At 69.8% G+C, this 229,367-nt stretch carries 212 protein-coding genes, 2 tRNA genes and 1 pseudogene (2 of these 215 running past the window's edge); 86 read left to right on the forward strand and 129 right to left on the reverse strand.

Features of this window, described 5'->3' with window-relative positions:
- On the forward strand, positions 1-868 hold the end of the coding sequence (gene ppsA / locus HQK15_RS12960; RefSeq protein ID WP_173491907.1) for a phosphoenolpyruvate synthase. It extends 1,532 nt beyond the left edge of the window; only the last 868 of its 2,400 coding nucleotides appear in the window; the start codon falls outside the window, past its left edge; the stop codon is at positions 866-868.
- Between the two features lie 59 nt (positions 869-927).
- Entirely contained in the window at positions 928-1,968 is a 1,041-nt protein-coding gene (locus HQK15_RS12965; protein ID WP_173491908.1) for an NAD(P)-dependent alcohol dehydrogenase, read from the forward strand.
- Between the two features lie 24 nt (positions 1,969-1,992).
- Here the strand turns inward: HQK15_RS12965 and HQK15_RS12970 are convergent, their stop codons facing one another.
- The 3 genes from HQK15_RS12970 to HQK15_RS12980 form a co-directional block, all read right to left on the reverse strand.
- A complete protein-coding gene (locus tag HQK15_RS12970) occupies positions 1,993-2,178 on the reverse strand; it encodes a hypothetical protein (protein ID WP_173491909.1) in 186 nt (61 codons plus the stop codon).
- A 122-nt stretch (positions 2,179-2,300) separates the two neighbouring features.
- Entirely contained in the window at positions 2,301-3,584 is a 1,284-nt protein-coding gene (locus HQK15_RS12975; protein ID WP_173491910.1) for a transthyretin-like family protein, read from the reverse strand.
- 115 nt (positions 3,585-3,699) lie between these two features.
- On the reverse strand, positions 3,700-4,530 hold the full coding sequence (locus tag HQK15_RS12980; RefSeq protein ID WP_173491911.1) for an alpha/beta fold hydrolase: 831 nt from the start codon (positions 4,528-4,530) through the stop codon (positions 3,700-3,702).
- Positions 4,531-4,604: 74 nt separating this feature from the next.
- Between HQK15_RS12980 and arr the strand changes: the two genes are divergently transcribed.
- Positions 4,605-5,015: an NAD(+)--rifampin ADP-ribosyltransferase gene (arr, locus tag HQK15_RS12985; protein ID WP_173491912.1), complete on the forward strand. Its 411-nt coding sequence runs from the start codon at positions 4,605-4,607 to the stop codon at positions 5,013-5,015.
- Positions 5,016-5,039: 24 nt separating this feature from the next.
- On the opposite strand, the gene HQK15_RS12990 is transcribed toward arr, so the two are convergent.
- Positions 5,040-6,221, reverse strand: coding sequence for a DUF222 domain-containing protein (locus HQK15_RS12990; protein WP_173491913.1), 1,182 nt, complete (start codon positions 6,219-6,221; stop codon positions 5,040-5,042).
- Positions 6,222-6,487: 266 nt separating this feature from the next.
- Between HQK15_RS12990 and HQK15_RS12995 the strand changes: the two genes are divergently transcribed.
- Both HQK15_RS12995 and HQK15_RS13000 read left to right on the forward strand, forming a co-directional pair.
- Entirely contained in the window at positions 6,488-6,892 is a 405-nt protein-coding gene (locus HQK15_RS12995) for a VOC family protein (RefSeq protein WP_173491914.1), read from the forward strand.
- Complete coding sequence (locus HQK15_RS13000; protein ID WP_173491915.1) at positions 6,889-7,170, forward strand: winged helix-turn-helix transcriptional regulator; 282 nt, start codon at positions 6,889-6,891, stop codon at positions 7,168-7,170. The genes HQK15_RS12995 and HQK15_RS13000 overlap by 4 nt, the downstream gene beginning before the upstream one ends.
- Before the next feature lie 21 nt (positions 7,171-7,191).
- On the opposite strand, the gene HQK15_RS13005 is transcribed toward HQK15_RS13000, so the two are convergent.
- Positions 7,192-8,916 (reverse strand): DEAD/DEAH box helicase, encoded by a 1,725-nt coding sequence (locus HQK15_RS13005; RefSeq protein ID WP_173491916.1) that lies wholly within the window; start codon positions 8,914-8,916, stop codon positions 7,192-7,194.
- Positions 8,917-9,055: 139 nt separating this feature from the next.
- On the opposite strand from HQK15_RS13005, the gene HQK15_RS13010 reads away from it, so the two are divergent.
- Entirely contained in the window at positions 9,056-9,580 is a 525-nt protein-coding gene (locus HQK15_RS13010) for a hypothetical protein (protein WP_173491917.1), read from the forward strand.
- A gap of 231 nt (positions 9,581-9,811) precedes the next feature.
- Here the strand turns inward: HQK15_RS13010 and HQK15_RS13015 are convergent.
- The 4 genes from HQK15_RS13015 to HQK15_RS13030 form a co-directional block, all read right to left on the reverse strand.
- Positions 9,812-9,896: transfer RNA gene (locus tag HQK15_RS13015), tRNA-Leu, on the reverse strand.
- Positions 9,897-9,993: 97 nt separating this feature from the next.
- Positions 9,994-10,263 (reverse strand): DivIVA domain-containing protein, encoded by a 270-nt coding sequence (locus tag HQK15_RS13020; protein WP_173491918.1) that lies wholly within the window; start codon positions 10,261-10,263, stop codon positions 9,994-9,996.
- Between the two features lie 55 nt (positions 10,264-10,318).
- On the reverse strand, positions 10,319-10,573 hold the full coding sequence (locus tag HQK15_RS18610) for a DivIVA domain-containing protein (protein ID WP_173492232.1): 255 nt from the start codon (positions 10,571-10,573) through the stop codon (positions 10,319-10,321).
- Positions 10,574-10,967: 394 nt separating this feature from the next.
- A complete protein-coding gene (locus HQK15_RS13030; protein ID WP_367649169.1) occupies positions 10,968-12,248 on the reverse strand; it encodes a DUF445 domain-containing protein in 1,281 nt (426 codons plus the stop codon).
- Positions 12,249-12,320: 72 nt separating this feature from the next.
- On the opposite strand from HQK15_RS13030, the gene ypfJ reads away from it, so the two are divergent.
- Genes ypfJ through hrpA form a run of 3 tightly spaced genes read left to right on the forward strand, consistent with a single transcriptional unit; the run spans position 12,321 to position 17,596 of the window.
- Entirely contained in the window at positions 12,321-13,229 is a 909-nt protein-coding gene (gene ypfJ / locus HQK15_RS13035; RefSeq protein ID WP_173491919.1) for a KPN_02809 family neutral zinc metallopeptidase, read from the forward strand.
- Between the two features lie 3 nt (positions 13,230-13,232).
- Positions 13,233-14,000, forward strand: coding sequence for a CPBP family intramembrane glutamic endopeptidase (locus tag HQK15_RS18310; RefSeq protein ID WP_367649170.1), 768 nt, complete (start codon positions 13,233-13,235; stop codon positions 13,998-14,000).
- A complete protein-coding gene (hrpA, locus tag HQK15_RS13040) occupies positions 13,997-17,596 on the forward strand; it encodes an ATP-dependent RNA helicase HrpA (RefSeq protein ID WP_367649171.1) in 3,600 nt (1,199 codons plus the stop codon). The genes HQK15_RS18310 and hrpA overlap by 4 nt, the downstream gene beginning before the upstream one ends.
- A 92-nt stretch (positions 17,597-17,688) precedes the next feature.
- Here the strand turns inward: hrpA and HQK15_RS13045 are convergent, their stop codons facing one another.
- On the reverse strand, positions 17,689-18,048 hold the full coding sequence (locus HQK15_RS13045) for an FKBP-type peptidyl-prolyl cis-trans isomerase (RefSeq protein ID WP_173491920.1): 360 nt from the start codon (positions 18,046-18,048) through the stop codon (positions 17,689-17,691).
- Between the two features lie 41 nt (positions 18,049-18,089).
- Between HQK15_RS13045 and HQK15_RS13050 the strand changes: the two genes are divergently transcribed.
- Positions 18,090-19,136, forward strand: a complete 1,047-nt coding sequence (locus HQK15_RS13050; protein ID WP_173491921.1) for a zinc-dependent alcohol dehydrogenase family protein — start codon at positions 18,090-18,092, stop codon at positions 19,134-19,136.
- Here HQK15_RS13050 and HQK15_RS13055 read toward each other — a convergent pair.
- The 4 genes from HQK15_RS13055 to HQK15_RS13070 all read right to left on the reverse strand — a co-directional run bounded on the left by HQK15_RS13055 (position 19,126) and on the right by HQK15_RS13070 (position 22,537).
- Complete coding sequence (locus HQK15_RS13055; protein ID WP_173491922.1) at positions 19,126-19,443, reverse strand: DUF952 domain-containing protein; 318 nt, start codon at positions 19,441-19,443, stop codon at positions 19,126-19,128. The two genes, HQK15_RS13050 and HQK15_RS13055, sit on opposite strands and share 11 nt — an antisense overlap.
- A 10-nt stretch (positions 19,444-19,453) precedes the next feature.
- Positions 19,454-19,903 carry a MarR family winged helix-turn-helix transcriptional regulator gene (locus HQK15_RS13060; RefSeq protein ID WP_173491923.1) on the reverse strand — a complete coding sequence of 150 codons (450 nt, stop codon included), beginning with the start codon at positions 19,901-19,903 and terminating at the stop codon, positions 19,454-19,456.
- Between the two features lie 79 nt (positions 19,904-19,982).
- Positions 19,983-21,206, reverse strand: a complete 1,224-nt coding sequence (locus HQK15_RS13065; RefSeq protein WP_173491924.1) for an acyl-CoA dehydrogenase family protein — start codon at positions 21,204-21,206, stop codon at positions 19,983-19,985.
- A 14-nt stretch (positions 21,207-21,220) separates the two neighbouring features.
- A complete protein-coding gene (locus tag HQK15_RS13070; RefSeq protein WP_367649172.1) occupies positions 21,221-22,537 on the reverse strand; it encodes an acyl-CoA dehydrogenase family protein in 1,317 nt (438 codons plus the stop codon).
- 178 nt (positions 22,538-22,715) lie between these two features.
- Here HQK15_RS13070 and def point away from each other — a divergent pair, with 178 nt between their 5' ends.
- Positions 22,716-23,327 carry a peptide deformylase gene (gene def, locus HQK15_RS13075; RefSeq protein WP_367649173.1) on the forward strand — a complete coding sequence of 204 codons (612 nt, stop codon included), beginning with the start codon at positions 22,716-22,718 and terminating at the stop codon, positions 23,325-23,327.
- A gap of 13 nt (positions 23,328-23,340) precedes the next feature.
- Here the strand turns inward: def and HQK15_RS13080 are convergent, their stop codons facing one another.
- Entirely contained in the window at positions 23,341-23,841 is a 501-nt protein-coding gene (locus HQK15_RS13080) for a ribosomal protein L7/L12 (protein WP_173491926.1), read from the reverse strand.
- A 73-nt stretch (positions 23,842-23,914) separates the two neighbouring features.
- On the opposite strand from HQK15_RS13080, the gene HQK15_RS13085 reads away from it, so the two are divergent.
- Complete coding sequence (locus tag HQK15_RS13085; RefSeq protein WP_173491927.1) at positions 23,915-24,817, forward strand: DUF5343 domain-containing protein; 903 nt, start codon at positions 23,915-23,917, stop codon at positions 24,815-24,817.
- Here the strand turns inward: HQK15_RS13085 and HQK15_RS13090 are convergent.
- Positions 24,804-25,607, reverse strand: coding sequence for a TrmH family RNA methyltransferase (locus HQK15_RS13090; RefSeq protein WP_173491928.1), 804 nt, complete (start codon positions 25,605-25,607; stop codon positions 24,804-24,806). The two genes, HQK15_RS13085 and HQK15_RS13090, sit on opposite strands and share 14 nt — an antisense overlap.
- Positions 25,608-25,625: 18 nt before the next feature.
- On the opposite strand from HQK15_RS13090, the gene HQK15_RS13095 reads away from it, so the two are divergent.
- Positions 25,626-26,153: a YbhB/YbcL family Raf kinase inhibitor-like protein gene (locus HQK15_RS13095; protein ID WP_173491929.1), complete on the forward strand. Its 528-nt coding sequence runs from the start codon at positions 25,626-25,628 to the stop codon at positions 26,151-26,153.
- Positions 26,154-26,165: 12 nt separating this feature from the next.
- On the opposite strand, the gene HQK15_RS19135 is transcribed toward HQK15_RS13095, so the two are convergent.
- Positions 26,166-26,678: a lytic transglycosylase domain-containing protein gene (locus HQK15_RS19135; RefSeq protein WP_173491930.1), complete on the reverse strand. Its 513-nt coding sequence runs from the start codon at positions 26,676-26,678 to the stop codon at positions 26,166-26,168.
- Positions 26,679-26,691: 13 nt separating this feature from the next.
- Between HQK15_RS19135 and HQK15_RS18890 the strand changes: the two genes are divergently transcribed.
- The gene (locus tag HQK15_RS18890; protein WP_302477619.1) at positions 26,692-26,826 is read left to right on the forward strand and encodes a hypothetical protein; all 135 of its coding nucleotides are present in this window, start codon (positions 26,692-26,694) and stop codon (positions 26,824-26,826) included.
- A gap of 221 nt (positions 26,827-27,047) precedes the next feature.
- Here the strand turns inward: HQK15_RS18890 and HQK15_RS13105 are convergent, their stop codons facing one another.
- The 3 genes from HQK15_RS13105 to HQK15_RS13115 are packed head-to-tail and all read right to left on the reverse strand — an operon-like array spanning position 27,048 to position 29,472.
- Complete coding sequence (locus HQK15_RS13105; RefSeq protein WP_173491931.1) at positions 27,048-28,163, reverse strand: SPFH domain-containing protein; 1,116 nt, start codon at positions 28,161-28,163, stop codon at positions 27,048-27,050.
- Positions 28,163-28,636 (reverse strand): NfeD family protein, encoded by a 474-nt coding sequence (locus HQK15_RS13110; protein ID WP_173491932.1) that lies wholly within the window; start codon positions 28,634-28,636, stop codon positions 28,163-28,165. Before HQK15_RS13110 ends, HQK15_RS13105 begins: the two co-directional genes overlap by 1 nt.
- Entirely contained in the window at positions 28,633-29,472 is an 840-nt protein-coding gene (locus HQK15_RS13115; protein WP_173491933.1) for an ABC transporter ATP-binding protein, read from the reverse strand. The genes HQK15_RS13110 and HQK15_RS13115 overlap by 4 nt, the downstream gene beginning before the upstream one ends.
- 80 nt (positions 29,473-29,552) lie before the next feature.
- On the opposite strand from HQK15_RS13115, the gene serB reads away from it, so the two are divergent.
- The gene (gene serB, locus HQK15_RS13120) at positions 29,553-30,758 is read left to right on the forward strand and encodes a phosphoserine phosphatase SerB (protein ID WP_173491934.1); all 1,206 of its coding nucleotides are present in this window, start codon (positions 29,553-29,555) and stop codon (positions 30,756-30,758) included.
- On the opposite strand, the gene HQK15_RS13125 is transcribed toward serB, so the two are convergent.
- On the reverse strand, positions 30,755-31,084 hold the full coding sequence (locus HQK15_RS13125) for an ArsR/SmtB family transcription factor (RefSeq protein WP_173491935.1): 330 nt from the start codon (positions 31,082-31,084) through the stop codon (positions 30,755-30,757). The genes serB and HQK15_RS13125 overlap by 4 nt on opposite strands.
- A gap of 86 nt (positions 31,085-31,170) precedes the next feature.
- Here HQK15_RS13125 and HQK15_RS13130 point away from each other — a divergent pair, with 86 nt between their 5' ends.
- The gene (locus HQK15_RS13130) at positions 31,171-32,376 is read left to right on the forward strand and encodes an MFS transporter (RefSeq protein ID WP_173491936.1); all 1,206 of its coding nucleotides are present in this window, start codon (positions 31,171-31,173) and stop codon (positions 32,374-32,376) included.
- Between the two features lie 10 nt (positions 32,377-32,386).
- Here the strand turns inward: HQK15_RS13130 and HQK15_RS13135 are convergent, their stop codons facing one another.
- A complete protein-coding gene (locus HQK15_RS13135; RefSeq protein ID WP_173491937.1) occupies positions 32,387-32,602 on the reverse strand; it encodes a dodecin in 216 nt (71 codons plus the stop codon).
- A gap of 43 nt (positions 32,603-32,645) precedes the next feature.
- Between HQK15_RS13135 and HQK15_RS13140 the strand changes: the two genes are divergently transcribed.
- Positions 32,646-32,987: a DUF3099 domain-containing protein gene (locus tag HQK15_RS13140; RefSeq protein ID WP_217361667.1), complete on the forward strand. Its 342-nt coding sequence runs from the start codon at positions 32,646-32,648 to the stop codon at positions 32,985-32,987.
- The gene (locus HQK15_RS13145; RefSeq protein ID WP_173491938.1) at positions 32,980-33,174 is read left to right on the forward strand and encodes an acetone carboxylase; all 195 of its coding nucleotides are present in this window, start codon (positions 32,980-32,982) and stop codon (positions 33,172-33,174) included. The genes HQK15_RS13140 and HQK15_RS13145 overlap by 8 nt, the downstream gene beginning before the upstream one ends.
- Before the next feature lie 8 nt (positions 33,175-33,182).
- Here the strand turns inward: HQK15_RS13145 and moaA are convergent, their stop codons facing one another.
- Entirely contained in the window at positions 33,183-34,169 is a 987-nt protein-coding gene (gene moaA / locus HQK15_RS13150) for a GTP 3',8-cyclase MoaA (RefSeq protein ID WP_173491939.1), read from the reverse strand.
- 69 nt (positions 34,170-34,238) lie between these two features.
- Between moaA and HQK15_RS13155 the strand changes: the two genes are divergently transcribed.
- Positions 34,239-35,021 (forward strand): SURF1 family cytochrome oxidase biogenesis protein, encoded by a 783-nt coding sequence (locus HQK15_RS13155; RefSeq protein WP_173491940.1) that lies wholly within the window; start codon positions 34,239-34,241, stop codon positions 35,019-35,021.
- A gap of 267 nt (positions 35,022-35,288) precedes the next feature.
- On the opposite strand, the gene HQK15_RS13160 is transcribed toward HQK15_RS13155, so the two are convergent.
- The 10 genes from HQK15_RS13160 to HQK15_RS13205 all read right to left on the reverse strand — a co-directional run bounded on the left by HQK15_RS13160 (position 35,289) and on the right by HQK15_RS13205 (position 45,101).
- On the reverse strand, positions 35,289-36,887 hold the full coding sequence (locus tag HQK15_RS13160) for an ABC-F family ATP-binding cassette domain-containing protein (protein WP_173491941.1): 1,599 nt from the start codon (positions 36,885-36,887) through the stop codon (positions 35,289-35,291).
- Positions 36,888-37,108: 221 nt separating this feature from the next.
- Entirely contained in the window at positions 37,109-37,483 is a 375-nt protein-coding gene (locus HQK15_RS13165; RefSeq protein ID WP_173491942.1) for a metal-sulfur cluster assembly factor, read from the reverse strand.
- On the reverse strand, positions 37,480-37,962 hold the full coding sequence (gene sufU / locus HQK15_RS13170; RefSeq protein WP_173491943.1) for a Fe-S cluster assembly sulfur transfer protein SufU: 483 nt from the start codon (positions 37,960-37,962) through the stop codon (positions 37,480-37,482). Before sufU ends, HQK15_RS13165 begins: the two co-directional genes overlap by 4 nt.
- 11 nt (positions 37,963-37,973) lie before the next feature.
- The gene (locus tag HQK15_RS13175; protein WP_173491944.1) at positions 37,974-39,230 is read right to left on the reverse strand and encodes a cysteine desulfurase; all 1,257 of its coding nucleotides are present in this window, start codon (positions 39,228-39,230) and stop codon (positions 37,974-37,976) included.
- Positions 39,227-40,003, reverse strand: a complete 777-nt coding sequence (sufC, locus tag HQK15_RS13180; RefSeq protein ID WP_173491945.1) for a Fe-S cluster assembly ATPase SufC — start codon at positions 40,001-40,003, stop codon at positions 39,227-39,229. Before sufC ends, HQK15_RS13175 begins: the two co-directional genes overlap by 4 nt.
- A gap of 2 nt (positions 40,004-40,005) precedes the next feature.
- Positions 40,006-40,326, reverse strand: coding sequence for a non-heme iron oxygenase ferredoxin subunit (locus HQK15_RS13185; RefSeq protein ID WP_173491946.1), 321 nt, complete (start codon positions 40,324-40,326; stop codon positions 40,006-40,008).
- Positions 40,323-41,486: a Fe-S cluster assembly protein SufD gene (gene sufD, locus HQK15_RS13190; RefSeq protein ID WP_173491947.1), complete on the reverse strand. Its 1,164-nt coding sequence runs from the start codon at positions 41,484-41,486 to the stop codon at positions 40,323-40,325. Before sufD ends, HQK15_RS13185 begins: the two co-directional genes overlap by 4 nt.
- The gene (gene sufB / locus HQK15_RS13195) at positions 41,483-42,928 is read right to left on the reverse strand and encodes a Fe-S cluster assembly protein SufB (RefSeq protein ID WP_173491948.1); all 1,446 of its coding nucleotides are present in this window, start codon (positions 42,926-42,928) and stop codon (positions 41,483-41,485) included. Before sufB ends, sufD begins: the two co-directional genes overlap by 4 nt.
- On the reverse strand, positions 42,925-43,641 hold the full coding sequence (locus HQK15_RS13200) for a helix-turn-helix transcriptional regulator (RefSeq protein WP_173491949.1): 717 nt from the start codon (positions 43,639-43,641) through the stop codon (positions 42,925-42,927). The genes sufB and HQK15_RS13200 overlap by 4 nt, the downstream gene beginning before the upstream one ends.
- A 146-nt stretch (positions 43,642-43,787) precedes the next feature.
- Positions 43,788-45,101: a DUF2786 domain-containing protein gene (locus tag HQK15_RS13205; protein ID WP_173491950.1), complete on the reverse strand. Its 1,314-nt coding sequence runs from the start codon at positions 45,099-45,101 to the stop codon at positions 43,788-43,790.
- A 77-nt stretch (positions 45,102-45,178) separates the two neighbouring features.
- Between HQK15_RS13205 and HQK15_RS13210 the strand changes: the two genes are divergently transcribed.
- The gene (locus tag HQK15_RS13210) at positions 45,179-46,222 is read left to right on the forward strand and encodes a DNA polymerase domain-containing protein (RefSeq protein WP_173491951.1); all 1,044 of its coding nucleotides are present in this window, start codon (positions 45,179-45,181) and stop codon (positions 46,220-46,222) included.
- 17 nt (positions 46,223-46,239) lie between these two features.
- Here the strand turns inward: HQK15_RS13210 and HQK15_RS19140 are convergent, their stop codons facing one another.
- Positions 46,240-47,169, reverse strand: coding sequence for a diguanylate cyclase (locus tag HQK15_RS19140; protein WP_173491952.1), 930 nt, complete (start codon positions 47,167-47,169; stop codon positions 46,240-46,242).
- An 85-nt stretch (positions 47,170-47,254) separates the two neighbouring features.
- Between HQK15_RS19140 and HQK15_RS13220 the strand changes: the two genes are divergently transcribed.
- Positions 47,255-48,034 carry a GTP pyrophosphokinase gene (locus tag HQK15_RS13220; protein ID WP_367649174.1) on the forward strand — a complete coding sequence of 260 codons (780 nt, stop codon included), beginning with the start codon at positions 47,255-47,257 and terminating at the stop codon, positions 48,032-48,034.
- A gap of 147 nt (positions 48,035-48,181) precedes the next feature.
- Here HQK15_RS13220 and HQK15_RS13225 read toward each other — a convergent pair whose 3' ends face one another.
- Positions 48,182-49,267, reverse strand: coding sequence for an ATP-dependent DNA ligase (locus HQK15_RS13225; protein WP_173491953.1), 1,086 nt, complete (start codon positions 49,265-49,267; stop codon positions 48,182-48,184).
- A 50-nt stretch (positions 49,268-49,317) separates the two neighbouring features.
- On the opposite strand from HQK15_RS13225, the gene HQK15_RS13230 reads away from it, so the two are divergent.
- Genes HQK15_RS13230 through HQK15_RS13250 form a run of 5 tightly spaced genes read left to right on the forward strand, consistent with a single transcriptional unit; the run spans position 49,318 to position 53,413 of the window.
- A complete protein-coding gene (locus HQK15_RS13230; protein WP_367649175.1) occupies positions 49,318-50,238 on the forward strand; it encodes an ABC transporter ATP-binding protein in 921 nt (306 codons plus the stop codon).
- Positions 50,235-51,008 (forward strand): ABC transporter permease, encoded by a 774-nt coding sequence (locus tag HQK15_RS13235; RefSeq protein WP_173491954.1) that lies wholly within the window; start codon positions 50,235-50,237, stop codon positions 51,006-51,008. Before HQK15_RS13230 ends, HQK15_RS13235 begins: the two co-directional genes overlap by 4 nt.
- Positions 51,009-51,012: 4 nt before the next feature.
- Complete coding sequence (locus HQK15_RS13240) at positions 51,013-51,912, forward strand: COX15/CtaA family protein (RefSeq protein ID WP_173491955.1); 900 nt, start codon at positions 51,013-51,015, stop codon at positions 51,910-51,912.
- A 4-nt stretch (positions 51,913-51,916) separates the two neighbouring features.
- Positions 51,917-52,675, forward strand: a complete 759-nt coding sequence (locus HQK15_RS13245; RefSeq protein WP_367649176.1) for an inositol monophosphatase family protein — start codon at positions 51,917-51,919, stop codon at positions 52,673-52,675.
- Between the two features lie 57 nt (positions 52,676-52,732).
- Entirely contained in the window at positions 52,733-53,413 is a 681-nt protein-coding gene (locus HQK15_RS13250; protein ID WP_173491956.1) for a DUF6989 domain-containing protein, read from the forward strand.
- A 3-nt stretch (positions 53,414-53,416) separates the two neighbouring features.
- Here HQK15_RS13250 and HQK15_RS13255 read toward each other — a convergent pair whose 3' ends face one another.
- The 3 genes from HQK15_RS13255 to HQK15_RS13265 are packed head-to-tail and all read right to left on the reverse strand — an operon-like array spanning position 53,417 to position 56,240.
- On the reverse strand, positions 53,417-53,782 hold the full coding sequence (locus HQK15_RS13255; protein WP_173491957.1) for a DUF1330 domain-containing protein: 366 nt from the start codon (positions 53,780-53,782) through the stop codon (positions 53,417-53,419).
- Positions 53,779-55,293 carry a GNAT family N-acetyltransferase gene (locus HQK15_RS13260; RefSeq protein WP_173491958.1) on the reverse strand — a complete coding sequence of 505 codons (1,515 nt, stop codon included), beginning with the start codon at positions 55,291-55,293 and terminating at the stop codon, positions 53,779-53,781. The genes HQK15_RS13255 and HQK15_RS13260 overlap by 4 nt, the downstream gene beginning before the upstream one ends.
- A 2-nt stretch (positions 55,294-55,295) precedes the next feature.
- Positions 55,296-56,240, reverse strand: a complete 945-nt coding sequence (locus HQK15_RS13265; protein ID WP_173491959.1) for a heme o synthase — start codon at positions 56,238-56,240, stop codon at positions 55,296-55,298.
- An 87-nt stretch (positions 56,241-56,327) separates the two neighbouring features.
- On the opposite strand from HQK15_RS13265, the gene tkt reads away from it, so the two are divergent.
- The 7 genes from tkt to HQK15_RS13300 are packed head-to-tail and all read left to right on the forward strand — an operon-like array spanning position 56,328 to position 65,174.
- Positions 56,328-58,499, forward strand: coding sequence for a transketolase (gene tkt, locus HQK15_RS13270; RefSeq protein ID WP_173491960.1), 2,172 nt, complete (start codon positions 56,328-56,330; stop codon positions 58,497-58,499).
- Between the two features lie 32 nt (positions 58,500-58,531).
- Positions 58,532-59,620, forward strand: a complete 1,089-nt coding sequence (gene tal / locus HQK15_RS13275; RefSeq protein WP_173491961.1) for a transaldolase — start codon at positions 58,532-58,534, stop codon at positions 59,618-59,620.
- A 5-nt stretch (positions 59,621-59,625) separates the two neighbouring features.
- Positions 59,626-61,203 carry a phosphoglucose isomerase-related protein gene (locus HQK15_RS13280; RefSeq protein WP_173491962.1) on the forward strand — a complete coding sequence of 526 codons (1,578 nt, stop codon included), beginning with the start codon at positions 59,626-59,628 and terminating at the stop codon, positions 61,201-61,203.
- Positions 61,200-62,732 (forward strand): glucose-6-phosphate dehydrogenase, encoded by a 1,533-nt coding sequence (zwf, locus tag HQK15_RS13285; RefSeq protein WP_173491963.1) that lies wholly within the window; start codon positions 61,200-61,202, stop codon positions 62,730-62,732. The genes HQK15_RS13280 and zwf overlap by 4 nt, the downstream gene beginning before the upstream one ends.
- Complete coding sequence (locus HQK15_RS13290; RefSeq protein WP_173491964.1) at positions 62,732-63,637, forward strand: glucose-6-phosphate dehydrogenase assembly protein OpcA; 906 nt, start codon at positions 62,732-62,734, stop codon at positions 63,635-63,637. The genes zwf and HQK15_RS13290 overlap by 1 nt, the downstream gene beginning before the upstream one ends.
- Positions 63,634-64,335 carry a 6-phosphogluconolactonase gene (pgl, locus tag HQK15_RS13295; protein ID WP_173491965.1) on the forward strand — a complete coding sequence of 234 codons (702 nt, stop codon included), beginning with the start codon at positions 63,634-63,636 and terminating at the stop codon, positions 64,333-64,335. The genes HQK15_RS13290 and pgl overlap by 4 nt, the downstream gene beginning before the upstream one ends.
- A complete protein-coding gene (locus tag HQK15_RS13300) occupies positions 64,332-65,174 on the forward strand; it encodes an alpha/beta fold hydrolase (RefSeq protein WP_173491966.1) in 843 nt (280 codons plus the stop codon). The genes pgl and HQK15_RS13300 overlap by 4 nt, the downstream gene beginning before the upstream one ends.
- A gap of 141 nt (positions 65,175-65,315) precedes the next feature.
- Here the strand turns inward: HQK15_RS13300 and HQK15_RS13305 are convergent, their stop codons facing one another.
- The 11 genes from HQK15_RS13305 to uvrA all read right to left on the reverse strand — a co-directional run bounded on the left by HQK15_RS13305 (position 65,316) and on the right by uvrA (position 77,709).
- Complete coding sequence (locus HQK15_RS13305; protein WP_173491967.1) at positions 65,316-65,669, reverse strand: RNA polymerase-binding protein RbpA; 354 nt, start codon at positions 65,667-65,669, stop codon at positions 65,316-65,318.
- Positions 65,669-65,905: a preprotein translocase subunit SecG gene (gene secG, locus HQK15_RS13310; RefSeq protein WP_173491968.1), complete on the reverse strand. Its 237-nt coding sequence runs from the start codon at positions 65,903-65,905 to the stop codon at positions 65,669-65,671. The genes HQK15_RS13305 and secG overlap by 1 nt, the downstream gene beginning before the upstream one ends.
- A gap of 16 nt (positions 65,906-65,921) precedes the next feature.
- Positions 65,922-66,725 (reverse strand): triose-phosphate isomerase, encoded by an 804-nt coding sequence (gene tpiA, locus HQK15_RS13315; RefSeq protein WP_173491969.1) that lies wholly within the window; start codon positions 66,723-66,725, stop codon positions 65,922-65,924.
- Positions 66,722-67,933, reverse strand: coding sequence for a phosphoglycerate kinase (locus HQK15_RS13320; protein ID WP_367649201.1), 1,212 nt, complete (start codon positions 67,931-67,933; stop codon positions 66,722-66,724). Before HQK15_RS13320 ends, tpiA begins: the two co-directional genes overlap by 4 nt.
- 2 nt (positions 67,934-67,935) lie before the next feature.
- Positions 67,936-68,940 (reverse strand): type I glyceraldehyde-3-phosphate dehydrogenase, encoded by a 1,005-nt coding sequence (gap, locus tag HQK15_RS13325; RefSeq protein WP_173491971.1) that lies wholly within the window; start codon positions 68,938-68,940, stop codon positions 67,936-67,938.
- A 96-nt stretch (positions 68,941-69,036) separates the two neighbouring features.
- Positions 69,037-70,020 (reverse strand): DNA-binding protein WhiA, encoded by a 984-nt coding sequence (gene whiA / locus HQK15_RS13330; RefSeq protein WP_173491972.1) that lies wholly within the window; start codon positions 70,018-70,020, stop codon positions 69,037-69,039.
- Positions 70,021-70,059: 39 nt separating this feature from the next.
- Positions 70,060-71,037, reverse strand: a complete 978-nt coding sequence (locus tag HQK15_RS13335) for a gluconeogenesis factor YvcK family protein (protein ID WP_367649177.1) — start codon at positions 71,035-71,037, stop codon at positions 70,060-70,062.
- A complete protein-coding gene (rapZ, locus tag HQK15_RS13340; RefSeq protein WP_173491973.1) occupies positions 71,034-71,897 on the reverse strand; it encodes an RNase adapter RapZ in 864 nt (287 codons plus the stop codon). The genes HQK15_RS13335 and rapZ overlap by 4 nt, the downstream gene beginning before the upstream one ends.
- Before the next feature lie 13 nt (positions 71,898-71,910).
- Positions 71,911-73,851, reverse strand: a complete 1,941-nt coding sequence (gene uvrC, locus HQK15_RS13345; RefSeq protein ID WP_173491974.1) for an excinuclease ABC subunit UvrC — start codon at positions 73,849-73,851, stop codon at positions 71,911-71,913.
- 29 nt (positions 73,852-73,880) lie between these two features.
- Entirely contained in the window at positions 73,881-74,831 is a 951-nt protein-coding gene (locus HQK15_RS13350; RefSeq protein WP_173491975.1) for a DUF808 domain-containing protein, read from the reverse strand.
- Positions 74,832-74,850: 19 nt separating this feature from the next.
- Positions 74,851-77,709, reverse strand: coding sequence for an excinuclease ABC subunit UvrA (uvrA, locus tag HQK15_RS13355; protein ID WP_173491976.1), 2,859 nt, complete (start codon positions 77,707-77,709; stop codon positions 74,851-74,853).
- Between the two features lie 223 nt (positions 77,710-77,932).
- On the opposite strand from uvrA, the gene HQK15_RS13360 reads away from it, so the two are divergent.
- Positions 77,933-78,586, forward strand: coding sequence for an MBL fold metallo-hydrolase (locus HQK15_RS13360; RefSeq protein WP_173491977.1), 654 nt, complete (start codon positions 77,933-77,935; stop codon positions 78,584-78,586).
- Positions 78,583-78,915 (forward strand): hypothetical protein, encoded by a 333-nt coding sequence (locus HQK15_RS13365; protein WP_173491978.1) that lies wholly within the window; start codon positions 78,583-78,585, stop codon positions 78,913-78,915. The genes HQK15_RS13360 and HQK15_RS13365 overlap by 4 nt, the downstream gene beginning before the upstream one ends.
- A 212-nt stretch (positions 78,916-79,127) precedes the next feature.
- Here HQK15_RS13365 and HQK15_RS13370 read toward each other — a convergent pair whose 3' ends face one another.
- Genes HQK15_RS13370 through HQK15_RS13380 form a run of 3 tightly spaced genes read right to left on the reverse strand, consistent with a single transcriptional unit; the run spans position 79,128 to position 80,191 of the window.
- Positions 79,128-79,532 (reverse strand): SRPBCC family protein, encoded by a 405-nt coding sequence (locus HQK15_RS13370; RefSeq protein ID WP_173491979.1) that lies wholly within the window; start codon positions 79,530-79,532, stop codon positions 79,128-79,130.
- Positions 79,533-79,563: 31 nt separating this feature from the next.
- Complete coding sequence (locus HQK15_RS13375; RefSeq protein WP_173491980.1) at positions 79,564-79,845, reverse strand: hypothetical protein; 282 nt, start codon at positions 79,843-79,845, stop codon at positions 79,564-79,566.
- A 43-nt stretch (positions 79,846-79,888) separates the two neighbouring features.
- Entirely contained in the window at positions 79,889-80,191 is a 303-nt protein-coding gene (locus HQK15_RS13380; RefSeq protein ID WP_173491981.1) for a hypothetical protein, read from the reverse strand.
- 73 nt (positions 80,192-80,264) lie between these two features.
- On the opposite strand from HQK15_RS13380, the gene HQK15_RS13385 reads away from it, so the two are divergent.
- Positions 80,265-80,672 carry an outer membrane protein assembly factor BamD gene (locus HQK15_RS13385; protein ID WP_173491982.1) on the forward strand — a complete coding sequence of 136 codons (408 nt, stop codon included), beginning with the start codon at positions 80,265-80,267 and terminating at the stop codon, positions 80,670-80,672.
- A 6-nt stretch (positions 80,673-80,678) separates the two neighbouring features.
- On the opposite strand, the gene HQK15_RS13390 is transcribed toward HQK15_RS13385, so the two are convergent.
- Together HQK15_RS13390 and HQK15_RS13395 are read right to left on the reverse strand one after the other, a co-directional pair.
- Positions 80,679-81,674: a hypothetical protein gene (locus HQK15_RS13390; protein WP_173491983.1), complete on the reverse strand. Its 996-nt coding sequence runs from the start codon at positions 81,672-81,674 to the stop codon at positions 80,679-80,681.
- A gap of 27 nt (positions 81,675-81,701) precedes the next feature.
- Complete coding sequence (locus HQK15_RS13395; protein WP_173491984.1) at positions 81,702-82,940, reverse strand: cytochrome P450; 1,239 nt, start codon at positions 82,938-82,940, stop codon at positions 81,702-81,704.
- 138 nt (positions 82,941-83,078) lie between these two features.
- On the opposite strand from HQK15_RS13395, the gene HQK15_RS13400 reads away from it, so the two are divergent.
- Both HQK15_RS13400 and HQK15_RS13405 read left to right on the forward strand, forming a co-directional pair.
- Positions 83,079-84,527, forward strand: a complete 1,449-nt coding sequence (locus HQK15_RS13400; protein ID WP_173491985.1) for an APC family permease — start codon at positions 83,079-83,081, stop codon at positions 84,525-84,527.
- A 1-nt stretch (position 84,528) separates the two neighbouring features.
- Entirely contained in the window at positions 84,529-84,813 is a 285-nt protein-coding gene (locus HQK15_RS13405) for an antibiotic biosynthesis monooxygenase family protein (RefSeq protein WP_173491986.1), read from the forward strand.
- Here HQK15_RS13405 and HQK15_RS13410 read toward each other — a convergent pair.
- The 4 genes from HQK15_RS13410 to uvrB form a co-directional block, all read right to left on the reverse strand.
- Positions 84,783-85,823 carry a TerC family protein gene (locus HQK15_RS13410; protein ID WP_173491987.1) on the reverse strand — a complete coding sequence of 347 codons (1,041 nt, stop codon included), beginning with the start codon at positions 85,821-85,823 and terminating at the stop codon, positions 84,783-84,785. The genes HQK15_RS13405 and HQK15_RS13410 overlap by 31 nt on opposite strands.
- A 212-nt stretch (positions 85,824-86,035) precedes the next feature.
- Positions 86,036-86,521 (reverse strand): beta-class carbonic anhydrase, encoded by a 486-nt coding sequence (locus HQK15_RS13415; RefSeq protein WP_173491988.1) that lies wholly within the window; start codon positions 86,519-86,521, stop codon positions 86,036-86,038.
- Positions 86,522-86,629: 108 nt separating this feature from the next.
- Complete coding sequence (locus HQK15_RS13420; RefSeq protein WP_173491990.1) at positions 86,630-87,415, reverse strand: aldose 1-epimerase; 786 nt, start codon at positions 87,413-87,415, stop codon at positions 86,630-86,632.
- A gap of 2 nt (positions 87,416-87,417) precedes the next feature.
- Positions 87,418-89,502: an excinuclease ABC subunit UvrB gene (gene uvrB, locus HQK15_RS13425; protein ID WP_173491991.1), complete on the reverse strand. Its 2,085-nt coding sequence runs from the start codon at positions 89,500-89,502 to the stop codon at positions 87,418-87,420.
- A 65-nt stretch (positions 89,503-89,567) separates the two neighbouring features.
- Here uvrB and HQK15_RS13430 point away from each other — a divergent pair, with 65 nt between their 5' ends.
- Positions 89,568-90,227 carry a TetR/AcrR family transcriptional regulator gene (locus HQK15_RS13430; protein WP_173491992.1) on the forward strand — a complete coding sequence of 220 codons (660 nt, stop codon included), beginning with the start codon at positions 89,568-89,570 and terminating at the stop codon, positions 90,225-90,227.
- 174 nt (positions 90,228-90,401) lie between these two features.
- Here HQK15_RS13430 and HQK15_RS13435 read toward each other — a convergent pair whose 3' ends face one another.
- Positions 90,402-91,844: an acetyl-CoA C-acetyltransferase gene (locus tag HQK15_RS13435; RefSeq protein WP_254450994.1), complete on the reverse strand. Its 1,443-nt coding sequence runs from the start codon at positions 91,842-91,844 to the stop codon at positions 90,402-90,404.
- Positions 91,845-91,982: 138 nt separating this feature from the next.
- Here HQK15_RS13435 and HQK15_RS13440 point away from each other — a divergent pair, with 138 nt between their 5' ends.
- From HQK15_RS13440 to HQK15_RS13450, 3 genes are read left to right on the forward strand one after another with little or no spacing between them, the layout of a single operon-like run.
- Positions 91,983-93,332 carry a 3-oxoacyl-ACP reductase gene (locus HQK15_RS13440; protein ID WP_173491993.1) on the forward strand — a complete coding sequence of 450 codons (1,350 nt, stop codon included), beginning with the start codon at positions 91,983-91,985 and terminating at the stop codon, positions 93,330-93,332.
- A 1-nt stretch (position 93,333) separates the two neighbouring features.
- Positions 93,334-94,215 carry a MaoC family dehydratase gene (locus HQK15_RS19145; RefSeq protein ID WP_217361670.1) on the forward strand — a complete coding sequence of 294 codons (882 nt, stop codon included), beginning with the start codon at positions 93,334-93,336 and terminating at the stop codon, positions 94,213-94,215.
- Between the two features lie 51 nt (positions 94,216-94,266).
- The gene (locus tag HQK15_RS13450; protein ID WP_173491994.1) at positions 94,267-96,156 is read left to right on the forward strand and encodes a CocE/NonD family hydrolase; all 1,890 of its coding nucleotides are present in this window, start codon (positions 94,267-94,269) and stop codon (positions 96,154-96,156) included.
- A gap of 21 nt (positions 96,157-96,177) precedes the next feature.
- Here the strand turns inward: HQK15_RS13450 and HQK15_RS13455 are convergent, their stop codons facing one another.
- The 6 genes from HQK15_RS13455 to HQK15_RS13480 form a co-directional block, all read right to left on the reverse strand.
- The gene (locus tag HQK15_RS13455) at positions 96,178-97,050 is read right to left on the reverse strand and encodes an acyl-CoA thioesterase (RefSeq protein ID WP_173491995.1); all 873 of its coding nucleotides are present in this window, start codon (positions 97,048-97,050) and stop codon (positions 96,178-96,180) included.
- A 55-nt stretch (positions 97,051-97,105) separates the two neighbouring features.
- Positions 97,106-98,014, reverse strand: a complete 909-nt coding sequence (locus tag HQK15_RS13460; RefSeq protein ID WP_173491996.1) for a proteasome assembly chaperone family protein — start codon at positions 98,012-98,014, stop codon at positions 97,106-97,108.
- 10 nt (positions 98,015-98,024) lie between these two features.
- The gene (gene dxs / locus HQK15_RS13465; protein ID WP_173492243.1) at positions 98,025-99,905 is read right to left on the reverse strand and encodes a 1-deoxy-D-xylulose-5-phosphate synthase; all 1,881 of its coding nucleotides are present in this window, start codon (positions 99,903-99,905) and stop codon (positions 98,025-98,027) included.
- Positions 99,906-99,969: 64 nt separating this feature from the next.
- Positions 99,970-100,956 (reverse strand): SMP-30/gluconolactonase/LRE family protein, encoded by a 987-nt coding sequence (locus HQK15_RS13470; RefSeq protein WP_173491997.1) that lies wholly within the window; start codon positions 100,954-100,956, stop codon positions 99,970-99,972.
- A 10-nt stretch (positions 100,957-100,966) separates the two neighbouring features.
- Positions 100,967-101,485: a flavin reductase family protein gene (locus HQK15_RS13475; RefSeq protein ID WP_367649178.1), complete on the reverse strand. Its 519-nt coding sequence runs from the start codon at positions 101,483-101,485 to the stop codon at positions 100,967-100,969.
- 20 nt (positions 101,486-101,505) lie between these two features.
- Entirely contained in the window at positions 101,506-103,173 is a 1,668-nt protein-coding gene (locus HQK15_RS13480) for an alkaline phosphatase D family protein (protein WP_173491998.1), read from the reverse strand.
- Positions 103,174-103,323: 150 nt separating this feature from the next.
- Between HQK15_RS13480 and xylB the strand changes: the two genes are divergently transcribed.
- The 3 genes from xylB to HQK15_RS13495 are packed head-to-tail and all read left to right on the forward strand — an operon-like array spanning position 103,324 to position 107,110.
- Entirely contained in the window at positions 103,324-104,709 is a 1,386-nt protein-coding gene (gene xylB / locus HQK15_RS13485; RefSeq protein WP_173491999.1) for a xylulokinase, read from the forward strand.
- A 38-nt stretch (positions 104,710-104,747) separates the two neighbouring features.
- Positions 104,748-105,908: a xylose isomerase gene (gene xylA, locus HQK15_RS13490; RefSeq protein WP_173492000.1), complete on the forward strand. Its 1,161-nt coding sequence runs from the start codon at positions 104,748-104,750 to the stop codon at positions 105,906-105,908.
- A gap of 2 nt (positions 105,909-105,910) precedes the next feature.
- Entirely contained in the window at positions 105,911-107,110 is a 1,200-nt protein-coding gene (locus HQK15_RS13495) for an ROK family protein (protein WP_173492001.1), read from the forward strand.
- 18 nt (positions 107,111-107,128) lie between these two features.
- Here HQK15_RS13495 and HQK15_RS13500 read toward each other — a convergent pair whose 3' ends face one another.
- From HQK15_RS13500 to HQK15_RS13510, 3 genes are all read right to left on the reverse strand, one after another.
- On the reverse strand, positions 107,129-107,761 hold the full coding sequence (locus HQK15_RS13500) for a hypothetical protein (RefSeq protein WP_173492002.1): 633 nt from the start codon (positions 107,759-107,761) through the stop codon (positions 107,129-107,131).
- Between the two features lie 92 nt (positions 107,762-107,853).
- Entirely contained in the window at positions 107,854-109,449 is a 1,596-nt protein-coding gene (locus HQK15_RS19150) for a PP2C family protein-serine/threonine phosphatase (RefSeq protein ID WP_173492003.1), read from the reverse strand.
- 43 nt (positions 109,450-109,492) lie between these two features.
- Entirely contained in the window at positions 109,493-110,350 is an 858-nt protein-coding gene (locus tag HQK15_RS13510; RefSeq protein ID WP_173492004.1) for a hypothetical protein, read from the reverse strand.
- 107 nt (positions 110,351-110,457) lie between these two features.
- Between HQK15_RS13510 and HQK15_RS13515 the strand changes: the two genes are divergently transcribed.
- Entirely contained in the window at positions 110,458-111,024 is a 567-nt protein-coding gene (locus tag HQK15_RS13515; RefSeq protein ID WP_173492005.1) for an RNA polymerase sigma factor, read from the forward strand.
- A gap of 19 nt (positions 111,025-111,043) precedes the next feature.
- Here the strand turns inward: HQK15_RS13515 and HQK15_RS13520 are convergent, their stop codons facing one another.
- From HQK15_RS13520 to HQK15_RS13560, 9 genes are all read right to left on the reverse strand, one after another.
- Positions 111,044-112,108, reverse strand: coding sequence for an ROK family protein (locus HQK15_RS13520; protein ID WP_173492006.1), 1,065 nt, complete (start codon positions 112,106-112,108; stop codon positions 111,044-111,046).
- Between the two features lie 161 nt (positions 112,109-112,269).
- Positions 112,270-113,532 carry a sugar ABC transporter permease gene (locus HQK15_RS13525; protein ID WP_173492007.1) on the reverse strand — a complete coding sequence of 421 codons (1,263 nt, stop codon included), beginning with the start codon at positions 113,530-113,532 and terminating at the stop codon, positions 112,270-112,272.
- A gap of 10 nt (positions 113,533-113,542) precedes the next feature.
- A complete protein-coding gene (locus HQK15_RS13530) occupies positions 113,543-114,319 on the reverse strand; it encodes an ATP-binding cassette domain-containing protein (RefSeq protein ID WP_173492008.1) in 777 nt (258 codons plus the stop codon).
- Between the two features lie 103 nt (positions 114,320-114,422).
- Complete coding sequence (locus HQK15_RS13535; RefSeq protein WP_173492009.1) at positions 114,423-115,508, reverse strand: sugar ABC transporter substrate-binding protein; 1,086 nt, start codon at positions 115,506-115,508, stop codon at positions 114,423-114,425.
- A 230-nt stretch (positions 115,509-115,738) separates the two neighbouring features.
- A complete protein-coding gene (gene acnA, locus HQK15_RS13540; protein ID WP_302477621.1) occupies positions 115,739-118,417 on the reverse strand; it encodes an aconitate hydratase AcnA in 2,679 nt (892 codons plus the stop codon).
- 159 nt (positions 118,418-118,576) lie between these two features.
- The gene (locus HQK15_RS13545) at positions 118,577-118,960 is read right to left on the reverse strand and encodes a hypothetical protein (protein WP_173492011.1); all 384 of its coding nucleotides are present in this window, start codon (positions 118,958-118,960) and stop codon (positions 118,577-118,579) included.
- Positions 118,961-119,099: 139 nt separating this feature from the next.
- Positions 119,100-121,673, reverse strand: coding sequence for an SCO7613 C-terminal domain-containing membrane protein (locus HQK15_RS13550; protein WP_173492012.1), 2,574 nt, complete (start codon positions 121,671-121,673; stop codon positions 119,100-119,102).
- Between the two features lie 77 nt (positions 121,674-121,750).
- Positions 121,751-122,968 carry a class I SAM-dependent RNA methyltransferase gene (locus HQK15_RS13555; protein ID WP_173492013.1) on the reverse strand — a complete coding sequence of 406 codons (1,218 nt, stop codon included), beginning with the start codon at positions 122,966-122,968 and terminating at the stop codon, positions 121,751-121,753.
- On the reverse strand, positions 122,968-124,977 hold the full coding sequence (locus tag HQK15_RS13560; protein ID WP_437340250.1) for an APC family permease: 2,010 nt from the start codon (positions 124,975-124,977) through the stop codon (positions 122,968-122,970). Before HQK15_RS13560 ends, HQK15_RS13555 begins: the two co-directional genes overlap by 1 nt.
- An 81-nt stretch (positions 124,978-125,058) precedes the next feature.
- On the opposite strand from HQK15_RS13560, the gene HQK15_RS13565 reads away from it, so the two are divergent.
- The gene (locus HQK15_RS13565) at positions 125,059-125,721 is read left to right on the forward strand and encodes a potassium channel family protein (RefSeq protein ID WP_173492015.1); all 663 of its coding nucleotides are present in this window, start codon (positions 125,059-125,061) and stop codon (positions 125,719-125,721) included.
- Positions 125,721-126,383 carry a potassium channel family protein gene (locus HQK15_RS13570; protein WP_173492016.1) on the forward strand — a complete coding sequence of 221 codons (663 nt, stop codon included), beginning with the start codon at positions 125,721-125,723 and terminating at the stop codon, positions 126,381-126,383. Before HQK15_RS13565 ends, HQK15_RS13570 begins: the two co-directional genes overlap by 1 nt.
- Positions 126,384-126,410: 27 nt before the next feature.
- Here the strand turns inward: HQK15_RS13570 and HQK15_RS13575 are convergent, their stop codons facing one another.
- Genes HQK15_RS13575 through dut form a run of 4 tightly spaced genes read right to left on the reverse strand, consistent with a single transcriptional unit; the run spans position 126,411 to position 128,568 of the window.
- On the reverse strand, positions 126,411-127,091 hold the full coding sequence (locus HQK15_RS13575; RefSeq protein WP_173492017.1) for a DUF3159 domain-containing protein: 681 nt from the start codon (positions 127,089-127,091) through the stop codon (positions 126,411-126,413).
- 22 nt (positions 127,092-127,113) lie between these two features.
- Positions 127,114-127,464, reverse strand: coding sequence for an OB-fold nucleic acid binding domain-containing protein (locus tag HQK15_RS13580; RefSeq protein WP_173492018.1), 351 nt, complete (start codon positions 127,462-127,464; stop codon positions 127,114-127,116).
- A gap of 10 nt (positions 127,465-127,474) precedes the next feature.
- On the reverse strand, positions 127,475-128,101 hold the full coding sequence (locus HQK15_RS13585) for a DUF3710 domain-containing protein (protein WP_173492019.1): 627 nt from the start codon (positions 128,099-128,101) through the stop codon (positions 127,475-127,477).
- Positions 128,101-128,568 (reverse strand): dUTP diphosphatase, encoded by a 468-nt coding sequence (gene dut / locus HQK15_RS13590; RefSeq protein WP_173492020.1) that lies wholly within the window; start codon positions 128,566-128,568, stop codon positions 128,101-128,103. The genes HQK15_RS13585 and dut overlap by 1 nt, the downstream gene beginning before the upstream one ends.
- A 54-nt stretch (positions 128,569-128,622) precedes the next feature.
- Between dut and HQK15_RS13595 the strand changes: the two genes are divergently transcribed.
- Positions 128,623-129,126 carry a DUF3093 domain-containing protein gene (locus tag HQK15_RS13595; RefSeq protein WP_173492021.1) on the forward strand — a complete coding sequence of 168 codons (504 nt, stop codon included), beginning with the start codon at positions 128,623-128,625 and terminating at the stop codon, positions 129,124-129,126.
- The gene (locus HQK15_RS13600) at positions 129,110-129,571 is read left to right on the forward strand and encodes a DUF4235 domain-containing protein (protein WP_173492022.1); all 462 of its coding nucleotides are present in this window, start codon (positions 129,110-129,112) and stop codon (positions 129,569-129,571) included. The genes HQK15_RS13595 and HQK15_RS13600 overlap by 17 nt, the downstream gene beginning before the upstream one ends.
- Here the strand turns inward: HQK15_RS13600 and HQK15_RS13605 are convergent.
- The 3 genes from HQK15_RS13605 to HQK15_RS13615 form a co-directional block, all read right to left on the reverse strand.
- Positions 129,546-129,845, reverse strand: a complete 300-nt coding sequence (locus tag HQK15_RS13605) for a DUF4193 domain-containing protein (protein WP_173492023.1) — start codon at positions 129,843-129,845, stop codon at positions 129,546-129,548. The two genes, HQK15_RS13600 and HQK15_RS13605, sit on opposite strands and share 26 nt — an antisense overlap.
- A 63-nt stretch (positions 129,846-129,908) precedes the next feature.
- Complete coding sequence (locus tag HQK15_RS13610) at positions 129,909-130,700, reverse strand: inositol monophosphatase family protein (RefSeq protein ID WP_367649179.1); 792 nt, start codon at positions 130,698-130,700, stop codon at positions 129,909-129,911.
- A complete protein-coding gene (locus HQK15_RS13615) occupies positions 130,697-131,761 on the reverse strand; it encodes a ferrochelatase (RefSeq protein ID WP_173492024.1) in 1,065 nt (354 codons plus the stop codon). The genes HQK15_RS13610 and HQK15_RS13615 overlap by 4 nt, the downstream gene beginning before the upstream one ends.
- A 52-nt stretch (positions 131,762-131,813) precedes the next feature.
- On the opposite strand from HQK15_RS13615, the gene HQK15_RS13620 reads away from it, so the two are divergent.
- Positions 131,814-132,983, forward strand: coding sequence for an MFS transporter (locus tag HQK15_RS13620; protein WP_173492025.1), 1,170 nt, complete (start codon positions 131,814-131,816; stop codon positions 132,981-132,983).
- A gap of 52 nt (positions 132,984-133,035) precedes the next feature.
- The gene (locus tag HQK15_RS13625) at positions 133,036-136,425 is read left to right on the forward strand and encodes a bifunctional proline dehydrogenase/L-glutamate gamma-semialdehyde dehydrogenase (RefSeq protein ID WP_173492026.1); all 3,390 of its coding nucleotides are present in this window, start codon (positions 133,036-133,038) and stop codon (positions 136,423-136,425) included.
- 18 nt (positions 136,426-136,443) lie between these two features.
- Here the strand turns inward: HQK15_RS13625 and HQK15_RS13630 are convergent, their stop codons facing one another.
- Positions 136,444-137,064 carry a trimeric intracellular cation channel family protein gene (locus tag HQK15_RS13630; protein ID WP_367649180.1) on the reverse strand — a complete coding sequence of 207 codons (621 nt, stop codon included), beginning with the start codon at positions 137,062-137,064 and terminating at the stop codon, positions 136,444-136,446.
- 118 nt (positions 137,065-137,182) lie between these two features.
- Here HQK15_RS13630 and sepH point away from each other — a divergent pair, with 118 nt between their 5' ends.
- Complete coding sequence (gene sepH, locus HQK15_RS13635; protein ID WP_254450995.1) at positions 137,183-138,142, forward strand: septation protein SepH; 960 nt, start codon at positions 137,183-137,185, stop codon at positions 138,140-138,142.
- Between the two features lie 120 nt (positions 138,143-138,262).
- On the opposite strand, the gene HQK15_RS13640 is transcribed toward sepH, so the two are convergent.
- The gene (locus HQK15_RS13640; RefSeq protein ID WP_173492029.1) at positions 138,263-138,916 is read right to left on the reverse strand and encodes a thymidine kinase; all 654 of its coding nucleotides are present in this window, start codon (positions 138,914-138,916) and stop codon (positions 138,263-138,265) included.
- A gap of 144 nt (positions 138,917-139,060) precedes the next feature.
- Here HQK15_RS13640 and HQK15_RS13645 point away from each other — a divergent pair, with 144 nt between their 5' ends.
- Complete coding sequence (locus tag HQK15_RS13645; protein WP_173492030.1) at positions 139,061-140,323, forward strand: DUF222 domain-containing protein; 1,263 nt, start codon at positions 139,061-139,063, stop codon at positions 140,321-140,323.
- 192 nt (positions 140,324-140,515) lie between these two features.
- Positions 140,516-140,839 carry a hypothetical protein gene (locus HQK15_RS13650; RefSeq protein WP_173492031.1) on the forward strand — a complete coding sequence of 108 codons (324 nt, stop codon included), beginning with the start codon at positions 140,516-140,518 and terminating at the stop codon, positions 140,837-140,839.
- A 163-nt stretch (positions 140,840-141,002) separates the two neighbouring features.
- On the opposite strand, the gene HQK15_RS13655 is transcribed toward HQK15_RS13650, so the two are convergent.
- The gene (locus HQK15_RS13655; RefSeq protein ID WP_254450996.1) at positions 141,003-141,923 is read right to left on the reverse strand and encodes a YwqG family protein; all 921 of its coding nucleotides are present in this window, start codon (positions 141,921-141,923) and stop codon (positions 141,003-141,005) included.
- Between the two features lie 243 nt (positions 141,924-142,166).
- A complete protein-coding gene (locus tag HQK15_RS13660) occupies positions 142,167-142,610 on the reverse strand; it encodes a ferritin-like domain-containing protein (protein ID WP_173492033.1) in 444 nt (147 codons plus the stop codon).
- A gap of 343 nt (positions 142,611-142,953) precedes the next feature.
- Here HQK15_RS13660 and HQK15_RS13665 point away from each other — a divergent pair, with 343 nt between their 5' ends.
- Together HQK15_RS13665 and HQK15_RS13670 are read left to right on the forward strand one after the other, a co-directional pair.
- Complete coding sequence (locus tag HQK15_RS13665; protein WP_173492034.1) at positions 142,954-143,523, forward strand: TetR/AcrR family transcriptional regulator; 570 nt, start codon at positions 142,954-142,956, stop codon at positions 143,521-143,523.
- Positions 143,520-144,170 carry a pyridoxamine 5'-phosphate oxidase family protein gene (locus HQK15_RS13670; RefSeq protein WP_173492035.1) on the forward strand — a complete coding sequence of 217 codons (651 nt, stop codon included), beginning with the start codon at positions 143,520-143,522 and terminating at the stop codon, positions 144,168-144,170. Before HQK15_RS13665 ends, HQK15_RS13670 begins: the two co-directional genes overlap by 4 nt.
- 209 nt (positions 144,171-144,379) lie before the next feature.
- On the opposite strand, the gene HQK15_RS13675 is transcribed toward HQK15_RS13670, so the two are convergent.
- Positions 144,380-145,045 carry an SDR family NAD(P)-dependent oxidoreductase gene (locus HQK15_RS13675; protein WP_173492036.1) on the reverse strand — a complete coding sequence of 222 codons (666 nt, stop codon included), beginning with the start codon at positions 145,043-145,045 and terminating at the stop codon, positions 144,380-144,382.
- Between the two features lie 99 nt (positions 145,046-145,144).
- Between HQK15_RS13675 and HQK15_RS13680 the strand changes: the two genes are divergently transcribed.
- The gene (locus tag HQK15_RS13680) at positions 145,145-145,564 is read left to right on the forward strand and encodes a hypothetical protein (protein WP_173492037.1); all 420 of its coding nucleotides are present in this window, start codon (positions 145,145-145,147) and stop codon (positions 145,562-145,564) included.
- A gap of 15 nt (positions 145,565-145,579) precedes the next feature.
- Here the strand turns inward: HQK15_RS13680 and HQK15_RS13685 are convergent, their stop codons facing one another.
- From HQK15_RS13685 to HQK15_RS13695, 3 genes are read right to left on the reverse strand one after another with little or no spacing between them, the layout of a single operon-like run.
- Positions 145,580-146,689: an alkaline phosphatase family protein gene (locus tag HQK15_RS13685; protein ID WP_173492038.1), complete on the reverse strand. Its 1,110-nt coding sequence runs from the start codon at positions 146,687-146,689 to the stop codon at positions 145,580-145,582.
- Positions 146,686-147,252 carry a DUF5998 family protein gene (locus tag HQK15_RS13690; protein ID WP_173492039.1) on the reverse strand — a complete coding sequence of 189 codons (567 nt, stop codon included), beginning with the start codon at positions 147,250-147,252 and terminating at the stop codon, positions 146,686-146,688. The genes HQK15_RS13685 and HQK15_RS13690 overlap by 4 nt, the downstream gene beginning before the upstream one ends.
- Positions 147,252-149,945 carry a bifunctional acetate--CoA ligase family protein/GNAT family N-acetyltransferase gene (locus tag HQK15_RS13695; RefSeq protein WP_173492040.1) on the reverse strand — a complete coding sequence of 898 codons (2,694 nt, stop codon included), beginning with the start codon at positions 149,943-149,945 and terminating at the stop codon, positions 147,252-147,254. Before HQK15_RS13695 ends, HQK15_RS13690 begins: the two co-directional genes overlap by 1 nt.
- Before the next feature lie 99 nt (positions 149,946-150,044).
- On the opposite strand from HQK15_RS13695, the gene HQK15_RS13700 reads away from it, so the two are divergent.
- Genes HQK15_RS13700 through HQK15_RS13720 form a run of 5 tightly spaced genes read left to right on the forward strand, consistent with a single transcriptional unit; the run spans position 150,045 to position 157,641 of the window.
- The gene (locus tag HQK15_RS13700; RefSeq protein WP_173492041.1) at positions 150,045-152,525 is read left to right on the forward strand and encodes a DNA gyrase/topoisomerase IV subunit A; all 2,481 of its coding nucleotides are present in this window, start codon (positions 150,045-150,047) and stop codon (positions 152,523-152,525) included.
- A 4-nt stretch (positions 152,526-152,529) separates the two neighbouring features.
- A complete protein-coding gene (locus HQK15_RS13705; protein ID WP_173492042.1) occupies positions 152,530-153,234 on the forward strand; it encodes an LppX_LprAFG lipoprotein in 705 nt (234 codons plus the stop codon).
- 7 nt (positions 153,235-153,241) lie between these two features.
- The gene (locus HQK15_RS13710; protein ID WP_173492043.1) at positions 153,242-154,987 is read left to right on the forward strand and encodes an MFS transporter; all 1,746 of its coding nucleotides are present in this window, start codon (positions 153,242-153,244) and stop codon (positions 154,985-154,987) included.
- Positions 154,988-155,017: 30 nt separating this feature from the next.
- Positions 155,018-155,512, forward strand: coding sequence for a beta-class carbonic anhydrase (locus HQK15_RS13715; protein ID WP_173492044.1), 495 nt, complete (start codon positions 155,018-155,020; stop codon positions 155,510-155,512).
- On the forward strand, positions 155,512-157,641 hold the full coding sequence (locus HQK15_RS13720) for an acyltransferase family protein (RefSeq protein ID WP_173492045.1): 2,130 nt from the start codon (positions 155,512-155,514) through the stop codon (positions 157,639-157,641). The genes HQK15_RS13715 and HQK15_RS13720 overlap by 1 nt, the downstream gene beginning before the upstream one ends.
- Here HQK15_RS13720 and HQK15_RS13725 read toward each other — a convergent pair.
- The gene (locus HQK15_RS13725) at positions 157,638-158,528 is read right to left on the reverse strand and encodes a hypothetical protein (RefSeq protein ID WP_173492046.1); all 891 of its coding nucleotides are present in this window, start codon (positions 158,526-158,528) and stop codon (positions 157,638-157,640) included. The genes HQK15_RS13720 and HQK15_RS13725 overlap by 4 nt on opposite strands.
- Positions 158,529-158,547: 19 nt before the next feature.
- The gene (locus tag HQK15_RS13730; RefSeq protein ID WP_173492246.1) at positions 158,548-160,608 is read right to left on the reverse strand and encodes a DNA gyrase/topoisomerase IV subunit B; all 2,061 of its coding nucleotides are present in this window, start codon (positions 160,606-160,608) and stop codon (positions 158,548-158,550) included.
- Positions 160,609-160,816: 208 nt separating this feature from the next.
- On the opposite strand from HQK15_RS13730, the gene HQK15_RS13735 reads away from it, so the two are divergent.
- Positions 160,817-161,038: a DUF7455 domain-containing protein gene (locus tag HQK15_RS13735; RefSeq protein WP_367649181.1), complete on the forward strand. Its 222-nt coding sequence runs from the start codon at positions 160,817-160,819 to the stop codon at positions 161,036-161,038.
- 83 nt (positions 161,039-161,121) lie between these two features.
- Here the strand turns inward: HQK15_RS13735 and HQK15_RS13740 are convergent, their stop codons facing one another.
- The 5 genes from HQK15_RS13740 to HQK15_RS13760 all read right to left on the reverse strand — a co-directional run bounded on the left by HQK15_RS13740 (position 161,122) and on the right by HQK15_RS13760 (position 167,884).
- The gene (locus HQK15_RS13740; RefSeq protein ID WP_173492047.1) at positions 161,122-162,639 is read right to left on the reverse strand and encodes a phospholipase D-like domain-containing protein; all 1,518 of its coding nucleotides are present in this window, start codon (positions 162,637-162,639) and stop codon (positions 161,122-161,124) included.
- 136 nt (positions 162,640-162,775) lie between these two features.
- Entirely contained in the window at positions 162,776-163,765 is a 990-nt protein-coding gene (locus HQK15_RS13745; RefSeq protein ID WP_173492048.1) for an SGNH hydrolase domain-containing protein, read from the reverse strand.
- A gap of 38 nt (positions 163,766-163,803) precedes the next feature.
- Positions 163,804-165,135: an RNA polymerase sigma factor gene (locus HQK15_RS13750; protein WP_367649182.1), complete on the reverse strand. Its 1,332-nt coding sequence runs from the start codon at positions 165,133-165,135 to the stop codon at positions 163,804-163,806.
- A gap of 243 nt (positions 165,136-165,378) precedes the next feature.
- Complete coding sequence (locus tag HQK15_RS13755; protein WP_173492049.1) at positions 165,379-166,857, reverse strand: glutamate-cysteine ligase family protein; 1,479 nt, start codon at positions 166,855-166,857, stop codon at positions 165,379-165,381.
- 43 nt (positions 166,858-166,900) lie between these two features.
- Entirely contained in the window at positions 166,901-167,884 is a 984-nt protein-coding gene (locus HQK15_RS13760) for a DUF4192 domain-containing protein (RefSeq protein WP_173492050.1), read from the reverse strand.
- A gap of 124 nt (positions 167,885-168,008) precedes the next feature.
- Between HQK15_RS13760 and HQK15_RS13765 the strand changes: the two genes are divergently transcribed.
- The 5 genes from HQK15_RS13765 to HQK15_RS13785 all read left to right on the forward strand — a co-directional run bounded on the left by HQK15_RS13765 (position 168,009) and on the right by HQK15_RS13785 (position 174,914).
- Positions 168,009-169,340, forward strand: a complete 1,332-nt coding sequence (locus tag HQK15_RS13765) for a DNA polymerase IV (RefSeq protein ID WP_173492051.1) — start codon at positions 168,009-168,011, stop codon at positions 169,338-169,340.
- Positions 169,337-171,472, forward strand: coding sequence for a S9 family peptidase (locus HQK15_RS13770; protein WP_173492052.1), 2,136 nt, complete (start codon positions 169,337-169,339; stop codon positions 171,470-171,472). Before HQK15_RS13765 ends, HQK15_RS13770 begins: the two co-directional genes overlap by 4 nt.
- Positions 171,473-171,546: 74 nt before the next feature.
- On the forward strand, positions 171,547-172,785 hold the full coding sequence (locus HQK15_RS13775) for an HNH endonuclease signature motif containing protein (protein WP_173492053.1): 1,239 nt from the start codon (positions 171,547-171,549) through the stop codon (positions 172,783-172,785).
- A 78-nt stretch (positions 172,786-172,863) separates the two neighbouring features.
- Positions 172,864-173,742: a hypothetical protein gene (locus tag HQK15_RS13780; RefSeq protein ID WP_173492054.1), complete on the forward strand. Its 879-nt coding sequence runs from the start codon at positions 172,864-172,866 to the stop codon at positions 173,740-173,742.
- A gap of 275 nt (positions 173,743-174,017) precedes the next feature.
- Positions 174,018-174,914, forward strand: coding sequence for a sigma-70 family RNA polymerase sigma factor (locus HQK15_RS13785; RefSeq protein WP_173492248.1), 897 nt, complete (start codon positions 174,018-174,020; stop codon positions 174,912-174,914).
- On the opposite strand, the gene coaE is transcribed toward HQK15_RS13785, so the two are convergent.
- Together coaE and HQK15_RS13795 are read right to left on the reverse strand one after the other, a co-directional pair.
- Positions 174,911-175,519, reverse strand: coding sequence for a dephospho-CoA kinase (coaE, locus tag HQK15_RS13790; protein WP_173492055.1), 609 nt, complete (start codon positions 175,517-175,519; stop codon positions 174,911-174,913). The genes HQK15_RS13785 and coaE overlap by 4 nt on opposite strands.
- Before the next feature lie 8 nt (positions 175,520-175,527).
- Complete coding sequence (locus HQK15_RS13795) at positions 175,528-176,394, reverse strand: SH3 domain-containing protein (RefSeq protein WP_173492056.1); 867 nt, start codon at positions 176,392-176,394, stop codon at positions 175,528-175,530.
- Between the two features lie 109 nt (positions 176,395-176,503).
- On the opposite strand from HQK15_RS13795, the gene HQK15_RS13800 reads away from it, so the two are divergent.
- On the forward strand, positions 176,504-177,838 hold the full coding sequence (locus HQK15_RS13800) for a class I adenylate-forming enzyme family protein (RefSeq protein ID WP_173492057.1): 1,335 nt from the start codon (positions 176,504-176,506) through the stop codon (positions 177,836-177,838).
- 7 nt (positions 177,839-177,845) lie between these two features.
- Here HQK15_RS13800 and HQK15_RS13805 read toward each other — a convergent pair whose 3' ends face one another.
- Entirely contained in the window at positions 177,846-178,805 is a 960-nt protein-coding gene (locus tag HQK15_RS13805) for a GlxA family transcriptional regulator (protein ID WP_173492058.1), read from the reverse strand.
- Positions 178,806-178,898: 93 nt separating this feature from the next.
- Here HQK15_RS13805 and HQK15_RS13810 point away from each other — a divergent pair, with 93 nt between their 5' ends.
- Positions 178,899-179,039: a hypothetical protein gene (locus tag HQK15_RS13810; protein ID WP_173492059.1), complete on the forward strand. Its 141-nt coding sequence runs from the start codon at positions 178,899-178,901 to the stop codon at positions 179,037-179,039.
- 73 nt (positions 179,040-179,112) lie between these two features.
- Here the strand turns inward: HQK15_RS13810 and rpsA are convergent, their stop codons facing one another.
- The 4 genes from rpsA to pgfA all read right to left on the reverse strand — a co-directional run bounded on the left by rpsA (position 179,113) and on the right by pgfA (position 186,166).
- Positions 179,113-180,576 (reverse strand): 30S ribosomal protein S1, encoded by a 1,464-nt coding sequence (rpsA, locus tag HQK15_RS13815; protein WP_173492060.1) that lies wholly within the window; start codon positions 180,574-180,576, stop codon positions 179,113-179,115.
- A 206-nt stretch (positions 180,577-180,782) separates the two neighbouring features.
- On the reverse strand, positions 180,783-182,036 hold the full coding sequence (locus HQK15_RS13820; RefSeq protein ID WP_173492061.1) for a M18 family aminopeptidase: 1,254 nt from the start codon (positions 182,034-182,036) through the stop codon (positions 180,783-180,785).
- A gap of 23 nt (positions 182,037-182,059) precedes the next feature.
- Entirely contained in the window at positions 182,060-185,074 is a 3,015-nt protein-coding gene (locus HQK15_RS13825) for a PQQ-dependent sugar dehydrogenase (protein WP_173492062.1), read from the reverse strand.
- Positions 185,075-185,170: 96 nt separating this feature from the next.
- Positions 185,171-186,166, reverse strand: a complete 996-nt coding sequence (gene pgfA / locus HQK15_RS13830) for a cell envelope lipid trafficking protein PgfA (RefSeq protein WP_173492063.1) — start codon at positions 186,164-186,166, stop codon at positions 185,171-185,173.
- A 158-nt stretch (positions 186,167-186,324) separates the two neighbouring features.
- Between pgfA and HQK15_RS13835 the strand changes: the two genes are divergently transcribed.
- Positions 186,325-188,154 carry a hypothetical protein gene (locus tag HQK15_RS13835; protein ID WP_173492064.1) on the forward strand — a complete coding sequence of 610 codons (1,830 nt, stop codon included), beginning with the start codon at positions 186,325-186,327 and terminating at the stop codon, positions 188,152-188,154.
- A complete protein-coding gene (locus HQK15_RS18630) occupies positions 188,151-189,407 on the forward strand; it encodes an acyltransferase family protein (RefSeq protein ID WP_254450999.1) in 1,257 nt (418 codons plus the stop codon). Before HQK15_RS13835 ends, HQK15_RS18630 begins: the two co-directional genes overlap by 4 nt.
- Positions 189,408-190,189: 782 nt before the next feature.
- Here HQK15_RS18630 and HQK15_RS18635 read toward each other — a convergent pair.
- Together HQK15_RS18635 and HQK15_RS13845 are read right to left on the reverse strand one after the other, a co-directional pair.
- Positions 190,190-193,432: pseudogene (locus HQK15_RS18635) on the reverse strand (DUF3367 domain-containing protein); the annotation flags it as partial.
- The gene (locus HQK15_RS13845) at positions 193,357-194,091 is read right to left on the reverse strand and encodes a class I SAM-dependent methyltransferase (RefSeq protein WP_367649184.1); all 735 of its coding nucleotides are present in this window, start codon (positions 194,089-194,091) and stop codon (positions 193,357-193,359) included. The gene HQK15_RS13845 and the pseudogene HQK15_RS18635, both read right to left, overlap by 76 nt.
- A 154-nt stretch (positions 194,092-194,245) precedes the next feature.
- Here HQK15_RS13845 and HQK15_RS13850 point away from each other — a divergent pair, with 154 nt between their 5' ends.
- A complete protein-coding gene (locus HQK15_RS13850) occupies positions 194,246-195,334 on the forward strand; it encodes a glycosyltransferase family 4 protein (protein ID WP_173492066.1) in 1,089 nt (362 codons plus the stop codon).
- Positions 195,335-195,412: 78 nt separating this feature from the next.
- On the opposite strand, the gene HQK15_RS13855 is transcribed toward HQK15_RS13850, so the two are convergent.
- Positions 195,413-195,559 carry a hypothetical protein gene (locus HQK15_RS13855; protein ID WP_173492067.1) on the reverse strand — a complete coding sequence of 49 codons (147 nt, stop codon included), beginning with the start codon at positions 195,557-195,559 and terminating at the stop codon, positions 195,413-195,415.
- A gap of 120 nt (positions 195,560-195,679) precedes the next feature.
- Between HQK15_RS13855 and HQK15_RS13860 the strand changes: the two genes are divergently transcribed.
- Genes HQK15_RS13860 through dprE2 form a run of 3 tightly spaced genes read left to right on the forward strand, consistent with a single transcriptional unit; the run spans position 195,680 to position 198,667 of the window.
- Positions 195,680-196,558, forward strand: a complete 879-nt coding sequence (locus HQK15_RS13860; RefSeq protein WP_173492068.1) for a decaprenyl-phosphate phosphoribosyltransferase — start codon at positions 195,680-195,682, stop codon at positions 196,556-196,558.
- A complete protein-coding gene (dprE1, locus tag HQK15_RS13865) occupies positions 196,555-197,904 on the forward strand; it encodes a decaprenylphosphoryl-beta-D-ribose oxidase (protein ID WP_367649185.1) in 1,350 nt (449 codons plus the stop codon). The genes HQK15_RS13860 and dprE1 overlap by 4 nt, the downstream gene beginning before the upstream one ends.
- Positions 197,905-197,914: 10 nt before the next feature.
- Positions 197,915-198,667, forward strand: a complete 753-nt coding sequence (gene dprE2, locus HQK15_RS13870; protein ID WP_173492069.1) for a decaprenylphospho-beta-D-erythro-pentofuranosid-2-ulose 2-reductase — start codon at positions 197,915-197,917, stop codon at positions 198,665-198,667.
- Here dprE2 and HQK15_RS13875 read toward each other — a convergent pair.
- Complete coding sequence (locus tag HQK15_RS13875; RefSeq protein WP_173492070.1) at positions 198,617-200,344, reverse strand: MmpA family trehalose lipid delivery protein; 1,728 nt, start codon at positions 200,342-200,344, stop codon at positions 198,617-198,619. The two genes, dprE2 and HQK15_RS13875, sit on opposite strands and share 51 nt — an antisense overlap.
- 47 nt (positions 200,345-200,391) lie before the next feature.
- Between HQK15_RS13875 and HQK15_RS13880 the strand changes: the two genes are divergently transcribed.
- On the forward strand, positions 200,392-201,597 hold the full coding sequence (locus tag HQK15_RS13880) for an MATE family efflux transporter (RefSeq protein WP_173492071.1): 1,206 nt from the start codon (positions 200,392-200,394) through the stop codon (positions 201,595-201,597).
- 18 nt (positions 201,598-201,615) lie between these two features.
- Here the strand turns inward: HQK15_RS13880 and polA are convergent, their stop codons facing one another.
- Complete coding sequence (gene polA / locus HQK15_RS13885; RefSeq protein ID WP_173492072.1) at positions 201,616-204,279, reverse strand: DNA polymerase I; 2,664 nt, start codon at positions 204,277-204,279, stop codon at positions 201,616-201,618.
- A 35-nt stretch (positions 204,280-204,314) separates the two neighbouring features.
- A complete protein-coding gene (locus HQK15_RS13890) occupies positions 204,315-204,932 on the reverse strand; it encodes a GNAT family N-acetyltransferase (RefSeq protein ID WP_173492073.1) in 618 nt (205 codons plus the stop codon).
- Positions 204,933-205,050: 118 nt separating this feature from the next.
- Here HQK15_RS13890 and HQK15_RS13895 point away from each other — a divergent pair, with 118 nt between their 5' ends.
- The 5 genes from HQK15_RS13895 to HQK15_RS13915 all read left to right on the forward strand — a co-directional run bounded on the left by HQK15_RS13895 (position 205,051) and on the right by HQK15_RS13915 (position 209,961).
- Positions 205,051-205,797 carry a DUF554 domain-containing protein gene (locus tag HQK15_RS13895; protein ID WP_173492074.1) on the forward strand — a complete coding sequence of 249 codons (747 nt, stop codon included), beginning with the start codon at positions 205,051-205,053 and terminating at the stop codon, positions 205,795-205,797.
- A gap of 186 nt (positions 205,798-205,983) precedes the next feature.
- The gene (locus HQK15_RS13900) at positions 205,984-207,276 is read left to right on the forward strand and encodes a branched-chain amino acid ABC transporter permease (RefSeq protein ID WP_173492075.1); all 1,293 of its coding nucleotides are present in this window, start codon (positions 205,984-205,986) and stop codon (positions 207,274-207,276) included.
- Positions 207,277-207,285: 9 nt separating this feature from the next.
- A complete protein-coding gene (locus tag HQK15_RS13905; protein WP_173492076.1) occupies positions 207,286-208,281 on the forward strand; it encodes a branched-chain amino acid ABC transporter permease in 996 nt (331 codons plus the stop codon).
- Entirely contained in the window at positions 208,271-209,182 is a 912-nt protein-coding gene (locus HQK15_RS13910) for an ABC transporter ATP-binding protein (protein ID WP_173492077.1), read from the forward strand. The genes HQK15_RS13905 and HQK15_RS13910 overlap by 11 nt, the downstream gene beginning before the upstream one ends.
- Positions 209,179-209,961, forward strand: coding sequence for an ABC transporter ATP-binding protein (locus HQK15_RS13915; protein WP_173492078.1), 783 nt, complete (start codon positions 209,179-209,181; stop codon positions 209,959-209,961). The genes HQK15_RS13910 and HQK15_RS13915 overlap by 4 nt, the downstream gene beginning before the upstream one ends.
- 176 nt (positions 209,962-210,137) lie before the next feature.
- Here the strand turns inward: HQK15_RS13915 and HQK15_RS13920 are convergent, their stop codons facing one another.
- Both HQK15_RS13920 and HQK15_RS13925 read right to left on the reverse strand, forming a co-directional pair.
- Positions 210,138-211,424, reverse strand: a complete 1,287-nt coding sequence (locus tag HQK15_RS13920) for an ABC transporter substrate-binding protein (RefSeq protein ID WP_173492079.1) — start codon at positions 211,422-211,424, stop codon at positions 210,138-210,140.
- A 161-nt stretch (positions 211,425-211,585) separates the two neighbouring features.
- Entirely contained in the window at positions 211,586-212,200 is a 615-nt protein-coding gene (locus tag HQK15_RS13925; RefSeq protein ID WP_173492251.1) for an ANTAR domain-containing response regulator, read from the reverse strand.
- Positions 212,201-212,241: 41 nt separating this feature from the next.
- On the opposite strand from HQK15_RS13925, the gene HQK15_RS13930 reads away from it, so the two are divergent.
- A tRNA-Leu gene (locus HQK15_RS13930) sits at positions 212,242-212,324 on the forward strand.
- A gap of 184 nt (positions 212,325-212,508) precedes the next feature.
- Positions 212,509-212,784, forward strand: a complete 276-nt coding sequence (locus HQK15_RS13935; RefSeq protein ID WP_173492080.1) for a hypothetical protein — start codon at positions 212,509-212,511, stop codon at positions 212,782-212,784.
- Between the two features lie 7 nt (positions 212,785-212,791).
- Here the strand turns inward: HQK15_RS13935 and pyk are convergent, their stop codons facing one another.
- From pyk to trpC, 9 genes are all read right to left on the reverse strand, one after another.
- On the reverse strand, positions 212,792-214,249 hold the full coding sequence (pyk, locus tag HQK15_RS13940; protein WP_173492081.1) for a pyruvate kinase: 1,458 nt from the start codon (positions 214,247-214,249) through the stop codon (positions 212,792-212,794).
- A gap of 127 nt (positions 214,250-214,376) precedes the next feature.
- Positions 214,377-215,855 carry a glutamate synthase subunit beta gene (locus HQK15_RS13945; protein ID WP_173492082.1) on the reverse strand — a complete coding sequence of 493 codons (1,479 nt, stop codon included), beginning with the start codon at positions 215,853-215,855 and terminating at the stop codon, positions 214,377-214,379.
- Complete coding sequence (gene gltB, locus HQK15_RS13950; RefSeq protein ID WP_173492083.1) at positions 215,848-220,392, reverse strand: glutamate synthase large subunit; 4,545 nt, start codon at positions 220,390-220,392, stop codon at positions 215,848-215,850. Before gltB ends, HQK15_RS13945 begins: the two co-directional genes overlap by 8 nt.
- 139 nt (positions 220,393-220,531) lie before the next feature.
- Positions 220,532-220,957: a universal stress protein gene (locus tag HQK15_RS13955; protein WP_173492084.1), complete on the reverse strand. Its 426-nt coding sequence runs from the start codon at positions 220,955-220,957 to the stop codon at positions 220,532-220,534.
- A gap of 52 nt (positions 220,958-221,009) precedes the next feature.
- On the reverse strand, positions 221,010-221,741 hold the full coding sequence (locus HQK15_RS13960) for a VIT1/CCC1 transporter family protein (protein WP_173492085.1): 732 nt from the start codon (positions 221,739-221,741) through the stop codon (positions 221,010-221,012).
- A 92-nt stretch (positions 221,742-221,833) separates the two neighbouring features.
- Positions 221,834-222,745 carry a prolipoprotein diacylglyceryl transferase gene (gene lgt / locus HQK15_RS13965; protein ID WP_173492086.1) on the reverse strand — a complete coding sequence of 304 codons (912 nt, stop codon included), beginning with the start codon at positions 222,743-222,745 and terminating at the stop codon, positions 221,834-221,836.
- A 3-nt stretch (positions 222,746-222,748) separates the two neighbouring features.
- On the reverse strand, positions 222,749-223,549 hold the full coding sequence (gene trpA / locus HQK15_RS13970) for a tryptophan synthase subunit alpha (protein WP_367649186.1): 801 nt from the start codon (positions 223,547-223,549) through the stop codon (positions 222,749-222,751).
- A complete protein-coding gene (gene trpB / locus HQK15_RS13975) occupies positions 223,546-224,772 on the reverse strand; it encodes a tryptophan synthase subunit beta (protein ID WP_173492087.1) in 1,227 nt (408 codons plus the stop codon). Before trpB ends, trpA begins: the two co-directional genes overlap by 4 nt.
- A gap of 65 nt (positions 224,773-224,837) precedes the next feature.
- On the reverse strand, positions 224,838-225,644 hold the full coding sequence (gene trpC / locus HQK15_RS13980; RefSeq protein ID WP_173492088.1) for an indole-3-glycerol phosphate synthase TrpC: 807 nt from the start codon (positions 225,642-225,644) through the stop codon (positions 224,838-224,840).
- A 100-nt stretch (positions 225,645-225,744) separates the two neighbouring features.
- On the opposite strand from trpC, the gene HQK15_RS13985 reads away from it, so the two are divergent.
- On the forward strand, positions 225,745-226,065 hold the full coding sequence (locus HQK15_RS13985) for a hypothetical protein (protein WP_173492089.1): 321 nt from the start codon (positions 225,745-225,747) through the stop codon (positions 226,063-226,065).
- Between the two features lie 6 nt (positions 226,066-226,071).
- On the opposite strand, the gene HQK15_RS18640 is transcribed toward HQK15_RS13985, so the two are convergent.
- The 6 genes in view from HQK15_RS18640 to HQK15_RS14015 are tightly spaced (at most 54 nt apart) and all read right to left on the reverse strand, a layout consistent with a single transcriptional unit that may run on beyond the window.
- A complete protein-coding gene (locus HQK15_RS18640) occupies positions 226,072-226,479 on the reverse strand; it encodes a DUF2752 domain-containing protein (RefSeq protein ID WP_217361671.1) in 408 nt (135 codons plus the stop codon).
- A complete protein-coding gene (locus HQK15_RS19155) occupies positions 226,476-227,243 on the reverse strand; it encodes an RDD family protein (RefSeq protein ID WP_173492090.1) in 768 nt (255 codons plus the stop codon). The genes HQK15_RS18640 and HQK15_RS19155 overlap by 4 nt, the downstream gene beginning before the upstream one ends.
- A 39-nt stretch (positions 227,244-227,282) precedes the next feature.
- Positions 227,283-227,477, reverse strand: coding sequence for an HGxxPAAW family protein (locus HQK15_RS14000; RefSeq protein WP_173492091.1), 195 nt, complete (start codon positions 227,475-227,477; stop codon positions 227,283-227,285).
- A gap of 54 nt (positions 227,478-227,531) precedes the next feature.
- Positions 227,532-228,083 (reverse strand): Trp biosynthesis-associated membrane protein, encoded by a 552-nt coding sequence (locus HQK15_RS14005; protein ID WP_173492092.1) that lies wholly within the window; start codon positions 228,081-228,083, stop codon positions 227,532-227,534.
- A gap of 26 nt (positions 228,084-228,109) precedes the next feature.
- On the reverse strand, positions 228,110-228,472 hold the full coding sequence (hisI, locus tag HQK15_RS14010) for a phosphoribosyl-AMP cyclohydrolase (protein WP_173492093.1): 363 nt from the start codon (positions 228,470-228,472) through the stop codon (positions 228,110-228,112).
- Positions 228,469-229,367, reverse strand: the 3' end of a protein-coding gene (locus tag HQK15_RS14015; RefSeq protein ID WP_173492094.1) for an ABC transporter ATP-binding protein. The gene runs 940 nt beyond the window's last position; the window shows 899 of its 1,839 coding nt (coding positions 941-1,839); its start codon lies off the right edge, out of view; the stop codon is at positions 228,469-228,471. The genes hisI and HQK15_RS14015 overlap by 4 nt, the downstream gene beginning before the upstream one ends.

The following is a 229,367-nucleotide window of genomic DNA, read 5'->3' on the forward strand; positions in this document are numbered from 1 at the left end:
GGAGTTCGTCATCAACGACGCGGTCAAGGTGCACCCGATGGCCGCGGTTCACCCCGAGCAGGTCATCGACGCCGACGAGCGCGCAGCCGTTGAACACCTCGTCCGTGGTCACGCGGACGGCGAGTCGTACGTGGTCCAGCAGCTGTCCGAGGGCATAGCCACGATCGCGGCGGCGTTCCACCCCAAGCCGGTCGTCGTCCGGATGTCCGACTTCAAGAGCAATGAGTACGCCGCGCTGCTCGGAGGCTCCTCGTTCGAGCCGGTCGAGAACAACCCGATGATCGGGTTCAGGGGCGCGTCCCGCTACGCCCACCCGTCGTACGCCGAGGGGTTCGCCCTCGAGTGCCGGGCGATGCGCCGGGTCCGCGACGACATGGGGCTCACGAACGTCATCCTGATGATCCCGTTCGTGCGGCGTCTCGCCGAGGCTGATCAGGTCCTCGCCGAGATGGCCAAGCACGGGCTCGAGCGGGGCACCAACGGCCTCGAGATCTATGCGATGTGCGAGATCCCCAACAACGTGGTGCTGGTCGACGAGTTCGCCCAGCGCTTCGACGGCTTCTCGATCGGCTCGAACGACCTCACGCAGCTCACGTTGGGCGTCGACCGCGACAGCGAGCTGGTCGCCTTCGACTACGACGAGCGAGACCCCGGGGTGAAGCGGATGATCGCGATGGCCGTCGAGGGCTGCCACCGCAACGGCATCCACTCGGGTCTGTGCGGCCAGGCGCCGTCCGACTATCCCGACATGGCGGAGTTCCTCGTCGAGATCGGCATCGACTCGATGAGCCTCAACCCCGACAGCATCGTGCGGACCACGATGGCCGTGCTCGACGTCGAGAAGCGCCTCGGCCGCGTGCCGGCCTGAGTCCGGACGGTCCGACGACCACCACTCAACACCCATCCACCGACCGAGGAGACACCACCATGCGAGCACTTCAGTACCGCAGCATCGGCGCCGCGCCCGAGGTCGTCGAGGTCGAGCGGCCCTCCCCCGGTCCGGGTGAGGTGCTGCTCAGCATCTCGGCAGCAGGACTGTGCCACTCCGACATCTTCCTGATGGGCCTGCCGGCTGAGCAGTACCTGGGCCTGGGCACCCTGCCGATGACGTTGGGACACGAGGCCGTCGGTGTCGTCGCCGAGCTGGGAGCCGGAACGACGGGCGTGAGCATCGGAGACCTCGTGGCTGTCTACGGCCCGTGGGGCTGCGGACTGTGCGCGACCTGCGCCCGGGGCAGCGAGAACTACTGTCCGCACGCAGCCGGACTCGGCATCGTCCCGCCGGGGATCGGGGCTCCGGGCGGCATGGCCGACTTCATGATCGTCGACGACGTGCGCCACCTCGTCCCGATCACCGGGATGGACCCGGCTGCCACGGTGGCAATCACCGACGCAGGCCTCACGTCGTACCACGCGATCAAGGCAGAGTTCGACCTCCTCCTGCCCGGCAGCACGGCGGTCGTCATCGGTGCCGGCGGCTTGGGGCACGTCGCCGTCCAGATCCTCCGGGCCATGAGCCCAGCCACCGTCGTCGCGGTCGACATGAGCCAGCAGAAGCTCGAGCTGGCCGCAGCCGTCGGCGCCCACCACGTGCTGCCGTCGGACCAGCAGAGCGCGGCGGCGATCCGTGAGCTCACCGGCGGAGTCGGAGCTGACGTGGTATTTGACATCGTCGGGTCGGACGCCACGCTGACGATGGCTCGCGAGTGCGTGCGCGTCGACGGCTCGGTCGTGATCGTGGGCATCGGCGGCGGCCTCCTGCCGGCCGGGTTCTTCTCCACGCCGTTCGGCGTCCGGGTCCGCACCCCCTACTGGGGCACCCGGGACGAGCTCGTCGAGGTGCTCGCGCTGGCCCGCGACGGGCTCATCCGGGTCGAGGTCGAGACGTTCTCGCTCGACGAGGCGCCGAAGGCCTATGCGCGATTGCATGACGGTGACATCGCCGGCCGTGCCGTCGTCGTACCCTGACGGCTCAGCACCGGCTGCGCTGCCTCAGCCTGACAGCGCGGCGAAGGCGTCGAAGACCATGTAGGCGGGCCAGAACACGCCCTGGAAGAGCGCGTAGAGGTGCTCGCCCGTGCCGTCAGCCTGCTGCCAGAAGTAGAACCACGCGCCGAAGATGCCAAGCCCATAGATGGCCCCGCCGCCGTCAGCGGCACCCGACGAGGAGTCACCCATCGCTGGACTTGTCGAGGGGCACGGGTTCAGGCAGGGCGATCATGCCCCAGTGTCGCCCGGGTTCGCCGGGCGGCGCAGGGCCCTAGGTCGCTCACCGGGAGGCCTTCGTGCCCTCCTCGTCGTCAGCCGATCAGGGCCGTGATCGCCCGGCGGTAGTCAGCGGTCGTGGACGTCCCGCTGTAGTCGATCGTGAACCGCTGTCGACCCGCCGGGATGCCCTTGAGCGTCATGGTGGCCTTGCCCCCCTTGAGCGTGAGCGTCCGAGTCACGCCGTTGGCGTGCGAGACGGTGACCGTGCCGCCGGGGTGGTAGCCGGTGGCACGCCGGAACACCTCGATGCTGAACGTCGCCTTGCCGATGCCGGCCTTGACGGTCACGTCGGCGCGCGCGGCCGACCTGAGTGCGACCGTCTCGTTCTGCACGGACGTGCCCTCGACCGGGGAGAAGACCTGCGCATCGGCCCTGGCGTCGCTGTCGTACCAGCGCGACTCGTACGTGGAGCTCTCGAACTTCAGCTGCACGTTGTCTGCCGTCGCGGAGCGCAGGTCGTAGCGTCCCGTCTTCGAGGTGGTGACGCGCGTGTACGGGTCGGACGCGCCGACCGCGTAAGCACTCACGGCGAGGTCGTTGATCGGCTCGCCGTTGGTGTCGGTGGCAAGGCCGCGCACGTGTGCGGGGACGTGGTCGAGCACCTGGTCGTCCAGGGGCGTCGTGACCCCACCCTTCACGGTGACCGGGGTAGCAGAGCTCGACGGCCCGTCGGAGACGTTGTCGTCGTAGCACTCGTCGAGGTACGTCGACGTCGCCTCGTCGAAGCACAGCGTGTAGGTGCCGGCCGGCAGCCCGACGAAGCGGTAGGTGCCGTCAGCACCGACTGCCTGCTCGTCGTCATAGACCTGGTCGAACAGGATCTCGTCTGCGAAGTTCGGAGTGGGCAGGTCGGTCGACGGGCCCATGATCCGTGCCGTCGTCGTGGTCGACACACCGCTGTCGGCGCGAGTGACCTTGCCGGTCAGCACTCCTGCGGGCTGCGTCGTCACGTTGCGCGTCACGGTCGTGGTCGGCCGCTCCGCGAAGTTGCGGACCGCGGTCACCGCCCGGTGCTTCGGATCCCTCACGACGACGTACCGGTACAGAACCGCCTTGTTCTGGGGAATGGCGATCGAGTACGCACCCGAGCTGTTGGTCGTGACCGTCGTGATCGGCGAGACTCCGTCGCCGCTGTCTGCGTCCTGTCCGGTCAACGTGACCTTCGCGCCCGCCAGCGGCTTGCCGTCCAGCGTCACGACTCCCTTCACCTTGCCCTGGGTCGCGGCGTCGGCAGGTGCGACGAGCAGGCCGAGGGTCAGGGCGAGCATCGCCGAGAGCCCTGCCGACAGGCGGGTGACGCGGTGGCGCTGGGTCATGTGGAGCCTCCGAGAGCTGTTGCAGACATGTTGACACGACCAGAGATGCCCCGCTGGGTCTGTTGGTTGCCGTTCGTCGACACTTTTCTCAGATCAGCCACACATCAACCACGCATCAGGTCGAGCGCTGCGCGAGGTGCTCGCGCATCGCCGAGACGACGTCGTCTCGGCGATCGATGAACAGGTAGTCGCTGCCACACAGGTCGACGACCCGGCCGTCCGCCGTGTCCTGGGTGAAGCGGTCACGACAGGCGGCGCGCCAGGCTGCCTCGGGCCCCTCCCGCTGGTCTCCGATGGCGTAGATGGCCAGCGCGGGCGCGGCGATGTCGGTGTAGGGGTGCCGAAACCTCGTCAGGGCCTCGACGAACGGCGCGAAGTCCGGGCCGGAGTGCCGGTCCACCACTGACCCGTCCGGCCGGGTGTCCACCGACGAGCGCAGCATCGCGTCGAAGGCCGGTCCCCTGACGTCGGGCAGCAACGCGTGGACGTGGTCGACGTAGTCCTCGTAGGAGGCGAAGTGGTCCGGGCCCGGGGTCTCTTCCTGCCACTTGGACGTCGGGTTGTCGGCCCAGTCATAGGCACCGTCGAGATAGACGACGCTGGCAACGCGACGAGGATGGCGAGCCGCGAGGGCTGATGCCTCCCCTCCCCCCATCGAGTGCCCGACAACATGGGCACGGGCGATGCCCAGGGCGTCCAGCAGGCGTCGCGCGTCCTCAGCGCCGTCGCTGAGCGCATAGCCGGTCCGGACCCGCTCAGAGGCACCGTGCCCGGGACGGGTCAGCGCCACCACGCGGAACCGGTCGCTCAGGTGCGGGGCCAGCTCGGCGAAGACATGGGCCGTGCAGCCGAGGCCGGCCAGGAGCAGCACGGGCTCTCCGTCGCCGCCCCAGTCGAGGTGGTGGAGGCGCACGCCGTCCAGGACGACGAACTGGTCGGAAGGCATGTCGACCGGACCCTGCATCCGTCGACCGTACCGCGCACGAGGTCGTGCGGCCGGAACTCGCCTACGCTGGGGGTGTGAGCACTGTGCTGGACGACGGGCCGTTCTTCCACGGCACGAAGGCTGATCTGCGGGTGGGCGACCTCCTCACCGCGGGCTTCCGGTCGAACTACAGGCCCGAGATCGTGATGAACCACATCTATTTCACCGCTCTGGTCGGCGGCGCCGGGCTGGCCGCGGAGCTCGCGGCAGGCGACGGCGCCCCACGCGTGTATGCCGTCGAGCCGACCGGGGAGTTCGAGAACGACCCGAACGTCACCGACAAGAAGTTCCCCGGCAATCCCACCCGGTCCTACCGCAGCACGGAGCCCGTCCGGGTGACCAGCGAGATCACCGACTGGCCGCGCCTGAGCCCCGACGAGTTGCAGGCCTGGCGCGATCGCCTCGCTGTGATGCGCGCCGACGAGCGCGACGAGATCATCAACTGATCCGGTGTCCGGGGTCGCGTCTGTTCAGGCGGCGTCGAGGTAGGCGAGCATCTGGGTGAAGTCGTCGGCTCCGGGGTCGGGTGGCAGGCCGGTGACCTCGACGGGTGTGTCGGGGTCCCATGCTGCGATGGGGAGCGGGTCGGGGTGTCGTGTGTAGGTGTGCCCTGTGCGTGTGGTCCATTCGAAGCTTCCGGGCGAGGGTTGTCGTAGCCTCAGGTGGTCTTCGGTCTTGAGGTTGTGGGCTCGTCGGTGCAGTGGGCCGGTGTTCGCTGCGTTGGTGTCGGCGGGCCAGGGGTCGCTGTGGTCGATGTCGCAGGCCCGTACTGGCACTGATGCGGTCGGGAAGATGCTGGTGCCGTCGCGGAACCCGAGGACCTGCTTGAGGCGGGTGGGGGCCAGCCGGCCGAGCCAGGTCACGGTCAACAGGTCACCGACATCATCGGTGACCAACCGGTACAGCACGCTGGTCTCGTCGGCCAGGGCTGCGCGGATGATGTGGGCGGGGATGGTGGCGGTGCGGTCGGTCAGTTCACCGGGGGTGTCGCTGAATCCCATCAGCGACGACAACGGCACCGTGACACCAATGACGACCTGGTAGCCGAGTCCGCCGTCGCGGCGGCCGAGCAGGGTGTCGGCGAGCAGGTCGGTGCGGGCCTGGTCGATCGTGCGGTCATCATCGGCGGGCAGGGCGTGGGCGGTCTTGGTCAACGACTGCATGATCGCTGCCGCATCAGCCGAGCCCAGGTCAGCGGTCAGGCGGGTCATCCCGTCCCCGAGGGGTCGCAGACCCACGGCCCGGTCGGCGAACGCCTTCACATGCCTGTCTTTGGACGCGCCGGCTTCGGTGCGTTCGACCCACCGGTCCAACCACCGGGTCGCCTGCCCCGGCGTCAGACGCGCCACCCGGTCGACCGCCACATCATCGAGCGCGGTCACCGACTCGGCGCGGGTGAGCCGGCAGCCGGCACGGTCGATGGCCTCCACATGGGTGGTCGGGATGCGTCCGTCGTGCCACGCCTGCCACACCACCGGCATCCTCGAGCGGAGCCGGCGGGCGCGGGCCACAGCCCGTTCGACCGTCGGGACCGGCAACCTCATCGCCAACGACAGCTCGTGCACGGCACTGTCGACCCGCCGGCGTCCCTGACCCTCGCTGATCCGCTCACCGGCAACCCGGGCCCGGTCGACATAGTCCAACAGGTCCAACGCCTCAGCCGCATCACACGAGGCCTGGGCTTCGCGACGCAGCACGATCTGATCGATCGTCTCCCGGTCGTCCAACCCCATAAACACCCCTCGATTGCAGCCTTTCCTCCACTCTAGAGACAGGGTCAGACAACACGTCTGGACAGCGACAGCCACAGCGCTCGCTCGGCCGAGACGGCCGACTCAGGCCACGGCATCGAAGGTGCTGGCGACGAATCCGGCGATCAGCTGTTGACGCGGCACTTGTATTTTGCAAGTGTGACGTCATGAGCCTCTTCATCACCTGCCCCGTCGACAGCGTCGACCGCGCGACCGCCTTCTACACCGCCCTTGGCTGGACCCTGAATCCCGAGATGTCCGACCACAACGTGTCGTGCTTTGCGATCACGCCAGGGCAGTACGTCATGCTCGGCAGCCGCGAGATGTATGCCGGCGTCGGTGGCACCGAGGACCTGATCGGCGGACCCAAGACACCGTCGAAGGTCACCGTCTCCTTCGATCTCGACAGCCGCGAGGCCGTCGACGAGCTGGTCGCACGAGCAGGCGACGCCGGAGGACGGATCGGTGACACCGACGACTATCCGTTCATGTACCAGCGCCAGTTCGACGACCCCGACGGCTATCACTACTCCCCGTTCTGGATGAAGCCGGACACCGACTCGACCACGTGAGCGACCTCCCTGCCGCTCTGGAGATCGTCGGAAAGCGGTGGGCCCTGCTGATCGTGGAGAAGCTGCTCGAGGGGCCGCAGCGCTACGGCGACTTGCAGCGCGACCTCGGAGTGCCGACCAACATGCTCGCCACCCGCCTGCGCGAGCTCGAGGCTGCTGGCGTCCTGCGTCGCCTGCCCCTGCGGCACAACACCCGCGCGTATGCGCTGACAGATCGCGGACTCGCGCTGGGCGATGCGATCACCGCGCTTGCACGCTGGGGCAGCGACAAGAGCTGACGGCGCACAACCCTCACTCCGTCACGCGCCGTCCGCCGTCATGGTCGAGGGCGGCAACCAGTCGGCGCCGAGGAGCTGCGCGAGGTCGGTGAGACCGGTGGTGTCGCTTCCCACCGAGTCGGACGCCGCGGCGATCCGCTCCACCATGACCTTGCCGACCTGCTCCTCAACGGTGCCCTCGGCGTACGCGATGTGCCACGGCGAGACCTGATGGTCGCGGTGGGTGCGACCGGTCACCTGACGCGCGGCGATGCCCGAGAAGCGGGCCTGGTGGAAGATGCCGACCCGGGGCTCCGTACTCGCCTGGCGGCCGCCTTCAAGGGCCTCGCCGGCGTGGAGGCTGATCGAGGCGACCGTGGTGAAGACGCACACCTTCGCCTCGCCGGTCTGGAACCGGAGCCGTTCGGCCTCGGCGTCGAACCGGTCGCCGCCGTAGATCGTGGCCACGTCGATGCCGGAGTCGCGCAGCCGATCGGCGATCGGATCGGCCGCGGTCGTGACGAACTCGACCGAGCACGCCACCTGCCGGTCGGCCTGGACCTGCTGGGCGATCCAGGCGACCGTCGAGTCGACGCGGATCAGCCCGGCCTTCTGCCGGAAGCGCAGCAGCGCCGCCCGCCCCTTCGCCACGCTGCGGCCGCGTCGGGCAAGGTCCATCTCTCGGCAGAACTCTCCCCACTCAGCCTCGTAGGCCGTCCGCTCCGTCGGCGTGAGCGTCACCGGCATGCCGGAGATCGGCACCGGCCCCCACGGCGCCGAACGGTGCAGCATCGCCGGAGGACGCTCGTCGGAGAGCCAGCCGCGCACCAGCTTCAGGTCTGCGGCACGTCGTGCTGGATCAGTCGTCCATGTCGCGCCATAGCGGCCGTGATCCACTCCCACGCCGTGACGCTCGAGGGCTGAGGCGAACGCCGAGCCGGCCTGCGTCGCGGAGGTCCACTCCCGCATCGGCTCGTCGAGCACCTGCGCATAGGCCGGAGCCAGATAGGGCAGCTCGAGCGGCGTGTGTCCGGGCGTCGCGGTGGTCGCGATGACGAATGGCGCCTTGTCGTGCGGGCGTCCGTGACCCGAGACCTTCGCCCAGACCTTCCACCGCTTCGTCGACGTCCGTCGAAGCGCGTGGGCCTCGTCCGCGATGATCACGTCCCACGCGTGGTCCTTGACCTTGTCCAGCCGGTCCCACGTGATCACGACCCACTCCAGACCCCCGTCGCCCAGCGCCGTGATCGTGCGGCCCCAGTGGCCGATGGTGATGGCGGCGGGCCGATCGGCCACGACGAGCACCCGTCGCGCACCGCGCAGGTCACCGACCGCCGTCGCGCCGAGGACGGCCGAGATCGTCTTGCCGACTCCCGGCTCGTCGGCCAGGAGGAACAGCCGGCCACCTGCGGCCGCACGTTCGGCGATCGCGTCAGCCGCCTCGAACTGGATCATCCGCGGCTCGAGGGCCCCCGTCGGCTCGGGGCTGGGCGTCGGGTCATCGGGGTTGAGGACGTTCTCGATGAACCGACCGAGCGTGTAGGGCCCGGGGACATAGGGGGCGAGATGCGGGGGCACAGCGCGCCCGACGAACAGGTGGGTCTTGACCGCCGGGTGCCACGAGGCGCCGTCGACCTGCGTCCCGTACGGGACGTCGAGCACCCAGACGCGCTCCCCCGGGCCGCAGGTCGGCAACGGCTGAACCGCCCCACCACGGCGCGAAGCTGCGCTGCGCCGACGGGCACCTGATCGGCGGGAACTGGCCACTCCCGGACGCTACATGGCCAACCGCGTCAGTCAGAGGTGGCTCGCCTGGGCAGACGCGAGTGACCACCTGAGACGCCCGGACCGTGCAAGGCTTACGGCCGTGACTCTTCGATTGCCGCGCACCGACAAGAGATCCTCTGTGATCCTGCTCGCGGCCCTCTGCATCGTGGTCGTCGCCACCGCCATCGTGGTGACTCGCGGAACCACAGACGACGGCCCTGCACTGGTCAGCGAAGCCGACGGTTCGACCTCCGCCACGCTCGGATCAGTGGACGCCAAGGAGTACAGAAGCGCGTACTTCGGGAGTGTGTGCGTGAGCGGGCCAGGGAAGGTCACCATCCGGTCGATCGCACCCATCGACCCTCAGGGTGGTCTCAAGGTCACCGACTTCTCGGTCGTCACGAGAAGGGACGACGCAGCATTGCTCGGCGCGTCAAACGGGCGACTGCGCGATGAGCCCTCCTTCCAAGGAGGCCACACCGTGACAACAACGTGCCCGGGCGAGCCGTACGCAGAGCTGTTCGTCGAGGTCTACAAGCCCGGCCTCGCGGACACCGGTGCGCACGAGTTCACCATCACGTACGACTCCGACGGTGACACCCGATCGACGAAGCTCCGCTTCGGGTTCGGACTATGCACGTCGAACACCTGCGACGTCGCGTAGCCAGCTCGAGCCAGAGGCATGTCGATCGCGACGTCGCCCTGGCGAGCCTGCCGCATTCGCGATCAGCCAGAAAGGCGATGACAGCCCGTTTCAGCTCACCTCGCGGCGAGAGACAGCGATCGTCGACGGCGGTCAGTCGCGGTGGATTGACCGCCGTCCCGCGCAGCTCGCGGGCAGCCGGCCTAGAAAGCACAAAACCCCCACACCGGCGAGAGTGTGAGGGTCTTGCAGTGTCCGAGGGGGGACTTGAACCCCCACGCCCGTAACCGGGCACTAGCACCTCAAGCTAGCGCGTCTACCATTCCGCCACCCGGACATGCACCCCTATTTGCGGGACGCGGTGCAGCACTGAACTCTAGCAAAGGCCGAGCCGTGAACCGAATCGGGGCCACCCCGTCTGCGCCGTCCGCGGCTCAGGCGTCGGGGCGCCCCTGCGATGCCAGCACCTCGAGCTCGTCGAGGGCCTCGTCGACCGCTGTCATGACGTAGCCGCGACGAAAACGGACGGGCGTGAACATGACCTCGTGGATGCGTTGCGCGAGCGCCGGGTTGGGCAGCTCGCCCTCGAGCTCTGCGAGGACGTCCTCGAGGAAGATCTCGACCTCGTGACGGTCATAGCCCTCGCTGATGCCGGCCAGCTCGAAGAGCGGCTCGGCGACGCGGGCAGTCGTGTCTCCAGTCATGGCAGCAGATGATGCCACAGGACAACCCGTCTCCAACACCGGATGTCGACGGGTGTCAGGACGCGCCCGGCCCCCCGGCGGCAGCGGCGCGCGCGACGTCGAGGAAGTCGTCGACCTGGGACATGTCATATCCGCGGCGCAGGCGCGTCGGCGTGAACCGCACCTTCAGGATGCGATCGGCGAGGGTCGGATCGGGCAGCCGCGCGGACAGCCCACGCTGCAGCTCGTCGACGAACTCGTCGACCTCCGACATGTCGTAGCCCTCACGAAGTCGCGTGACGGTGAACGCGGGCACAGGCAGTGAAGACATGCTCACACCTTGCCATGGCCGGTTTCATGGGGAGAATTGGATGAGGCCCCGGGAAGTATGAGTTCCCGGGGCCTCGCTGTGACAAGTCGTGATGATCCTCATCGAATCCTGGACCTTCCCTCTCCCCCGTCGGCCGCATCACCGGCTGACTGCCGTTGGCTTGCGCCGCTGGCCATGGGTTCGAATCTGGATCCGTTCCCGCTCTCCCGAAGGATTGCGTAGGTCATTTGTATGCCCTGGACAGGGGCCGCGCAAGGGATTTTCGGCCCTATTTCAGAGAACCTTGCCGACGCACGCAGATGTCCACAGTGTGATGCAGGTCACCCACAGTTCACCTGAAGTTACCCACAGGTTGTCCACACTTGTGGACCGACTCTCGACGTCTACTCGAGGGTTAGATGACCGTCGAGATCGCGTGGATCACGACACCGGCGAGACCACCGACGACAGTGCCGTTGATCCGGATGAACTGCAGGTCTCTGCCGACGTGCAGCTCGATGCGCTCGGCGGTCTCCTTGCCGTCCCAGCGGTTGACGGTCGCGGAGATCACCGTGGCCACCTCGTGGCCGTAGTGGTTGACGGCGTAGGCGGCGACGTTCGAGATCGTGCTGTCGACCCGTGCACCGAGCGCGGGATCGTCGATGAGGCGACGACCGAGGCGGTCGAGCTCCTCGCGGGCACGCGTCCGCAGCAGGCCCGTCTCGTCGCCGAGCGAGCCGATCAGAGCTCGCCGCAGGGCGTCCCAGAGCTGCACGGAGGTGGTGCTGACCCGCGGCTGCGACAGCATCCGCACCTTGAGGCGCTCGAAGCGCTCCATGGTGGCCGGGTCCTCCTGCAGGTCGCTCGCCAGCTCGCGCAGCCAGTTGTCGAGCGCGATGCGTGCGTTGTGGTCGGGCGTGCGGCCGATCTCGGCCACCCACTCGACGACCTGCTCGTGGACCCAGGTGGCGACCCTCTTGTCGAGCCACTGCGGCGTCCACGAGGGGGCGCGGTTCTCGATCAGCGCCGCGACCTCGTCGTGGTTGTGCTCCAGCCAGCGGCCGAGCTCGTCGACGGCCAGGTCGACCAGCCCGCGGTGAGCGTCGTCGCGCAGGACCTCGTCCATCAGCTGGCCGACGACCGGGCTCAGCTCCTCCTCCTGCAGACGCGGGATGAGCGCCTCCTGGATGACGGCGGCGACGTCGGTCTCCTTCACGTGCGACAACGCGTCGGCGAGGATACGAGACCCTTCACGCACCAGGCGGTCGGCGTGGTTGCCGTCGACGAGCCACTCGCCGACCCGCTTGCTAACGCCGGCCGACGCGATCCGCTCGCGGATCACGTCCTCCTTCAGGAAGTTGTCGGCGACGAACTCCTGCAGGCTCTCCCCCAGCGACGCCTTGCGGTTGGGGATGATCGCCGTGTGCGGGATCGGCAGGCCCAGCGGGTGCCTGAACAGCGCCGTCACCGCGAACCAGTCGGCGATCGCACCGACCATGGCCGCCTCGGAGCCGGCATTGACGTAGCCCAGCCAGCCGGTGTCGTGGTCGCGGGTCAGGACGTAGATCACGGCCGCGAGGATCAGGAGCGAGAGCGCCAGCGCCCGCATCTTGCGCAGTCCCTTGAGGCGGACGAGATCTCCGTCCGACATGCCCTCGGGCATCGCAAAGCTGGTGGCGGTGTTCGTCGAGGTCACACGGCGACACTATCCGCGCGGCGACCCTTCTGCCCGGGAGCGAACACGCCGCGGCTGCGTACACTTCTGGCCATGAGCTTCAACGAGGGCGCGAACCTCGACACGAGTCAGGTGACCGGTGGCGGGTCGCGCGGCGGGCTGGCCATCGGCGGCGGCATCGGCGGCCTGGTCATCGTGCTCGTCGCGGCGTTCCTCGGCATCGACCCGGCGGTCCTCGGCGCCGGCGGCGGCACCGACCCGTTCAGCACCAACCAGGTGCAGGGCGGCGGTGACGACGCGGGCGAGACGTTCGACCAGTGCAAGACCGGCGCCGACGCCAACCGCGACGACACCTGCCGCATCATCGGCACGGTCAACAGCGTCCAGGCCTATTGGGAGGACGCCCTGCCGGCCGACGTCAGCCGGCAGTACCGTGCCGCCAAGACAGTCATCTACTCCGGTGCCACCCAGTCGCCGTGCGGCACCGCGTCCAACCAGACCGGGCCGTTCTACTGCCCCAGCGACGAGCGCATCTACATCGACGCCAGCTTCTTCGACGAGCTGACCAGCCGCTTCGGTGCCGACGGCGGTGCGCTCGCGCAGGAGTACGTCGTGGCGCACGAGTACGGCCACCACGTCGAGAACATCCTCGGCTTCCTCGCCAAGGGTCAGGACGGCACGACCGGCCCGCAGAGCGGCGGCGTCCGCATCGAGCTGATGGCCGACTGCATGGCGGGCGTCTGGGCCAACCACGCGTCGACGACCACCGACGCCGACGGCAACACCCTGCTCGAGCCGCTGACCGACCAGGACATCCAGTCCGCCCTGTCCGCCGCCGCGGCCGTCGGCGACGACCACATCCAGGAGAGCCTCGGCGGCGGCAACGTCAACCAGGACTCGTGGACCCACGGCTCCAGCGAGTCGCGCCAGAAGTGGTTCCTCGCCGGCTACGAGAGCGGCACGGTCAACGCCTGCGACACCTTCAGCACGAACGACCTCTGATCGGTGTCTGACCCACGACCCGAGGGGGCGAGGCGGCTCTCGGTCGAGATCTGGATCGTCCTCGGGCTGTCGCTCGGCGCGTCCGGCGTCTTCGCCTTCGTCAATCTGATCCGCAAGGCGACCCTGCCCGGCGGCCTGCGCGACCAGACCGCGACCCTCAACGGCACCCGTGACGACCGCGAGGTCTTCGACTTCGTCTTCCAGGTCCTCAACATCGGGTTCGCCCTGGTCCCGGTCGCGCTGGTCCTCTACCTGCTGAGCCTGGATCACGTGCGGGAACGGGTCAGCGTCCGGCTCGGGCTCGACCGGGCGCGGTGGAGGTTCGACGCGCTGTCGGGTTTCGGCCTCTTCGCGCTGATCGGCATCCCCGGCCTCGCGTTCTACTTCGTCGGTCGCGCCTTCGGCATCACGGCGGAGATCATCCCGTCGCCCGACATCGAGTACTGGTGGACGATCCCGGTCCTCATCCTCGCCGCGCTGCAGAACGCGATCCTCGAGGAGGTCGTCGTCATCGGCTACCTGATGACGCGCCTCAAGCAGATCGGCTGGACCACGACGTCGACGATCGTCGCCGCGGCAGCGTTGCGCGGCAGCTATCACCTCTATCAGGGCGTCGGCCCCGGCATCGGCAACTTCGTGATGGGCCTGGTGTTCGGCTACTGGTTCCACCGGACGAAGCGCGTCATGCCCCTCGTCATCGCCCACACCTTGCTCGACGTCGTAGCCTTTGTCGGCTACCTCCTGTTCGCCGATGCACTGGGCCTGAAGTGAAGATCTCGTACGACCCCGCGCTGCCGATCACCGATCGGCACGACGACATCGCTGCTGCCATCCGCGACCACCAGGTGGTCGTCGTGGCCGGCGAGACCGGCTCCGGCAAGACCACACAGCTGCCCAAGATCGCGTACGAGCTCGGTCGCCGGACCATCGCGCACACCCAGCCCCGTCGCATCGCGGCCCGGTCGGTCGCCAAGCGCATCGCCGACGAGTGCGAGGTCGAGCTGGGGGCCGAGGTCGGCTATGCCGTGCGGTTCGACGACCAGTCGGGCGCCGACACCGCGATCAAGCTCGTCACCGACGGCCTGCTGCTCGCCGAGCTGCAGCGCGACCGACGGCTGTCGCGCTACGACACGATCATCATCGACGAGGCGCACGAGCGATCGTTGTCGATCGACTTCCTGCTCGGCTACCTCAAGCAGCTGCTCCCCCGACGACCTGACCTCAAGGTCGTCATCACGTCGGCGACGATCGACGTCGAACGCTTCGCGGAGATGTTCGATGCCCCGATCATCGAGGTCAGCGGACGGACGTTCCCCGTCGAGGTGCGCTACAGGCCCGCCGCCGAGACCGGCGCCGACGACGAGCTCGACGCGATCGCCCAGGCCGTCTCCGAGCTGCCGTCCGAGGGCGACATCCTCGTCTTCATGTCGGGCGAGCGCGAGATCCGCGACGCGACGGACTACCTCAACGGCAAGAAGTATCCGCGCACCGAGATCCTCCCGCTCTACGGCCGGCTTGCCGCGGCCGACCAGCAGAAGATCTTCAGCAGTCACCCGGGCCGCCGCATCGTGCTGGCGACCAACGTCGCCGAGACGTCCCTGACCGTGCCGGGCATCCGCTACGTCATCGATCCCGGGTTCGCCCGCATCTCGCGGTTCAGCCAGCGGCTCAAGGTGCAGCGGCTGCCGATCGAGCCGATCTCGCAGGCCAGCGCCTCGCAGCGCGCCGGCCGTTGCGGCCGCGTCGCCGACGGCATCTGCATCCGGCTGTACTCCGAGGAGGACCACGACGGTCGTCCCGAGTTCACCGACCCCGAGATCCAGCGCACCAACCTGGCCTCGGTGCTGCTGCAGATGTCCTCGCTCGATCTCGGCGACATCACCGACTTTCCGTTCCTCGACCCGCCCGACTCCCGATCCGTCAGTGACGGCCTCAACCTGCTCTACGAGCTCGGGGCCCTCGACGCCCGCAAGGCCGGCCGCGGTGGCCTCACCCAGATCGGTCGACGCATGTCGACCCTGCCGACCGACCCGCGCCTGGCCCGCATGCTGCTGGCAGCCGACCGCCTCGGCTGCCTCGGGGACGTCCTGGTGATCGTGTCGGCGATGTCGATCCAGGATCCGCGCGAGCGTCCCCTGGAGCACCAGCAGTCCGCCGACGAGAAGCACCGCAGGTTCCGTGAGCCCGACTCGGACTTCCTGTCGTACCTGACCCTGTGGAAGTACATCCGCGAGATGCGTGACGAGCTCTCCAGCTCGGCGTTCCGCAGGCTGTGCCGCGACGAGTTCCTGCACTGGCTGCGCATCCGCGAGTGGCAAGACGTCCACTCCCAGCTGCGTCGCACGGCCAAGGAGCTCGGGCTCAAGCCGGGCGCCGTGGGCGCAGACCCCGACCGCATCCACCAGGCGCTGCTCGCCGGCCTGCTCTCGCACGTCGGCCTGCGCGACACCGACGGTCGGGAGTTCCTCGGCGCCCGCGGCGCCAAGTTCATGGTCTTCCCCGGGTCGGGGCTCGCCAAGAAGCCCCCGCGCATGGTCATGGTCGGCGAGCTTGTCGAGACGGGCCGACTGTGGGGTCGCACCGCGGCGAAGATCCAGCCGGAGTGGGTCGAGGCGGTCGGCGAGCACCTCATCAACCGCATCTACAGCGAGCCGCACTGGTCGCGGCGTCGTGGCGCGGTGATGGCCCGCGAGAAGCTGCTGCTCTACGGCATCCCGCTGGTGGCCGACCGGCTCGTGCAGTTCGGCCGCATCGACCCGGTCGTGTCGCGCGACCTCTTCATCCGCCACGCCCTCGTGCAGGGCGAGTGGCGCACGCAGCACGCCTTCTTCGCAGCCAACCAGCGCCTGATCGCCGGCGTCGAGGAGCTCGAGGAGCGACTGCGTCGCCGCGACCTGCGCGTCGACGACGAGACGCTCTACGCGTTCTACGACCAGCACGTGCCCGCCGACGTCGTGTCGACCCGCCACTTCGACTCGTGGTGGAAGAAGGCCAGGCACCGCGACCCCGACCTCCTGACGTTCGACCCGGCGATGCTCAGCAACGGACCGGACGACGCCGACGAGGAGTTCCCGCGGGAGTGGCACTCCGACGGCGAGTCCTACCCGCTGACGTACGCCTTCGAGCCCGGCATGACCGACGACGGTGTCACGGTCGACCTGCCCGTCGAGCGGCTGCTGAGCGTCGACGACCGTGCGTTCGACTGGCACGTGCCGGGGCATCGGGTCGAGCTCGTCACCGAGCTCATCCGATCGATGCCCAAGCGGCTGCGGCGCGAGTTCGTGCCCGCCGGCCAGTTCGCACCGCGCCTCGTCGAGGCCATGGACCCGGGCGCTTCCGACCTCAGCGAGGAGCTCGCCCGGCAGATGCGGATGCTCAACGGCACCGTGGTGTCGCCGGACGACTTCGACTTCACGGCCCTGCCGTCGCACCTGCGCGTCACGTTCCGGGTCGTCGAGGACGGTGCCGAGATCGGGCGCGGCAAGGACCTCGCGACGCTGCGGTCCGAGCTCAGCAGCCATGTGCGCAAGGACCTCACCAAGGTCGCTCGCCAGGAGGAACGCGCCGGGCTCAGGCGCTGGGAGGTCGGCACGATCGACCCGACCATCACGGCCGGACAGGTCACGGGTTATCCGGCGCTCGTCGACGAGGGCACCTCGGTGGCGCTCCGCGTGCTCGACAGCGCGGCGGAGCAGGCGGTCGCCATGGTCAGGGGCCAGGCCCGGCTGCTCTCATACGCGCTGGCGACACCGGTCCCGCAGATGGGACGCTCACTCGACCTGCACGCCAAGCTCCTGCTCTCGACCGGTCCACACCAGGACGCGGCGGCGGTCATCGAGGAGTGCTGGCTCGCGGCGCTCGACTCGCTCGTCGTCAAGCACGGCGGGCCCGTGTGGGACGAGGCGACGTTCGGCCTGCTGCACGACACCGTCCGGGCCGAGGCGTACGACGAGACCGAGCAGGCGGTGCACGCCGTCATCGGGACACTCCAGGCGCTCGGCGAGGTCACTCCCCTGCCGTCGACCGAAGCCGGCGAGGACGTCCGGGTGCAGCTGTCGTGGCTGATCTACCCGGGCTTCATCCGCGACGCGGGTCTGGCGCAGCTGCGCCGTCTGCCGCTCTACCTGCAGGCCGCCAGGCGGCGTCTGGACGCACCCCTGACCGACGACCTGCTCGCCACGCAGGGCCTCGAGGCGAGGTTCCACGAGCGGACGGCGTCACTGACGCCGTGGGCGCGACTGTCGCCCGAGGTGCAGCACGTCCGCTGGGCGCTCGAGGAGCTGCGCCTGAGCCTGCTGGCGCAGAACCTGCGGACGGCGTTCCCGGTGTCGGTCAAGCGCGTGACGGCGCTGGTCGACGGTCTCTGACGCCGAGCGGCGCAGACCGGTCCGCGAGTGGCGCAGAAGTGGACGACACGCCGTCCATTTCTGCTGGTTCTGCGCCACTCGCGGGTTCGGGGTCAGACTCCGAGGAGGTCGATCACGAAGACGAGCGTCTTGCCCGAGAGGCGGTGTCCACCGCCGGCGGGGCCGTAGGCGAGCTCCGGCGGGCAGATGAGCTGGCGACGTCCGCCGACCTTCATGCCCGGGATGCCCTCCTGCCAGGCCTTGATCAGCTGCGGCAGCGGGAACTTCGCGGACTGGCCACGGTCCCAGGAGGCGTCGAACTGCTCGCCGGTGTCGAACTCGACGCCGACGTAGTGGACGTCCACGAGTCCGCCGGGAACGGCCTCGGGGCCGTCGCCGACGATCAGGTCGGTGATGGTGAGCTCGGTGGGCGCGGGGCCCTCGATGAAGTCGATTTCAGGCTTGTCAGTCATGGCTCGATCCTTCCACATGGCGCCACTGCAACAATGGGCCCATGCGTGCCACCGTCCTCCATGCCCCCCGTGACATCCGCCTCGACGACGTCGCCGATCCCGAGCTGCACGTCGACACCGACGCCATCGTGCGCGTCGTCGCGGCATGCGTGTGCGGGTCCGACCTGTGGCCCTACCGGGGCATCAACGACGTCAAGGAGCCCCTGCACATCGGCCACGAGTTCGTCGGCGTCGTCGAGCAGGTCGGCAGCGCAGTCTCGACGGTGCAGCCGGGTGACTTCGTCATCTCGCCGTTCACCTACTCCGACAACACGTGCGCCCTTTGCGAGCGCGGCGTCCACACGTCGTGCCGCAACGGGGGGTTCTGGGGCGCCCCCGACCGCGCCGGGCACCGCGTCGACGGCGGCCAGGGCGAGCTCGTCCGCGTGCCCCTCGCCGACGGCACGCTCGTCGCCACCCCGGGCGAGCCCGACGCCGCCCTCGTCCCCCACCTGCTGACCCTGTCCGACGTCTTCCCCACCGGCCACCACGCCGCGGTCCTCGCCGGTGTCACGGCGGGCAGCACCGTCGCGGTCGTCGGCGACGGGGCCGTTGGCCTGAGCGCAGTGTTGGCCGCCAAGCGGATCGGCGCCGGGCGGATCGTCGCCATGTCACGCCACGAGGACCGCCAGCGCGTCGCCACGAGCTTCGGTGCCGACGAGATCGTCTCGACCCGCGGCAAGGAGGGCGCCAAGGAGGTCCGCGAGATGCTCGACGGGATCGGCGCCGACTTCGTCCTCGAGTGCGTCGGCACCAACGACAGCTTCGCCCAGGCCATGCAGTGCGCGCGGCCGGGCGGTCGCGTCGGCTTCGTCGGCGTGCCGCACGGCGTCGAGGTCGACGTGCCGGGCATGTTCTACCGCAACATCGGCATCGCCGGTGGGGTGGCGCCCGTGCGGGCCTATCTCGAGGAGCTGCTGCCCGACGTGTGGTCCGGCGCGCTGACCCCCGGCGACGTGTTCGACCTCAGCCTGCCGCTCGACCAGGTCGCCGAGGGCTACCGCGCGATGGACGAGCGCCGCGCGATCAAGACGCTGCTCACGCTCTGAACGGCTCCGCGGCGACGACGGCATCGGTGTTGAGCGGTCCGTAGACGTGCGGGAAGGGCATCGCCTGCCCGGGGACGTCGTCGAGCTGCCACGGGGACGTCAGCAGGTCGGTGTCGATCGTCAGCAGGACGACGGGCTCGGTGACCTCGCCGTAGAACCGGTCGAACACGCCGTCGACCTGCTCGGCCTGCGAGCAGTGGATGAAGCCGACCTCGTCGAGACCCAGACCCAGGGTCGACACGGTGTAGGTGCCGGTGGCCTGCGCCGCGGACCAGGCGGGCTCGGTCGCCAGGTGGAAGATCCTCACGCTGCGTCGCTCAGAAGTCGCGCTCGGCGCGGTCGTTGAGGCGCGTCAGGCTGCGGGCGAACACCTCGACCTCCTCGGGCGTCCAGTCGTCGATCAGCGTCACGAGCCGCTCGTGGCTCTTGCGGCGGTACTCGGCGACCTTCGCCTGCGTCTCGGGCAGCGCGAGCAGCAGCTGGGCCCGCCCGTCGTCGGGGTCGGGCACACGTGTGATGAGGCCGATCCGCTCCATCGAGGCGATGGCCCGGCTCGCGGTCGACTTGTGCACGCCGAGCTCCTCGGCGAGCTCGGACCCACGGATGCCCTCGGGCGAGTCGCAGATCGACAGCAGGAAGGTGAACATCCCGTAGTCGAGCTTGGGGTGGATCTCCCCCAGGGTGCGCAGGCTGCGGGCGCGGACCCGGCGGATGAATCGGGTCAGCTCGAAGTCGACGTCGAGGCCGGCTGGGAGTTCACTCGTCATGCATGAACCCTATAGAACGACACCGCACTCCCCGTGCAGGACGGGGAGTGCGGCGGCGGACAGGGTGCGGGAGGGACGCTCAGCGCAGCTGTGCCGAGCTGAGGTTGAGCAGACGACGCGCCACGATCAGCTGCTGGATCTGCTGCGTCCCCTCGAAGATGTCGAGGATCTTGGAGTCGCGCGACCACTTCTCCACCAGCTCATTCTCGCTGTAGCCCAGCGTGCCGGCCAGCTCGACGCACCGCAGGGTGATGTCGTTGCCGACGCGGCCGGCCTTGGCCTTGGCCATCGACGCCTCCATCGAGTTGGGCTTGCGGTTGTCCGCGAGCCACGCGGCCTCGAGGGTCAGCAGCAGCGCTGCCTCCCAGTCGGCCTCCATCGCGATGAACGTCGCGGCCGCGTAGGACTGCGTCTGCGCGGGACGGTCGTAGTCGATGACGACTCCGGCCTTCGCGAGCATCTCGCGGGTGTCCTCGAGGGCCGCCCGCGCGCAGCCGACGGCCATGCCGGCGACCAACGGACGCGTGTTGTCGAACGTCGCCATCGCGCCGGCGAAGCCCTGCTTGACGTCGATCTCCGGGTTGCCCAGGAGGTTCTCGGCCGGCACGCGGCAGTTCTCGAGCAGGATGACGGCCGTGTCGGACGCGCGGATGCCGAGCTTGTGCTCCAGTCGCTCGACCCGGATGCCGGGCAGGCTCTTGGGCACCAGGAACGACTTGATCGCCGCGCGGCCGAGGCTCTTGTCGAGCGTCGCCCACACCACGACGGAGTCGGCCCGCTCGCCCGACGTGACGTAGATCTTCTCGCCGTTGAGGATGTAGGCGTCGCCGTCCTTGACCGCGGTCGTGGTGATGGCGGCGGAGTCCGAGCCGGTCGAGGGCTCGGTGATCGCCATCGCGGCCCACGTGCCCTTGAAGCGCTCGAGCTGCTCGTCGTTGGCGACGGACGCGATGGCGGAGTTGCCGAGTCCCTGGCGGGGCATCGACAGCAGCAGGCCCACGTCGGCCCAGCACATCTCGATGATGGAGAGGACCGACGACATGTTGGTGCCGTTCTTGACCTTGCCCTTGCCGGCCTGGTCGTCCTTCTCGTCGCGGCTGCCGACCGCGCTGGCACCGGCGCCCTGGCCCTGGCCGGAGTCGCCCATGCCGTCGACGAGGGACGCGAGGAGGTCGAGCTCCTTGGGGTAGGAGTGCTCGGCGAGGTCGTACTTGCGGGAGTTGGCGCGGAGGAACTCCTCGGCGACCTGGTGGGCCTGCTTGATGAACGGCCGGAACTTGCGGGGTGTCTCGAGATTGATCATGACTGTGTCCGCCCTCAGACGAGGACTGCTCCTTCCATCAGGCCGACGGCCCGCAGGTCGCGGTACCACCGCTCCACCGGGTGCTCCTTGACGAAGCCGTGTCCACCGAGCAGCTGGACGCCGTCGGTGCCGATCTTCATGCCGTATTCCGAGGTGAGACGGCGGGCCAGCGCGACCTCGCGGGCGAAGTCGAGGCCCTGCTCGGCGCGCGAGGCGGCCTTGAGGGTCACCAGGCGCATGCCCTCGAGCTCGATCGCGATGTTGGCGACCATGAACGCGACTGCCTGCCGGTGCGCGATGGGCTCGCCGAACGCCGAGCGCGTCTTGACGTAGTCGGACACGTAGTCGAGCACGGCGCGGCCGGTGCCGAGCGCGAGACCGGCCCACGCCAGGCGCGACAGCCGGATGCACTCGCGGTAGTCGGCGGCGTCGCCGTCGCCGAGGATCGCGTCGGCCGAGACCTCGACGTCCTGCAGGATCAGGCGGCTCAGCCCGGCGGCGCGCAGACCCATGCTCGGGTCGGCCTCGATCGTCACGCCGGCGGTGCTGGACTCGACGAGCACGAGGGTCGGGCCCTGGCCCTCGACGTCGACACCGACGACGAAGAGCTCGGCCTCGCTGCCGCGGACGACGCCGGACTTGACGCCGTTGAGCACGTACCCGCTCTCGGTCTTGACCGCGGTGGTCTGCAGCTCGAACGGGTCGAACAGTGCCCGCGGCTCGGCGATCGCCAGGGCGGACGCCGGGATGTCGTCGCCGGCGAAGTCGGGCAGGTAGGTCTGCTGCTGGGCGTCGGAGCCCCACAGCGAGATCGCGGTGGCGACGGCCGCGGGTGCCAGGCAGGCGACGGCCTGGCCCATGTCGCCCTCGGCCAGTGCCTCGGCGACCAGGACGCCGGTGACGGCCGAGCGGTCCTCGGACAGCCCGCCGAGGCTCTCGGGGATGTTGAGCAGCGTCAGGCCGAACTCGCTGGTCTGCGCGAGCACCTCCTTGGAGGTGTCGTTGACGTTCTCGGCGTCGGACGCCGCGGGACGCAGCACCTCGGCCGAGAACTCCTTGATGACACCGACGATCATCTGCTGGTCCTCGGTCGGCTCGAGGTCGAACACGCCGCTGTCGGACGTCCGCGCGAGGCGGGTCGGCTTGCCGCTGCCCTTGACGCGCTTGAAGACGCGACCGGAGGCACCGGCGACGCGGAAGCCGCTCTTGGCTCCCTCGTACACGGCCTTCTCGGTCGTCTTGCGCAGCTTGAGCTTGTCGATGGTCGGCGAGCTGGCGATGCGGTTGAGCACCGCCAGGCCGATGCCCATGGGATCTCGACGAGTGGCCACAGGAACTCCTAGGACTATGACTCGGGTTGGACTTGGTTGCCCACCACGCCCAAAGTGTAACTCTCAGTTGCACTTCGAGATACCCATGGTATTCCACCTCACATCCAGGGGCCAGCACCCTGCCCAACTTCTCGGGCTGGATAACCTTGGGGCTCCACGCCCCAAGGAGTTCGTTCACGTGTCCAGCACCGTCTCGCAGTCCCGTCCCCTGCCCGATGGAGGCGCCGTCCGCCCCATCACGCGCTGGGGCACCCCGGTGATGCACCACGAGCTGGCCGACGTCACCGACTTCGGCGACGAGCTGCAGACCCTGGTCCGCGACATGGTCGCCACGATGTATGCGGCACGCGGCGTCGGCCTTGCCGCCAACCAGGTCGGCGTCGACCTCAAGGTCTTCGTGTTCGACTGCCCCGACGACGACAACGTCCAGGTCACCGGCGTGGTCTGCAACCCCGTCCTGACCCTCCCGGAAGGCCGAGAGCGCAACCTCGAGGACGATGACGAGGGCTGCCTCTCGCTGCCCGGCGCGTTCACGGGCTGCGCGCGGCCCGACCTGGCCCACGTCTCAGGCGTCGACGAGCACGGTGACCCGGTCGAGTTCCACGGCACCGGCCTGCTCGCACGCTGCCTGCAGCACGAGACCGACCACCTGTTCGGCACCGTCTTCGGGGACCGGGTGCCGGAGCGCGCCCGCAAGAAGCTCTACAAGCAGCACCAGGAGCTGGCCGACAACTACCCCGACGACTGGCCCGTCACGATCCTCGTCGACGATGACGTCATCGAGCGCTGACGGACCTCGCTGATCAGTCGACGCCGAGCGCGTCCACGTAGGCCTTGGCCTCGGCCAGGCCCCACCCCGTCTGCTCGCGCACGTGCTTGATCGCGGTGATCGCGCCCGAGGTCCGCGCGATCGCCCGTGCCTCGATGGCGAGGTCGTCGAGGCCGGCACCGGAGAGATCTGTGCCGGAGAGATCCGTGCCAGACGTCGCCGGCGGAGCCGACGCGCGTGCGTCCGGCGGGCCTGCAGCTGCTGCTGCGGGGTCCCAGCTCTCGACCCAGTCCTTCGACTCCTTCAGGGTCAGGCCCGTGGCGGTGCGCAGGACCTTGATGGCCTGGATCTTCTTGTCCTGGGCAATCAGGTCCGAGATCGACCGGATCGTCTCGGCGTCGAGCCTGACGCTGGTCGCCGGACGGGCCACCCCCGTCGTGGGGGTGGTGCGCATCGTCCGACTGAGCACGAACGCGACCACCACCAGCACCACGAGCACGATGACCACGACTTCGAGGACGCCGAGAGAAGACATGACCTCACCCTAGGGTGCGCGAATCGCGACTCGATAGATTGGCCTCTCCACCACTCGGCCCCAGGGGAGATCAATGCCGGGCATGCCCCACACGACGGTCCCGACGTCGATCCCCGTCGCGTTGAGGGCCGTGCAGGGGGCCACCGTGCCCGGCAAGGTGACGGGAGCGTTCCTGGAGTCCAACGGCGTCCCTGCCGGTGAGGGCAACCACCTGGTCGGCCTGCTGCGCGCCCTCGGCTTCGTCGACGGGGCGGGCCGCCCGACCCTCACGTGGAACCGCTATCGCCGCCCCGACCAGTCGGCCGTCGTGCTGGCGACCGCCGTCCGAGCCGCGTACGCACCCCTGTTCGAGCGTCACGCCGACGCCTACGCCCACTCCGCGACGACCCTCGCCAAGGTCGTGCGCCGTCACACCGAGTACGCCGAGCACCACGTCGAGCGCACCGCCGAGTGCTTCCTGGTGCTGTGCGCCTACGCGGACTTCTCCGTCCCCGTGCTCTCACCGGCGCGCGAGCCGTCCTCAGATGTCGTGCAGCTGACCACACGTGAGCGCCTGACCGCGGTGCGGCGCCTCGTCGCCGCCCACACCGAGGCGCTCGACTGCCTGCACCACGACCTCACCCGGCCCGCGTACGTCTCGGCCTGGAACGGCTTCGCGGCCATGGCCCTCACGATCCTCGCGGCCGGCGACTTCTCCGCGGCACGGGCCGTCAGGCCGTCGTGGAAGGGCGCGACCGTCGAGGACCTCTCGATGCACACCAGCGGCGCGCTGCTGCTGGAGATGCTGTCGCGGCTGGGGCTGTGCGACCTGGCCGAGGTCGATGACCTCGGCATCCTGCTGCAGCGCCGCCACGACTGCGCCCACCCGACGTTCTTCACCCCGACCCCCGACGAGGCGGCGATCTACCTCAGCGAGGTCGTGGCAGCCGCCCTGGTGCTGCTCGGCCGGACCCAGCAAGGGCCTACCGCGCCCTGAGCTCCCAGCACGCCACGGCGACGGACGACGCGACGTTGAGCGAGTCGATGTCGGCGGCCATCGGGATCGTCACGCGGTGGTCGGCGGCCTGCTCCCAGTGCGACGTGAGCCCATGGCCCTCCGACCCGACGACGAGGGCGAGGCGCTCCACGTCGTGGCCGACCTCGTCGATCGGCACCGAGTCGTCGGCCAGCGTCATGGCGTACGTCGTGTAGCCGGCGTCGCGCAGCAGGGACGGCGCGGCGTACCAGTCGTCGACCCGGGCGTAGGGCAGCCAGAACACCGAGCCCATCGACACCTTGATCGCGCGCCGGTAGAGCGGGTCGGCGCACCGCGGAGAAAGCAGCACCGCGTCGAAGCCGAGCGCCGCGACGCTGCGGAAGATCGCACCGACGTTGGTGTGGTCGGCGAGGTCCTCGACGACCACGACCCGCCGGGCGGCGGCGAGCACCGACTCCGGTGACGGCAGGTCGGGCCGCTCGAGGGCCGCGAGCGAGCCTCGGTGGACGTGGAACCCGGTCAGCTGCTCGATCGCGTCGTCGTCGAGCACGAAGCACGGCGCGTCGCTGGCGTCGAGGATGTCGGCGAGACCGTCGAGCCACCGCGGAGACATCAGGAACGACCGCGGCGTGTGCCCGGACTCGACGGCCCGCCGCACGACCTTCTCGCCCTCGGCGAGGAAGAGACCACGCTCGGACTCCAGCCTCAGACGCAGCTGGACGTCGCGCAGATCGGTGTAGTCGCGGAGCCGCGGATCGTCGAGGTCGTCGAGTCGTACGATCTGGGCCACCGGGCTAGCGTAGAGGGCATGAGCCTCGACCGACCCGTCACACCCGATCCCTACCCGCTGCTGCCCGCCACGGCCTCGTTCTCGGTGACGAGCGACGACGTGACCGACGGCCAGCCCCTCAAGGACGACCAGGTCAACGCGCACGGCGACACGTCGCCTCAGCTGTCGTGGAGCGGCGCCCCCGAGGGCACGAAGTCGTACGTCGTGACCTGCTTCGACCCTGACGCGCCGATCGTCTCCGGCTTCTGGCACTGGGTCGTCGCCGACATCCCGGCCGACGTCACCGAGCTGGCCGCAGGCGCCGGTGCGTCCGACGAGACCCTGCCGGGCGCGGCGTTCCACGTCCGCAACGACGGCGGCGGCCTCGGCTTCATGGGGGCTGCTCCCCCGGCCGGTGACCAGGTGCACCGCTACTTCTTCGTCGTGCACGCGGTCGGTGAGGAGACCCTCGGAGTCGACGGATCGGCCACTCCGGCCGTCGTCGGGTTCAACCTGGCGTTCAAGACCCTGGGCCGCGCGATCATCCACGGCACCTACGCCCACTGACCGCCTGCTCGGTCAGCCCCCCGCGAGGGCCGCGTAGCGGTTGGCCCCGTCCAGCACGCTGCGGACGTACGCGTCGGAGTGGTTGTAGGAGAACACCGCCTGTGTCCAGCCGGCGCCGGTCGTGAGATCGGCGCCGGACGCACACAGGTAGCGCCCGGCCGCGTAGGCCGCGTCGTAGATGTTGTGGGGGTCGGCCGTGCCGTCGTCGCTGCCGTCGGACTCCCACCGCTCCCACGTCGACGGGATGAACTGCATGGGCCCCATCGCGTGGTCCCACCGCTCGTCGCCGTGCCATCGCACGGACCTGGAGTCGGACCGGATGGCCGCGAGCCCGGCCGAGCCGTCGAGGGCGGGGCCGAGGACCTTGCGCGACGTCGTGCCGCCGGTGCGCAGCCGTGCACCGTCCGAGGTGCCGTGGCCCGACTCGACGCGGCCGATGCCGGCCAGCGTGGTCCAGCCCAGGCGGCACGCCGGGCTGTCGTCCGCGATCCGCAGCGACGCGGCGCCATAGGCGTCGACGGCCACCCGGCTGATCCCCGTGGATCGCGACACGTCGTCGACCCACGCGGCCGACACGCCGGACGACGACGGCTCGGCCCCGGCTGACTCGTCGTCCGGCCGCACCGGCGACATCGTCGTGGACGGCACGGGCGGGGCGGTCGGTGCGGGCTGAGCTGACGGTGCGGACCGACCTGGCTGGGCCGAGGTGGTCGTCTGCGGCCGCGCCGCGAAGGAGGCCACCGCGATCAGCGCCGCGACGCCGGCCAGCGCGACGGCGACCCCCAGCAGCAGCCCGGACGTCGACCGGTCGTCGTGGGAGTGGTCAGGGACGTCTCACCTCGGCAGTGCGAGGAGCCCGGGTCTGTCCCGGGACTCCTCGCCCAGCTCGACGGATCAGGCCTGCGGAGGCGTCCCGCCGGCCGGCGGGGGCGGCGGCGCCTGCTCCTGGGTCGGCAGGTCAGCAGCCGACGTGGCGGGGTTCTCGGCGGCCTTGGCGGCGTTGAGCGCCTCCTGGACGGCCTCGTTGGTCGCCGCGTCCTGCTCAGTGACGTCGTCCTCGATCTCCGAGTCGTAGTCGACGCGCGTCTTGCTGCCGCCGCCGTCCATCGGGATCGAGCCGATCGTGCCACCGAGGGTGCCCAGCGCCTTGGTGAGCTCGGCCGGGATGATCCAGGTCGTCGCGTTGTCGCCCTCGGCGATCTTCGGCAGCATCTGGAGGTACTGGTAGGACAGCAGCTTCTGGTCGGGGTTGCCGTCGTGGATCGCCTGGAAGACGGTCTGGATGGCCTGCGCCTCACCCTGGGCGCGCAGGATCTGCGCCTGACGGTCGGCCTGCGCGGTCAGGATCTGCGCCTGGCGCTCACCCTCGGCGGTGAGGATCGCCGACTGCTTCTGGCCCTCGGCCGTGAGGATCGCCGACTGGCGCTCACCCTCGGCAGTCAGGATCGCGGCGCGCTTGTTGCGCTCGGCGCGCATCTGCTGCTCCATCGCGTCGATGATCGACGGCGGCGGGTCGATGCCCTTGAGCTCGACACGGTTGACGCGGATGCCCCACTTGCCGGTCGCGGAGTCGAGCTCGCCGCGCAGGCCCGAGTTGATCTGGTCACGGCTGGTCAGCGCGTGCTCGAGCGTCATGCCACCGGTGATGTTGCGCAGCGTGGTCATCGTGAGCTGCTCGATGGCCTGGATGTAGTTGGCGATCTCGTACGTCGCGGCGACCGGGTCGGTCACCTGGAAGTAGATGACCGTGTCGATCGAGACGACCAGGTTGTCCTCGGTGATGACGGGCTGCGGCGGGAACGACACGACCTGCTCACGCAGGTCGATGACGTAGCGCACCTTATCGATGAACGGCATCACGATGTTCAGGCCGGCCGACAGGGTCGTGCGGTACTTGCCGAATCGCTCGACGATCCCCGATCGCGCCTGGGGCACGATCTTGACCGTCATCGAGACGACCACGATCGCCAGGACGGCGAGCAGGACGAGCACGATCAGTGCTGCGGACATCAGGACTCCTTGGAGACAGGTGTGGACTGGCTGGGAAGCGTGACGACGGCGGTGGCGCCGTCGATCTGGGTGACACGGACCTCGTGGCCGGTGTCGAACGTGCTGTCGTCGGACGCCCGTGCGGACCACAGCTCACCGTGGAGCTGCACGCGGCCGCCGAGCTTGGTGACCGGCTCGACGACGATCGCCGACGCGCCCACCAGGTTGGCGTGACCGGTGGTGAGGGTCGGCCCGGCGTGCAGCTTCGCGACGATCGAGGGCCGCACGAGGAACAGCAGCAGGAGCGACACGACGGCGAACAGCACGATCGCGAGCCACACCGGGCCGTTGAGGCCGGCGACGATCGCCGCGGCGAGTGCACCGACGGCGAACATCAGCAGCACGAGGTCGAGGCTGGCGAGCTCGACGAGGGCGAGGATCACCGCCAGACCGAGCCAGCTCGCCCATGCGTGGTCCTGGATCCACTCGATCATGTGCTCTCCCCTGAGTCCCCTGTGACGCGGCTGCGGTCGGCCCGTCGTCCGTATGCTGCCCGACGCGCCGCATAACGTCCACCGTCGTGGTCGAGCTGGATGCGCTGGCCGAAGGTCGCGCCGAGGTTGTCGGCGGTCAGCGTGGACGCGAGCGGTCCCTGTGCGACGACCCTGCCGTCGCGCATCATCAGCACGTGGGTGAAGCCGACCGGGATCTCCTCGACGTGGTGCGACACCATCACCAGGACGGGTGAGTCGTCGGCGTTCGAGAGCATCTCGAGGCTCGCGAGGAGGTCCTCGCGCGCGCCGAGGTCGAGCCCGGCGCCGGGCTCGTCGAGCAGCAGCAGCTCGGGGTCGGTCATGAGGGCACGGGCGATCAGCACGCGCTTGCGCTCACCCTCCGAGAGCGTCCCGAACGTCCGGCCGGCGAGCCCGGCGATGCCCCACTCCCCCATGATCTGCTTGGCGCGGAGGTGGTCCTGCTCGTCGTACTCCTCCTGCCAGCGGCCGGTCACGGCGTAGGCGGCCGACAGCACGGTGTCTCGCACCGACTCCGCCGGCGGGATGCGGTCGGCGATCTTGGTGCTCGTGTGGCCGATGCGGGTGCGGAGCTCGGCGACGACGACCTTGCCGAGCTTCTCGCCGAGGATCCGGACCTTGCCGGTGGTCGGGTGGAGGTGCGCGCCGATGATCTGCAGCAGCGTCGTCTTGCCGGCGCCGTTGGGACCGAGGACGACCCAGCGCTCGCCCTCGGCGACGGTCCAGCTGACGTCGTCGAGCAGCATCTTGCCGGGGCGCACCACGCTCACGTTCGAGAGCTCGAAAGCTGCAGACATGCACTCTCCTGGTCGACGTGCGGGGCGGTGGTGTCAACCTATCGCGACGACCATCAGCGTCAGCGATAGCCTCGGGTGCGATGACCGAGCCCGTGCCCACGTTGCACTTCACCGATCCCACCGTCCTCGTCACCCTCACGGGTCCTGACCAGAGCGGTGTGACGACGCGCCTCTTCGCCGATCTCGCGCCCTTCGGCGTCGAGGTCATCGACATCGAGCAGCTCGTCGTCCGCGGCCGCCTGATCCTCAGCGCCCTGCTGACGGTCCCCGACGACATGGCCGGGCTCGAGGCGACGGTCAACGCCGTCGGCGCGTCGTTCGGCCTCGAGGTGACCGTCGAGCACGGCACCGGCGACAACCGGGCCCGGCGTGTCGGTCGGTCCCAGGTCGTGGTGCTCGGCGCCCCGCTGCGACCGGCCGCGATGGCGGCGCTCGCCCAGCGCATCAAGGACGACGGCGGCAACATCGACCGCATCGTGCGGATGGCCCGCTATCCCGTGACGGCGATCCGCATGGAGGTCTCGGGCGCCGACCCCGACCAGCTGCAGGCCGATCTCGCCGCGGTCGCCTACGAGCAGGGCGTCGACGTCGCCGTGCAGGAGAACGGCATCCTGCGCCACGCGCAGCGCCTGGTCGTGATGGACGTCGACTCGACCCTCATCCAGGGCGAGGTCATCGAGATGATCGCCGCCCACGCCGGCTGCGAGGACGAGGTCGCGCGCATCACGGAGTCGGCCATGCGCGGCGAGCTCGACTTCGCCGAGTCGCTCCTGGCGCGCGTCGCGCTGCTGGAGGGCGTCGAGGCGGCCTCGCTCGACGCAGTCTACGACTCGCTGGCGTACGCGCCGGGCGCCCGCACGATGATCCGCACGCTCAAGCGTCTCGGCTACAAGTTCGCACTGGTCAGCGGCGGCTTCACGCACATCATCGAGAAGATCGCTGACGAGCTCGGCATCGACTACTACGCGGCCAACGAGCTCGAGGTCGTCGACGGACGCCTCACCGGTCGTGTGGTCGGGCGGATCGTCGACCGGGCCGGCAAGGCGGAGTCGCTGCGGGCGTTCGCCGAGGAGGCGCGCATCCCGGTCAAGAACACCGTGGCGATCGGCGACGGCGCCAACGACCTCGACATGCTGGCCGCCGCCGGACTGGGCATCGCGTTCAACGCCAAGCCTGTCGTGCGCGACCAGGCCCGCACCTCGGTCAACGTGCCCTATCTCGACGCCATCATCTACCTGCTCGGCATCACCCGCGAAGAGGTCGAGGCCGCAGACGCTGCGGACTAGCCGACGGGGTCGGTCCGCGCGCCCAGCACGGACTCGAGCAGCCCGGGGAACGCCTCGTCGAGCTCGCTCCGTCGCAGCGACAGCACCCGACGGCGTCCGTCGGGCTCGTTGCGGACGACGCCCGCCTCGCGCAGCACCTTCATGAGGTGTGACTTGGTCGACTTCGGCAGGTCGGGGTTGGTGGCGCCGCACTCGGCCATGCTGAGCGGACCGTCCGCCAGCTCGCGGACGATCTCGAGCCGCGCGGGATCGCTCAGCGCGAAGAGCACGTCGGTCAGGCGGACGTCCTCGATCGCCGGATGGGGAAGCGATGTGATGGCCGTCATGGTTCCATAATAGTTGAACCATCCTGGGATTCGCGTATCGTCGTCTCAGTTCCACTATTTTCGAACCGATCGAGCTCCGAGGCGCCATGTCGACCACCACCGAGACCACCCCGGTCCGCCGCACCACCGGCACCGCCGGGTTCGCGCTCGCCGTCCTGGCCGTGCTGGCCCTCATGGCCGGGGCCAGCGCCCCGTCGCCGTTCTATCCCGTGCTGCAGCAGGAGCTCGGCTTCTCGGCGGCCACGATGACCGGCATCTTCGCGGTCTACGCGGTCGCGCTGCTCGTGACGCTGCTGTTCGCCGGATCGGTCTCCGACCACCTCGGGCGCCGTCCCGTCGTGTCGGCAGGACTGATCGTCCTCGCCGTCAGCATGCTGGCGTTCTGGCACGCCGACAGCGTCTCGATGCTGTTCACCGCCCGTGTCGTCCAGGGCGTCGCCGCGGGGCTCCTGATGTCGTCGCTCTCGGCCATGGTCGTCGACCTGGAGCCGCCTCACCTCGCTGGCCTCGCCGCGACGCTCAACAGCGTCAGCCCCCTGGCCGGTCTGGCACTCGGGGCCCTGGCGTCCGGGCTGCTCATGGACCACACCTCGTCCGCCCTCGCGTGGGTGTTCGCGTCGCTGACGGCGCTGTTCGTCCTGCTGGCCGCCGTCGTGTGGCTGGTGCCCGAGACCGCTCCGCGCCAGGAGGGGCTGCTCAGCTCGCTGAAGCCCCGCGTGGGCATCCCGGCGGTGGCGCTGCCCGCGTTCCTGCGCAGCGCCCCCGCGCTGCTCGCCGGCTGGGCCACCGGAGGCCTCTACCTGTCGCTCGGCGCCCCTCTGGTCGCCCAGGAGCTCGGGCGGTCGCTGCACGTCGAGCAGGGCCTGGTCGTCACGGTGCTGACCGGCAGCGGGGCCGCCGCCTGCTTCGTCGTCCGCGGGTGGACGTCACGTCGCATCACGATCATCGGCACCGTCGCCCTGTCCGTCGGCACGGCGCTCACGCTCGCGGCGCTCGCCGCCGGGTCCTACGTCGGCTTCGTCGCCGCCGGGCTCGTCGCAGGCATCGGGTTCGGCATGAGCTTCCTCGGCATCATGCGATCCATCACCCCGCTCGCACCGCCGCACGAGCGCGGCGAGCTGTTCGCCTCGGTCTTCGTGATCAGCTACCTGGCGTTCGGCATCCCCGCGGTCGCGGCAGGCATCGCCGCGCCGCACATCGGGCTCGCCGAGACCACGTACGTCTACGGCGGCACCGTGGTGGTCCTGTCGGCCGTCGCGGCGCTGCTGCGCAGGTTCGCGTCGAACGACTGAGCCGTCGGGCCTACTCGTCGTCCTCGAGGCGGAAGCCGATCTTCATCGTCACCTGGTAGTGCGACACGTCGGTGTCCGTGATCTGGCCGCGGATGCCGGTGACCTCGAACCAGTCGAGGTGGCGCAGAGTCTTGCCAGCGCGCTTGATGCCGTTGTCGACGGCCTCGGTGACGCCGTCCGGGGAGGTGCCGACGATCTCGGTGATGCGGTATGTGCGGTCAGTCATGAGTCCATCATGCAGCCTGTGAGCAGCGACGTAGAGTAGTAGGGTGCCCGATTCTCGCGAACCACGTCAGCAGCAGGTCTTCTCGATCACGTCTGCCGCGGAGTCGCAGACCGACGATCGCATGCGGCGCGAGAAGCGTTATGCCATCTCGATGCTGGTCCGCACGCTGTGCTTCCTCGGTGGTGTCGTGCTGGTCATGCAGCCCATGCCCTGGGCCGTCGCCGGGTGGCTCATGTTCGTCGGTGCGGTCTTCCTGCCCTACGCCGCAGTGATCTTCGCCAACGCCGGTGTTCGCAAGAAGGGCGCGGGGCCCTCGCCGTTCGGGCCCGAGCCGGGCAAGCAGCTCGAGCCCGCGCCGCGCACTCCCCCGGTCAACGGTGTCTGACGACCTGATCTGCTCGGCCAAGGGGTGCACGGCCACCGCCCTGCACCAGGTCAAGTGGAACAACCCCAAGCTCCACACGCCTGACCGCCGCAAGGTCTGGCTGGCGTGCGACGAGCACGAGGAGTCGCTGCGCGCGTTCCTCGGCGCGCGCGGCTTCTTCAAGGAGACCGTGCCGGTCGACGCCTGAGCGGGCCGTCAGCCGCCGATGGCCGACATCGGTCGGGCCGACTGCAGGAACGTCGGGTCGTCGATGCCGTGACCCGGCAGCTTGGTCATCATGGCCGCTGCCCAACGCTCGGCGATCTCGTGATCGGTGGCGCCGGACCGCATCGCCTTGCGGAGGTCTGACTCGTCGCGGGCGAACAGGCAGTTCAGGATCTGGCCGTCGGCCGTGAGCCGGACGCGGTTGCAGTCGCCGCAGAACGGTCGCGTGACCGATCCGATGATGCCCACGGTGTGCGGTCCGTCGTCGATGCGGAACTTCTCGGCAGGCGCCGATCCTCGTCCGTCGAGGCCCGTGAGGGTGAAGTGCTCAGCCAGCAGCGACAGCGTCTCGTCGGCGGTGACCATCGCTTCACGGTTCCAGCCGTGCTGGGCGTCGAGCGGCATCTGCTCGATGAACCGCAGCTCGTAGCCCTGCTTCATGCACCAGCGGAGCAGGTCGGGCGCCTCGAGGTCGTTGATGCCGCGCAGCAGGACGGCGTTGACCTTGACCGGCCGCAGTCCCGCGTCGTGCGCGGCGGCCAGCCCGTCGATGACGTCGTGCAGGCGGTCGCGACGGGTGATCTTCTCGAACGTCGCCGGATCGGTCGTGTCGAGGCTGATGTTGACCCGGTCGAGGCCGGCCTCGGCCAGGGCGCGGGCGGTGTGCTTGAGACCGAGGCCGTTGGACGTCATGGCGGTGCGCGGGTTGGACGGCAGGGCCTTGGTGGCGGCGATGATCGCCGGCAGGCTGCGGCGCAGCAGCGGCTCGCCGCCGGTGAAGCGCACGTCGCGGATGCCGAGCACCTCGACGCCGATCGTGATGAGGCGCACCAGCTCGTCGTCGGTCAGCGTGTCCTCGGTGGGCAGCCAGTCGAGCCCCTCGGCCGGCATGCAGTACTGGCAGCGCAGGTTGCACCGATCGGTCAGCGAGACGCGCAGATCGGTGGCCACTCGCCCGTGTCCGTCGATCAGCTCCATACCCCCATCGTAGGCGCCCGGGCCCAGCCCGGCTGCCTCATCCTTGGGTCGTGCAACTACCGTCGTGGTGTGTACCGCTTCATGCTGAGCGCACGGTGGATCGGTTTTGCGGTCTTCGTGGTCCTGCTCGCCGCCGTCTGCACCCGTCTGGGCCTCTGGCAGATGCACAAGCTCGAGCTGCGGCTCGACCGCAACGACGTCATCACCCGGCACTTCACGACCGACCCCGTCGATCTCGCCGAGGCCCTTCCTGACGGAGCGGAGGTCGACCGCACCAGCGAGTGGACCCGCGTCCGGGCCACCGGCACGTACGACCTCGACCACCAGGTCACGGTGAAGTTCACGACCCGCGACGGGGCGCCCGGGGCCGACGTCGTCACGCCGCTCGTCCTCGACTCCGGCACGGCGGTCCTCGTCGACCGCGGGTGGATCGAGACGCAGAACAACGTGACACGCCCCGACGTGCCGGCTCCGCCGTCGGGCGAGGTCACGATCGAGGGCTGGCTCCGGCAGAACAACGGCGCCGGCGACGACGCCGTGGTGCCCCGCGACGGCCAGATCCGCGCCGTCTCGAGCGAGGGCATGGCCGACTTCGTGCCGTACGACCTCACCAACGGCTACGTGAACCTGCAGAAGGAGACCCCGGCGCCTGCCACTGCGCTCGAGGCAGAGCCGAAGCCCGAGCTCGGGCAGGGCCCGCACTTCTTCTACGCCCTGCAGTGGTGGTTCTTCGCGCTGCTGGCGGTCGTCGGCTACTTCTGGTTCGCCCGGGCCGAGGCCAAGGAGCGCCGCAACCCGACCCGCATCGACGGCTTCGCCGGTGAGCCCGACAGGACCCCCGCCACCACCTGACCCGGTCCCCGGGTCCACGGATCCTGAGACATTCAGGTCACCAGAACGGCCGAACGCCTCAAGACCCGGCAACGACCCACGAAGCCTGAGACATTCAGGTCACCAGAACGGCCAAACGCCTCAAGACCCGGCAACGACCCACGAAGCCTGAGACATTCAGGTCACCAGAACGGCCCAACGCCTCAAGACCCGTCAACGCCCCACGGATCCTGAGACATTCAGGTCACCAGAACGGCCGAATGCCTCAAGATCCGTCGGCGAGCGGGGTCAGGCCAGCGTGACGAGGTCGAGGTAGTCCTCGGACCAGAGATCCTCGTCGCCGTCGGGGAGCAGCAGGACCCGGTCGGGCTCGAGCGCGCGGACGGCCCCCTCGTCGTGCGAGACGAGCACGATGGCGCCCTCGTAGTTGCGGATCGCCCGCAGCACCTCTTCGCGTGACGCCGGGTCGAGGTTGTTGGTCGGCTCGTCGAGCAGCAGCACGTTGGCGCTGGAGACGATCAGGCTGGCCAGCGCCAGACGCGTCTTTTCACCGCCGGAGAGCACACCGGCGGGCTTCGACGTGTCGTCGCCGCTGAAGAGGAACGATCCCAGGACGCTGCGCGCCTCGGTGTCGGTGAGCTGCGGCGCCTGGGCCTGCATGTTCTCCAGCACGGTGCGCGAGGTGTCGAGCGTCTCGTGCTCCTGCGCGAAGTAGCCGATCTTGAGGCCGTGACCCGGGATGACCTCGCCGGAGTCCTGCTTGAGCGTGCCGGCCAGCATCCGGAGCAACGTCGTCTTGCCCGCACCGTTGAGGCCCAGGATGACGACCCGGCTGCCCTTGTCGATCGCGAGGTCGACGTCGAGGAAGATCTCCAGCGAGCCGTACGACTTCGAGAGTCCCTCGGCCATGAGCGGCGTCTTGCCGCACGGCGCAGGCTTCGGGAACTTGATGTTCGCGACCTTGTCCTGCACCCGCTCGCCCTCGAGCCCGGAGACGAGCTGCTCGGCACGGCGCAGCATCTGCTGGGCGGTCGAGGCCTTCGACGCCTTGGCGCGGAACTTGTTGGCCTGCGACGTCAGCGCGTCGGCCTTCTTGACGGCCAGGGCACGCTCGCGCTTGCGGCGGGCCTCGTCGGCCTCGCGCTGCTTGACGTACGACTTCCAGCCCATGTTGTAGATGTCGATCGTCGAGCGGTTGGCGTCGAGGTAGAGGACCTTGTTGACGGTCTCCTCGATCAGGTCGACGTCGTGGCTGATGATCACGATGCCGCCGCTGAACGACTTGAGGAACCCGCGCAGCCACGTGACCGAGTCGGCGTCGAGGTGGTTGGTCGGCTCGTCGAGCAGCAGCGTGTCGGCGTCGGAGAACAGGATGCGGGCGAGCTCGATGCGGCGTCGCTGACCACCCGAGAGCGTCGACAGCGGCTGCTCCAGCACCCGGTCGGGCAGACCCAGGGCGTGCGAGATCGTGGCGGCCTCGGACTCGGCCGCGTAGCCTCCACCTGCCCCGAAGGCCGTGTCGGCCCGCGTGTAGGCCTTCATGGCCTTCTCAGCGATGGCCGGGTCGGGCGAGCCCATGTCGATCTCGGCCTTGCGCATGGCGGTCAGCGCCTCGTCGAGGCCTCGGGCTCCGAGGATGCGGTCGCGGGCCGTCGTGGCGAGGTCGCCGGACTTGGGGTCCTGCGGGAGGTAGCCGATCTTGCCGGTCGACGTGATCGATCCCTCGGCGGGCTGGCCGTCGCCGGACAGCATGCGGGTCAGGGTCGTCTTGCCGGCGCCGTTGCGGCCGACGAGGCCGACCTTGTCGCCCTTGTCGACACGGAACGAGACGTCGGACATCAGGACGCGCGCGCCGAAGCGCAGCTCCACATTGGAGACGGTGAGCATGGAAGAACTTTCGGATATGGGTGAGTGGGGTCGACGGAGCATGACCTGCAGAGGCAGGGCTCGACGTCATTCCCGCTGGTAGAAGCTCACTCCCCCAGTCTAAGCCACCGCTGACGAGAGGGTTGCCGCCCCATGAGGAGACCGTTGGTGCCGTTGGTCACAGCCCTGCAGGGCGAAAACCCTCTCCTCGAGGGGCGGGAGCGCTCTCGTCAGCGAACCGGTCAGCCGATGTTGAAGCCGAGGGCGCGCAGCATCTCGCGGCCGTCGTCGGTGATCTTGTCGGGGCCCCACGGCGGCATCCAGACCCACTCGATGCGGAAGTCGTTGACGATGCCGTCGAGCGCCGCGCGGGTCTGGTCCTCGATGACGTCGGTCAGCGGGCAGGCCGCGGACGTCAGCGTCATCGAGAGCACGGTGTTGCTGTGCTCGTCGACGTCGGCGCCGTAGACCAGTCCGAGGTCGACGACGTTGATGCCGAGCTCGGGGTCGACGACGTCCTTCATGGCCTCGAGGACGTCTTCCTTGGTCGTCGCGCCGGCCGGGGCCGAGGCTGCTGCAAGATCGACCTCGGGGAGGTCGGAGTGATCGGTGGTCATGCGGGATCTCCCGTGGTTGACGCTGATGGGGTGGACGCGTTGTTGGTGACGAGGGCCTGCGAGACGGCGTCCTTCCAGGCCATCCAGCCGAGCAGCGCGCACTTCACGCGCGCCGGGAACTGGGCGACGCCGGCGAAGGCGATGCCGTCCTCGAGGACGTCCTCGTCGGGCTCGACCTTGCCCTTGCCCTGCATGAGCTCGGTGAAGGTGTCGAGCACCGCCATGCCCTCGTCGACGCTCTTGCCGATGATGAGGTCGTTGAGCACCGAGACCGAGGCCTGGCTGATCGAGCAGCCCTGCGCGGCGTAGGACACGTCGGACACGGTCTCGCCGTCGAGGTGCACGCGCAGCGTGATCTCGTCGCCGCAGGTCGGGTTGACGTGGTGGACCTCGGCCTCGAAGGGCTCACGCAGTCCGGCACCGTGCGGGTGCTTGTAGTGGTCCAGGATGATCTCCTGGTAGAGCGAGTCGACGTTCACCAGATCTCCCCTCAGGCTCCGAAGTACTTCTTCGTGTGGTGCAACGCCTCGACCAGCGCATCAATTTCCTGCTCGGTCGTGTAGAGGTAGAACGACGCACGTGTCGTCGACTGCACCCCGAACCGCAGGTGCAGGGGCTTGGCGCAGTGGTGGCCGGCCCGCACGGCGACGCCGCGCGAGTCGAGCAGCTGCGAGACGTCGTGCGGGTGCACGCCGTCGAGCGTGAAGCTGATCGCTCCGCCGCGGTCGACGGCCTCCTTGGGACCGATGACCGTCAGCCCGTCGATCTCCTGCATCGCACCCAGCGCGTAGGCCGTGATGGTCTGCTCGTGCGCGGCGATCTCGGCCATGCCGATCGAGCTCAGGTAGTCGACCGCTGCACCGATGCCGACGGACTCGGCGATCGGCGGCGTGCCGGCCTCGAAGCGTGACGGCGGCGCGGCGTACGTCGAGCCCTGCATCGTGACCGTCTCGATCATCTCGCCGCCACCGAGGAACGGCGGCAGCTCGGCGAGGAGGTCGTAGCGGCCCCAGAGCACGCCGATGCCCGTCGGCCCGACGAGCTTGTGACCCGTGAACGCGACGAAGTCGGCGCCGAGCGCGGCCACGTCGACCGGGATCTGCGGGACGGCCTGCGACGCGTCGACCACGACGAGCGCGCCGACCGCGTGCGCCTTGGCGATCACGACGTCGAGCGGGTTGATCGTGCCGAGCATGTTGGACACCCAGGTCAGCGAGACGACCTTGGTGCGCTCGGTGATCAGGGTGTTGATGTCGTCGAGGTCGAGTCGGCCCTCGTCGGTGACGCCGAACCAGCGGAGCGTCGCTCCGGTGCGCTGGGTCAGCTGCTGCCACGGCACGATGTTGGAGTGGTGCTCCATCTCGGTGATGACGACCTCGTCGCCGGCACCGACCCGACCCGCGTCGCCCAGCACGCGGGCCACGAGGTTGAGCGCCTCGGAGGCATTCTTGGTGTAGACGACCTCGTCGCGGCTCGGGGCGCCGATGAACGCCGCCACCTTGTCGCGACCGAGCTCGAAGGCCTCGCTCGCCTCGGCACCGAGCTGGTGCATCGCCCGGGCCACGTTGGCGTTGTGGTGCCGGTAGTGGTCATCGATCGCGTCGATGACCTGCCGCGGCTTCTGCGAGGTGTTGGCGCTGTCGAGGTAGACCAGGGGGAGGTCGCCGGACAGACGACGGCCCAGGATCGGGAAGTCCCCCCGGATCCTCGCCACGTCGTACGTGGTCGTGCCCTCGACGACGGTCACGCCGGTGTCACTGCCTCTGCCGCGGCCTTGACGTACTTGTCGTAGCCGTTGGCCTCGAGCTCGTCGGCGAGCTCGGGTCCACCCTGGTCGGCGACGCGACCGGCGACGAACACGTGCACGTAGTCGGGCTTGATGTAGCGCAGGATGCGCGTGTAGTGCGTGATGAGCAGCACGCCGCGGTCACCCTGCTCGCTGAAGCGGTTGACGCCCTCGGAGACGACCCGCAGGGCGTCGATGTCGAGGCCGGAGTCGGTCTCGTCGAGCACCGCGAACTTGGGGTTGAGCAGCTCGAGCTGCGCGATCTCGTGGCGCTTCTTCTCGCCGCCGGAGAAGCCCTCGTTGACGCTGCGCTGGGCGAAGTCCTTGTCGAGCGTGACGCGCTCGAGCGCCTCGTTGACGTCCTTGACCCAGGTTCGGAGCTTGGGCGCCTCGCCGTCGATGGCCGTCTTGGCCGTGCGCAGGAAGTTGGCGACCGAGACGCCGGGGACCTCGACGGGGTACTGCATCGCGAGGAACAGGCCGGCGCGGGCGCGCTGGTCGACCGTCATCGACAAGATGTCGACGCCGTCGAGGGTCACGCTGCCACCGGTGATGTTGTACTTCGGGTGACCTGCGATGGAGTAGGCGAGGGTCGACTTGCCCGAGCCGTTGGGGCCCATGATCGCGTGGACCTCGCCGGTCTTGACGGTCAGGTCGACGCCCTTGAGGATCTCCTTCTCGCCCTCCTCGGTGGTGACCGAGACGTGCAGGTCCTTGATCTCGAGTGTTGCCATGTTCAGCTCCTGGGGGTGGAGAGATCGACCATCACGGTGTCTCCCTCGATCTGGGTGGAATAGGTCGGGACGGCCTCGGTGGCCGGGTAGTTGAGCGGCTTGCCCGTGCGGACGTCGAAGCGTGATCCGTGCAGCCAGCACTCGATCTCGCAGCCCTCGACATCGCCCTCGGACAGCGGGATGGACGCATGCGAGCACTCGTCGCGGATCGCGTAGACGTCGTCGCCGTCGCGCACGAGGGCGATCTCCTGGCCGTCGACCTCGACTGCCAGGGCACCCCCGTCCGGGACGTCGGCGAGTGGCGCCGCCTGTACGAACGTCACAGCTCGAGACGTCCTACGTGCTCGGCGAGCTCCTCCTCGATCGACTCGGTGAGTCGCTCCTGGAGGGCCGGGACGCCGATGCGGCGGATGATGTCGTTGAAGAAGCCATGGACGACGAGGCGACGTGCTTCCTCGGCGGGAATGCCGCGGCTCTGCAGGTAGAACAGGTGCTGGTCGTCGAAGCGGCCGGTCGTGGACGCGTGACCTGCACCCTCGATGTCGCCGGTCTCGATCTCCAGGTTGGGCACCGAGTCGGCCTTGGCGCCGTCGGTCAGCACGAGGTTGTCGTTCTGCTCGAACGTCTCGATGCCCTCGGCCTCCTTGCGGATGAGGACGTTGCCGATCCAGACCGTGTGGGCGTCCTGCCCCTGCAGCGCGCCCTTGTAGAGGACGTCGCTCTTGGTGCGGGGCGCCGTGTGGTCCGCGAAGAGGCGGTGCTCGATGTGCTGGCCCTGGTCGGCGAAGTAGACGCCGAGCATCTCGACGCTGCCACCGCTGCCGACGTAGTCGGCCGAGGTGCTGGCGCGCAGCACGTCGCCGCCGAGCGAGACCGCGACGTGCTTGAACGTCGCGTCGCGCCCGACCCGGGCGTGCTGGGTGACGACGTGCACGCTGTCGTCGTTCCAGTCCTGGACCGTCACGAACGTCAGCTGGGCGCCGTCCTCGAGGACGACCTCGATGTTCTCGGCCCAGGTGGCCGATCCGACGTAGTCGACAATGACGACCGCGCGGCTGAACCGTCCGGCGCGCACCAGCAGGTGGCCGGCGCCGGCCTTCTCGACTCCCCCGCCGTGCAGGCGGATCGTCGTGGGCTGCTCGACCTCGGCGTCGGCCGGGATCGTGACCTCGAACACCGACGTCGCGGCGTCCCAGGCGCGGGCGGAGACCCGGTCGACCGGGACGTAGCCGGAGACTCCGCGGGCGGAGTCGGCGGCGGGCACCGACACGGCGGTCACCTCGGGTGCGGAGTCGACCTCGATCTTGACGTCGCCGCCGTCGAGCGGGGCGTCCTTGTGCAGGTCGCGGAGGCGCTTGAGCGGGGTGAACCGCCAGATCTCCTCACGACCCGTGGGGATCTCGTGGTCGGCGAGGTCGAACGACCCCTCCGGGTGCAGGTGGCTCTCGACGGGAGCCAGCTCCAGGGCTTCTGCGATGCTCATCCGACAGCACCCTCCATCTGCAGCTCGATCAGGCGGTTGAGCTCGAGGGCGTACTCCATCGGCAGCTCGCGCGCGATCGGCTCGACGAATCCACGGACGATCATCGCCATGGCCTCGTCCTCCTCCATGCCGCGCGACATGAAGTAGAAGAGCTGGTCGTCGCTGAGCTTGGAGACCGTGGCCTCGTGGCCCAGGGTCACGTCGTCCTCGCGGACGTCGACGTACGGGTAGGTGTCGGAGCGGCTGATCTGGTCGACGAGCAGCGCGTCGCACTTGACCGTGCTGGCCGAGCCCTCGGCGCCCTCGAGCACCTGCAGGAGGCCGCGGTAGGACGTGCGTCCTCCGCCACGGGCGACCGACTTGCTCAGGATCGAGCTCGACGTGTTGGGCGCGGCGTGGACCATCTTGGCGCCGGCGTCCTGGTGCTGTCCCTCGCCGGCGAAGGCGATCGACAGCGTCTCGCCACGGGCGTGCTCGCCCATGAGGTAGACGGCGGGGTACTTCATCGTGACCTTGGAGCCGATGTTGCCGTCGACCCACTCCATCGTGGCGCCCTCTTCGCAGACGGCGCGCTTGGTGACGAGGTTGTAGACGTTGTTCGACCAGTTCTGGATCGTCGTGTAGCGGACGCGGGCGCCCTTCTTGACGATGATCTCGACGACCGCGGAGTGCAGCGAGTCGCTGGAGTAGATCGGCGCGGTGCAGCCCTCGACGTAGTGCACGTACGAGTCCTCGTCGGCGATGATCAGCGTGCGCTCGAACTGGCCCATGTTCTCGGTGTTGATGCGGAAGTAGGCCTGCAGCGGGATGTCGACGTGGACACCCTTGGGCACGTAGATGAACGAGCCGCCCGACCACACGGCCGAGTTGAGCGCGGAGAACTTGTTGTCGCCGACCGGGATGACGGTCGCGAAGTACTCCTGGAAGATCTCCGGGTGCTCCTTGAGCGCCGTGTCGGTGTCGAGGAACAGGACGCCCTGGGCCTCGAGGTCCTCACGGATCGAGTGGTAGACGACCTCGGACTCGTACTGGGCGGCCACGCCGGACACGAGGCGCTGCTTCTCGGCCTCGGGGATGCCCAGGCGGTCGTACGTGTTCTTGATGTCCTCGGGCAGGTCGTCCCACGTCGCGGCCTGCTTCTCGGTGGACCGCACGAAGTACTTGATGTTGTCGAAGTCGATGCCGCTGAGGTCGGAGCCCCACGTCGGCATCGGCTTGCGGCCGAAGAGCTTCAGGCCCTTGAGGCGCAGGTCGAGCATCCACTGGGGCTCGCTCTTGAGCGCCGAGATGTTGCGGACGACGTCCTCGCTGAGGCCGCGCTGGACGTTGGCGCCGGCGTCGTTGCCGTCGGACCAGCCGAACTCGTAACGGCCGACGTCCTTGAGGCCCGGGTTGGCTTCCTCGATGGCGTTGGGTGCATTGGTGTCTGACGTGGTCGTCATGACGGCAACCTCTCTGCAGTGGGGGAACTCGTGGTGTCTGGGGTGTGAGGCAGGTGCGTCGTGCACACGCCGTCGCCGTGGGCGATCGTCGCGAGCCGTTGCACGTGAGTGCCGAGCAGCCGAGCGAACATCTCGGTCTCGGCCTCACACATCTGGGGGAACTCCTCGGCCACGTGGGCGACCGGGCAGTGGTGCTGGCACATCTGGGCGCCGGCGGGGGTGGTGCTGACGGAGGCCGCGAAGCCGTCCTTGCTCAGCGCCTCGGCGAGCACGCGGGGGCGCTGCACGGGGTCGGCGGTCTGGAGCAGCGGGCGGTAGCGCTCCTCGAGGTCGACCAGGCGGTGGCGGGCGAAGGCCATGACGGCCTCGTCCCCTCCGGTCTCGGCGAGGTAGCGCAGGGCGCCGGCGGCGAGCTCGTCGTAGGCATGGGCGAAGTGGTCGCGGCCGGAGTCGGTGATGACGAAGACCTTGGCGGGACGTCCGCGGCCGCGCTGGCCGGTGATGCGCTGGTCGCGCGCCTCGAGCACGCCGTCGGCGAGCAGCTGGTCGAGGTGACGACGCACCGCGGCCGGCGTTAGGCCGAGCTGGACGGCGAGGTCGGCAGCCGTCGACGGGCCGTTCTCGAGGATCGTCGTGGCCACGCGCTCACGGGTCGGCGCGTCGTCCACTGCCGGGTCGGCAGCGGGCGCGTCAGGCGACCCGTTGTATTTCACAAGACAAGTGTGCCTTTAATCGCCAAACGCTTTCAACGAAGGTCAACCTTAGTGAGCGCGGCCTCTTCGCCGGTCCTAACGACGTCTTCCGTGGCGTTGGAGACCGGGCCGGACGCCGTCGTGACACGCGTCACGTGGGCGTGTCGTCAGGACTCGACCATGCCCGAGGGCAGGACGGCCGCGTCGGCGGCGCGAAGACCCTCCTCCCACCCCCGGGCGTCGAACCGGGTGCGGCGCGACCCGGTGGTGACGTGAGGGAAGAGTCGCTCGAACTCCTCGTCGATCGCGGCGGCCTGGCGCCTCAGGACGGGCAGGAGGCCTCCCCCGTAGTCGGCCACCGCCTCGTCCGTCGACGCGGTGAGACGCTCGCCGATGCGCGACGCGTAGGCCGTGAGGAAGGCCTTGCGGAACGCCGTCGACCGGTCGGGACCCGACCGCCCGGGTACCTGGCCGGCGTGGGTCATGGCAGTGGTCGCCTGCACGAGGGTCGAGGTGAACAGCATCTCGACCTGCACGAGGTCGGTCGGGACGCCGACGATCGTCATGCAGCTCGCGAAGTCGTTCCAGACCGCGCGCGTGCGGTTGGCCCGGGCGACGACGTCGAGAAGTCCCGCCTTCTCCATCGCGTAGGGGTGGTGGATCAGCACCCGGACGCCCTGGACCACGAGCGACTCCCCCGCCTCGTCGGCCAGCAGCGCCTCGTCGATCGAGTGACGGGTCATGAGGTCCTGGGCCTTGGCGGTGAACGCCTCGGCCTCGGCGGTGAACTCCGTGGACTCGGCCTTGGCCAGCAGCGCGCGGACGCGGGTGAGGGTCTTGGCCTGGGCCCCGGTGGGCCGCGGCGAGGACGATGCGACCCGGTGCGGTCGCCCCCACCCGGACGGGGGCGGCATGAGCAGCTGCGACCGGGGCAGCCGCCGGACGAGGTCGAGCACCGTGAGCGCGGCGACCCAGTCGGCGGTGGAGGCCTGTCCGCGCAGCGCCAGCAGATCATCGGCGCCCTCGAGTGCACCGTGCCGCGACGCCACGATGCGCAGCTGCTCGACCCAGGCCTGCGGCGCGCGACGCTCGGCCGCCGACCGGTCGGCCTCGATCAGCACCGCCTGGGCGATCCAGCGTGCGGCCGGGGCCGACGTACGGCGACGGGTGGCGTGGACGAGCTCGAGCGGCTGCCAGCCGTGCTCCCACGCAGCGCCGATCCGGGCCAGCACCTCGTCGACGACCAGCCGTGCCGGATCGAGCGCCGGGTCGTCGGCGGCGGCACCGATGTCGTTGAGCGTCGCGATCCGCGGGCCGGCGACCTGGGCCGAGACGAGGGCGTGGCGCACGGCCACCTCGACGAGGGTCATGATCTCCGCCCGGGACAGCGCGGTGCGTCCCGTCGCGGGAGGTGCGACGCGGGCCGATCGCGGGTGCGCCTGCCGTCTGGCGTCGCGGCGTCGTCGGCTGTCCTGTCCCATGACCCCATCCTTGCAAGGTCTGGCGACAACGACGAGCGAGCATCCACAGGGGCCTGTCGCCGTCCTAGAGTGTCGTCATGGCGAGCGACGCGGTGCACATCGACGCAGGGGGCCGGCAGGTACGGGTCTCGAGCCCGACGCGGGTGATCTACGAGGCGACCGACTTCTCCGCCGAGGTCACCAAGGTGATGGTCGCCGAGTACTACGTCGCCGTCGCCGACGGGCTGATGCGGGCGCTCCGCGAGCGTCCGGTCGCGCTGGAGCGCTGGCCCAAGGGCATCCGCGAGGGGATGGTCATGTCGACCCGTTCCGACGGGCACGGCGACGCCTTCTATCAAAAGAGGATGATGCGCGGCGCGCCCGACTACGTCGAGAGCACCCGCGTGCTGTTCCCCTCCGGACGTCCTGCCGACGAGATGTGCATGACGGAGGTCGCGGTCGCCGCGTGGGCGGCGCACATGGGAGCGGTCACCTTTCACCCCTGGCCGACGCGGCGCGCCGACAACGACCGCCCCGACGAGCTGCGCATCGACCTCGACCCGTTCGGCACCGCCACGTTCGCCGACGCCGTGCGCGTCGCCGCGGTCGCGCGGGACCTGTTCGCCGAGCACGGCATCCGTGCCTTCGCCAAGACGAGCGGCAAGCGCGGCGTCCACGTCTATGCCCGCATCGAGCCGTCGTGGACGTTCACGGACGTCCGGCACGCCGCGATCGCCTTCGCCCGCGAGCTCGAGCGCCGCACCGACGGGGTCACCACCCACTGGTGGAAGGAGGAGCGGGGCGACAACATCTTCATCGACTTCAACCAGAACTGCCGCGACCGCACCATCGCCTCGGCATACAGCCTGCGTCCCTCCCCCGGCGCCACCGTCTCGATGCCGGTGACCTGGGACGAGCTCGCGGCCCTCGACGACCCGCGCGCCTTCACACTGCACACCGTCCCGGCCAAGCTCGCCACCGACGGTGACGCGTGGGCCGAGATCGACGACGTCGCGCACTCCCTCGACCCGCTGCTCGAGCTGTGGGCGGCCGACCCGACCGAGATGCCGTACCCGCCGGAGTACCCCAAGATGCCGGGCGAGCCGAAGCGGGTGCAGCCCAGCAAGGCGAAGAAGGACTGACTCCGCCAACGGCCGGGTCAGCCTCTCAGCGGTGGCCCGCCCTGCCAGCGACCGCGACCTGCGTGCTTGGCGTCGTACATCCTGCGGTCTGCCTCGCGCATCAGTGCCGCAGCCGTGAGGCGTCCTCCACGGGTCGAGGGGCCCGTGACGACCACGCCGACGCTGCCGCCGACCGACATCGGCTCGGCGACGTCGGGCAGGACGAGGTGCTGCCCCAGCACGTCGACCAGACGATCGGCCAGGTCGCCGACCTCGTCGGGTCCGGTGATCTCGGGGCAGAGCACGACGAACTCGTCGCCGCCGACCCGTGCGACCACGTCGGTCTGACGCACGGCTGATCGCAGGCGGGCCGCCACCTCGACGAGCAGCACGTCACCGGCCGCATGGCCGTGCTGGTCGTTCACCGGCTTGAAGTGGTCGAGGTCGATCATCAGCAGGGCGATGGCCGATCCGTTTCGAGCGCGGGCGGTCACCGCCTGCTCGAGGCGCTCCTCCAGCAGGGCGCGGTTGAACAGGCCGGTCAAGGCGTCCGTCGTGGCTCGGCGCGCCATCTCCGCGTGCGCCGCGGCGAGCTCCCGCTCGGCCCGCACCCGGGGCGACACGTCGACCACCAGGACGAAGAAGCCGTTGACCTGCTCGGATTCGTCGATGTCGGGGATGTAGTAGGCCTGCGAGAACCTCAGGACCCCGGACGCGTCGACGATCTCGCGGTCGAACAGCTGCGGCTCCCCTGCGAGTGCTGCCTTGATGAACGGGAGGTTCTTGGCGAACAGGTCCTCGCCGATGACCTCGCGGATGTGCAGTCCCAGCATCTGCTCCGGCGACATGCCGAACCACTCGACGTACGCGTCGTTGGCCAGGACGTTGAGCAGGTCGCGATCCCAGTAGCCGACCATGGCCGGGATGTTGTCGACCAGGGTGCGGAGAAGACGCGCGGTGTCCTTCACCCGGCCAATGTAGGGCTGCGAAGGTGCAGCAGCGGCCGAGAGACCTCACAGCCGCGTCATGGACACCCTGTCTAGAGTGACACTCGTGGACCCCACGCCTGCACGGATGGATCTCGGCCGTCTCATCGAGCAGCCCTCCGGCGACTTCTCGTCCGAGGAGTCCCAGCAGCTCCGCCAGGACTTCACGCGTTTCATGATGCGATACAAGTTCGGCATGGAGGAGATCGTCACCAAGCTGTCGATCCTGCGTGACGAGTTCGCCCACCTCCACGACACCAACCCCATCGAGAACATCTCGTCGAGGCTCAAGAACCCCGACAGCATCCTGGAGAAGATGGGCCGCAAGAACTGCGAGCCCACCTTCGAGTCGATCACCGAGAAGATCACCGACATCGCAGGGGTGCGGGTGACCTGCAGCTTCGTGTCGGACGTCTATCACGTGTTCGAGCTGCTCACGAGCCAGTCGGACGTCAACGTCGTCGACATCCGCGACTACATCACCGACCCCAAGCCCAACGGCTACCGCAGCCTGCACGCCCTGATCGAGGTGCCGGTGTTCATGAGCGACGGCGAGGTGCCGGTGCTCGTGGAGGTGCAGATGCGCACGATCGCGATGGACTTCTGGGCGAGCCTGGAGCACAAGATCCACTACAAGTACCGCGAAGAGGTGCCCGAGTCGCTGCTCGAGGGCCTGCGACAGGCGGCGGAGACCGCCGGCGAGCTCGACACGACGATGGAGCGCCTGCACACCGAGGTCAAGACCGCCGGTGAGCTGTCGGTCGAGCTGCAGCGCAAGCTCCGCGCCTCGGGCGACGTCGTGCCCGACGAGGCCTTCGTCGAGCGTCTCCGCGGCCTCTCCCCCTAGCCGGGGCGGTGGATCCTCCACCCCATCGTGCCCCGACCCCGCCGCGGCGGTGGAAGCTCAACCTCAAGGACCGCCAGAAGGTTGAGCATCGACCTGCGATGGCAGGGTGAGGTTGCAGATCCACCTGCAGCGGGGCGTGACGCTGCGTCAGGTCAGGATGTCGCCGAGGTCGTACTTCGCGACCTCCTCGAGCTGCTCGTACGTGCAGCTCTGCGGCTCGCGATCGGGCCTCCACCGCTTGAACTGTGCGGTGTGGCGGAAGCGGTCGCCCTCCATGTGCTCGTAGCCGACCTCGGCGACGAGATCGGGCGAGAGCGTCACGAACGACAGGTCCTTGGTGCCGGTCCACCGACTCTGACCGCCGGGCAGCCGCGACGACGCCTGCGCGTCCGCGTCCTGCCACTGACCCCATGGGTGATCGGCCGTGTCGACGACCAGTGGCGCGAGCTGCTCGACCAGCTCGGCGCGTCGGACGTCGGAGAACGACGCCGCGACGCCCACGTGCTGCAGCCGTCCGTCGTCGGCGTAGAGGCCCAGCAGCAACGAGCCGAGCAGCGGACGTTCGGCGGTGGACGTCTTGTGCAGCCGATAGCCGGCGACCACGACGTCGGCGGTGCGGGCGTGCTTGATCTTGAGCATCGTGCGGCCGTTGGGCGCGTACGCCTTCGCGAGCGGCTTGGCGACGACGCCGTCGAGCCCTGCCCCCTCGAAGATGCCGAACCACTCCTCAGCGACCGAAGCGTCGGTCGTCGTGCGGGTCACGTGGATCGGCGCGGAGGCCGACGCCAACGCCTCCTCCAGCCGCGCACGGCGTACGGAGAACGGCTCGTCCATCAACGACTCGTCGCCCAGCGCCAGCAGGTCGAACGCCACGAACGACGCCGGGGTCTGCTCGGCCAGCATCGTGACCCGCGAGGCTGCCGGGTGGATCCGCTGCGACAGGACGTCGAACTCCAGCCGCCCCTCGACGGCCAGGAAGATCTCGCCGTCGAGCACGCACCGATCGGGCGTCTCGGCCAGGACCGCCTCGACGATCTCGGGGAAGTAGCGGGTCAGCTCCTTGGTCGACCGGCTCGCCAGCGCGACCTCGTCGCCGTCGCGGAAGACGATGCAGCGAAAGCCGTCCCACTTGGGCTCGTACGACAGCCCGCCGTCGACCGAGTCGGCAGCCGGCACGCCCTTCACCGACTTCGCCAGCATCGGCTTGACCGGCGGCATCACGGGGAGATCCATGCAGCACAGCCTAAGACGAGCGGCGTTCGTGCGACACCTACACTGGATGGGTGAACCAGCCCGCCGTCGAGGTCATCGACCTCGTCATGCGATACGGCTCGGTCACCGCCGTCGACGGCCTCGACCTCGCGGTGGAGCTCGGCACGGTCACCGCGATCCTCGGCCCCAACGGCGCGGGCAAGACGACGACGATCGAGACCTGCGAGGGATTCCGCACGCCGCAGAGCGGCACGGTGCGCGTCCTGGGTCTCGACCCCGTCGCCGAGGGGCACCTGCTGCGCCCCCGGGTCGGCGTGATGCTGCAGTCCGGCGGCGCGTGGTCGGGCGCGCGCTCGTACGAGATGCTCCGCCACATCGCCTCGCTGCACGCACACCCGCTCGACGTCGACCTGCTCATCGAGCGCCTCGGCATGGGCTCGTACGGGACGACCCCCTATCGCCGGCTCTCCGGCGGCCAGCAGCAGCGCCTGAGCCTGGCGATGGCGGTCGTCGGTCGACCCGAGCTGCTGTTCCTCGACGAGCCGACCGCAGGCCTCGACCCCGCCGCACGCCGCTCGACGTGGGAGCTCATCGCCGAGCTGCGCTCCAGTGGCGTGACCACGGTGCTCACGACCCACTTCATGGACGAGGCCGAGGCGCTGTCCGACCTGATCCACATCGTCGACGCCGGCAAGGTCATCGCGTCGGGCACCCCCGCGGCCCTCGCGTCGTCGGGCGCCAAGAACACCGTCCGGTTCACCGCCCGTCCGGGCCTCGACATCGAGAACCTCATGCTCGCGCTCCCCCACGACACCAAGGTCGACGAGATCAGCCCCGGCTCCTACGTGATCGCGGGCGAGGTCGACCCCGAGCTGCTCGCGACCCTCACGGCGTGGTGCGCCGGGCAGGGCGTGCTCACCGAGTCGCTGCTGGTGGAGCGTCAGACCCTCGAGGACCGGTTCCTCGAGCTCACCGGGAAGGCCCTGCGATGAGCCTCGACCTGAGCCCGCGTCCCGGCTCCGCGCCGCGGTCGGCGATGCTGCGCGCCCAGACCGTGATGGAGCTGCGCCTGCAGTGCCGCAACGGCGAGCAGGTGCTGCTCACGATGGTCATCCCGCTGGTGCTGCTCATCCTGGGAGCCAAGGCCAACCAGGTCGTCGACCTCGGGCCGGGCCGCACGATCGACATCATCACGCCCGGCATCCTCGCGCTCGCGGTGCTGTCGACCTCGTTCACCTCGCTGGCGATCGCGACCGGCTTCGAGCGCCGCTACGGCATCATCAAGCGCCTCGGCGCCTCTCCGTTGCCGCGCTGGGGCCTGCTGTTCGGCAAGGTCGGCGCCGTCGTGATCGTCGAGGCCGTCCAGCTCTCGGTCCTGTCGGGTGTCGGGCTCCTGCTCGGCTGGGAGCCCCACGGCGGACTCACCGCCTTCGGCCAGGTGCTGCTGCTTGTGGTGCTCGGCACGGCGGCCTTCGGCGCCCTCGGCCTGCTCATCGCCGGCACGCTGCGCGCCGAGGCGACGCTCGCAGTCGCCAACCTCGTCTACGTCCTCCTCCTGGTCGGCGGCGGGCTGCTGGTGCCGCTGAGCCGCTACCCGGAGGCCGCCCGTCACGTGCTCGAGCTGCTGCCGTCGGGCGCGCTCGGGCAGGGTCTGCGCGACACGTTCGCCGGCGACGGCCCCACCGCCTTCACCACCGTCGTGCTGCTGCTCTGGACGGTGTGCGCCAGCCTGTTGGTCTCGAGGACGTTCAAGTGGGAGTGATCTGATGGCAGTGACACTGGGCCTGCGCGACCCCGACCGCACCGCCGTCGAGCGGTGGGCGTGGGCTGCGGTGGTGGCCAACACCGTGATCGTGCTGACGGGCGGGCTGGTCCGCCTGACCGGCTCCGGCCTCGGCTGCCCGACGTGGCCCAAGTGCACCGACGAGTCGTTCGTGCCGCACCGCGAGCTCGGGCTGCACGGCGTCATCGAGTTCGGCAACCGCATGCTCACGTACGTGCTGATCGCCGTCGTCGTCGCCACGTTCGTGGCCGTGTGGCGCTGGTCGGGCACCAGCCGCGAGCTGCGCCGCCTGACAGCCCTGATCGCCCTCGGCGTGCCGTTCCAGGGCGTCATCGGCGGCATCACCGTGCTCACCGACCTCAACCCGTGGATCGTGTCGCTGCACCTGATCCTCTCGATGCTGCTGATCGCCGCGTCGATGCTGCTGGTCGTCCGCGTCCGCGGCGAGGAGGGGCGTCCGTCCCGCGGCCCGCTCGTGCTGGCGACCTACCTGTCGGCCTGGGTCACGGTCTACCTCGGCACCGTGGTCACCGGATCCGGACCGCACGCGGGCGACGACGAGGCGCCCCGCAACATGCTCGACCCCCAGGTCATGAGCCACGTCCACGCGGTCAGCGTCTATGTGCTCGTGGCGCTGACGCTCCTGCTGATCTGGCGCTCGACCGGCCGCGTGCGGTCTGCCGCGGTCGTCCTGCTCGTCGTCGAGCTCGCCCAAGGCGTCATCGGGTTCGTGCAGTACTTCACCGACCTGCCGATCGCGCTCGTCGCGACGCACCTGGTCGGCGCGGCCGTCCTGGTGGCCGTCGCCACGCGCCTGCTGCTCACGCCGGACGACGCGGCACCCGCGACTCCCCTGCCCCGCGACCACGCGACGAAGGTCTGAGCCCGTGGACGACCTCCGCCTCGCCGAGCAGCTCGTCACCGAGGCCGGGGCTCTCGCTGCCACGATGCGCGCTGCGGGGCTCGACGCCCAGCAGAAGACGTCCGTCAGCGACGTGGTCACGGCGGCCGACCACGCCGCCGAGGAGCTCGTGACGACGACGCTGCAGCACGAGCGTCCCGACGACGGCATCCTCGGCGAGGAGGGCACCCAGCACGACGGCACCACGGGTCGCCGTTGGGTCATCGACCCCGTCGACGGCACCTACAACTTCTTCTCCGGCCTCGCCTACTGGTGCAGCGCCCTGGCGCTCGAGGACGCCGACGGCACCGTGCTCGGGGCGGTGCACCAGCCCGTGACCGGCGAGACCTGGCTCGGTGGACGTGATCACCCCACCACGCTCGACGGTGTCCCGGTCACCCGGCTCGTCGACCGCCCGCTCGCCGAGTGCAGCCTCGCGACCTACGTCCACCCGACGACGCTCACCGACCCGGACGTCCGTGAGGTCTGGCTCGCGATCGTCGGCGGCGTCGCGACACCGCGGATGCTCGGATCGGGCTCCTGCGACCTCGCCGGTGTCGCCGGCGGCCGCGTCGGGGTGTGGGCCCAGCACTCGTGCCCCGACTGGGACTGGCTCCCCGGCCAGGCGCTCGTCCGCGCGGCGGGCGGTCGGGCCGAGGTCGTCGAGCATCGCGGACACCGGTGGCACGTCGCCGGCAACGCCCGGGCGGTCGGCGAGCTGCTCGACCTGCTCCTCGGCGCCTGACACCTGATCTCCGCGTCTCCCGTTGCCACGGGTCCGTGGTGCCCCTACGGTTCGTCTGTGTCCTCCACGCTCACCGCCACGCGCCACGGCCTCGGGCCCGTCGTCGCCGTCCATGTCGCCCTCGGACTCGCCGGAGCGGTGGTGCTCTCGCTCGACGCCCCCGCGAAGGGCTGGGGCGTGCTGCTCACCGTCGTGGCGTACGTCGTCGCGCTGCAGGTCGCGTGCCGTCGCGCCGGACGTCCCGACCTGGCTGCGCTGGCCGCGTTCCTCGTGGCGGTCTCGGTCTTCCAGGTGCTGCCCGACTGGGTGCTGGCCGACCTCGTCGGCACGTTGCGGTTCCCTGACACCGGAAGCATCCGGGTCGACGACGTCATCCCCGTGGCGATGGCGGGGATGTGGGTCGCGCCGCTCTTCGTGGCCGTCGCGCTCGCGGGCGGGCACCCGGGTCGGGCCGCGCTGCTGGCAGCCGTCGTGTTCCTCGGCAGCGAGCTCGCAGCACCGGGGCTCGGGCTGTGGGAGCCGACGGGAGACACGCATCGCATCGCCGGCGTCGCGGTGTACGTCCTCCCCGCCGAGGCCGCCCTCGGCTGGGCGACCGCCTACGCGTTCCGCGAGACCCGCGACCGCGGGGTCGCGCAGCGGATCGCCGCGGCGCTGGCCGTCTCGACGTTCTACCTCGGTGCGCTCGTGCTCGCGCACTTCCTCATCGACGTGGCCGGCTGGCGGCTCACGGCGTGACCGTCAGCGGCCGCGCGGCGAGGTGGCCTGCAGCACCGCGTCGGACAGCGCCTCGGTGCGCAGGTGGGTGATGGCCTGGTAGTCCGGGTCGGCGACCATCGCGCTGAACGCCGCCCGGCTCGGGTACTCGACCAGCAGCACGGCGTCCCAGTCGAAGCCGTCGGGCGCGACCAGCGCCGTCGAGGTGTCGCCGATGTAGACGACCCGTCCGCCGACCTTCTGCAGGAACGGCAGGATCTCGCGGGCGTACTCGTCGTAGGACGGCCGACCGGTCGGCGTGAACTTCAGCAGGTTGAGCATGACGACCGGGCCGCCGCCGTCCTCGGCGAGATAACGCTTCAGGTCGTGTCCGGTGGGGTCGACGCTCATGGGCTCTCCTGGGTGGTGTCGGTGCTGCGGGTCTGATCGAACCACCGATCGGCCTCGATCGCATAGACCCACCGTCGCCCCGGCCACTCGGTGAGTGACCAGAGCTGGCGGCGCTGGGGCAGGTAGGTGATGTCCTCGGGGCCCGTCGGCAGCACGCCGCGGTGCCGGGTGAACGCCCCGGGCGAACCGACCCACAGGTCGCCCGGCAGGCCCTCGCCGTTGCTGGACGTCACGACCCAGCGCCCGTCGGCGACCACCGCGCCCTGCATGCGGGCGACCTGGCGGTCGTGCATCTCGGTGGCGACCGACGTGCCTCGGTCGTCGCTGCGCAGCAGCCCGGTCCCGCGGTCGATCGCATAGCTGATGAGCCGGTGGCTGCCGCCCTTGCGGCCGTACTCCCCCGCCACCAGGTGGTCGTCGGTGCCGGCGCGGTCGAGCGACATGAACGAGTAGGTCAGCGGCCCGGCGCCGGAGTCGTGCTCGGCGGCGTAGACCGTGAGCTGCGGCAGGACGTAGCGATATCCCGCGGCGCGAAGCCTGTTGCCCACCCGGACGAGGTCGTCGAGGCGGAACACCCGGATGCCCGACGAGCTGCCGGCCACGAAGAGGTGGTCGCCGTACCAGACGATGCCGCCGGCGTGGATCTTGACGCGGCGCAGCCACAGGAACCCCCAGCGACGCCGAGGCTCCACCAGCAGGACGTGGCGGTAGCGAGGTGGCTGGTCGTCGTGCCAGTCGATCACCGAGAGGCGCGACCCGAGCCGTCGACCCAGACGACCCTTGCCGTACCAGCTCGCCAGCACGACGTCGTGGCCCTCGAACATGCCACCGGTCGGCTCCGGGCCGTAGGCGTCGGCCGACGTCGTGATGCCCTGCGGGAACCACCGCTCGGTGGTCTGGTCGTCGTGCTGCCACGCCATGCCGTACGCCGCGGCCTCGGCCGGCACGTCGGTGTGGCTCGCCGTGCGGTTGAGGTCGGACAGCACGCCGCGCAGCCCCACCTGCCTGAACCGGCCGAGGAACGTCGTCGCGAACCTCAGGTCGGCCGACCTCACCAGCCGGTAGGGCACCCGCGGCCGCACCATGTGTCGACAGCCCTCGTGGTCGACGCCGTCCTGCAGGACGAAGCCGGCTGCCTCGTAGGCCGTGATCGCCGGGGTGTTGCCGTCGATGACCCGCAGGCTCAGCTCGCGACCTGCGGCCCACCGCACCACCGCAGCGATCAGCCCGCGGCCGATGCCCTGGCGCCTCGCCTCGGGTGCCACCCACATCGAGATCAGGGCGACGCGGTCACCCTCGACGTCGCCGGCGGCCATGCCGACCGGCACCCCGTCGTCGTAGGCCACGAAGCACGGCCCGTCGGCGATGCGCGACCGCCAGCGATCCTCGGTGTCGGCGTCGCCCGTCCACATCACCGTGGACGACGAGAAGGCCGCCGGATCCTCGCGCAGGGACCGCTGCCGGAGCAGACGCCAGTCGGCCCAGTCGTCGGGCTCGAGCTGCCGGATCACGCCTAGCGCAGGAACGGATCGACCGCTGCGGCGACGAACAGCAGCGCGAGGTAGGCGTTGGAGTAGTGGAACAGGCGCATCGGCTTGAGGACCGACAACTCCTCGGTGTCCTGGGCGCGCGACTTGAGGTCGTAGGCCTCGATCAGGAAGACGATGCCCAGCACGATCGCGACGGCCGGGTAGAACCAACCCGTCGGCGTGAGCGGCCACAGCAGCAGCGACGTGCCGACCATGACCCACGTGTAGATGACGATCTGGCGAGCGACCTCGGCCGAGCCGACGACCGACGGGAGCATCGGCACGCTGGCCGCGGCGTAGTCCTCGCGGTAGCGCATCGCGAGCGACCAGAAGTGCGGCGGCGTCCAGAAGAACACCACGAGGAACAGCACGACCGGCGCCAGGGCGAGCTCACCGGTGACGGCGGTCCAGCCGATCATCGCCGGGAAGCAGCCGGCGGCGCCGCCCCACACGATGTTCTGGGTCGTGCGGCGCTTGAGGATCATCGTGTAGCCGATGACGTAGAAGACGTTGGCCGCCAGCGCGAGGCCGGCCGAGAGCCAGTTGACCCAGAAGCCGAGGATCGCGGTCGACACGACGCCGAGCACGAGCCCGAAGATCAAGGCGTTGCGCGTCGGGATCTGGTGGCGGGCCAGCGGGCGACGCGAGGTGCGGCGCATCAGCTGGTCGATGTCGGCGTCGACGACACAGTTGAGCGCGTTGGCGCTTCCGGCCGACAGCGCACCTCCGACGAAGGTCGCGATGACGAGCCAGAACGACGGGACGCCCTGCTCCGCGAGGAACATGACAGGCACCGTCGTCAGGAGCAGCAGCTCGATGATGCGCGGCTTGGTCAGGGCCACATAGCCCTTGACGACATCGCTGAACGAGGGAGATGTGGGTACGTCCGCAGGGTGGGCGGAGTTCACATCAACGGCAGTCACGTGCATCAGTCTAAAGGACGCGAGTAGGCTCGGCGTGACGGCCTGCGAAGCCCGTCGACCACCATCGTCGAACGACCCTCAGGAGCCACCGCTGTGACGTCCGAAACCCCCGCGCTGGAGTGGACAGACACCGACAAGAAGGCCGTGGACACCGTCCGTCTCCTGGCCGCCGACGCCGTGCAGAAGGTCGGCAACGGTCATCCCGGGACGGCGATGAGCCTGGCCCCCGTGGCCTACCTGCACTACCAGAAGCTGATGCGCCACGACCCGAGCGATCCGCACTGGGTCGGCCGTGACCGGTTCGTGCTGTCGTGCGGCCACTCGAGCCTCACCCAGTACATCCAGCTCTACCTCGCTGGCTACCCGATGACGCTCGACGACCTCAAGAGCCTGCGCACGTGGGGCAGCCAGACCCCCGGCCACCCCGAGTACCGCCACACGCCCGGCGTCGAGGTCACCACCGGTCCCCTCGGCCAGGGCATCGCCAACGCGGTCGGCATGGCCATGGCGGCCCGCCGTGAGCGTGGCCTGCTCGACCCGAGCACCGGCGCCGGCGAGAGCCCGTTCGACCACCACGTCTACGTCATCGCCTCCGACGGCGACCTGCAGGAGGGTGTCTCGGCCGAGGCGTCGTCGCTCGCGGGCACGCAGCAGCTCGGCAACCTGACGCTCCTGTGGGACGACAACCGCATCTCGATCGAGGACGACACCAACGTCGCGTTCACCGAGGACGTCGCCGCGCGCTACGAGGCGTACGGCTGGCACGTGCAGACCGTCGACTGGACCAACGGCGGCACCGGCTACGCCGAGGACGTCCAGGCCCTGTGGGACGCCTACCAGGCCGCCGCGGCCGTCACCGACCGCCCGAGCTTCATCCGCCTGCGCACGATCATCGCCTGGCCCGCCCCGACCGCCCAGAACACCGGCGGCTCGCACGGCTCGGCCCTCGGCGACGACGAGATCAAGGCGACCAAGACGCTGCTCGGCTTCGACCCCGAGAAGACGTTCATCGTCGACGACGACGTCATCGAGCACACCCACGGCGCCCGCACCCGCGGCGAGCAGGCCCACGCCGAGTGGCAGTCTTCCTTCGACGCGTGGCGCACCGCCTCGCCCGAGGGTGCGGCACTGCTCGAGCGCCTCGCGTCGCGCGACCTGCCCGAGGGCTGGGACGCCGACCTGCCGGTCTACGAGGCCAGCGAGAAGGGTGTCGCGACCCGCGTCGCGTCCGGCGAGTTCCTCTCCGCCGCCGTCGCCGGCCTCCCCGAGCTGTGGGGCGGCTCGGCCGACCTCGCCGGCTCCAACAACACGACGCCCAAGGGCGAGCCGTCGTTCCTCCCGCCCGAGCGCTCGACCGCGAAGTTCCAGGGCGACTGGTACGGCCGCGTGCTGCACTTCGGCATCCGCGAGCACGCCATGGGCGCGATCATGAACGGCATCGTCCAGCACGGGCTCACGCGCCCCTACGGCGGCACGTTCCTCGTGTTCAGCGACTACATGCGCCCGTCGGTCCGCCTCGCGGCCCTGCAGGAGCTGCCGGTCACCTACGTCTGGACGCACGACTCGATCGGTCTCGGCGAGGACGGACCGACGCACCAGCCGGTCGAGCACCTCGCCGCGCTGCGGGCGATCCCCGGGCTCGACGTCATCCGTCCGGCCGACGCCAACGAGACGATCGAGGCGTGGCGCACCATCCTCGGCCACACCGACCGTCCGTCCGCCCTCGCGCTGAGCCGGCAGAACCTGCCGACGTTCCCGCGCGGCACCGACGGCTGGGCCACGGCCGACCAGACGGCCAGGGGCGCCTACACGCTGATCGATGCCGACGGCGAGCCCGACGTCATCTTGTTCGGCACCGGGTCCGAGGTGCAGATCGCGGTCAAGGCCCGCGAGCTGCTCGCCGCCGAGGGCATCGCTGCCCGGGTGGTCTCGATGCCGAGCCGCGAGTGGTTCGAGGAGCAGGACGCCGCCTACCGCGACGAGGTCATCCCGCCGTCGCTGCGGGCGCGCGTGTCGGTCGAGGCCGGCATCTCGCTCGGCTGGCGCGACGTGGTCGGCGATGCCGGTCGCATCGTGAGCCTCGAGCACTTCGGCGCCTCCGCCGACTACCAGACGCTCTACGACAAGTTCGGCATCACCGCCGACGCCGTCGTCGCAGCTGCCAAGGACTCGATCGCGGCTGCCGCCGGCGAGCCCTCCGCCCCGTTCCACGCCCGCCCGTCAGGACCTGTCGGCCCGGGTGACAACGCAGACGCGCCGCACTGACCTGACGCGCTGATCCTCACGAAGGAGCACACATGAACGACCGTCTCAAGGCCCTCGCCGACGCGGGAGTCTCCATCTGGCTCGACGACCTGTCCCGCGAGCGCATCGAGACCGGCAACCTCGCCGAGCTCGTCGCGGAGTCCGGCGTCGTCGGCGTCACCACGAACCCGTCGATCTTCGCCGCGGCCCTGTCCAAGGGCGAGAAGTACGCGCCGCAGGTCAAGGAGCTCAAGGAGTCCGGCGCCGACGTCGCCACGACCGTCTTCGAGCTGACGACGACCGACGTCCAGAACGGCTGCGACATCCTCAAGCCGGTCTTCGACGCGACGAACGGCGTCGACGGTCGGGTCTCGATCGAGGTCGATCCCGACCTCGCCCGCGACACCGAGGGCACCATCAAGCTCGCGCACCGCCTCTGGGAGCGCGTCAGCCGGCCCAACCTGCTGATCAAGATCCCCGCGACCGTCGAGGGCCTCCCGGCCATCACGGCAGCCATCGCCGAGGGCATCAGCGTCAACGTCACGCTGATCTTCTCGCTCGAGCGCTACCGCGGCGTGATGGACGCCTACCTGACCGGTCTGGAGCAGGCGGCCGCCGCCGGCCGCGACCTGTCGACGATCCACTCGGTCGCATCGTTCTTCGTCAGCCGCGTCGACACCGAGGTCGACGGCCGTCTGCCCGACGACAGCCCGCTGCGGGGCACCGCGGCGCTCGCCAACGCCCGCCTGGCCTACGAGGCCTACGAGGACGTCTTCGGCTCCGACCGCTTCACCGCGCTCGAGGCCCAGGGCGCCAACGCGCAGCGTCCGCTGTGGGCGTCGACCGGCGTCAAGGACCCCAACCTGCCTGACACGCTCTACGTCACCGAGCTCGTCGTCGCCAACACCGTCAACACGATGCCGGAGAAGACCCTCCAGGCCGTCGCCGACCACGGTGAGATCATCGGCGACCGCGTGCACGGCACCTATGAGGAGTCGCGCGACGCGATCGCGGCGCTCGAGCGCGAGGGCATCTCGTACGACGAGGTCGTCAAGCTGCTGGAGGACGAGGGCCTCGAGAAGTTCGAGACCTCGTGGAACGAGCTGCTCGAGACGGTCGCCGCCGAGCTCGACAAGGCCTGAGCCCGATGATCGGGGTCGCCCTCACCGTCCCGTCGCAGTCCGAGTTCGACGAGGCGCTCCGGCGCGCCGTCGACGACCGTGTGGCGTCGCGCATCGACGCCCAGGATCCCACCCTGTGGGGTCCTGACGCGGAGTCGGAGGCGAGCATCCGGCTCAGCTGGACGCACCTGCCAGAGTCGTCGCGTCCCCTCGTCGCCGAGATCTCCGCGCTCCGCGAGGATCTCGTCGCGAAGGGGCTCGACCACATCGTCCTGTGCGGCATGGGCGGCTCGTCGCTCGCACCCGAGGTCATCTGCCACACCGCCGGCGTCGACCTGACGGTGCTCGACTCGTCGCAGCCCGACATGGTGCGGGCCGCGATCGCCGACCGCCTCGACCGGTCCGTCGTCGTGGTGTCGAGCAAGTCCGGCGGCACCGTCGAGACCGACAGCCAGCGGCGGGCGTACGAGCAGGCGTTCACCGAGGCGGGCATCGACCCGCTCGAGCGCATCGTGGTCGTCACCGATCCCGGGTCGCCCCTCGACGAGGAGGCCACCTCGACCGGCTACCGCGTCTTCCGGGCCGATCCCCACGTCGGCGGTCGCTACTCGGCCCTGACCGCCTTCGGCCTCGTGCCGAGCGGTCTCGCCGGTGTCGACATCGGGGCCCTGCTGGCCAGCGCCGAGACGGAGGAGTCGCGGCTCTACTCCGACGACGCCGACAACCCCGCGCTGCGCCTCGGCGTCATGCTGGGCGTCGCCAACGCGCACGACGTCGACAAGCTGGTCCTGGTCGACCAGACCCGGCACGGTGTCGGTGACTGGATCGAGCAGCTCGTCGCGGAGTCGACCGGCAAGCTCGGCAAGGGCATCCTGCCCGTCGTCGTGCCGTTCGAGAACGCGACCAACTTCAACCCCAGCACGGCCGACTCGGTGCTCGTGACGATCGGCGGCGACGGCCCGCCCGAGGCACAGTCCGGCTTCTCGGCCGACCTGCAGGGCGAGCTCGGCGCGCAGATGCTCCTGTGGGAGGTCGCGGTCGCCGTGGCCGGCCGCATCATCGGCATCGACCCGTTCGACCAGCCCGACGTCGAGAGCGCCAAGAAGGCCGCCCGCGAGCTGCTCGGTGGCGAGGGCTCCGTATCCTCCCCCGACTTCAGCGAGAACGGCATCGACGTCTACGGCGCCGGCGCGACGCTCGCCGAGGCCGTGCAGACGCTGCTCGACCAGGTCGACCTCGACCACGGCTACCTCGCGATCCAGGTCTATCTCGACCGACTGGCCTACGCCGACTTCGCCGGCGTGCGCGAGGTCGCGGCCGAGCGGCTCGCCCGCCCGGTCACGTTCGGCTGGGGACCCCGGTTCCTGCACTCGACCGGCCAGTACCACAAGGGCGGCACCCCCAACGGCGTGTTCCTGCAGGTCACGTGCGCACCCGCGGAGGATCTCGCCATCGCCGGACGCGACTTCACCTTCGGCTCGTTCATCGACTCGCAGGCCGCCGGTGATGCCGCCGTCCTGCGCGACCACGGACGTCCGGTGCTCCGCCTGCACCTGACCGACGTGCCGGCGGGCCTCGCGACGATCAGGGAGCTGCTGGCGTGACCGGTACGACCCCCCACGTCAATCCCCTGCGCGACCCCAGTGATCGCCGGCTGCCCCGCATCGCGGGACCCTGCAGCCTGATCATGTTCGGCGTCACGGGCGACCTGGCCAAGAAGAAGCTCATCCCCGCGGTCTACGACCTCGCCAACCGGGGGCTCCTGCCGCCCGGGTTCGCCCTGGTCGGCTTCGCCCGCCAGGACTTCGGCGACAACACGTTCGCCAAGATGATCAGGCAGGCCGCCAAGGACGGTGCCCGCACCCCGTGGAGCGAGACCGTCTGGAAGCAGCTCGCGGCCGGCATCCGGTTCGTCCCGGGTGAGTTCGACGACGACGACGCGTGGGAGCGCCTCGCCGACACGATGGCCGAGCTCGACGAGCAGCAGGGCACGGGCGGCAACCACGCCTTCTACCTGTCGATCCCGCCGGGCCTGTTCCCGGTCGTGGTCTCACAGATCAAGAAGCATGGTCTGGCCGAGTCGACCCAGGGCTGGCGCCGCGTCGTGATCGAGAAGCCGTTCGGCCACGACCTCGCCTCGGCCGAGGAGCTCAACCGCATCGTCGCCGACGTGTTCGCCCGTGAGTCGGTCTTCCGCATCGACCACTACCTCGGCAAGGAGACGGTCCAGAACATCTTGGCCTTCCGCTTCGCCAACGGGATGTTCGAGCCGATCTGGAACAACCACTACGTCGACCACGTGCAGATCACGATGGCCGAGGACATCGGCATCGGCTCACGTGCGGGCTACTACGACGGCATCGGCGCGGCTCGCGACGTCATCCAGAACCACCTGCTGCAGCTCATGGCGCTGATCGCGATGGAGGAGCCGGTCTCGTTCAACGCCTCGTCGCTGCGGCTGGAGAAGCAGAAGATCCTGGCCAACGCCCGTCCCCCGGCGCGCATGGACCTGCACACGGCCCAGGCGCAGTACCTCGCCGGCTGGGCCGGCGGCGAGAAGGTCCGTGGCTACCTCGAGGAGGACGGCGTCCCCGACGGCTCGCGGGCCGAGACCTACGCGGCGATCCGCGTCGACGTCTCGACCCGTCGTTGGGCCGGAGTGCCGTTCTACCTGCGCACCGGCAAGCGCCTCGGACGCCGCGTCACCGAGGTCGCGGTCGTCTTCAAGCGGGCGCCCCACCAGCCGTTCAGCAAGAACGACGTCGAGGAGCTCGGCCAGAACGCCCTCGTGATGCGCATCCAGCCCGACGAGGGCGTCACGCTGCGCTTCGGCGCCAAGGTGCCCGGCACGACGATGGAGATCCGCGACGTCAACATGGACTTCGCCTATGGCGGGGCCTTCGTCGAGAGCAGCCCCGAGGCGTACGAGCGCCTCATCCTCGACGTGCTGCTGGGCGATCCGCCGCTCTTCCCGCAGCACGAGGAGGTCGAGCTGGCCTGGAAGATCCTCGACCCGGTCATCCAGCACTGGCGCAAGGACAAGACCATCGACACCTATGCGTCCGGCACGTGGGGACCCCCGTCCGCCGACGCGATGATGGCCCGCGACGGCCGCACCTGGAGGCGCCCGTAATGGAGATCGCACTCGAGAACACCAACTCGGCGAAGATCGCCCGCGCGCTCGTCAAGGCCCGGTCGGCCGCCGGCAGCCCGGCGATGGACATGGTGCTGACCCTGCTGGTCGTCACCGACGACCACACCGTCAGCGAGGCGCTCAAGACCGCCACGACCCTGTCGCGCGAGCACCCGTCCCGCGTGATCGGCGTCATCCTCGGCGACGGACGCGGCTCGGCCGCGCTCGACGCCAAGGTGCGCGTCGGTGAGAACTCGTCGGGCGAGTCCATCCTGCTGCGCATCTCCGGTGAGCTCACGAAGCACGCCGAGTCGGTCGTCCTGCCGCTGCTGCTCCCCGACTCCCCCGTCGTGGTGTGGTGGCCCGGCAAGCCGCCGACCCAGCCGTCGCAGGACGCGATCGGGCAGCTCGCCCGACGCCGGCTCACCGACGCCGAGGCCACCGACTCCCCGATCCGGTCGCTCAAGGCGGTTGCCCGCACCTACGAGCCCGGTGACACCGACCTGTCGTGGACCCGCCTCACGCCGTGGCGCGCCCTGCTCGCCGCGGCGCTCGACCAGACGACCGGCACGGTCACCAGCGGCACGGTCGTCGCCGGCACCGCCAACCCGGCCGCGGCGCTGCTCGTGGCGTGGCTGGAGAGCCGGCTCAAGGTGCCGATCACCGCCAAGCGCAGCGACACCGAGCAGATCGCGTCGGTCGTGCTGCGGACCACCGAGGGCGACGTCGTGATCGAGCGGATCGACTCCGTGTCGTGCCACTTCAGCGTGCCCGGCTCCTCGCCCCGCGAGGTGCCGCTCGGCGCCCGCTCGCTCGCCGAGCTGCTGGCCGAGGACCTGCGCCGTCTCGACGCCGACGACATCTATGCCGCGACGATCCGCCACATGCTCAAGGAGAAGGCATGACGGTCGAGGTCTGGCCGAGCTCGGAGGCCCTGGCGACCGCGATCGCCGAGCGCATCGCCGATCGCCTGGCCCACGTGCAGCGCACGGGCCGCCGTCCCAGCGTCGTCCTCACCGGCGGCACCGTGGCGGCCGCCGCCTACGAGCAGCTGCAGGCCGGTGACGTCGACTGGACCGACGTCGACTTCTTCTGGGGCGACGAGCGCTTCGTCCCCGAGGGGCATGCCGACCGCAACGACCAGCAGGCCCGTGACAGCTTCCTCAGCCGTCTGGGCGTGCCCGACGATCGCGTCCACGCCATGCCGGCGCACGGGTGCGACCTCAGCATGGCCGAGGCTGCCGACAGCTATGCGGCCGTCCTTCCCGACGAGCCCTTCGACCTGGTGCTGCTCGGCATGGGTCCCGACGGCCACGTGGCCTCGCTGTTCCCCGGCCACCCGCAGCTGCGCGAGACGTCGCGGCGGGTCGTCGAGGTCTTCGACTCCCCCAAGCCCCCGCCGCAGCGCATCTCCCTGACGTTCCCCGCGCTCAACCACGCGCACAGTGTCTGGCTGCTCGTCTCCGGCGCCGGCAAGGCCGAGGCCGTCGGGCGTGCGCACGGCGACGGCACGGTCGACGACACGCCGGCCGTCGGTGCCCGGGGCCTGACCGAGACCGTGTGGCTGCTCGACGAGGCAGCGGCGTCCGAGATCACGGCGTGAGCCCCGAGACCGTCAAGCTCGCCGGCACGGCCGGCACGATCGCTGCCGACCGCTGGGAGGGTGACGGCGACCGGGGCACGGTGCTGCTGCTCCACGGCGGCGGGCAGACCCGTCACTCGTGGAGCCGCAGCGGCGAGCGGTTCGCCGCGGCGGGCTGGACGACGTACGCGCTCGACTCCCGGGGCCACGGCGACAGCGACTGGGACCCGTCCGGCGACTACTCGATGGACCGGCTCGTCGCCGACCTGCGCAACGTGATCGACCAGATCGGTGCGTCACCCGTCCTGGTCGGCGCGTCGATGGGCGGCATCACGTCGCTCGTCGCCGAGGGCGAGAACGCGCCGCTGGCCAGGGCCCTGGTGCTCGTCGACATCGCGACCCGCATGGAGCCGGCCGGAGTCGACCGCATCCTGTCGTTCATGGCGTCCGCGCCCGACGGCTTCGCATCGCTGGAGGAGGTCGCCGACGCCGTTGCCGCCTACAACCCGCACCGACCCCGCCCTCAAAACCTTGACGGCCTGCGCAAGAACGTCCGCCAGGGCGATGACGGCCGCTGGCGGTGGCACTGGGACCCCGCCTTCCTCGACCGCGGCGACGAGCCCCGTCGCGAGGCACGCGAGGCACGCCTCGACGCGGCTGCCGCGGCGGTCGCCGTGCCGACGATGCTCGTGCGGGGCCAGTCGTCCGACGTCATCTCCGCCGACGGCGCGGCCCACCTGCAGTCGCTCATCCCGCACGCGGTCGTCCGCGAGGCTGCGGCCGGCCACATGGTCGCCGGTGACGACAACGACGTCTTCGTCACCCAGGTCGTCGAGTTCCTCGACGCCAAGCTGCCCTGACCCCCGCCACGGTTTACCACGGTCCCTACGCAAACTGAACGGATCGGCCGTCCCCCCGGTGCAAACGTCGTCTGCCCGAGGGATATCTCCCTCGGGCAGACGACACTTGCTGAGGGACCGTGGTAAACCGTCCCTCGGGGTCTAGAAGATGACCTCGCCGGACTTGCGCTTGCTGCGCAGCATCTCGACGGCTTCCTTGAGGATCTCGTCGGCCTCGGTCTCGGAGCGGCGCTCCTTCACGTAGGCCAGGTGAGTCTTGTAGGGCTCGATCTTCTTGGCCGTCGGACGGTTGTCAGCGTCCACGCTGGACGGCATGCCGCACCGCGGGCAGTCCCACGACTCCGGCACCTCGGCCTCGATGGCGAACTGCAGCTCGGTCGTGTGGTTGTTGATGCAGAAGAACGTCACGAACTGCCGCGGGGCTGCTTCGCCGCGCTCGGCCTCGCCCATGGGGCCAGAACCGATGCGGCTGCCCCGGATTGCACCTGCTGCCACTAGTTACTCACCTTCAGGAGCAGGCCGAGTGCGAAGATGCACACGACCCAGACGACTGCGATACCGACCGTGATCCGGTCGAGGTTGCGCTCGGCGACCGACGAGCCGCCCAGCGAGCTGGAGACGCCGCCACCGAACATGTCGGAGAGACCGCCACCGCGTCCCTTGTGCATGAGGACCAGGACGATCATCAGCACGCTGCTGATCGCCAGGAGGATCGAGAATGTTGCAATCACTGTGGGGCCTTCGTTGTCAGGCGCCGGACAGGTCCGGCATGGCATAGAACCGGGCGATACCGGCGAACTCCTCCGCCTGGAGGCTTGCTCCGCCGACCAGGGCGCCGTCGACGTCCGACTTCGCCATGATGGCGGCGATGTTCGCCGCTTTGACCGATCCGCCGTAAAGAATACGCGTTGCGGCGGCAACCTCCGACGACCAGGTCTCCTCGACACGCCCACGGATCGCCGCACACACCTCCTGCGCGTCCTCGGGAGTGGCGACCTCACCCGTCCCGATGGCCCAGACCGGCTCGTAAGCGATGACGACCGAGGCCATCTGCTCGGCGGTCAGACCGGTGAGCGAACCGTCGATCTGGTCGAGCGTGTAGGCGACGTGCTCGCCGGACTGGCGGACCTCGAGGCCCTCGCCGACGCACACGATCGGGCTCATGCCTGCTGCCAGGGCCTTGGTGGCCTTGACGTTGACGAGCTGGTCGCTCTCGCCGTGGTACTCGCGACGCTCGGAGTGACCGACGACGACGTAGGAGCAGCCGAGCTTGGCCAGCATGGCCGCCGTGACCTCACCGGTGTAGGCGCCGCCGTCGTGCTCGGACACGTCCTGCGCGCCGTAGCGGATCGACAGGTGGTCACCGTCGACCAGCGTCTGGACGCTGCGCAGGTCGGTGAACGGCGGGACGACGACGACCTCGGCGAGCTCGTAGTCGTGCTTCTTGTCCTGCAGCGTCCACGCGAGCTTCTGGACGAGCACCAGTGCTTCCTGGTGGTCGAGGTTGGACTTCCAGTTGCCGGCCATGAGGGGCTTGCGGGCGGAGGTCATGCGTCAGTCCCTTCGGGGCTCGGTGATGCGAGGACGGTGAGTCCGGGGAGCGTCTTGCCCTCGAGGTACTCGAGGGACGCGCCACCACCGGTGGAGATGTGACCGAACTGGTCGTCCGCGAAGCCGAGCTGGCGCACGGCTGCCGCCGAGTCTCCCCCACCGACGACCGAGAGTCCATCGACCTGGGTGAGCGCCTGTGCCACGGCCTTGGTGCCGGCGGCGAACGATGCCATTTCGAACACGCCCATCGGGCCGTTCCAGAACACCGTCCTGGAGCCTCGAATGACCTCCGCGAACGCAGCGGCCGAGTCGGGTCCGATGTCGAGCCCGAGCTGGTCGGTCGGGATCGCGTCGGCCGCGACGACCGATGCTCCCTCGTCCTTGAACTCGGGGGCGACGACGATGTCGGTCGGGAGCAGGAGCGTGACGCCCTGCGCCTTGGCCTGCTCGATGTAGCCGCGCGCGATGTCGAGCTGGTCCTCCTCGAGCAGGGACTTGCCGACCTCGTGGCCCTGGGCCTTGAGGAAGGTGAAGACCATGCCGCCGCCGATCAGCAGGTTGTCGGCCTTGTCGAGCAGGTTGTCGATGACGCCAAGCTTGTCGGAGACCTTCGAGCCGCCGAGCACGACCGTGTAGGGACGCTCGGGCGACTCGGTCAGGCGCTTGAGCACCGTGACCTCGGCCTCGACGAGACCGCCGACCGCGGCTGGGAGCCGGGTGGCGATGTCGTAGACGCTGGCCTGCTTACGGTGCACGACCCCGAACCCGTCGGAGACGAACACGTCGGCCAGGGCCGCGAGCTCGTCGGCGAACGCACCGCGGACGGCATCGTCCTTGCTGGTCTCACCGACGTTGAAGCGGACGTTCTCGAGCACGGCGACCTGCCCGTCCTCGAGCCCGGACGCGATGCGCTGTGCATCAGGACCGACGGTGTCGGACGCGAGCTGGACCGGCGATCCCAGCAGCTCGGCGAGCCGGGCAGCGACGGGAGCCAGCGAGTACTTCTCGTCGGGCGTGCCGTCGGGACGACCCAGGTGCGCCGTCACGAGGACGCGCGCACCTGCGTCGGACAGGGCCTTGATCGTCGGGACGCTCGCGCGCACGCGACCGTCGTCGGTGATCGTCGATCCGTCGAGCGGGACGTTGAGGTCGCTGCGGACCAGCACCCGCTTGCCGCGGAGGTCGCCCAGACCTTGGATCGTCGTGATGCTCAAAGGCTTGCGCCGACGTGCACGACGAGGTCGGCGAGGCGGTTGGAGTAGCCCCACTCGTTGTCGTACCAGCCGACGACCTTGACCTGGTCGCCGATGACCTTGGTGAGGCCGGAGTCGAAGATGCACGACGACGGGTCGGTCACGATGTCGGCCGAGACGATCTCGTCCTCGGTGTAGACCAGGAAGCCCTTCATGGCGCCCTCGGCAGCCGCCTTGACGATCGCGTTGACCTCCTCGACCGTCGTCTCGCGCGAGGCGGTGAACGTCAGGTCGGTGGCCGAGCCGGTGGGCACGGGGACACGGAGCGCGTAGCCGTCGAGCTTGCCCTTGAGCTCGGGGAGGACGAGGCTGACGGCCTTGGCGGCGCCGGTCGACGTCGGGATGATGCTCAGGTTGGCAGCACGGGCGCGACGCAGGTCGCTGTGCGGCGCGTCCTGCAGGTTCTGGTCCTGGGTGTAGGCGTGGATCGTCGTCATCAGGCCCTTCTCGATGCCGAGGCCGTCGTTGAGCGCCTTGGCCATCGGAGCGAGGCAGTTGGTCGTGCACGACGCGTTGGAGATCACGGTGTGCGCGGCCGGGTCGTAGAGCTCGTGGTTGACGCCCATCACGACCGTGATGTCCTCGTTCTTGGCAGGCGCGGAGATGATGACCTTCTTGGCGCCGCCGTCGACGTGGGCCTTGGCCTTGGTCGCGTCGGTGAAGAAGCCGGTGGACTCGATGACGATGTCGACACCGACGCTGGCCCAGTCGAGCTTGGCGGGGTCGCGCTCGGCGAATGCGGCGATCTTCTGGTCGCCGACGAAGATCGACTCGTCGTCGTACGTCACGTCGGCGTCGAGGCGACCGAGGATCGAGTCGTACTTCAGCAGGTGCGCGAGCGTCTTGTTGTCCGTCAGGTCGTTGACGGCGACGATCTCGATGTCTGCCCCGGCGGCACGAGCCGCGCGGAAGAAGTTGCGGCCGATGCGGCCAAATCCATTGATGCCTACGCGTACGGTCACGGGAAACAGCTCTCCTGCGGGAAGGGATGGATTAACGCCCCCACCCTACCGAGAACGATCCCGTACCGGCGAGTCACCTCCCGGCCAGAAAGCCGGTCAGTCGGCCGCGAGGCTCTCGTCGCCGAGGCTGGACTCGGTGTCGGGGACGCCGAGCTCCTCGGCCCGCTTGTCGGCCATGGCCAGCAGACGTCGGATGCGGCCGGCGATCGCGTCCTTGGTGAGCGCCGGCTCGTGCAGCTGGCCGAGCTCCTCAAGGCTGGCCTGACGGTGCTCGACGCGCAGGCTGCCGGCCATCTTGAGGTGGTCGGGAACCTCCTCGCCGAGGATCTCGAGGGCGCGCTGCGCGCGGGCGCCGGCGGCCACCGCCGCGCGGGCCGAACGGCGCAGGTTGGCATCGTCGAAGTTGGCCAGGCGGTTGGCGGTGGCGCGGACCTCGCGGCGCATGCGGCGCTCCTCCCAGGCCAGCAGCGACTCGTGGGCACCGAGACGGGTCAGCAGCGCGCCGATGGCCTCGCCGTCACGGATGACGACGCGGTCGATGCCGCGCACCTCGCGGGCCTTGGCGCTGATGCCGACGCGGCGGGCGGCACCCACGAGGGCAAGTGCCGACTCGGGGCTGGGGCAGCTGACCTCGAGCGCCGACGACCGGCCGGGCTCCGTGAGCGATCCGTGGGCGAGGAACGACCCACGCCACGCCGCGACGGCGTCACACGACGAGCCGGACACGACCTGCGGCGGGAGGCCGCGGATCGGCCGTCCGCTGCCGTCGATGAGGCCGGTCTGGCGCGCCAGCGCCTCACCGTCCTTGGAGACCCGGACGACGTAGTGGGTGTCCTTGCGGATGCCGGCGTTCTGCATCACGAGGACCTCGCTGTCGTGGCCGTAGATCTCCGCAATGTCCTTGCGGAGCCTGCGGGCTGCTGCGCCGGTGTCGAGCTCGGCCTCGACGACGATGCGTCCCGAGACGATGTGGAGCCCGCCGGAGAAGCGCAGGATCGAGGAGACCTCTGCCTTGCGGCAGCATGACTTCGTGATGGAGGTGTTGGCCAGCTCTGCCTTCACCTGGGCCGTCATCGCCATGCAGCGGGTCCCCTTCGGGTCGTCGAGAAAAAAGTCACTTTACGCCTGCCTCATGACCTGTCCGAACGCGGCTGCGAGCCGTGCTGGGTCGTGCTGGTCTGAGCCGGGGCTCTCGGCCAGGTCGGACACGACCAGGCGCGCACCGAGCGATCGTGCAGTCGCCTCCAGCGTGCCACGCGTGTCAACGAGGCTCGTGTCGGCGATGACCGCATCGAGCCTCAGCTCGGGCGCGTGCGCGGCCAGCACCTCGAGGTGGTCGGTCGGGCTCAGCCCCTCGGTCTCGCCGTCCTGCTCGGTGAGGTTGAGGACGAGAGCGCGTCGGGCCGGAGTCGAGATCAGGGCGTCACGCAGCCCCGGCACGAGCAGCGTCGGCATGACGCTGGTGAACCACGAGCCCGGCCCGACCACGACCCAGTCGGCCGACTCGACGGCGGCGACGGCCTCGGGGCAGGCCGGCGGGTCGGCCGGATCGAGCCGCACGCTGACGACCTGGCCGTCGACCTGGGCGACCTGCACCTGGCCCCGGATGATGGTGATCCGGTCGGGCGCCGACGTCAGGTGCACCTCGGCCTCGATGTCGAGCGGCACGGCCGCCATCGGCAGCACCCTCCCCTGGGCGCCCAGCAGGTCACCGACGAGGTCGAGGCCCGCGACGTGATCGTGCTGGTCCCACAGGGCGGCGATGAGCAGGTTGCCGACGGCGTGACCGTCGAGGGGCCCGCCGCTGGTGAAGCGGTGCTGCAGCAGGCTCGCCCATGTGCGACCCCACTCGTCGTCGCCGCACAGCGCAGCCAGCGCCATGCGCAGGTCACCCGGCGGCAGGCCGCCCAGCTCGTCGCGCAGGCGACCCGAGGAGCCACCGTTGTCGGCCACCGTGACGACGCCCGTGAGCTCGGTCGTGAGTCGCCGCAAGGCCGACAGGCTGGCAGCCAGGCCGTGCCCGCCACCGAGCGACACGACCTTGAGATCTCCCTCGAACCGCTCGGGGCGTTCGGGGCGCGGGGGCCGAGTGATCACTCGCGCCCCAGGTCACGATGGACGACGAGCGTCCGCACACCCCGCGATCGGAGCCGGTCGGCGAACGCCTCGGACATCGCGACGCTGCGGTGACGCCCGCCCGTGCAGCCGATCGCGATGGTCAGGAAGTGCTTGTCCTCGCGCAGGTAGCCGTCGGTGAGCAGCGCGACGAGGCGCTCGTACTGCTCGAGGAACTCGTCGGCACGGGGCTGGCTCAGGACGTACTCGCTGACGGGGACGTCGAGACCGCTCAGGGGTCGCAGGTCGTCGACCCAGAACGGGTTGGGCAGGAAGCGCAGGTCGGCCACCATGTCGGCGTCGATCGGGATGCCGTACTTGAAGCCGAACGACATGACGGACGCACGCAGACCGCCGGAGTCGGCGTCCTCGAACGCCGCGCGCACCCGCTGGCCGAGCTGGTGGACGTTGAGGGTCGTGGTGTCGACGACGATGTCGGCCCGCCCGCGCAGCCGCCGCAGCAGCTCGCGCTCGCGGTCGAAGCCGTCCATCAGACGACCTTCGAGGCTGAGCGGGTGCGGACGTCGAGCCGCCTCCTGGCGACGCACGAGCACCTCGTCGGACGCCTCGAGATAGAGGATGCGGGTGTGCACACCCATGTCGCGCAGCGACTCGATGGACTCGACGAGTCCGCCGAAGAACTGGCGCGACCGCGCATCGACGACGACCGCGAGCTTGTCGATGTCGTCGGACTTCTCGACCGTCTCTACCGCGCTCGACAGCAGCCCCGGCGGGAGGTTGTCGATCACGTAGTAGCCGAGCTTCTCCAGCACCTTGGCCGCGGAGCCGCGTCCCGCGCCGGTCATGCCGGTCACCAGCACGAACTGGCTGAGGGTCGTCACGTGTCCTCGTCTCTCATGCTTCGATGATCTCGCCGGTGGCGGTGTTGATCGCGGGCGCGGTCTCGCCGGCCGCAAGCGCCTCCACGATGGATTGTGCCGTAGCCGCGCCGATCCCGGGCACGGATGCGATCTCCTCTGCCGTCGCTGCGCGGAGCTTCTTGACCGACCCGAACGACTTCAGAAGCGCCTTGCGACGCGTCGGCCCGAGCCCCGCGACCGGGTCGAGGACGCTCTCGATCATCGACTTGCTGCGCCGGCCACGGTGGTGGGTGATCGCGAAGCGGTGCGCCTCGTCACGCAGCCGCTGCAGCAGGTAGAGGCCCTCGCTGGTGCGCGGCAGGATCACGGGGTCCTCGTCGTCGGGCAGCCAGACCTCCTCGAGGCGCTTGGCCAGCCCCACCAGCGCGACGTCGGTGACGCCGAGCGCCTGCATGGCCTGGTGCGCCGCCGCGACCTGGGGCGGTCCGCCGTCGACCACCACGAGGGACGGCGTGTAGGCGAAGCGCCGGGGCTTGCCGGTCTCGGGGTCGATGCCGGGCCCCTCGTCGTCGTTGTCGGTGCGCGCCTTGAGCAGCTGGGTGAAGCGACGCGTGATGACCTCGTGCATCGCCGCGACGTCGCTCTGCCCCTCGTTGCGGATCGTGAAGCGGCGGTACTCGGACTTGCGGGGCAACCCGTCCTCGAACACGACCATCGAGGCGACGGTCTCGGTGGCGCCGAGGTTGGAGATGTCGTAGCACTCGATGCGCAGCGGCGCGGACTCCAGGTCGAGGGCCTCCTGGATCTCCTCTAGCGCCAGGCTGCGCGCGGTGAGGTCGGACGTGCGCTTCATCTTGTGCCGCATGAGCGACTGCTTGGCGTTCTGCTCGACGGTCTGCATCAGGGCCCGCTTGTCGCCCCGCTGCGGGACGCGGATCGTGACCGGGCCCTCCCTGCGCTCGCTGAGCAGCTCGGTGACGGTGCCGGCGTCGAGCGGCATGTGGGGCACGAGCACCTCGCGCGGGATCGCCGACGGCGCGGTGTCCTGGTAGAGCGTCATCAGTGCCCGCTGCACGAGCTCGGGGAACTCGGCCTCGTCGGCCTTCTCGGCGACCCAGCCGCGCTGGCCACGGATGCGTCCGCCACGGACCGAGAAGATCTGCACCGCGATCTCCAGCGGGTCGTCGACGAAGCCGAGGACGTCGGCGTCGGTGCCGTCGCCCAGGACGACGGTCTGCTTCTCGAGCACCCGCTGCAGGGCGCCGAGGTCGTCGCGCAGCTTGGCGGCGAGCTCGTACTCCTCCCGCGCGGACGCCTCGAGCATCTTCTTCTCGATGCGCTTGGTGAAGCCGGCCGTCTGCCCGCCCATGAACGCCAGGAAGTCGTTGACGATCGCACGGTGCTCGTCGGGGCTGACCCGGCCGACGCACGGAGCCGCGCACTTGCCGATGTCACCCAGCAGGCACGGGCGCCCGATGGCCTTGGAGCGCCGGAAGACCCCGGCGGAGCACGACCGCATCGGGAAGACCCGCAGCAGCGTGTCGACGGTGTCGCGGATGGCCCACGCGTGGCCGTAGGGGCCGAAGTAGCGGACGCCCTTGCGCTGCGCCCCCCGCATGACCGTCACCCGGGGGAACTCCTCGCCCACCGTGACCGCCAGCCACGGGTAGGACTTGTCGTCGCGGTACTTGACGTTGAAGCGGGGGTCGAACTCCTTGATCCAGGAGTACTCCAGCGCCAGGGCCTCGACCTCGGTGCTGACGACCGTCCACTCGACCGACGACGCGGTGGTCACCATCTGCTGCGTGCGCTGGTGCAGGTTGGTGATGTCCTGGAAGTACGAGCTCAGGCGCGGCCGGAGCGACTTGGCCTTGCCGACGTAGATGACGCGGCGCTCGTCGTCACGGAACCGGTAGACCCCCGGCTCGTTCGGGATCTCTCCCGGCGCCGGTCGATAGCTCGCTGGATCTGCCACACCGCAAGTCTACGGCGTGGCGGTGACACTCAGGCGTGCTCGGTGCCCTTGCCACGGCGTCGCGGGACGACGTGCATGACGGCGACGATGATCGCGCCCCAGACGGCGCCGATCAGGGCGGACGCGAGCGTGTTGGTGAGCCAGCCGGCGACGGCACCGACCGAGCTGAGGGCGTCGTGGACGTCCTCCTCGAGGTGGTGCACCAGGTCGTACGGCCAGTGCCATCCGAGGTCGTCGACACCGACCAGGATGATGTGCCCGCCGACCCACAGCATCGCGGCGATGCCGACCGTCGAGATCACGGCCAGCAGACGGGGCATGGCCTTGACCAGGCCGAGGCCGACCTTCTGCGAGAACGCCGATGCCCGCTGCGACAGGCTCAGGCCGACGTCGTCCATCTTGACGATCAGCGCCACGACGCCGTAGACCAGCGCCGTGATGGCGATCGCCACCACCAGCAGGATCGCGGCGCGGGAGAGGAACGGCTCGTCGGTGACCTCGTTGAGCGCGATGACCATGATCTCGCCGGAGAGGATGAAGTCGGTGCGGATCGCGCCTGAGACCATCGTGGCCTCCTGCTCGGGCCCCGACTCGGCCGCGGTCTCGCTGGCCTGCTCGTGGTGGCCGCTGATCCGCTCCCAGATCTTCTCGGCGCCCTCGAAGCACAGGTAGGTGCCGCCCAGCATCAGCAAGGGGGTCAGCAGCCACGGCAGGAACTGGCTGAGCAGCAGCGCCGCCGGCAGGATGAACAGCACCTTGTTGCGCAGCGAGCCGATCGCGATCTTCTTGATCATCGGCAGCTCGCGGTCGGCGGTCACGCCGTGGACGTACTGGGGGGTCACCGCGGTGTCGTCGACGACGACGCCCGCGGCCTTGACGCTCGCGCGCCCGGCCGCCGCAGCGACGTCGTCCACCGAGGCTGCTGCAGCGCGCGCGAGCACGGCTACGTCATCGAGCAGTGCAAAGAGTCCGCCGGCCATGCGAACACGATACCGGCCGCTACGCGAGAAGCGGCTTCAGGAACGTGCCGGTGTGGCTGTCGGGGCTCGCCGCGATGTCCTCGGGGGTGCCCTCGGCGATCAGCAGACCGCCACCGCTGCCACCCTCGGGGCCCATGTCGATGACCCAGTCGGACGTCTTGATGACGTCGAGGTTGTGCTCGATGACGATGACCGAGTTGCCGGTGTCGACGATGCGCTGCAGCACTCCGAGCAGCTTGCGGATGTCCTCGAAGTGCAGACCTGTCGTCGGCTCGTCGAGCACGTAGACCGTGCGGCCTGTCGACCGCTTCTGCAGCTCCGACGACAGCTTGACCCGCTGCGACTCACCGCCGGACAGCGTCGTCGCCGGCTGACCGAGGCGCACGTAGCCGAGGCCGACCTCGACGAGCGTGCGCAGGTGACGCGCGATGACCGGGATGGCCTCGAAGAACTCGACGGCCTCCTCGATCGGCATGTCGAGGACGTCGGCGATCGACTTGCCCTTGTAGTGGACCTCGAGCGTCTCGCGGTTGTAGCGGGCGCCGTGGCACACCTCGCAGGGCACGTAGACGTCCGGCAGGAAGTTCATCTCGATCTTGATCGTGCCGTCGCCGGAGCACGCCTCGCAGCGGCCGCCCTTGACGTTGAACGAGAAGCGACCCTGCTGGTAGCCGCGCATCTTGGCCTCGGGCGTCTGCGCGAACAGCTTGCGGACGTGGTCGAAGACGCCGGTGTAGGTCGCCGGGTTGGAGCGCGGGGTGCGGCCGATCGGCGACTGGTCGACGTGGATGACCTTGTCGACGTTGTCGAGGCCGGTGATCGCGCGGTGGCGCCCCGGGATCGTGCGCGCGCCGTAGATCGACCGGGCGAGCTGGGTGTAGAGGATGTCGTTAACCAGGCTCGACTTGCCGGAGCCCGAGACGCCGGTGACCGCGACGAACATGCCCAGCGGGAACGTGACGTCGATGTCGCGCAGGTTGTTCTCCTTGGCGCCCTTGACCGTGAGCTCGCGTCCGGGGGTGCGCTCGCGACGCTTCTCGGGCAGCGGGATGGACTTGCGGCCCGAGAGGTACTGACCCGTCAGCGACTCCTCGCTGTCGAAGAGCTCCTTGACGGGCCCGGAGACGATGACCTGTCCCCCGTGCTCGCCGGCGCCGGGGCCGATGTCGACGGCCCAGTCGGCCGCCCGGATCGTGTCCTCGTCGTGCTCGACGACGATCAGGGTGTTGCCGAGGTTGCGCAGGCGGACCAGCGTCTCGATCAGGCGGTGGTTGTCGCGCTGGTGCAGGCCGATCGACGGCTCGTCGAGGACGTACAGGACGCCGACGAGTCCGGCACCGATCTGCGTCGCGAGCCGGATGCGCTGGGCCTCGCCGCCGGACAGCGAGCCGGCGTTGCGGTCGAGCGCGAGGTAGTCGAGCCCGACGTCGAGCAGGAAGCGCAGCCGCTCGTTGATCTCCTTGAGCACCCGCTCGCCGATCTGGCGCTCGCGGTCGCTCATCTCCAGCGACAGCAGGTAGTCGGCGGCCTCGCTGATCGACAGCGCGCAGACCTCGGCGATGTTCTTGGGGCCGTACTTCTCGGAGTTGAGCTGCACCGCGAGGATGACCGGCTTCAGACGGGTGCCGTTGCAGACCCGGCACGGCACCTCGCGCATGAACCCCTCGAGGCGTTCGCGGTTGGTGTCGGACTCGGTCTCGTCGTGGCGGCGCTCGAGGTAGGTGATCGCGCCCTCGAACTCGGTGTAGTAGGAGCGGACGCGCCCGTAGCGGTTCTTGTAGCGGACGTGGATCTTGGTCGGGTGCCCGTGCAGGATCGCCTCGCGGACCGTGGCCGGCAGGTCGCCCCACGGGGTGTCGGCGGAGAAGCCCATCTCGTCGGCGAGCGCACCGATCAGGCGGGAGAAGTAGTCGGAGACGTGCGCCGACGACCAGGGTGCGACGGCGCCCTCGTTGAGCGACTTGGCGTCGTCGGGGACGACGAGCTCGGGGTCGACCTCCATGCGGGTGCCGAGGCCGTGGCACTCGGGGCACGCGCCGAACGGGGCGTTGAACGAGAACGAGCGGGGCTCGAGCTCGTCGACGGCCAGCGGGTGGTCGTTGGGGCACGCGAGCTTCTCGGAGAAGCGGCGGGTGCGGTCGGCGTCCTTCTCGTCGAGGTCGACGTAGTCGATGATGACCAGGCCGTCAGCCAGGTTGAGCGCGGTCTCGACCGACTCGGTGAGGCGCTGCTTCTGGGTGCCCTTGACCTGCAGACGGTCGACGACGACGTCGATCGTGTGCTTCTTCTGCTTGGCGAGCTGGGGCGGCTCGTCGGCGAGCATGTGCACCTCGCCGTCGACGATCGTGCGGCTGAAGCCCTGGGCCTGCAGCTGCTTGAAGAGCTCGGTGTACTCGCCCTTGCGGCCGCGGATGACGGGTGCGAGCACCTGGAAGCGGGTGCCCTCCTCGCCGGCCATGATGCGGTCGACGATCTGCTGCGGGGTCTGGCGGGCGATCGGCTCGCCGCACTCGGGGCAGTGCGGGCGGCCCGCACGGGCGTAGAGCAGGCGGAGGTAGTCGTAGACCTCGGTGATCGTGCCGACGGTCGAGCGGGGGTTGCGGCTCGTGGACTTCTGGTCGATCGAGACGGCCGGGGACAGGCCCTCGATGAAGTCGACGTCGGGCTTGTCCATCTGCCCCAGGAACTGGCGCGCGTACGCCGAGAGCGACTCGACGTAGCGGCGCTGCCCCTCGGCGAAGATCGTGTCGAACGCGAGGGACGACTTGCCCGAGCCTGACAGGCCGGTGAAGACGATCAGGGAGTCGCGCGGAAGATCGAGCGAGACGTCCTTGAGGTTGTGCTCTCGTGCGCCGCGGATGACGAGGCGATCGGTCACTGGCTCCCCTGGTTCTGGTGCGAAAAGGATGGGTGCTGCGGGCAGAACTCTGCCCCTCGTCATCGTAACGACGGGGTCGGACAGTTTCTTTCCGAGCGCGGGGTCGGACTGGTCACACCACCCCCCTCTCCCCCGGAGGCGGTGCGCTGGCGTCCACGTCGTCGCTGATCCTGGACGCCAGCGCACCGCCCCGGAGGTCGAACGGTTCTGGCACGCTTCTCCCATGACGTACACCGGAGAAGTCGAGGTCGGCGGTCCTGCCGACGTGCAGCCCGCGGGCGACCTGATCATCACCAAGATCGCGGTCGGCGAGATGAACAACAACGCCTACCTGCTGCGGTGCGCCCTCACCGGCGAGCAGATCCTGATCGACGCCGCCAACGAGTACGACCGCCTGCTCGAGCTGATCGGCACCGACGGTCTCGCCCGGGTCGTCACGACCCACCGTCACGGCGACCACTGGCAGGCGCTCGCGACCGTCGTCGACAGGACCGGCGCCGAGACCGTCGCCGGCGAGCGCGACGCCGACGAGCTGCCCGTGCCGGTCGACGTCCGCGTGCAGACGGGCGCTCGGGTGCGGGTCGGCTCCTGCGAGCTCGAGGTCATCGAGGTCGAGGGGCACACGCCCGGCTCGATCGTCCTGGCCTACGACGACCCCGACGGCATCGTGCACCTGTTCACCGGCGACTCGCTCTTCCCGGGCGGAGTCGGCAAGACCTGGTCGCCCGAGGACTTCACGACCCTGATCGACCAGGTCGAGACCAAGATCTTCGGCGCCTACCCCGACGACACCCGGGTCTACCCCGGTCACGGGAACGACACGACCCTAGGCGTCGAGCGCCCCCACCTCGCGGAGTGGCGCGAACGCGGATGGTGAACCCGCACGACGGGGACGACATCACGCCTGCTGGCGAAGCGCCCTTTGATCGCGAAGGGACCTGGCATGCGTGGGTGAGTTACCTGACGCAGTTCGGCACCGTCCGCGCCGACCCGTCGAGCGGAGTATTCGTCGATGACGGCAGAGGAACAACAGCGCACGTGATGCTGAGCGCTGACGAGATCTACGACTTCGCTCTCGGGTCACGGATCCTCTCCGAAGGGCTGCCGCTCCAGCTCACCGATGACTTCTTCGAGTCGTTCGGCAGCCAACATCATGATCACGTTGACTACGTCCGCGACGGCTGGGATCTCGCAGAACGCCATTGACACCCTCGCCGGTGACTCCCTCTTCCCCGGCGGCGTCGGCAAGACGTGGTCGCCCGAGGACTTCACGACCCTGATCGACCAGGCCGAGACCGAGATCTTCCCCGCCGACGAGCTCGTCCCGCACAGCGTCGATACTTTTTGGGCACTTGTGAAGGTGTCTGGCGAGCAGACCGATACACAAGTGCCCAAAAAGTGGAGCGGACGGCGGCAGGTCAGGCTTCCAGCAGGGTCTTGAGGGTCGCGAGGTCGCGGGCGACGGCTGCGGCGTCGGACTCGAAGGCGTCGAGGTCGAAGCCGGGCAGCTGGAACAGGCTGAAGACGATGTCGCAGCCGTCGCCGTTGGGCACGACGCGCAGCGGGTTGACCACCCGGGCGCCGTCCGGGAGCGTCACGGTGTGGTCGAGCACACCGTACGGGTTGTCGGGCGCGAACTCGACCGTGATGCGTCCCAGGTCGGACTCGGCGACCCACTGGCCGTCGACCAGGTCGATCTCGGTGCTGAGCCCGGCGGCCCAGGCCGGCAGGTTGAGGGGGTCGGAGGCGAAGGCGTAGACGTCGGCGGCGCTGCGGGCAATGGTCTCGACGATGTGACGCGAGGTGTGGGTGGCAGAGGGCATGCCTCCACCGTAGGACGCACTCCCGACACCGTCACTCGCGTGGCTTGAGCTTGCTCGCTGGCAGCCAGGCGATCTGGGACGCGTCGCTGTGTCGTTGGGACTTGCCGGGAATGACGTAGACGACCTGGGCCTCGTAGCCGTCGGACGTACGACGCCACCCCAGCACCAGGCCCGGATATTCTTGCGCGACCTGGGTCGTGAGGTTCGAGAGGTTGACCCACACGTGATAGACCGGCGGGGCCTGCGGTGTCGGGACGGCGTACGGGTCCGCGGCGGCCAGCGGCCGGCCGTTCCTCGTCCCGTTCGGATTCACCCTCGAAGGATACGACTATTCGAACAGGTGTTCTAGTGGGGGCCTACTCGATCCGGCACAGCGGAGGAGCTTGCGGCACGGGTCCCTTCGTCGCCGGCGCACCGCACAGCCGAAGATCGTCCGGAACCTTCATCGGCTCGGGCGTCGGGACCACGCCGCTCGCCTGCGGGTCAGGCAGGGGATCGCCGGGCAGCCGGACCTCGGGGACGGGCAACGGCGCGAGCGGCCTCGGGTAGACGTCGACCGTGGCGACCTGGGACGGCGCGTCGGCGCCCATCCACGCTGCACCGAAGCCGACCAGCAGCGCGGCCAGCGCTACCGGGACCACGAGGAGCAGACGTCTCATCTGGGCAGTATGCCGCAGGGTGACCGCTGCCGTCTCGAGTAGCGATTCTCCGTCCAGCGCCTAGCGTTGGAGCATGAAGACGTTCGTCGCCGCCGTCATGCTGGTGCTCGTGAGTGCCTGCAGCAGCGGGTCGGACGCGCCCGCCGCGAAGCCCACGGCGCAGCTCAGCGCCTCGGAGGCCGAGCAGCAGACCTGCGAGCTCGTCCGCGCGGGCATCGACGAGTTCAACCGGCAGGACTACGCCGGCACCGTCGAGCAGTTCGAGCAGGCCAAGACCCCGGCCAAGATCTATGCCAAGGTCAACCCCGAGCCCGAGGCCGACGCCCTGCTCGACGCCGTCCAGTACTACGCCAACCTCGCACCCGAGGACTACCCCGACGCCGCTCGCTCGTCGGAGAGCTTCGCGCGCAACAAGGCCATCACCCTCGGCCAGTGCGCCTCGACCGAGCCGATCGACGAGACTCCCCCGACGCCCGTCTAGGGCTCTCTACTCCTCCGCCGGCACGCCGTCGCGGGGCAGCGAGACGTACACCGCGTTGACCGCGACCGCCTGCTCCAGCTCGTGCGACAGACCCGCGAAGAACTGGGAGCGGTACGTCTCGTCGGTCACCGCGTAGACCGTGAAGTAGAGGCCCGCGAACGCCGCCAGGAAGACCGACACCTGGAAGAGCTCGTTCGTGATCGGCACGTACTCCCCCAGCGACGGCAGGTCGGTGACCGCCTTCTGCCCCGTCCACGCCGTGACGGTGTCGTCCGGGATCGTCAGCGAGCCGAACACCACGAAGAACGCGAACAGGCCCAGCGACAGCAGCAGCACCTGGATCGCCTGGTTGAACAGGAGCACGAGGACGAGGTTGGCGCGGGCGAACCGCGGCAGGTGCGCCGGCTCGGCGGTCAGCCGCCTCGCCGCGTCCTCGGCGGGTGTGCCGACGCAGCACGCCGCGACCCGGTCACCGACGACGTCCGCCTCGACCTCCCGGACCTCCTCGGGCAGGCGAGCGAGCAGGAACACCGCCGCGATCGCGGCGAAGAACAGCACCGCCAGCCACAAGACGTGCCGCGACATCAGGGCCGCGACCTGCCAGACCTCCGCGTTGATGAACAAGAAGGTCACGGCCAGCAGGAGCAGCGGCAGGGCCCGGGTCAGCAGCGGCAACATCAGGCCGAGCGACCCGAACGTCCGGCGGGCGGCCCACCGCAGCATCGTGCCCATCCGCAGCAGCCGACCGGCGAAGCCACCGAGCAGCGCGAGGAAGACCACCACGCCGACGAACGTCCCGACCGAGCCGTGGTTGGCGAGCAACGTGCCGACCACGACGCCGCTCGCGACCGACACCGCGATGATCAGCAGGATCACCGCGACGATGCGCTTGCTCGACACCCAGCCCTCGACCCGGTCCGCGTGGTCACCCACGAAGTAGGGCAGACCGTGGTCGTCGAACCACGCCTCGATGGCGGTGGCCGTGTCGGCGTGCGCGGTCATGGCGACACCCTAGGGGACGGTCGCGAGCTAGAACGTGACCGTGAGCTCGTCGACGCCGTAGACGAACGACAGCTGGCGGAAGCTGAGCTCCGCCTGCGACGTGGCGAGGGCGAGGTCGGGGAATCGCTGGAACAGCTTGGGCAGCGCGATGCGCAGCTCCATGCGGGCCAGCTCGGCGCCGATGCAGCGGTGGATGCCGTGACCGAACGCGAGGTGACCGCTCGGGGGCGTGCGATAGGGGTCGAACTCCTCGGGACGCTCCCCTGCTGCGGCCGGGTCACGGTTGGCACCGTTGAGCGAGGTCAGGATGACGTCGCCGGCCTTGACGTGCGTGCCGAAGAGCTCCATGTCGTGCTTCGCGAACCGCGGGAACGCGACCTGGACCACCGAGAGGTAGCGCAGGAGCTCCTCGACGACGCGGTCGACGTCTTCGGGCTCTCCGCGGCGGACCAGGTCGGCATACTCCGGGTCGCGCAGCAGCACGATCGTGCCGAGCGCGATCATGCCGGCGGTCGTCTCGAAGCCGCCGGTGAAGATGCCGTCGGCCAGACCCGCGAGGTCGAAGTCGGAGATCGTGTCGCCCTCGTCGCGGATGATCTGCCCCAGCAGGCCCGGTCCGGGCTCCTTGCGCTGACGGGCGACGGCCTCGAAGAGGAACTTGCGCTGGTCGGACACCGCGCCGAACGCCGCAGCGCCACCGTTGGTCGCGTCGAAGCGGTCGCTGCCGAGCTTGGCGAACGCCTGGCTGTCGGCGTAGTCGAGGCCCAGCAGCGCGCAGATGGTCTGGAACGGGATCGGGAAGGCGACGGCCTTGCAGAGGTCGGCCCCGGGGCCCTCGGCCTCCAGGGCGTCCAGCTGGGCGTCGACGAAGTCGGAGATCATCGGCTCGAGGCGGGCCAGGCGGCGCATCGTGAACTCGGGAGTCACGATCTTGCGCAGGCGGGTGTGCAGCGGCGGGTCGGTGAAGCCGAGGCCGCCGATGTCGTCGGCCGTCGCCGGTCCGTCGCCGTGGAAGAGGTGCCGGATGTCGTTGCTGTAGCTGTCGCGGTCAGTGAGGATCGTCCGTGCCTCGTCGTGACCCGTGACGAGGTAGGCCGTGAAGGTGAACGGGAGCTCGAGCTTGCGCATCGGCTCCGCAGCCCGCCACTCGGCGATCTTCGGCAGCGGATCCATGACGTCACGCTGCAGGGGAATCTTGGTCTGCTCGGGGATGAAGGACAGCGCGCTGAGGTCGATGCCGTTCTTCTGGATGCGCTTGACGAGCATGCGCCCTACCCAGCGACGGACTGTCCCCTTCACGTTGACCACGCAGATGAAACTACACCGCTCGCTTGCGCGCCAGCGCCAGCCGGTAGAGGGTGAGACGACAGCGCGCCCACCGGCACGCCTTCACAAGGGGGTCTCATGAGCACCGACACCGCGGAAACCGGCCAGCCGACAGAGCTCAAGAGAGTCATGGGGCCCAAGCTCCTGCTGCTCTTCATCGTCGGCGACATCCTGGGTGCCGGCGTGTACGCCGTCACCGGGCAGATGGCAGGTGGCGTCGGCGGCATCGTGTGGCTGCCCTTCCTGCTGGCCTTCGTCGTCGCCACGATCACGGCGCTGTCCTACCTCGAGCTGGTCACGAAGTATCCACAGGCAGCCGGCGCCGCGCTTTACACGCACAAGGCGTTCGGCGTGCACTTCATCACGTTCATCGTGGCCTTCGCCGTGGTCTGCTCGGGCATCACCAGTGCCTCGACCGCCTCGGCGACGCTCGCCGGCTTCCTGACCGACGGCATGGCCATCAACGGCTGGATCGACGGTGACGTCAGCGACGGCACCATCACGGCGATCGCGATGGTCTTCATGCTGCTGCTCGCGCTGATCAACCTGCGCGGCGTCGGCGAGAGCGTCAAGTTCAACGTCGTCCTGACGCTCGTCGAGGTCACCGCGCTCGCCATCGTCATCGGTGTCGGCTTCTACGTCGTCGCGAGCGGCGACGGCGACCTGAGCCGCGTCACGGTCTTCGAGGACGCCAACGACAAGGGCCTGTTCCTGGCCGTGACCGCAGCCACCTCGATCGCCTTCTTCGCGATGGTCGGCTTCGAGGACGCCGTCAACATGGTCGAGGAGGTCGAGAACCCGCAGAAGATCTTCCCGCGCACGATGCTCACGGGCCTCGGCATCGCAGTCGTGCTCTACATGCTCGTGGCGGTCTCCGTGGTCAGCGTGCTCACGTCGGAGCAGATCACCCAGATCAACGAGGACGAGGGCCGGGCGCTGCTGTCGGTCGTCTCGATCGGCGCTCCGGACTTCCCGATCGACAAGGTCTTCCCGTTCCTCGCCGTCTTCGCCGTCGCCAACACCGCACTGATCAACATGCTGATGGCCAGCCGCCTGATCTACGGCATGGCCCGCCAGGACGTGCTCCCGCGCCAGCTCGGCTCGGTGCTCCCGGGTCGACGCACGCCGTGGGCGGGCATCGCGTTCACGACCGTCCTCGCGCTCGGCCTGATCTACTACGTGCGCCAGGACCCCGACAGCGACATCGTCGTCAACCTGGCCAGCGTCACGTCGCTGCTGCTGCTGTGCGTCTTCGCCGTCGTCAACGTCGCCTGCCTCGTGCTGCGTGGCAAGCGCCACGACCACGTCAAGACGTTCTTCTCCTCGCCCGGCCCGCTCCCCTACCTCGGAGCGTTCCTGTGCCTGTTCCTGGTCGGCCCGTGGGTCGACCGCGAGTCGATCGTCTACGAGATCGCCGGCGGCCTGATGCTCATCGGCGTCGTGCTCTGGCTCATCACGTTCGCCATCAACAAGGCGACCGGTCAGGGCGACAGCAACTTCGAGGACGTCGACTCGCTCGGCGACTGACGTGCTGATCGTCGCCGGCCACCTGGTGGTGGCGCCCGACGGCCGCGACGCCTACCTCCAGGGGTGCGTCGCGGTCGTCGAACGTGCACGGCAGGCTCAGGGCTGCCTCGACTTCGCCCTCAGCGCAGACCTCGTCGACCCGGGACGCATCAACATCCTCGAGCGCTGGGACAACGAGAACGACCTGCTGGCCTTCCGGGGCTCAGGGCCCAGCGGAGACCAGCAGGTCGCGGTGCTCGATGCGTCGGTCAGGCGTTACGAGGTCTCGTCCGAGGGACCGGCCTGAACCTTGGCAGATCCGTCCGGGTTGAGCCCGGCCTTCTCGCGACGGCTGGAGACCGTCAGGCTGACGATCGCGGTGATCGACAGGATGCCGACGATGACGCCGAGGCTGAGCAGCGTCGGGATCTCGTAGACCTTGACGTGCTCACCGCCGTTGATGAACGGCAGCTCGTTCTCGTGCAGCGCGTGCAGGATCAGCTTGACGCCGATGAACGACAGCAGGATCGCGAGTCCCTGCGACAGGTAGATCAGCTTCTTCAGCAGGCCACCCAGCAGGAAGTACAGCTGGCGCAGACCCATCAGCGCGAACACGTTGGCCGTGAAGACCAGGTAGGGCTCCTTGGTCAGGCCGTAGATCGCCGGGATGGAGTCGAGCGCGAACAGCAGGTCCGTGGTGCCCAGCGCGATGATCACCAGGAACATCGGCGTGATGGCCCGCTTGCCGTTGACCTTGGCGAACAGCTTGAGGCCGTCCCACTGGTCGGAGACCGTGAACCGCTTGCGCGCCATCCGGACCACGGCGTTCTCGCCGTCGTCGTCGTGCTCGGTGTCCTTGGCCAGGTTGTAGCCGGTGTAGAGCAGGAAGGCGCCGAAGATGTAGAAGATCCACGAGACCTGCTCGATGGCGACCGCACCCAGGGCGATGAAGATCGCGCGGAAGACCAGCGCGATGACGATGCCGACCAGCAGGGCCTCCTGCTGGTACTTCCTCGGCACCTTGAAGCTGGCCATGATGATGATGAAGATGAACAGGTTGTCGATCGACAGGCTGTACTCGGTGAGCCACCCGGCGAAGAACTGCAGACCGTAGTCGCCGTCCTTGCCCGACGTGTTGTGGTAGGCCGTGACCCAGATGCCGAAGGCGATCGCGAGTCCGACATAGATGCTCAGATAGGTCGCGCACTCCTTCATCGACGGCTCGTGGGGCCGTCGCGCGACGATCAAGATGTCGAACAGGAGCACCGCGAGCGTCACGCCGATCGTGATCGCCCATTCGGTGGTGGATACGTTCAAGGGATTGTCCTCCGGTCGTCAATGCGCCGGAGGTCTCTTCCGCCGCCCGACGACCGAGGTCAGTGGCGGCCCGCAGAACCGGGTGACTGCTGGGAGTCACCGTGATGACGGCGCTGCGATCGGGGAATACTCCCCTCCGCGTCCCATTGTGTCAGCAGATGGCGCCTTGCCACCAATCGGGGACGCGCTGTCTGACGACGCCTGCGGGCGGCTCAGACCTCGTCGATCGCGCCGGTGGCGACGTCGAAGACGAAGCCCCGGACGTGATCCTTCTTCGGGATGAACGGATTGGCCTTGATGCGGTTGATGCCCTGCTTGACGTCGGCGGCGGCGTCGGGGAAGGCCTCGGACGACCACGTCGGACGGATGCCGGTCTCAGCCTCGATGCCCTGACGGAACTCGTCGTCCGCAAACGTCACCATGCCGCAGTCGGTGTGGTGGACCAGCACGATCTCCTCGGTGCCGAGCAGCCGCTGGCTGATGGCGAGCGATCGCAGCGCATCCTCGGTGACGACACCGCCGGCGTTGCGGATGACGTGAGCGTCGCCCTCCTCGATGCCGAGGATCTTGGCGGGATCGAGTCGGGCGTCCATGCAGGCGACGACGGCGACCTTGCGGGCCGGCGGCAGCGGCAGCGGGCCGTTGAAGCCCTCTTGGTAGGACTTGTTGGCTTCGACGAGCTCGTCGGTGACGGTCATGTGGGAGTCTCCTTGGTGGCGGGCGGTGCGATCCACTGTCGCTCGTATCGCCGCCTCCGTGGAGCCGTGTCACCTGATGACATGGCCGCGCCGGACCGCGCCGAAGTGCTAGAGCGCCCGTCCGGTGACGTCGAGCCGGACCGTGTGAGGCCACGGACCCGACGGCTGCAGCGCGGCATGGTCGAACGCGTCGGGCGGCGCTGTCTGCGGCTCGACGCAGATCGTGCCCGCCGGCTGGTCGTAGACGACCCACCACGGAGTGGCGGCGCTGAGCGTGAGCTCGAGGGCGCCCGGCCAGGTCAGCACGGGCGAGCCCTCGACGCGGAAGCAGTCGTCCCACGGTCCGGGTGTCGGATCGACGAGCCGCCCCGTCGGCAGGCCGTCTGGTCCGCGCTCGACCATGGCGGTCGCTCCGAGGGACAGCTGTGCCTCCTCGCCGGCAGAAAGCCGCCGGGCGAACCACGGGTGCAGCCCGATCGAGCAGGGGCCGTCGGTGCCGTCGTCCCAGCCGAGCTCGATGCTGACCCCGTCGTCGAGCAGCCGGTAGGTCAGGGCCGCCGTGCCGGACGTCGGCCACGGTGCACCGATGCCCAGGCGGTAGTCGCCCTCGGCGACGGCCTGCCAGGCCGCGACGTGCCCGAGCCCGTGCAGCGCGTTGGGCCCGTCGGTCTGGGGCAGCTGGTGGACGCCGCTGCCGTCGCGCAGCAGCCCGTCTCGCACCCGACCGGCCCAGGGCACCATCGGGAAGCAGCCATCGGCGATGTCCGGGTCGACGGAGGGATCTTCGGCGTGTGCCAGCACCTCGAAGCCGTCGATGACCAGACTGACGAGACGCGCACCACGGGTGGGATCGATCTCGGCCCGGACGCGGTCGTTGTGCAGGACGTCGTTCACGCTCAGACGCCCGCCTCGAGCATGCTGCGCAGCTCCTTCTTGAGGTCGCCGATCTCGTCGCGCAGACGAGCGGCGACCTCGAACTGCAGCTCGGCCGCGGCGGCCCGCATCTGCTCGCTGAGCTGCTCGATCAGGGCCGCCAGCTCACCCGACGGGAGGTTGGCGAGGTCGGCCGTGTGCTGCCCGAGCGGCACCGCGGCGCCCTTGCGCTTGTGGTCGCCGGTCGCCGACAGCAGCGCGGCGGTGTCGGCGTCCTCGCGCGCCAGCATGTCGGTGATGTCGCCGATCTTCTTGCGCAGCGGGGTCGGGTCGATGCCGTGGGCCGTGTTGTAGGCGACCTGCTTCTCGCGGCGCCGGTTGGTCTCCTCGATCGCCCAGGCCATCGAGTCGGTGATGCGGTCGGCGTACATGATGACCTGGCCCGACACGTTGCGCGCCGCGCGGCCGATCGTCTGGATGAGCGACCGGGTCGACCGCAGGAAGCCCTCCTTGTCGGCGTCGAGGATCGCCACGAGGCTGACCTCGGGAAGGTCGAGACCCTCCCTCAACAGGTTGATGCCGACCAGCACGTCGTACTCCCCCAGCCTCAGCTCGCGCAACAGCTCGACGCGTCGGAGCGTGTCGACCTCGCTGTGGAGGTAGCGGGTGCGGATGCCGGCCTCGAGGAGGTAGTCGGTGAGGTCCTCGGACATCTTCTTGGTCAGGGTCGTGACGAGCACGCGCTCCTGACGCTCGACCCGGCCGCGGATCTGGGTGATGAGGTCGTCGATCTGGCCCTTGGTCGGCTTGACGATGACCTCGGGGTCGATCAGGCCGGTCGGTCGGATGATCTGCTCGACGACGTCCTCGCCGACCTTCTCCATCTCATAGCTGCCCGGGGTGGCCGACAGGTAGACGGTCTGTCCGATGCGGTCGAGGAACTCCGGCCACTTGAGCGGACGGTTGTCCATCGCGCTGGGCAGACGGAAGCCGTGCTCGACCAGCGACCGCTTGCGGGACATGTCGCCCTCGTACATCGCGCCGATCTGCGGGATCGTCACGTGCGACTCGTCGACCACGAGGATGAAGTCGTCGGGGAAGTAGTCGAGCAGGCAGTTGGGGGCCGAGCCCTGTGCGCGGCCGTCCATGTGGCGCGAGTAGTTCTCGATGCCGGCGCACGTGCCGACCTGCTGCATCATCTCCAGGTCGTAGGTCGTGCGCATGCGCAGGCGCTGGGCCTCGAGCAGCTTGCCCTCCCCCTCGAGCTCGGCGAGGCGGACCTCGAGCTCCTCCTCGATCGTGCGCATCGCTCGGTGCATCGTCTCGTTGCCGGCTGCGTAGTGCGTCGCGGCACCGACGTAGAGCTCCTGGTCGTCGCTCAGCACCTCGCCGGTCAGCGGGTGCAGCGTCATCAGGCGCTCGATCTCGTCGCCGAAGAACTCCACCCGGACCGCCATCTCCTGGTAGACCGGGAAGATCTCGACGGTGTCGCCCTTGACCCGGAAGGTCCCGCGGGTCGTGGCGACGTCGTTGCGGACGTACTGGGCCTGCACGAGCGTGCGCAGCAGCTGCTCACGCGGCAGCTCCTCGCCGACACGGAAGCCGATCATGCGCTCGAGGTACTCCTGGGCGGAGCCGAGGCCGTAGATGCACGAGACGGTGGCGACGACGATGACGTCGCGACGCGTCAGCAGCGACCAGGTCGCGGAGTGCCGGAGCCGCTCGACCTCCTCGTTGACCGACGAGTCCTTCTCGATGTAGGTGTCGCTCTGCGCGATGTAGGCCTCGGGCTGGTAGTAGTCGTAGTAGGACACGAAGTACTCGACCGCGTTGTGCGGCAGCAGCTCGCGCAGCTCGTTGGCGAACTGGGCCGCGAGCAGCTTGTTGGGCATCATGACGAGCATCGGCCGCTGCAGCTCCTCGGCCAGCCACGCGGTGGTCGCCGTCTTGCCGGTGCCCGTCGCACCCAGCAGCACGACGTCCTGCTCGCCGCCGCGGATGCGCTTGGAGATCTCGGCGATGGCGGCCGGCTGGTCACCGGCCGGCTGGTAGTCGGAGACGACCTCGATGGGTGCCACCTGGCGACGGAGCTCTGCAACTGAACGCATACGACGAGCGTACGGGCCGCCACCGACAAAGGCTCGCCGCGGACGGCAGGCCCTAGAGTGATCCCATGCCCGTCTCGGAACGCCGCGCAGAGCGGAAGAGGGAGATTCTCGAGGCGACCCGCAGCTTGTTCGACGAGCGTGGCGTGAGGGACGCCCAGATCGAGGACATCGCTCGGGCCGTCGGGATCAACCGTGCCATCATCTACCGCCACTTCTCCGGCAAGGAGGAGCTCTTCGCCGAGACCCTCGTCGGCTACCTCCAGGAGCTCGGCACGACGCTCGGTGACGCCGACGACCCGACCGCCGACCCGGAGGTACGCCTGCGGGCGCTCACCGGCGTCTTCCTCGACTTCGGTGCCCGGCTTCCGGCGTTCGTCGACTGCGCCCAGGCGCTGCTGCGGCGCCGCGGCGAGGAGCTCATGGAGGAGGTCAGCCAGCAGGTCATGATCGACCTCGGCCTCGCGATGGCCGGCTGCCTCAACCACGTCGTCGAGGTGCTCGAGGCCGGCACCGCCAGCGGACAGTTCCAGGTCAAGGACCCCAACCTGCTGGCCAACATCTTCTACACGCAGGCGCTCGGCGTGCTCAACCTCGCCACGCTGCAGCTGTCGGTGCGCGAGAAGAACCCGGGCCTTCCCGCGGTCGATGCCGTCCCGTTCGACCAGGTCAAGGACCTCGTCGTCGTCGCCGCCATCGCCATGGCCCGCGGCACCGACCGGTCCTGAGACATACGGGCTGCTGAGACGTCCGAAAGCCTCAAGATCCATCGCTGGGTGCACGGATCTTGAGACATTCGGGTCGTCCGGCGGGCCGAAAGCCTCACGATCCGTCGAACCACAGACGCCGAGACATCCGTCCCCGGAGGAACGGATGTCTCGGCGTCGGTGCTGGGTCCTGCGTCAGGCCTCGAGGATCGCGACGACGCCCTGGCCGCCGGCCGCGCAGATCGAGATTAGGCCGCGACCCGATCCCTTCTCGTGCAGCAGCTTGGCGAGGTTGGCGATGATGCGGCCACCCGTCGCGGCGAACGGGTGCGCCGCGGCCAGCGACGAGCCCTTGACGTTGAGCTTGCTGCGGTCGATCGAGCCGAGCGGCACGTCGAGGCCGAGCTTGTCCTTGCAGAACAGCGGGTCCTCCCACGCCGCGAGGGTCGTCAGCACCTGGCCGGCGAACGCCTCGTGGATCTCGTAGAAGTCGAAGTCCTGCAGCGTCAGGCCCTGGCGGGCCAGCATGCGCGGCACGGCGTAGACCGGCGCCATGAGCAGGCCCTCGGCACCCGACACGTAGTCGACGGCAGCGGTCTCGTAGTCGACGAAGTAGGCCTCGGGGGTCCAGCCGTGCTTCTTGGCCTCGTCCTCGGACGCCAGCAGGACGACCGACGCGCCGTCGGACAGCGGCGTGGAGTTGGCGGCCGTCATGGTCGCCTCGTCGCCGAACGACTTGCCGAAGACCGGCTTGAGCTTGGCGAGCTTCTCCAGGCTGGAGTCGGGACGCAGGTTGTTGTCCTTGGTGACGCCGCGGAACGGCGTGATGAGGTCGTCCTGCCACCCCTCGTCGTACGACTTCGCGAGGTTCTGGTGCGAGGCCACGGCGAGCTCGTCCTGAGCCTCGCGGGTGACGCCCCACTCCTTGGTCGTGATGGCCTGGCTGTCACCCATCGACAGACCGGTGCGCGGCTCGGCGTTGCGCGGCTGGTCGGGCGCCAGGTAGGCCGGACGGATCTTGGACAGGGCGGCGAGGCGGCCCTTGTTGTCCTTGGCGCGGTTGGCCTCGAGCAGGATCTTGCGGAGCTTGTCACCGATCGCGAGCGGCGCGTCGGACGTGGTGTCGGAGCCGCCGGCGATGCCGACCTCGATCTTGCCGAGGGCGATCTTGTTGGCCACGAGCACCGCGGCCTGGATGCCGGTGTCGCAGGCCTGCTGGACGTCGAACGCCGGGGTGTCGGGCGACAGCTTGGAGCCGAGGACGGTCTCGCGAGCGAGGTTGAAGTCACGGCTGTGCTTGAGCACGGCGCCGGCGGCGAACTCGCCGACGCGCTCACCGGCGAGGTCGAAGCGGTCGACGAGCCCGTCGAGCGCGGCCGTCAGCATCTCCTGGTTGGAGGCGTCGGTGTAGACGGTGTTGGAGCGGGCGAAGGGGATGCGGTTGCCGCCGATGACGGCGACGCGGCGCACCTGCTGGGGCGTCGCGGCAGCGGCGGCCTGGGCGGCCGGTGCGGTGGTCGCGGCAGCGGCGGCCTTCTGGGCCGGCGCCTTCTTCGCGGGTGCCTTCTTCGCAGGTGCCTTGCTGGCTGGGGTGGTGTCCGCCATGGCGGTCTCCTCGATCTTCGTGGCAGTGAGCATGTGAACAGTGGACGATGAACGTGATGAACGTGATGAGCGCCGCATGCAGGGTGGTGGACTGGCGCCGAATCATGAGGTTACAGTTTCAGAAGCATTCCAGATACCAATGGTATCCGAGAGATAGGACACACCCACCTCATGACTGACCGTTACCAGTCGCTCGCGCACAACCCGATCGGCAAGTTCGTCGTCAAGAACCTGGGTCTGCCCAACCCGCCGGAGCTGGAGCGGTGGTCCGAGGGCGCTCCCCTCGTCAAGGGCACCGTGCTCATCGGCGCTGCCCCCAAGGGCACGCTCGGCACGACGCTGAACACGACCCTGAAGTCCAGCGGCATCGACGTCGTCGGCGTCCGCGCCGAGGGCAAGAAGTACAAGGGCCTGGTCTTCGACGCCACCGGCATCACCGACACCGCCGGCCTCGCCGACATGCAGCAGTTCTTCACCCCGGCGCTGCGCAGCCTCGCAGGCTCCGGCCGCCTCGTCGTGATCGGCACCCTGCCGGAGCAGGCGGCCACCGACACCGCCGCCATCGCCCAGCGTGCGCTCGAGGGCTTCGTCCGCTCCGCGGGCAAGGAGGTCGGCGGCAACGGCAGCACGGCCAACCTCGTCTATGCCGGCGCCGGAGCCGAGGGCGCCCTCGCCTCGACGCTCGAGTTCCTCCTCTCCCCCAAGTCGGCGTTCGTGTCGGGCCAGGTCATCCGCCTCGGGCTCACCGACCTGGTGACGCCCGACGCCGTCGCCGACCCCGCCCAGCCGCTCGCCGGCAAGGTCGCCCTTATCACCGGAGCCTCGCGCGGACTCGGCGCGGCCATGGCCCGCACCCTGCACCGTGACGGTGCCGCGATCGTCGGACTCGACGTGCCCGGCCTCAAGGACGAGCTCGACGCCGTCATGGCCGAGCTCGGAGGCACGTCGATCGCCGAGGACATCACCGCCGCCGACGCCCCCAAGGTCATCGCGAAGGCCCTCAAGGACGCTCACGGCGGTGTCGACATCGTCGTGCACAACGCGGGTATCACCCGCGACAAGCGCCTCAAGAACATGAAGACCGAGAACTGGAACCTCGTCATCGACATCAGCGTCGGTGCCCCCCAGCGCATCACGGCCGAGCTGCTGAAGCAGCAGCTCATCCGTCAGGGCGGCCGCGTCATCGGCATCTCCTCGATCGCCGGCATCGCGGGCAACAACGGCCAGACCAGCTACGGCACCGCCAAGGCCGGCGTCATCGGCTTCGTGCAGGACCTGTCGAAACGCGTCGCCAAGGACGGCATCACGGTCAACGCGATCGCCCCCGGCTTCATCGAGACCGACATGGTCAAGACGATGCCGCTGGGCATCCGTGAGGCAGGTCGCCGCCTCAGCTCGCTGTCGCAGGGCGGCCAGCCGATCGACGTCGCCGAGGCCATCGCGTGGTACGCCAACCCCGGATCGTCCGCGATCTCGGGCAACGTGGTCCGCGTGTGCGGCCAGGCCCTGATCGGCGCCTGACGTGACGACCCGCGTCTTCACCAAGGCTCCGGCCACGGTGCCGCTGATGCTCAAGGCGGCGCTGCCGGCGCTGCCGCTGATCGGCGGGCTCCCCGGCGTCAAGCACGCCAAGGGCGCCGCGCCCGACCTGGTGCTCGAGCGCCACGGGGTCGTCACCGACCCGCAGCACCTCGAGGCCTTCAACGAGGTCTGCGGGTTCCCCCGCAGCGAGTTCCTCCCCGCGCCCTACCCGCACATGGCGGCGTTCGGCCTGCACATGACCCTCATGACCGACACGGCGTTCCCGTTCGCGCCCATGGGGCTGGTGCACCTGCGCAACACGATCCGCCAGCACCGACGCATCCGCGTCGACGAGACGTTCGACGTCACCGTCTCGGCCACCGACCTGCGTCCCCACCCCAAGGGCTCGCTGATCGACATCGTCACCACCGTGACCGTCGCGGGCGAGGTCGTGTGGGACGAGGTCATGACGCTGTTCTCGCGCCACAAGGGCGGTGCGGCCGAGACCACGGCGGCTCCCCTGGCGGGCATCGAGGCACCCGACGGCGTCGTGCAGTGGAAGCTCGCAGGAGACCTCGGCCGTCGCTACGGCGCCATATCCGGCGACCGCAACCCGATCCACCTCTACCCGCTGACCGCCAAGGCGTTCGGCTTCCCGACCAACATCGCGCACGGCATGTGGACGTTGGCCCGCAGCCTCTCCGCGGTGCAGAACCGGCTGCCCGAGACGTTCACCAACGACGTCGAGTTCCGCAAGCCGATCCTGCTGCCCGGCACGGTCGTGTTCGGGTCGCGTCAGGACGGAGACCTGCTGACGTTCGGGGTCAAGGGCGCCAAGAAGCCCGTCACGCACCTGGTGGGACGGGTCGTCACCGGAGCGTAACTCCCAGTTGCACCATGTCGTTGGTCACAGCAACGACTCTGGAGGGAACTCGTGAACACGTCTCGCAGCCATGTCATCGTCCGTCTCCTCGCCGTCATCGGCCTGAGCCTGGCACTGGTCGCGGCGTCGCTGTCGTTCAGCACGGCGTCCGCCGCGACCAGCACGTGGAGGCCGCGCGGCGAGCAGTACCCCCGGACGGTGACCGAGCGGGACGTCGCGATCCCCATGTCGGACGGCACGATCCTGCGCGGTGACGTGCAGCGGCCCGCCGGCGCCGACGGCAAGGCGGTCGCGAAGCGATTCCCCGTCATCGTGACCATCACGGCCTACAACAAGACCGTGCTGCTCTCCGCCGGCGGCCTCGGCGGGGCCGACCCGGCCTACCTGGTCAAGCGGGGCTACGTGCAGCTGACCGTCGACGCCCGCGGCACCGGCAGCTCCGAGGGCGTGTGGAAGGCCTTCGGCGCTCGCGAGAACAAGGACGGCGGCGAGATCCTGCGATGGGCGCACTCGTCCGCCCGCCCCTGGAGCAACGGCATCACCGGGATGTCGGGCCCGTCCTACATGGGCATCAGCCAGCTGTGGGCGGCTGCCGCACAGCCGCCCGGCCTGAAGGCTATCTTCCCGCAGGTGCCGGGCGCCGACGTCTACCGTGACGTCGTCGCCTCCGGCGGACAGCTCGACGTCGGGTTCATCCCCCTGTGGCTCGGGCTCGTCACCGGCACCGGTCTGATCCCGCCGGCCGTCGCCGTGTCCGACCCGGCGTCCGGCATCAAGCAGCTGCTCGACCACCTGACGGGCGCCACGACGTTCACGGTCCCGCTGCTCGTCAACGCGCTCGGCGGCGGTGAGCCGGCGTACGACGGTCCGTTCTACACCGAGCGCTCGGTCATCAACGTCATCGACAAGGTCAAGGTGCCAGCGTTCTTCGTCTCGGGCGAGTACGACCTGTTCCAGCGTGGCACTCCCCTGCTGTTCGAGAACCTGGCGAAGCGCGGGATCCCGACCAAGATGATCATCGGTCCGTGGGACCACCTGCAGGCCTCCAGCGGGACCGAGGTCGTCAAGGCCGGCTACGGATCGCTGAGCCAGCTGCAGCTGCGGTGGTTCGACCACTACCTCAAGGGCGCCAAGGATCTCCGGCTCGACCAGGACATCGCCAACCTGACCTACTACGAGCAGGGCACCGGCGCCTGGCGCAAGGACTCGAGGTGGATCGGCTCGTCGCTGCGGGGCGCGAAGCTCCGGCTGAGCGGGACGTCCAGCACCGGCGGCCCGGCCGGTCGGCTCACGACCGGGACGGTCAAGGACGGCGCGTCGAAGATCTACCCCGTCCCCGTCGCCGGCCTCTGCACCCGCTCGGCCAACCAGTGGACCGCCGGTCTGCCCGCCATGGTCCTGCCCAGCCTCCCGTGCTTCAAGGACAACGCCCTCAACGACAAGACCGGCGTCGTGTTCTCGACCCCTCGCCTGACCCAGCCGATCACGCTGCAGGGGCCGATCAACGCCCGCCTCTACACGTCGAGCCTCGGCGGCGACGGCATGCTGTCGGTCGCGATCGAGGACGAGGCCCCCGACGGCACGGTCGAACGGCTCTCCGGCGGCTGGCAGGTGCTGTCGCACCGCGCCCTCGACACCACGAGGTCCCGCTATCTCGACGGCGTGCTGATCCAGCCCTTCCACCCGTTCACCAAGGCGGCGCAGAAGAAGCTCGCACGCGGCGAGGTCGCACCTGTCGACGTCGAGATCTTCCCGACCCGGGCCAGGATCAAGCCCGGGCACCGGCTGCGCATCGCGGTGCAGTCGTTCGACGTGCCGCACCTGCTGCCGACCCTGCCCGACCTGCTCGGCACGCTCACGGTCATGACGGTGCACGCGTCGGCGAAGTATCCCTCGTCGATCAACTTCCCGAGCGTCGGGGCGCTGCCGGTCGTGAAGTAGGTCGCGGGTGGCCGAGCCCGGCTAGTCGCGCGGGGTGACCCGCCGGATCAGGCCCTCCTGGGCCACCGTGGCGACGAGCGTGCCGTCCTCGGCGAACACGCGCGCGGTGCTGAGCCCCCGGGCCCCCGAGGCCGACGGCGAGGTCTGGTCGTAGAGCAGCCACTGGTCGGCCGAGACCGGACGGTGGAACCAGATCGTGTGGTCGAGCGATGCGGGCTGCACCTGGCTCGAGCCGATGACCTGGCCGTGCGGGACGAGGCTCGCGCCGAGCAGGCTGAGGTCGCTGATGTAGGTGAAGGCCGCGTTGTGGATGATGCGCGACTCCGGCAGCGTGCCGTCGGCGCGGAACCACAGCCGCTGGGCCACGGGCACCAGGGTGCGCTGCGGATCGTCCTCGGCACGATTGTCACCGATGTAGCGCATGTCGAACGACGACCACTCGTTCTTCCAGTGCTCCGCCGCCTCCGGGCCGCGCATCGCGACGATGTCGGCCAGCGGCGTCGCCTCATCGGGCGACGGGACGTCGGGCATCGCGTCCTGGTGGTCCCACCCGTCCTCGACGACCTGGAACGAGGCCGTCATGTAGAAGATGATCTCGCCGTGCTGTCGCGCCGCCACACGACGCGTGGTGAACGAGCGACCGTCGCGGACGTTCTCGACGTCGTAGACGATCGGGATGCTGGGGTCGCCGCCCAGGATGAAGTAGAGGTGCAGCGAGTGCACGTGCCGGTCGTCGGGCACCGTGAGCTGCGCGGCCATCAGCGCCTGCGCGGCCACCTGCCCGCCGAAGACGCGCTTGAGCGAGGACCCCTCGGGCTGGGAGCCGCGGTAGAGGCCCACCTCCAGCTGCTCGAGGTCGAGGAGGCCGATGACTTCGGAGAGGGATGCAGGCACGGGTCAGATCCTATCGGGACCAGCCGGCAACGCGGCACCGGCGAAGCCGGGTGCCTCAGTCGTGATCGTTCTTGCGCTGACGCGCCAAGAACTGCTCGAACTGGTCGGCCAGCTCGTCGCCGCTCGGGAGCTCCTCGTCGCTGGCCAGCAGCGACTGGGCGGCGCCGCGGGTGAACGCGTCGTACTGCTCCTCGAGGCCGCCGAGCAGCTCGGTGCCGCCCTGCTCCTCGATCTGCTGCTCGATCTCCTTGAGCGCCTCGTCCTGACGGGCGCGCAGGGGCTCGGCGTCGATCGCCAGGCCGGTGCGGTCGACGAGGGCGTCGATCAGCGCCAGCGCGGCCGTGGGGTAGTCGATCTGCGCGAGGTAGTGCGGCACGTGGACGACGTAGCCCGCGGCGTCGTGCCCCCACTGGCCGAGGCGGTACTCCAGCAGCGCCTGCGCCGACGACGGCACCGAGACCTGCGCGGACCACAGGTTCTGCCGGTCGACGAGCTCATCGCGGGTGCCGTGGGCCGTGATCATGGGCGGCCGCGTGTGCGGGACGCCCATCGGGACGGCGCCGAGGCCCAGCGTCAACGGGACGTCGTGCTCCTCGATGACGTCGTGCACCTCGCCGATGAAGCGCTCCCACAGGAAGTCAGGCTCGGGCCCGGCCATCAGGAAGTAGGGCTCGCCGTTGGCGTCGTGCTCGAGGACGACCTGCAGGGTCGGCGCCTCGTAGTCGGCGTAGTGGTTCTCGCGGAACGCGATCATGGGGCGACGGGCCCGGTAGTCGAACATCTCGTCGAGGTCGAACTCGTGGACGACCTCGCCCCGTCCCGTGCGCAGCTGCTCGGCGGCCAGGCGCGCGGCCGAGCCGGCGCCGAGGAAGCCTTCGAGAGCATGGATCAGCACCGGGCCGCTGCCGTCACCGCGGCGCGGCTCGTCAGGAGTTCGTCGTGAGCGCCAGTTCTTCATCGCCATGGTCAACCACCTACCGGGTGACGCTATTCCGCGCGAGAGCGGCGAGGGTGTCGGCGGCGACGGCCCCGGCGGTGAGTCCGAGCCGGCCGAGGATGATGTCGCGCTTGGCGTGGTCGAGGAACTCCTGCTCGATGCCGTGGACGCGGATCGGCGTCTCGATGCCGGCGTCGCGGACCGCCTGGGTGAAGGCCGAGCCCACCCCGCCCTGACGGCCGTTGTCCTCGACGGTGACGACGAGGTCGTGGTCACCGGCCAGCTGGACCAGTGCGGGGTCGAAGGGCTTGCTCCAGCGCGGGTCGACGACCGTGACGCCGTGGCCTGCCGCGCGGACCAGGTCGGCCGTCTCGGCCCCGAGGTGGCCGAAGGCGCCCACGGCGACGATCAGCACGTCACGGGCGTCATCGCGCGACAGGACGTCGAACGAGCCGATGCGCTCGATCGCGGGGAGGTCGTCGCAGACCGGACCCTTGGCGAAACGGATGACGGTGGGCGCGTCTTCGACGTCGACCGCCTCGCGCAGCAGCTCGCGCAGCTGCGACCCGTCGCGGGGTGCGGCGAGCCGCAGACCGGGGACGATCTGCATCAGCGACATGTCCCACATGCCGTTGTGGCTCGCGCCGTCGTCGCCGGTGACGCCGGCGCGGTCGAGCACGAACGTGACGCCGCACCGATGCAGGGCGACGTCGAGGAGCACCTGGTCGAAGGCGCGGTTGATGAACGTCGCGTAGACCGCGACGACCGGGTGCAGGCCGCCCATCGCGAGGCCGGCGGCGCTGGTGACCGCGTGCTGCTCGGCGATGCCGACGTCGAACACACGGTCGGGGAACTTGTCGGCGAAGGCGTCGAGGCCCACCGGGTAGAGCATCGCCGCGGTGATGCCGACGACGTCGGGACGCTCGTCGGCGACGCGCACGATCTCGTCGCGGAAGACCGACGTCCAGCCGGCTGGCGCGACACTGACGGCCTCGCCGGTCTCGCGGTCGAACGGGTTGGCCTGGTGCATCTGGTCGTTCTCGTTGGCGACCGCGATGTCGTAGCCCTGGCCCTTGGTCGTCAGCACGTGCACGAGCACCGGGCCGCCGAACTTCTTGGCCTGCGAGAGCGCGTGCTCGACCGCCGGGAGGTCGTGGCCGTCGACGGGGCCGATGTACTTGAGCCCGAGGTCCTCGAACATCCCCTGCGGAGCCAGGGCGTCCTTGACGCCCTTCTTGATCGCGTGCAGCGCCTCGTAGGCCTGGGCTCCGCCGAAGCGCGCCCGCGTGAGGCGCTCCTTGATGGCGCTCAGCGCCGGCTCGTAGCGCGGGTTGGTGCGGATCTCGGTGAGGCGGTTGGCGAGGCCACCGACGGTCGGCGTGTAGGAGCGTCCGTTGTCGTTGACGATCACGACCAGGCGCCGGTCGTCGTCGGCCGCGATGTTGTTGAGGGCCTCCCAGGCCATGCCGCCGGTCAGGGCACCGTCGCCGATGACGGCGACGACGTGGTCGGGCTTGCCCAGCAGGAGGTTGGCCTTGGCCATGCCGTCGGCGTAGGACAGGCTCGTCGACGCGTGGGAGTTCTCGACCCAGTCGTGCTCGGACTCCGACCGGCTCGGGTAGCCCGAGAGGCCACCCTCCTTGCGCAGCGAGCCGAACTCGCCGGCGCGACCGGTGAGCATCTTGTGGACGTAGGCCTGGTGGCCGGTGTCCCAGACGACCCGGTCGGTCGGCGACTCGAACACGCGGTGGATCGCGATGCCGAGCTCGACGACGCCGAGGTTGGGACCCAGGTGGCCGCCGTTGGACGCGACCGCCGTGATCAGGAGCTCGCGGATCTCGGCCGCGAGGCGGGTCAGCTGGTCGTCGTCCAGCCCGCGCAGGTCCGAGGGACCGGACAGCTCTTCGAGGACGTTCATCGCTGACTCCTTCCCTCCGTGTGCCATGGCGGTCAGTCTATCGAGGTCACCCGAGCGTGCTTCCTCACGGGAGGTCGAAGGCCGCGATCGTCGCGTGCTCGAGGCTGCCCATCCACACGCTGCCCCCAGCCTGCCGCACACCGGTCGGCATGCCGAAGTCGTCGTGCTGCCCTGCGACGTCGTGCACGAGCGTGCCGTCGGGCGCGAAGGCCTGCAGCCGCACCAGGTGCTGCGGCTGCGGCTGGAACCGCTGCGGCAGCGCCCACACCGCGACCCGCAGGAAGGGGGCCCGGGGCAGGAGCAGGTCGAGGGTCCTGTCGCGTGGCGACGCGACGGTGACCCACACGTTGCCGTCGTCGCCGGTGGAGATGTTGTCGGGAAAGCCCGGCAGGACAGGGCCGAACGGCTCCACGGCGCCCATCCGGTCCCCCGTCAGCCACACCCGTCGCAACGCGTAGGCGCCGGTCTCGGCGACCACGACGAACGACTCGTCGGCCGCCAGGGCGACGCCGTTGGCGAAGGCGAGCCCGTCGAGGAGCATCGTCAGGGTCCCGTCGGGGTCGCGGCGAAAGAGCCGGCCGGTGGGCCGGTGCTCGATCAGGTCGCCGCGCCAGTGGTCGATCTCGAACTTCGTCGAGCTGTCGCTGAAGTAGATCGTGCCGTCGGCCGCGACGGCCGCGTTGTTGCAGAACACGAACCGGGTGCCCTCGAAGCCGTCGGCCAGCACCTCGATGGCGCCGTCGGCGTGCAGGTGCAGCAGACCGTGGCGGGCGTCGCACACGACGTAGCCACCGGACGGGTGGAGCTCGATCCCCAGCGGCCGGCCCCCCGTGTCGCCCAGCAGCGTCTCGGTGCCCGTGAGCGGGTCGACCGCGACGATGCGACCGTCGACCAGCCCGGTCACGACATGGCCGTCGGCGCGCACGACGACGTCCTCGGTGCCATGACCCGACGTCGCGAGCACCCGGAGGTTGCGCGGCGAGACGGGGCTGCCGGCAGGTGCCGCGGCGGGCGGGGTCCAGCGGGCTGGGTCGAGGGACGGCTTGCTCATGCCCGAGACACTAGTCGGCCGGACCGGCCTGCCGATAGCGTCCGCGCAGGTGCACCATCGCCTCGGCGTCACCGACCTCGACGTGCTCGATCGTGCCTTCGACGAGCAGCCCCCACCCGACCTCGCGCGGCTCGACGTCGGCGAGCCGGACCCCGAACCACCCGGTGGTCCCGGCGAGGACGGGCCCCCAGTCGCCGTCGGTCCAGCTGCCCAGTGTGAAGGGCCCACCCGGGGCCGGCACCGTCCCGGCGAAGGCGTCGGCGAGGAACCGGTGCTCGGCCCCCAGGACGTTGACGACCCACGTGGTCGGGTCGGACTCCCAGAAGGCCGAGTCGGGGTCGACCAGGCCCACGACCCGGGCGGGGTCACCGTCGGCCACGAGCACCGACGAGATCGTGAGCCCGGCACGCGACGCGCCCGTGCCGCCCGACCACACCGTCACCGGGGCGGGCATCCGGCCCCGGAGTCGTCGCAGCGGGTCACGCTCGCCCTCGGGCGGCACGAACGGGTGGTCCGAGTGGATGGTCACCCCGCCAGACTAGGCCGCTGCTACGGCCGCTGCGTCTCCCACTCGATCGTCTCGCGGGAGACGTCGCGATCGCTGCGACGCAGCAGCCGGTCCGGCCCCTCCAGGCCCCGGTCGTAGGTGAGGTTGAGCGCCGGCACCCGGTCCTCGACCACGAACGATGCCCGGGTGAAGACCGGCTCCCCCGGCGTCCTCACCTGGGCGACACAACGGAAGTCGGCCGTGAGGTCGTCCGGGGTGATCGTGGTGTTGACGTAGCCCCGCAGGTTGTTCTGGAACTTCAGGTGCGGGTTCCACTGCAGCCACGGGTGCGCCGTGGCGGCGGAGTCCGCACCGTTGCCGCCCGACGTGATCGACGAGCACACGAGCTCGGTGCCGACCGAGCGGGTCGTCGGGTCGTCGTAGTCGAGCTTGAGCTCGCTGGCCCAGTGGGCGTGGACGTCGCCGGTGAGGACGACGGGGTTGCGCACCCCCGCGTCGACCCAGCCGCGGGTGATGCGGTCACGCGAGGCCGCATAGCCGTCCCACCCGTCCATCGACACCGTCTTGAGCGGTCCCTGGTCGCTGTCGCGCTGCGCGAAGAACACCTGCTGGCCCAGCACGTCCCAGCGGGCGCGCGAACGGTTGAAGCCGTCGAGCAGCCAGTCCTCCTGCGCCTGCCCCGTGATCGAGCGCTTCGGGTCGATCGCGGCCGGGCAGTCGGTCTTGTACCCGTCACCGCAGCCCTGGTCGTCGCGGAACTGGCGGGTGTCGAGCATGTGGAACGTGGCGAGCCGTCCCCAGTGCAGCCGGCGGTAGAGCTGCATGCTGGCGCCGCGCGGCACCGACGTCCGGCGCAGCGGCATGTTCTCGTAGTAGGCCCGGAACGCCGCCTTCCTGCGCGTGACGAAGCCAGGCGTCTCCGCGGGCTTCTCGGGGATGTCCGCCGCCCAGTTGTTGTCGACCTCGTGGTCGTCGAACACGACCGCCCAGGCCGTGGCGGCGTGCGCCTCCTGCAGGTCGGGGTCGAGCTTGTACTGCGCGTGCCGCTGGCGGTACGACTCGAGGGTCGTCGTCTCGGGCCCGTCGTGGTCGCGGACGTTGCCGCCGGGCGCCACGTAGGCGTTGGCGGTGTACTCGTACTGGTAGTCGCCCAGGTGGAGCACCAGGTCGGGCCGGTCCTCGGCCAGGCGACGGTAGGCGGTGAAGAGACCGTGCTCGTACTGCGAGCAGGACACGAACGACATCGCGAGCGCGGCCGGCATCGCGTCACGGCGCGGCGCGGTCACGGCGCGCCCCGAGCGGGACAGGTGGGGCCCGGCGGCGAAGCGGTACCAGTACTCACGGCCCGGCTGCAGCCCGTCGACCTCGACATGGATCGCGTGGCCGAGCTCGCGCGTCGTGATGCTGACACCGCGGCGGACCACCCGGCGGAACCGCTCGTCGGTCGCGACCTGCCAGCTGACCGGGATCCGCAGGTTCGGCATGCCTCCGAGGCCGTCGTCGGCGAGGGGGTCGACCGCCAGGCGGGTCCAGATCACGAACCCGTCGGGCTCGGGGTCACCGGCAGCGACGCCGAGCGTGAACGGGTCACGCGGCAGCTTGAGCGCGTGGACGCGGGCGTCCGCGGCCCCGCTCGCGATCACAGGTGTCATGGCGCCGGCCCCGATGGCCGCGCCGTACGTCAGGAAGTCTCGTCGTGTGGTGGGCATGCTCCAGTCCTCCTCGCCGGCGGTGAACGCCCGGCGTCGGGCGCGCGGACGCTCGACACCGATCCGCGGAAGGGATGGCGAACTCGCCACGGTCGACACCAGGGTCTGCTGGCCCTTGACTTAATTCAGGTGTCGTACTAAAACAGGGGAATGGCATCTGACCTCGTCCTCGGCGTGGACTCGTCGACCCAGTCGACCAAGGCCGTCCTCGTCGACGCCGGCACCGGCGAGGTCGTGGCGCACCAGTCAGCGCCTCACCCTCCGGGCACCTCGGTCGACCCGCGGGCGTGGCTCGACGCGTTCGACCGCGCCACCGACGGCCTGCTCCCCCGCGCGTCCGCCCTCGCGGTCGGCGGCCAGCAGCACGGCATGGTCGCGCTCGACGCCTCGGGCGAGCCCGTCCACGACGCGATCCTCTGGAACGACACCCGCTCGAGCCACGAGGCCCGCGACCTGATCGCCGAGCTGGGCGGCCCCGCCGCCTGTGCCGAGGCCGTGGGCAGCGTGCTCGTCGCCTCGTTCACCTCGACCAAGCTGCGCTGGCTGCGCGACCACGAGCCCGAGGCCGCGGCGCGCGTCCACGAGGTGCTGCTCCCCCACGACTACCTCTCGCGCCACGTCACGGGCGGCGAGGCCTTCACCGATCGCGGCGACGCGTCCGGCACCGGCTACTTCTCGACCGCAGACGACGACTGGCGCCCCGACCTCGCCGAGGCGGCGATCGGGCACGCCGTGTCGCTGCCCCGCATCGTCGGCCCGGCAGAGGTCGCCGCGCGCACGTCGACGGGCCTGGTCGTCGCTGCCGGCACGGGCGACAACATGGCTGCCGCGCTCGCCCTCGACGTGCAGCCCGGTGACGTCGTCGTCTCGATCGGGACGTCCGGTGTCGCCTCGTCGATCAGCGCGACCCGCATCGCCGACGGCACCGGGACGGTCACCGGGTTCGCCGACGCCACCGGCCGGTTCCTGCCCATGGCCACGACCATGAACGCCGCGCGCATCCTCGACCTGCAGTGCGCCCTGCTCGGCGTCGACCACGACGAGCTCGGCCGGCTCGCGCTCCAGGCCCCGCCCGGGGCCAACGGACTGACGTTGCTGCCCTACTACGCCGGCGAGCGCACGCCCAACCGTCCCGACGCCACGGGCACCTGGGCCGGCCTGACGTCGTCCACGACCCGCGAGGACCTCGCCCGCGCCGCGTTCGAGGCGCTGCTGTGCTCGCTCGCCGACGCCGTCGACCTGCTCGTGGGCCTGACCGGCGACCCGGTCGAGCGGATCCTCATGGTGGGCGGCGCGGCGAGCAACCCCGCCGTCCACGCCCTCGCGCCGGCCATCCTCGGCGCCCCCGTGACCGTGCCGGCACCGGGCGAGTACGTCGCCCTCGGCGCGGCCCGCCAGGCCGCCTGGGCCCTCTCCGGCAGCGCCACACCCCCGACCTGGGCCGCGACGGACGCCGCGACCCACACCGCTGAACCGACCCCTCTCGTGCGTGAGGCCTACGCACGGCTGCGCGACCGAACGTCCGACTGGACCTGACGCCCGACCCGATCCGACCCACCACAGACAGGCAGCTCATGACCATCCCCACCCCGGCACCGTCCGACAAGTTCTCCTTCGGCCTCTGGACCGTCGCCTACCCGGGCCGCGACCCGTTCGGCGAGGCGACCCGCGCCGACATGGACCCGATCTACGCGCTCGAGAACCTCGCCCGCATCGGCGCCTACGGCGTCAACTTCCACGACGACGACCTCATCCCCTTCGGCTCCAGCGACGCCGACCGTGACGCGATCATCGAGCGCTGGAAGAAGGGCCTCGCCGACACCGGCCTGGTCGTCACCACCGCGACGACCAACCTCTTCACGCACCCCGTGTTCAAGGACGGCGGCTTCACCTCCAACGACCGCGAGGTGCGCCGCTTCGCGATCCGCAAGGTCATGCGCAACATCGACCTCGCCGCCGAGCTCGGCGCCAAGGTCTATGTCTGCTGGGGCGGGCGCGAGGGTGCCGAGTCGGGAGCCGCGAAGGACGTCGCCGCCGCGCTCGACCGCTACCGCGAGGCGTTCAACGTCCTCGGCGAGTTCGTGCACGACAAGGGCTACGACATGAAGTTCGCGATCGAGCCCAAGCCCAACGAGCCCCGCGGCGACATCCTGCTGCCGACGATCGGTCACGCGCTCGCGTTCATCGAGACGCTCGACCGCTCCGAGAACGTGGGCGTCAACCCCGAGATCGGCCACGAGGAGATGGCCGGCCTCAACGCCGCCCACGGCTACGCGCAGGCGCTGTGGCAGGGCAAGCTGTTCCACATCGACCTCAACGGCCAGAGCGGCCCCCGCTACGACCAGGACTTCCGCTTCGGCGCCGGCAACGTGCGCGGCGCGTTCTGGGTCGTCGACACGATCCTGGCCGGTGGCTACGACGGGCCGGTGCACTTCGACTTCAAGACCCCTCGCACCGAGGACGACAAGGGAGTCTGGGAGTCGGCCGCCGGCTGCATGACCAACTACCTGATCCTGCGCGACAAGGTCCAGGCGTTCCGCGCCGATCCCGAGGTGCAGGCCGCGCTCGAGGCCGCCAAGCTGCCCGAGCTCGCCGTCCCGACGCTCGCCGAGGGCGAGGGCTGGGCCGAGCTGGAGAAGGCTCCGCTCAGCGACCCCGACGAGCTCGCCGTCCGCGGTGCCGCGTTCGAGCACCTCGACCAGCTCGCCCTCGAGCACCTCTACGGGGTGCGCTGAGCGTGGCCCTGACCGGCTCGCCGGCCGGCACCGAGCACCTCCGGCGTCAGAACACGGGCCTCGTGCTGCGCTCGCTGCGGGTGGACGGTCCGGCCACCCGCACCGAGCTCGCGCGCCGCACGGGGCTGGCGAAGGCCACGGTCGGGAGCATCGTCGGCGAGCTGGAGTCAGGCGGCGCCGTGACCGAGAACGGCACCGCGTCGACGACGACGGTGCCGTCCGGCCGCGGCCGCCCCGGCAAGCCGGTCACGCTGACCGGTGAGGCGATCCTCGGGCTCGGGCTCGAGGTCAACGTCGACTACGTCGCCGCCGTGGCGATCGACCTGTCCGGTCGGGTCAAGGTCGTGGAGACCCGACCGGTCGCCACCGCCGGTCGGCCGCCGAGCGCCACGGAGCTCGTCGAGCTCGCGACGGACGTGCGGTCGTCGCTGATCGCGAGCGGTCACACTGTCGTCCGCGCGACCGTCGCCGTGCCCGGGCTCGTCGCCCACGACAACCGCACCGTCTCGTGGGCGCCCAACCTCGGGTGGAACGGTCGCGAGCTCGCGGCAGAGCTCGAGCACGCCTTCGCCGGCGGCTGCCCGACCACCATCGACAACGACGCGAACTGCGCGGCACTCGCCGAGGCCTCCCACGGCGTCGCGGTCGACGTCGAGGACTCGCTCTACCTGACCGGCACGATCGGCATCGGTGCCGGGATCGTCCAGCGCGGCACCCTGCTGCGCGGCGGCGCCGGGTTCGCGGGCGAGGTCGGCCACATGCCGATCGGTGACCCCACCGCCACCTGCGGCTGCGGCCGGCTCGGCTGCTGGGAGGCGAGCATCGGCCTGCGAGCCATGCTGACGGCCGTCGGCATGGACGAGCAGGCGACTCCCCTGCAGACGGCGACCGCGGTGGCCGACCGCGCTGCGTCCGACGACTCCGTCCGCACGGCGCTCGCCGCGCTGGGCGGGCACCTGGGCCGCGGCATCGCGACCCTCGCGGCGGTGCTCGACCCGTCGGCGATCGTTCTCGGCGGCTACTTCGTGCCGCTCGGCGAGCACGTCGTCCCCGCCGCCCAGCAGGTGCTGGCGGAGCGACTGCCCTCCGCCGACATCCACCTGCCGGAGATCAGGCTCAGCACGCTGGGCATCCACGCCGCGGCACTCGGCGCCGCTGAGCACGCCCTGGCGGACGTGTTCACCGGCGCCGTGCCGCTGTAGGCCCGACCACGCCCTGCGTCAGACGCGCGCGGCCCGGTCGACCCGGTGGTGATAACGGTGGCCGACCAGGCCACCGAGGATCGCGGCGACGAGCGTCACGGCCACCACGGCGATGCCTGCGACGATCGCCCCGCCGGTGATCTCGTCGGTCGACAGCGGGATGCGCGGGAGGTCGACACGGTCCAGCACGTCGTACTCGTCGCCGAAGACGGCGCCCAGGACGATCGCGACGACCGTCACGAGCAGGCCCAGGACCCACACGCCGACACCCTGGCGGGCACCGTCGAACCGCGACATCCGGCCGGCGACGTAGCCACCCGCGTAGTAGGACAGCGCGAGCACGACCAGCAGGACTATCGCGGTCGAGAGGCCGATCGTGCCGGCCGCTCGCTCCGCGTCGGACCACGTGACCTCGATCGAGGAGTTGGCCCCGGCGAGGATCGCACCGACGATCCCCGTCAGCAGCACCGCGACGCCGATCGCGACGATCCAGCCGAAGAACGCCGCACCCAGGTTGAGGCCGCCGAACTTCTCGTGGGCACGCTTCTCCTGGACGCGGTCGTCCTCGACGACCGGCTCGTCGCGACGGTCCGCCGGGCGAGCGACGTGATGGGGCTCCTGCGGGCCGTGCTGGGGGTCGACGGTCGTCATGTGCTGCTCCTTCGGTCTGACGGCCGATCCGGCCGTCGTACAGACCTACCCGGCACGGTCGATCGTCAAACATCGCCGCGACGCGACGCTGCTCAGCGAGGTGCCGCTCCGACCCGGAGGACGAGCAGCGCCACGTCGTCGTCGACGTTGGACGGCATCTGCTCCAGCAGCAGGTCGCAGACTTCCTCGGCATCGAGGTCGTGGCGGCCGGCGAGCAGGTGCTCGAGCCACGCGAACCCGTCGTCGAGGACGTGTCCGCGGCGCTCGATCAGGCCGTCGGTGTAGAGCACGACCGTCGAGCCCTCGACGACCGGTGCGCTGTGGTCGCAGCGCTCGGGCGCCATCAGCCCCAGCAGGAGGTCGGGCTTGCTGTGCAGGAGCTGCGCCGAGCCGTCAGGAGTGATCATGACCGGCGGCGGGTGGCCGGCGTTGGACCAGTGCAGCGTGCGAGCACCCCGCTCGTCCCCCTGGTCGACGTGCGCGACGACCGCAGTTGCGAGGACGTCGATCTCAAGCCCTTCCAGCGCCTCCTCCAGCGAGGTGAGCACCCGTGCCGGGGACTGCCGTGCCGTCATCGCCACGCCTCGCATCACGTTGCGCACCTGCGCCATGCTCGCCGCTGCCTCGCGGTCGTGGCCGGTGATGTCGCCGATGACGACCGCCAGGTCTCCGTCGGGCAGCAGGAAGGCGTCGTACCAGTCACCGCCGACCTGCGCCTCGCTGGCGGCAGGGACGTAGCGGACGGCCACCTGCAGGTCGTCACGCTGGGCCGGCCGGCTCAGCAGGCTGCGCTGCAGCGTCTCGGAGAGCTGGCGCTCCAGCTCTCGGTGCGCGCGCTCGGCCTGCTCGGCCCTGGCCCGGTCGATCGCGCGTCCGACCATCGACGCCGCGACCCGGATGACGTCACGCAGGTCGTCGTCGACGCGCACTCCGGAGCTGAGCCGCACGACCAGCATCGACGGCTCGGAGCCTGAGGTCGACTCGGTCACCGCCCACGCGACGCGCTCGCCGTCATCGAGCTCGTCGACGACCACCTCGGTCTCGCCGAGGGGCTTCGGAGCGGCCGGAAGGTCCGGCCGCGACTGACCGATGTCGGCCGACACGAAGTCGTCGCCGTACGTGGACAGCACAGCCAGGGCGCGCTCGCGCACCCGATCCGGGTCGACGACGCCCGCCAGCGACTCCGAGAGCCTGGCCAGCATCTCCACCCGGCGCCTGCCCTGGACGACCGTCGTCGTCTCGGTCACGATGTCGATGACGCCCTCGACCTGCCCGTCGGACCCGCGGACGGCCGAGTAGCAGAACGTGAAGTAGCAATCCTCCAGGAAGCCGTGCCGGCGCAGCGGGACCAGGGCGTCCACGACCATCGTGGCCTCGCCGGTGGTCGCGACCCCTTGCATCAGCGGCCCGATCTGCGGCCATGCCTCGGCGAAGGTGTCGCGTGCGGTCGAGCCCAGCGCCGCAGGGTGCTTGTCGCCGATCATCGGCACGTAGGCGTCGTTGTAGAGCAGCACGAACTCGTCACCCCACAGCAGGGTCATCGGGAACTTGCTGTGCAGCATCAGGTCGACCGCGTTGCGCAGTGCCGGGCTCCACTGGTCCATCGGCCCCAAGGTCGTCGAGTCCCAGTCGACGGCGTCGAGGTGGGGTCGCAGGTCGCCGGCGGCAGAGAACAGGTCGCGGTTCACGGACAGATTCTACGGAACCCGGGGCTCAGGGCGTTGCCGAAGGTCACTCCCACTCCCACCGCGCACCGAGCGTGCCCGGACCGAACGCCAGCTGGCGGTAGTGCAGACCGGTCGACCCGGCGAGCTCGACCGACCAGTCGTGCCGCAGACCACCCTCCTCGAACCACACCCACGCCCGAGCCGGACGACAGGCAGGGTCGAACCGGATCCACACCATGGCCTCCTCGAGCCGCTGCTCCGCGACGATCCCGTACTCGGTCTCGAGATCGAGCACACCGTCGGCAGCGACCTCGTACTCCGTGACCGCCGACTCGCCCGCCATCAGCGGACGCTCGAACTGCAGGCGCGTTGCGGTGATACCTCGCTCGACGTCGCGCACCTCGCCGATCGAGCACCCCGAGACGGCTCGCAGGACGGCATCGTTGGACTCGGTGCCCTGATCGGGACCCACGAAGATCGTGACGCCGTCGACACCCGCACGACGGGCGACGAACACCTGGGTGACACGCGCCCGGGTGATCTGCCGCTGGTCGCCGACGTCGGCGACCAGGTGGAACAGCACACGATCGACGTCGTCCTCCCCCACCAGACCCTCGAGCAGCGGCTTGCCCGCAAGTCGATCGAACGCCGACGGGCCGGGCCCGCGTCGTGACCCGGCGATCCGGGCGCTCAGCGTCCCTCCGGACAGTCCGAGCAGCCGCTCGAGCTCGGGGACCGCATCGAGCGAGCGGCGGCGCTGGGGCTCCCGCGACCCCGCCCGCCAGTAGGACAGCGAGGCCAGCGACACCGGATGGCCCAGCGCGGCGAGGTCGTCGCGCACCTGGGTCAGTGACATGCCGCGCGTCAGCATCGCCGCGTCGAGGGTCTCGGCGAAGGTCGCGTCCGCGTCCGTCCTGGTCATGACGACATTCTGCCGCTCCCCTTCACTTGGCGACAGGCCCCAAGTGAAGGCCGCGCACCTAGCCTCATCACACTCCCCCGACGGAGCCACCCACACCAGGAGGCACCATGCCGCACACGCTCGAGGCCCACATCGACACCGACGTCGACACCGACGAGGTGCTCGTGGAGCGCGCACGGCAGGGCGACGAGACCGCCTTCGCGGAGATCTTCCGTCGCCACGAGTCCATGGCCACCCGTGTCGCCCGCCGCATGGCACCGCGGGACGAGGTCGACGACGTGGTGGGCGAGGCATTCACCTCGATGCTCCACCAGGTCCGCCGAGGACGCGGCCCGCGCGAGCACGTCCGTGCCTATCTCCTGGCCTGTGTCCGCAACGAGGCGATGCGCAGGCGTCGGATGCAGGTCCACACCCAGGTCACGGACGACCTCGGCGTCCTGGACCGGGGTGTGCCCTTTGCCCACGGCGTCATGGACCCTGTCGAGCGAGCACCGCTGGCCCTCGCCCTGAGCGCGTTGAGCCTGCGCCAGCAGGACGTGCTGTGGGCCATGGAGGTGGAGGGATACCGCCCGAGCGACCTCGCGCCGCGCCTCGGCGTGGCTCCCAACACCGTCTCCGCGATCGCCTACCGGGCCCGTCGCGCGCTCAGGTCGGCGTACCAGGAGCCTCGCTGAACACCGCTGATCGGCGTGCTCAGACCGCCAGGGCCGCGTCGACGTCGACGCAGGCCACCGCGAGGCACCCGACCGGGTCGGCCAGCAGCGGCTCGAAGGCCAGCTCAGCCGCCCCGTGCAGCACGGAGTCGCCGCCGAGGCCCGGCAGCGTCACCCGGACGAGCTCACGCGGTGCGATGAGCGCGTGCACGGCTAGCTCGCTCTCGACGTCGTCGTGGACGAGCGGGAACAGCGACCGGAGATATCCGCCGAGCACGATGACCCGCGGGTTGAGCAGGTTGACCACCCCGGCGAGTCCCCGCCCGAGGTGACGGCCGACGAGCCGCAGGTCGTCCGGGGCGTCGTGGACACCCTCGAGGAACTCCCCCAGCGCACCGACCCGCTCCGGCGGACAACCGATCGCCAGAGCGATCGCCTCGGCGCCGATCTCGGTCTCCCAGCACCCGTGGGCGCCGCAGTGGCAGAGCTTGCCGTCGGGCAGGAACGGCATGTGGCCGATCTCGCCGGCGTAGCCGCCCGCGCCCTCCAGCTTGTGGCCGCTGACGATGACGCCGGCACCCACGCCGACCTCACCCGAGAGATAGACGAGGTCCTCGACCCCGACTCCGGCCCCCCGCAGGTGCTCGGCGAGTGCGCCGAGATCTGCGTCGTTGCCCAGCACCGGGGCCGCGACCGGCCCGAGGCGCGAGGCGAGGATCTTGGCGAACGGGACGTCCCGCCAGCCCAGGTTGGGTGCGAGCCGCACCAGGCCGTCCTCGGCCCGGATGATCCCGGGCACCCCGACGCCGACACCGACCAGAGCAGCGCCCGGGTCGACGTCCTTGACGACGAGTCGCATGAGCTCCACGACCGACGAGGCGATCGCCTCGGGGTCGTGGCCGGCCGGCACCGGCCCGGTGGCGCGTGCCTGCACGACACCACCGAGACCAACGCGGGCCACGGTCAACCCGTCGACCCGCAGGTCGACAGCCAGGACGTACGCACCGGTGCGCGCCTTGACGTCCACGGACGGACGTCCTGCCCCGATGCGTGCTCCTGACGGCTTGGCCTGCTCGGCGAGCCCCAACGACTCCAGTTCGGTCACCAGTCCGGCGATCGTGCTGCGGTTGAGACCCATCCGAGCGGTCAGCTCCGCCCGGGAGAGCCGGCCGGCACGATGCACGTGACCGAGAACGGTCCCGAGATTGTGCCGGCGGACATCCTCCTGGTTGGTGCCGACCCCAGCGCGTCCGGCGGAGGCCATGTCTACAGACCTGTCGCGGAACGCCGCCGGCGTGAGATCGCGTCGACGCTGGCCGCGAGGAGCAGCACGCCGCCGGTGACGATGAAGTTGATGTAGGACGCCTGGTCGAGCAGACCGAGACCGTTGGCGATCGTGGCGATGACGAGACCACCGATGACCGCGTCGCGGGCCTTGCCCTTGCCGCCGAAGAGGCTGGTGCCTCCGATGACGGCGGCACCGACGGCGTAGAGCAGCGTGTTGCTGCCGCCCGACGACGTGGAGACCTTGCCCAGGTTGGAGGCCGCGATGACACCGCTGAGCGCGGCCATCGACGAGGCGATGACGAACACCGAGATGCGGATGCGGTCGACGTTGATGCCGGCGCGACGGGCCGCCTCGGGGTTTCCGCCCACGGCGTAGACGTGCCGTCCGTAGGAGGTGCGACCGAGGATGAACGTCCAGAAGATCAGCAGCGCCGCGACGAGCGGCAGGACGTACGGGATGCCCTCGATGACGAAGCCCGGGTTGGGTGCGCGGTTGATGTTGAGGACGTAGGTGACGATCAGCAGGATCACGGCGAGGGCGACGATCTGCGCGACGACCACGGCGAGCGGCTGGTGCTGCAGGCCCTTGCTCACCTTGCGGTGGTGGCTGCGCAGCGAGAGCAGCGCGAAGACCACGATGATGACGAGCGCGAAGACCCAGCCCCACATGACGGGGACGTTGTTCTTCGTGATGCCCTTGATGACCTCCTGGTCGACGCGGACCGAGCCGCCGTCGCCGATGAGCTTGAGGGTCAGGCCCTGCAGGCCGAGGAAGAACGCCAGCGTCACGACGAACGACGGGATGCCGAGCTTCGAGACGAGCACGCCGATCACGAGGCCGATCACGGCACCCGTCGCGAGCGCTGCCAGGACGGCGATGCCCCACGGCTGGTCGTGCTTGGCGATGAGCAGGCCCATGACGCAGGCGGAGGCACCGCCGGCCACACCGGCCGACAGGTCGATGTCGCCGAGCAGCAGGACCATGACCAGGCCCATGGCGAGCACGATGATCGCGCCGGCCTGGGTGATGAGGTTGGCCATGTTGAGCGCCGAGAAGAAGCGGTCGTTGGCCAGGCCGAACACGATGAACAGGACGATGAGGCCCAGGATCGCCGGGAGCGCTCCCATGTCGCCGCCGCGGACGCGGTTGACGTACGCGCGGGTGGCCTCGCCCAGGGTGTTGGACTGCGTGCGGTCGTTGGCGAAGCCCGCCTCTTCCGCGTCGGTGATGATGTCAGTCATGTCAGGTCCCTCAGGCTGTCGCGGACGGGGCCGAGGCGCCGTCGAGATCGGAAGATGAGCCGGTCGTGATGAGCTCGACGACCTGACGGGACGTGACGTCCTTCGTCGCGACGTCGGCCGCAACGCGTCCGAGGTAGAGCGCCGTGATGCGGTCGGCGACCTCGAAGACGTCCGAGAGGTTGTGCGAGATCAGCAGCACGCCCACGCCGGAGTCGGCCAGGCGGCGCACGAGGTCGAGGACCTGGCGCGTCTGCGCCACGCCGAGCGCGGCGGTCGGCTCGTCGAGGAGGACGACCTTGGAGTTCCAGAGGGCGGCCTTGGCGATCGCCACGGTCTGGCGCTGTCCGCCCGACAGGCTCGAGACGCTCTGGCGCACCGACTTGACGGTGCGGACGGACAGGGACGCGAGGACCTCGCGGGCCTTGCTCTCCATCGTGGTCTCGTCGAGCACGGGGCCGGTCTTGACCTCGCGACCCAGGAACATGTTCTCGACGATGTCGAGGTTCTCGCACAGGGCGAGGTCCTGGTAGACGACCTCGATGCCGAGGGCAGAGGCGTCCTTGGGTCCGTGGACCGTGACGGGCTTGCCGTCGAAGTGGTACTCGCCGCTGTCGAGCGGGTAGATGCCCGCGACAGCCTTGACGAGGGTCGACTTGCCGGCGCCGTTGTCGCCGACGAGGGCCGTGACCTGGCCGGGGTAGATGGTGAGGTCGACGTCATGCAGGACGTGGACGACACCGAAGCTCTTGTTGATTCCTCGCAGCTCGAGGAGTGGGGTGGTGCTCATGTGCGGGGCCTCCGATTAGGCGCTGAGTACGACGGTGGCGATTCTGGCAGGCGGTGCGGGGTGCGGCCCCCCGGGATGTCCCGGAGGGCCGCCTCCACATCAATCAGCTGATGCCGGCGTCAGCGCACAGCTTGGCGAAGTCGCCGGTGCACAGATCGGCAGCCTTCATGTCGCCCGCGTCGATGACGGCCTTGACGTTCGTCTTGTCGATCGCGACCGGGTCCAGCAGGATGGCCGGGACGTCACGCTTGCCCGTGTCGTCCTTGACGGTTCCGGTGGTGGCCGGCTTCTCGCCCTTGACCATGGCGATCGCCGTCTCGGCGAGTGCCTTGGCCTGGCCGGTGGCCGACTTCTGGATCGTCATGCACTGGTCACCCGCGAGGATGTTCTGCAGACCCTCGACCGTGGCGTCCTGACCGGTGACGGGGACCTTGCCGGCCTGGCCGTTCTTGTCGAGGATCGAGATGACCGCTCCACCGAGGCCGTCGTTGGCGGCGTAGACGCCGTCGACCTTGCCGTCGACCTTGGTGTAGAGCTGCTCGAAGATCGTGACGGCCTGCTCGTTGTCCCAGTCCGGGACAGCCTGCTCGCCGACCTTCTTGTAGGTGCTGACCTTGTCGAGGACGCTGTGGGCGCCCTGCGAGAACAGCGTCGCGTTGTTGTCCGTCGGCGAACCGTTCAGGTAGATGATGTTCGCGTCCTTGTCGCCCAGGCACTTGGCGAGGCCTTCGCCCTGCAGGGCACCGACCTTGCTGTTGTCGTAGGAGATGTAGACGTCGGCCGAGCCGCCCAGGGTCAGACGGTCGTAGTCGATGGTCTTGACGCCCTGGCTCTTGGCCTTCTCCTCGATGGCCGCACCCGAGTCGGAGTCGAGGTTGACGATCGCGAGGACGGTGACGCCGTCGGTGATCATGCTGTCCGCGATCGTCTGCATCTTGTCAGCGTCGCCCTCGGCGTTCTGGATGTCGTAGTCGACGTTCGCGGCCTTGAAGGCAGCTTCGAGGGCCGGCTTGTCGGCGCTCTCCCAGCGGACCGACGACTTCGTGTCGGGCAGGATGACGCCGATCTTTCCTTCGGGCTTGTCGCCGCTGGCGCTGTCGCCACCGCCGCTGTCGCTGCCGCCGCACGCACTGAGCGCGAGAGCCGCACCCATGACCGTCGCCAGCACGAGATTGCGTGTCCGCTTCACACAGACCGCCTCCAATTCCTCCAGTTGTGCGTCGCGGCCGAGTGTTTCGTCCACGTAACGCGTTTGTTGTTCGACACAACGTATAGCGTGACTGGGGTCACGTCCACTCTTTGCCACAACAAATTGTTGATTCGAACGACATTTTGTCTTCGCAAACGCACAATGATCGCAAAAGTCAGGGGCACCGCCGTGTCGGCGATGCCCCTGACCTGCACAGATGCAGCGTGTTCTCAGTCGAGCAGGCTCCGCAGCACGTACGGCATGATGCCGCCGTTGCGGTAGTAGTTGGCCTCGCCCGGCGTGTCGATGCGGACCACGGCGTCGAACTCGACGACAGCTCCGTCGGCGCCCGTCGCCGTCACGTGGACCGTCTTGGGGGTGCGTCCCTCGTTGAGCTCGGTGATGCCGGTGAAGTCGAAGGTCTCCTCCCCCGTCAGGCCCAGCGACTCGGCCGACTGACCGGCCGGGTACTGCAGCGGGAGCACGCCCATGCCGATCAGGTTGGACCGGTGGATGCGCTCGTACGACTCGGCGATGACGACCTTGACGCCCAGGAGCGCGGTGCCCTTGGCCGCCCAGTCGCGCGACGAGCCCGAGCCGTACTCCTTGCCCGACAGGACCACCAGCGGGACGCCGGCGGCCTGGTAGGACTCCGAGGCCTCGAAGACCGTCGTGACCGGCGTGCCGTCGGCCAGCAGGTCGCGGGTGAAGCCACCCTCGGTGCCCGGAGCCATCTGGTTGCGCAGACGGATGTTGGCGAACGTGCCGCGGATCATGACCTCGTGGTTGCCACGACGCGAGCCGTAGGAGTTGAAGTCACGCGCCTCGATGCCGTGCTCCGACAGGTAGGTGCCGGCCGGGCTGTCCTTCTTGATCGCACCGGCGGGGCTGATGTGGTCGGTCGTGACCGAGTCACCCAGCTTGAGCAGCACGCGGGCGCCACTGACCTCGGTGACCGCGTCGGGCTCGAGCTTCATGCCGTCGAAGTAGGGCGCCTTGCGGACGTAGGTCGACTCGGGGTCCCACTCGAACACGTCACCGTCCGGCGTCTGCAGGTTCTGCCAGCGCTCGTCACCGGCGAAGACGTCGGCGTACTCGCGGGTGAAGGTGTCGGAGTCGATCGAGCTCGCGATGACGTCCTCGATCTCCTGCGGCGTCGGCCAGATGTCCTTCATGAAGACGTCGTTGCCGTCCTCGTCCTGGCCGAGCGCGTCGTTGAACAGGTCGACGTCCATCGAGCCGGCCAGCGCGTAAGCGATGACGAGCGGCGGCGACGCCAGGTAGTTCATCTTGATGTCGGGGTTGATGCGCCCCTCGAAGTTGCGGTTGCCCGACAGGACGGCCGTGACGGCGAGGTCACCGTCGTTGACGGCCTTGCTGACCTCGGGGATCAGCGGGCCGGAGTTGCCGATGCAGGTCGTGCAGCCGTAGCCGACGAGGTTGAACCCGAGCTTGTCGAGGTAGACGTTCAGTCCCGACTTCTCGTAGTAGTCGGTGACGACCTTCGAGCCCGGAGCCAGCGTCGTCTTGACCCACGGCTTGCGCTGCAGGCCCTTCTCGACAGCCTTCTTGGCCAGCAGGCCCGCGCCGATCATGACCGACGGGTTGGACGTGTTGGTGCACGAGGTGATCGCAGCGATCGTCACGGCGCCGTGGTCGATCTCATAGGTCGTGCCGTCGTCCGTCGTGACGGTCTGCTTGTTGGACGCGTCGGAGGAGCCGGCGTAGTCCGCGAGCGCGGTCTTGAACGACGACACGGACTCGGTCAGCGACACCCGGTCCTGCGGACGCTTGGGGCCGGCGATCGACGGGACGACGTCGCCGAGGTCGAGCTCGAGGTACTCCGAGAAGCGCGGCTCGTGATCGGGGTCGTGCCACATGCCCTGCGCCTTGGCGTAGGCCTCGACGAGGGCGATCTCGTCCTCGGTACGGCCGGTCAGACGCATGTACTTGGTGGTCTCGTCGTCGATCGGGAAGACCGCGATCGTCGAGCCGTACTCGGGGCTCATGTTGCCGATCGTGGCGCGGTTGGCCAGCGGGAGGGCGCCGACGCCGGATCCGTAGAACTCGACGAACTTGCCGACGACGCCGTGCTGACGCAGCTGCTCGGTGATGACGAGCACCAGGTCGGTCGCGGTGGCGCCCTGCGGCAGCTCACCGGAGAGCTTGAAGCCCACGACGCGCGGGATCAGCATGCTGATCGGCTGGCCGAGCATGGCCGCCTCGGCCTCGATGCCGCCGACGCCCCAGCCGACGACGCCCAGGCCGTTGACCATCGTGGTGTGCGAGTCGGTGCCGACGCAGGAGTCGGGGTAGACCGTGCCCTTGCGCTCGAACACGACGCGGGCGAGCTTCTCGATGTTGACCTGGTGCACGATGCCGGTGCCCGGCGGGACGACCTTGAAGTCGTCGAAGGCGCCCTGGCCCCAGCGGAGGAACTGGTAGCGCTCCTTGTTGCGGTCGTACTCGATCTCGACGTTGCGCTCGAACGCGTCGGGCGTGCCGAAGACGTCGGCCATCACGGAGTGGTCGATGACCATCTCGGCCGGGGCGAGGGGGTTGATCTTGGTGGCGTCGCCACCGAGGTCGGCCATCGCCTCGCGCATCGTGGCGAGGTCGACGACGCACGGCACGCCGGTGAAGTCCTGCATGATCACGCGGGCGGGCGTGAACTGGATCTCCTTGCTGGGCTCGGCATCGGCGTCCCAGCCGGCGAGGGCCTCGATGTCGGCCTTCGTGATGTCGGCCCCGTCCTCGGTGCGCAGCAGCGACTCGAGGAGGACCTTGAGGCTGAACGGCAGCGACGCGACGTCGAGCCCTTCACCCTCGACCGCTCCGAGGCGGTAGTAGTCGTAGGTGGCGTCCCCGACTGAGAGGGAGTCCTTTGAGTTGAAGCTGTCGACGGCCATCGTCATTCTCCTTCGCGGATCGCATTCCATCCTGCCCAGCATCGACGCGCGGCGCACGGTCAGGCTCGCCTAACCTCGGGTCGGATGCCTCGGGTGGGGATATGTCTTGATATCAAGATACATGATGTCGAGAGGATCCGCACGCTCCCCCACGCGTGTCTAGAGCAGGTCAGGGAACCGCAGGAGCGGTGAGTAGAACGCGATGTAGGTGATCGCGACCGCGAGCAGGCCGGCCACCCCTGCCACGTCGATCCAGGTCAGGAGCCGGCGCCTCGCGGGCGTCGTGAGCGCGTCGGCACCCCGGGCGCGGACCACGCGGGTGCGCGCGACCCGGTCGGCGAGACCACGGTCGGTCGCGACGACCAGCGGCACGACCAGCACCAGCAGCGCCAGGTAGGACGCTCCGCCGACGTGCCACGCGTCCGGCGTCGCCTGACGGAGCACCGTCGGCAGCCCGATCGGGATCGCCGCCGCGGACAGGTCCAGGAGCAGCGCGGTGACGATCCCCCGCAGCAGCCCCCTTGGCCGTGCCGGTCGGTGCATCGTCGGCGACGTCGACCACGGCGAGCCCGACGCGGTGCTTGCCGATGCTGTGGCCCCGCCGACCCTGCCGCAGGGCGTCCTGCCCGAGGGCGTCGCGCCTCAGCTGCCTGGTCGTCCGCGGCCCGGGCATGTCAGCTGCCTATCGCATCGACCGCACGTAGCCGACGAGCTTGCGTCCGTCACGGACCCGGTCCTCCCAGGTGATGCCCACGCCCAGCAGCACCGCGCTCACCGCGGCGATCAGCACGACCCGCGGGGCCGCGTTGGCGTAGGGACCGATGTTGAACAGGACCAGCAGGGTCAGGATCACGGCACCGGCCACGAACGGCGCCTGCCAGCCGAGCCGGATGCCGACCGCCAGCACGACCACGGCACCGGCGCCGAGCAGCAGCGCCCGGAGGTCCGTCGGGTCGGCCAGCGACTGCGGGACGCTCGGGAGCATCGCGATCGCCAGACCGGGGCCGAGCAGGGCCCAGGTGCCGGCGTCCGGGCGCCGACGGGTGAGGTAGACACCGATGCCGAGGGCCGCGGCCCCGAGCGGCAGCGTGTAGGCCTCGACGAACGAGAACCCGCTGTCGACGATCAGCAGGACGTACGCGACCACGAGCGAGACCAGGCCCGGCCAGACGTACCAGCGTCGGTCGCGGACCGCGAAGCTCAGGCCGACCAACGCGGCTCCGACCAGGGTCCAGCGCACCGCCAGCTCACCCGACGACCCCGGCACGACGAGGGCGACGACGCCACCGATCGACGCGACGGCCTCGACCGGCACCCGGACAGGGTGCTGCGGCAGCACCAGACCGGCCACGGCCACGAGGGCCAGCGCCGCGGCGAGCACGACGGCCGCCGTGACCGCGTCGTCGACGTCGAGCAGCGACACGAGCGCAGCCGTCCCGGCGAGGACCAGGGCTGCCGCAGACGCTGCGTGGACCTGGCGCTGCGCCGAGGAACCACGGGCCGCGGCGAAGCCGGCCGCGATCACCGCTCCCGCTAGCCATGCCGCGGCGGACACACCGTGCGAGGCCGAGGCGAGGACGGCCGCGGCCAGCACCAGCGTGAGGGCGGCCGGCCCCCAGGACGTCACGAGGCCCCGCAGGTGCACCACGAGGGCCGTCAGCGCCAGCACGAGGAGCGTCGCGGCGGCAGCCCACACCGGCAGACGCAGCACCACGACGGCATCGACCGCACCGACCCCGACGGCTGCAGCCATCAGGAGCGGTGCGTGCTTCCGCGCACCTGACGCCTCGGGCCACCGGGGCACGAACCACGCCACCGCGAAGAACCCGACGAGGACGAAGGGCACGGCCCACCCGTCGTAGTTGTCGACCGAGGCCACGTCGAGGCGGGCGTCCCAGGCGAGCGGCCACGGCGAGTCGAGGATCGTGGACATCGTCTCCACGACGTCGACCAGCAGCCCGACCAGCAGGAGCACGATGCCGGCGACCGCCGGGAGCGACCCGAGACGGACGCCCCGCATCCAGTCGTTGGTGCCGAAGGTGCCGAGGACCGCCAGCACACCGGCGATCGCGGCGACGAGCACCCAGGTGGCCTCCACCGAGCCCGCCTCGGAGATCGGGGTGACCAGCACGGTGCAGAGGGCGAGCACCGCCAGGGCGACGGCCGGCACCCGCACGACGGCCACGAGCCAGCCCACCACGACCGACGCGACGGCCATGAGGACGAGCGGGACGCCGTGCCCGCCGCCGACGAGCTGGTCGAGCGCCGGGTTCGCGATCGTCTCGACCAGGGCCGTCACGTAGGCGCCGACGTAGAACGCGGCCGTGACGACACGAGCCGTCAGTGTCATCGGCGGCAGAGCTGCCGGTCGGGTCGCGAGCGACAGCAGACCCGCCACGATCAGCGCGACGAGAGCGCGCCACGCGGCGTCGACGTCGTCGCCGATCGTGCCTGCGCCGACGGCGGCCATCGTGATGCCCAGACCACCGGCGACCGCGGGCGCGACGAGGGCGACCGTGACATGGGGACGTGCCCACACCGCGATCGCGACACCGAGCGCGAGGACGATCGTGCCCCAGACCAACCAGGCCACCGACGTGTCGAGCGCCCCCAGCCCGAGCAGGTCCTCGTGCCGGGCCGCAAAGACGTCGAGGGTCAGCAGGGCGAGGAACACCGACCACACGGCCTCGGCCGAGGCCCGCAGCGGGCGACGGGTGACCCAGACGCCCAACGCACCCAGCACGACGGTGACGGCCAGCAGGATCAGCGTCTTGCCGGCGAGGCCGATGTCCTCCCACGAGCGGGTGACGAAGATCAGGCCCGCGACGACGAGGCCGAAGGCGCCGAGCACTAGCAGGACGGTGCCGACGGACCACGAGCGCTCCCGCGGGGGGACGGCGCTCGTCGGCGGGGTCGGGTAGGACGGGACGCCCTGGCCGAACGGGTCGGGCCCGGGCTGGGCCGGAGGTGCCTGCACCGGCGGCGCCTGCACCGGCGGCGCCTGCACCGGGGGTGCCTGCACCGGGGGTGCCTGCACCGGTGGCGCCTGGACGGGCGGCGCCTGCGCAGCTGGCGCGTCCGACGGCTGGACCCGGCGGTGCGAGGCGCGAGCGAGCAGGTCGTCGGCCTGCAGGAGCAGCTGCCAGAGCTGGCGCACCTCGACCGAGGTCAGGTCGAGGCCGCAGTGCGGGCAGGCGGGTTGCCCGGCGAGCGCTCCACGACAGTCTGGGCAGGCTTGCGGGTCGGCGAAGCGCATGGCAGACACTCTGTCGTGCCCACCCGACCGGCACAAGGACCAGCGTCACTCGGTGTGGCGACCGGCGGGCGTCTGGCTCAGTCGACCGTGACCGGTGCCGGCTCGAGCAGCGCGACGCACTCCACGTGGTGCGTCATCGGGAACAGTGCGAACGCGCGCAGGCTGGTGAGCGCGTAGCCCTTCGACGCGAACGACGCGAGGTCGCGGGCCAGTGCGGCCGGGTCACAGGCGACGTAGACGATGCGCCGCGGGCCGAGCGACGCGATGTCCGCGACGGCCTTCTTGGCGCCCGTGCGCGGAGGGTCGAGCACCACCACGTCGGCGGACGTGCCCAGCGTGCCGTGGCGCAGGGCCCGCTCGACCGTCTCGCCGACGAGCTGCACCTGCGGCAGGTCGTGCAGGTTGCGGCGGGCGTCGCGCGACGCACCCGGGTCGGACTCGACGCTGAGCACCGTGCCGCTCTCCCCCACCTCGTCGGCCAGGAAGGTCGTGAACAGGCCGACACCGGCATAGAGGTCGAGCACCGTGTCTCCGGTCGTGACCTCCGCGGCCTCGACCACGGCCTCGACCAGGGTCGTGGCGGCGTCGGGGTGCACCTGCCAGAAGCCCGATCCCGAGACCCGGAAGTCGGCGGCCAGCACCCGCTCGGTGACGGCGCCGCGTCCGCCGCGGGTCGTGCCGTCGGAGGCGACGACGCCGTCGACCTCGGCCTCGACCTCGTCGCTGATGCTCGCGTCGGTGACGAGCAGCCGGTCGCCGGTCGACGACACGATCGCCTCGACCGCGTCGGCGTCCCAGGAGCGACCCAGCACGGGCGGCAGCTCGGGGTGGGCGATCAGGCACTCCTCGACCGGGATGATCTCGTGCGACCGGTGGCGGCGCAGGCCGGGACGACCGTGCCGGTCGACGGCGAACTGGACGCGGGTGCGCCAGCCCAGCGCGTCGGGAAGGACCGCCTCGACCTCGCCGTCCCAGTCGAGGCCGGCCAGGCGGCGCAGCTGCTCACGCACCACGTCGCCCAGCAACGTCCGCTGCACGGCCGGGTCGACGTGCTGGAAGTCGCAGCCCCCGCAGGTGCCGGCATAGGCGCAGGGTGCCTCGACCCGGCCCGGCGCCGGCTCGATGACCTCGATCGCGTCGGCCCGCAGGAAGGTCTTGGTCTCCTCCGTCACCCGGATGCGGACCGTCTCGCCCGGCAGCGTGTGACGGACGAACACCACCTGGCCGTCGAGCCGCGCCACGCAGTGCCCGCCGTGCGCGACGGGCCCGACCTCGACGATCGCCTCGGTCGGCATCAGCGGTCGCGGAAGCCGCGGCGGACGTCGCCGGGCGCGGGTCGTTCCTGGGCCATCTTCTTCTTGGCACGCTTGGCCGAGCTGAGCTGGTAGGGGACGCTCGTCACCATCACGCCGGGCATGAAGAGGAGACGTCCCTTGAGCCGCAGCGCGGTCTGGTTGTGCAGCAGCTGCTCCCACCACTTCCCGACGACGTACTCGGGGATGTAGACCGTGATGATGTCGCGGGGACCCGACTTGCGCAGCTCCTTGACGTAGCGGATGACCGGCCGCACGAGCTCGCGGTAGGGCGAGTCGACGACCTTCAGCGGCACGGGGATCGCCATCTCCTCCCACTGCTGCATGAGCTTCTCGGTCTGCTCGGGGTCGAACCCGACCGTGAGGGCCTCCAGCGAGTTGGGGCGCGACACGCGGGCATACGCCAGGGCACGCATCGTCGGCTTGTGGAGCTTGCTCACCAGGACGATCGCGTGGACGCGCGACGGCAGCGCGACGTCGGAGTCGTCGATCGCGAGCTCCTCTGAGACGCGGTCGTAGTGGCGCCCGATGCCGCGCATGATGATGAAGATGACGATCATCGCGACGATGGCGATCCACGCGCCGGCGAGGAACTTGGTGAGCAGCACGATGATCAGCACCGTGATGGTCATGCCCAGACCGATCGAGTTGACGATGCGCGAGCGCTTCATCCGTTGGCGGGCAGCCGGGTCGGTCTCGGTCCGCAGGTGCCGGTTCCAGTGCCGGATCATGCCGAGCTGGCTGAGGTTGAACGACACGAAGACGCCGACGATGTAGAGCTGGATGAGCTTGGTGACCTCGGCGTCGAACGCCTGGATCAGGACGATCGCCGCGAGGGCGAGCACGATGATGCCGTTGCTGAACGTGAGGCGGTCGCCGCGGGTGTCGAGCTGGCGGGGCAGGAAGCCGTCGCGCGCCAGGATCGAGCCGAGCACCGGGAAGCCGTTGAACGCGGTGTTGGCCGCCAGGATCAAGATGATGCCGGTGCAGGCGATCGTGAAGTAGAACAGCGGCGTGAAGTTGCTGTAGAGGCTGCTCGCCAGCTGACCGATCACGGTGTCCTGCTGATAGCTCGAGCCGACGGGCTTGCCGTCGAGCAGCAGCTGGTGGGCGGGATCCTCGACGTAGCGCAGCCGCATCAGGTCGGCGAGCACGATGATGCTCATCAGCATCGTGATCGACAACGTGCCGAGCAGCAGCAGGGTCGTCGCGGCGTTCTTGCTCTTGGGCTTCTTGAACGCCGGGACGCCGTTGCTGATCGCCTCGACACCGGTCAGCGCCGCGCAGCCCGACGAGAACGCCCGCGCCAGCAGGAACACCATGGCCACGCCGGTGACCCCCTGCTCGAACTGCTCCTCCGGCGCGATGTCGTAGATCGCGCTGGGTGCGTCCGGCAGGCTGCCCGTGAGGTAGCGGAAGTAGCCCCACACGCCCATCAGCAGGATCGCGACCATGAACAGGTAGGACGGGACGGCGAACGCCGTGCCCGACTCCTTGGTGCCGCGCAGGTTCATCGCCATCAGGATCAGGACCAGCACTGATGCAGCCGTCGCCTCGTGCCCGTCCAGCCAGGGCAGGGCGGAGCTCGCGTTCTGGACGCCTGACGACACCGACACGGCAACCGTCAGCACGTAGTCGACCAGGAGCGCGCTGCCGACCGAGAGGCCGGCCGTCTTGCCCAGGTTGACAGTCGCGACCTCGTAGTCGCCACCGCCGGACGGATAGGCGTGGACGTTCTGCCGGTAGGAGGCGATCACGACCGCCAGCACCAGCGTCACCGCGATGCCGATCTTCCAGTTGAACGTGTAGGCCGACAGGCCGCCGAGCGACAACGTCAGGAAGATCTCGTCGGGGGCGTAGGCCACGGAGGACAGGGCGTCACTGGCGAAGACCGGCAGCGCGATCCGCTTCGGCAGCAGGGTCTCCCCCAGCTGCGTGCTGCGGAGCTTGCGTCCGACCAGTGCTCGCTTGGCGACCTCGGTGACTCCCACGAGAGACGATGCTAGACCTCGCAGGGGCATGACACCGACTGGCATGCACATGTCGGCCCCGGCCGGTGTAGCGTCGCCTGCGTGCACATCGTGATCATGGGCTGCGGACGTGTCGGATCCACTCTAACGCGGAGCCTCGAGGAGCGCGGCCACACCACTGCCGTCATCGATACGAACCCCGACGCCTTCCGCCGACTCGGCCCCGGTTTCGCCGGCATCACCGTCACCGGCATGGGCTTCGACCGTGAAGTCCTGAAGAAGGCCGGCATCGAGCACGCCGACGCGTTCGCCGCTGTCTCGAGCGGTGACAACTCCAACATCATCTCCGCGCGGGTCGCCCGCGAGCAGTTCAAGGTCGAGAACGTCGTCGCCCGCATCTACGACCCGGGACGCGCCGAGGTCTACGAGCGCCTGGGCGTCCCCACCGTCGCGACCGTGCCGTGGGCCGCCGACCAGGTGCTGCGCCGACTGGTGCCCGCCGGGTCCGAGCCCGCCTGGCGCGACCAGTCCGGCGACGTCCGGCTCGACCTCGTCTATGCCCCGTTCAGCTGGGTCGGCCACCGGATCGCCGAGCTCGAGGCGACCGCCAAGGTCCGCGTCGCGTACCTCACCCGCCTCGGCACCGGCCTGATCGCCCTGCCCGACACCGTGATCCAGGAGGGTGACTACTTGAGCCTGTTCATGCTCGAGTCCACCGCGGACTCGTCGCACGCCGCTCTCGACGCAGGGCCGGAGGCCGACTGATGCGCGTCGTGATCGCCGGAGCAGGCGCCGTGGGACGTTCAGTCGCCCAGGAGCTCATCGACAACGGCCACACGATCCTGCTGATCGACAAGTCCCCCGCGTCCATCCGCGCCGAGATGGTCCCCCAGGCCCAGTGGCTGCTCGCCGACGCCTGCGAGCTGTCCTCGCTCGAGGAGGCGCAGCTCGAGTCGTGCGACGTCGTGATCTCGGCGACCGGCGACGACAAGGCCAACCTGGTCATCTCGCTGCTCGCCAAGACCGAGTTCGCCGTGCCGCGCACCGTCGGCCGCGTCAACCACCCCAGCAACGAGTGGCTGTTCAGCGAGTCGTGGGGCGTCGACGTCTCCGTCTCGACGCCTCGCCTCATGTCGGCCCTGGTCGAGGAGGCCGTCACGGTCGGCGACCTCGTGCGGCTGTTCACGTTCCGCCAGAGCAACACCACCCTGGTCGAGCTGACGATGCCCGAGGACTCCCCGTTCGTGGGCAAGCGCGTCAGCGAGGTGCCGTGGCCGTCCGACGTCGTGCTGGTCGCGATCCTGCGTGACAACGCGATCGAGACGCCCGACGCCGACCGCTCGCTCGAGGCCGGCGACGAGCTGCTGTTCGTCACGCCCGAGGACGCCGAGGACCACCTCGGCGAGCTCCTCTCCCCCAAGCACTGACGCTGACCGGGGGCGGGGACGCCCTCGTCAGCGGATGGTGTCGGGGTCGGGGTCGTCGATCTCGATGGGGGTGCGGTTGCGGCTCAGCAACCACGCCATGACCGCGAACGACGCGAGCTGCAGCGGCCAGCCCAGGGCGATCTTGCTGACGCCCAGCAGGCCGATCTGGTGGTCGAGCCACAACGGCAGCTGCACCGCGACCCGGATGACGCACGGGATCGCGAGGATCCAGGTCAGCTGCGAGCACAGCCGCACCATGGCCTTGTCGTCGTGCCACGCCGTGGGGTCGCCGGTGACCGAGCCGACCATGAACCCGACGATGGGCCAGCCGATGACGATCGTGAAGACGATGATGACGGCGTAGACGCCGTTGTAGATCAGGCCCGGGGTGAAGACGGCGCGGGCGACGTCCTCCTCCGACCCGCCGGACTGCGAGGCCCGGTAGGCGAACAACGCACCGATCCCGATGCCGACCAGCGCGTTGAAGACGAACTGCGTGGTGGACCGCTGCAGCACCCGCAGCAGCAGGAGCGCCGCAGTGACCGAGACGCTGACGATGAGCGAGAGCCGGATGTCGTCGCTGACGAGGAAGCAGATCGTGAACAACGCCGTCGGCACGGCGCTCTCGACGATGCCGCGCCGACCGCCCAGGGCTCGCGCCAGCTGCGCGCGGACGACCTGCTCGACGGTGGCCTGGGTGCTGGTCATCGGCAGGTGCGGGGACGGCGGGTCACGCGTCGAGCTCGTACCGCGGGTTGTAGATCACCCGGGTGGTGCCGCGCATGCCGACACGACCGAACGCCTTGAGCTGCCGGCCGGCCGCGACGCCCTCGATCTTGCGCCGACCCAGCCAGATCAGCGTGACGCTGTCGGACCCGTCGTAGAGCTCGGCCTCGAGGGCGGTGACGCCGTCGACGGGGCGAAGGGTGACCGAGCGCAGCGTGCCGTGGATCGTGACCACCGAGCGGTCGGGCAGCGAGGCGATGAGCTTGCAGCCGGCCTTGGCCGCGTCGTTCTTGAGCTCGCCCGCCTCCTGGTGCTCGGTGGAGAGTCGCTCGAGGGTCCTGCTGATGCGTCCCATGCGAAAAAGCCTACTCCTCGTCGAGGACGACCGTGGTCGTCCCGGGAGGTGTGAGCAGCAGGGCCTCGCGGAGCAGGCGGGGCTCGCCGCCGCGGACCACGATGACGTCGCGCAGCGCGTCCATCAGCAGTCCGTCGTCGGTCGGGTTGAGGCCCGCGTCACCGAGGAACGTGGCGCGCAGCAGCCAGCGCGGACCCTCGATGCCCACGATGCGGCTGGGCTGGAAGCCGGCCTGGCCGTCGACCTCGACGGGCACCCGCACGCGCAGCTCGGGCCCGAACGGACCGTCGACCTGCTCGCACTCGCCCTCGAGCCGCTCGACCTCCAGGATCAGGTCGTCGCGCACCTCGTCCCAGAGGCCTCCGGACTTCGTGGCGGCGAAGGCGCGCAGCTCCAGGGCGGCGTCGTCCGTGACCAGCACGACCGAGCCGATGTCGTCGCTCTCGTCGACCGGGAGCTCGAGGTTGAGGCCCACGCGCACGCGGACCTGCAGCGCTCCGAGGTCGATGTAGGCCGGATCGTCACCCGGCGAGCGCTCGGAGGAGTCCCACGGGCCGAGGTGGCGGACGCCCTCGACGGGCTCGACCTCCTCGACCTGCTCGTCGACGGGCTCGTTCTTGCGGCGGCGCAGTGCCATCAGCTGCTCTCTCGTTGGATGTCGGCGGTCGCGTGACCGCCCGTTGAACCGTATCCCCCGGCCCCGCGCACCGAGTCGGGCAGCACGTCCGCCTCGATGAACGAGACGCGCTCGACCCGCTGGATCACCAGCTGGGCGATCCGGTCGCCGCGGCTCAACGCGATGCGGTGGACCGGGTCGTGGTTGACCAGGAGGACCTTGATCTCCCCACGGTAGCCCGCGTCGATCGTGCCGGGCGTGTTGACGATCGACAGCCCGAGCCGCAGCGCGAGCCCTGACCGTGGATGGACGAACGCCGCGAGGCCGTCGGGCAGCGCGATCGCGATGCCGGTGGGGACCAGGACCCGCTCGCCCGGGGCGAGGTCGACGTCGACCGTCGTCACCAGGTCTGCCCCGGCATCGCCGGGATGCGCGTACTCCGGGAGCGGGACCCCCGGATCGAGCCGAGTGACGGTCACGTCGAACATGGTTGCGACCCTACCTGCGTCGCGGCGACGACGGGCATGAGGCAAGGTTGAACCGTGACGACCTACCGCGAGCGCCTGACCGCTCCCCTGTCCTGGTGGCTGGCAGCGCTCGGCTTCGCCGTCGTGTGGGGATGGGTCTTCCTCGTCGTGACGACCTGGCCCATCGCGATCGCCGTGACGGCGATGCTCACGGCCGCCGACTTCTATCTCGTGTGGCGCTACGGGTCGCTGCTGATCGTCGTGACCCCCGAGGGACTCCGGGTCGGACCGGCCTTCGTCGAGGCGTCGCACGTCGGCGAGGTCGTCGCGCTCAACCGGGCCGACTACCGCACCCGGCTCGGCACCGGCGCCGACGCTCGCGCCTACCTGGTCACCCGCCCCTACCTCGACCACGGCGTGATGGTCGAGATCGACGACCCCGCCGACCCCACCCCCTACTGGCTCGTGTCGAGCCGTCGTGCCGAGGCCCTCGCGACCGCCCTCGGACATCCCCCTGAGGCCCCGCAGACGCCGGCCCACGACCCGATCGGAGACGTGCCCCGTGGCGAAGAAGCGTAGGAAGAGCAAGGCACCGTCCGGCAAGAAGGCGTCCCTGGCGCAGGAGGCCGCCGCGACGCCCACGACCAAGGCACCCGGCAAGGGCACCTGGAAGCTCATGGACCGCGGCTCCTCGATCGTCGCGGGCCTCCTCGCCCAGAGGGCGTCGAGCCTGGCCTGGCGCGCCGTCACCGGCAAGCGTCCCCCCACCAGCGGACGCCACCCCGAGGTCAGCACCCGTGAGGCCGTGGCCTGGGCCATGGTCGGCGGAGGCCTCATCGAGCTCGTCAAGGTGGGCGTGCGGCGCGGCACCGCGACCTACTGGGTCAAGTCGACCGGCCAGCTGCCCCCGGGCATGAAGCCGCTGCTCAAGGAGCAGGGAATGACAAAGGAGCCGGCCCTCGCGGAACCGGCTCCCGATCAAGCGTCGACCAAGAAGGTCAGTCGGCGCAGTCGCGGCAGATGAGCACGCCCTTCTTCTCCGAGGCGAGCTGGCTGCGGTGATGCACCAGGAAGCACGACGAGCACGTGAACTCGTCGACCTGCTTGGGCACGACCTGGACGGCCAGCTCCTCGTGGGAGAGGTCGGCTCCGGGCAGCTCGAATGATTCCGCAGCCTCGGTCTCGTCCTCGTCGACCTTGCCAGAATTCTTCTCGTGCCGACGCGCCTTGAGCTCCTCGATGCTGTCCTCGGACTGCTCTTCCTCGGTCTTGCGCGGTGCGTCGTAGTCGGTAGCCATCAAATCTCCCTTTGTGCGGAACAACCGGCGTGATTGTGCCACACCGTTCCTAGTCGTTCGCCGTCAGAACCCACAAGCGCGGACGAGGTCGAAATATTCCGCGGCAATCGCAGGGTGCGCGGCCATCACCATGCGCTCGTTCGGCTCGCCGTCCAGGCCGGTGACCACGAGGCCGGATTCGGTGGCCACGAGCCCTGCTGCGGCCTGGTCCCACAGGTGGAGGCCCTGCTCGAAGTACGCGTCGTAGTGACCCTCGGCGAGGTTGCACAGGTTGAGCGCGGCCGACCCCGTGCGGCGGATGTCGGCGACCTGCGGCAGGAACCGTGCCATCGCCGCTGCCTGCTTCGCGCGGATCTCCGGGACGTAGTGGAAGCCGGTGGCGACGATGCCGCGCGCAAGCGGAGCGCCGGTCGGGGCGACGAGCGGCTGGCGGTCGTCACCGACCTGGCGCCACGCCCCGCGACCGCGCACGGCGCCGTACTCCTGGCCCGAGGCGATGTTGACGACGTGCCCGGCGACGACGACGCCGTCGCGGCGGGCCGCGATCGCGACGGCGTACGACGGGATGTCGTGGACGAAGTTCACGGTGCCGTCGATGGGGTCGACGACCCAGTCGACCCCGGAGGTGCCGGCGACGTCGTCACCCTCCTCCCCCACGAACCCGTCGTCGGGTCGCGCCGCGAAGATCCGGTCACGGATGAGCCGCTCGCACGCCTGGTCGATCTCGGTCACCACGTCGGTCGCGCTGCTCTTGGTCGCGGCGACGTCGACCCGGCCGGCCGGCCGGCTGTGCCGGACGAAGGCAGCGGCCTCCAGCCCGACCTCCCGCGCGAGGTCGAAGAGGTCGTGGCTCACGGCGTCAGCGGGTCGCCGACGCCGCCGATCGTCGGCAGCGCCGATCGGGGGTTGAGGCAGCAGTCGGCCGGGCAGACGTCGTGCGACGCGGGGATCGCGCCGAGGCACGGCCGGTCGACTCCCTCGCCCCGCTCGACCGCGGCGCGCTCGAGGAGCAGCTCGCGCACCATCGTCACGAACGCAGGGTGGGCACCGGGTGTGTCGACCCGCTCGTAGCGCAGGCCGAGCTTCTCGGCGGTCGCCTTGCCCTCGGTGTCGAGGTCGTAGATGACCTCCATGTGGTCGGAGACGAAGCCGATCGGAACGACGATGACGGACTCGACGCCGTCCTCGTGCAGCTGCTCCATGTGGTCGTTGATGTCGGGCTCGAGCCACGGCACGTGCGGCGACCCGGAGCGCGAGCAGTAGGCCAGCGACCAGCTCTTCGCACCGGCCCCCTCGGCGACCAGCGACGCGACGCTCTCGTGCTGACGGACGTACATCTCGCGGCCCGGTCCGCCGCTCGCGTCGTTCATCGAGGTCGGGATCGAGTGGGTCACGAAGATCACGTGAGTGCCGGCGGGGGCAGCCTCGAGCTCGGCCCTCGTCGCCTCGGTGAACGGGCCCACGAAGCCGGGGTGGTTGAAGTAGTGCCGCAGACGGCTGAGCTCGATCTGCAGCCCGCTGGCGGCGTCGTGGAGGTCCTCGCGGTACTGCCGGCACCCGGAGTAGGACGAGTAGGCGCTGGTGACGAAGCACGCGGCGCGCTTGACCCCGTCGGCCGCCATCTCGCGGGCGGCGTCGCGCAGGTAGGGGTCCCAGTTGCGGTTGCCCCAGTAGATCGGGACGTCGACGCCGTTTGCGGCGAAGTCCTTGCGGAGCGCGTCGAGCAGCTCGAGGTTGAGCTCGTTGATCGGCGACTTGCCGCCAAAGAGGAAGTAGTGCTGACCGACCTCCTCGAGACGCTCGCGAGGGATGCCCCGACCAGCGGTGACGTTCTCGAGGAACGGCACGACGTCGTCGGGGTGCTCGGGTCCCCCGAAGGACACCAGCAGGAGCGCGTCGAACGGGCGATGATCCATGCGTCCATCATCCCATCGGTGTGGATAGGGTGCTGGCCGGGAGGCCCGGACCATGATGACGACCTATCGCGACGTGCTGTCGCGGCCCGGTGCTGCCCTGTTCTCGTTCACGGCACTCTGGTCACGGCTCCCGCTGTCGATGGCCGGGCTCGGCATCGTCCTGCTCGTGCACGAGCGGGGAGGCTCCTACAAGGAGGCCGGCATCATGTCGGCGGCGTACGTCCTGGCGGCCGCGGCCTTCGGTCCGATGCAGGGGCGCCTGGCCGACCGGCTCGGGCAGGCGACCGTGCTCTGGGTCGTCGGCGTCCTCTACGCGACCGGCATCGGCGCCTTCCTCGTGGCGATCGACCGCGACTGGTCGACCCCGTGGCCCCACGCCTGCGCGATCCTCGCCGGGCTGGCCACGCCACAGACCGGCAGCATGGTCCGCGCCCGCTGGAACCACAGCATCACCGACCGCACCCAGCTCAACACCGCGTTCTCGATCGAAGCCGTCGCCGACGAGGTCGTGTTCATCGTCGGCCCCGTCCTGGTGACGTTCCTGACCCTGCAGGCGGCCGACGTGTCGGGACTCCTGTTCGCCGCCGCGGCAGCGATGCTCGGCAGCTGGGCGCTGGCTCTGCAGCGCTCCACGCAGCCGCCCGCGACCCCTCGCGACACCCACGTGGGCCCGGCCATGAACTGGGCGTTCCTCGGCCCCATGGTCGCGGTGTCCGGCGCGCTCGGCATCGTCTTCGGCTCGGCCGAGGTCATCATCGCGGCGTTCACCGACGAGCAGGGACGCCCGGGTGCTGCGGGTGTCGTGCTCGCGATCTGGGCGGCCGGCAGCCTGGTCGCCGGCGTGGCGGTCGGCGCCCTCCCCCAGCCGGCTCGCCCCCTCAACCGTCTGCGCTGGGCGATCTTCGTCCTCGGTGCCCTCTTCGGCCCGCTGTGCCTGGTCACGAGCATCCCGTGGGTCGCCGTCGGGATGTTCCTCGGCGGCTTCATGATCTCGCCGACCCTGATCGCGATGGTCAGCCTGATCGAGCGCGAGGTGCCGCCGACCCGGCTCACCGAGGCGTTGACGTGGACCACCACGGGCATGTCGGTGGGCGTGGCCCCGGGCGCTGCTGTGGCGGGCGCCGTGATCGACGCACAGGGCGCCTCGGCGGGCTTCCTGGTGCCTCTCGTGGCCGGGTTGGCGGGCTCGATCGTCGCGTGGACCACCCGGACCTCCACCTGAGCGCGACACCGGGTGAAAACCGGCCCGCGAAGTCATTAAGGTGGGGCACACGATGACCGACCTCACCCTCGCCGAGCGCAGTGTCGAGCTCGTCCGCGCATGGATCGATCCCCGCCGTCCCCATGCCCGACGCACCGATCCCGCTGCAGCGCGCCTCGCCACGTTGTTGAAGGACCCGCAAGGGCTCGAGTTCACGATCGGCTTCGTCGACCGGGTCGTGCGCCCCGACGACCACCGGGTCGCCGCCCGCAACCTGCGCACGCTCGCCCGGAACACCCCAACGTTCCTGCCGTTCAGCCAGCGCTTCCTGCTCAAGCTCGGGGCGATCGCGGCGCTCGTGTTCCCCCAGCTCGTCGTCACGATGGCCCGGCGCACGCTGCGCCGCATGGTCGGCCACCTGGTCGTGGACGCCCGTCCGAAGCAGCTCGGCAAGGCGATCCGCAAGCTGCGCGCCGGTGGCGACCGGCTCAACCTCAACCTGCTCGGCGAGGCGGTCCTCGGCGACGGCGAGGCTGCGCGGCGCCGCGACGGCACGCTCGAGCTGCTCGAGCGCGACGACGTCGACTACGTCTCCATCAAGGTCTCGTCGGTCGCCAGCCAGCTGTCGATGTGGGCCTTCGACGAGTCCGTCGCCCGGGTCGTCGAGCAGCTGACGCCGCTGTACGAGCGCGCCGCCACCGGCGAGACGACGTTCATCAACCTCGACATGGAGGAGTACAAGGACCTCGACCTGACCGTCGCGGTCTTCACGACCATCCTCGACTCGTTCCCGCAGCTCGAGGCCGGCATCGTGCTGCAGGCCTACCTGCCCGACGCGCTCGGCGCGATGCAGGAGCTGCAGGGCTGGGCCACCCGACGTCGTGCGGCCGGCGGCGCGCCGATCAAGGTGCGCGTCGTCAAGGGCGCCAACCTGGCGATGGAGCGAGTCGACGCCACGATGCACGACTGGCCGCTGGCCACTTGGTCGTCCAAGCGTGAGACCGACACCAACTACAAGCGCGTCCTGCACTGGGCGTTCACCCCCGACCGGATCGACGCGGTCCGCATCGGCGTGGCCGGCCAGAACCTGTTCGACGTCGCCTACGCGTGGCTGCTCGCCGGCGATCGCGGCGTCCGTGACGGCATCGACTTCGAGATGCTGCTGGGCATGGACTCCGGTCCGGTCGACGCCGTGCGCGGCGACATCGGCAAGCTCCTGCTCTACACCCCCGTCGTCCGGCCGACCGAGTTCGACGTCGCGATCTCCTACCTCGTGCGTCGCCTCGAGGAGAACGCCAGCAGCGACAACTTCATGTCGGCCGCGTTCGAGCTGTCCGCCGCGCCCGACCTGATGGACCGTGAGGTGCGCCGCTTCCTCGACTCGGTCGAGGCGCTCGACGAGTCGGTCCCCGTGCCACACCGTGTGCAGAACCGACAGACCGAGATCCCCCGGGCGTACGCAGACCGGTTCGCCAACACGCCCGACACCGACCCGTCGACCGAGGCCAACCGCGACTGGTCGCGCCTCGTGCTGGCGCGGTCGACCTACACCCAGGTGGGCGCCGAGACGGTCCGCTCCGGCCGCGTGCCCGGCCCGGCCAGCCTCGAGACGATCATCCAGGACACCCGCAAGGCCGCCAAGGCGTGGGAGGCCCGCGGCTCGGAGGTGCGGGCCTGGATCCTGCACCAGGCCGCCAGCGCGCTGGGCGCCCGTCGTGGCGACCTCGTCTCGGTCATGGCTGCCGAGGCCGGCAAGACGGTCGCCGAGGCCGACGTCGAGGTCAGCGAGGCGATCGACTTCGCCAACTACTACGCGGAGTCCGCCCGGCGGCTCGACGCCGTCGACGGCGCGCAGTTCGTGCCCGACACCCTCACCGTCGTGGCGCCGCCGTGGAACTTCCCGGTCGCGATCCCGGCCGGCTCGGTGCTGGCCGCCCTCGCGGTCGGCAGCGGCGTCGTGATCAAGGCGGCACCCCAGACCCGCCGGTGCGCGGCCGTCATGGTCGAGGCACTGTGGCAGGCCGGGGTGCCGCGCGACGTCCTGCGCTACGTCACGATCGAGGAGGGGCCGCTGAGCAAGGCCCTCATCGCCCACTCCGACGTCGACCGGGTGATCCTCACCGGCGGCTGGGAGACCGCGCAGCTGTTCCGCTCGTGGCGCCCCGACCTGCCCCTGCTGGCCGAGACCAGCGGCAAGAACGCCATCGTCATCACCCCCAGCGCCGACATCGACCTCGCGGTCGCCGACCTCGTCAAGAGCGCCTTCGGCCACGCAGGGCAGAAGTGCTCAGCGGCCAGCCTCGCCATCCTGGTCGGGTCGGTCGCGGAGTCCGAGCGGTTCCAGCGTCAGCTCGTCGACGCCGTCGCATCGCTCAAGGTCGGCTTCCCGCAGGACCCCGAGGTCACGATGGGTCCCGTCATCGAGGCGCCCCAGGGCAAGCTCGCCGACGGCCTCACGACGCTCGGCGAGGGCGAGTCGTGGCTCGTCGAGCCCAGCCAGCTCGGACCCGACCCCCGCGTGTGGACGCCCGGCATCCGGTCAGGCGTGCGCCCCGGAAGCCGGTTCCACACCACGGAGTACTTCGGGCCGATCCTCGGCATCATGCACGCGCGCTCGCTCGACGAGGCGATCGCGTGGCAGAACGCCACCGACTACGGACTGACCGCCGGCATCCACTCGCTCGACGCCGACGAGGTCAACACCTGGATCGACACCGTGCAGGCCGGCAACCTCTACGTCAACCGCGGCATCACCGGCGCGATCGTCCAGCGCCAGCCGTTCGGCGGCTGGAAGCGGTCGTCCGTCGGCACCACGGCCAAGGCCGGCGGCCCCAACTACCTGACCCATCTGGGCACGTGGCGTCCCCGTCCCCTGCGCGCTGTCGTCGCTGCTCCGGCGCTCTCCCCTGCCGTCACCACGGTGCTCGAGGTGGCCGCGACGGCCCTCACGGCCACCGAGCTGCGTGACCTGGAGGCCGCGGCCGCGTCCGACCACGTCGCCTGGACGCGCGAGTACGGCGTCGCCAAGGACGTCTCGCAGCTCGGCGTCGAGCGCGACGTGTTCCGCTACGTCGCCGTGCCGGTCACGATCCGCTTCGACGGCCGGCTCGCCGATCTCGTCCGCGTCCTGCTCGCCGCTGCCCGCACCGGCGCCACCGTCGAGGTCAGCTCCAGCACGCCGCTGCCCGACGGTCTGGCCGACTCGGCGCGGGTCGAGACGCACGAGGAGTGGCTGGCCCGCGCCGCACGCACCCGGCCGTCCCGCGTCCGGCTGATCGGCACCAGCGCCAAGGAGCTCGCGACGACCGTCGAGGGCGATCCCGACGTCGCGATCTACGCCGGACCGGTCACGCCGTCCGGACGCGTCGAGGCGCTGCCGTTCCTGCAGGAGCAGGCGATCTCGATCACGAACCACCGATTCGGCAACCCCGACGCGGAGTTCGCCCACGTCCTGCCCCGGTGACTGCTCAGGCGTGACCGCTCAGGCGTGAGCAGTGCCGGGCGGCAGCGGGGCCGACCAGCCACGCTGCAGCGCCAGGACCCGCCACACCAGGCAGATCCCGCCCGCCAGGACGTACCACCACTGTGACCAGTCCTGATGGTGCACGACCGATGCCACCAGGGCGCCGGCGAACGCCGGGGTCGCATAGAGCTCGCCGCGGAACACGACCGGCACGCGGCCCGAGGCGACGTCGCGCATCATGCCGCCACCGATGCCCGTCAACATGCCGAGAGCCGACGCCGCGAGGACGTTGAGTCCGGCCTCCTCGGCCGCGACCGCTCCCGTGACGCAGAACAGCGCGAGCCCGAGGGCGTCGAGCAGCATGATCTCGCGCTCCAGCCGACCGAACGTCGGGTGGAACATGAACACCACGATCGAGGTCACGAACGGGACCACGAGATAGCGCCAGTCGTCGAGCGCAGCGGGGGGTACGGCGCCGATCAGCACGTCACGGACGACGCCGCCGCCCAGGCCCGTGATGAGCGCCAGGACGGCCACACCGAAGACGTCGAGCTCCTTGCGCACGCCCACCAGGGCACCGGTCGACGCGAAGACCGCGATTCCGGCCAGATCGAGGATCAGCAGCAGGGTGTCCGACACGGCGACGACGCTATCGCGTCTCGGCGCGTCGCGACTCATTCGACCACCGCCCGCCTACGATTGAGTGCAAGCTTCGTGTGAACGCCCACGCGGAGTCGTCCACGTCGGAGGCGATGACATGCGTGATCTCGATCTTCAGGGATTGAGCGAGGACAGACGGTTCCTCATCGCGCGCGATCTCACCACCGGCCACCAGTACCGCATCCCTGCTGATCACCGCCTCACTTCCCTGATCGGCAAGACGTCCCACTCTGGGAGCACCTCCGGCCAGTTGGAGATCCGCATGGAAAGTTCACTCAGCCCGCGCGACATCCAGACCCGCATCCGCCGCGGCGAGTCACCGCAGTCGGTCGCCGACTCCGCCGGTGTCCCGGTCGCGCAGATCGACGGCTTCGCCGGCCCCGTCCTCGCCGAGCGCGAGTTCATGTGCGAGCAGGCCCGCAAGACCTCGATCCGTCGCAAGCACATCGGCGGTGCCGGCGTGCTGCTCGGCACCCTCGTCGCCGAGAACATCGCCAACGACGGCGGCGTGCCCGAAGACGCCACGTGGGACTCGTGGCGTCGTGAAGACGGCCGCTGGACGGTCCTGGTGACCCCGCAGGGCCACGCGCACCCCGCCACGTTCCTGTTTGACGTCAAGAGCCGCTACGTCGTGCCGGCCGACGAGTTCGCCCACGACCTGGTCGGCGACGTCGCGCTGCCCGACTCCGCCGACATGGCAATCGCCGACGCGGTGCGCGCGCCCGAGCGCGATGTCGAGGCGCCTGCTGCGGCTGCTCCCGCCCCCGAAGTCCCGGCCGTGGAGATCCCCGACCCGATCGAGACCGTCGAGCAGGAGGCGCTCAGCGCCGTCTCGTCGCTCAAGGAGGCCCGCGACCGTCGCGCCCTCGAGCAGCTCGCGCTCGAGGAGACCGAGGCTGCCGCCGAGGTGCCCGAGGCCGAGATCGAGGCCGACGACTTCGAGGACTCCCTCGAGCACGACGTCGCGGTGCCCGACACGATGGGCCCCCGCAAGAAGCGTCACGAGCGTCGCCGCGTCCCCAGCTGGGACGAGATCATGTTCGGCAAGGACGAGTGAGCTCTGCGAACGAGCTCCTCGACAGGTCGCGCGTCCCGCGGCGAAGCCGCCAGACTGTCGAGACCACGCAGGCCTGAAGGCCCGCGGCGTGGAGTGAGCTAGCCCAACAGCTAGCCACTCTCAGGCGAACGGCAGGACGTCCGGCGACATCGCTGCGGCCTTGGCGGTCGCCGCGGTCATGCGGCGACGGTGGTGCCGGCGGCACAGCACCTCGTAGCCGACCTGGGGCACCGGCCGGTCCGGGTCGTCGACGTCACCGACGACAATGACCTCGCCCTCGGTGACCATGACGCCGTCCTCGGTGCGGGCGTTGTGCGTGGCCCGCTCGCCGCACCAGCACAGCGCCTCGACCTGCAATGTGTGCACCCGGTCGGCGAGCTCGATCAGGCGCAGCGAGCCCGGGAAGAGCTGGGTGCGGAAGTCGGTGAGGATGCCGAAGGCGAACACGTCTATCGACAGCTCGTCGGTGATCTTGGCGAGCTGGTCGATCTGGTCAACGGTGTAGAACTGCGCCTCGTCGCACACGAAGTAGTCGATGCGGCCACCCTGGGTGAGCTCGTCGACGGTGAACTGCCAGAAGTGGAACGAGTCGTCGACCTCGATCGCCTCGACCGACAGACCGAGGCGGCTCGACAGCGTCGCCGTGCCGGCCCGGTCGTGCGAGGTGAACACGCGGCCCACCCGACCTCGGGCGCGATGGTTGTGGTCCATCTGCAGCGCCAGGGTGCTCTTGCCGCAGTCCATCGTGCCGCTGTAGAAGTTGAGGTCTGCCACACCCTAAGGCTATCGGTCGAGGCTGGCTACCCTCCGACACGGAGCCCTCGTGTTCCCGGCCAACGGACCCTGTGCGTTGCCCAGAACGACTGTCAGACCCTGCCCATAGAGTAGAAGAAAGACGGCAATGGCAGGGAGAATCAAGTGCTGGACGACCGCGACACGATCGATCAGATCGTCGTGCGTCGTCAAGCCCTCGCCTCGTTGGAGGCGGCCGAGGCCGAAGAGATGCTCAACTACGTCGACCGGGCGCGCGACGCCGGCGAACGCGACGGCGGAGAAGCCCGCGGACGCCGCCGCGTCGACTCCGCCGTGCACGAGCTGTCGCTGGCGATGACGCTGCCCGTCCCGACGATCGAGCGTCACGTCGCTCGCGCCAGGCGTCTGCGGTCGACCATGCCGCAGGTGTGGCAGGCCTGGCACGACGGACAACTCGGCACCACCCACGTCCACGCCATCGACCGCGCCGCGACCCGGTTGGTCCACCCGGAGTCGGTCGCCCGGCTCGACGATGTCGCCGTCGATCACGCCGGCCGGCTCACGCCGGGCCAGGTGACCAGATGGCTCGACCGATGGGTCGAGCGCACGGAGTCCGGCGAGTCGCTCCGGCGGCACCAGATCGCACACCGCGACCGCAAGGTCGCTCTCAAGCCGCTGGGCGACGGGATGACCCGGCTGTCGGCCGACCTCGCGTCGTCCGACGCCGCGGCGATCATGCAGAGCCTCTCCAAGGCGGCCCACGGCCTGCCGGCCGACGATGATCGCACCATCGACCAGGCCCGCACCGACCTGCTCGTCGACACCCTGCTCGACCGTCGTGAGGGCGGGCTGGGGTTTCGGGCGATCATCGGCATCACCGTTCCCCTGTCGTCGCTGATGGGGTTCAGCGACGCACCCGGCGAGCTGTCCGACCGATCAGCCACCATTCCCGCCCACATCATCAGCGCGGCGATGGCAGACGAGACGAGCCTGCTCTATCGCCTGGTCACCGATGACATCGGCAACCTGCTCACCGTTACCTGGCTGGGACGCTTCGCGCCCGCTCGACTCGAGCAGGTCCTCGAGTTTCGCGACGGCACCTCGGTCTTCCCGACCAGCTCGGTGCCAGCCCGGCTCTGCGACACCGACCACAGCGCCCCTTGGCCCGCCGACACCAGCGCTGCCAACACCGGGCCTCTCAATCGTCGCGCCCACAACCTCAAGACCGAAGGCCAGCTGACCCTGCGACAACCCTCGCCCGGAGTCTTCGAATGGACCACACGCACCGGGCACACCTACTCACGCTTCCCTGACCCGCTACCCATCGCGGACTGGGACCGCACGCCGATCGACTTCGACGACCTGCTGATCGACTGGTGGCCGCTCGACGAAGAGCCCGTCTGCTTGAGCGACTACTTACCGGCTTGAGCCGGGCTCGCCCATCGGACGTCTGGGTGGACGCTGCGTGTCCTTCCTCAGGTTGCGCGACAGTGGCGGTGAAAAGACGCAGGGCGCATCATCCGCTTCGCTCGGAAACGTCTCGAAAACTACTTCTCTGAAAGCAGACGAAGTTCTCGATTCGGACTCCGATGATCACCGGTGACTCATAGGCTGCCGCACATGCGCCAGCTAGCCGTCGCCCTACTTCTCGCCGCATCCCCCTTCCTAGTCGGCTGCGACCTGTCCAGCGCAACGCTAGAGGATGACTACACGCCATCTGATCGGCGCTATGAGGAACCAGAGCCCACCGGTCCCCCTGCAGATTTTGAGCGGCAGCAGCGTGAGTACGAGCAAGAGCAGTCACTCACTCCCCCCGCGGGCAAATGCGCCGACGTCACGTCCTACGACGACAACTGGGACAACGATGTGTTCTGCACACGAGAGGACGGTTCGCAGTTCTACACGAGCTACGACGGAGCAAATCAATTTCTCGCTGGGTACTAGCGACCGATGTGTTCACATCGTTGCCGAACTCGGTGAGGGCAAGGGCGTTGCTGATGCATATCAGGCGGTGATTTGACGCAGGTCTGACCTGCCTAGCGACTGCGAGCGCTTCGCGCCGAAGCTCGCCCGCCTAGCCACATTGCAGGATCATCCAGGCGTTGCTTCACTCGTGGGAGCGCAGGTCGTGCTCGGTGACCCAGTAGTAGAGACGTCCGACGTCACCCCACATCATTCCGGCTTCCTCTTCGAAGCTGTCGACCTGGAGCAACAGTCTCCAGTCGGCCGATCCAGGAAGAAGTTCTTGCGCCTCCGGCTCGGCGGTGTAGTTGCCGCCGCCGCAATAGATCCCGTTGCTTGCAAGTTGGCACTCCCGTTGCATGTCGCCCTGAACGGGATCCGGGTTTCCCAGTAGGCGGTTTATCGACCCTTCGCCGTTGCCTAGTACGCGGCCGTATGTCGACCACCAGTTGGCGATGCCGATCTGCTCCACCTCAAAGGACTCGCCCGCAGGAAATGTGAGCTCGGCTACGGCTGTGAGACCTATCGGGCTGAACCTTCCCTCTTCTGGAAGGTCCGAGGGGAAGGCGCGTGGCTCAACCGTCTCGTCGGCCGCGGTGTAGAGAACTGTCCATGCCTCATGATCGCTTGGGTCGAACCCCCAAGCCGATTGGGTGACAGCGTCGTAGAAGAAAGACAGGAGTCCGTCACGAGGCAGCCCCGTGTCCGGTGGAAGGACAGCCGTGGCGTCGACCAGATTGATCTGGGCCACGAAACTGAGCGGACCGTTTGCCCCGGTGGGCCACCGGCATCCCGCCGGCAGGTCAGGTCTGCCGCCGAGGCGACTGATCCCGTGAGCCTCGGTGTCAACGTCTGCTTCGGGCACCAGCCTGGCGCTGCTTCGCACCAACGCCACCAAATCCTCAGCATGCGACGCAAGTCCAACGGCGTCCAGCCGGTGGCGAAACTCTGCTAGATCGGCTGGCGCATCGTCCCACTCGGGCAATATGTCAGGCACTGAGTGCGCGGTTGGAGTCCCTCGGCGCGACCACCATTTCCAGACATTCACAAGCTCAGTCTGCTGCATCAGCGCACGGCGGTCCGGTGACTGATGGCCGGCGCACGTCCGGCCGCGACCGCCTTCGGGCGGCGAATCGGTGCACCTCGGTTCCAATCAACCGATCGACCAGTGGACTGCACGTCGTCTTCGAGAGAGATCTTGTCAAGCGCGCTGGATGAGCGCGTATCAAGCCAAACGCGGACGGGCCTCTCACCATGGTGATTGGTGAGAGGCCCGTCGGCTGCGCAGGACTACCCTGCGAAGTTGGCGTCAGTCGGCGTTCTGCAGAGCCTTGACCTCATCGCGGGCGGCGACAACCGCGGCATGCTGCCGAGTCACGACGTCGTGGAAGCCGGAGCTGAGGTCGTGCTTGAGCGCGTCCTCGTATTCCGACACAGCGTGATCCTCACCGGTAGCGGCGGCGCTCAGGACGCTTCCTGCGTCATCCCCGGTCAGCGCGTCCTTCAGAGACATCCAACCGCGATGCAGTGAAGCGGCGACTGTCCCGCTCTTGTCGACGTCCTCGTCGTACTGGTGACCCAGGTCGACGATCTCGCGAGAGAAGACTGCGCGCTGCTCCGACAGTCGCTGCAACGTCTCCGCCCATTCGGCGCGGTCGCTGTCTCGCAGTTTTTCGGCGGCACTGGCGAATCCGCGCTCGCCGTCCTTCAACGTCTCAACCAGTTCCTTGGCGACCTTCTCGTCGTCCGACATGTCTGCTCCTGAATTTGGGGGGCTTCGCATTGCTGCCGGTGGCGTACCCGCCAGTGCGCTCACCAAACCGCGCCCGCAACCGCGCAGAGTCTCCTCGGGCCTCTGCGCCTTCGCCGGCACCGACATGCGAGACCCTCGCCTCGTCGAGCTCGTCGAGGAACTGGAAGCGGGCCCCCTCGACATCGCTGCCGCAGACAGCAAGGAAGCCGCTCCCGAGGGCTGACGCGGCGCGCCAGCTTGGCTTGCCGCGAACCGAACCCCGCTCGGCGGTTCTCGAGGCTGGCCTGCACACCCTCCCCCGCATCCGCTTGTATTTGGTCGATCATTCGGTAATGATGGTTCTATGGCTCGCCCACGCACAGTTGACGACGGCGCCGTTCTCGCCGGCCTCACCGCGACCTTCCGCTCCAGCGGGTACGGCGCGTCCTCACTGAGCTCGCTGTCCGAAGCCGCGGGTCTGCGGTCGGCGAGCCTGTACCACCGCTTCCCGGGCGGAAAGGCAGACATGGCGCTGGCGGTGCTTGACGATGTCGCTCGGCAGTTCGCGCACATCCTCGAGCCCCTCGTCACAGGCAGCGACCCGGCAGCCGACGTCACCGAGATGGCTTCCCGACTGTCCGTTTTCTACTCCGACGGCAAGCTCGCCTGCGTGCTGGAGACCATGACTCTCGACGGCGCCCCGGACGAGGTGTTGTCCCACGCCCGAGGCCTCTCCCAAGCGTGGATCGATGCCATGGCAGGCGTGGCGACCCGCGCTGGAGCTGCGCCGCGTGACGCAGATCGCGTTGCTGTCGACGCCTTCGCCCGCATCGAGGGCTCGCTCGTCGCTTCACGTGTGCTTGCCGACCCGAGCAGGTTCCTCAGCACGCTGGCAGACCTTCCCGACCTTCTCACCCTCAGGGAGACCTCGTGAGCAAGCGCTACGCATCCATTGCCTTCACCGATCACGTGCGCGAGGTGCAGGACACCTACGGCAGTGGCTCGTTCTACGCCAAGCACGTCGCGCGCGGTGCCGGGCTGGACTCCGGCGATGCGCTCTCTGACGACGCTCAGGAGTTTCTCGCCGCACGCGACAGCTTCTACCTGGCCACGGTCAGCGAGACCGGCTGGCCGTACGTCCAGCACCGAGGTGGCGCGCCCGGATTTGTGCGCGTCATCGACGAGCACACAATCGGGTGGGCCGATTTTGCCGGCAACCTCCAGTACGTCACCACCGGCAACCTCGCCACGGACACCCGGGTCGCACTCATCGCGATCGACTACCCGCATCGCTCCAGGCTCAAAATCTTCGGGCGCGCCAGCGTGGTGCGCGCAGAGGACGACCCGGCGCTGGCGCAACGCCTCACCGTGCCGGGTCACGACGGCACCGTCGAACGAATGGTGCTCGTCACCATCGAGGCGTTCGACTGGAACTGTCCCCAGCACATCACTCCCAGATACACCCTCGACGAGCTCGGCCCACGGATCGCGCCGATGCAGGAGCGGTTGCGGCTGCTCGAGACCGACAACGACCGGCTCAGGCGAGAACTCGAATCGCTCAAGGCCGCTTCGAACAGTTGACTCAACCGTGGCCGATCGAGGCTGCGCTCGAGCATCGACGGAACCTCCGTGTCGCGCCGATCAGCGAAGTCCCCGGATCGTCGTTGCGTCACTTGCGGTGGTAGGCAGCACCTGCGAAGTTCCCCAATCTGGGCGTTTTGCCCTAGGTCCCGGAACGCAGAACACGGCCCCCGCTTCCAGCGGAGGCCGCGCCAGCACTACGTGAGCCCTCAGTCCTCGCTGATCTGCTGTCGGAACGTGTCGCGCTTGACGTGCAGGTTCCACAGGTGCTCGGCCAGCACGTCGGGGCCCTTCTCCTCGTCGCCGTCGATGATCCGGCCACCGATGATGAGCTGGGAGACGTGGATGCCCTCCTCCCCCAGCACCTCGTGGAGCAGCTCGGCGTAGGCGGCCTGCCCCGCGAAGGCCACCGAGGTGCCCGTCACGTTGCGGCCCGGCTTGACGGCCGATCCGCCGTTGACGAACAGGATCGTTCCCTTGTTCTCGCCGAGGAAGCGCATGCCCGGGACGACCTGGTGTACGGCCGCGACCGGGCCGTAGATCGAGAACTCGACGGGTCCGACGAGGTCGGCGGGTGTGGTCTCCAGCACCGGCCGCATGAAGTCCTTCTGCGGCAGAGGGCTGTATTGCAGCACCTCGATGGGTCCGAGCGTCTCGGTGACTTGCTCCAGGGCCGCGGCGATCGACGCCGGGTCACGCACGTCTGCCGCGAAGCCCTGAGCCTGCACGCCGTCGGCGGTCAGCTCGGCCGCGAGCGCGTCCAGCCGTCCCTGGTGGCGGGAGATCAGCCCGACGGCGAAGCCCTCCGCGCCGAATCGACGGGCGACGGCTGCCCCGAGTCCCTTGCCTGCTCCGATGATCGCGATGGTAGTCATGAAGAGGGCGTACCCGAGCGGCGCGAAGATATGCCGCGGCCCGACCCGTGATCCATCACTCATCCGGCGTGTGCCAGTCGCCGCTGGGAGGATGGGCGCATGGCTCTCCCCCTGCCGTCCGTCCGACCCGTGCTGCTCGCCCTGACGGCGACAGCCGTCCTGCTGCTGACCGGATGTGGCAACGACTCGCCTGCTGTGGCACCCGCCGGCACCGTGGACGACGCCAGCGCCGGCCTGACCTCGGCTCTCGGCGACGTCGAGCGCATCGCGGTCGGCCTGGAGCAGTACTACTTCCAGAACGGCTATCCGGCCGACCTCGCTGGCGCGATCGACACGATGAAGGACGCCGAGCTGGCCGTGTCGGACGGCAACACCGTCGCGGGCTACCGGTTCGACGAGTCGGCGCAGGAGTTCAAGCTGTGCGTCGAGAACGCGTCAGGCGCCTGGGCGACCTACGACACCGCACCCATGTCGGTGCGTGAGGCCGAGGAGACCGGCGGCTGCCCGGAGCTGGGCTGATCCGTCCAGGGCCGATCAGCTGGCGACGAGCACGGGGATGCGCAGCTCGGCGTCGGTGACCGAGCCGTGGAACCCGGTCATCTTCAGCTCGATGGCGAACTCGCGCGACGAGAACACCGCGAAGTCACCCGTCGATGCCACGACGACGTCGCCGATGCGGCCGCGGACGTCGGAGGTGATCGGTCCGAACCAGTCCTCGAGTCCGTCCTGGGTGCGGACGATCGCGCGGTCGCCGAGGAACTCCTGCCAACGAGCCGCGACGTCACTCTCGGCGCCGGGACGCGTGTAGAGGTGACGGAACCGCGCCTCGCCCGCCAGCAGCGTCACGTCGTCGAGCAGGCGGGGCTCGGTGTCGACGTCGAAGCGGTTGTCCATCGGCAGGTCGATCATGCCGTGGTCGGCCGTGACGATCAGGGTCGTGTCACGCGGGAGCTCGTCGCGCAGCTCCATCAGCTCGGTGTCGATCGTGGTGAGCATCGCTCGCCACTCCTGCGACGTGCAGCCCTTGCCGTGGCCGGTGTGGTCGAGGCGTGACTCGTAGGCATAGGTGACCGAACGCGGCGCCGACTCGATGACGTCGACGACGACGTCGAGCCGCTCATAGACCGAGTTGATGCCGTGGAACGGCACGCCGCGCTGGCTGCATACCGTCAGGCCCGTGCCCTCGAACTTCGCGTCGTTGACCGCGGTCGCCGAGATGCCCGCGTCCTGCAGGCGCTGCAGCACCGTCGGGTAGGGCTGCCACGCCATCGGGTCGAGCGGCTGGTCCCACTTGAGCGCGTTGAGGCGCTGCCCGGTGGCCGGCACCCGTGACGTGTAGCCGACCATCCCGTGCTCGCCCGACCGGACGCCCGTGCCGAGCGACGTCAGGCTCGTGACCGTGGTGGACGGGACGCCGCACACGACGTCCTCGACGTTGTGCAGCGAGGCCAGGAAGGGCGCCGCGTCGGCGTGCTCACGCAGCAGCTCGAGGCCGAGGCCGTCGACCAGGAACACGACGTAGCGCGGCGACTCGGGCAGCCCGAGGGTGTTGCTGAAGGCGTCGACGCCCAGCGCGGCCCCGACCGAGGGCATGATCTGGTCGATCGTGGGCCGCCCCCCGGGGCCCGGCAGCGCTGCCGTCATGAGGTCCGGCCGGTCGTGGCCGACGACAGGGTGCGGGCAAAACCCAGCAGGCGCTCGACGGCCGCGCCGCCGTCGCCCGCCGCCGCCAGCCGCAGCGAGAAGTCGTCGCCGGTCAGGCTGCCGGAGTAGCCGTGGTCGGCCTCGCACTCAGGATCGGAGCACCGCGCCGGCTCGAGCTCGACCCGCGAGACAGCGCCCCAGCTGATCGTGAGGAGCGCCTCCTCGAGCTGCTTGGACTTCGAGGTCACCATGCGCGTGACGACGACCGAGCGCACTTGGCTGAGCGCAACCGCTTCGGAGGTCGTGGACGTGTAGGGCGCCGGCAGCAGGTCGTCGCCCGGGTGCTCGTCGGTGTGCACGAGGATCAGCCGGCTCGTGGTGAGCGCCAGCACCGTCATGTGACGACGGATCTCGTCACGGTCGAACGTCGGCTCGTGGTGCAGGACGTAGCCGGCAACCAGCTCTCCGGCGAGTGCGTCACGCAGGCCCTCGGCCACGATCTCGGGGTAGTAGCCGCTGCGGGAGACCTCTTCGAACAGGGCACTCGTCTGGTCGGTGGTCATCACGCCAGCGTATCTCCCGTCGCGGCCGGTTGACTCAGCCGTCGGACGTACCACTCACCCCGGCGGTCGGCCGACGGGATGACCTTGGCACGCGCGCTGAGGGCGGTGAAGCCGCTGCCGCGCACCGAGACAGGCTCGAGGTCGAGCTCGGCGATCTCGGGGAGGTCGTCCTTCATGGCCGCGAGCCGCACGATGATGTCCTGCAACGCGTCGACATCGACGGGCTCGGAGCCGCGGTAGCCGTAGAGCAGCGGCGCCGACCGCAGGTTGCGGATCATGGCCTCGGCGTCGAGGTCGGTGAGCGGCGGGATGCCGTAGGACCGGTCGCCCAGCAGCTCGCTCGGGGCGCCGGCGAGGCCGAACGCGACGAGCGGGCCGAAGAGCGGGTCCTCGGTGACGCTGAACGAGACGTGGATCCCCTCGGGGGCGACGCGCTGGACGAAGAACTTGGTGTCCTTGCGCATGCCGGTCCAGCCGGTCAGCTGGTCCCAGGCCTCGCCCATCTCCTTGGGGCCGGCGATGCCGCGCCAGATGTGGGCGATGTCGGGGCGGCTGCGCAGGTGCTCGCTGCCGGCCTTGAGGACGACGTCCCAGCCGAGCCGCTCCCCCGCGTCGATCGCCTCCTGGCGGTCGTGGACGTTGATCCAGGTCCAGAGGTCGATGCCGTAGCAGGCGAGAAGGGTGTGGACCTGCTCGGTCGAGAGGATCGCGCCGCGCGGGGCGGCCTTGAGCACGTCGCGCACCAGGGCTCGCGCGTCGCCGGTGCGGTGGTCCATCGCGAGGTGGAACTCGCCGTGGTCACGCGCGGCCCACTCGGCGTAGTTGACGACGCGCGCCAGGGCGCGGACGGCCGACTCCGGCGCCGCGTAGGACGGGACCGAGCCGCGTCCGGCCGAGCCGCCCAGCAGGTCGGGCACCCGGAGCAGCACCGGGACGCCCTCGCTGCCGAGGAACGTCGAGACGATCGGCTTGTCGGACTGCTCCCCCACGGCGGCCAGCACGTTGGCGACGTCCTCGCCGGTCGTGTTGAGCGGCGGGATGTAGACCGCGACGAGAGCATCGGTGTCGGGGCTCGCGATCGCGGCCTCGATCGCGACCTCGAAGTCGTCGGCGTTGGCGTCGGCACCGAGCGAGACCGGCTCGGTGACCCGCAGGCCGGCCGCGGCGGCGGCATCGGCGACGATCAGCGCGACGGCGTCGGAGTTGCCGACGATCGAGATGCGGTTGCCGCGCGGCAGCGGCTGGTGGGCGAGCAGCTGCGCGACGTCGAACATCTCGTCGAGCGTGTCGACCTGGATGACGCCGGCCTGGCGGAACATCGCGTCGACCGCCGACTGCGGGGCGGACGTGCGCGCGACCGTGTGGCCGACGGGCACGCCCTGCGTGGAGCGGCCGGACTTGACTGCGACGATCGGCTTGGTGCGCGAGACCCGGCGCGCGATGCGCGAGAACTTGCGCGGGTTACCGATCGACTCCAGATAGAGCAGGATGACCTCGGTCGAGTCGTCCTCCTGCCAGTACTGCAGGAGGTCGTTGCCCGACACGTCGGCGCGGTTGCCGGCCGAGACGAACGTCGACAGGCCGAGGCCTCGGCGCGACACCGACTCGAGGATCGCGGTGCCCAGGGCGCCGGACTGGCAGAAGAAGCCGACACGTCCCTGCGGGGGCATCGACGGTGACAGCGAGGCGTTGAGCTGCAGGTCGGGAGCGGTGTTGATGATGCCCAGGCAGTTGGGGCCGATCAGGCGCAGCCCGTAGGAACGGCTGAGGCCGAGCAGCGCCCGCTGGCGCTGACGTCCCTCCGGGCCCTCCTCGGCGAAGCCGGCCGAGATCACGATCAGGCCGTGGACGCCCTTGGCGGCGCAGTCGAGCACGACGTCGTTGACCGAGTCGGCTGGCACCGCGACGATCGCGACGTCGACCTCGCCCGGGATGTCCTGGACCCGCTTGTAGGCCGGCAGGCCCGAGACGGCCTCGGCCTGGGAGTTGACGGCATAGACGCTGCCCGAGAAGTCGCCCAGCACGAGGTTGCGGACCATCGCCTGGCCGATGGAGTCCTGGCGGCGGCTGGCACCGATGACCGCGATGCTCCGGGCCCGGAAGATGCGCTCGATCGACGCGGCCTCGGCCCTCTGCTCGCGGGCCCGCATCACGCCGATGGCCATGTCGGTGGGCTCGATCTGGAAGGTCAGGCGCTGCACGCCGTCCTCGATCATGCCCTCGATCTTGTAGCCCATCTCGCGGAAGATCTGCTGCATCCGGGCGTTGGACGGGAGCACGTCGGCGACGAAGCGACGGATGCCGCGCTCACGGCCGGCCTGTGCGAGGTGCTCGAGCAGCAGCTGCCCGACGCCACGGCCCTGGTGGGCATCCTCGACGAGGAACGCGACCTCGGCCTCGTCGGCGTCGACGGCGTCGTAGCGCCCCACGCCGATGATCTCGGCGTGCACCGTGACGACGAAGGCGACCCGGCGGTCGTGGTCGACCTTCGTGAAGCGCTTGACGTCCTTGGCCGACAAGGTCGGATAGGGCGCGAAGAACCGGAAGTACTTGGACTCCTCCGACACCCGGGAGTAGAACTCGACGAAGCGGTCGGCGTCCGCCTCGAGGATGGGCCGCAGCTGGGCGACGCGGCCGTCCCGGAGCAGGACGTCCGCCTCCCAGTGCTCGACGGGATGCACCTCGCTGGTCACGCTCCCAACCTATCGGGTCCGCCGTCGGCGTGGCGGGGTGAGTCCGCAGGTGGGTCCGGGGGAAAATGATCCTCCGAGCAGCATCCAGGAGAGGACGGCATGGCCCGCACCAGCAAGCAGGCTCCCGAGGAGGACTTCGAGGAGCACATCCTCGACACCGACGTCGGCGACGAGATGCGATCCAGCTTCCTCGAGTACGCCTACTCGGTCATCTACTCCCGGGCGCTGCCCGACGCCCGCGACGGGCTCAAGCCCGTCCAGCGGCGACTGCTCTACACGATGGACGACATGGGCCTGCGCAGCGACCGCGGCCACGTCAAGAGCGCCCGCCCCGTCGGCGAGACCATGGGTCGGTTCCACCCCCACGGCGACAGCTCGATCTACGACGCCCTCGTCCGCCTCGTCCAGCCGTGGTCGCTGCGACTGCCGCTGGCCGACGGACACGGCAACTTCGGCTCGCAGGACGATCCGCCGGCCGCGATGCGCTACACCGAGATCCGCATGGATGCCGCCGCAGAGGCGATGACGGCCTCCATCAACGAGGACACCGTCGACTTCCGGCCCAACTACGACGGGCGCGAGATGGAGCCGGTCGTGCTCCCGGCGGCCGTGCCCAACCTCCTGGTCAACGGCGCCAGCGGCATCGCGGTCGGCATGGCGACCAACATCGCCCCGCACAACCTGATCGAGGTCGTCCAGGCGCTGCGACACCTAATCAAGAACCCCAAGGCCGACCTCGACGACCTCATGCGCTTCATCCCCGGGCCCGACCTGCCCACCGGCGGCAAGATCGTCGGCCTCGAGGGCATCCGCGACGCCTATGCGACCGGCAACGGCTCGTTCCGCATGCGGGCGTCGACGCGCATCGAGAACGTCACGCCGCGCAAGAAGGGCATCGTCGTCACCGAGCTGCCCTACAACGTCGGCCCCGAGAAGGTCATCGAGGCGATCAAGAAGCTCGTGCAGGCCAAGAAGCTGCAGGGCATCTCCGACATCAAGAACCTCACCGACCGCCACAAGGGCCTCAACCTGGTGATCGAGATCAAGAACGGGTTCATCCCCGAGACGATCCTCGGCCAGCTGTTCAAGAGCACCCCGATGGAGAGCTCGTTCGGCATCAACGCCGTCGCCCTGGTCGACGGCCAGCCCCGCACCCTCGGTCTCAAGCAGATGCTCGAGGTCTACCTCCAGCACCGCATCGACGTCGTGCGACGCCGTACGACGTTCCGCCGCGGCAAGGCCGCCGACCGGCTCCACCTGCTCGAGGGCATGCTGCTGGCGCTGCTCGACATCGACGAGGTCATCCAGCTCGTGCGCTCCAGCGAGAACCGGGCGGAGGCCAAGGAGCGGCTGATGTCGGTGTTCGACCTCTCCGACCCCCAGGCGACCTACATCCTCGACCTGACGCTCGGACGGCTCACCCGCTACGACCGCATCGAGGTCGAGAAGGAGATCGAGGAGCTGCGTCGCACGATCGAGGCCCTCGACGCGATCCTCGAGGACGAGACGCTGCTCCGCAAGGTCGTCGGCGACGAGCTGGCCGAGATGGCGCAGACCTTCGGCACGCCGCGTCGCACCGTCCTGCTCGAGTCGTCGGGCCAGACGGCGACGGCAGCGTCACCGCTCGAGGTCGCCGACGACCCGTGCTGGGTGCTGCTGTCTGCCACCGGCCTGCTCGCCCGCACGTCCGACGACTCCCCCCTCGGCGACGTCGACCGACGGGTCAAGCACGACACGATCGTGTCGGCCGTCAGGTCGACGGCGCGCGGCGAGGTCGGCGTCATCACGGCCGACGGCCGCGTGCGCCGCATCAGCGTGCTCGAGCTGCCCGGCCTGCCGCCCAGCGCGCACGCGCCCAACCTGCAGGGTGGTCTGCCGCTCGGCGAGGTCGCGGTGCTCGACTCCCCCGCGCTGGCGCTCATGACCTTCGACGAGACCGGCCCCGGCATCGCGCTCGGCACCCGCCAGGGAGTCGTCAAGCGGGTCAAGCCCGATCACCTCGGCCGCGACAAGTGGGAGCTCATCTCGCTCGCGGACGATGACGTCGTCGTCGGCGCCGCGATGCTGGCCACCGGCGACGAGCAGCTCGCCTTCGTGACGTCCGACGCCCAGCTGCTCTACTTCTCCGCCTCGCTCGTGCGGCCGCAGGGTCGCACCGGCGGCGGTGTCGCCGGCATCAAGATCGCGCCCGGCCAGAAGGCCGTGTCGTTCGGGGTCGTCTCCGACGTCGCCAACGCCTTCGTCGTCACGGTCGCCGGCTCGGCCGACGCCCTGCCCGGCACCCAGACCGGCGCGGTCAAGGTCAGCCCGATGGCGATCTATCCGCCCAAGGGGCGCGCGACCGGCGGCGTCCGCTGCCAGCGCTTGCTCAAGGGTGAGGACGGGCTACTGCTGGCCTGGGTCGGCGACGGTGCGCCGATGGCGTGTGCCACGAGCGGGTCGGCGATCGACCTGCCCGAGGTCAGCGACCGTCGCGACGGCTCGGGCGTGCCGGTGGCGCAGCCGATCCTCGCGGTGGCGGGGCCGCCGGCGTCACAGCCCGCAGTGGCCGGTGTCGAGCAGCCCGGCGTGCAAGACTGAGCGCGTGCGTACCCGTCACCTGATCCCTGCCCTGCTCGCCGCGGCCCTGGTCCTCACCGGGTGCACCGGCGGGTCTGAATCGTCCGACTCCACGGGTGGCGACACCCAGCAGCTCGAGCAGCGCCTCGCGGCCGCCAAGACGGCCCTCGACGACGCCGAGACGATCGACATCTCGCTGGCGACCAAGAGCCTGCCCGACGGCATCACGGGGCTGCTGTCGGCCAAGGGCCAGGGCAACCACTCCCCGGCCTTCACCGGCAAGGTCACGGTCATCACCGGCGGTGCGAGCATCGGCGCCGACGTCATCGCGGTGGACGGCAAGGTCTATGCCAAGACCGGGTTCACACCCGACTTCGCCACGATCGACCCCAAGGACCTCAAGGCCCCCGACCCGGCGGCCCTGCTGTCGACCGACGACGGCATCTCGCAGATCCTGGTCAAGACGACAAAGCTCAGCGACGGTGGGCAGTCCCGCGACGGCAAGGACGTGCTGACCACGGTCAAGGGCACCCTGCCGGGTGACGTCGTCGCGACGATCATCCCGTCGGCGGCGGCCGACCAGACGTTCGCCGTGACCTACCGCCTCGACGACGACGACACGCTGCGCGACGCGACGCTCAGCGGGCAGTTCTACCCCGAGGGCGGCAAGGTCACCTACACCGTCACGCTGAAGACGTCCGACACCCCGGTCACCGTCACCAAGCCCTGAGGCCGGCATGACGCAGACCCCGGCGATCCGGCCCGCCTCCAAGGTCCTGCTGGCGCTGGCTGCCGTCGCGATCTCGTTCGCGGCCGCCGACACCTATGTCGTGGTGCTGGCGCTGCCCGACATGATGAGCTCGGTCGGCCTCAACCTCGACGAGCTGCAGCGGGCCGCACCGATCGTCTCCGGGTTCCTGCTCGGCTACGTCGGGGTGCTCCCCCTGATTGGCCGCATCTCCGACCTGCGCGGACGGGTGCCGGTGCTGCTCGGATCGCTCGTCGTGTTCGCCGTCGGCTCGATCGTCACCGCGGCTGCCTACAACCTCGAGACGATCGTCGCCGGCCGGCTGATCCAGGGCATTGGCGGTGGCGGCCTGATCCCGCCGACGCTGGCCCTCGTCGCCGACCTGTGGCCGCCGCAGAAGCGGGGGCTCCCCCTCGGCGTCGTCGGCGCCGTGCAAGAGCTCGGCAGCGTCCTGGGTCCGCTCTACGGCGCCGCAGTGCTCGCCTTCGGTGACTGGCGGACGATCTTCTGGCTCAACTGCGCGATCGGGCTCGTGCTCGCCGCCGCGATGGTGCCCCTTCGAGAGGCGGCGCTCGAGGCGACCCGCGGACGACGCTTCGACTACGTCGGCGCCCTCCTGGCCACCCTGACGCTCCTGGGCGTCACGTTGGTGATGCTGGCACCCACGCGCTTCGTGCAGGACGTCGAGATCGGCCGCGCCTACCTGCCCGTGACCGGCGACTCCCGCTGGCTCACGCCCCTCGCCCTGGCGACGTTCGGCCTCCTCGCACTGTTTCTCCTGCGCATCGCCACCGCACGGCATCCCCTCGTCGACTGGCGCAGCTGGCCGGCTCTCGCCCGCGAGACCGATCTGTGGGGCGCACTGCTGCTGACCGTCGGCCTCGGCGCCGTCATCGTGACCTTCGCGACGGCCGAGCCCGAGAGCGGCGCGATCTCCCCCGACGCCCCGTGGCTCCTACCGATCGCCGCAGTGGCGTTCATCGGCTTCGCGGTGCGGCAGCGTCGCGCCGCGCTGCCCCTCATCCCGCGCGGCGCCCTCAGCGCCCGCCCGGCATGGGGTGCGCTGATCGTGTCGTTCTTCGTGGGTGCGTCCCTGATCGCCGCCCTCGTCGACATCCCGTTCTTCGCCCGGCTGACGGTCTATCGCGACTCGCAGCTCGATGCCGCCCTGGTGCTCGTCCGATTCCTCGTCGCCCTGCCCGTCGGCGCACTCATCGGAGGCTGGCTGCTGCGCAAGGTCCCGGCGCACGTCCTCACGGCCGTCGCGATGCTGATGAGCGCCGTCGCGTTCTGGCACATGACCACCTGGGACCGCACGTCGCTCGAGGGATCCGTCGAGACGTGGTCCCTGATCCTCGGCGGCCTGGGCTTCGGCATCGCGATCGCCCCCGTCAACGCCGCCCTGCTCGCGCACACGGCGGACGCCGTCCACGGCGTGACCTCGGCCCTGCTGATCGTCGCCCGCATGGTCGGGATGCTGCTCGGCATCTCCGCGCTCACCACGATCGGCCTGCGCGCGTTCTACGACGCGACCGACAAGATCCCGCCCGTGGCCGAGGTCTGCAACGGAGCGGCGACGCTCTGCCAGGCCTACAAGGACGCCCAGGTCGATGCCGGCATCACCCAGCTGCACGCGGTCTTCGTCGGAGCCGCCGTCTGCGCCGTCGTCGCGGCCGTGCTGGCGCTGATCCTGCTGCGACCGTCGGACGACACGACGGCCGAACCTGCAGCCTGATCGGGCGGCACCGCTCGTTACCCTTGTCCCATGCGCGATTTCGATGACCTGCTCGATGCCAACCGGTCCTACGCTGACAACTTCAACCTCTCCGGCTTCGACGGCATCGCCCGTGCCGGCGTCGCGATGGTCACCTGCATGGACTCGCGCATCGACCCGCTCCGCATGATCGGCCTCGCGGCCGGCGACGCCAAGATCCTGCGCAACCCCGGTGGCCGCGTCACCGACCAGGCGCTCGTGGCCCTCGTGCTGGGCGTCAACCTGCTGCAGGTCGAGCGCATCCTCGTCGTCGAGCACACCCGCTGCGCCATGGCCACCTCGACCGAGGACGAGCTCAAGGCCCGCGTCGGCGAGAGCGCCCAGGCCGACGCCTCGTGGATGACCCTCGGTGCGATCGTCGACCAGAAGAACACCGTGCGCGCCGACGTCATGCGCGTCAAGACCCACCCGCTGATCAGCGACGACGTGGCGGTCGGTGGTTTCCTCTACGACGTCGACAGCGGTCTGCTCGAGCGTGTGGTCTGATGCCCTTGCCCTCCGCCCCTGCAGCTTCTGACACCCCCACACAGCACGCACCGCGACCGGTCAGGCCCGAGATCCAGGCCCTCCGGGCCGGTGCCGCGTTGCTGGTCGTGCTCTACCACCTGTGGCCGGGGCGACTGCCGGGCGGATTCATGGGCGTCGACGTTTTCTTCGTCATCTCCGGCTTCCTGATCACCTCGCACCTCGCTCGTGAGGCCACCTCGACCGGCCGCATCCGGCTCACGCGCTTCTGGGCCCGCCGTGCGCGCCGCCTCCTGCCCGCCGCCTACCTCGTTCTCGCAGCGTCCGCCGTAGCGGTCTATGTCTGGATGCCGGTGCTCAACTGGGCCCAGAACTTCCGCGAGATCCTCGCGTCGGCCCTCTACTTCCAGAACTGGCGGCTCGCCGCCGACGCGGTCGACTACCTCGCGGCCGAGAACTCCCCCAGCGTCGCCCAGCACTACTGGACCCTGTCGGTCGAGGAGCAGTTCTACGTCGCCTGGCCGTTGCTCGTGCTCGCGGCGATCCTGCTCGCAGCTCGTGTCGGCACCCGTCAGCTGCCCACCGTTACCGCGGTCGTCGCCGTCGCCACGGCGGCCAGCTTCGCCTACTCGCTGTGGCTGACCTACACCAATGTGTCGTTCGCCTACTTCTCCACGTTCACCCGCGCGTGGGAGTTCGGCGCCGGCGCCCTGCTCGCCCTGCTCACGCTGCGCTCCGCGACGGGACGCCGCAAGACGCGGTCGCTCAACCCCCACCTGGGTGCCGCCATCTCGTGGGCCGGCCTGCTGGTGCTCGCCTACTGCGGGCTCGAGCTCACGGGGTCCACCCCGTTCCCGGGCACGGCCGCCCTGCTCCCGGTGCTCGCGACCGTCGCCGTCATCGCGGTCGGCATGCCGTCGTCGCGGTTCTCCCCGCGTTGGCTCATCGACCGCCGCGTCGTGCAGTGGACGGGCGACATCTCCTACCCGCTCTATCTCTGGCACTGGCCCCCGATCGTCCTGCTGCCCGTGATCCTGGGTCACGAGCTCGGCTTCTGGCCGCGGGTCGCGATCCTGGTCGCGACCTTCGCAGCCGCGGCCCTCACCAAGCGCTTCATCGAGGATCCGGTGCGCACGGGGCGCAAGCTCGGCATCCAGCGCAGCACCGTGACCTTCGCGTTCACCTCCGTTGCTGCCGCAGCACTCGCCGCAGCGAGCCTCGGCGGCGTCCAGCACGCCAACGCCGAGGCCGACCGCGCCGAGCAGCTGACGGCCAACATCACCCGCGACACGCCTGACTGCTTCGGTGCGGCGTCCATGGTCGCCGGACAGCCGTGTGACAACCCCGAGCTCGACGGCCTGCTCGTGCCCGACACGACGGCTATCCGCCGTGACAACCCCAACTACCCCGGCTGCCAGACCGACACCGACGACGTCCGCACCACCTGCACGTTCGGCGACAAGGACGATGCGAGCACCCCGCACGTCGTCATCATCGGCGACTCCCACGCGCGGGCGCTCCTGCCGGCCTTCATCCCCCTGGCCAAGGAAGGCAAGATCTTCCTCGACGTGCAGGTCAAGGCCGGCTGCAACTGGTCGGACAACCCGCACCCCAACCCGGACCGCACCATCGCGGAGTCCTGCTACGAGTGGCGCGACAACGAGAACGCCTACCTGGCCAAGAACGCCGACGACATCGACCTGATCGTCACAGGGGCCCTCGCCCACCCGCGACCCGCCACCGGGCCGAAGGAGCAGGTCGCCGGCTTCGTCAAGACCTGGCAGCCCCTGGCCGACCAAGGCGTCCCGATCGTCGCGTTCCGCGACAACACCGCCCAGCCCGAGGACACCAACGACTGCCTCGCACTGGAGTCGAAGATCACCCCTGACAGCTGCGCGCTTCCCCGCGACGAGGCGTTCCCCAACTACGACCCCCTCGTCGAGGCGACCAAGGAGGTCTCGGGCAGCCGGCTCTACGACTTCACGAGCTTCTACTGCACCGACAGCGAGTGCCCGGCCGTGATCGGCGGCGTCAACGTCTATCGCGACCGCACCCACATCAGCAAGACCTACATGACGACCATGAAGCCCTACATCGAGCAGCGCCTCGACCGGGACGGACTGCTCGGGAGCACGGCGGCCGGCAGCTAGCGCTGCTCGGAGATCCGCCGGCCGTCCGCGCCGGCCACCAGGCGGTAGCTGCTCTGCGGGCTGTCGGGGAACGTCACCTCGAAGCGCAGACCGTCGCCGTTGTCCGCGACCGCCACCTGCGCTGCGGTCGTGGTGTTGTCGACGGCGCCCGAGCTGACTCGGGCCTGCACGATGACGTTCATGACCGTCGCCGGGTCGACCGCGGCGAGGTCGAACACCTGCGCAGATGCCCTCCGCACGCCGTCTTCGGCCGCGACGAGCTCGCCGTCGTAGAAGTAGCGCTGCACCGCAGCGGTGTCGTCGGCATCAGGCACGGAGATCGTCGCCAGGTCCGGACGCACGACCACCCCGACGACGTCCGTCGTGCCGGCCTCGCCGTCGACGACCTCCACCATGTCGTTCCAGCCTGAGATCGTCTGCAGGTCGTCGAGTGGCGCGTCGTTCCCGTCGAAGCTCGAGCCGGAGTCGAAGCCCATGTCGGACACGCTGCTGACCACCGTGCTGACGCACGACACCGCCGTCGTCCCGAGCGTCACCAGCACCACGACGACCGCGATGAGCACCGAGGGCCGGAAGCCGCTGCTCTTGCCAGGCTGCGCCCGCGGAGGAGCCGACGAGACAGCCGGCGGCGTGTATGCCGGAGGAACGACCGGCCCGTACGTCTGCTGGGGCGGGGCGGCGTAGGCCTGCGAGGCGGGCGCCACCCCCAGGTCACGGGTCAGCGCGTTGAGCTCGCCGCGGGTCTGAGCGACCTTGGCCTGCTGGACGCGCAGGTCGCGGTCGGCGGGCATCAACGAGGTGTCGCCCTTGAGCCGGCGGACAGCTGCGCGCCGCTGCCACCAGCCCACCCGCCTGGCGTCGAAGTCGCTCGAGTGGTCGATGGTCACGCAGCGATCCTAGGGCAGGTCAGGCGTCGATCTTGTCGGCGTCGATCTCGTAAGCGCCCTGCACGATGAACTCCTTGCGCGGCGGGACCTCGTTGCCCATCAGCAGCTCGAAGACCTCGGCGGCCTGCTCACCGTCGTCGACCGTGAGCCGGCGCAGCGTGCGGTGGCGCGGGTCCATCGTGGTCTCCGCCAGCTGGGAGGCATCCATCTCGCCGAGACCCTTGTAGCGCTGGACCGGGTCCTTCCACTTGACGCCCTTGCGCCGCAGCTCGGCCATCGTGCGCTGCAGCTCGGGGTCGGAGTAGGTGTAGACGTACTTGTCCTGCCCCTTCTTGGGGTTGGTCAGCTCGATGCGGTGCAACGGCGGCACGGCGGTGTAGACGCGCCCGGCGTCGACCAGATCACGCATGTAACGGAAGAACAGCGTCGCAAGCAGGCACCGGATGTGCGCCCCGTCGGAGTCGGCGTCAGCCATGAAGATGATGCGACCGTAGCGGGCCGCGTCGACGTCGAACGTCCGACCGGACCCCGCCCCGACGACCTGGATGATCGACGAGCACTCGGCGTTCTTGAGCATGTCGCCGATGCTGGCCTTCTGGACGTTGAGGATCTTGCCGCGGATCGGCAGCAGTGCCTGGAACTCGGAGTCGCGCGCCGACTTGGCCGTGCCGAGGGCGGAGTCGCCCTCCACGATGAACAGCTCGGAGCGCTCGACGTCGTTGCTGCGGCAGTCGGCGAGCTTGGCCGGCAGGGCGCTGGACTCCAGGGCGTTCTTGCGACGCTGGGTGTCGCGCTGCTGACGTGCCGCGAGGCGGGTGCGGGAGGCGTCGACGACCTTCTGCATCACGAGGCGCGCCTTGGCCTTCTCAGCGGCCTTGGACGACGTCAGGAAAGTCTTGAGCTCACGGGCCACGACCTGGTTGACGATCTTGGTGACCGCCGGGGTGCCGAGCACCTCCTTGGTCTGGCCCTCGAACTGCGGCTCGGCCAGACGCACGGTGACGACCGCGGTCATGCCCTCGAGGGCGTCATCCTTGATGACGTCAGGGTCGCCGGACTTGAGCAGGCGCGTCGTCTTGAGCACGTCGTTGAACGTCTTGGTCAGGGCGCGCTCGAAGCCGTTGACGTGGGTGCCGCCCTTGGGCGTCGCGATGATGTTGACGAACGACTTCAGCTCGGTGTCGTAGCCCGTGCCCCAGCGCAGGGCGACGTCGACGCCGAGGTTGCGCTCGATGTCCTGCGGCGTCATGTGGCCCTTGGCGTCGAGCAGCGGGACGGTCTCGGTGAACACGTCCTCCCCCTGCAGGCGCAGCACGTCGGAGACGGCCTCGTCGGGTGCGAGGAACTCGCAGAACTCGCTGATGCCGCCGTCGTGGCGGAACTTCTCTTCGGTCGGCACGTCGCCACGGTCGTCGCGGATCACGAGCTCGAGGCCTGGCACCAGGAACGAGGTCTGCCGCGCCCGGCCCACCAGCTCGTCGTAGGCGAACCTGGCGCCCTTGATGAAGATCTGCGGATCGGCCCAGTAGCGCACTCGCGTGCCGGTGCGGGCCTTGGCGACCTTGCCGATCTTGCGCAGCTCGTTGGTCGGGGTGAAGTCGGCGTCGGGCCCGTCGCCGGCAAAGACGCCCGGCACACCACGACGGAACGACATGGCCCACGTCGCGCCGCCCTTGTCGACCTCGACGTCGAGCCGAGACGACAGGGCGTTGACCACGGACGCGCCGACACCGTGCAGACCGCCGGTCGCGACGTAGGAGCCGCCGCCGAACTTCCCGCCGGCGTGCAGCTTGGTGTAGACCACCTCGACGCCGGTCAGACCTGTCTTCTTCTCGATGTCGACGGGCACTCCGCGTCCCTGGTCCTGCACCTCGACGGACCCGTCGGCGTGCAGCGCGACCAGGATGTGCGAGCCGTGGCCACCGAGCGCCTCGTCGACGGAGTTGTCGATGATCTCCCACAGACAGTGCATGAGGCCACGCGTGTCGGTGGACCCGACATACATGCCGGGACGCTTGCGCACGGCCTCCAGACCCTCGAGGACCAGGAGATTGCGGGCGTCGTACGTGCTGTCGATGATGGATGCCTCTCGCGCTGGTGGTGTCCTCCAAGGATATCGAGCCGTCCCGGTGTGACCGCGCCTGACACGCGCCCCGCCGCGCGCCTGCGTCGGTTTGTCCCCGTCGGGGAGTATCTATGTCATAGGTCACCACGAACGGCGAGGAATACCCCTCCGTGGTTGGATGTTGACCACGACAGATCCGCTAAGGCTCAGAGAGAAGGTCACCGTGACAACACTGACAGCCCCCATGCTGAGCTCCCTCGACCGCTGCGACCGCTGCGGTGCTCAGGCCTACGTCCGAGTCACCCTCGGTGGAGGTGGCGAGCTCATGTTCTGCGCCCACCACGCCCGCCAGCACGAGGAAAAGCTGCGTGAGATGTCCGCCATGATCCACGACGAGAGCGAGCGACTCGCCCCCTCGTCGTCGCTCGTCGACGACGAGGTCTGAGCGCACCCCGCTCCAACCAACGCGAAGGGCCGGCCAGTGTGAACTGGCCGGCCCTTCGCGTTGTGCTGCTCAGCACCCCTGCATCAGTAGGGGTAACTGTGGTACTCGTTCGACTTCAGGATCGCCTTCCAGTGCTGGAGGTAGTCCTCGTAGACCGCGGGGTCGATCGTCTCGGTCGTGATCTCGTCGCTGACGACGAGGTTGGAGCCGGTGAGGGCTGCCGAGCCGGCCTGGACCATCTTGGTGCGGATGCCGTCGTTGGGCCAATCGTTGTACTTGGTGCCGTCGATCGCGACCTCCTCGGGGTTGAGGCGGTTCTTCTTCAGCTTGGCCTCGACGAGGATCGTCTTGTCGTGCGGCTTGGCCCACGCGGCCTCGATGCGCCGGCTCGCGGTCTTGAAGACGTCGAGGATCGGACGGCACACACGGATGTACTGCTGGCAGTGCGCGATGCGGTTGACCTTGAGGTCGTCCTCGAACCCGACGATCGAGACCTTGCAGCCCTGGTCGGCCAGCTGCACGAGCTTCTGGGCCACCGCGATGCGGCGGTACTTGAAGCGGTTCTCCTGCAGGCGGATGCGGCACTGGTCGTCGGGGACGACGCGGTTCAGCAGGTTGAGGACGGGGTCCTTGCCGTTGGTCGGCGTCGCGAGGATCGGCGTCGCGTAGATCGTGACGTTGGCGAGGTTGGAGTAGAACATGCCGTAGTTGGGGTCGGCCTTGGTGTAGCCGAACTTCGTGCGGTCGGACTCCGTGATGCCGTAGCGCGTCGCGTTCTTGTCGATGTAGCGCAGGTAGTTGTTGCCGACGTTGCGCTCGGCGTACATGTCGTCCCACATCTGGCGGGTCTCGTACCAGAGCTTCTTGTCGTTGTAGACCGTGAGCCCGTTGTTGTAGGTGCGCTCGCCGCTGGGGCCACCGAGGTTGGCCGAGCCCGACCAGATCGCGGCCTTCGCCGGCTTGTTGTCGCGGGTGAACGTGTTGCTCACGAGCAGGATCTTGGAGTGCATGATCGCGCCGTTGAGGCCCGAGAGGCAGGCCAGGCTCTTGCCCTTGGAGCAGATCTTGAAGTTGGAGTCGCGCAGCGAGCTCTTGTCGAGCGCACGCTGCAGGGCACGCGACTCCTTGGACTGCGAGGCCTTGCCGTGGATGACACGGACCTTGACGCCGGCCTTGGCCGCACGGATCAGCTCGCGCCCGACGCGGTAGGAGTTCTCCATGCGCGAGATCGACATGAAGACCGAGTTGGACTTGCGGACGCTCGACGGGCGGACCTTGCCGGTGCGCGGGTCCTTGTAGGAGCCGCGGATGATGCGCTCGAGGTCGTTGAGCTGGGAGAAGTCGCTGTTGGACGGGCTGGAGATCGCCTTGTACGGACGCGCGAAGTTGGTCTCGAGCGTCACCGGGTAGTTGGTGCCGTAGGGGTTGTCCGCTGCCTTGACCGTGGGATCGGGCGTCTCGGTCGTGGTGTCGGGGTCGGCCGTCTCCTCGGTCGCCTCGGGGGCAGGAGTCGACGCCGTGGGAGTCGGTGTCGCTGCTGCCAGGTCAGGGACGTCCTCGGCGTTGGAAGCCACCGAGCCGAAGCCCACCAGAAGGCTCACGGCCAGGACGCCCACCCCGAAAACGCGCACTACGCGCTGTGGTCCGCCGGTTTTTTGCACAGGTCTGCTCTCCGAGACGCTCGTCGTTGTCAGGACACTCTAACCCACATGATCGTTGCGGACAGGCCGTCGCGCTTCATGGACCTGTCTCGCCGAACGTTCCGCCCGTCGCCCGGGCCAGCTCGACAGCGAGCTGTGGCTCGGCGGTGCGGACGAAGGTCTTGGTGATGTGCGACCCGGCTCGATAGACGAGCACGTTGCCGATCACCGCCGGGCATCGTCCCTCGTCAGGGCAGATCGTCGACGTCATGTCGATGATCCCGACGCCCGACATGATCTCTGCGGCCTCGCGCATCATGGGCGCGGACGACTTCTGCACGCCCTCGGCGAGGTCGAAGGAGCAGCGCGGCAGGTCGTCGGGGTGCTCCTCGACGCACTGGTAGACCGGGTGCGTGATCGGGAACGGGTTGTCGAGCATCACGACGACCTCGATGCCGGCGTCCTGCAGCTGCGACCAGTAGGAGTGGAGGCCCCGGATCATCGCTCCCCTGGTGCGGTCGCTGCCGTCGTCGAGCAGTGCGGTGCTGGTGCGCTGGGACGTCACGACGACGTCGGGGCGCGCCTCCAGGGTGTCGCGCAGCGCGGCCTGTCCCCACTCGCGGCAGTCGGTGCGGACCTTGCGGTCACTGGTGACCGCTGCGTCGGTGAACGGGCATGCGCTCTTGGTGGCGGTGAGCACCGTGAAGCCGTCCGCACGGCCCAGGTCGTCGAACGCGGTCTGCCACTGGGCCAGCTTGGAGTCGCCGACGAGCATCAGGGTTCGATCACCGGACGGGTCTCCTGATGCGCAGACCTTGGGCACGGGGTCGCCGTCCTTGACCTGGCAGCCCGACCCGTCGTCGTAGAACGCGGGGCGGTCGTCCTTGGCGTCAGCCGGCAGCGGGCGCATCGCGTCGACGTGGTCGATGCGGCTCCACGTCGTGTCGCGGTGCTGCGGATCGGTCAGTGCTGCGGCGCCGGGCGCCTCGGCAGCGGTCGCCTGCCGCACCGGCTCGTCGGAGCCGCGCAGCTGCAGCACCAGCACGATCGCCAGAGCTGCCAGCACCGCGAGTGCCGCCGCACCCACCCATCTGGTGTGGTGCGTCCCCCCGGACACCGTCTCGATCAGTCCAGGTAGTCGCGCAAGACCTGCGAGCGCGACGGGTGCCGCAGCTTGCTCATGGTCTTGGACTCGATCTGGCGGATGCGCTCGCGCGTGACGCCGTAGACCTTGCCGATCTCGTCGAGGGTCTTGGGCTGACCGTCCGTCAGGCCGAAGCGCATCGAGACGACGCCGGACTCGCGCTCGCTGAGCGTGTCGAGCACCGCGTGCAGCTGCTCCTGCAGGAGCGTGAACGACACGGCGTCGGCCGGGACGATGGCCTCGGAGTCCTCGATGAGGTCACCGAACTCCGAGTCGCCGTCCTCGCCGAGCGGCGTGTGGAGGCTGATCGGCTCGCGGCCGTACTTCTGCACCTCGACGACCTTCTCGGGCGTCATGTCGAGCTCGATCGCGAGCTCTTCGGGCGTGGGCTCACGGCCGAGGTCCTGCAGCATCTGACGCTGGACACGGGCGAGCTTGTTGATGACCTCGACCATGTGGACCGGGATGCGGATCGTGCGGGCCTGGTCGGCCATCGCGCGGGTGATCGCCTGACGGATCCACCACGTCGCGTAGGTCGAGAACTTGAAGCCCTTGGTGTAGTCGAACTTCTCGACCGCACGGATCAGGCCGAGGTTGCCCTCCTGGATCAGGTCCAGGAACAACATGCCGCGACCGGTGTAGCGCTTGGCCAGCGAGACGACGAGGCGCAGGTTGGCCTCGAGCAGGTGGTTCTTGGCGCGGCGACCGTCCACGACGATCCACTCGAGCTCTTCGCGCATCTTCTCCGAGATGCGACCGCCCTTGGCGAGCTTCTCCTCGCTGAACAGGCCGGCCTCGATGCGCTTGGCCAGCTCGACCTCCTGGCCGGCGGTCAGCAGCGAGACCTTGCCGATCTGCTTGAGGTAGTCCTTGACCGGGTCGGCCGTCGCACCCGCGACCATGACCTGCTGGACGGGCTCGTCGGACTCGTCGGCCGCCGACAGCGTGTAGGACGACTTCTCGTCCTCCTTGAGCGTCGGGTCCGTCGCGAGGTCCTTCTCGAACTCCTCGTCGGGGATGTCCGGGAGGATCTTCTTGCCCTGCGCGTCGACCTGCACCGTGCCGTCGACCACCTTGGGGGTCTCCAGGACGTCGGCCGCGTCGATCGCGCCGGGGATGTGGGACTCTTCGGGGCTGGACTCCACCTTCTTGGCGGCGGCCTTCTTGGCCGGGGCCTTCTTGGCGGCGGTCTTCTTGGCGGGGCTCGTTGAAGTCTTCGTCACGGTCGTTTCTGTTTTCGCAGGGGATGTGGGCTTCTTGGCAGCGGTCTTGGTGGCCGCGGCCGGTGTCTTCTTGGCGGGTGCCTTCTTCACAGGTGCCTCCTTGGCCGCAGGAACCTTCTGGGCAGGTGCCGCACTCTTCTCAGAATCCTTCTCAGGATCGTGCTTCGACGATCCGGGAAGAAGCTTCTTGACGGCGCCGAGACGTGATCCAGATGCGGGATTCACCGGCACGTCAACCTCACAAACGGTAGATGGGCGCAACAAAGAGGCCTGTGGTCAACCTCTGCCTTCAGTGTGTCACGCCCCACCAAGCGCGCGCATCTCAGGGTCCTCTCAGGACCGCGTCGGCCAGGTGTGCACCGGCGAGCCCTCGTGCATGTGTCGCTCGTAGGCCTGGGTGGTCGCCCGCATCGCGGCCGATCGGTCGGCGGTGTCACGGCTCTGGTGCGCGAACTCCTCGATCAGCCACGTCGCCCCGTTGCGTCCGGTGATGCAGCGCTGCTCGATGATGCCGAGCAGCCGGGCACGCACCGTCGCGTCGACGCCCATCTGCTCCAGCCCGGCGTGCGCCAGCGGCAGCAGCTGGCGCAGGGCGAGCTCACGCACCGCGACGGTGCCGACGCCCGGCCAGTAGATGTCGGCATCGATGCCGGCGCGGGCTGCCTGGTGGAAGTTGTCCTCGGCAGCACGGAACGACAGCTGGGACCACACCGGCCGCTCGCTGGAGCCGAGCACCGTCACGAGCCCGTAGAACAGTGCCGCGTTGGCCATCGTGTCGACGACCGTCGGACCGGCCGGCAGCAGGCGGTTCTCGATGCGCAGGTGCGGACGCCCGTCGGCCACGTCGTAGATCGGCCGGTTCCAGCGATAGACCGTGCCGTTGTGCAGCCGCAGCTCACCGAGCGTGGGCACCCGTCCGGCCTCCAGCTCGATGACGGGGTCCTCCTCGTCGAGGATCGGCAGGAGCGCCGGGAAGAAGCGGACGTTCTCCTCGAAGAGGTCGAACACCGACGTGATCCACCGCTCGCCGAAGAAGACCCGCGGACGGACCCCCTGGGCCTTGAGCTCCTCGCTGCGGGTGTCGGTGGCCTGCTCGAACAGGGCGATGCGGGTCTCGTGCCACAGCTGCTGGCCGAGCAGGAACGGCGAGTTGGCACCGATGGCGACCTGGATCGCGGCGATGGCCTGTGCAGCGTTCCACATCGGCGCGAAGTCCTCGGGCTCGACCTGCAGGTGCAGCTGGGTGCTGGTGCAGGCCGCCTCGGGGATGATCGTGTCGGCCGTGGTGTCGAGCCGGTCGACGCCGTCGATGACGATCTCGATGTCCTCGCCGCGTGCGGCGAGGATCTGCTCGGAGAGCAGGTGGTAGCGGGGGTTGGCCGAGATCGACTCGCGACCGAAGTGGCCCTCCTGCAGCGTCGGGAGGATGCCGATCATGACCAGGTGCGCCTCGACCTCGGCCGCCTTGGCCTGCGCCGCGTTGAGGTCGTCGCGCAGCGCGGCCTCCAGCGTGTCGAGACCCGTGCCCTCGATGCGGGCCGGCGGCACGTTGATCTCAATGTTGAACAGGCCCAGCTCGGTCTGGAAGTCAGGATCGGCGATGGCCTCCAGCGCCTCGGCGTTCTTCATCGCGGGGTTGCCGTCGGGATCGACGAGGTTGAACTCGATCTCGATGCCGACGTGCGGGTGCTCCACCGAGAAGTCGTGCTCCCCCAGCATCCGGGCGAACGTGTCGAGGCATCGGCGCACCTTGGCGCGGTACTGCGTACGGTCCTCGCGGCTGAACTCGCGTGCGTCGACGTCCTGTCCCATGACGACAGCCTAGGCCGACGCAGGGGTCTCGGCCCGGGTTCGCTCACGACGCGGTCGGCAGCCCCGCCCAGTGGTCGGGCGAGATGCCGCCCTCGAGGATCTGCAGGATGAGACCCGCCATGGAGTAGCAGGGGTCGGCCTTCAAGGCTCGCTCGACGGCGATCAGCGCCTGCGCACCGTCGCCGACCAGCCACGCCGCGAACGCCGCCAGGCTCAGGACCGCCGGCTCGAACGGCGGCACCACGCTGGCCGAGACCGTCGTGAGGGCGCCGAGCATCTCCGCGGCGTTCTCGCGGTTCATCAACCCCCACACCTCGTCGCGGACCGAGACGGTCGAGACCCACGCCGCCAGCCGCAGCAGGTCGCCGTCGGTCACCGGAAGACCCGCTCGGGCGCGGTCGAGGGTCGGGACCACCACCGCCATCCCGGTCGCGGCCAGCCCCCCGGGGGCCGTCCGCGCGACCTGCGGCACGACCTCGTCGAGCACGACGGCCGCGGTCTGCTCGAGCCATCGCCGTCGCTCCCCCGCCACGGGTCGGAACCGACCGGCCAGGGCCTCCCGGCTCGGCAGGATCTGCTGGCCGGCCGCGACGGCCTGGACGATCGACAGGTGATGGTCGGAGGTCTCGTAGGGCCGTCCGTCCGGGGACGACCCGGGCTCGTCGGTCCAGTAGCGCCGTCCGTCGGCCCGCGCCCGGACGATCAGCTCGATCCCGTCGGTGTCGTCGAGGATGCCGTGCACGGCGTCGAGCAGGTCGAGGGCGACGTCCTGCTGCTCGGTCAGCGCGATGACGATCGCCCCCTCGGCACCCTGGTTGAGCAGGTGCCGGACGACGGTGGCTGCGGCCGCGTCGACCTCCGCCGGCGGCGGCAGGTCCATCCGCAGCCGGAAGCCGAAGCGTCGCCGCGGCCCGGAGGTCGCGACGGCGACGAGCGACTCGTCGGGCCGGAAGCCGAACAGGGTCGGCAGGGCGTTGATGAGGTCGGGGACGTCATGAGCCGTGAACACGGACGGTGTCGTTGTCATGCGACCACGCTCGCCGCGGGACCCGGCAGCCCGACAGGGTCGTGGCGACGGCTGTGGACGCCTGCGGCGGCGACTCGCGCCTGTGGACGACCGTCCTGTCGGCGCCGCACGACACAATGGCCTCATGGCGTCCACGACTGGGGTGACCTCCCGCTCGCGGAGGACGATCATGCACCTCGACCTCGATGCCTTCTTCGCCTCCGTCGAGCAGCGCGACAAGCCCTCCCTGCGCGGACGGCCCGTCATCGTCGGTGGCATCGGCCCCCGCGGCGTCGTGGCGACAGCCTCGTACGAGGCACGGGTCCACGGCGTCCGCTCCGCGATGCGCACGGCCGAGGCCCGGGCCCGGTGCCCCCACGCGGCGTTCCTGGGCGGCCGCTTCGACGCCTATCGCGAGGCTAGCCGGCTCGTGATGGAGCGGCTGCGGCAGGAGTCCGACCTCATTGAGCCGCTGTCGCTCGACGAGGCGTTCGTCGACCTGTCCGCGGGCGACGACTTCGATCCCGCCCGCGTCGAGCAGGTCGTCGCGGCGATCCGCGCCGACATCGCCGAGGTGACCGGCGGCCTGACGGCATCGGTCGGCGTCGCGTCGTCCAAGCTCATGGCCAAGATCGCGAGCGAGGTCAACAAGCCCGACGGCGTCTTCGTGATCGAGCCCGGCACCGAGGCCGACGTGCTCGGGCCCATGCAGGTCACCGTGATCCCCGGCGTCGGTCCCGCCACCACCGAGCGGCTGCGCCGGGTCGGGATCCTCACGGTCGAGGACCTGCGCGTGCCCAGCGAGGACGAGCTCGTGCGCCTGCTGGGGCAGTCGTCGGGTCGGTCGCTGCACCGCATGGCCCGCGCTGACGACGACCGCCCGGTGCTGGCCTCCCGCGAGACCAAGTCCGTCAGCGTCGAGGACACCTTCGAGCAGGACATCTCCGACCGGCTGCAGCTCGAGACGATCATCGAGCGCATGGCGCGCAACGTCTCGGCGCGCCTGCGCAAGAACGGCCTCTCTGGCCGCACCGTCACCCTCAAGATGCGCCACCACGACTTCGAGACCCACACCCGTTCGTCGACGTTGGCCAACCCGACCGACAACGCGCGGCTGCTCGCCACCACGGCCCGGGGCCTCCTCGCCGGCGAGGACATCAGCAACGGGCTGCGGCTGCTCGGCGTCGGGGTCAGCGGCCTGGCCGACTGGGTGCAGGACGACCTGTTCTCCGAGGACGACGACGAGCCCGAGGACGACGAGGCACCGGCCGAGGACACCGTCGAGCGTCCGCACCGGTGGTATCCCGGCATGGACGTGCACCACGACCTCCACGGCGACGGCTGGGTGTGGGGCTCGGGGCTGGGCCGGGTGACGGTCCGCTTCGAGACCCGGTGGACCGCTCCCGGCCCCGTGCACACCTTCCGGGCCGACGACCCCGCACTCGCCTCGGGGCACAGCGGTACGTTTCAGGCATGACCGAGCCTGTCTCCTCGCCCGTCGCACCTTCCGTCGCCCCGCCCGTTGCCGAGCGTCGCCCCGTCACCCGCACCCACCACGGCGATGCGTTCGTCGACGACTACGAGTGGATGCGCGACAAGGAGGACCCGGCCACGCTCGCCTACCTCGAGGCCGAGAACGCTCACACCGACGCCGCCACGGCCCACCTGGAGCCGCTGCGCCAGCAGATCTTCGACGAGATCAAGTCCCGCACGCTCGAGACCGACCTGTCGGTGCCGACCCGTCACGGAGCGTGGTGGTACTACGCCCGCACCGTCGAGGGCCAGCAGTACGCGATCCGTTGCCGCTGTGCCGTGCAGGACCCGGACGACTGGACGCCGCCGGTGCTCGACGCCGACAGCGCCATCCCCGGCGAAGAGGTCCTGCTCGACTCCAACGTCGAGGCCGAGGGGCACGAGTTCTTCTCGCTCGGCGCCTTCAGCATCAGCGACGACGAGAACTTCCTCGCCTGGTCGATCGACACGCAGGGCGACGAGCGCTACACGATCCGCATCAAGGACCTGCGCACCGGCGAGGTGCTGCCCGACGAGATCACGGGCGCCAGCGCCGGCGCCACCTGGTCGGCCGGCGGGACGCACCTGTTCTACACGACCGTCGACGACGCCTGGCGTCCGTTCCGCGTGTGGCGGCACGCTGTCGGCACGGCCGACGACGACGTCCTCGTGCTCGAGGAGCCCGACGAGCGCTACTTCATCGGCGTCGGTCGCACGCACTCCGAGCGCTACCTCGTCATCGGCATCGGCTCCAAGATCACGAGCGAGTACCGAGTCCTGGAGGCCGACGACCCCGAGGGCGAGTTCCGCGTGGTGCTCCCCCGCCGTGACGGCGTCGAGTACTCCCTCGAGCACGCCGTCATCGGGGGCGCCGACCGCTTCGTGATCCTGCACAACGACGGTGCGCTCAACTTCGAGCTCGTGACCGTGCCCGTCGACGACCCGACGGACCGGACCGTCGTCCTCGCCGGCAGCGACACGACCCGCCTCGAGGACGTCGACGTGTTCGCCCGTCACCTCGTGGTCTCGTTCCGACGCGAGGCACTGGCGCGCATCGGCATCATCCCGATCGGCCCCGACGGCCTCGGAGAGCTGTCCGAGATCGACTTCGGCGAGGAGCTGTTCACGAGCGGCGTCGGGTCCAACGCCGAGTGGGACCCGCCGCTGATCCGGGTCGGCGTCGGGTCGTTCGTGACCCCGTCGTCGGTCTTCGACTTCGACCCGGCCACCCGCGAGCTCATCCTGCGCAAGCAGGCGGTCGTGCTCGGCGGCTACGACTCCGCCGACTACGAGCAGCACCGCAGCTGGGCGACGGCCGACGACGGCACCCTGGTGCCCGTGTCGATCGTGTGCCGCAAGGACACCCCCCGCGACGGCACGGCGCCGGCGCTCATCTACGGCTACGGCTCGTACGAGGCGAGCATGGACCCGAGCTTCTCGGTCATGCGCCTGTCGCTGCTCGACCGCGGCTTCGTGTTTGCGATCGCCCACGTGCGGGGCGGCGGCGAGCTCGGTCGCCACTGGTACGACGACGGCAAGCAGCTGCACAAGCGCAACACGTTCACCGACTTCGTCGCGAGCGCCCGCCACCTGGTCGACGAGGGCTGGACGTCGGCCGACCGGCTGGTCGCCGAGGGCGGCAGCGCCGGCGGCCTCCTGATGGGCGCGGTCGCCAACCTCGCCCCCGATGCCTTCGCGGGCATCGTCGCCGCGGTGCCCTTCGTCGACGCCCTCACGACGATCCTCGACCCGTCGCTGCCGCTGACGGTCATCGAGTGGGACGAGTGGGGCAACCCCCTCGACGACCCCGAGGTCTACGCCTACATGAAGTCCTACGCGCCCTACGAGAACGTCGGCGCCCACGACTACCCGGCGATCCTCGCGGTCACGAGCCTGCACGACACCCGCGTCATGTACGTCGAGCCGGCCAAGTGGGTCGCCCGCCTGCGCGCGACCGCCACGGGTGACGCGCCGATCCTGCTCAAGACCGAGATGCACGCAGGTCACGGCGGCGTCAGCGGCCGCTACGCCTCCTGGAAGGAGCGGGCCTGGGAGCTCGCCTGGATCATCGACACGGTCGGCGCGCCACAGGACTGACCCCTGCCCGCGGGGTGTGGAAACCATTGCGCTCGCAGCGAGTTCGTGTCAGTGGTCGCCCCTAGTCTTGAAGTATGTTCGAGACCGCGCCCACCGACAGCGTGCTCGCTGCGGTGCGCGGTCATGACTTCGCCGCTGACCCGGTCACCCACCACGGCCGCCACCGCATCGACGCCATCCGCGAGCTCGATCGGGGCATCCGAGCGCTGCAGGCCGAGCAGGTAGCCCAGGTCGCCGCCCTGCTGGACGAACGCACGAAGCTCATGGTCGGCGCCGGCGACCCGTGCCTGTCGATCATCGGAGAGATCTCCATGGCCCGCAACGTCGGCCCCACCGCGGCCGGGAGCCAGGTCCAGCTCGCGATGGGCATGGCGCGCATGCCGCAGGTGTTCACCCTCTTCGCCGACGGTGTCATCAGCGAGGCCACGGCTCGTGCCGTCGCCGCCGAGACGCGGTCGTTGCATGTCGACGACGCTCCCGTCGCCGACGCCGAGATCGCCGCGAAGATCCCCGGCATGACGACGCTGCGCGCTCGGCACGCGGCTGCCCGCATCGTGATCGGGATCGATGCCGAGGCGGCCCACGAGCGTGCCCGCCGCAACCGGGCAGACGCCCGGGTCACGCTGCTGCCCGAGGTCGACGGCGTGGCGACGCTGCAGGTGCGGGGCCCGGCCGAGCAGATCGTGGCCGCGCACCAGGCCCTCGACACCTGGGCCACCGGCCTGCGGTCGACCGGTGATCCCCGCACCCGCGGTCAGATCATGTGCCAGACGCTGGTCGAGCGGGTCACAGGCCTGGCCTTCGCCGACGACGTCTCCGTCGAGGTCAATCTGGTCCTCGACGCCGACACCCTCGTCGCGGGCGCCTCGACAGCGGTCGAGCTCGAGGGCTACGGACCCATCTGTCCCGACGTGGCCGACGAGATCATCGCCCGGGCCCCCAACCGTTCCGTCCGCAGGCTGTTGACCGACCCCGTCGACGGCACCCTCGTCGTCCGCGAGCCGCGCCGGCGCCGTTTCGACGCCCCCACCGCCGCGCACATCCGCAGGCGTGACCGCTACTGCCGCCAGCCCGGCTGCGACCTCACGATTCGCCACGGCGACCACGTCCGCGCCTATGAGCACGGCGGCCCCACCACGGCCGCCAACGGCCAGGGCCTGTGTGCCAGGTCGCACACCATCAAGCACCAACCCGGCTGGGATGTTGCCGTCGACGGCCGCACCACGGTCTGGCGCACCCCTACCGGCCACGAGTACCGCTCCGACCCGCCACCCGTCCTGCCCGGCCGGGCGCCGGGCCACCTACGGCAATAGTTCCGCGCGGCGGTAGGGACACACAGGCGGGGTTGGCTGAACCTCCGCTACGGCCAGTCACCCTGCCAGACTGTGTTGATGACGCGAAAGATCCGCATCGAGTGGAACAGCATCTACGAACAGTTCTTCGTGAGAGATGCGAACCGTGGGGTCGAGCTGCCGAACGTGTCGATCAGCCTTCTCGATGATGTCAACGCTTGGATGGCGCATGTCTCGAAGAACTTCGAGCCGGACGACACCGTGACTACAGGTGTCTGGAAGCCTGGCACCCGCCAGTGGTTCGTTGACGAAGCAGGACGCCTCGAGGGTGAGTTCAGACGCGAGCTTGCGGGCAGTGGAAAGCAAGTGCGTGTAAGCCCCTACCCGGGCATCATTCCCATCCGCGTCTACGTCGATTACAACGACTGGCCGTTGTGGACCAATGAGGGCGCAACTGGCCCTGAACACTTTCCAATACTGAGCGATCAACTGCGGAACGACCTGATCGCCTGGGCCGGCTCTATCGACGCCGGCACTCCACCCGAAGAAGTAGGGCGGACTTCAAGCGGCGACTTAGCTCCGAACTCGGGCCCTTCTTCGACATCACCTACTAGGCGTATCAGGAGTTTGCGGGCTTGCTGGCCGTACCGCCGAATGGATTTCCTCGGCTCGCCTGTACGTGTTCGCTGGTGCGATGATGTGCGGATGAGTGATGCCGCGATCCCGCTGCCCCGGTGGGCGGAGATTTCGCGGACCGTCTTCCGATTTGTGATGGGCCTTTGGAGCATCGGCCTTCTCATCGGGATCCTTTACTCCTTGATCCGGAAGGTGACTGGCCACGGGGAACTCCTCCCCGCAGGAGGCGAGTGGACGAACTCTGACTTGGTGTTCCTCGGCCTCATCGTCTTTCCAGCGTTGGCGAGCGGACTGCTCTGGCTCGCAGGTGAGGTTGTCCGAGGTTCGCGCGAACCGATCTAGATCACCGGGGTCAAGCTCATCGTGCCTAGATGTATCGAGAGTTTGCTGGCTTGGCAGGTCGAAGTCACCGGCATGAGGGTCCTCGGTAGCGTCCGCGACCGCTTTGCCTCATCGAACGCGGCGCCATCGCATAGCACGCACACCCTAAGACTTGACTGAGAGCGGAATCCTCAGAGGCCTCCGCGCGTTCTGATCAGTACAAGCACACTGATGGGAGGCGCACCGTGAGCACCAGGACCGGCAACACCACCGCCGAGGGCAAGGACAGCGTGGGCATGTACCTCGCTGAGATCGCACGCACTCCCCTGCTCGACGCTGCACGAGAGGTCGAGCTGAGCAAGACCGTGGAGGCCGGGCTGTTCGCCCGCCACCTGCTCGAGGAGGGCCGCGTCGGCCGCAAGAAGGGCGGAGCGCCCAAGTGGGCGACTGAGGAGGAGCTGCAGTGGCTCGCCGACGAGGGCGACCGCGCGATCCAGGAGTTCATCCAGGCCAACCTTCGCCTCGTCGTGTCGATCGCCCGCAAGTACGGGCGGTCCGCGATGCCGATGCTCGACCTCGTCCAGGAGGGCAACACCGGCCTGATCCGCGCCGTCGAGAAGTTCGACTACGCCAAGGGGTTCAAGTTCTCGACGTACGCCACCTGGTGGGTCCGTCAGGCGATCACCCGTGGCATCGCCCAGCAGGCCCGCGTCGTCCGCCTTCCCGTCCACGTCGTCGAGGAGCTCAACCAGGTCACGGCCGCGCGCCGCAACCTGGAGCGTCAGCTGGGCTACGACCCGGAGCCGGCCGAGATCGCCCTCGAGCTGGGCATGGACGTCGACCGCGTCATCGACCTGATGGCCTGGGGACGTGACCACGTCAGCCTCGACTCCCCCGTCGACGAGGACGGCGACACCTCGCTCGGCGACCTGATCGCTCGCGAGACGCAGCCCGGACCCGACTTCGCGGTGCTCGACGACGAGTCGCGGCACCTGATCGCGACGCTGGTCGACCACCTCGGACCGCGCGAGGCCGACATCGTGCGGGCGCGCTACGGCCTGCTCGACGGTCGCCAGCAGAAGCTCGCCGACATCGGCAAGCGTCACGGCATCTCGGCCGAGCGGGTCCGCCAGCTCGAGCGGGAGGCTCTCGCCACCCTGCGCCGGATCGCCGATCCGGACCTGGCGGCCTAGACGGCCTTCGCGGCCGCCCTGGACACGAGCTCGTCCCAGAGACCCCCGACGATGGATGCGAGCTCGTCCTGAGGACCGGTGTTGTCGATCACCAGATCGGCGGCACCGGTCCTTTCCTCTCTGCTCGCCTGCGCCGCGATGCGGGCCCTGGCGTCGGCCTCCGTCATGCCCCGCAGCGTCGTGAGCCGCTGCACCTGCACCTCGACCGGAACGTCGACGACGACCACGACGTCACACGCCGCAGCCGCGCCCATCTCGACGAGCAACGGGTTGTCGTGCACGACAACGGCGTCGGGGCCTGCAGCGCTCTCGCGGTCGTGACCCAGGCTGCGGATCGCCGGGTGGGTGATGCCGTTGAGGTCGCTCAACGCCTCCGGGTCGGCGAAGACCAGCGCGCCGAGCGCTGGGCGATCGAGCGAGCCGTCCGCGGCAATCACGCCGGCACCGAACCGTTCGGCGATCAGGTCGAGCGCGGGGCTGCCGGGCTCGACGACGTCGCGCGCCAGCCGGTCGTAGTCGATGACGACCGCGCCGTGCTGCGCCAGGAGGCTGCTGACGGTGCTCTTGCCCGAGCCGATCCCGCCGGTGAGACCGACTCGCAACATGACGGGCCCTAGCGGGTCGCTGAGCTGCCGTAGGTCGTGACGTGCACGTGGTCGAGGTGGTTGGCCGTGGCACCGCCACGGTTGCTCATGCCTCGCCAGGCGGCCGACGTCGCGGGACGCCAGATGCGCTGGCGCCAGATGAGGTACTCGATGCCGAGCTCGGCACGGTTCTCCTGCAAGAACAGCGCGATGTCGTTGCCGATCGGGTTGCCCGTGCCGACCATGATGTCGAGGGCGTGGCCGGTCGCGTGCTCGCCACGTCCGGCGATGCCGCCGTAGCTCGTGATCGACGGGAACTTGGCGCACACGGCGCGCAGCACCTTGACGGTGTCGGGCTGCAGGCCGCCCTCGGAGCCCACGGGGCACGGAGCGGTGCCGAGCGGCATCTCCTTGGCGATGAGCGACGACTTGACCCAGCGCGGCAGGTCCTTGTGGACGATCTCGGCCCACTCGCCCTTGGTCTTGCCAGTGATCTCGACGGTGTCGCCCGACGCGACCGAGGCCAGCACGGGCGACGACTTCTTGGCGGCGGCGTGGATCTCGAGGTCAGACGTGGCGTAGCGCAGTCCCTCGATCTTCTTCTCGACGGCGGCGACGTTGGGCAGCGGCGGACGCTCGGCGCTGCGGCTCACGGTCGCGGGGGCCTGGCCCTCGCTGACCGAGGCGGCGAAGAGGTCCTTCTGCGGGGCCGCCGCGGCGACGCCGGCCTCGACGGGCGAGGCGCCTCCCTGCAGGGCCACGACGGCGACGACGCCACCGATGGCCAGCAGGCCACCGGCGGGCAGGAGCGCTCGCGGGGAGCCGAAGGCTCGGGAGGTACGGGGCGCGCGCCGGCTGGGGCGCGGCGCAGCGTGCTTGTGGCGAGAATCTGCCACGGAGGAACCACCTTGTGCGTCGACGACGTCTGACTCAACGATCGAGTGAAGCATACTGGGAGCACCAGATCACCTCGAACGGGTCGTTTCCCGCGTGCGGGAGTGACCGATGTCTCACGATGTGGAAGATTTCGTGCTCTTCGTCCTCACCGCCGCCGTGAGCGAGCGACAGCAGCGTCGCGTCGCCGGCGCCCTGGCCGCGCGCGGCCTCACGTCCGGCGACCGGGTCGTGCTGGCCGTTCCCGGATCAGCCACCTACGTCAGCGTCGTCCTGGGCGCCACCCGCTCAGGCGTCGTGCCCGTGCCCCTCGACCCGCGCCTGACGTCGTACGAGCGCGACAGGATCATCGCCGACGTCGAGCCGGCGCTCGTGATCGACTCGGTCGAGGCGCTCGAGGCCCTCGTCGACGGACCCGAGATCGCGATCGATGCGTCGCCGCGGTGCCGCCCCATGCACTTCACCTCGGGCACGACAGGACGCCCCAAGGGTGTCTGGTCGGGACTCCTGCCGGCGGAGGACGCCGATGCCCTCGTGCGCGAGGAGCGTGAGCTGTGGGGGTTCCAGGCCTCCGACCTCGATCTCGTCGTGTCGCCGATCTATCACTCCGCTCCCCTGCGGTTCGCGATGGGCACGCTGCTGGCCGGCGGCTCGATCGCGGTCCTGCCGAAGTTCGAGCCCGCCGCCTTCCTCGAGGCGGTCGACACGCTCCGCCCAACCTCGATGTTCTGCGTCCCTGCTCACCTGCAACGCCTCCTGGCCCACGTCGACGAGCACGGCCTCACTCCCGACGTGTCGTCGTTCCGGCTGGTCGCCCACGCGGGAGCCCCCTGCCCCGAGCCCGTCAGGCGCCGGACGCACGCGTGGTTCGGCATCAACGTCGTGTGGGAGTTCTACGGCTCGACCGAGGGGCAGTTCACGGCGTGCCCGGCCCCTGAGTGGGTGGCCCGGCCCGGCACGCTCGGGCGCGCCCGACCCGGACGCGTCGTGACCGCGGACGACGAGGGCCAGCTGTGGTGCGCGGTGCCGCGGTGGGCGGCGTTCACCTATTGGAACGCTCCCGACAAGACCGCCGCGACGTGGCGGGACACCGCCGACGGGCCTGCGTTCTCCGTCGGCGACCTCGGCCGCGTCGAGGACGGCTACGTCTATCTCGACTCGCGCCGCGAGGACCTGATCATCACGGGCGGCGTCAACGTCTATCCCGCCGAGGTCGAGTCGGCCCTCGAGGACGCCGACGGCCTGCGCGACCTCGTCGTCTTCGGCCGGGACGACCCGCGCTGGGGCCAGCGGGTGTGCGCCGCCTACGTCGGAGACGTCGCCGAGGAGGCGCTGCGCCACCTGGCCGAGACCAGGTTGGCGCCGCCCAAGCGTCCCAAGACGTACGAGCGGCTCGACAGCCTGCCCCGCACCGCGACCGGCAAGGTGCGGCGCACGGAGCTCTGAGGGCTGCCTAGACCGCCTCGTCGACGCTCGCGAACGTCCGGCGGTACTGCAGCGGCGTCGTGCCCCGGGCGGCGGAGAAGTGGTGGCGCAGGGTCGCGGCGTTGCCGAAGCCGACCCGGGTCGCGATCTGCTCGACCGACAGCCCCGAGCCCTCCAGCATCTCCTCGGCGAGGGCGAGCCGCTGGTTGGTGACCCACTGCAGCGGCGTCGTGCCCGTCTCGTCGCGGAAGCGACGCGCGAACGTCCGGGCCGACGTGTGCGCGTGCCGGGCCAGCCGCTCGACCGGCAGGGGCTCGTCGAGGTGCGCGGTCATCCAGTCGAGCAGCGGCGCCAAGGTCTCGACGTCAGTGGTCTTCATCGGTGTCCTGACGAACTGGGCCTGTCCCCCGTCACGGTGCGGCGGGACGACGATACGGCGCGCGGTCGTCGTGGCGACCTTGGCGCCGAAGGTCTGGCGCATCAGGTGCAGCGACGCATCGATGCCGGCAGCGGACCCGGCGCCGGTGAGGATCGTGCCGTCCTGCACGTAGAGGACGTCAGGGCGCACGATCGCCCGGGGATACCTGCGGGCCATCAGCTCGCCGTAGCGCCAGTGGGTCGTGCACTCGCGACCGTCGAGCAGGCCCGCCTCGGCCAGCAGGAACGACGCCGAGCAGTGGGCGTAGACGATCGCCCCTCGCTCGTAGGTGGCCTGCGCTGCCGCGATCACCGCCGGGTCGAAGTCGAGGAACTCGTGCTTGGGCGAGAAGCACACCAGGTCGGCGTCCTCGATCGCATCGAGCCCGTGCTCGACGTGCAGGTCGAAGCCGGCGCGACCCCGCACGCGCCCTGGGCGCGGCGTGCAGACGCGGAAGTCGAACACCGGGTTGTCGTCGTCGGCGTGATAGGGCTCGCCCCACACCTCGACCAACGATCCGAGACCGAACGGCTCCGCGCCGTCCTGGACGATGACTGCGACGGTCTTCATCCCGTGATCCTCGCACCCATGTGGCAGGAAATCAACGCAGAGTGGCTTTCCTGCCACTGGTGGCAGGAAAGCCAGCGGCGAAGAATTGCTGCCATGTTGATCTTCCTGCTCGTCCTCCTGGTCACTGCCACCACGATCGCCCTCGTCCGGACGATCTCCTCCGACGGCTACGGCTCACGCCCCGCTCCCCGCAGCCACCACCACGACGCGCCGCACGGTCACGGCGTCCGCTGACGCACCGGACCCCGGACGCACAGAACCCCCGATCCGTGAGGACCGGGGGTTCTGTGCTGGAGACGGGCGGTGGTTACGCCTCGCCGCCGGTGAGCTTCTCGCGCAGGGCCTGCAGCGCCTCGTCCGAGGCGAGCGAACCCTCCTGCGGGGCGTCGTCCGACCCGGCGGACGAGTCCGACGAGTAGTTGGACGCCTCGGCAGCCTCGATGCCGGCCTTCTCGGCCTCCTCGATCTGCTTCTTGTGGGCTTCCCAGCGCTCGTGAGCCTCGGCGTACTGCTTCTCCCACGTGGCGCGGGCCTCGTCGAAGCCCTCCTGCCACTCGCCGGTCTCGGGATCGAAACCTTCGGGGTAGATGTAGTTGCCCTGCTCGTCGTAGGACGACGTCATGCCGTAGAGCGTCGGGTCGAAGTCATCGCTGACTGCAGCCTCGGTCTCGTTGGCCTGCTTGAGCGACAGCGAGATGCGACGACGCTCGAGGTCGATGTCGATGATCTTGACCATGACCGAGTCGCCGATCTGGACGACCTGCTCGGGGATCTCGACGTGACGCTCGGCGAGCTCGGAGATGTGCACCAGGCCCTCGATGCCCTCCTCGACACGGACGAACGCACCGAACGGGACGAGCTTGGTCGCCTTGCCCGGGACGATCTGACCGATCTGGTGGGTGCGGGCGAAGTGCTGCCAGGGATCTTCCTGCGTGGCCTTGAGCGACAGCGAGACGCGCTCGCGGTCCATGTCGACGTCGAGCACCTCCACGGTGACCTCGTCGCCGACCTGGACGACCTCGTTGGGGTGGTCGATGTGCTTCCACGACAGCTCGGAGACGTGGACGAGTCCGTCGACGCCGCCGAGGTCCACGAACGCACCGAAGTTGACGATCGAGGAGATGACGCCCTTGCGGACCTGCCCCTTCTGGAGCTCGGTGAGGAAGTTCTGGCGAACGGCCGACTGCGTCTGCTCGAGCCAGGCACGGCGCGACAGGACCACGTTGTTGCGGTTCTTGTCGAGCTCGATGATCTTGGCCTCGATCTTCTGGCCGATGTACGGGTCGAGGTCGCGCACGCGGCGCATCTCGACCAGCGACGCCGGCAGGAAGCCGCGCAGACCGATGTCCATGATCAGGCCGCCCTTGACGACCTCGATGACGGTGCCCTCGACGACGCCGTCCTCGGCCTTGATCTTCTCGATGTCGCCCCACGCACGCTCGTACTGCGCACGCTTCTTGGACAGGATCAGACGGCCTTCCTTGTCCTCCTTCTGAAGGACGAGGGCCTCGACGCTGTCACCGACGGAAACGACCTCGTTGGGGTCGACGTCGTGCTTGATGGACAGCTCTCGCGAGGGGATGACACCTTCGGTCTTGTAGCCGATGTCGAGGAGGACCTCGTCACGATCGACCTTGACGATGATGCCTTCGACGATGTCTCCGTCGTTGAAGTACTTGATGGTCAGGTCGATGGCGGCGAGGAAGTCTGCCTCAGAGCCGATGTCGTTGACCGCGACCTGCGGTGCCACGTGGGCGATGCTGCTAGTCATATAGGAGTTGCTCCGATGGATGGGTGGAATTGTCGGGCACGCTGGACAGCCCTTGGATCGTGAGGATGCCGAGGAGATTCGCCCGGCGAGGCACGAGTGCGAGCCTGCTACGTCCGAGGTACGCACAGGCCATCAGCGCAGTGTCAATCGTACGCGACACCCCCGTCAGGAAGGTAGCCGGGTCGGGACACCGATCCGGGTGCCTCTCAGGCGGGCGAGAGGAACGCCGACAGGGCCCGCGCATAGGGATCGACGTCGGCTGCGCCCATGACCTCGCGGGCCGAGTGCATCGCCAGTTGTGGGGCGCCGACGTCGACCGTCAGCATGCCTGTGCGGGCGGCGCTGAGCGGACCGATCGTCGACCCGCACGGCAGGTCGGCGCGGTGCTCGTAGCGCTGCAGCGGGACGCCGGCCTGCTCGCAGGCCCGGGCGAAGTGGGCCGCGCCGGCCGCATCGGTGGCGTAGCGCAGGTTGGGGTGCAGCTTGAGCACCGGTCCGCCCCCGATCGTGATGTGGTGCAGCGGCTCGTGACGCTCGGCGTGGTTGGGGTGGGTCGCGTGGGCCATGTCGCCCGAGGCGCACACCGACGCGGCGATCGCCCGGTGCAGGTCGTCGCGCGACCCGCCTGCCCCCAAGACGATGCGTTCGAGCACCGTCAGCAGCAGGTCGGACTGCGCGCCGCGCTCGGACGTGCTGCCGACCTCCTCGTGGTCGAACAGCGCGAGGACGGGGCGGACGCCCGCCACGGGCTCGGCGGCGAGCAGCGCGCGGGTGCCGGCGAAGCACGTGGCCTGGTTGTCGAGCCGCGGTGCACTGACCAGCTCGCCCGACGCACCGGTGAGGCGACTCGGCGCGGTGTCGTGCGTCATCAGCTCGAAGCCGAGCACGTCGCGACGGTCGACGCCGGCCCGGTCGGCCACCAGCTCGAGGAACGTGCCGGGCGAGGTCGACCAGATGGCGTTGAGGTGGCGCTGCGGGTCGAGGTCGACCTTGCGCTCGGCCGACAGGTGGATCGCGAGCTGGGGCACGCGCAGCACGGGCTCGTCGACGTGCACGAGCACCTCGCTGCCGTCGCGCAGCGCGAGCCGCCCCGCGATGCCCAGGTCACGGTCGAGCCACGAGTTCAGCCACGCACCGCCGTAGGGCTCGAGCGCGACGACGCCGAGGCCCTCGGGCGCCAGGTCGTGGTGCTGCTTGAGCCGCAGGTTGGGGCTGTCGGTGTGGCCACCGACGACGCGGAAGGCGTCGCTGGGCGACTGCGCCGAGTCGGTCGACCACGCGACGAGCGAGCCACCCCGCACCACGAAGAAGCGCCCGGGCGTCACCGGCCAGGCATCGGCCTCGCGCAGCTGCCGGTAGCCGGCGGCCTCCAGCTCGGCGGCGACCGTCCGGCAGACGTGGAACGGGGTCGGCGAGCGGTCGATGAACGTGCACAGCGCCTCGGCCGGAGCGATCGTCATGCCGGCCAGTCTATGACCGCGCTCTAGCTCGTCCCGCAGATGCCGACGCGGTTGCCGGTCAGGCAGACGTACGCCGGTGCGCTGCGGGTCGTGCTGCCGTCGGGACCGGTCGCCACGGCCCGGACCCTGAACACCGATCCGCCGGGAGCGTGCTCGTCGTCGAACGTCAGCGTCCCTGCCGCCGCCGCGCGACTGGCGTAGGGGTGGACGTGCACGTCGCCGCCGGAGTGGTGGAGCAGCTCCGCGACGACCTCGACGTCGGCGCCCGGCGAGACGGTCGCGCTGAAGGGGACGGGCTGGCCGCGTGAGACCACGGCCCCCGCCGCCGGAAGGTCGAGCGCGACCGAAGGTGGCACCCCCGTCCGGTCCCACGTCACCGCGGCCGAGGCCTCGCCCTCCCGGTGGACCAGCTCGACCCGGATCGAGTGGACGCCCCGGTCCAGCCGGACGACCGGCGCGTCGACACCGTTGTCGAGCCAGAACTCGTTGGCGTCGAACCAGTCGTAGACCTGGGTGCCGTCGACCCAGAGCCTGACCCACTCCTGGCCCCGCACGTCGAACCGGTAGGTGCCGCCGGCCAGCTCGACCCGGCCCTGCCAGCGCACGCCGAAGCGATCCCCCGGGTGCTCCCGGTCGTCGTCATCGGTCCAGGGCGAGCCGAGCGTCGGAGCCAGCGTGATGCCTTCACGGCACCCGCCCGTCGCGACCGGCTCGGCCGGGAGCGTCGCCTCGGCGAAGGGGAGCCACCACCCGTTCTCGGCGTAGTCACGGTCGAAGGTGCTGTCGTCACCGTCCAGGTCGTGGAAGGTCTGCGCGAAGGTGCCGACCGCGCACCGTCCGGGCTGAGGCTCCGGCGAGTAGGCGATCCGGCGCAACGTCCCGGTGTAGACCGACAGGAACCAGATCGTGCCGTCTGCCGCGTCGACGAGCTTGACCGGTCCGCCCGCCGCGTCTGCGGTGGCGAAGGGCTCGACCTCCTCGAGCTCTCCGTGGTGGTCGACCACGGCGGTGCGCAGGAAGCTCTCGGCGTAGTCACCGAAGAAGTAGGCACCTCGGTACTCGGGCGGATAGACGTCGCCGGTCGACGTCACTCCTCCGGTGACCGACGCCCCTCCGACGTGCGCGTAGGCGTGGGACGGACCCACCGGTGCATCGTCGCCCGACGCACCTCGCACCGCCACGCAGGGATGGAACGGGCTGTCCTCGGCGTCGAGGCCCGGCAGGTCCGTCGGCTGCGTCCCCTCGAGGCACGGCCAGCCGAAGTTGACGCCTGAGTCGTCGGTGATCGAGTTGATCTCCTCGGTGCGTCCCTCCCCCACGTCGCCGACCATGACCTGGTCGTCGTCCGGGTCACCGTTGCCCGCGTGCCGCACGCTGATCCGGAACGGGTTGCGGAACCCGAGCGCCAGCACCCGGCTCGCGTTGGAGGTGCCGGGCAGGCCCGCCGCGTCCTGGGGCGTCCCGTAGAAGGGGTTGCCCGGCACGCCGCGACCGGTCACGGGGTCGACCCGCAGCACCTTGCCCGCCAGCACCTGGGGGTTCTGGGCCCGCATCGTCTGGGCGCGGCCGGTCTCGGACTCGGCAAAGGTCAGCAGCGCACCGTCGCCGACGCTGACCAGGAGGCGCCCGGCGTCGTCGAAGGCGAGGTCACCGATCGTGTGGGTGTAGCCGTCGAGCGGCAGGCAGTCGGGGGTCTCGATCACCTCGACGGCGTAGCAGGACGGGCCGGTGACGCGTCCCAGCACCACGTGCCGGGTCGCGGGATCGATCTCGTCGTCGACCATCGTGTAGCGGACGACCTGCTGCGCCTGGGCCCGACGATCGCCGTCGGAACCGTCGTCGAGCACGTAGGCGACATAGATGAAGCCGTTGCTCGCGAACCGGGGGTCGACCGCCAGCCCGACCAGCCCTCGGTCCTCCTGCTGCAGCACCCGGTCCCTCAGGTCGAGGACGATCCTCGGGGTGGTCGCCTGCCCCTGCTCGTCGCGTCCGAAGAGCTTGACCAGACCGGACTTCTCGGCGACGAGCACGTGGTCGAGGTCGGCCACCGCGAAGGTCGTCGGCAGGTCGAAGCCGGACTGCACGGTCTCGACCGAAAACCCGTCGGGGACGCCTGCCGTCTCGTCGACCGTCCCCGCCGGCACGTCGGCGAGGACCGCCGAGCTCAGCACCGTGCCGTTGGGCCCCACCGCCCTCGCGACGAGGTCGTGCTCACCGCGCGCCGGCGTCCACGGCACGCTCCAGGGCCTTGTCGTGTCCGATCCGATCTCGGAGCCGTCGACGTAGAAGCGCACGCGGTCGACCACACCGGTGGTCGACGCCGTGAGGATGCGCGTGCCGTCAGCGGCGGGCTCCGCGACCAGACGGACGCCGAGCGGCGTCGACCTGAACGTCGACGGGGGCGAGACCGCCCCGGAGGCTCCCCGCGCCGCGGAGACGTTGGCTCTGTAGCGCCGGCCGTCGGCCTGCAGACCCGTCCGGACGCCGTCGAAGCGCGCGGCGCCGCCCAACCCGATCGTGCCTGTCGAGACGGTGACCCATGAGCCGTCGCCGGACTGCTCCTGCAGCTTCACTGCCCGTCCGGGTCGAGCGGGCGTCGCCGTGACGGCCATCGTGAGCCGAGCGTCGGTGGGTCGCTCGCTGAGCAAGTGCGTGACCCGTTGGTCGACCGTCCGCACCGTGCGCGTGGCGGTGCGCTGCGACGGGAACCGCTTCGAGCCGTTGCGGGCCGCCGGCGCGTAGACCCTCAACCTGGTCGACGAGTAGGGCGTCGACGTCGTGAACGAGACCGATCCTGCCCGGCTGGTGCTGCGCGACGACACCGTGCGCCACGTCGATCCGGTCAGTCGTTGCAGACGGGCGGTCCGGGCGAAGCGCGTCGTCAGCCGGGTCGAGATCGTGAACGACTCGGCCCGCATCGGCGCCGCAGGACTCACGGTCGCCTCCGGCGTGGCGGCCAAGGCCGGGGACGCACCGACCCAGGTGAAGGAGGTCGCCAGCAGCGCGACGGCGATCGTCGCCGCGACTCGAGCCGACATGGTCATCCACTCCCTGGTGTGAGGATGCGAGGCCTTGCAGACGGGCCGGGGCGGACGCTGCATCGCGCAGCGTCCGCTCCGGCCCGTGGAGGTGGGTCAGCGTGAGCCGACCAGCTCGTCCTTGCCTGCGGTGTGCGCGGCCGCGGGACGCGACCGACGGGCGAACGCCCCGACACCGATGAGCACGACACCGAGCACGAGGCCACCGATCGGGACGGTGGTCTGCAGCGCGCCGAGCAGCGACGACTTGGACTTGAAGTCGTCGACGGTCTTGGCGACGTTGGCATCGGTGTAGGCGAGCGTGGCCTTCGTCGTCGTCAGCACCCGCTCGCCGTCGAGCTCGAGGTAGCTGTCCTGGGCCGTCTGGCCGAAGAGGACCACTCCGGTGACCGGGTCGATGCTGTAGTCACTGACGCTCGAGTAGATCCGGTCGGCAGTGACCGTGCCCTCGTCGGACCCGACCAGGGTGCCGGGCACGTCGATCGTGCCGGTCTTGATCGGCTCGATGGTCTGGCGGTACTTGTAGACCTTCATGCCCTTGACGGTGCCCTCACCGACGTACTTCGCCGGCGTCGCCTGCCGCAGGGTGCCGTCCCAGAACGGGTAGGTCTTCTTCTCGGCCCCGAACGGGAACTTGAAGTACAGGCCCGTGAAGTCACCGGGCTCGATGGTCTCGCCGTCGGCCGTGCTCTTGGTGCCCTTCCAGTCCACCGCCAGGCCCGTGTGGCGGTCGAAGGCCACCCGGTCGTCGGTGGCGCTCAGCGCCGTCTCGCCGCTGGCGAAGTCGAACGTCGGCTTGTCGGTGCTGTCGTAGATGTCCCAGACGGCGATGTCCTTGCCGAGGTCCTTGCTGGCCTGCTTGCTCGCCTCGATGTCACCGCGGACGACCTTGACGTTCTTGAGCGGTCCGTTCGTGACCTTGAGGCCGGCTGCGGCGTCGAGGTACTCGGCATCGGCGCCGGGCGCGGTCGTGGCCTCGCTCGTCGTGTCCTGGTTCAGCGGCACCACGGCCAGCTGGTCGTACATGTAGAACTTCGACAACGCGGCGATCGCGAGCACGAAGGCTCCGAGGAACAGTGCGACTGTCCCCAATTTCTTTCCCACTGTGGGCTCCCTCCACGGAATGAATACTCCACGGTAACAGGATCCGGGGGTCACCAGCGACGCCCGTCACATCGTGACGTTTGAGCGCGCTGGACGCCGTGCTCACCAGCGTCCGACGACCCTGCGGTGTGTCATGATCGGGCGTTGTGACGACGGACTCCCGACCTGCTGCCGTGCGCTGGATCTTCCCCGCCGGCATGACGCGCCAGCAGGAGATCCTCGCCTCCGCGTGGGTACTGGTCGGCATCCAGCTGGTGATCCGGTCGTGGTCGGTGCTGCGGGGCTGGTTCTACAGCGACGACTTCATCTTCCTCGAGGACGCCCTCGACAACCGTCTGGGCCTCGACTACCTGTTCACCCCGCACGACAGCCACCTGATGCCGATCGGCAACGCCATCACGTGGGGGGTCGCGCAGAGCGGCACCTACAACTGGCTGCTCGCCGGCGCGAGCATCCTGGTCCTCCAGCTCGTCGCGGCCGGCTGCTGCCTGCTGATGCTGCGCACGGTGTTCGGCGACCGCTGGGCGATCCTCGTGCCGCTGGCCCTGTACCTGTTCTCGACGATGGACCTCGACGCCGTCATGTGGTGGGCGGCGGCCGTCAACGTCCTGCCGCTGCACATCGGCTTCTTCCTCACGGTGACGTTCGCGGTCCGGCACGTCCGGTCGCCGGGGCTCGTCACCGCAGCCGCGGGATCCGGCGCCTACCTGATCGGCCTGCTTGCGGATCCTCGTGGCCTGCAGACGAGCATCGCCGTCGGCCTCGTCCTCGTGATCTTCTACACCGCTGGCCCCCTGTGGCGTCGCCCGTGGCGCCTGCTGAGGCGCGCGTGGACGTTGCTCGTCCCGATCGCGGTGCTGTCGCTGGCCTACGTCGCCGCCTACGCCGCGACGACCACCTCCCCCGTCGCCTCCGAGACGGCCGAGGCCGATTCCCTCGGCACGGCGCGGACGATGCTCGGCACGTCGTGGCTCACGAGCCTCGTGGGCGGTCCGTGGCGCTGGACCACCGACAATCCCCCGATGGGGTCGACCGACGTCCCGCCCGTCCTGCACGTGGCCGCCGCCCTGGCCGTGCTCGCGATGGTCGTCTGGGCCGTCAGGCGATCGCCCCGCACCACCGCAGCAGCGGCGACCGTCCTGGCCGGGCAGCTCGTCGTGTCGTACCTCGGCCTGACGTTCGGACGCGCCCTCGCCCTCGGTGCCGATGCGGGCCTGCTCATGCGGTTCCTGGGCGACTCGCTGCCGGTCACGGCCCTCGCCCTCGGCCTTGCCGTCCTGAGGGCCGACGGTGCCACGCTGGTCGCCCGCGAGCCGGCCCGACGGCACCGCCCGTGGGCCGGGTGGGCGGTCGGCGCCGGCATCGTCGTCCTCGCCGTCGGGTGCATCGTCAGCACCGTGTCGTTCGTGCGCCCGTGGCACGAGCCCTATCCCGCGCGTGCCTTCGTCGAGAACGCCCGGGCGAGCCTGCAGCGCGACCCCGCCGTGATCGCCGACGTGCCGGTCCCCGACCTGGTGCAGTCGGGCCTGAGCTTCCCCAACAACCTGCCGTCACGTCTCCTGCAGCCGATCGGCTCCGTCCTGCGCACCTCCACCGCCGGCAACGACCTGCGCATCCTCGACGACGACGGGGTGCACCAGCAGGCCGCGATCCGGGCGACGACCAACTCCGAGCGTGGACCGTCCCGCGGCTGTGGCTACCGGGTCGGCACGAAGGCGGCAGACGTCAGCGTCGACCGGGCCGGCGTCCCGCTGTTCTGGTGGATGTCGATCTCCTACCTGTCGTCGGCCGACGGCGAGATGACCCTCGAGATCCCCGGGCAGGACAGCCGGACGATCTCGGTGCAGAGTGGTATCCACACCTTCTACCTCCAGGGTGACGAGTTGTTCTCCGACATGACGTTCTCCGCCGCGACGCCCGACCTGACGGTCTGCGTGGACCAGGTGTCGGTCGGCGAGATCGTGCCAGTCGGATGACCACCCCCAGCGAGCGCCTGACCCCCCGCTTCCCGGGGCTCGACACCCTGCGCGCCGTCGCGTCGATCGCGGTGGTCGGGACGCACACGAGCTTCTGGGCCGGCTACTACGGCAACGGCACGCTCGGGGCGGCGACCCAACGCCTCGAGGTCGGTGTCGCGATCTTTTTCGTGCTCTCGGGCTTCCTGCTCGGCTTCCCCTACGTGGCCGCCGCCCGTACCGGGCAGTCGCACGACTCGATCGGCCGATACTTCTGGAAGCGGGCCCTGCGCATCCTGCCCGTCTACTGGGTCGTCGTCGTCGCGGCGTTCGTCCTGCTGCCCGACAACCGCAGCGAGCCGGCACACCGGTGGATCACCAACCTCCTGCTCGTCGACCTCTACACCTCCGACGCCCTCCCGCACGGGCTCACCCAGATGTGGAGCCTGACGACCGAGGCCTCGTTCTACCTGGTCCTGCCGGCGCTCATGTGGTTCCTGCTGCGCGTGGTCGCGCGACGCCGCTGGCGTCCCGACCGGCTGCTGCTCGCCCTGGCCGCGTCGGGCCTGGTGTCGTTGCTCTGGGCCGGCATCGCCACCCCTTACTTCGACGACTTCGACGGCTGGGCGAACCGGTGGCTCGTGTCGTACCTCATCTGGTTCGCCGCGGGCATCGCCCTGGCGGTCGTGACGGTCGACCTGCGGGCCGGCACGTCGCGCCTGACACGCCCCGTCGTCGTGCTCGCCGCGAGCCCCTCGACCTGCTGGACCGCCGCGATCGCGCTCTACGCGATCGCCAGCACTCCCCTCGCCGGGCCCGCCGGCCTGTTCCTCCTCGCGCCGCACGAGTCGGTCATGCGGACGCTGCTCTACACCGGCGTCGCGGTCCTCGTCGTGCTGCCGAGCGTCTTCGGCGACCCCACCTCGACCTATGCACGGATCTTGGCGCTGCCGGCGCTGCGCCACCTCGGGCACATCTCCTACAGCCTGTTCTGCTGCCACATCATCGTGCTGGAGCTGGTGTCCGACTGGACCGGCTACGAGCTCTTCAGGGGTCACGGCATCGAGCTGTTCGCCCTGACGCTCGGCATCAGCCTCGTCGTCTCCGAGCTGCTCTACCGGTTCGTCGAGATGCCCTTCCTGCGCCTCAAGGACGCCCGACCGCCGACGAGGCGATCCAGCAGCGAGCCGAGTGCGAACGCCACCAGCAGCGCGGGTACGGACCGGTCTCCGGCCCAGCCCGAGGGTCCGGCCCAGGGCTCGACCACGAAGTAGAGGCCGGCCACGACGACGGCGGCCGTGGCGACCGCCCCGGCGGCAGCCGGCACTCGGGCCTCCGCGACCCGGGTGACGAGCAGGCCGGCGACCGCTGCGACGAGACCGGGCGGACCACCCACGAGCGTCACGAGCGCGAGCCCGGCAGCCAGGGTCACCGGACCGGCCCACCGGCCCGGGACGCGTCGTCCCGCTGCCGGGATGACGGTCGCGGTGCCGCGCGGACGGACCACGGCACAGGCGACCAGGCCCAGGAGCAGCAGCGCCCCGACCAGGAGTCCACCGCGGTAGAGCGGGTCGGGACCGAACGACCGACGCAGGTCTCCGCCCGCGGCCGGCACCTCCCAACCCTGCTGCCACCCGTTGAGCACGACGGGCTGTGCGCGGTCGTCGCCGACCTCACCGTTCCACCCGGCGTTCTCGTTGTGCTCCATGACGACCAGCTGCGACCTGCCCGACGCGGGCGGCACCACGACCCGGTCGTCGTCGACCGGCACCGCCGATGCCGACGGGACGTCGACCGGGGCAGCCGTCAGCGTCAGGCGAACCGCCCGGAACGGGCCGTTGCCCTCGACCGTGACCCGGTGGTCACCGGGCTCCAGCTTGACCCGGCGCTTCATGCAGAGCTCGGCAGGCACCTCGTCGCCGGCCAGCAGCTGAGCGACGGTCGCGCGGACCGCCGTGCGCCGCGGCGTGCCGTCGACCACGACCATCGGGCCGGACCCGCACGGCAGCGACAGCCGGTCAGAGCCCGCCCGCGTCGGGAACAGCGAGGTGCCCGGGACGGAGACCTCACTGACACCGACCGGCAGCTCGCTGACACCACCGGAGTATCCGACCGAGAACCGGCGGGGTCCTCCGAGCAGGTGCACCTCGACCGCGGACGTGCGGACCGGCGAGAAGCGCGCGACACCGCCGCGGATCGGCACCTCCTGCGAGGTCCCGTCCGGGAACCGCAGGAGGACCTTGGTCGGCGCGGTCGCAGCGAGGTCGTCGTCGGTCGAGATCGCGAGCCGGGAGATCCGACGCTGGCCCACCCAGTTGAGGCTGAGCGTGGGATCCGTGTCGTCGGCATCGGCGACCCAGCCGGTGCTGTCGTCGCCGTCGACGGCGCGCACCGCGCTGGCGCGCGGACTGGGGACGACCTGGGAGCTCGCCGCGACGGTGGCGAACCGCTCCTGCTGGACGAGGGACGTCAGCGATGCACCTCCGCGAGGGGCGACGGTCAACGACATGCGGAACCGCTCGGTGTCGTTGACGGGCACGATCCGGTCGATGCTCCGGCCGCTGTCGCCCTCGGCGTGGTCACTCGCCGAGCAGCGCATCACGCCGTCGTAGGGAAGGCACCCGTCGTCGTAGCCCGACCCCGCCTCCAGCAGGATCTGGTCGGCGGTGCCCCAGGCGTCGGGCAGCGTCGGCAGGCGCAGCGGACGGTTGAGCGTCACGTCGCTCATCGTGATGTCGGAGATCGCCAGCGGGCTCGCCGCGGTCGATCGCCCAGACACGCGCAGCCGGCCGACGCGGCCGACGTCGACCGTGACCGGTCGCCCGCCCGTGGCGGTGACGGTCGTGTCGCCGCTCTCGGTCGTGACCGTGATCTCGCGGGACTGACCGCGCGGCAGGTCGACGGTGATCGACGCCGTGCCGACGAGACGGCGCTCGCCGAGCCCGACCTCGACCCAGGACGTGCGACCGGCGTCGGAGAAGTCGGCCCGCCAGACCGTCTCGTCGTCACGGTCGAACGCCGACCACGGCTGGGCCGACTGCTCGATGCGCGGCAGCGACCCGACGTCGGACTGCGACGACGACGCGCGGAGCGTCTCGGCCCCCTCGAGGACGGGGCGGGACGTCCACGGCGCGACGGCGTCCTGGTCGTAGCGGTGGACGGGACGGTTGGAGCTGTAGGACTCACCTCGGCCCAGCGAGGCCGAGCGGGAGTGGTTGACCGACCCGAACGCCGCCTCCTGGCGCCGGATGCTGTCGGTCAGGATCAGCTGCTGCGGCCGCTTCTGCGGGTCGGCGTCCTGGGCGAAGATCGTGGACCCACCGGCGGTGACGCCGAGGTCGTCGAGACTCAGCAGCGCGTCAGGCCCGCCGACGACGACCGGCGTCCGGGCACGGTCCTGCACTGAGGCACCCGTGACAGCGCCGGCGATCTCGAAGATCTCGATCGCGGGCCGCGACACCTGACGTCCGTTGTCGACGAACACCTCGGTGCCCGCGTCGTTCTCGAGCGTCGGACCACCTCCGACCGTCGGACCGAATCGCGCGACGCTCCGGGCGCCCGGCGTCTGCTCCAGCGCGGCATAGACGAGCGACGGGTCGACGACGTCCTGGCTGCGCTTGATGTCGTTGCGGATCACGACGTGCCCGATGCCGGCCCGGCGCAGGAAGGCCCCGAGACCGGCACCCCCCTGACCGGTCGCGAACCGGCGCGAGATCGTGTCGAGCATCTCGATGTTGCCGCCGGGCGCGAGCGGGATGAGGTTGCGCACCGCCCATGGAGCGTCGGCCAGCGGCTGCAACGGCTCGTCGCCCGTCTTGCCCCAGACGTAGTCGCCGAACGGCGTCGCCGGCGCGAGCATCGAGGTGCCCTGCGGGTGGTCGCCGAGCCAGGCGGCGGCCTGGCGCCAATAGCCCGGCACCTCGGAGAAGCTGCCCTTGTTGGCGACGGCCGCCGTCCAGCCCGGCACCGTCGCACCGAGCACCGCCACGCACGCCAGCAGGGTCACGCCGAGACTCGTGGCGCTGCCGCGCACCGCCGTGCGTCCGGGGCGCCGCGGGTCGCGCACCATGACGCTGACCAGGTGCACCAGCCCCAGCACCAGGGGGATCCGGATCACGACGTCGAACTTGTGGGTGTTGCGCAGAGGCGCGAGCACGCCGTCGAGCAGGTGCTGGACCGACTCGGCCCCCAGTCCCTGCACGCTGCCGAGGTGGCCCATCGTCACCATCAGCATGCCGAGGAACACGCCGCTGAGCAGGAACGTGCGGTGCGGCAGGTCGCGCCGAGAGAGCCCGAGCACCCCGAGCGCCAGCACCACGACGCCGTTGGCGATCAGGACGGGCTCGGTGAGCAGCTGGTTGCCGGCGTTGGCATAGACGTCGATGTAGGGCAGCCAGTTGGTCGTGCCCCGCAGCGCGTCGAACAGGTCGGTCGCGATCGTCGTGTTGGCCGCGCTCTCGATGTAGTCGAGGAACGGCGGGCTGTAGCGGCCCAGCAGGAACAGCGGGACGAGCCACCACGCGGTCGCGAGGAAGACCATCGCCGGCCACCACAGCATGAGCCGGCGGCGACGCGGCCCGGCCGGGGCGAGCAGCAGCCACAAGGCCCCCAGCGGGATGACCGCGAACGTCGCGGCGGCGTTGACACCACCGATGCACGCGACGGCCACCGCGCTGAGCGCTGCCATGCGTCGTGGACTCCCCCGGCGCAGCCCGATCACCAGCGGCACGAGCACCCACGGGGCGACCGCCGACGGCCACAGCTCGATCGACGAAGGGCCGAGCACCGTCAGGAAGCGGGGTGAGAGCGCGAAGGCGAACGCACCGACGATCCGCACCCACGGTGCACCCAGGTCGAGCACCGAGCAGAGCTTGACGAACCCGAGGAACGCCACGACCAGGACGACGCCCCACCACAGGCGCTGCACGACCCACGGCGGCATGCCGACGACGTCGCCGAGCCAGAAGAACGGCCCCATCGGGAACAGGTAGCCGTAGGCCTGGTTCTGCACCTGGCCGAACGCGCCGAGGCCGTCCCAGAGGTGCAGGGACCGCGCGAGGAAGCCGCCCGGGTCGACCGTCAGGTCGAGCTTGGTGTCGGTGACGATGCGGCCCGGGGTCTGCACGAAGGCCAGCGCCACCAGCAGCAGCGAGCAGGCGCCCAGCCGGGCGCGCCACAGCAGCCGCTCCTGGATCGCCGGGTCGATCGCCTCGAGATCCGTCGTCACCGCTTGCGCAGGACTATCGCGAGGTTCCACGTCACCACCTCGCGGAGCCCCGGGACCCGCAGCACCCACCACGCCCAGCGGGGCAGGTAGCGCGGGATGACCGCCACGACGTCGGCGGCGGTCTGTCGCCGGGCCCACGCGATGCCACCGGCGGCCGTCACGGCGAACAGCGACTCCCCGAACACGTTCTTCGGCGGATGGCCGTGCGTGCGCTCGTAGCGGCGCGCGGCCCGGTGCCCACCGAGGAAGTGCCAGGGTGCGGTCTCGTGACCGCCCCACGGCCCCCACCACAACGTGTAGGAGAGGAACACGAGCCCGCCGGGCTCGGTGACCCGCACCATCTCGTCGGCCATCGTCCACGGCTCGCTGACGTGCTCGAGGACGTTGGAGGAGTACGTGACGCCGAAGCTGTCGTCGGCGAACGGCAGCTGCATGCCGCTGCCGAGGACCGTGCCGGGCATCGGGTCGCCCAGGCCGGACAGCTCACCGAGGTCGGCATCGAGCGGGGTGTAGGTCGCACCCGCAGCCCGAAAGGCGTCGGCGAAGTAGCCCGGCCCGCCTCCGACGTCGAGCGTCCAGCGTCCGTCGAGGTCGGCATACGTGCTGACCTGGTCGACCGAGTCGCGCGCGAGCGTCCCGTAGAAGTGGTCGGGGTCGGTCTGCTCGACCCGAAAGGCCTGGAACAACCGCCAGGATCGTCGCAGCGTCGGACGAAAGGGCAGGTCAGGCACCAGATGAGCATACGTGAGACGTGGACCACAGCCTGATAGACTCAGGGCGTCGGGTTGAGGGACTCGGCACCGCCGCGTTGAGGGACGAGGCGGAGAGGGAGAGCCGGGCAGGACGCCGGCGACGAGGGAGGCACCGGCACCCGCCGGGCATCACATGCACGTACTTTTCTGCAACTGGCGCGACACTCGCAATCCAGAGGGTGGCGGCTCCGAGCGCTACGTCGAGAACATGGCCCGCGGCCTGGTCGCCGAAGGTCACACCGTCACGATCGCCTGCGCCGCCCACGACGGTGCACCCCGCGACGAGACCGTCGACGGCGTGCGGTTCGTCCGTCGCGGCACCAAGCTCGACATCTACCTGCGTACCTTCCTCGCGCTCCTGCTCGGCCGTTACGGCAAGGTCGACCTCGTCGTCGACGTGCAGAACGGCCTGCCGTTCTTCACCCGCCTCGCGACCCGCAAGCCCGTCGTCGTGCTGGTGCACCACGTCCACCGCGAGCAGTGGCCCGTCGTCTATCCCGGGCTCACCGGTCGCATCGGCTGGTGGATCGAGAGCCGGCTCGCGCCGCGGCTGTACCGCGGCTGCCAGTACGTCGCGGTCTCGATGGCGACCAAGCTCGAGCTCATCGAGCTCGGCGTCGACCGCGACCGCATCGCGATCGTCCACAACGGCAACGACCCGGCGCCCTTCGTGTCGGTCCGCCGCTCCCCCACGCCGCGCATCAGCGTCGTCGGCCGACTGGTGCCGCACAAGCAGGTCGAGCACGCGATCGACGCCGTCGCCGCGATGAGCGCCGACCACCCCGATCTCGTCCTCGACGTCATCGGCGCGGGCTGGTGGGACACCGAGCTCACCGCCTACGCCGACCGGCTCGGTGTGGCCGACCGGGTCGTCTTCCACGGCTTCGTCGACGACACGACCAAGCACGAGCTGCTCGCCCAGTCCTGGGTCATGGCCCTGCCGTCGCTCAAGGAGGGCTGGGGCATCGTCATCGGCGAGGCCGGCGGTCACGCCACCCCGACCGTCGCCTACGCCAGCGCCGGCGGCACGACCGAGTCGATCGACCACAAGGACAGCGGCGTGCTGGTCGACACGCCCGACGAGCTCACCGCGGCGCTGCGCGAGCTGATCGAGGACGACCAGTGGCGCGACTTCCTGGGCCTGGGTGCGCTCGCGAAGTCGCACACGTTCGCGTGGGACGTCTCGCAGCGCGAGTTCAGCAGGATCGTCAGCGGCGCCTGAGCCGCACACAGCACCAGGGCGGGATCCCGAAGGATCCCGCCCTGGTGCTGTCTGCCGTCGGCGCTGGAACGCCGGCCGTCAGTTGTTCGAGCCGTAGCTCACGTTCGACGTGCTGATCGGATCCTCGCCAGCGCTCTGCTGCGACTGCACGACACCCACGACGGTGGCTCCGGCCAAACCAAGACCGGCGATGAAAGCGACGATGCCGCCTGTGATTGTTCCCACGTTGAGTCCCTCCCTCAATCTGCTTCCATGTTACCAGCGAGTCAGGGTCATCCGGCAACTCATCGCGCGCCGCGCGGCCGCCGTCGGGCGGTCCCGACCGCGGCTAGGCTGACGGACACCATGTCGAGCCCTGCACGCACCGCGATCGCCGTCCTCCGGACCGCGCGTCCGCGCCAGTGGAGCAAGAACGTCCTGGTCCTGGCCGCTCCCCTGGCCGCCGGGGTCGAGTGGACCGGCGGAACCATCGTCGACGTCGCCGGGACGTTCGTCGCGTTCACCCTGGCCGCCTCGGCGATCTATCTCGTCAACGACGTCGTCGATGCCGAGGAGGACCGGCTCCACCCGCGCAAGCAGCGGAGGCCTGTCGCGGCGGGCGAGCTGCGACCCGGCACGGCGGTGATGTGCGCGGGACTGTTCGTCGGCCTCGGGATCGGGATCGGGGTGCTGATCGAGCCGCGGCTCGCCGCGACCCTGACGGCGTACGTCGTGCTGCAGGTCGCCTATGCCCTGTGGCTCAAGGAGCAGCCGGTCGTCGACCTGGCGATCGTCGCCAGCGGGTTCCTGCTGCGGGCCATCGCCGGCGGCGTCGCGATCGACGTCCCGCTCTCGCAGTGGTTCCTGCTCGTCGCCTCGTTCGGGTCGCTGTTCATGGTGGCGGGCAAGCGCTACTCCGAGCTGCGCAGCATGGGCCCGGCCGCGGGCACCCGCAAGACGCTCGAGGTCTACTCCGAGTCCTACCTGCGATTCGTCTGGGGGCTGGCCGCCGCGGTCACCGTCACGGCCTACAGCCTCTGGGCGTTCGAGATCTCGACCGGCAGCGACATCAACTGGCAGGCGATCTCGATCGCACCGTTCGTCGTCGGGCTGCTGCGCTATGCCGTCGACATCGACCGCGGTCTCGCCGGCGAGCCCGAGGAGGCCGTGCTCCGCGATCCCGGCCTCCAGGTGCTGGGCCTGGCCTGGCTCGTGGTCTTCGCGATCGGGGTCTACTCCTCGTGACCCGATCGATCCTGTCCGGCTGGGGCGGCACGAGCCCCTCGGCCTCCGACATCGTCCGACCCACCGACCTCGCCACGCTCCGCAGCGCGCTCACCACCCCGGGGCCACGCGGGGTCATCGCGCGCGGGCTCGGCCGCAGCTACGGCGACCCCGCCCAGAACGCCGGCGGCAGCGTCCTCGACCTGACCGGCTGGGACGCGATCCTCGACGTCGACGTGCACGCGCCGACGGTGCGGGTCCAGGCCGGGATCAGCCTCGACCGGCTCCTGCGCGCGATGCTCCCCCTCGGGCTCTGGCTGCCCGTCGTGCCCGGCACCCGGCAGGTCACCGTGGGCGGCGCGATCGCCGCAGACGTGCACGGCAAGAACCACCACGTCCACGGCAGCTTCGGCCGTCACGTCGTGTCGATGGACCTGCTGCTCCCGTCCGGGGACGTGGTCTCGCTGACACCTGAGGGTGACGACCCCGACCTGTTCTGGGCCACCTGCGGGGGGATGGGGCTGACCGGCATCGTGCTTGCTACGACGATCCGGCTCCAGCCGGTCGAGACGTCCTCCTTCGTGGTCGACACCGAGCGCACGCCCGACCTCGCGACCCTGCTCGAGCGGCTCGCGTCCGGCGACGACGCCTACACCTACTCGGTCGCCTGGTTCGACACCTCCACCCGGGGCCCGTCCCTCGGCCGGTCGGTCATCACCCGCGGCCGCTCGGCACGCGTCGAGGATCTCGACCCGTCACGGCGCTCGCACCCGCTCGACTTCGCCGCGCCGCAGCGAGGACGTGTCCCGTTCATCCTTCCGACCAGCGCGGTCAACCGGCTGAGCGCCAGGGCCTTCAACGCCCTCTGGTACGCCAAGGCACCCCGCCACCGCACGGGCGAGGTGCAGGACATCACCCAGTTCTTCCACCCGCTCGACGTGGTGGGCGACTGGAACCGGCTCTACGGCCCCAGGGGGTTCTGCCAGTACCAGTTCGTCGTGCCCGACGCCGAGGTCGCTGCCTTCACGTCGGCCGTCGAGGCGATCGCCGCGTCGGGGCACGTGTCGTCCCTCAACGTGCTCAAGCGGTTCGGCCCGGCGAGCCCGGCTCCCCTGTCGTTCCCGATGCCGGGCTGGACGCTCGCGGTCGACCTGCCGGTGCGGCCGGGGCTCGACGCCCTGCTGGACCACCTCGACGCCCTGGTCGTGGAGGCCGGCGGACGGGTCTACCTCGCCAAGGACTCCCGCACCTCGCCCGCGACGCTGCGCCGGATGTATCCGCGCCTCGACGAGTTCCTGACCGTCCGTCGCCGCGTCGATCCCCACGGCGTGCTCCGATCCGACCTGTCCCGACGACTCGACCTGTGAGGTCTTCACGATGATCAACGCCCTCGGTGCCCCCCAGCACCTGCTCCTGCTCGGCGGCACGTCCGACATCGCCCTGGCGATCGCGCGCGAGTACGCGCGGGTCTCTCCTGCCCTGCGGGTGACGCTCGCGGCGCGACCCGGGGCGCGGCGCGATGCCGCTGTGGCGTCGCTGACCGCCGCCGGGTGCACCGCGGTCGCCCTGGACTTCGACGCGCTCGACACCGCCGCGCACGGCACGCTGCTCGACGGCGTCACGGTCGACATCGACGTCGCCGTCGTCGCGTTCGGCCTCCTCGGCGACCCGGAGCAGGCCTGGACCGAAGTCGAGGCGGCCCGTGAGCTCGCGGCCGTCAACTACGTCGGCGCGGTCACGACCGGCGTCGCGCTGGGCGCCCGCGTCCGCGCCCAGGGGCACGGCGTCATCGTCGCCCTGTCGAGCGTCGCCGGTGAGCGTCCACGCCGGTCCAACTTCGTCTACGGCTCGACCAAGGCCGGCATGGACGCGTTCTACACCGGGCTCGGCGAGGCGCTGCGCGAGCACGGCGGGCGGGTCCTCGTCGTGCGTCCAGGCTTCGTGCACTCCCGGATGACCGAGGGGCTCGATGCCGCACCGCTGGCGACGACGCCCGAGGCGGTGGCCCAGGCCGTCGTCGAGGCTGTCCGCGACGGCAAGGAGCAGATCTGGGTGCCCGGCACGATGCGGGCGGTCATGTCAGGGCTTCGGCACCTGCCGCGGTCGGTGTTCCGCCGGCTTCCGGTGTAGCCGACTCCAGGCGCCCCTGAGCGCGCCCAGCAGCGCGAGCAGGACGACGAGGCCGGCGACGGCCCACGTCACCGTCATCAACCTCCGGTCGTCGGGGTCGACGGTCGTCGCGCGGGCGCCGTCGAGCCCCACGAGCCGCAGGCCCTCGCCGCCGACGGGGATCGACCGGGACGACGCAAACGGCTTCGCTGCTTCCTGCGCGCCCGGCGCATCCGTCTCGATCACCACGATCCCGATGCCGGCTCGCGCCAGCCGCCGCGGGACGTTGCGTCCCTCGTCGAGGATCCGGCCGATCCGCGCAGCCCGCGGGTCCTCCCCCGCGATCGTCTGCCCGGACACCTCGAGCTCGTCGTTGGTGACCGTCGTGCGGTCGAAGAAGCGACCGGCCGGGTCGAGCACCGGCGTGCGGTCGTTCCAGGCCGGCGCCCGGTAGGCCGAGAAGGGCAGCACCAGCACGTCGCCCTCGATCGACGTCTTCTCGATGATCCGCCGTGCGTCGCTCCACGACGACGGGTACGTCGTGGGCTCGAGACGACCACCCACGCCCCACGCCATGTCGGGGATGGCTGCGAACGGCACCATCAGCGCGAGGACGACGGTCGGGACCTCCCACGCGGTGAACTCAGCGCGGTCGAAGAGGGCGTGGACGCCCGTGCCGAGCGCCACGGCCTCCAGCGGCACCAGCAGCGCGAGCCACCGGGTGCCGTCGCGGACGATGCCTCCGCCCGGGACGTCCCCGACGATCCGGGCGACGACGTCGGGGGCCAGCCAGCCGGCGAGCGCGACGACCAGACCGATGCTCCCGGCCACGGCGAGGCCCGTCAGGAGCTCCTGGTCGTCCTGCCACATCGTCACCAGGCCGACGATCATCACCGCCGCGAGCGCGATGCCGATGACGACGGCGACCAGCAGGGTCCGCGACGTGGGCACGACGTCGGTGTTCCAGATGCCGCCGAGGCTGAGGGCCGAGCCGAGTCGCACGAAGTAGCCCTCGCCCTGCAGGTCGAACAGCCGGACGGCCGCCGGGTCGGTGCGGGCGATCGAGGCGTGCAGCAGCCCTGACACGATCCACGGACCGTTGACCAGCGCCGCCAGGCACACCAGACGCACGACGCCGGAGCGGCGGCCCACGGCCACCGCCAGGACCAGCCCCATCACGCCGGTGACCGGCGACAGCGCGGTCGCAGCCAGACACAGGGTCACCACCGACCAGCGCGGCCCGTCACGTGACACCAGCGTGCCGATGAGCCACGGGAACGCAGCCAGCGCCACGATGACCGGCCACTGCCCCAGCACGAGACGCTCGGCGACGTACGGGTTCCAGACCGAGAAGGTGGCGGCGGCGAGCTGGGCGACCAGGAACTGCTTCCTGAGCAGGCGTGCGGCGCCGAGCGCGAGCAGGAACAGCGCGCCGACGAGCACGAGGCGCTGCACGAGCGCGGCCGGCAGCGCGGCACCGGCGAGCGCCACGACGGCGTCGGACGGCACGGCACGCGGCAGACCGGATCCGAGGCCCCAGACCTCCGGTCGGTCGAGGTCGAGGTGGGGCACCCACACCATGTCGTAGGACAGGATGTGGCCGCCGCGCAGCCACGGCGCCACGATCGCCAGCGTCAGCAGCACGCACCAGACGGGCACGACGGCTCCACGTACGTCCAGCTCGCGCCACTGCCGCATGTTCGCCCCTGCTCCTGGTCTGACCGTCCCCCGGCTATTGTGCCGTGGTGAGGTCCGCGCGTACGACGATGACCGGCGGAACCCTCGTGGCCGCCGGGATGATGGGCATGAACATCGCGGTCTACGGCTTCAACGTCGTCTCGGCCCGCCTGCTCGTCCCCCAGGAGTTCGGCGCCCTCACCGCGCTGTTCGGCATCATCCTCGTCGGCACCGTCACCGCCCTCGGGCTCCAGGCCGTCACCGCGCGGCGCCTGGCCGTCGACCCGGACCGGGCCGACGAGATCATCAGCGCCACGGTCCGCGTGACGCTCATGGTCGCCGGCGCGGTCGGCCTGGTCGTCGCCCTCGCGACCGTCGGCCTCACCCCGGCGCTCAAGCTCGACTCCTACTGGCCGGTCGTGCTCTGCGGCGCCGCGCTCGTCCCGCTGACGATCATGGGCGCACAGTGCGGCATCGCGCAGGGCCAGGAGAAGTGGGGCGCGCTGACCGCGATCTATCTCGGCAACGGCATCGGCCGGCTCGTCGGCGGGACCATCGGCCTGGTCATCTCGGCGACGCCGACCTCGGCCATGGTCGGTCTGGCGATCGGGTCGTGGCTGCCGGTGCTGGCCGGCGCCCGCCTGCTCACCGGTCACGGATCGCCCGGCGACCTCGTCAGCCGCAAGCCCCTGCTGCGCGAGGCGCTGCTGTCGACCCATGCGCTGCTCGCCTACTTCGTCCTCAGCAACATGGACTCCCTGATCGCCCGCAACCGCTTCGACGAGCACGACAGCGGCCTCTACGCCTCCGGCCTGATCCTGGCCAAGGCGGCCCTGTTCTTCCCGCAGTTCGTCAGCGTGGTCCTGTTCCCCGACCTCGCCAGGGCGACGACGCACCACGCCCGCCTGCGGGCCGTGTCGCTCGTCGCCGGCTTCGGGGCGCTCGCCGTCCTTGCCACGGCCGTCCTGCCCCGTGTCGCCCTGATCCTGGTGGGCGGCGACCAGTATGCCGAGATCACCGACCGGCTCTGGCTGTTCGCCGTCGCAGGCTCCTCGCTCGCCGTCGTGCACCTGCTGGTGTTCGACGCGCTCGCCCGCCACGCCCACGGCATCGTGGTGATGATCTGGGGAGCGGTCGTCGCGGTGCTCGCGTCGGCCTACGGCCTCGGCGTCGGCATCACCGGGCTCGTGCTGACGATGGCATCGGTGTCTGCCGTGCTGGCGATCGTCGTCTACCTCGCGCCGCTGCCCTCCGGCGAGCCACCGCAGGACTGAGCAGACCCGGCCACCGACCTAGTGGCCGGCCTCGTGCCACGTGCGTCCGACACCGACCGAGACGTCGAGCGGCACCGAGAGGTCGGCGGCCGAGGCCATCTGGTCGCGCACGAGCTGCTCGACCTGGTCCTTCTCCCCCGCGGCGACCTCGAGCACGAGCTCGTCGTGCACCTGCAGCAGCATGCGCGACGTCAGCCCGGCCTCGTCGAGCGCCCGCTCGACGCCCAGCATCGCGACCTTGATGATGTCGGCGGCCGATCCCTGGATCGGGGCGTTGAGCGCCATGCGCTCGGCCATCTCACGCCGCTGCCGGTTGTCGCTCTGCAGGTCGGGCAGATAGCGCCGGCGCCCCATGATGGTCTCGGTGAAACCGGTCTGGCGGGCCTCGTCGACGACGCCCCGCAGGTAGTCGCGCACACCGCCGAAGGTCTCGAAGTAGTCGTCCATCAGGGCCTGCGCCTCGCCGGTCGTGATGCTGAGCTGCTGGCTCAGGCCGTAGGACGACAATCCGTAGGCCAATCCGTAGTTCATGGCCTTGATGCGGGCCCGCAGGCCTCCGTCGATGTCGGAGGGATCGCGCTCGAAGACCTTCGCCGCCATGACCGTGTGGAAGTCGTGGCCGGATCGGAACGCCTCGATGAGGTCGGCGTCCTCCGACAGGTGGGCCATGATGCGCATCTCGATCTGGCTGTAGTCGGCTGTCACCAGCGTGTCGAAACCGGCGCCGACGCAGAACGCCTCGCGGATGCGCCGCCCCGACTCGGTGCGGATCGGGATGTTCTGCAGGTTCGGGTCGGCCGAGCTCAGCCTCCCGGTCGCCGCGATCGTCTGGGCATAGGTCGTGTGGATGCGACCGTCGGGCTGGACCGTCTTCTGCAGTCCTTCGACGGTCTGCCGCAGCCGGGTGACGTCACGGTGGGCCAGCAGCGCGGCGAGAAACGGGTGCTCGGTCTTGACGAACAGCTGCTGCAGCGCCTCGGCGTCGGTCGTGTAGCCGGTCTTGGTGCGCTTGGTCTTGGGCATCTCGAGCTGCTCGAAGAGCACCTCCTGCAGCTGCTTGGGCGAGCCGAGGTTGACCTCGCGTCCGATGGCGTCGTAGGCGTCCTGCGCGGCGGCCAGCATCCGCTCGGTGAACTCGGCGTGCAGCGTGTCGAGGTGCTCGCTGTCGACGCCGATGCCGCGCGCCTCCATGCGGGCCAGGACGTCGACGAGCGGCAGCTCGAGGTCGCGCAGCAGCGTCAGCGGCTCCTGCTGCTCCAGCTCGGTCTCGAGCACGCCCCACAGGTCGAGGGTGGCCCGCGCGCGCTGGCCCGCGGTCTCGGCACCGGCCGAGTCGTCGTCGAAGGCCAGCTGGCCCGAGTCGTCACCGACCCCCAGCTCGCGCTTGAGGTAGCGCAGCGACAGGTCGGCGAGGTCGTACGACCGCTGGTCGGGCTTGACGAGATAGGTCGCGAGCGCCGTGTCGGCCCGGACGCCGGCCAGGGTCCAGCCCTGCGCGGCCAGCGCGTGCACCTGGCCCTTGACGTCGTGCAGCACCTTGGGGCGGTCGGCGTCGGCGAGCCAGGCCTTCAGGGCGGCGTCGTCGGCCGGGTCGAGCGTGCTGGTGTCGATCCAGGCCGCTGCACCGTCGGCCGCAGCGATCGCGACCGCGTCGGCGCGGGGGGCCACGGGGCGCAGGACGCCCGTGACGTCGAGGCCCACGGCATCGGTGGCCGCGTGCTCGTCGAGCCACGGCTGCACCTGCCCGGCGCCCAGCACCGTGACGTCGATCGAGACGCCGGTGTCGGTCGCCACCTGCTCGTCGCCGCCGCCGAGGTAGTCGAACAGACGGGTGCGCAGCGCGGCGAACTCGAGCGCGTCGAACACCGTGTGGATCGCGTCGCGGTCCCACTCGGTGCTGAACGCCAGGTCGGCGGGTCCGGCCGGCAGGTCGAGGTCGCGGATCAGGGCGTTGATGCTGCGGTTGCGGATGACGTCGTCGAGGTGGGCCCGCATCGACTCACCGGCCTTGCCGGGGATCTGGTCGACCTTGGCGATGATCTCGTCGAGCGAACCGAACTGGCCGAGCCACTTGGCCGCCGTCTTGGGACCGACGCCGGGCACGCCCGGCAGGTTGTCGCTCGTCTCGCCCACCATCGCGGCGATGTCGGGGTAGTTGGCCGGCGCGACGCCGTACTTGTCCTGCACGGCCTCCGGGGTCATGCGAGCCAGGTCGGAGACCCCCTTGCGCGGGTAGAGCACCGTCGTCGTGCCCGTGACGAGCTGCAGCGCGTCGCGGTCGCCCGTGCAGATCAGGACCTCCATGCCGGCGGCCTCGGCCTGCGTCGCGAGGGTGCCGATGATGTCGTCGGCCTCGAAGCCGTCCTTCTCGAACGTCTGGATGTGCAGGGCGTCGAGGACCTGCTTGATCAGCGGGATCTGGCCGGTGAACTCCTGCGGCGACTTGGAGCGGTTGCCCTTGTAGTCGGGATACTGCTCGAGCCGGAAGGTCTGGCGCGAGACGTCGAACGCGACGGCGACGTGCGTCGGCGCCTCGTCGCGCAGCACGTTGATCAGCATCGACGTGAAGCCGAAGACGGCGTTGGTGTGTTGCCCTGTCGTCGTCGCGAAGTTGTCGACGGGGAGGGCGAAGAAGGCACGGTAGGCGACGGAATGGCCGTCGATCAGCAGGAGGCGGTCCACCCGGTCGACTCTAGTCGGAGCCGCCGACGTTCTGGCTAGGGCCGGGGGCGGACGCCGCGCGCCTGGCCCTGACGACGACGCAGGGTGCGCCGGACGGCGATCAGCTTGCCCGTGTCACGCGAGTTGGTGGCCTTGGTCGTCAGCCGGGAGCGCAGCTTGCTCGACTGGATCGCCCGCAGCACCGCGATCTGGTTGAAGCCGATCTTGGTGAGGTAGCGGTGCGGCTCGCGCGAGTGCACGGGGATCGCCGCGACGACGATCTCGCAGTTGTGGTCCTCGCCGTAGCTTGCCGCCGCCGACAGCAAGGTCGAGGCCACTGACCGGCGACGAAAACGGGGCGACACCTGGATCTCGGTGACGATGAGGATGCGCGTGAGGTTGATCGGCGTCAGGGTGCCGATGTCGCACACCGTCGCGCCGACGATCTCACCCTCGACCAGGGCGACGATGATGCGCTTGTCGGGGCGGCTGAGCGCCAGGTCGAGCGCCGCGGCTGCCTCGGCGATGCCGGGCTGGCGCCACAGCGACTGCTGGGTGAACGCCTCGGAGCCCTCGTCGACGCTCGCGCCGGCGCACTCGGTCCACAGCGCGACGAGAGCGCTGGCGTCCTCGCGGTCTGCGTCCCGGAGAACGATGTGGGGTCGGGCCGACATGCCGTTCCTGCCTCTCGTCCTGGACGCTCCTGCGCCGCCAGCGGTCGAGATGACACACTACGCGCTGGGCTGGAACGTCATGCCCGGTTGAAGACTCAATCGTCGAGGGAGACCATACATGTTCGTCGGCTTCGGCACGGTCACCAACATCGTGGCCGTCGTCGCCGGGTCCGGCCTGGGGCTGCTCATCGGCCATCGCCTGAGCCCTCACGTCCGCACCACCGTGACGTCCGCGCTCGGCCTCGTCACGCTGCTCATCGCCGCACAGGCGGCGATGCAGGTCGCAGACCGCGACCTGCGCGACGCCGTCGGCTCGAGCGCCCCGATGCTGATCGTCCTGGGCTCGCTCGTCCTCGGCGGCATCATCGGCTCGCTGCTGCGGCTGGAGGAACGGCTGGAGTCGTTCGGTGGCGTCCTGCAGCGACGGCTGACGCGGGGCGAGGCCGGCGAGGCCCGCGATCGGTTCGTCGAGGGGTTCGTCATCAGCTCGCTCGTGTTCTGCATCGGGCCGCTGACGATCCTCGGGGCGATCAACGAGGGCCTGGGCAACGGCGCCGACCAGCTGCTCCTCAAGTCGACGCTCGACGCCTTCGCGGCGCTGGCGTTCGCCGCCTCGTTCGGCATCGGCGTCATGGCGTCCGCCGTCTCCGTCGCCCTCATCCAGGGATCGTTGACGGTGCTCGGCGCGCTGCTCGGCTCGTTCCTGCCCGACGCCCACCTCGTGGCGTTGACCGCCACGGGCGGACTCATCCTGGTCGGCGTCGCGATGCGCCTGCTCGACCTCAAGGCGATCGCGGTCGCCGACCTGCTGCCCGCCCTCCTGGTCGCGCCGCTGCTGTGCCAGCTCGCGATCGCGGTGCGCTGAACGGCTCACAGCAGATCGCAACCCAACTGTTACCTCAATCGGACTTTTGGGCACACCGGTGACTCCGGGTTGTGGCTATAGTCCAGAGACCAACAAGCCACACCCCGGTAAGCCGACAGGAGTTCATGCGTGCGATTGCGACTCGCGGCCCTACTAGCAGCAGCACTGGGGACGTCACTCCTCCTCATGCCCGCCACGGCCATGGCCGAGACGACACCCACCCCGACACCGACGACGGGTGGTGCCGCACCTGACAAGAACCCCATCGTCGAGGGCGCCAACATCACCGTCACGCTGAAGGACCTCAACGCGGGCAAGGGTGAGCCGAAGCCGGTCCCCGGAGTCTCGCTGACGGTCTTCAAGGACAGCGCGACCGGCGAGGAGCAGGGCACCCAGGTCACCGACCAGACCGGCCGGGTGAGCATCGGCATCCCCGGCAACGGCAAGTACGTCGTCGTCCTCGACCCCAAGACGCTGCCCGACGGCGTCAAGCTCAGCGGCAAGGGCGAGACGACCAAGACCGTCCAGGTCAAGCTGGCCTCGTCGAACTTCGTGCAGTTCCAGATCGGCGCCGTCGTCGTCGAGAAGGCGTCACTCGGCAGCAAGATCATCGACGGCACGCGCTCCGGCGTCATCAGCGGACTGCTGATCGCGCTCGCGGCGCTGGGCCTCTCCCTGATCTTCGGCACGACCGGGCTCACCAACTTCGCGCACGGCGAGCTGATCACGTTCGGCGCGATCGCGACCTATGTCTTCAACCGCGGCTTCGGGCTGCCGGTCATCGCGGCCGGCGTGCTGGCGGTGGTCGCCTCAGCTGCCTTCGGCTTCCTGCAGGACCGAGGGCTGTGGCGCCCGTTGCGCAACCGCGGCACGGGCCTGATCGCCATGATGATCGTGTCGATCGGCCTGGCGCTGTTCATGCGCAGCATCTTCCAGTACGGCTTCGGCGGATCGACCAAGACGCTCTCGGAGTACGTCGTCCAGGGCCGCGACAGCTACGGCCCGATCGACCTGTCGCACAAGGAGATCGCGATCGTCCTCGTCTCCGTGCTGACGATCGCCATCACGTGCATCGCGATGATGCGCACGCGACTCGGCAAGGCCATGCGGGCCGTCTCCGACAACCCGGCGCTGTCGGCGTCGTCCGGCCTGCGCGTCGACGGCGTCATCTCCGCCGTGTGGGTGCTCGGCACCGCGCTGACCGGCCTGGCGGGCGTGCTTCTCGCCGTCCAGCAGCAGGTCAACTTCCAGATGGGCTTCAACCTGCTCCTGCTGGTGTTCGCCGGCGTCACGCTCGGCGGCCTCGGCACGATCTGGGGCGCTCTCATCGGCTCGCTGATCATCGGCCTCATGGTCGAGCTCGGGCCGGTGTTCGGCGTGCCGGCGTCGATCAAGGAGGTCGGCGCGCTCGCCGTCCTGATCCTGATCCTCCTCGTCAGGCCTCAAGGCATCCTCGGCAAAGCCCAGCGGATCGGATAGGGCAACCTCATGGATTTCGGAACCATCATCGACGCCGCCTTCTCGGCGGCCTTCGGACCCCAGGCCATCGTCTTCGCCCTCGCGGCGATCGGGCTCAACGTGCACTTCGGCTACACCGGACTGCTCAACTTCGGCCAGGCCGGCTTCATGTCGATCGCGGCCTTCGGCCTCGCGGTCACGGTCGTCACCTGGGACCTGCCGTTCTGGCTGGGCATCATCGTCGGCATGATCGCAGCGGTCATCCTGGCCCTGATCCTCGGCGTGCCGACCCTGCGACTGCGCGCCGACTACCTCGCGATCGTCACGATCGCGACGTCGGAGATCCTGCGGCTCGTGTTCGGCGCCGTCGAGTTCAAGGACACGTTCGGCGGGTCCAACGGCCTCACCGGCTTCGTCCGGCCCTACCAGAACCTCAACCCCTATGGCGGAGGCATCGACCTCGGCATCGTCTCGTTCAGCCGCAACGACCTCTGGTCGATCACGGTCGGTTGGTCCCTCGTCGCGCTGTGCTGCCTGCTGGTCTGGGCCGTCATGCGCAGCCCCTGGGGTCGCGTGCTCAAGTCGATCCGTGAGGACGAGGACGCCGTCCGCTCGCTCGGCAAGAACGTCTTCGCCTACAAGATGCAGGCGCTCGTGCTGGGTGGACTGTTCGGCGGTCTCGCCGGCATCTTCCACATCCTCAAGCAGGGCTCGGCCGTGCCGACCGACTTCAACACGACGTTCACCTTCTACGCCTACGCCGCCCTGCTGATCGGTGGCGCCGCACGGGTCCTCGGACCCGTGGTCGGCTCGATGATCTTCTGGTTCCTCATCGCCGGCATCGGCTCGTTCTTCAGCGAGGCGACCAAGGGCTCCAGCCCCGTGATCCCCGACTGGATCATGACGTCCGACCAGTCCAGCCTCATCCGCCTGATCCTGCTCGGACTGGGACTCATGCTGCTGATGATCTTCCGACCACAGGGGATCTTCGGCGATCGAAGGGAGATCGCAATCGATGGCCGCTGAACTCAGTGACGCCCGCGCAGCACTCGCCGGTGTCTCCAACGAACCCGGCGCACCCAAGCCCGACCCGATCATCACGGGCAGCAACATCACCCGGACGTTCGGTGGCCTCAAGGCCGTCGACGTCGAGAAGATCGAGATCCAGCGCGGTGTCATCACCGCACTGATCGGGCCCAACGGCGCCGGCAAGACCACCCTGTTCAACCTGCTGACCGGCTTCGACGAGCCCGACAGCGGACAGTGGGCGTTCAACGGCACCGAGCTCGGCAAGGTGCCGGCCTTCAAGGTCGCCCGGCTCGGCATGGTGCGTACGTTCCAGCTCACCAAGGTGCTCGCCAAGCTCACCGTCATCGAGAACATGCGTCTCGGTGCGACCGGGCAGCGGGGCGAGAAGTTCTTCTCCGCGATCTTCAAGTCGCTGTGGAGCTCGCAGGAGGACGCCAACACCAAGCGGGCCGACGACCTGCTCGCCCGCTTCAAGCTCGACGCCAAGCGCGAGGACTTCGCCGGATCGCTCTCCGGCGGTCAGCGCAAGCTCCTGGAGATGGCCCGCGCGCTCATGGTCGACCCCGAGCTGATCATGCTCGACGAGCCCATGGCCGGCGTCAACCCGGCGCTCAAGCAGTCGCTGCTGGGGCACGTCAAGTCGCTGCGCGACGAGGGACGCACCGTCCTGTTCGTCGAGCACGACATGGACATGGTCCGTGACATCTCCGACTGGGTCATCGTCATGGCCCAGGGCCAGATCGTCGCCGAGGGCACACCCCAGTCCGTCATGGCCGACCAGCGCGTCATCGACGCCTACCTGGGCGCTCACCACGACACCGACATCACCGAGATCGACGTCGAGGACCTCGAGGCCGAGGCCGACGCCGAGCTCGACGCCGAGGAGAAGAAGGCATGAGCGAGACACCCACCACGACGTCCGAGCGCGACAAGCACCTCGCCAACGCCGACGGTGCCGTGCTGCGCGCGGACAACCTCATCGCCGGCTACCTGCCGGGGGTCAACATCCTCAACGGCGCCGACCTCTACTGCCAGCCCGGCGAGCTCGTCGGCATCATCGGCCCCAACGGCGCCGGCAAGTCGACACTGCTCAAGGCGCTGTTCGGCCTGGTCAAGATCCACGAGGGCACCGTGACCCTCAAGGACGGCGAGATCACCAACCAGCGCGCCGACCAGCTCGTCACCAAGGGCATCGGCTTCGTCCCGCAGACCGAGAACGTCTTTCCGAGCCTCACGATCGAGGAGAACCTGGAGATGGGCTGCTACCAGGAGCCCAAGAAGTTCCAGGAGCGGTTCGACTTCGTGACCGACCTGTTCCCTCGCCTCGGCGAGCGGCGCAAGCAGCGCGCCGGACAGCTCTCCGGCGGTGAGCGCCAGATGGTCGCCATGGGGCGCGCCCTCATGATGGACCCGTCGGTGCTGCTGCTCGACGAGCCGTCAGCCGGCCTCTCCCCCGTCCTGCAGGACGAGGTGTTCGTGCAGACGCGCAACATCAACAAGGCCGGCGTCTCGGTCATCATGGTCGAGCAGAACGCCCGCCGCTGCCTGCAGATCTGCGACCGGGGCTACGTGCTCGACCACGGCACGACGGCGTACTCCGGCACGGGCCGGGCCCTGGTCAACGACCCCCGCGTCATCGAGCTCTACCTCGGCACCCTGGGGCAGAACGACGACTGAGCCCCACCCACGAATGCCACGAAGCCCCGGTCAGCACCTGCTGACCGGGGCTTCGTGCAACCGGGGGGGGGGCACGTACCTGGCTGCAGATTCTGGACAGCCGGCACGACAGAGGGCCCCGGTGCCGAAGCACCGGGGCCCTCCTGCTCAGCTGATCAGATCAGCGTCACGGTCGATCAGATGTTGCCGGCGATGTACTTGACCGGGCTGATCTTGTTCTTGCCGTCGTACTCGTAGATGCCGATCGAGGCGGCCGTGGGGCTGCCCGTCTCGCCGAGCTCGATCGGACCGGAGACACCGTCGTAGTCGATGTCAGCCTTCGCGTCGGCCTCGAGCAGCTTGGCGCACGCCTCGAACGAGTCGCACTTCTCGCCGCCCTTGGTGACGTTCGGGATCTCCTTGGCGATGGCCTCACCGGAGTCGTCGCCCGCAACGATCGCTGCGAGAGCCGACACGACGGTCGCGTCGTAGGACTCGGCCGAGTAGGAGTAGTCCTTCAGCTTCGGGTCGACGGTGGCCAGACGGTCCTTGAAGTCCGTCGTCGCCTCGGCGCCCGGGATCGTGCCCTTGGTGCCCTTGAGGGTGCCGTCGGGCAGCGAGGCAGCATCGCCCTTGCCGTAGTTGGCCGTGTTGCCGTCGACGAAGTACGTCGGGACGTCCTGCGGGCCGGCGCCGGCCTGGATCAGCTTGGGGATGATCGTGGTGGTCTCCTCGAACGCGATGAGGACGACGGCGTCGGCCTTGGCATCGGCGATCTCGGTGATCTGGCTGTCACCCGGGCCGGTCTTCTCGCTGTAGAGAACGCTGGCGGCGACGGTCGAACCGGCGTCCTCGAGGTTCTTGGTGACCTCCTTGGCCAGCGTCTCGCCGTAGGCGTCCTGGCGGGCCAGGATGGCGACGTTGGAGCGTCCGTCCTCGATGAGGAGGTTGGCGAGCACGGCACCCTGGAGGATGTCGGACGGCGCCGTACGGAAGTAGAGGTCGGGCTTGGCGTAGTCACCCTCGTCGAACGAGGTCGACGTGTTGGCGGGCGAGAACTCCACGACGCCGGCCGACATGATCTTGTCGATGACGGTCAGCGAGACGCCCGAGGACGCGGCGCCGACGATGACGTCGGACTTGGCCTTGAGGAGCTTGTCGGTCTCGGCCGGGGCGATGCCCGAGTCGGTGTCGCCCGAGTCGCCCTTGACGCCGACGACGTCCTTGCCGTTGACGCCACCTGCGGCGTTGATGTCCTTGATCGCCAGGTCGACACCGGCGAACTCCGGAGGGCCGAGGAAGGCGAGGCTGCCGGTCTGCGGCAGCAGCTGACCGATGGTCAGCGTTCCGTCGCCCTTGGCCGGAGCGGCGGACGTCTCGTCAGCGCTGGCACCGTCGCTGTCGCTACCACCACAGGCAGCGAGAACGAGTGCGCTCGCGGCTGCGACGGCAGCCAGGCGAATCGTTGTGGTACTGCGTTTCATCAATCCTCCGGATGTGTAGAAAGCCCGTGGCGCGTGCCAACGTGCGTGTACGTACGGACGAACCTAGTCTTCCGGGGGGTCATTTGTGTCAAGGATCCGTGCACGGCCGGTTAAGTCACCATTTTGTAACCGAGCCGGAGCAATCCTGCAGGATCAGGGCATCATTCGGCGGATTTGCCCAGCGCAGGACCGTGGTCGATGACCCCTTGGGCCACCTGCAGCATCGTGAGCCGCAGGTCCATCGCGGTGCGCTGGATCCAGCGGAACGCGTCGGGCTCGCTGATCTGCAGGGCCTCCTGGAGCAGTCCCTTGGCGCGCTCCACGGCCTTGCGGGTCGCGAGCTGGTCGGACAGGTCGCCGACCTCGCGCTCCAGCGCCGTGATCTCGGCGAACCGGCTGCGCGCCATCTCGATCGCGGGCACGAGATCGGACTTGGTGAAGGGCTTGACCAGGTAGGCCATGGCACCGGCCTCGCGCGCCCGCTCGACCAGCTCGCGCTGGCTGAAGGCCGTCAGCATCACGACGGGGGCGATCCGGGCCTGGGCGATCTGCGCGGCGGCGGCGATCCCGTCGAGCTTGGGCATCTTGACGTCCATGACGACCAGGTCGGGGCGGTGCTGCGTCGCGAGCTCGACGGCGGCCTCGCCGTCAGCCGCCTGTCCGACGACCTCGTAGCCCTCCTCGGCGAGCATCTCGGCGAGGTCGAGGCGGATCAGCGCCTCGTCCTCGGCGATCACGACGCGAGGAGACGTGGTCGGTCCCGATGAGGGAGGCATGGAGTTCACGTGAGAAGGTTATACGGCCTCGTCAGAGGCTTGCCGAGTTGGCGGAATGGTAGACGCGACGGTCTCAAAAACCGTTGTCCGAAAGGGCGTGCGGGTTCGAGTCCCGCACTCGGCACACGGGTGTTGACACGCCGTCCCCGGTGGTTCGCCCGGGTCGGCACAGCGGTCGGAAAACAATTGCCGCACATTGTCCCGATTCGCCACGGGGAGGCCGCCTCCTCCAGCACAATCTCCTCAGGAGGGTTTGACCGCACAGGAGCCGCATGCGTTCGGACCGAGGGAACACCAACATCTCGTCGATGACCTATTTCGTCCTGGACACGCCCGGGCAGCCGGGCGAGCTCGCACGCGTCAGCCTGCGGGGCGTCGCCGCCTTCTACGAACCGGTCACCGACTCGTGGATCAACGACCCGCTCCTGGCACCGGAGATCCTCGCCGCCGACGTCTGGCGACCGGCACGGGTCGACGAGCTCCCGCCCGGCATCGTCGTCGACGACCCCGCTGCCCCTGAGGCGAAGCCGTCCCGCCGGAGGCGCACCCGCAAGCGCGGCCGGCCGGGGACTCACGCGGCGTAAGCGGGAGCTACGCGTCGACCTCGGGATCGGTGTAGGCCGGGACGACGCCGTTGATCGCGTCGCCCATGTTGTGGATGCGCAGCGCATTGGTCGATCCGGGGATGCCCGGAGGGCTGCCGGCGACGATGACGACCTGCTGGCCCTCGCTGCATCGCTCGATCTCCAGGAGGGCCCGGTCGACCTGCAGCACCATGTCGTCGGTGTGCTTGACCTCCGGCACCGTGAACGTCTCGATGCCCCAGCTGAGCGCGAGCTGACGGCGTACCAACGGGTCGGGCGTGAACGCGATGACCGGTACGCGCGAGCGGTAGCGGGTCATCCGGCGGGCCGAGTCGCCGCTGGTCGTGAACGCGACGACGAAGCGGGCGTCGACCGCCTCGGCGACCTCGGAGGCCGCGCGGCAGATGATGCCGCTCTTGGTCTTGGCCTTCCAGGTGAACGCGGCCATGCGGGGCAGGCCGTGGTCCTCGGTCGACTCCACGATGCGCGCCATCGTGTGCACCGTGTGGATGGGGTACTCCCCCACGCTGGTCTCGCCCGACAGCATGACGGCGTCGGCACCATCGAGGACGGCATTGGCGACGTCGGAGGCCTCGGCGCGCGTCGGCCGGGGCGCCGAGATCATCGACTCGAGCATCTGGGTCGCGACGATGACCGGCTTGGCGTTGCGGCGGGCCTTCTCGACGATGAGCTTCTGGACGATCGGCACGTCCTCGAGCGGCAGCTCGACCCCGAGGTCACCTCGGGCGACCATGACGCCGTCGAACGCGTCCATGATGCCGTCGAGGTTGTCGACCGCCTGGGGCTTCTCGATCTTGGCGATGACGGGGCGGTGGATGCCCTCCTCGACCATGATCTTGCGGACGTCCTCGTAGTCGTCGGCCGAGCGCACGAACGACAGTGCGATGAAGTCGACGCCGAGACGCAGCGCGAAGCGCAGGTCGTCGATGTCCTTCTCGCTCATGGCGGGGACGCTGACCATGACGCCCGGCAGGTTGATGCCCTTGTTGTTGCTGACCGGACCGCTGGTCTCGACCTCGCAGGTCACGTCGGTCGCGGAGACCTCCTTGGCGCGCAGCCGCATGCGGCCGTCGTCGATGAGGATCTCGTCGCCGGGCGACACATCGCCGGGCAGTCCCTTGTAGGTCGTCGAGCAGCGGTTGACGTCACCCAGGATGTCGTCGACCGTGATCGTGAACGTCGATCCGGCCTCGAGCTGCACGGGTCCGTCGGCGAAGCGGCCGAGCCGGATCTTGGGGCCCTGGAGGTCGGCGAGGATCGCGATGGCCTTGCCCGTGGTCTCGGCGGCCTCGCGCACCCACGTGAAGTTCTGCTCGTGGTCGGACTGGTCGCCGTGGCTCATGTTGAGACGTGCGACGTCCATGCCGGCCTCGGCCAGCTTGAGGATCTTGTAGGCGTTGCCGACGGCCGGGCCGAGGGTGCAGACGATCTTTGCTCTTCTCACGTGCCCACCCTAGTTCGGTCGGGTGGTTACCGGCGAGTCAATTTTGTGGTTTCACACAACAAACTCAGACAGCCTCGGTCTACCGCCCCCGCAAGCGGGGGCGGTGAGCCGAACCGTCTCCGGCAGGTCAGACCGTGAGCGGACGCGCGTTCGGCGGGATCGGCGCCGGGAGGTTGGTCGAGCCCGAGAGGTACGCGTCGACGCCAGCGGCGGCCGAGCGTCCCTCCGCGATGGCCCACACGATCAGCGACTGGCCGCGACCGGCGTCACCGGCGACGAAGACGCCGTCGACGCTCGACATGTAGGACTTGTCGCGCTTGATGTTGCCGCGCTCGTCGAGCTCGCAGCCCAGCTGGTCGACCAGGCCCTCGGTCTGGGGACCGGTGAAGCCCATCGCGAACAGCACGAGCTGCGCCGGGATGTCCTTCTCGGTGCCCTCGATCTCGGTGAGCTTGCCGTCGACGAACTCGACCTCGACGAGGCGCAGCGCGCTGACGCGACCGTCCTCGTCGCCGACGAACTCCTTCGTCGAGACCGAGTACACGCGGTCTCCCGCCTCCTCGTGGGCCGAGGAGACGCGATAGATCATCGGGTAGGTCGGCCACGGCTGGTGACCGGGACGGTCCGTGCCCGGGTTGGGCAGGATCTCCAGCTGGGTGATCGAGCGGGCGCCCTGGCGCACCGACGTGCCGAGGCAGTCGGCACCGGTGTCGCCGCCGCCGATGATGACGACGTCCTTGTCGGTCGCGAGGATCTGGTCGGAGCCGTCCGAGGTCGCAGGCTCGCCGAGCGCGACCCGGTTGGCCTGGGGCAGGAACTCCATGGCCTGGTGGATGCCAGCCAGCTCGCGGCCCGGGGCCGGGAGGTCACGACGGATCGTGGAGCCGATCGCCAGGACGACCGCGTCGTAGCGGTCACGCAGCTGCGAGCCCGTGAGGGTGTCGCCGATCTGGACGCCGGTGCGGAACACCGTGCCCTCACGCTCCATCTGGTCGATACGACGCTCGACCTGGATCTTCTCCATCTTGAACTCGGGGATGCCGTAGCGCAGCAGTCCGCCGGGCTTGTCGTCGCGCTCGTAGACCGCGACGGTGTGACCCGCACGGGTCAGCTGCTGCGCGACCGCGAGCCCCGCGGGGCCGGAGCCCACGACGGCGACGGTCTTGCCGGTCAGCCACTCCGGCGGCTCAGGCTTGACCTGACGGTCGTCCCACGCCTTGTCGATGATCGAGACCTCGACGTTCTTGATCGTCACGGCGTCACGGTTGATGCCGACGACGCACGCCGTCTCGCACGGCGCCGGGCACAGGCGACCGGTGAACTCCGGGAAGTTGTTGGTCGCGTGGAGACGGTCGAGAGCCTCGTCCCAGTCGTCACGCCAGACCAGGTCGTTCCACTCCGGGATCAGGTTGCCCAGCGGGCAGCCCGAGTGGCAGAACGGGATGCCGCAGTCCATGCAGCGTCCGGCCTGCTCGGAGATGATCGGCAGCAGGGCCTTGCCCGGGCCACCGGGGTAGACCTCGTTCCAGTCCTTGACGCGCTCCTCGACGGGACGACGCTCCGCGACCTGGCGGGGAGTGTTGATGAAACCTCTGGGATCAGCCACGTGCGGCCACCTCCATCATGCGTGCTGTGGTGTCTTCCTCGGACAGGCCTTCGGCCTCGGCGGCGTCACGCGCCTCGAGCACCAGCCGGTAGTTGACCGGCATGATCTCGGTGAAACGGGCCAGCGACTGCTCCCAGTGCGCGAGCAGGTGCTCGGCGACGACCGAGCCCGTCTCCTCGTGGTGCTTGCGGATGAGCTCGTGGAGCTCCTCGGCGGTCGCCTCGGGCACGGGGCGCGTCTCGACCATGTCGCGGTTGACGAGGTCCTCGTCGAGGTCGAGGACGTACGCCGACCCGCCGCTCATGCCGGCCGCGACGTTGCGGCCGGTCGGGCCGAGGATGACGACCCGGCCTCCGGTCATGTACTCCAGCGCGTGGTCGCCCACGCCCTCGACGACGGCGCTGACGCCGGAGTTGCGGACGCAGAAGCGCTCGCCGACCTTGCCGCGCAGGAAGATCTCTCCCCCGGTCGCGCCGAAGCCGATGACGTTGCCGGCGACGATCTGCGCCTCGGCGGTGAACTGGGCGTCGCGCGGCGGGCGCACCACGATGCGTCCACCGGAGAGGCCCTTGCCGACGTAGTCGTTGCCGTCGCCCTCGAGCCGCAGGGTGATGCCCTTCGGGACGAACGCGCCGAACGACTGACCGGCCGATCCCAGGAACGTGATGTCGATCGTGTTCTCGGGCAGGCCCTCGCCGCGGTAGCGCTTGGTCACCTCGTGACCAAGCATCGTGCCGACCGTGCGGTTGACGTTGCGGATGTCGACCTGGGCCCGGACCGGCTCGCCCCGCTCGAGCGCGTCGGCGCTCAGCGCGATGAGCTCATTGTCGAGCGCCTTGTCGAGCGCGTGGTCCTGCGTCGTCGTGTTGTGCAGGGCAGCACCCTCGGGCAGCTCGGGCACGTAGAAGATCGGCGACAGGTCGAGCCCGTCGGCCTTCCAGTGCTCGACCGCCTTGTTGGCGTCGATGACCTCGGCGTGGCCGACAGCCTCCTCGATCGACCGGAAGCCGAGCGCCGCGAGGTGCTCGCGGACCTCCTGGGCGATGTAGGTGAAGAAGTTGACGACGTACTCGGCCTTGCCGGAGTACTTCTCGCGCAGCACCTTGTTCTGCGTCGCGACGCCCACGGGGCAGGTGTCGAGGTGGCAGACGCGCATCATGATGCAGCCGCTGACGACCAGCGGGGCGGTCGCGAAGCCGAACTCCTCGGCGCCCAGCAGCGCCGCGATGATGACGTCGCGGCCGGTCTTGAGCTGTCCGTCCGCCTGCACGACGATGCGGTCACGCAGGCCGTTGATCAGCAGGGTCTGCTGGGTCTCGGCGAGACCGAGCTCCCACGGACCACCGGCGTGCTTGAGCGACGTCAGCGGCGACGCGCCTGTGCCGCCGTCGTGCCCGGAGATCAGGACGACATCGGCCTTGGCCTTGGAGACGCCCGCGGCGACCGTGCCCACGCCGACCTCCGACACGAGCTTGACGTGCACACGTGCCGAGGGGTTGGCGTTCTTGAGGTCGTGGATCAGCTGCTTGAGATCCTCGATCGAGTAGATGTCGTGGTGCGGAGGCGGCGAGATGAGGCCGACGCCCGGCGTCGAGTGACGCGTCTTGGCGACCCACGGGTAGACCTTGGGGCCGGGCAGCTGACCGCCCTCGCCGGGCTTGGCACCCTGCGCCATCTTGATCTGGATGTCGTCGGCGTTGGTGAGGTACTCCGACGTGACGCCGAAGCGTCCCGACGCGACCTGCTTGATCGACGAGCGGCGCTCGGGGTCGTACAGGCGATCGGGGTCCTCGCCGCCCTCTCCGGTGTTGGACTTGCCGCCGAGGCGGTTCATCGCGATCGCGAGGGTCTCGTGCGCCTCCTGGCTGATCGACCCGTACGACATCGCACCGGTCGAGAAGCGCTTGACGATCTCGGAGACCGGCTCGACCTCGTCGATCGAGACCGGCGGACGCAGGCCCTCCTTGAAGCCGAACAGGCCGCGCAACGTCATGAGCCGCTCGGACTGGTCGTCGACCCGCGACGTGTACTGCTTGAAGATCTCGTACGAGCCGGAGCGCGTCGAGTGCTGCAGTCGGAAGACCGTCTCGGGGTCGAACAGGTGCTCAGGACCCTCACGGCGCCACTGGTACTCGCCGCCGACCTCGAGCTGGCGGCGCGGACCGGCGATGCCGCTGGTCGGGTAGGCCTTGAGGTGCCGGGCCCGGACCTCCTCGGCGATGACGTCGAGACCGACGCCGCCGAGCTTGGACGACGTGCCGGTGAAGTAGGCGTCGATGACCTCGTGGGACAGGCCGACGGCCTCGAAGATCTGCGCTCCGGTGTAGGACGCGACGGTGGAGACGCCGATCTTGCTCATGACCTTGAGCACGCCCTTGCCCAGGCCGTAGGCGACGTTGCGCAGGGCCTTGGCCGGCGCGACGCCCTCGACGAAGATCTTCTCGCGCGCGAGGTCCTCGGCGGACTCGAGCACCAGGTAGGGGTTGACCGCCGTGGCGCCGTAGCCGATGAGCAGCGCGACGTGGTGGACCTCGCGCACGTCGCCGGCCTCGATGATGAGCCCGGCCTGCGTGCGGAGCTTCTCGCGCACCATGTGGTGGTGCACCGCACCGGTCAGCAGCAGCGACGGGATCGGGGCGAGATCGGCGTTGGAGTGCCGGTCGGACAGGACGATGATGCGGGCGCCGTTGGCGATCGCCTCGGACACCTCGGCGCAGATCGCCTCGAGCTTGGCGCGCAGCGCCTCTCCCCCGCCGGCCACGTCGTAGAGGCCACGGACGACGTGCACCGAGAAGCCCGGCATGTCGCCGTCCTTGTTCATGTGCCGGATCTTGGCGAGCTCGTCGTTGTCGAGCACGGGGAACGGCAGCTGCAGCATGCGGCAGGACGCGGCGCTGGGCGCGAGCAGGTTGCGCTCGGGCCCGATCGTGCCGGCCAGCGACGTGACGACCTCCTCGCGGATCGCGTCGAGCGGCGGGTTGGTCACCTGGGCGAACAGCTGCGAGAAGTAGTCGAACAGCTGGCGCGGACGGTCCGAGATCGCCGCGATGGGCGTGTCGGTGCCCATCGAGCCGATCGCCTCGGCGCCGGTGCGCGCGATCGGCGCGATGAGGATGCGCAGCTCCTCCTCGGTGTAGCCGAAGACCTGCTGGCGACGCGTCACGGACGCGTGGGTGTGGACGATGTGCTCGAGGTCGGGCAGGTCCTCGAACCGCACCAGGCCGGAGTAGAGCCACTCGTCGTAGGGGTGCTCCGAGGCCAGGGTGTTCTTGATCTCGTGGTCCTCGATGATGCGGTGCTCGTCGAGGTCGAGCAGGAACATCTTGCCCGGCTCGACCCGTCCCTTGCGGATGATCGACGTCTGGTCGATGTCGAGGACACCCGCCTCGGAGGCGAGCACGACGAGACCGTCGTCGGTCACCCAGTAGCGTCCCGGGCGCAGACCGTTGCGGTCGAGGACCGCGCCGATCTGGGTGCCGTCGGTGAAGCAGACCGCTGCGGGCCCGTCCCACGCCTCCATGACGGAGGAGTGGAACTCGTAGAACGCCCGGCGGGCGGGGTCCATGTCGGTGTCGTTCTCCCACGCCTCGGGGATCATCATCATGACGGCGTGCGGGAGGGTGCGACCGCCCAGGTGCAGGAGCTCGAGCACCTCGTCGAACGAGGCGGTGTCGCTGCCGTGCGGGTCGCAGATCGGGAACAGACGCTGCATGTCGCCGGGGATCAGGTCGCTCTCGAGCAGCGCCTCACGCGCCCGCATCCAGTTGCGGTTGCCGCGGGCGGTGTTGATCTCGCCGTTGTGGGCGACGAACCGGAACGGGTGCGCGAGCGGCCAGCTCGGGAACGTGTTGGTGGAGAAGCGGCTGTGGACGATCGCCAGCGCCGACTCCATGCGGGTGTCGCTCAGGTCGGGGAAGAAGCCCTCGAGCTGGTCGGTCGTCAGCATGCCCTTGTAGACCAGGGTGCGGCTCGACAGCGACGGGAAGTAGACCTCGAGCTCGTGCTCGGCGCGCTTGCGCAGGCCGAACGCCGCGCGGTCGAGGGCGATGCCGCTGAGCGGCTCGCCGGCCGAGGCCAGGAACATGAGGGCGAACGACGGCATCGCGCCGCGCGACATCGAGCCGAGGATCTCGGGGTTGACCGGGACGTCGCGCCAGCCGAGGACCGTCAGGTTCTCCTCGACGGCCATGGCCTCGATCGCGGCGCGCGCCTCGGCGGCAGCGGACTCCTCGAGCGGCAGGAACGCCATGCCGCACGCGTAGGAGCCGGCCTCGGGCAGCTCGACGCCGCCGACGGCCCGCAGGAACGTGTCGGGGACCTGGATGAGGATGCCCGCGCCGTCACCGGTGTCAGGCTCTCCGCCGACCGCACCACGGTGGTCGAGGTTGCGCAGGGCCGTGAGCCCCTTGGCCACGATGTCGTTGCTGGCCACACCGGTCAGGGTCGCGACGAAGGCGACTCCACAGGCGTCGTGCTCGTTGGCCGGGTCGTACAGGCCCTGAGCAGGAGGTAGAACAGAAAAAGGCTGGGCACGCATGCTGTGGCCCTCTCTCACGTCATCAATGGTCACGAATACTTCGTACCGGGGACGACATTGGCCTCGGACAGCATCCCAAGATTACACGCTCCGAAGAGCCACCACCGGTGAGGCTCGCCTCACCGGTGGACGGTGTCGCTCAGAACGTCTTGACGACGTAGACATCGCACGGCGCGTGGTGCGCGACATCGGTCGCCACGCTGCCGAGGATGCGGCCGATGCCCTGGACGCGACGGTTGCCGACCACGATCAGATCGGCCCCGATGTCCTTGGCGACCTGCACGAGCGCGTCGCCCGGCTTGCCGTGGGCCAGGCTGACGTGCACCTCGGGCGTGATGCCGTTGAGCGACCGGGCGACCTCGTTGGCGATCGCCTCGGCCTGCTCCCCCGGAGTCATGAGCCGGACGTCGCCGATCACGACCTCGTCGTCGAAGCGGGTCTTCTCGTCGACCGCGGTGACGATGTGCAGTCGCGCGCCCGTGCTGGCGGCCAGCTCTGCTGCGGTCTGGGCGGCCTTGCGGGCGCTGTCGCTGCCGTCGACTCCGACGAGAATGATCTTGGGCATGGTGGGTCTCCTGATCGATCGGCCCTCAGCGTACCGACCAGCCGCCCCGGCGTCAGCCGAGCGACGCGCCGACGGCCTCGCCCACCAGGTAGGTGAGGCCGGCCGCTGCGCCACCCAGCACCAGCTGGCGGATGCCACCGAACCACCAGGTGCGGGCCGTGACCCGCGTGACGACCGCACCGCAGGCGAACAGACCGATCAGCGACAGGACGATAGCGGGCCATGCCGTCTCGATGCCGACGAGGTAGGACAGCAGCGGGATGACGGCGCCGATCGCGAACGACACGAACGACGAGCCGGCCGCGAGCATGGGGGACGCCAGGTCGTCGGTGTCGACGCCGAACTCTTCGCGGGCGTGCACCTTGACCGCGTTCTCCGGGTCCTGGTGCACCTCGCGCGCCATCTCGCGGGCGGTGTCCTCGTCGATGCCCTTGTCGACGAACATCGCCGCGAGCTCGGCCTCCTCGGCGCGCTCGTTGGTCAGGATCTCGTGACGCTCGATGTCGACCTGCTTGAGCGCGAACTCCCGCTGGCTCGCGACGGAGGTGTACTCCCCCGCTGCCATCGAGAAGGCGCCTGCGGCCAGGCCCGCGAGACCGGCCAGCACGACCGGCTTGGTGTCGGAGGCCGTGCTGCCACCCACGACGCCCATCATCAGGGCGAAGTTGGAGACCAGACCGTCCATCGCGCCGAAGACGGCCGGCCGGAGCCAGCCGCCCGTCACGTCGGGGTGCTCGTGCTCGATCTTGGCGGGGTCCGGCAGGGGTTCCTGGACGTCGGTCATGAGGCAAATTTATGCCTTCGACCAGCCCTCCGTCATCGAAGGTCAGGCTGTCCTGCCTCGGGGTCGCGACGCGCGAAGGCGCTCCGGCGGGGTCAGTCCTTCTCGGCCCTGACCTCGTCGTCGACGTCAGCGTCCACGGCGCCCTCGCCGTCGGCGTCGTCCTCGACCGGCACCTCGTCGTGGTCGACGTCCTCGGTCGCAGCCTTGCGGCGTCCGGCAAGCACGAAGTAGGCGAGCGCGAGCAGGAACACGATCATCGACGTGAACACGTTGATGCGGATCTCCATGCCGAACAGCGGCACGTGGTTGGCGGTGTCGATGCGCAGCTGCTCGATCCAGAAGCGGCCGGCGGTGTAGAGCATCGCGTAGAGCGCGAAGGCCCGCCCACCGGTCAGCTTGTACCTGCGGTCGATCGCGATGATCAGCGCGGCCGCCGCGAGGTTCCACAGCAGCTCGTAGAGGAACGTCGGCTGGAACGTCTCGGAGGTCAGGTAGCCGGCGGGCCGGTTCTCCGGCGAGATCTCAAGCGCCCACGGCAGGTCGCTGGGCTTGCCGAAGAGCTCCTGGTTGAAGTAGTTGCCGAGCCGGCCGATGGCCTGGGCCACGAGCAGCCCGGGGGCGAGGGCGTCCGCGAGCATCGAGAACGAGACGCCGTAGCGGCGGCAGGCGATGTAGGCGCCGAGCGCGCCGCCGGCGATGGCACCCCAGATGCCGAGCCCGCCCTTCCAGATCAGGAAGGCGTCGAGCGCGTTGCGGTCGGCCCCGAAGTAGAGCTCGGGGTCGGTGATGACGTGATAAATGCGGGCACCGACGATGCCGAACGGGATCGCCCAGATCGCGACGTCGCCGACCAGACCGGCCCGGCCCCCGCGTGCCTGGAAGCGTCGCTCGCCCATCCAGATCGCGACGAGGGCGCCGATGATGATGCCGAGTGCGTAGGCGCGCAGCGGCAGCGGCCCGAGGTTCCAGACACCTTGGGACGGGCTCGGGATGTACGACAGCACGGGTTATGTCCTCTCGACGCCGGCGCGCAGGTCCTGCGCCAGGGTGCGGATCGCCTCGAGCCCGGCGGACTCGGTCGGGGCGTCCAGTAGACAGCGTACGAGGGCGGACCCCACGATGACCGCGTCGGCGTAGGCGGCGATCTCGTGGGCCTGTGCTCCGTTGGACACGCCGAGACCGACGCCGACCGGCTTGTCGGTGACCTTCTTGACCCGGGCGACGAGCTCCTCGCCCAGCGAGCTGGTCTGGTCACGGGCACCCGTGACGCCCATGACCGCGGTGGCGTAGACGAAGCCGCTCGCGGCATCGACCGTCATCTCGAGTCGCTCGTCGGTGGACGACGGCGCGACCAGGAAGATCCGGTCGAGGCCGTTCTTCTGTGACGCCGCGATCCACTCGTCGGCCTCGTCGGGGATCAGGTCGGGCGTGATGAGCCCCGACCCGCCGGCCGCGGCGAGGTCGTCGGCGAACCGTTCGACGCCGTAGCGCTCGACGGGGTTCCAGTAGGTCATGACGACGGTCGGGGCGCCGGTCGCCGCGCTCGCCCGGACGACGTCGATGACGTCCGTCGTGCGCGACCCGGCGGCGAGCGCCTGCTCCGCGGCGGCCTGGATGACGGGACCGTCCATGACGGGGTCGCTGTAGGGCAGCCCCACCTCGACCAGGTCGACTCCGCCGTCGACCATCGCCTCGATCGCCTTGATCGACAGCTCCTTGGTCGGGAAGCCTGCCGGCAGGTAGCCGACGAGCACGGCCCTGTCCTCGGCCCGGGCCTTCGCGAAGACGTCAGCGATCGCCCCGCTCACTCCTCGACTCCCTGCTCGAGCACGACGGGCTCGTCGATGAGGCCGAAGTACTCCGCCGCCGTGTGGACGTCCTTGTCACCGCGACCCGACAGGTTGACCAGGATCGTGGCGTCGGGGCCGAGCTCCTTGGCCAGGTCGAGTGCACCCGCCAGGGCGTGCGCAGTCTCGATCGCCGGGATGATGCCCTCGGTCTTGCACAGCAGGTCGAAGGCCGCCATGGCCTCGTCGTCGGTGGCCGGCACGTACTGCGCGCGACCGATGTCGGCGAGGAAGGAGTGCTCCGGACCGACACCCGGGTAGTCCAGACCCGCCGAGATCGAGTGCGACTCGACGGTCTGCCCGTCCTCGTCCTGCAGCAGGAACGAGCGCGCACCGTGCAGGACGCCGACGTCGCCGCCGGTGATCGTGGCCGCGTGGCGACCGGTGTCGACGCCGTCGCCGCCGGCCTCGACGCCGACGAGTCGCACGTCGGCGTCGTCGATGAACGCCGTGAACAGGCCGATCGCGTTGGAGCCACCACCGACGCACGCGACGGCTGCGTCGGGCAGCTTGCCGTCAAGCTTGAGCACCTGCTCGCGCGCCTCGTCTCCGATGCCGCGCGTCAGATCACGCACCATGCTCGGGAACGGGTGCGGGCCGGCGGCCGTGCCGAACAGGTAGGACGTCGTGTCGACGCTCGCGACCCAGTCGCGCAGGGCCTCGTTGATGGCGTCCTTGAGCGTGCGGCTGCCGCTGGTGACCGACACGACCTCGGCTCCCAGCATCCGCATCCGGGCGACGTTGAGCGCCTGACGCTCGGTGTCGACCTCGCCCATGTAGACGGTGCACTCCAGGTCGAGATAGGCGCACGCGGTCGCCGAGGCGACGCCGTGCTGGCCGGCGCCGGTCTCGGCGATCGCCCGGGGCTTGCCGATCCGCTTGGCCAGGAGCGCCTGACCGATGACGTTGCGGATCTTGTGCGCGCCGGTGTGGTTGAGGTCCTCGCGCTTGAGCAGGATGCGGGCACCGGCAGCCTCCGAGAAGCGGTGCGCCTCGTAGAGGGGGCTCGGGACGTTGGCGTACTCGCGCAGCATCCGGTTGAGCTCGGCCATGAAGGCCGGGTCAGACTTGGCATCGGTCCACGCGTGGTCGAGCTCGTCGAGCGGGGCGACCAGCGCCTCGGGCATGAACCGGCCGCCGAAGCGTCCGAAGTGTCCGGTGGTGTCAGGTTGTGCGTACGTCATGGTTCCTCAGAGGTCAGAGCAGCGGTGGGTGGTCGAAGGCGCGTCACCGCAGCACGGTGACGCCACTACCAGCGGTGCTGCAGAGCCGGATGGGCACCGGCTGCGACGAGGTCAGCGACGCTGGCTCGCGGGTCGTCGCCACGCACCAGGGTCTCGCCGACGAGCACGACGTGGGCGCCGGACTTGGCGTAGTCGATGACGTCGCGAGGTCCGCGGACACCCGAGGCGGCGACCTTGACGGCCGTGTCGGGGATCAGCGGCGAGAGGCGCTCGAAGGTGCCTCGGTCGACCTCGAGCGTCTTGAGGTTGCGGGCGTTGACGCCGATCAGGTCGGCTCCGGCGTCGACGGCTCGCTCGACCTCGGCCTCGTCGTTGACCTCGACCAGCGGGGTCAGACCGATCGAGCGCGCACGCTCGATGAGGCTCTCGAGGGCGATCTGCTCGAGCGCCGCGACGATCAGCAGCGCCATGTCGGCACCGGCGGCCCGGGCCTCCCACAGCTGGTAGGAGGTCGTGATGAAGTCCTTGCGGAGCACCGGGATGTCGACCGTGCCGCGCACGGCGCGCAGGTCGGCGAGCGTGCCACCGAAACGACGTTCCTCGGTCAGGACGCTGATGGCCGCGGCACCACCGGCGGCGTAGTCGGACGCGAGCGCAGCGGGGTCCTTGATCGTGGCCAGCTTGCCCTCGCTGGGACTCGAACGCTTGACCTCGGCGATGACCGAGACGCCGTCGGCGCGGAAGGCAGGCATCGGGTCGAGCGCCGGGTGCTGGCGCGACGCCTGGACCTTGAGCTCGTCCAGGCTGGTGGTCGCCATCCGGGTCTCGAGGTCCTCGGCCACACCGACCAGGATCTCGTCGAGCACTGACATGGATCCTCCTTGTGGTCGATGGTCCTGTGCTTCAAGAGTATCCCTCGCGCAGCGCACGCGATCCGGGGGTGCAGTACCCGTGGGTCACTATGCTCACGGCATGACCTGGACCGGCCCACCCGACGACGACCAGCCCGACGTCACCCCGGGCGACGAGGTGGCCGGCGCCACGCACCGTTTCGCCGTCTACAGCGTGGTGCTCGGGATCGGCGCGTTCGCAGCTCTCTACGTCTTCCCCTTCGGCTGTCTGGTGCTGGGGGTCCCGTCCATCACGACCGGCGTCCACGCCCGGCGCGAGATCGCGGCGTCCAAGGGCGAGCTGACCGGCGACTCCGCCGCCGTCATCGGCCTCACGATCGGCGGCGCGGCCCTCGTCACGGGCCTGCTGTCGTACCTGCTCGGCGCCTCGTCCCGCCTCTGAGCCCGGTCAGGGCGCCAGCCACGACCCCCATGGCGTGAGCCGGAAGACCCCGAAGAGCAGCATCACGACGATCACGGCGGCGCCCGTACGACCACCCACCACGATCATGCGGTCGCGGCGCCCCTGCGCCCTCCGCACGACCCACAGCAGCCAGGAAACGACGAGGACCACGACGAGGCCGACGGCGAGGGCGTTGCTGCTGAGCGCTCCCACGACGTCACCGCGTGTCAGGTCGTTGACCGCGCGCAGGCCTCCGCACCCGGGGCACGGCAGCCCGGTGACGGCCAGGAACGGGCAGTAGCCGTAGGAGCCTGCCCCGTGCGGATCGCGGAGGTGCAGCAGCGCGGCAGCCGCCAGCCCGACGGCCCCCACAGCGGCGGGAGCCAGGGCCGGCGAGCGGTCGAGCTGGTTCACGCTCGCAGCGCGACCGATCCGACGGTCTTGTCGTGCAGGGTCTGGTTGCGCTCGTCCCACAGCGGCCACAGGACGTCGATGAGTGCGACGCACGAGATGATGCCGAACAGGAACGACATGAGCCACCGGAGGAACCCGGTGCCGCCGCCGAGCAGCTGGCCCGTGTCGCCGTGGACGATACGGATGCCGACGACCTGCTTGCCGAGGCTCTGGCCCCGGGTGCCGACGCGGACGCCGCGGTTCCAGATGTCGAAACCGACGTAGAACAGCACCGAGAGAATCATGATGATGATGCCCGCCGGCTCGACTCCCCCGGTGATCTCGTCGGTCAAGGGGTCCGTCTCGGCGTTGGCGAAGGCGATCACCGCACCCACGATGAACGGGATCAGGAAGACCCCGAGCGTGATCAGTCCGTCCAGCAGCGACGCACCGACGCGTGACCACCACGAGGCGAGCTGACCGGAGCCCTGGCCGTGTCCGGGCGCTGGTGCGTAGCCCGGGGCCGGCGGGTAACCGCCAGGCTGCTGGCCGTAGCCCGGCGGCGGGTAGCCCGGCGCCTGGCCGTAGCCCGGAGCCTGGCCGTAGCCAGGGGACGGCGGAGCCTGGCCCCACGACGGGGGCTCCTGGCCGTAGGCCGGCGGCCGAGGCGCCTGCCCATAGCCCGGAGGCGGCGAGCCCTGGGGCGACTGGGGTGACTGGGGCGGAACAGGACGCCCCTCGGAGTCGTCTCCGGGATACTGCGGATACTGCGGCTGGTCAGTCACGGCTGGTCCCCGGTTCGGTCGTCGAGCGTCGTGGTGGGGTCAGTGATCGGCGCGGTCGGCGCCGTACCCGGCCGCGGCCATGGCGTAGCCGACGACACCCGCGGCGAGGGCGATGACGGTGCCGATCGTGAAGAGGATCCAGTTGGGATCGGGGATCAAGGCGACGCCGCCGATCGTGATGCCGACCAGACACATGATGACTCCGGTCCAGGCGGCTGGCGATGATCCGTGCATGGGGCGACTCTCCTCGACGTGGTGGACTCGGCATGGTGCGGGCCGAGCCCCAGACTACTGGGTGGGATCCTGCCCCTCGTCCATCGCCTTCCACATGTCGCTGTCGGAGACGGGCTCCGACGAGGCGGCTCGAGCAGCCGGCGCGTCGTAGCGGCTGCTCATCCCGGGCCAGGCCGCCGCCCAGCGGATCGTCGCCGCGCCGAGCAGGAAGGCGATGACGAACGCCAGCACGGCCACGAAGTACCACGGCGAGGACGAGATGTCGCCGATCGACTCGGGCCCGGTGAAGGCGGGCGACTTCTCCGCCGCCGCGCTCACGGCCCGGTCGATGCTCGAGCTTCCCGGCCGCGGGGCGACGACGATCGCCAGGACCGACACGAGCATCGTCAGGGCGCCGACCACGCGGCGCATCCGACGGCCGGAGGCGAGGACGGCGAGCGCCGCCGTGACGACGACGAGCGCCAGCGCCGACACCAGCGGCTCGGCGTCAGAGCCCGTGACGCCGACGGTCGCCGACGGCAGCCCGTCCGACGACAGCCGGGTGTCGGCCCACGTGCGGGAGGCCGCGAAGAAGGCCAGTCCGCCGGCGGCCAGGGTGGCGAGCACGACGGGCCCGTAGAGCCGTCGCGGCGTCACAGCAGGCGGTCCGCGTCGAAGCAGGTCTGGTCGCCCGTGTGGCAGGCCGGTCCGGTCTGGTCGACCACGACGAGCAACGTGTCGCCGTCGCAGTCGAGTCGAACCTCACGGACCGCCTGGGTGTGCCCGGACGTCTCGCCCTTGACCCAGTAGGACTGGCGGCTGCGGCTCCAGAACGTGCCACGGCCCGTGGTGAGGGTGCGGTGCAGCGCCTCGTCGTCCATCCAGCCCACCATCAGGACGTCGCGGCTGGTGGCGTCCTGGACCACGGCGGGCACCAGGCCGTCGGCGTCGCGCTTGAGACGGTCGGCGATGGCGGGGTCGAGGGAGGTCACGGTGTCCAGTGTCTCAGGTGTCATGACGTGGGCTCGGTGACGGCGTCGTGGGCGGACATCGACGCCTGCGCGACCCAGCTCGCGTGCAGGCGTGCATAGATGCCACCGGCGTCGACGAGCTCGGCGTGGGTGCCGTCCTCGACGAGCCGTCCGGCGTCGAACACCAGCACCCGGTCGGCGTTCTCGGCCGTCGACAGGCGGTGGGCGATCGTGACGCTCGACCGGCCTTCGAGCAGCGTGTCGAGCGCGCGGGTGGCGCGCAGCTCGGTCTGCGGATCGACGGCGCTCGTGGCCTCGTCGAGCACGATCAGCGCCGGATCGGCGAGGGCCGAGCGGACGAGGGCGACGAGCTGCCGCTCCCCCGCCGACAGCGACTCCCCGCGCTGACCGACACGGGTGTCCAGGCCGTGGGGCAGGCTCGCGAACCAGTCGACGAGCCCGAGGTCCTCGACTGCCGCGGTCAGCTCGTGGTCGGTCGCGTCCTGGCGCCCGTAGAGCAGGTTGTCGCGCAGCGTGGCGTCGAACAGGAAGCCCTCCTGCGGCACCATCAGCACGTGCCGGCGCAGGTCGGCGAACGAGACCTCGCTGACGTCGTGCCAGCCGGCCGCGTCGGTGCCCAGGCTCACCGAGCCGGCGGTCGGGTCCATCAGCCGGGTGAGGAGCTTGGCGAACGTGGTCTTGCCCGAGCCGGTCTCGCCGACGACGGCCACCCGCTGGCGCGGCGCGATCGTCACGTCGACGTCCTGCAGGACGTCGGGGCCGCCCGGGTAGGCGAAGCGGACTCCGTCGAACCGCGCACTGAGCGGCTCGTCGGGCAAGGACTCCCCCGCGGCACCCGGGTCGACGACGTCGGCGGGCGTGTCGAGCAGGTCGATCACGCGGCGCCACGAGGCGATGGCGTTCTGCGCGTCGGTCAGCA

Source organism: Aeromicrobium stalagmiti (assembly GCF_013283745.1).
GTDB lineage: Bacteria > Actinomycetota > Actinomycetes > Propionibacteriales > Nocardioidaceae > Aeromicrobium > Aeromicrobium stalagmiti.

Coding starts and splice junctions, on each gene's coding strand:
- HQK15_RS13050 (WP_173491921.1), top strand. CDS start 18,090: ATGCGTGCCACCGTCCTCCATGCCCCCCGTGACATCCGCCTCGACGAC.
- HQK15_RS13700 (WP_173492041.1), top strand. CDS start 150,045: ATGGCCCGCACCAGCAAGCAGGCTCCCGAGGAGGACTTCGAGGAGCAC.
- HQK15_RS13985 (WP_173492089.1), top strand. CDS start 225,745: ATGACCTGGACCGGCCCACCCGACGACGACCAGCCCGACGTCACCCCG.
- HQK15_RS13800 (WP_173492057.1), top strand. CDS start 176,504: ATGTCTCACGATGTGGAAGATTTCGTGCTCTTCGTCCTCACCGCCGCC.
- HQK15_RS13810 (WP_173492059.1), top strand. CDS start 178,899: ATGTTGATCTTCCTGCTCGTCCTCCTGGTCACTGCCACCACGATCGCC.
- HQK15_RS13650 (WP_173492031.1), top strand. CDS start 140,516: ATGCGCCAGCTAGCCGTCGCCCTACTTCTCGCCGCATCCCCCTTCCTA.
- HQK15_RS14000 (WP_173492091.1), bottom strand. CDS start 227,477: ATGCACGGATCATCGCCAGCCGCCTGGACCGGAGTCATCATGTGTCTG.
- rpsA (WP_173492060.1), bottom strand. CDS start 180,576: ATGACTAGCAGCATCGCCCACGTGGCACCGCAGGTCGCGGTCAACGAC.
- HQK15_RS12965 (WP_173491908.1), top strand. CDS start 928: ATGCGAGCACTTCAGTACCGCAGCATCGGCGCCGCGCCCGAGGTCGTC.
- HQK15_RS13770 (WP_173492052.1), top strand. CDS start 169,337: ATGACCGAGCCTGTCTCCTCGCCCGTCGCACCTTCCGTCGCCCCGCCC.
- HQK15_RS13360 (WP_173491977.1), top strand. CDS start 77,933: ATGACGTACACCGGAGAAGTCGAGGTCGGCGGTCCTGCCGACGTGCAG.
- HQK15_RS13430 (WP_173491992.1), top strand. CDS start 89,568: ATGCCCGTCTCGGAACGCCGCGCAGAGCGGAAGAGGGAGATTCTCGAG.
- HQK15_RS13905 (WP_173492076.1), top strand. CDS start 207,286: ATGGATTTCGGAACCATCATCGACGCCGCCTTCTCGGCGGCCTTCGGA.
- HQK15_RS13125 (WP_173491935.1), bottom strand. CDS start 31,084: ATGACGGCCATCACATCGCTTCCCCATCCGGCGATCGAGGACGTCCGC.
- HQK15_RS13925 (WP_173492251.1), bottom strand. CDS start 212,200: ATGCCTCCCTCATCGGGACCGACCACGTCTCCTCGCGTCGTGATCGCC.
- sufC (WP_173491945.1), bottom strand. CDS start 40,003: ATGGCAACACTCGAGATCAAGGACCTGCACGTCTCGGTCACCACCGAG.
- HQK15_RS13875 (WP_173492070.1), bottom strand. CDS start 200,344: ATGCGGCAGTGGCGCGAGCTGGACGTACGTGGAGCCGTCGTGCCCGTC.
- HQK15_RS13895 (WP_173492074.1), top strand. CDS start 205,051: ATGTTCGTCGGCTTCGGCACGGTCACCAACATCGTGGCCGTCGTCGCC.
- HQK15_RS13665 (WP_173492034.1), top strand. CDS start 142,954: ATGGCTCGCCCACGCACAGTTGACGACGGCGCCGTTCTCGCCGGCCTC.
- HQK15_RS13225 (WP_173491953.1), bottom strand. CDS start 49,267: ATGGATCTCCCCGTGATGCCGCCGGTCAAGCCGATGCTGGCGAAGTCG.
- HQK15_RS13655 (WP_254450996.1), bottom strand. CDS start 141,923: ATGCAGCAGACTGAGCTTGTGAATGTCTGGAAATGGTGGTCGCGCCGA.
- HQK15_RS13625 (WP_173492026.1), top strand. CDS start 133,036: ATGACCGACCTCACCCTCGCCGAGCGCAGTGTCGAGCTCGTCCGCGCA.
- HQK15_RS18610 (WP_173492232.1), bottom strand. CDS start 10,573: ATGTCTTCACTGCCTGTGCCCGCGTTCACCGTCACGCGACTTCGTGAG.
- HQK15_RS13235 (WP_173491954.1), top strand. CDS start 50,235: ATGAGCCTCGACCTGAGCCCGCGTCCCGGCTCCGCGCCGCGGTCGGCG.
- HQK15_RS13920 (WP_173492079.1), bottom strand. CDS start 211,424: ATGAAACGCAGTACCACAACGATTCGCCTGGCTGCCGTCGCAGCCGCG.
- HQK15_RS13935 (WP_173492080.1), top strand. CDS start 212,509: ATGACCTATTTCGTCCTGGACACGCCCGGGCAGCCGGGCGAGCTCGCA.
- HQK15_RS13680 (WP_173492037.1), top strand. CDS start 145,145: ATGGCTCTCCCCCTGCCGTCCGTCCGACCCGTGCTGCTCGCCCTGACG.
- tpiA (WP_173491969.1), bottom strand. CDS start 66,725: ATGACCTCCGCCCGCAAGCCCCTCATGGCCGGCAACTGGAAGTCCAAC.
- pgl (WP_173491965.1), top strand. CDS start 63,634: ATGACGGTCGAGGTCTGGCCGAGCTCGGAGGCCCTGGCGACCGCGATC.
- hisI (WP_173492093.1), bottom strand. CDS start 228,472: ATGACACCTGAGACACTGGACACCGTGACCTCCCTCGACCCCGCCATC.
- HQK15_RS13085 (WP_173491927.1), top strand. CDS start 23,915: ATGCCGGGCATGCCCCACACGACGGTCCCGACGTCGATCCCCGTCGCG.
- HQK15_RS12970 (WP_173491909.1), bottom strand. CDS start 2,178: ATGGGTGACTCCTCGTCGGGTGCCGCTGACGGCGGCGGGGCCATCTAT.
- HQK15_RS13470 (WP_173491997.1), bottom strand. CDS start 100,956: ATGAGCAAGCCGTCCCTCGACCCAGCCCGCTGGACCCCGCCCGCCGCG.
- HQK15_RS13550 (WP_173492012.1), bottom strand. CDS start 121,673: ATGCGCTTCGCCGACCCGCAAGCCTGCCCAGACTGTCGTGGAGCGCTC.
- HQK15_RS13115 (WP_173491933.1), bottom strand. CDS start 29,472: ATGTCTGCAGCTTTCGAGCTCTCGAACGTGAGCGTGGTGCGCCCCGGC.
- ypfJ (WP_173491919.1), top strand. CDS start 12,321: ATGAGCTTCAACGAGGGCGCGAACCTCGACACGAGTCAGGTGACCGGT.
- HQK15_RS13065 (WP_173491924.1), bottom strand. CDS start 21,206: ATGATCAATCTCGAGACACCCCGCAAGTTCCGGCCGTTCATCAAGCAG.
- HQK15_RS13685 (WP_173492038.1), bottom strand. CDS start 146,689: ATGACGGCAGCGCTGCCGGGCCCCGGGGGGCGGCCCACGATCGACCAG.
- HQK15_RS13605 (WP_173492023.1), bottom strand. CDS start 129,845: ATGGCTACCGACTACGACGCACCGCGCAAGACCGAGGAAGAGCAGTCC.
- HQK15_RS13500 (WP_173492002.1), bottom strand. CDS start 107,761: ATGACGACCGTCGACCCCCAGCACGGCCCGCAGGAGCCCCATCACGTC.
- moaA (WP_173491939.1), bottom strand. CDS start 34,169: ATGGAGCTGATCGACGGACACGGGCGAGTGGCCACCGATCTGCGCGTC.
- HQK15_RS13675 (WP_173492036.1), bottom strand. CDS start 145,045: ATGACTACCATCGCGATCATCGGAGCAGGCAAGGGACTCGGGGCAGCC.
- HQK15_RS13110 (WP_173491932.1), bottom strand. CDS start 28,636: ATGATCGAGTGGATCCAGGACCACGCATGGGCGAGCTGGCTCGGTCTG.
- HQK15_RS13390 (WP_173491983.1), bottom strand. CDS start 81,674: ATGACCGCGCACGCCGACACGGCCACCGCCATCGAGGCGTGGTTCGAC.
- HQK15_RS13555 (WP_173492013.1), bottom strand. CDS start 122,968: ATGCCGACCGAGGCGATCGTCGAGGTCGGGCCCGTCGCGCACGGCGGG.
- HQK15_RS13785 (WP_173492248.1), top strand. CDS start 174,018: ATGTACCTCGCTGAGATCGCACGCACTCCCCTGCTCGACGCTGCACGA.
- HQK15_RS13080 (WP_173491926.1), bottom strand. CDS start 23,841: ATGTCTTCTCTCGGCGTCCTCGAAGTCGTGGTCATCGTGCTCGTGGTG.
- HQK15_RS13370 (WP_173491979.1), bottom strand. CDS start 79,532: ATGCCCTCTGCCACCCACACCTCGCGTCACATCGTCGAGACCATTGCC.
- HQK15_RS13060 (WP_173491923.1), bottom strand. CDS start 19,903: ATGACGAGTGAACTCCCAGCCGGCCTCGACGTCGACTTCGAGCTGACC.
- xylA (WP_173492000.1), top strand. CDS start 104,748: ATGACCATCCCCACCCCGGCACCGTCCGACAAGTTCTCCTTCGGCCTC.
- HQK15_RS13510 (WP_173492004.1), bottom strand. CDS start 110,350: ATGACCAGGACGGACGCGGACGCGACCTTCGCCGAGACCCTCGACGCG.
- gltB (WP_173492083.1), bottom strand. CDS start 220,392: ATGCGTGCCCAGCCTTTTTCTGTTCTACCTCCTGCTCAGGGCCTGTAC.
- HQK15_RS13415 (WP_173491988.1), bottom strand. CDS start 86,521: ATGACCGTCACCGACGAGCTCGTCGAAGCCAACAAGTCCTACCAAGAG.
- HQK15_RS13860 (WP_173492068.1), top strand. CDS start 195,680: ATGTCGAGCCCTGCACGCACCGCGATCGCCGTCCTCCGGACCGCGCGT.
- HQK15_RS12975 (WP_173491910.1), bottom strand. CDS start 3,584: ATGACCCAGCGCCACCGCGTCACCCGCCTGTCGGCAGGGCTCTCGGCG.
- HQK15_RS13435 (WP_254450994.1), bottom strand. CDS start 91,844: ATGCTCACTGCCACGAAGATCGAGGAGACCGCCATGGCGGACACCACC.
- HQK15_RS13045 (WP_173491920.1), bottom strand. CDS start 18,048: ATGACTGACAAGCCTGAAATCGACTTCATCGAGGGCCCCGCGCCCACC.
- HQK15_RS13765 (WP_173492051.1), top strand. CDS start 168,009: ATGGCGTCCACGACTGGGGTGACCTCCCGCTCGCGGAGGACGATCATG.
- HQK15_RS13900 (WP_173492075.1), top strand. CDS start 205,984: ATGCCCGCCACGGCCATGGCCGAGACGACACCCACCCCGACACCGACG.
- coaE (WP_173492055.1), bottom strand. CDS start 175,519: ATGTTGCGAGTCGGTCTCACCGGCGGGATCGGCTCGGGCAAGAGCACC.
- dprE2 (WP_173492069.1), top strand. CDS start 197,915: ATGATCAACGCCCTCGGTGCCCCCCAGCACCTGCTCCTGCTCGGCGGC.
- HQK15_RS13265 (WP_173491959.1), bottom strand. CDS start 56,240: ATGCACGTGACTGCCGTTGATGTGAACTCCGCCCACCCTGCGGACGTA.
- HQK15_RS13255 (WP_173491957.1), bottom strand. CDS start 53,782: ATGAGCGTCGACCCCACCGGACACGACCTGAAGCGTTATCTCGCCGAG.
- HQK15_RS13955 (WP_173492084.1), bottom strand. CDS start 220,957: ATGCCCAAGATCATTCTCGTCGGAGTCGACGGCAGCGACAGCGCCCGC.
- HQK15_RS13525 (WP_173492007.1), bottom strand. CDS start 113,532: ATGACTGACATCATCACCGACGCGGAAGAGGCGGGCTTCGCCAACGAC.
- HQK15_RS13620 (WP_173492025.1), top strand. CDS start 131,814: ATGATGACGACCTATCGCGACGTGCTGTCGCGGCCCGGTGCTGCCCTG.
- HQK15_RS13385 (WP_173491982.1), top strand. CDS start 80,265: ATGAAGACGTTCGTCGCCGCCGTCATGCTGGTGCTCGTGAGTGCCTGC.
- serB (WP_173491934.1), top strand. CDS start 29,553: ATGACCGAGCCCGTGCCCACGTTGCACTTCACCGATCCCACCGTCCTC.
- HQK15_RS13020 (WP_173491918.1), bottom strand. CDS start 10,263: ATGACTGGAGACACGACTGCCCGCGTCGCCGAGCCGCTCTTCGAGCTG.
- HQK15_RS13690 (WP_173492039.1), bottom strand. CDS start 147,252: ATGACCACCGACCAGACGAGTGCCCTGTTCGAAGAGGTCTCCCGCAGC.
- sufB (WP_173491948.1), bottom strand. CDS start 42,928: ATGACGACCACGTCAGACACCAATGCACCCAACGCCATCGAGGAAGCC.
- HQK15_RS13205 (WP_173491950.1), bottom strand. CDS start 45,101: ATGGGACAGGACAGCCGACGACGCCGCGACGCCAGACGGCAGGCGCAC.
- HQK15_RS13585 (WP_173492019.1), bottom strand. CDS start 128,101: ATGGCACTGCGCCGCCGCAAGAACGAGCCCGTCGACGAGCAGGTCGAG.
- HQK15_RS13515 (WP_173492005.1), top strand. CDS start 110,458: ATGCCGCACACGCTCGAGGCCCACATCGACACCGACGTCGACACCGAC.
- HQK15_RS13165 (WP_173491942.1), bottom strand. CDS start 37,483: ATGACCACCGATCACTCCGACCTCCCCGAGGTCGATCTTGCAGCAGCC.
- whiA (WP_173491972.1), bottom strand. CDS start 70,020: ATGGCGATGACGGCCCAGGTGAAGGCAGAGCTGGCCAACACCTCCATC.
- HQK15_RS13850 (WP_173492066.1), top strand. CDS start 194,246: ATGCACGTACTTTTCTGCAACTGGCGCGACACTCGCAATCCAGAGGGT.
- HQK15_RS13290 (WP_173491964.1), top strand. CDS start 62,732: ATGGAGATCGCACTCGAGAACACCAACTCGGCGAAGATCGCCCGCGCG.
- xylB (WP_173491999.1), top strand. CDS start 103,324: ATGGCATCTGACCTCGTCCTCGGCGTGGACTCGTCGACCCAGTCGACC.
- HQK15_RS13615 (WP_173492024.1), bottom strand. CDS start 131,761: ATGGATCATCGCCCGTTCGACGCGCTCCTGCTGGTGTCCTTCGGGGGA.
- HQK15_RS13570 (WP_173492016.1), top strand. CDS start 125,721: ATGCGCGTCGTGATCGCCGGAGCAGGCGCCGTGGGACGTTCAGTCGCC.
- acnA (WP_302477621.1), bottom strand. CDS start 118,417: ATGGCCGTCGACAGCTTCAACTCAAAGGACTCCCTCTCAGTCGGGGAC.
- HQK15_RS13280 (WP_173491962.1), top strand. CDS start 59,626: ATGATCGGGGTCGCCCTCACCGTCCCGTCGCAGTCCGAGTTCGACGAG.
- sepH (WP_254450995.1), top strand. CDS start 137,183: ATGCGTGATCTCGATCTTCAGGGATTGAGCGAGGACAGACGGTTCCTC.
- HQK15_RS13395 (WP_173491984.1), bottom strand. CDS start 82,940: ATGCTCGTCAAGCGCATCCAGAAGAACGGCATCGACCTCAGCGCGCTG.
- HQK15_RS13755 (WP_173492049.1), bottom strand. CDS start 166,857: ATGGGACAGGACGTCGACGCACGCGAGTTCAGCCGCGAGGACCGTACG.
- HQK15_RS13440 (WP_173491993.1), top strand. CDS start 91,983: ATGACTGACCGTTACCAGTCGCTCGCGCACAACCCGATCGGCAAGTTC.
- HQK15_RS13210 (WP_173491951.1), top strand. CDS start 45,179: ATGGCGAGCGACGCGGTGCACATCGACGCAGGGGGCCGGCAGGTACGG.
- trpC (WP_173492088.1), bottom strand. CDS start 225,644: ATGTCAGTGCTCGACGAGATCCTGGTCGGTGTGGCCGAGGACCTCGAG.
- HQK15_RS13915 (WP_173492078.1), top strand. CDS start 209,179: ATGAGCGAGACACCCACCACGACGTCCGAGCGCGACAAGCACCTCGCC.
- HQK15_RS12980 (WP_173491911.1), bottom strand. CDS start 4,530: ATGCCTTCCGACCAGTTCGTCGTCCTGGACGGCGTGCGCCTCCACCAC.
- HQK15_RS13240 (WP_173491955.1), top strand. CDS start 51,013: ATGGCAGTGACACTGGGCCTGCGCGACCCCGACCGCACCGCCGTCGAG.
- HQK15_RS13910 (WP_173492077.1), top strand. CDS start 208,271: ATGGCCGCTGAACTCAGTGACGCCCGCGCAGCACTCGCCGGTGTCTCC.
- HQK15_RS13530 (WP_173492008.1), bottom strand. CDS start 114,319: ATGAGCACCACCCCACTCCTCGAGCTGCGAGGAATCAACAAGAGCTTC.
- HQK15_RS13380 (WP_173491981.1), bottom strand. CDS start 80,191: ATGAGACGTCTGCTCCTCGTGGTCCCGGTAGCGCTGGCCGCGCTGCTG.
- HQK15_RS13460 (WP_173491996.1), bottom strand. CDS start 98,014: ATGGCGATGAAGAACTGGCGCTCACGACGAACTCCTGACGAGCCGCGC.
- HQK15_RS13820 (WP_173492061.1), bottom strand. CDS start 182,036: ATGACGATCGCTCCGGCCGAGGCGCTGTGCACGTTCATCGACCGCTCG.
- HQK15_RS13775 (WP_173492053.1), top strand. CDS start 171,547: ATGTTCGAGACCGCGCCCACCGACAGCGTGCTCGCTGCGGTGCGCGGT.
- HQK15_RS13135 (WP_173491937.1), bottom strand. CDS start 32,602: ATGACTGACCGCACATACCGCATCACCGAGATCGTCGGCACCTCCCCG.
- HQK15_RS13130 (WP_173491936.1), top strand. CDS start 31,171: ATGTCGACCACCACCGAGACCACCCCGGTCCGCCGCACCACCGGCACC.
- HQK15_RS13105 (WP_173491931.1), bottom strand. CDS start 28,163: ATGTCCGCAGCACTGATCGTGCTCGTCCTGCTCGCCGTCCTGGCGATC.
- dut (WP_173492020.1), bottom strand. CDS start 128,568: ATGTTCGACGTGACCGTCACTCGGCTCGATCCGGGGGTCCCGCTCCCG.
- trpB (WP_173492087.1), bottom strand. CDS start 224,772: ATGACGTACGCACAACCTGACACCACCGGACACTTCGGACGCTTCGGC.
- HQK15_RS13660 (WP_173492033.1), bottom strand. CDS start 142,610: ATGTCGGACGACGAGAAGGTCGCCAAGGAACTGGTTGAGACGTTGAAG.
- HQK15_RS13480 (WP_173491998.1), bottom strand. CDS start 103,173: ATGCCCACCACACGACGAGACTTCCTGACGTACGGCGCGGCCATCGGG.
- HQK15_RS13095 (WP_173491929.1), top strand. CDS start 25,626: ATGAGCCTCGACCGACCCGTCACACCCGATCCCTACCCGCTGCTGCCC.
- dxs (WP_173492243.1), bottom strand. CDS start 99,905: ATGAACGTCCTCGAAGAGCTGTCCGGTCCCTCGGACCTGCGCGGGCTG.
- HQK15_RS13400 (WP_173491985.1), top strand. CDS start 83,079: ATGAGCACCGACACCGCGGAAACCGGCCAGCCGACAGAGCTCAAGAGA.
- HQK15_RS13760 (WP_173492050.1), bottom strand. CDS start 167,884: ATGACAACGACACCGTCCGTGTTCACGGCTCATGACGTCCCCGACCTC.
- HQK15_RS13720 (WP_173492045.1), top strand. CDS start 155,512: ATGCCCTTGCCCTCCGCCCCTGCAGCTTCTGACACCCCCACACAGCAC.
- HQK15_RS13715 (WP_173492044.1), top strand. CDS start 155,018: ATGCGCGATTTCGATGACCTGCTCGATGCCAACCGGTCCTACGCTGAC.
- HQK15_RS13350 (WP_173491975.1), bottom strand. CDS start 74,831: ATGGCCGGCGGACTCTTTGCACTGCTCGATGACGTAGCCGTGCTCGCG.
- HQK15_RS13545 (WP_173492011.1), bottom strand. CDS start 118,960: ATGCACCGACCGGCACGGCCAAGGGGGCTGCTGCGGGGGATCGTCACC.
- HQK15_RS18630 (WP_254450999.1), top strand. CDS start 188,151: ATGACCACCCCCAGCGAGCGCCTGACCCCCCGCTTCCCGGGGCTCGAC.
- HQK15_RS13805 (WP_173492058.1), bottom strand. CDS start 178,805: ATGAAGACCGTCGCAGTCATCGTCCAGGACGGCGCGGAGCCGTTCGGT.
- HQK15_RS13960 (WP_173492085.1), bottom strand. CDS start 221,741: ATGACCGACGTCCAGGAACCCCTGCCGGACCCCGCCAAGATCGAGCAC.
- HQK15_RS13575 (WP_173492017.1), bottom strand. CDS start 127,091: ATGACCAGCACCCAGGCCACCGTCGAGCAGGTCGTCCGCGCGCAGCTG.
- HQK15_RS13780 (WP_173492054.1), top strand. CDS start 172,864: ATGACGCGAAAGATCCGCATCGAGTGGAACAGCATCTACGAACAGTTC.
- tal (WP_173491961.1), top strand. CDS start 58,532: ATGAACGACCGTCTCAAGGCCCTCGCCGACGCGGGAGTCTCCATCTGG.
- HQK15_RS13710 (WP_173492043.1), top strand. CDS start 153,242: ATGACGCAGACCCCGGCGATCCGGCCCGCCTCCAAGGTCCTGCTGGCG.
- HQK15_RS13890 (WP_173492073.1), bottom strand. CDS start 204,932: ATGTCGGCCCGACCCCACATCGTTCTCCGGGACGCAGACCGCGAGGAC.
- HQK15_RS12995 (WP_173491914.1), top strand. CDS start 6,488: ATGAGCCTCTTCATCACCTGCCCCGTCGACAGCGTCGACCGCGCGACC.
- HQK15_RS13160 (WP_173491941.1), bottom strand. CDS start 36,887: ATGCTCACCGTCTCCAATGTGGAGCTGCGCTTCGGCGCGCGCGTCCTG.
- uvrB (WP_173491991.1), bottom strand. CDS start 89,502: ATGCGTTCAGTTGCAGAGCTCCGTCGCCAGGTGGCACCCATCGAGGTC.
- HQK15_RS13580 (WP_173492018.1), bottom strand. CDS start 127,464: ATGGGACGCATCAGCAGGACCCTCGAGCGACTCTCCACCGAGCACCAG.
- HQK15_RS13825 (WP_173492062.1), bottom strand. CDS start 185,074: ATGTCGGCTCGAGTCGCGGCGACGATCGCCGTCGCGCTGCTGGCGACC.
- sufD (WP_173491947.1), bottom strand. CDS start 41,486: ATGAGCATCGCAGAAGCCCTGGAGCTGGCTCCCGTCGAGAGCCACCTG.